255 protein-coding genes, 6 pseudogenes, 2 riboswitches and 4 other annotated features (2 of these 267 only partly in view) are annotated in these 230,686 nt (G+C 36.6%); of the genes and pseudogenes, 90 read left to right on the top strand and 171 right to left on the bottom strand.

From position 1 onward, the window contains the following. Positions 1-86, top strand: the 3' portion of a protein-coding gene (locus NSS74_RS01620; RefSeq protein WP_002015467.1) for a TetR/AcrR family transcriptional regulator. Its footprint begins 532 nt before the window's first position; 86 of the gene's 618 nt are visible here — the last part of the coding sequence; its start codon lies off the left edge, out of view; it ends in the stop codon at positions 84-86. Positions 87-127: 41 nt separating this feature from the next. Here the strand turns inward: NSS74_RS01620 and NSS74_RS01615 are convergent, their stop codons facing one another. From NSS74_RS01615 to NSS74_RS01500, 24 genes are all read right to left on the bottom strand, one after another. After that, positions 128-1,213, bottom strand: a complete 1,086-nt coding sequence (locus tag NSS74_RS01615) for a M42 family metallopeptidase (RefSeq protein WP_340813144.1) — start codon at positions 1,211-1,213, stop codon at positions 128-130. Positions 1,214-1,282: 69 nt separating this feature from the next. Beyond that, positions 1,283-1,774: a dUTP diphosphatase gene (locus NSS74_RS01610; RefSeq protein WP_002015469.1), complete on the bottom strand. Its 492-nt coding sequence runs from the start codon at positions 1,772-1,774 to the stop codon at positions 1,283-1,285. Positions 1,775-2,439: 665 nt separating this feature from the next. Beyond that, positions 2,440-2,796 (bottom strand): 50S ribosomal protein L20, encoded by a 357-nt coding sequence (gene rplT, locus NSS74_RS01605; protein WP_001138364.1) that lies wholly within the window; start codon positions 2,794-2,796, stop codon positions 2,440-2,442. 38 nt (positions 2,797-2,834) lie between these two features. Then, positions 2,835-3,035, bottom strand: coding sequence for a 50S ribosomal protein L35 (rpmI, locus tag NSS74_RS01600; RefSeq protein WP_001125945.1), 201 nt, complete (start codon positions 3,033-3,035; stop codon positions 2,835-2,837). A gap of 21 nt (positions 3,036-3,056) precedes the next feature. Further along, the gene (gene infC / locus NSS74_RS01595) at positions 3,057-3,560 is read right to left on the bottom strand and encodes a translation initiation factor IF-3 (RefSeq protein ID WP_002015470.1); all 504 of its coding nucleotides are present in this window, start codon (positions 3,558-3,560) and stop codon (positions 3,057-3,059) included. 63 nt (positions 3,561-3,623) lie between these two features. Then, positions 3,624-3,744, bottom strand: a sequence feature (ribosomal protein L20 leader region). 206 nt (positions 3,745-3,950) lie between these two features. Beyond that, positions 3,951-5,888 (bottom strand): threonine--tRNA ligase, encoded by a 1,938-nt coding sequence (gene thrS, locus NSS74_RS01590; RefSeq protein ID WP_002145444.1) that lies wholly within the window; start codon positions 5,886-5,888, stop codon positions 3,951-3,953. A 48-nt stretch (positions 5,889-5,936) separates the two neighbouring features. Next, positions 5,937-6,164 (bottom strand) — a binding site (T-box leader). Positions 6,165-6,195: 31 nt separating this feature from the next. Beyond that, positions 6,196-7,077 (bottom strand): putative sporulation protein YtxC, encoded by an 882-nt coding sequence (gene ytxC, locus NSS74_RS01585; RefSeq protein WP_002088921.1) that lies wholly within the window; start codon positions 7,075-7,077, stop codon positions 6,196-6,198. 389 nt (positions 7,078-7,466) lie between these two features. After that, the gene (dnaI, locus tag NSS74_RS01580; RefSeq protein ID WP_002015473.1) at positions 7,467-8,405 is read right to left on the bottom strand and encodes a primosomal protein DnaI; all 939 of its coding nucleotides are present in this window, start codon (positions 8,403-8,405) and stop codon (positions 7,467-7,469) included. Positions 8,406-8,438: 33 nt separating this feature from the next. Next, entirely contained in the window at positions 8,439-9,845 is a 1,407-nt protein-coding gene (locus tag NSS74_RS01575; protein ID WP_340813142.1) for a replication initiation and membrane attachment family protein, read from the bottom strand. 145 nt (positions 9,846-9,990) lie between these two features. After that, a complete protein-coding gene (nrdR, locus tag NSS74_RS01570; RefSeq protein ID WP_001203686.1) occupies positions 9,991-10,452 on the bottom strand; it encodes a transcriptional regulator NrdR in 462 nt (153 codons plus the stop codon). Positions 10,453-10,648: 196 nt separating this feature from the next. Beyond that, the gene (speD, locus tag NSS74_RS01565; RefSeq protein WP_002003660.1) at positions 10,649-11,032 is read right to left on the bottom strand and encodes an adenosylmethionine decarboxylase; all 384 of its coding nucleotides are present in this window, start codon (positions 11,030-11,032) and stop codon (positions 10,649-10,651) included. A 385-nt stretch (positions 11,033-11,417) separates the two neighbouring features. Further along, a complete protein-coding gene (locus tag NSS74_RS01560; protein ID WP_340813141.1) occupies positions 11,418-12,446 on the bottom strand; it encodes a glyceraldehyde-3-phosphate dehydrogenase in 1,029 nt (342 codons plus the stop codon). Between the two features lie 109 nt (positions 12,447-12,555). After that, positions 12,556-13,158, bottom strand: a complete 603-nt coding sequence (gene coaE, locus NSS74_RS01555; protein ID WP_012261804.1) for a dephospho-CoA kinase — start codon at positions 13,156-13,158, stop codon at positions 12,556-12,558. Between the two features lie 53 nt (positions 13,159-13,211). After that, positions 13,212-13,844 carry a sporulation membrane protein YtaF gene (gene ytaF / locus NSS74_RS01550; protein ID WP_002129352.1) on the bottom strand — a complete coding sequence of 211 codons (633 nt, stop codon included), beginning with the start codon at positions 13,842-13,844 and terminating at the stop codon, positions 13,212-13,214. Between the two features lie 72 nt (positions 13,845-13,916). Beyond that, positions 13,917-14,747, bottom strand: a complete 831-nt coding sequence (gene mutM, locus NSS74_RS01545; protein ID WP_012261805.1) for a DNA-formamidopyrimidine glycosylase — start codon at positions 14,745-14,747, stop codon at positions 13,917-13,919. Between the two features lie 12 nt (positions 14,748-14,759). After that, entirely contained in the window at positions 14,760-17,393 is a 2,634-nt protein-coding gene (polA, locus tag NSS74_RS01540; RefSeq protein ID WP_159147148.1) for a DNA polymerase I, read from the bottom strand. A 284-nt stretch (positions 17,394-17,677) separates the two neighbouring features. Next, positions 17,678-19,441, bottom strand: coding sequence for a sensory box histidine kinase PhoR (phoR, locus tag NSS74_RS01535; RefSeq protein WP_002167588.1), 1,764 nt, complete (start codon positions 19,439-19,441; stop codon positions 17,678-17,680). After that, complete coding sequence (phoP, locus tag NSS74_RS01530; RefSeq protein WP_002015484.1) at positions 19,434-20,153, bottom strand: two-component system response regulator PhoP; 720 nt, start codon at positions 20,151-20,153, stop codon at positions 19,434-19,436. The genes phoR and phoP overlap by 8 nt, the downstream gene beginning before the upstream one ends. 164 nt (positions 20,154-20,317) lie before the next feature. Beyond that, positions 20,318-20,554: a hypothetical protein gene (locus tag NSS74_RS01525; protein WP_159147150.1), complete on the bottom strand. Its 237-nt coding sequence runs from the start codon at positions 20,552-20,554 to the stop codon at positions 20,318-20,320. Positions 20,555-20,649: 95 nt separating this feature from the next. Continuing rightward, positions 20,650-21,123, bottom strand: coding sequence for a MaoC/PaaZ C-terminal domain-containing protein (locus NSS74_RS01520; protein WP_002015489.1), 474 nt, complete (start codon positions 21,121-21,123; stop codon positions 20,650-20,652). Positions 21,124-21,339: 216 nt separating this feature from the next. After that, positions 21,340-22,278 carry a malate dehydrogenase gene (gene mdh, locus NSS74_RS01515; protein ID WP_002034284.1) on the bottom strand — a complete coding sequence of 313 codons (939 nt, stop codon included), beginning with the start codon at positions 22,276-22,278 and terminating at the stop codon, positions 21,340-21,342. 19 nt (positions 22,279-22,297) lie between these two features. Further along, positions 22,298-23,590, bottom strand: coding sequence for an NADP-dependent isocitrate dehydrogenase (icd, locus tag NSS74_RS01510; RefSeq protein ID WP_002088934.1), 1,293 nt, complete (start codon positions 23,588-23,590; stop codon positions 22,298-22,300). Positions 23,591-23,750: 160 nt separating this feature from the next. Continuing rightward, a complete protein-coding gene (gene citZ, locus NSS74_RS01505) occupies positions 23,751-24,899 on the bottom strand; it encodes a citrate synthase (RefSeq protein WP_002015492.1) in 1,149 nt (382 codons plus the stop codon). Positions 24,900-25,285: 386 nt separating this feature from the next. Next, complete coding sequence (locus NSS74_RS01500) at positions 25,286-25,747, bottom strand: DUF441 domain-containing protein (RefSeq protein WP_000625507.1); 462 nt, start codon at positions 25,745-25,747, stop codon at positions 25,286-25,288. A 420-nt stretch (positions 25,748-26,167) separates the two neighbouring features. Here NSS74_RS01500 and ytvI point away from each other — a divergent pair, with 420 nt between their 5' ends. Continuing rightward, positions 26,168-27,286 carry a sporulation integral membrane protein YtvI gene (ytvI, locus tag NSS74_RS01495; RefSeq protein ID WP_002143350.1) on the top strand — a complete coding sequence of 373 codons (1,119 nt, stop codon included), beginning with the start codon at positions 26,168-26,170 and terminating at the stop codon, positions 27,284-27,286. 474 nt (positions 27,287-27,760) lie between these two features. On the opposite strand, the gene NSS74_RS01490 is transcribed toward ytvI, so the two are convergent. From NSS74_RS01490 to dnaE, 8 genes are all read right to left on the bottom strand, one after another. Further along, on the bottom strand, positions 27,761-28,150 hold the full coding sequence (locus NSS74_RS01490; protein ID WP_002088939.1) for an FxsA family protein: 390 nt from the start codon (positions 28,148-28,150) through the stop codon (positions 27,761-27,763). A 231-nt stretch (positions 28,151-28,381) separates the two neighbouring features. Beyond that, entirely contained in the window at positions 28,382-30,139 is a 1,758-nt protein-coding gene (gene pyk, locus NSS74_RS01485; RefSeq protein WP_002015497.1) for a pyruvate kinase, read from the bottom strand. A 53-nt stretch (positions 30,140-30,192) separates the two neighbouring features. Further along, complete coding sequence (pfkA, locus tag NSS74_RS01480) at positions 30,193-31,152, bottom strand: 6-phosphofructokinase (protein WP_002034288.1); 960 nt, start codon at positions 31,150-31,152, stop codon at positions 30,193-30,195. A 128-nt stretch (positions 31,153-31,280) separates the two neighbouring features. Next, positions 31,281-32,255 (bottom strand): acetyl-CoA carboxylase carboxyl transferase subunit alpha, encoded by a 975-nt coding sequence (gene accA, locus NSS74_RS01475; RefSeq protein WP_000818787.1) that lies wholly within the window; start codon positions 32,253-32,255, stop codon positions 31,281-31,283. After that, positions 32,243-33,112, bottom strand: coding sequence for an acetyl-CoA carboxylase, carboxyltransferase subunit beta (gene accD, locus NSS74_RS01470; protein ID WP_002015500.1), 870 nt, complete (start codon positions 33,110-33,112; stop codon positions 32,243-32,245). Before accD ends, accA begins: the two co-directional genes overlap by 13 nt. A gap of 185 nt (positions 33,113-33,297) precedes the next feature. Continuing rightward, on the bottom strand, positions 33,298-33,942 hold the full coding sequence (locus tag NSS74_RS01465) for a FadR/GntR family transcriptional regulator (protein WP_002015502.1): 645 nt from the start codon (positions 33,940-33,942) through the stop codon (positions 33,298-33,300). Between the two features lie 14 nt (positions 33,943-33,956). Next, positions 33,957-35,165, bottom strand: a complete 1,209-nt coding sequence (locus NSS74_RS01460) for an NAD(P)-dependent malic enzyme (RefSeq protein ID WP_161793975.1) — start codon at positions 35,163-35,165, stop codon at positions 33,957-33,959. 133 nt (positions 35,166-35,298) lie between these two features. Further along, positions 35,299-38,631 (bottom strand): DNA polymerase III subunit alpha, encoded by a 3,333-nt coding sequence (gene dnaE / locus NSS74_RS01455; RefSeq protein ID WP_088034047.1) that lies wholly within the window; start codon positions 38,629-38,631, stop codon positions 35,299-35,301. A 42-nt stretch (positions 38,632-38,673) separates the two neighbouring features. Between dnaE and NSS74_RS01450 the strand changes: the two genes are divergently transcribed. Together NSS74_RS01450 and ytrI are read left to right on the top strand one after the other, a co-directional pair. Continuing rightward, on the top strand, positions 38,674-39,087 hold the full coding sequence (locus NSS74_RS01450; protein ID WP_002015507.1) for a YtrH family sporulation protein: 414 nt from the start codon (positions 38,674-38,676) through the stop codon (positions 39,085-39,087). Next, on the top strand, positions 39,084-39,587 hold the full coding sequence (ytrI, locus tag NSS74_RS01445; protein WP_002088948.1) for a sporulation membrane protein YtrI: 504 nt from the start codon (positions 39,084-39,086) through the stop codon (positions 39,585-39,587). Before NSS74_RS01450 ends, ytrI begins: the two co-directional genes overlap by 4 nt. 52 nt (positions 39,588-39,639) lie before the next feature. On the opposite strand, the gene NSS74_RS01440 is transcribed toward ytrI, so the two are convergent. Next, positions 39,640-40,572 carry a DHH family phosphoesterase gene (locus tag NSS74_RS01440; RefSeq protein ID WP_002143355.1) on the bottom strand — a complete coding sequence of 311 codons (933 nt, stop codon included), beginning with the start codon at positions 40,570-40,572 and terminating at the stop codon, positions 39,640-39,642. A gap of 315 nt (positions 40,573-40,887) precedes the next feature. Here NSS74_RS01440 and NSS74_RS01435 point away from each other — a divergent pair, with 315 nt between their 5' ends. Continuing rightward, entirely contained in the window at positions 40,888-41,193 is a 306-nt protein-coding gene (locus tag NSS74_RS01435) for a YtpI family protein (RefSeq protein WP_002088950.1), read from the top strand. 7 nt (positions 41,194-41,200) lie between these two features. Here NSS74_RS01435 and NSS74_RS01430 read toward each other — a convergent pair whose 3' ends face one another. Together NSS74_RS01430 and NSS74_RS01425 are read right to left on the bottom strand one after the other, a co-directional pair. Continuing rightward, a complete protein-coding gene (locus tag NSS74_RS01430; RefSeq protein ID WP_002015513.1) occupies positions 41,201-41,464 on the bottom strand; it encodes a DUF3949 domain-containing protein in 264 nt (87 codons plus the stop codon). A 209-nt stretch (positions 41,465-41,673) separates the two neighbouring features. Beyond that, complete coding sequence (locus NSS74_RS01425; protein ID WP_002088951.1) at positions 41,674-42,987, bottom strand: CBS domain-containing protein; 1,314 nt, start codon at positions 42,985-42,987, stop codon at positions 41,674-41,676. A gap of 247 nt (positions 42,988-43,234) precedes the next feature. On the opposite strand from NSS74_RS01425, the gene NSS74_RS01420 reads away from it, so the two are divergent. Next, a complete protein-coding gene (locus NSS74_RS01420; RefSeq protein WP_016106330.1) occupies positions 43,235-43,393 on the top strand; it encodes a hypothetical protein in 159 nt (52 codons plus the stop codon). Between the two features lie 40 nt (positions 43,394-43,433). On the opposite strand, the gene NSS74_RS01415 is transcribed toward NSS74_RS01420, so the two are convergent. Beyond that, positions 43,434-44,117 carry a metal-dependent hydrolase gene (locus NSS74_RS01415; RefSeq protein ID WP_016120883.1) on the bottom strand — a complete coding sequence of 228 codons (684 nt, stop codon included), beginning with the start codon at positions 44,115-44,117 and terminating at the stop codon, positions 43,434-43,436. A gap of 148 nt (positions 44,118-44,265) precedes the next feature. On the opposite strand from NSS74_RS01415, the gene pepQ reads away from it, so the two are divergent. Further along, entirely contained in the window at positions 44,266-45,363 is a 1,098-nt protein-coding gene (gene pepQ, locus NSS74_RS01410; RefSeq protein WP_002143359.1) for a Xaa-Pro dipeptidase, read from the top strand. A 45-nt stretch (positions 45,364-45,408) separates the two neighbouring features. Here pepQ and NSS74_RS01405 read toward each other — a convergent pair whose 3' ends face one another. The 6 genes and pseudogenes from NSS74_RS01405 to NSS74_RS01380 form a co-directional block, all read right to left on the bottom strand. Next, on the bottom strand, positions 45,409-45,615 hold the full coding sequence (locus NSS74_RS01405) for a hypothetical protein (protein ID WP_002143360.1): 207 nt from the start codon (positions 45,613-45,615) through the stop codon (positions 45,409-45,411). A gap of 62 nt (positions 45,616-45,677) precedes the next feature. Further along, positions 45,678-45,924, bottom strand: a pseudogene (locus NSS74_RS01400) (anti sigma factor C-terminal domain-containing protein); the annotation flags it as partial. Positions 45,925-45,974: 50 nt separating this feature from the next. After that, the gene (locus tag NSS74_RS01395) at positions 45,975-46,319 is read right to left on the bottom strand and encodes a DUF6176 family protein (protein WP_159147160.1); all 345 of its coding nucleotides are present in this window, start codon (positions 46,317-46,319) and stop codon (positions 45,975-45,977) included. 3 nt (positions 46,320-46,322) lie between these two features. Beyond that, the gene (locus tag NSS74_RS01390; protein ID WP_002143366.1) at positions 46,323-47,117 is read right to left on the bottom strand and encodes a GNAT family N-acetyltransferase; all 795 of its coding nucleotides are present in this window, start codon (positions 47,115-47,117) and stop codon (positions 46,323-46,325) included. After that, the gene (locus NSS74_RS01385; protein ID WP_002129379.1) at positions 47,114-47,446 is read right to left on the bottom strand and encodes a cupin domain-containing protein; all 333 of its coding nucleotides are present in this window, start codon (positions 47,444-47,446) and stop codon (positions 47,114-47,116) included. The genes NSS74_RS01390 and NSS74_RS01385 overlap by 4 nt, the downstream gene beginning before the upstream one ends. A 44-nt stretch (positions 47,447-47,490) precedes the next feature. After that, the gene (locus NSS74_RS01380) at positions 47,491-47,913 is read right to left on the bottom strand and encodes a hypothetical protein (RefSeq protein WP_002088964.1); all 423 of its coding nucleotides are present in this window, start codon (positions 47,911-47,913) and stop codon (positions 47,491-47,493) included. 110 nt (positions 47,914-48,023) lie between these two features. Here NSS74_RS01380 and NSS74_RS01375 point away from each other — a divergent pair, with 110 nt between their 5' ends. Both NSS74_RS01375 and NSS74_RS01370 read left to right on the top strand, forming a co-directional pair. Beyond that, a complete protein-coding gene (locus NSS74_RS01375; protein ID WP_002003636.1) occupies positions 48,024-48,287 on the top strand; it encodes a helix-turn-helix transcriptional regulator in 264 nt (87 codons plus the stop codon). Continuing rightward, positions 48,284-48,709, top strand: coding sequence for a hypothetical protein (locus tag NSS74_RS01370; protein WP_012261815.1), 426 nt, complete (start codon positions 48,284-48,286; stop codon positions 48,707-48,709). The genes NSS74_RS01375 and NSS74_RS01370 overlap by 4 nt, the downstream gene beginning before the upstream one ends. Before the next feature lie 51 nt (positions 48,710-48,760). On the opposite strand, the gene ald is transcribed toward NSS74_RS01370, so the two are convergent. Together ald and NSS74_RS01360 are read right to left on the bottom strand one after the other, a co-directional pair. Then, on the bottom strand, positions 48,761-49,894 hold the full coding sequence (ald, locus tag NSS74_RS01365) for an alanine dehydrogenase (RefSeq protein WP_002015529.1): 1,134 nt from the start codon (positions 49,892-49,894) through the stop codon (positions 48,761-48,763). A 214-nt stretch (positions 49,895-50,108) separates the two neighbouring features. Then, positions 50,109-50,900 carry an SDR family oxidoreductase gene (locus NSS74_RS01360; protein WP_002034312.1) on the bottom strand — a complete coding sequence of 264 codons (792 nt, stop codon included), beginning with the start codon at positions 50,898-50,900 and terminating at the stop codon, positions 50,109-50,111. 147 nt (positions 50,901-51,047) lie between these two features. Here NSS74_RS01360 and NSS74_RS01355 point away from each other — a divergent pair, with 147 nt between their 5' ends. Beyond that, positions 51,048-51,506 carry a universal stress protein gene (locus NSS74_RS01355; protein WP_001066676.1) on the top strand — a complete coding sequence of 153 codons (459 nt, stop codon included), beginning with the start codon at positions 51,048-51,050 and terminating at the stop codon, positions 51,504-51,506. A 41-nt stretch (positions 51,507-51,547) separates the two neighbouring features. Here the strand turns inward: NSS74_RS01355 and NSS74_RS01350 are convergent, their stop codons facing one another. Continuing rightward, positions 51,548-52,252: a hypothetical protein gene (locus tag NSS74_RS01350; RefSeq protein ID WP_002143372.1), complete on the bottom strand. Its 705-nt coding sequence runs from the start codon at positions 52,250-52,252 to the stop codon at positions 51,548-51,550. 95 nt (positions 52,253-52,347) lie between these two features. Between NSS74_RS01350 and NSS74_RS01345 the strand changes: the two genes are divergently transcribed. After that, on the top strand, positions 52,348-52,527 hold the full coding sequence (locus tag NSS74_RS01345; RefSeq protein ID WP_002034316.1) for a hypothetical protein: 180 nt from the start codon (positions 52,348-52,350) through the stop codon (positions 52,525-52,527). Between the two features lie 101 nt (positions 52,528-52,628). Next, a complete protein-coding gene (locus NSS74_RS01340; protein ID WP_002143373.1) occupies positions 52,629-53,195 on the top strand; it encodes a DinB family protein in 567 nt (188 codons plus the stop codon). 58 nt (positions 53,196-53,253) lie between these two features. Here NSS74_RS01340 and argH read toward each other — a convergent pair whose 3' ends face one another. After that, positions 53,254-54,642, bottom strand: a complete 1,389-nt coding sequence (argH, locus tag NSS74_RS01335; protein WP_340813137.1) for an argininosuccinate lyase — start codon at positions 54,640-54,642, stop codon at positions 53,254-53,256. After that, positions 54,639-55,844 (bottom strand): argininosuccinate synthase, encoded by a 1,206-nt coding sequence (locus NSS74_RS01330; protein WP_002129394.1) that lies wholly within the window; start codon positions 55,842-55,844, stop codon positions 54,639-54,641. Before NSS74_RS01330 ends, argH begins: the two co-directional genes overlap by 4 nt. A gap of 167 nt (positions 55,845-56,011) precedes the next feature. On the opposite strand from NSS74_RS01330, the gene NSS74_RS01325 reads away from it, so the two are divergent. Continuing rightward, entirely contained in the window at positions 56,012-56,329 is a 318-nt protein-coding gene (locus NSS74_RS01325) for a hypothetical protein (RefSeq protein WP_002034320.1), read from the top strand. 28 nt (positions 56,330-56,357) lie between these two features. On the opposite strand, the gene NSS74_RS01320 is transcribed toward NSS74_RS01325, so the two are convergent. Further along, positions 56,358-56,552, bottom strand: a complete 195-nt coding sequence (locus tag NSS74_RS01320; protein ID WP_012261817.1) for a hypothetical protein — start codon at positions 56,550-56,552, stop codon at positions 56,358-56,360. Between the two features lie 856 nt (positions 56,553-57,408). Between NSS74_RS01320 and NSS74_RS01315 the strand changes: the two genes are divergently transcribed. After that, positions 57,409-58,071 (top strand): YitT family protein, encoded by a 663-nt coding sequence (locus NSS74_RS01315; RefSeq protein WP_002015542.1) that lies wholly within the window; start codon positions 57,409-57,411, stop codon positions 58,069-58,071. Positions 58,072-58,101: 30 nt separating this feature from the next. On the opposite strand, the gene NSS74_RS01310 is transcribed toward NSS74_RS01315, so the two are convergent. Beyond that, positions 58,102-58,935 (bottom strand): EcsC family protein, encoded by an 834-nt coding sequence (locus tag NSS74_RS01310; protein ID WP_012261818.1) that lies wholly within the window; start codon positions 58,933-58,935, stop codon positions 58,102-58,104. 137 nt (positions 58,936-59,072) lie between these two features. Between NSS74_RS01310 and NSS74_RS01305 the strand changes: the two genes are divergently transcribed. Further along, positions 59,073-59,708 (top strand): DUF1796 family putative cysteine peptidase, encoded by a 636-nt coding sequence (locus NSS74_RS01305; protein ID WP_040963124.1) that lies wholly within the window; start codon positions 59,073-59,075, stop codon positions 59,706-59,708. 71 nt (positions 59,709-59,779) lie between these two features. Further along, complete coding sequence (locus NSS74_RS01300) at positions 59,780-60,214, top strand: NUDIX hydrolase (RefSeq protein WP_002143378.1); 435 nt, start codon at positions 59,780-59,782, stop codon at positions 60,212-60,214. A 27-nt stretch (positions 60,215-60,241) separates the two neighbouring features. Here NSS74_RS01300 and ackA read toward each other — a convergent pair whose 3' ends face one another. The 5 genes from ackA to NSS74_RS01275 all read right to left on the bottom strand — a co-directional run bounded on the left by ackA (position 60,242) and on the right by NSS74_RS01275 (position 64,615). Further along, entirely contained in the window at positions 60,242-61,435 is a 1,194-nt protein-coding gene (gene ackA / locus NSS74_RS01295; protein WP_002015546.1) for an acetate kinase, read from the bottom strand. A gap of 299 nt (positions 61,436-61,734) precedes the next feature. After that, the gene (locus tag NSS74_RS01290; RefSeq protein ID WP_002015548.1) at positions 61,735-62,721 is read right to left on the bottom strand and encodes a class I SAM-dependent methyltransferase; all 987 of its coding nucleotides are present in this window, start codon (positions 62,719-62,721) and stop codon (positions 61,735-61,737) included. 211 nt (positions 62,722-62,932) lie between these two features. Then, positions 62,933-63,433: a thiol peroxidase gene (gene tpx, locus NSS74_RS01285; protein WP_002015549.1), complete on the bottom strand. Its 501-nt coding sequence runs from the start codon at positions 63,431-63,433 to the stop codon at positions 62,933-62,935. Positions 63,434-63,568: 135 nt separating this feature from the next. Then, entirely contained in the window at positions 63,569-63,964 is a 396-nt protein-coding gene (gene ytfJ, locus NSS74_RS01280) for a GerW family sporulation protein (protein WP_000350005.1), read from the bottom strand. A 12-nt stretch (positions 63,965-63,976) separates the two neighbouring features. Then, the gene (locus NSS74_RS01275) at positions 63,977-64,615 is read right to left on the bottom strand and encodes a DUF2953 domain-containing protein (protein ID WP_016102961.1); all 639 of its coding nucleotides are present in this window, start codon (positions 64,613-64,615) and stop codon (positions 63,977-63,979) included. Between the two features lie 205 nt (positions 64,616-64,820). Between NSS74_RS01275 and NSS74_RS01270 the strand changes: the two genes are divergently transcribed. Beyond that, the gene (locus NSS74_RS01270) at positions 64,821-65,624 is read left to right on the top strand and encodes an NAD kinase (protein WP_012261821.1); all 804 of its coding nucleotides are present in this window, start codon (positions 64,821-64,823) and stop codon (positions 65,622-65,624) included. A 193-nt stretch (positions 65,625-65,817) separates the two neighbouring features. Here the strand turns inward: NSS74_RS01270 and NSS74_RS01265 are convergent, their stop codons facing one another. The 9 genes and pseudogenes from NSS74_RS01265 to refZ all read right to left on the bottom strand — a co-directional run bounded on the left by NSS74_RS01265 (position 65,818) and on the right by refZ (position 75,705). Next, positions 65,818-67,386, bottom strand: coding sequence for an amidohydrolase (locus NSS74_RS01265; protein WP_340813133.1), 1,569 nt, complete (start codon positions 67,384-67,386; stop codon positions 65,818-65,820). An 87-nt stretch (positions 67,387-67,473) separates the two neighbouring features. Next, on the bottom strand, positions 67,474-67,905 hold the full coding sequence (locus NSS74_RS01260; protein WP_002034332.1) for a VOC family protein: 432 nt from the start codon (positions 67,903-67,905) through the stop codon (positions 67,474-67,476). A 102-nt stretch (positions 67,906-68,007) separates the two neighbouring features. Continuing rightward, a complete protein-coding gene (gene mbcS, locus NSS74_RS01255; protein ID WP_002034333.1) occupies positions 68,008-69,594 on the bottom strand; it encodes an acyl-CoA synthetase MbcS in 1,587 nt (528 codons plus the stop codon). 221 nt (positions 69,595-69,815) lie between these two features. Next, the gene (locus tag NSS74_RS01250; protein ID WP_000168891.1) at positions 69,816-70,010 is read right to left on the bottom strand and encodes an alpha/beta-type small acid-soluble spore protein; all 195 of its coding nucleotides are present in this window, start codon (positions 70,008-70,010) and stop codon (positions 69,816-69,818) included. 79 nt (positions 70,011-70,089) lie between these two features. Next, a complete protein-coding gene (thiI, locus tag NSS74_RS01245; protein WP_002034334.1) occupies positions 70,090-71,304 on the bottom strand; it encodes a tRNA uracil 4-sulfurtransferase ThiI in 1,215 nt (404 codons plus the stop codon). Between the two features lie 6 nt (positions 71,305-71,310). After that, entirely contained in the window at positions 71,311-72,453 is a 1,143-nt protein-coding gene (locus NSS74_RS01240) for a cysteine desulfurase family protein (RefSeq protein ID WP_002015559.1), read from the bottom strand. Between the two features lie 274 nt (positions 72,454-72,727). Beyond that, on the bottom strand, positions 72,728-74,437 hold the full coding sequence (gene ezrA / locus NSS74_RS01235; RefSeq protein ID WP_016102959.1) for a septation ring formation regulator EzrA: 1,710 nt from the start codon (positions 74,435-74,437) through the stop codon (positions 72,728-72,730). 248 nt (positions 74,438-74,685) lie between these two features. Further along, positions 74,686-74,979: pseudogene (locus tag NSS74_RS01230) on the bottom strand (LysR family transcriptional regulator substrate-binding protein); the annotation flags it as partial. An 87-nt stretch (positions 74,980-75,066) separates the two neighbouring features. Further along, complete coding sequence (gene refZ, locus NSS74_RS01225) at positions 75,067-75,705, bottom strand: forespore capture DNA-binding protein RefZ (protein ID WP_012261826.1); 639 nt, start codon at positions 75,703-75,705, stop codon at positions 75,067-75,069. A 147-nt stretch (positions 75,706-75,852) separates the two neighbouring features. Here refZ and NSS74_RS01220 point away from each other — a divergent pair, with 147 nt between their 5' ends. Next, positions 75,853-76,332 (top strand): GAF domain-containing protein, encoded by a 480-nt coding sequence (locus NSS74_RS01220; RefSeq protein ID WP_012261827.1) that lies wholly within the window; start codon positions 75,853-75,855, stop codon positions 76,330-76,332. 190 nt (positions 76,333-76,522) lie between these two features. On the opposite strand, the gene megL is transcribed toward NSS74_RS01220, so the two are convergent. Next, a complete protein-coding gene (megL, locus tag NSS74_RS01215) occupies positions 76,523-77,701 on the bottom strand; it encodes a methionine gamma-lyase (RefSeq protein WP_016095997.1) in 1,179 nt (392 codons plus the stop codon). A gap of 398 nt (positions 77,702-78,099) precedes the next feature. Between megL and rpsD the strand changes: the two genes are divergently transcribed. The 6 genes and pseudogenes from rpsD (at position 78,100) to NSS74_RS01185 (ending at position 82,836) form a co-directional block, all read left to right on the top strand. Then, complete coding sequence (gene rpsD / locus NSS74_RS01210) at positions 78,100-78,702, top strand: 30S ribosomal protein S4 (protein WP_340813131.1); 603 nt, start codon at positions 78,100-78,102, stop codon at positions 78,700-78,702. A 220-nt stretch (positions 78,703-78,922) separates the two neighbouring features. After that, positions 78,923-79,353: pseudogene (locus NSS74_RS01205) on the top strand (N-acetyltransferase). A gap of 196 nt (positions 79,354-79,549) precedes the next feature. Beyond that, complete coding sequence (locus NSS74_RS01200; RefSeq protein ID WP_340813130.1) at positions 79,550-80,863, top strand: WXG100 family type VII secretion target; 1,314 nt, start codon at positions 79,550-79,552, stop codon at positions 80,861-80,863. A gap of 24 nt (positions 80,864-80,887) precedes the next feature. Beyond that, positions 80,888-81,340, top strand: coding sequence for a YrhA family protein (locus NSS74_RS01195; protein ID WP_090976898.1), 453 nt, complete (start codon positions 80,888-80,890; stop codon positions 81,338-81,340). Between the two features lie 14 nt (positions 81,341-81,354). Next, complete coding sequence (locus NSS74_RS01190) at positions 81,355-81,807, top strand: SMI1/KNR4 family protein (protein WP_071718429.1); 453 nt, start codon at positions 81,355-81,357, stop codon at positions 81,805-81,807. A 249-nt stretch (positions 81,808-82,056) separates the two neighbouring features. Next, entirely contained in the window at positions 82,057-82,836 is a 780-nt protein-coding gene (locus NSS74_RS01185) for a hypothetical protein (RefSeq protein WP_340813129.1), read from the top strand. A gap of 219 nt (positions 82,837-83,055) precedes the next feature. Here the strand turns inward: NSS74_RS01185 and NSS74_RS01180 are convergent, their stop codons facing one another. Next, positions 83,056-83,625 carry a hypothetical protein gene (locus NSS74_RS01180; RefSeq protein WP_340813127.1) on the bottom strand — a complete coding sequence of 190 codons (570 nt, stop codon included), beginning with the start codon at positions 83,623-83,625 and terminating at the stop codon, positions 83,056-83,058. 211 nt (positions 83,626-83,836) lie between these two features. After that, positions 83,837-83,965, bottom strand: coding sequence for a hypothetical protein (locus NSS74_RS01175; protein ID WP_000050938.1), 129 nt, complete (start codon positions 83,963-83,965; stop codon positions 83,837-83,839). A 185-nt stretch (positions 83,966-84,150) separates the two neighbouring features. Between NSS74_RS01175 and NSS74_RS01170 the strand changes: the two genes are divergently transcribed. Next, complete coding sequence (locus tag NSS74_RS01170) at positions 84,151-84,453, top strand: YjdJ family protein (RefSeq protein ID WP_002190894.1); 303 nt, start codon at positions 84,151-84,153, stop codon at positions 84,451-84,453. 78 nt (positions 84,454-84,531) lie between these two features. Here the strand turns inward: NSS74_RS01170 and tyrS are convergent, their stop codons facing one another. The 6 genes from tyrS to acsA form a co-directional block, all read right to left on the bottom strand. Then, the gene (gene tyrS, locus NSS74_RS01165) at positions 84,532-85,788 is read right to left on the bottom strand and encodes a tyrosine--tRNA ligase (RefSeq protein ID WP_340813125.1); all 1,257 of its coding nucleotides are present in this window, start codon (positions 85,786-85,788) and stop codon (positions 84,532-84,534) included. 71 nt (positions 85,789-85,859) lie between these two features. Next, positions 85,860-86,088 (bottom strand) — a binding site (T-box leader). A gap of 77 nt (positions 86,089-86,165) precedes the next feature. Then, positions 86,166-86,411 carry a hypothetical protein gene (locus NSS74_RS01160; RefSeq protein WP_340813124.1) on the bottom strand — a complete coding sequence of 82 codons (246 nt, stop codon included), beginning with the start codon at positions 86,409-86,411 and terminating at the stop codon, positions 86,166-86,168. After that, positions 86,392-86,937 carry an RNA polymerase sigma factor gene (locus NSS74_RS01155; RefSeq protein WP_201064235.1) on the bottom strand — a complete coding sequence of 182 codons (546 nt, stop codon included), beginning with the start codon at positions 86,935-86,937 and terminating at the stop codon, positions 86,392-86,394. The genes NSS74_RS01160 and NSS74_RS01155 overlap by 20 nt, the downstream gene beginning before the upstream one ends. Continuing rightward, entirely contained in the window at positions 86,918-87,373 is a 456-nt protein-coding gene (locus NSS74_RS01150; protein WP_061674736.1) for a hypothetical protein, read from the bottom strand. The genes NSS74_RS01155 and NSS74_RS01150 overlap by 20 nt, the downstream gene beginning before the upstream one ends. A gap of 66 nt (positions 87,374-87,439) precedes the next feature. Continuing rightward, positions 87,440-87,997 carry a maltose acetyltransferase domain-containing protein gene (locus tag NSS74_RS01145; RefSeq protein WP_002143401.1) on the bottom strand — a complete coding sequence of 186 codons (558 nt, stop codon included), beginning with the start codon at positions 87,995-87,997 and terminating at the stop codon, positions 87,440-87,442. Between the two features lie 90 nt (positions 87,998-88,087). Beyond that, positions 88,088-89,806, bottom strand: a complete 1,719-nt coding sequence (gene acsA / locus NSS74_RS01140; RefSeq protein WP_016102955.1) for an acetate--CoA ligase — start codon at positions 89,804-89,806, stop codon at positions 88,088-88,090. 176 nt (positions 89,807-89,982) lie between these two features. Between acsA and acuA the strand changes: the two genes are divergently transcribed. From acuA to NSS74_RS01120, 4 genes are all read left to right on the top strand, one after another. Further along, positions 89,983-90,615 (top strand): acetoin utilization protein acetyltransferase AcuA, encoded by a 633-nt coding sequence (gene acuA / locus NSS74_RS01135; RefSeq protein WP_002112293.1) that lies wholly within the window; start codon positions 89,983-89,985, stop codon positions 90,613-90,615. A gap of 17 nt (positions 90,616-90,632) precedes the next feature. Next, positions 90,633-91,277 (top strand): acetoin utilization AcuB family protein, encoded by a 645-nt coding sequence (locus NSS74_RS01130; RefSeq protein WP_002123078.1) that lies wholly within the window; start codon positions 90,633-90,635, stop codon positions 91,275-91,277. Beyond that, positions 91,274-92,440 (top strand): acetoin utilization protein AcuC, encoded by a 1,167-nt coding sequence (gene acuC, locus NSS74_RS01125; protein WP_078206416.1) that lies wholly within the window; start codon positions 91,274-91,276, stop codon positions 92,438-92,440. Before NSS74_RS01130 ends, acuC begins: the two co-directional genes overlap by 4 nt. Before the next feature lie 143 nt (positions 92,441-92,583). Next, complete coding sequence (locus NSS74_RS01120) at positions 92,584-93,444, top strand: alpha/beta fold hydrolase (RefSeq protein ID WP_407707777.1); 861 nt, start codon at positions 92,584-92,586, stop codon at positions 93,442-93,444. Between the two features lie 66 nt (positions 93,445-93,510). On the opposite strand, the gene NSS74_RS01115 is transcribed toward NSS74_RS01120, so the two are convergent. From NSS74_RS01115 to NSS74_RS01105, 3 genes are all read right to left on the bottom strand, one after another. After that, complete coding sequence (locus NSS74_RS01115; protein ID WP_340813121.1) at positions 93,511-93,780, bottom strand: hypothetical protein; 270 nt, start codon at positions 93,778-93,780, stop codon at positions 93,511-93,513. 123 nt (positions 93,781-93,903) lie between these two features. Then, positions 93,904-94,593, bottom strand: a complete 690-nt coding sequence (locus NSS74_RS01110; RefSeq protein ID WP_002034338.1) for a response regulator transcription factor — start codon at positions 94,591-94,593, stop codon at positions 93,904-93,906. A 1-nt stretch (position 94,594) separates the two neighbouring features. After that, entirely contained in the window at positions 94,595-96,049 is a 1,455-nt protein-coding gene (locus NSS74_RS01105; protein WP_002034337.1) for a sensor histidine kinase, read from the bottom strand. Between the two features lie 295 nt (positions 96,050-96,344). On the opposite strand from NSS74_RS01105, the gene NSS74_RS01100 reads away from it, so the two are divergent. The 3 genes from NSS74_RS01100 (at position 96,345) to mscL (ending at position 98,552) form a co-directional block, all read left to right on the top strand. Further along, entirely contained in the window at positions 96,345-97,025 is a 681-nt protein-coding gene (locus tag NSS74_RS01100; protein WP_340813120.1) for an ankyrin repeat domain-containing protein, read from the top strand. 79 nt (positions 97,026-97,104) lie between these two features. Next, positions 97,105-98,031, top strand: a complete 927-nt coding sequence (locus NSS74_RS01095) for a Gfo/Idh/MocA family protein (protein WP_002143411.1) — start codon at positions 97,105-97,107, stop codon at positions 98,029-98,031. Between the two features lie 128 nt (positions 98,032-98,159). Further along, a complete protein-coding gene (gene mscL, locus NSS74_RS01090) occupies positions 98,160-98,552 on the top strand; it encodes a large conductance mechanosensitive channel protein MscL (RefSeq protein WP_002143414.1) in 393 nt (130 codons plus the stop codon). 49 nt (positions 98,553-98,601) lie between these two features. Here mscL and NSS74_RS01085 read toward each other — a convergent pair whose 3' ends face one another. Then, on the bottom strand, positions 98,602-98,874 hold the full coding sequence (locus NSS74_RS01085) for a DUF3917 domain-containing protein (RefSeq protein WP_000636592.1): 273 nt from the start codon (positions 98,872-98,874) through the stop codon (positions 98,602-98,604). A 152-nt stretch (positions 98,875-99,026) separates the two neighbouring features. Between NSS74_RS01085 and dhp61 the strand changes: the two genes are divergently transcribed. The 3 genes from dhp61 (at position 99,027) to NSS74_RS01070 (ending at position 100,017) form a co-directional block, all read left to right on the top strand. Further along, on the top strand, positions 99,027-99,323 hold the full coding sequence (gene dhp61, locus NSS74_RS01080) for a protein Dhp61 (RefSeq protein WP_002143417.1): 297 nt from the start codon (positions 99,027-99,029) through the stop codon (positions 99,321-99,323). Positions 99,324-99,403: 80 nt separating this feature from the next. Continuing rightward, the gene (locus NSS74_RS01075; protein ID WP_002143418.1) at positions 99,404-99,640 is read left to right on the top strand and encodes a DUF3949 domain-containing protein; all 237 of its coding nucleotides are present in this window, start codon (positions 99,404-99,406) and stop codon (positions 99,638-99,640) included. 14 nt (positions 99,641-99,654) lie between these two features. Next, complete coding sequence (locus NSS74_RS01070) at positions 99,655-100,017, top strand: DUF4288 domain-containing protein (protein ID WP_002143420.1); 363 nt, start codon at positions 99,655-99,657, stop codon at positions 100,015-100,017. 34 nt (positions 100,018-100,051) lie between these two features. Here the strand turns inward: NSS74_RS01070 and ccpA are convergent, their stop codons facing one another. The 5 genes and pseudogenes from ccpA to NSS74_RS01045 form a co-directional block, all read right to left on the bottom strand. Then, positions 100,052-101,050 (bottom strand): catabolite control protein A, encoded by a 999-nt coding sequence (gene ccpA / locus NSS74_RS01065; RefSeq protein ID WP_002034370.1) that lies wholly within the window; start codon positions 101,048-101,050, stop codon positions 100,052-100,054. A gap of 275 nt (positions 101,051-101,325) precedes the next feature. Continuing rightward, positions 101,326-101,805 (bottom strand): annotated as a pseudogene (locus NSS74_RS01060) (bifunctional 3-deoxy-7-phosphoheptulonate synthase/chorismate mutase); the annotation flags it as partial. Between the two features lie 172 nt (positions 101,806-101,977). Then, complete coding sequence (locus NSS74_RS01055) at positions 101,978-102,994, bottom strand: CamS family sex pheromone protein (RefSeq protein WP_002015611.1); 1,017 nt, start codon at positions 102,992-102,994, stop codon at positions 101,978-101,980. Positions 102,995-103,107: 113 nt separating this feature from the next. Next, the gene (ytxJ, locus tag NSS74_RS01050) at positions 103,108-103,434 is read right to left on the bottom strand and encodes a bacillithiol system redox-active protein YtxJ (RefSeq protein ID WP_002067603.1); all 327 of its coding nucleotides are present in this window, start codon (positions 103,432-103,434) and stop codon (positions 103,108-103,110) included. A 2-nt stretch (positions 103,435-103,436) separates the two neighbouring features. Then, complete coding sequence (locus NSS74_RS01045) at positions 103,437-103,946, bottom strand: DUF948 domain-containing protein (protein WP_012261840.1); 510 nt, start codon at positions 103,944-103,946, stop codon at positions 103,437-103,439. A gap of 187 nt (positions 103,947-104,133) precedes the next feature. Here NSS74_RS01045 and NSS74_RS01040 point away from each other — a divergent pair, with 187 nt between their 5' ends. Beyond that, positions 104,134-105,249: an aminopeptidase gene (locus NSS74_RS01040; protein WP_002143424.1), complete on the top strand. Its 1,116-nt coding sequence runs from the start codon at positions 104,134-104,136 to the stop codon at positions 105,247-105,249. A 50-nt stretch (positions 105,250-105,299) separates the two neighbouring features. Here the strand turns inward: NSS74_RS01040 and NSS74_RS01035 are convergent, their stop codons facing one another. From NSS74_RS01035 to NSS74_RS01020, 4 genes are all read right to left on the bottom strand, one after another. Then, positions 105,300-105,482, bottom strand: coding sequence for a hypothetical protein (locus NSS74_RS01035; RefSeq protein WP_012261842.1), 183 nt, complete (start codon positions 105,480-105,482; stop codon positions 105,300-105,302). Continuing rightward, positions 105,479-105,883 carry a PH domain-containing protein gene (locus tag NSS74_RS01030; RefSeq protein WP_002143426.1) on the bottom strand — a complete coding sequence of 135 codons (405 nt, stop codon included), beginning with the start codon at positions 105,881-105,883 and terminating at the stop codon, positions 105,479-105,481. Before NSS74_RS01030 ends, NSS74_RS01035 begins: the two co-directional genes overlap by 4 nt. A gap of 77 nt (positions 105,884-105,960) precedes the next feature. Next, on the bottom strand, positions 105,961-106,452 hold the full coding sequence (locus tag NSS74_RS01025) for a GNAT family N-acetyltransferase (protein ID WP_340813114.1): 492 nt from the start codon (positions 106,450-106,452) through the stop codon (positions 105,961-105,963). Beyond that, positions 106,449-106,997: a GNAT family N-acetyltransferase gene (locus NSS74_RS01020; RefSeq protein ID WP_002143428.1), complete on the bottom strand. Its 549-nt coding sequence runs from the start codon at positions 106,995-106,997 to the stop codon at positions 106,449-106,451. The genes NSS74_RS01025 and NSS74_RS01020 overlap by 4 nt, the downstream gene beginning before the upstream one ends. 143 nt (positions 106,998-107,140) lie before the next feature. Here NSS74_RS01020 and NSS74_RS01015 point away from each other — a divergent pair, with 143 nt between their 5' ends. Continuing rightward, a complete protein-coding gene (locus NSS74_RS01015) occupies positions 107,141-107,485 on the top strand; it encodes a PadR family transcriptional regulator (RefSeq protein WP_002143429.1) in 345 nt (114 codons plus the stop codon). Beyond that, the gene (locus NSS74_RS01010; RefSeq protein ID WP_002143431.1) at positions 107,482-108,144 is read left to right on the top strand and encodes an HAAS signaling domain-containing protein; all 663 of its coding nucleotides are present in this window, start codon (positions 107,482-107,484) and stop codon (positions 108,142-108,144) included. Before NSS74_RS01015 ends, NSS74_RS01010 begins: the two co-directional genes overlap by 4 nt. Positions 108,145-108,200: 56 nt before the next feature. On the opposite strand, the gene murC is transcribed toward NSS74_RS01010, so the two are convergent. The 10 genes from murC to NSS74_RS00960 all read right to left on the bottom strand — a co-directional run bounded on the left by murC (position 108,201) and on the right by NSS74_RS00960 (position 120,495). Then, on the bottom strand, positions 108,201-109,511 hold the full coding sequence (gene murC / locus NSS74_RS01005; protein WP_002015598.1) for a UDP-N-acetylmuramate--L-alanine ligase: 1,311 nt from the start codon (positions 109,509-109,511) through the stop codon (positions 108,201-108,203). A gap of 251 nt (positions 109,512-109,762) precedes the next feature. Beyond that, positions 109,763-110,881 (bottom strand): nicotinate phosphoribosyltransferase, encoded by a 1,119-nt coding sequence (locus NSS74_RS01000; RefSeq protein WP_002015597.1) that lies wholly within the window; start codon positions 110,879-110,881, stop codon positions 109,763-109,765. 61 nt (positions 110,882-110,942) lie between these two features. Then, positions 110,943-115,079: a DNA translocase FtsK gene (locus NSS74_RS00995; protein WP_340813112.1), complete on the bottom strand. Its 4,137-nt coding sequence runs from the start codon at positions 115,077-115,079 to the stop codon at positions 110,943-110,945. 156 nt (positions 115,080-115,235) lie between these two features. Next, positions 115,236-116,192, bottom strand: a complete 957-nt coding sequence (locus NSS74_RS00990) for an N-acetylmuramoyl-L-alanine amidase (RefSeq protein ID WP_340813110.1) — start codon at positions 116,190-116,192, stop codon at positions 115,236-115,238. 40 nt (positions 116,193-116,232) lie between these two features. Beyond that, on the bottom strand, positions 116,233-116,577 hold the full coding sequence (locus NSS74_RS00985) for a hypothetical protein (RefSeq protein WP_002015616.1): 345 nt from the start codon (positions 116,575-116,577) through the stop codon (positions 116,233-116,235). Positions 116,578-116,721: 144 nt separating this feature from the next. Then, positions 116,722-117,336 carry a YtpR family tRNA-binding protein gene (gene ytpR / locus NSS74_RS00980; RefSeq protein WP_002089041.1) on the bottom strand — a complete coding sequence of 205 codons (615 nt, stop codon included), beginning with the start codon at positions 117,334-117,336 and terminating at the stop codon, positions 116,722-116,724. Further along, complete coding sequence (locus NSS74_RS00975; protein ID WP_002034376.1) at positions 117,333-118,145, bottom strand: DUF1444 domain-containing protein; 813 nt, start codon at positions 118,143-118,145, stop codon at positions 117,333-117,335. Before NSS74_RS00975 ends, ytpR begins: the two co-directional genes overlap by 4 nt. 79 nt (positions 118,146-118,224) lie before the next feature. Further along, the gene (locus NSS74_RS00970; RefSeq protein ID WP_002015619.1) at positions 118,225-118,539 is read right to left on the bottom strand and encodes a thioredoxin family protein; all 315 of its coding nucleotides are present in this window, start codon (positions 118,537-118,539) and stop codon (positions 118,225-118,227) included. Between the two features lie 83 nt (positions 118,540-118,622). Beyond that, a complete protein-coding gene (locus NSS74_RS00965) occupies positions 118,623-119,132 on the bottom strand; it encodes a DUF84 family protein (RefSeq protein ID WP_002089045.1) in 510 nt (169 codons plus the stop codon). Positions 119,133-119,421: 289 nt separating this feature from the next. Continuing rightward, entirely contained in the window at positions 119,422-120,495 is a 1,074-nt protein-coding gene (locus tag NSS74_RS00960) for a M42 family metallopeptidase (protein WP_002143439.1), read from the bottom strand. Between the two features lie 148 nt (positions 120,496-120,643). Between NSS74_RS00960 and NSS74_RS00955 the strand changes: the two genes are divergently transcribed. Beyond that, positions 120,644-120,955, top strand: coding sequence for a PepSY domain-containing protein (locus NSS74_RS00955; protein ID WP_002015622.1), 312 nt, complete (start codon positions 120,644-120,646; stop codon positions 120,953-120,955). Between the two features lie 128 nt (positions 120,956-121,083). Here the strand turns inward: NSS74_RS00955 and NSS74_RS00950 are convergent, their stop codons facing one another. Continuing rightward, positions 121,084-121,938: a YtnP family quorum-quenching lactonase gene (locus NSS74_RS00950; protein ID WP_033709506.1), complete on the bottom strand. Its 855-nt coding sequence runs from the start codon at positions 121,936-121,938 to the stop codon at positions 121,084-121,086. A 70-nt stretch (positions 121,939-122,008) separates the two neighbouring features. Continuing rightward, positions 122,009-122,662: a tRNA (guanosine(46)-N7)-methyltransferase TrmB gene (trmB, locus tag NSS74_RS00945; protein ID WP_002034380.1), complete on the bottom strand. Its 654-nt coding sequence runs from the start codon at positions 122,660-122,662 to the stop codon at positions 122,009-122,011. Positions 122,663-122,894: 232 nt separating this feature from the next. Between trmB and NSS74_RS00940 the strand changes: the two genes are divergently transcribed. Continuing rightward, positions 122,895-123,173 (top strand): YtzH-like family protein, encoded by a 279-nt coding sequence (locus NSS74_RS00940; RefSeq protein ID WP_002015625.1) that lies wholly within the window; start codon positions 122,895-122,897, stop codon positions 123,171-123,173. A 3-nt stretch (positions 123,174-123,176) separates the two neighbouring features. Here NSS74_RS00940 and NSS74_RS00935 read toward each other — a convergent pair whose 3' ends face one another. The 4 genes from NSS74_RS00935 to pepV form a co-directional block, all read right to left on the bottom strand. Continuing rightward, positions 123,177-123,974: a phosphotransferase family protein gene (locus NSS74_RS00935; RefSeq protein WP_002034382.1), complete on the bottom strand. Its 798-nt coding sequence runs from the start codon at positions 123,972-123,974 to the stop codon at positions 123,177-123,179. A 245-nt stretch (positions 123,975-124,219) separates the two neighbouring features. Further along, positions 124,220-126,361: a type I pullulanase gene (pulA, locus tag NSS74_RS00930; protein WP_242489421.1), complete on the bottom strand. Its 2,142-nt coding sequence runs from the start codon at positions 126,359-126,361 to the stop codon at positions 124,220-124,222. Between the two features lie 137 nt (positions 126,362-126,498). Continuing rightward, entirely contained in the window at positions 126,499-127,044 is a 546-nt protein-coding gene (gene thpR, locus NSS74_RS00925; protein WP_016102938.1) for an RNA 2',3'-cyclic phosphodiesterase, read from the bottom strand. Positions 127,045-127,147: 103 nt separating this feature from the next. Further along, positions 127,148-128,554 carry a dipeptidase PepV gene (pepV, locus tag NSS74_RS00920; RefSeq protein ID WP_002143444.1) on the bottom strand — a complete coding sequence of 469 codons (1,407 nt, stop codon included), beginning with the start codon at positions 128,552-128,554 and terminating at the stop codon, positions 127,148-127,150. A gap of 357 nt (positions 128,555-128,911) precedes the next feature. Between pepV and NSS74_RS00915 the strand changes: the two genes are divergently transcribed. Then, positions 128,912-129,133, top strand: coding sequence for a DeoR family transcriptional regulator (locus tag NSS74_RS00915; protein ID WP_000805512.1), 222 nt, complete (start codon positions 128,912-128,914; stop codon positions 129,131-129,133). Positions 129,134-129,215: 82 nt separating this feature from the next. Here NSS74_RS00915 and NSS74_RS00910 read toward each other — a convergent pair whose 3' ends face one another. After that, on the bottom strand, positions 129,216-129,944 hold the full coding sequence (locus tag NSS74_RS00910) for a pseudouridine synthase (protein ID WP_002034388.1): 729 nt from the start codon (positions 129,942-129,944) through the stop codon (positions 129,216-129,218). A 41-nt stretch (positions 129,945-129,985) separates the two neighbouring features. Then, positions 129,986-131,638 (bottom strand): putative polysaccharide biosynthesis protein, encoded by a 1,653-nt coding sequence (locus NSS74_RS00905; protein WP_002034389.1) that lies wholly within the window; start codon positions 131,636-131,638, stop codon positions 129,986-129,988. A gap of 283 nt (positions 131,639-131,921) precedes the next feature. Here NSS74_RS00905 and NSS74_RS00900 point away from each other — a divergent pair, with 283 nt between their 5' ends. Together NSS74_RS00900 and NSS74_RS00895 are read left to right on the top strand one after the other, a co-directional pair. Next, entirely contained in the window at positions 131,922-133,193 is a 1,272-nt protein-coding gene (locus NSS74_RS00900) for a BaiN/RdsA family NAD(P)/FAD-dependent oxidoreductase (RefSeq protein WP_002034390.1), read from the top strand. Positions 133,194-133,405: 212 nt separating this feature from the next. After that, positions 133,406-134,848, top strand: a complete 1,443-nt coding sequence (locus NSS74_RS00895; protein WP_002143445.1) for an MDR family MFS transporter — start codon at positions 133,406-133,408, stop codon at positions 134,846-134,848. A 40-nt stretch (positions 134,849-134,888) separates the two neighbouring features. Here NSS74_RS00895 and NSS74_RS00890 read toward each other — a convergent pair whose 3' ends face one another. After that, on the bottom strand, positions 134,889-135,212 hold the full coding sequence (locus tag NSS74_RS00890; protein ID WP_002015665.1) for an ArsR/SmtB family transcription factor: 324 nt from the start codon (positions 135,210-135,212) through the stop codon (positions 134,889-134,891). After that, on the bottom strand, positions 135,213-135,644 hold the full coding sequence (locus NSS74_RS00885) for an SRPBCC family protein (RefSeq protein ID WP_002015664.1): 432 nt from the start codon (positions 135,642-135,644) through the stop codon (positions 135,213-135,215). A gap of 423 nt (positions 135,645-136,067) precedes the next feature. Between NSS74_RS00885 and NSS74_RS00880 the strand changes: the two genes are divergently transcribed. Next, entirely contained in the window at positions 136,068-136,295 is a 228-nt protein-coding gene (locus tag NSS74_RS00880; RefSeq protein WP_002129470.1) for a DUF3973 domain-containing protein, read from the top strand. Between the two features lie 34 nt (positions 136,296-136,329). Here the strand turns inward: NSS74_RS00880 and NSS74_RS00875 are convergent, their stop codons facing one another. Together NSS74_RS00875 and NSS74_RS00870 are read right to left on the bottom strand one after the other, a co-directional pair. Next, the gene (locus NSS74_RS00875) at positions 136,330-136,512 is read right to left on the bottom strand and encodes a sporulation protein Cse60 (RefSeq protein ID WP_000621751.1); all 183 of its coding nucleotides are present in this window, start codon (positions 136,510-136,512) and stop codon (positions 136,330-136,332) included. A 1-nt stretch (position 136,513) separates the two neighbouring features. Further along, entirely contained in the window at positions 136,514-136,750 is a 237-nt protein-coding gene (locus NSS74_RS00870; RefSeq protein ID WP_002089059.1) for a DUF2553 family protein, read from the bottom strand. A gap of 280 nt (positions 136,751-137,030) precedes the next feature. On the opposite strand from NSS74_RS00870, the gene NSS74_RS00865 reads away from it, so the two are divergent. Further along, complete coding sequence (locus NSS74_RS00865; RefSeq protein WP_002143447.1) at positions 137,031-137,510, top strand: CarD family transcriptional regulator; 480 nt, start codon at positions 137,031-137,033, stop codon at positions 137,508-137,510. 74 nt (positions 137,511-137,584) lie between these two features. Here the strand turns inward: NSS74_RS00865 and NSS74_RS00860 are convergent, their stop codons facing one another. The 7 genes from NSS74_RS00860 to NSS74_RS00830 form a co-directional block, all read right to left on the bottom strand. Then, entirely contained in the window at positions 137,585-138,370 is a 786-nt protein-coding gene (locus NSS74_RS00860) for a glucose 1-dehydrogenase (protein WP_002015659.1), read from the bottom strand. Positions 138,371-138,382: 12 nt separating this feature from the next. Further along, a complete protein-coding gene (glcU, locus tag NSS74_RS00855) occupies positions 138,383-139,240 on the bottom strand; it encodes a glucose uptake protein GlcU (RefSeq protein ID WP_002129475.1) in 858 nt (285 codons plus the stop codon). A gap of 33 nt (positions 139,241-139,273) precedes the next feature. Continuing rightward, positions 139,274-139,696: a DUF3888 domain-containing protein gene (locus NSS74_RS00850; RefSeq protein WP_002089063.1), complete on the bottom strand. Its 423-nt coding sequence runs from the start codon at positions 139,694-139,696 to the stop codon at positions 139,274-139,276. 99 nt (positions 139,697-139,795) lie between these two features. Next, the gene (gene moaD, locus NSS74_RS00845; RefSeq protein WP_002015653.1) at positions 139,796-140,029 is read right to left on the bottom strand and encodes a molybdopterin converting factor subunit 1; all 234 of its coding nucleotides are present in this window, start codon (positions 140,027-140,029) and stop codon (positions 139,796-139,798) included. 2 nt (positions 140,030-140,031) lie between these two features. Next, positions 140,032-140,496 (bottom strand): molybdopterin synthase catalytic subunit MoaE, encoded by a 465-nt coding sequence (moaE, locus tag NSS74_RS00840; RefSeq protein ID WP_002129479.1) that lies wholly within the window; start codon positions 140,494-140,496, stop codon positions 140,032-140,034. Continuing rightward, a complete protein-coding gene (gene mobB / locus NSS74_RS00835; RefSeq protein ID WP_002143449.1) occupies positions 140,493-141,014 on the bottom strand; it encodes a molybdopterin-guanine dinucleotide biosynthesis protein B in 522 nt (173 codons plus the stop codon). Before mobB ends, moaE begins: the two co-directional genes overlap by 4 nt. Beyond that, positions 140,978-142,267: a molybdopterin molybdotransferase MoeA gene (locus NSS74_RS00830; RefSeq protein ID WP_002143450.1), complete on the bottom strand. Its 1,290-nt coding sequence runs from the start codon at positions 142,265-142,267 to the stop codon at positions 140,978-140,980. Before NSS74_RS00830 ends, mobB begins: the two co-directional genes overlap by 37 nt. Before the next feature lie 83 nt (positions 142,268-142,350). Here NSS74_RS00830 and moaC point away from each other — a divergent pair, with 83 nt between their 5' ends. After that, entirely contained in the window at positions 142,351-142,836 is a 486-nt protein-coding gene (gene moaC / locus NSS74_RS00825; protein ID WP_002129484.1) for a cyclic pyranopterin monophosphate synthase MoaC, read from the top strand. Positions 142,837-142,878: 42 nt separating this feature from the next. Here moaC and NSS74_RS00820 read toward each other — a convergent pair whose 3' ends face one another. From NSS74_RS00820 to NSS74_RS00795, 6 genes are all read right to left on the bottom strand, one after another. Beyond that, positions 142,879-143,892, bottom strand: a complete 1,014-nt coding sequence (locus NSS74_RS00820) for a molybdopterin-synthase adenylyltransferase MoeB (protein WP_002067678.1) — start codon at positions 143,890-143,892, stop codon at positions 142,879-142,881. A 16-nt stretch (positions 143,893-143,908) separates the two neighbouring features. Next, complete coding sequence (moaA, locus tag NSS74_RS00815; protein WP_002138702.1) at positions 143,909-144,922, bottom strand: GTP 3',8-cyclase MoaA; 1,014 nt, start codon at positions 144,920-144,922, stop codon at positions 143,909-143,911. Positions 144,923-145,119: 197 nt separating this feature from the next. After that, positions 145,120-147,942, bottom strand: a complete 2,823-nt coding sequence (locus tag NSS74_RS00810) for a BclA-related collagen-like exosporium protein (protein ID WP_340813108.1) — start codon at positions 147,940-147,942, stop codon at positions 145,120-145,122. Between the two features lie 121 nt (positions 147,943-148,063). Beyond that, positions 148,064-148,387 carry a hypothetical protein gene (locus tag NSS74_RS00805; RefSeq protein ID WP_002143452.1) on the bottom strand — a complete coding sequence of 108 codons (324 nt, stop codon included), beginning with the start codon at positions 148,385-148,387 and terminating at the stop codon, positions 148,064-148,066. 20 nt (positions 148,388-148,407) lie between these two features. Further along, positions 148,408-148,632, bottom strand: coding sequence for a spore germination protein (locus tag NSS74_RS00800; RefSeq protein WP_000512595.1), 225 nt, complete (start codon positions 148,630-148,632; stop codon positions 148,408-148,410). 76 nt (positions 148,633-148,708) lie between these two features. Further along, on the bottom strand, positions 148,709-149,014 hold the full coding sequence (locus NSS74_RS00795) for a rhodanese-like domain-containing protein (RefSeq protein ID WP_000141214.1): 306 nt from the start codon (positions 149,012-149,014) through the stop codon (positions 148,709-148,711). 199 nt (positions 149,015-149,213) lie between these two features. Between NSS74_RS00795 and NSS74_RS00790 the strand changes: the two genes are divergently transcribed. After that, positions 149,214-149,396, top strand: coding sequence for a hypothetical protein (locus tag NSS74_RS00790; RefSeq protein ID WP_002015640.1), 183 nt, complete (start codon positions 149,214-149,216; stop codon positions 149,394-149,396). Between the two features lie 48 nt (positions 149,397-149,444). Here NSS74_RS00790 and NSS74_RS00785 read toward each other — a convergent pair whose 3' ends face one another. Then, on the bottom strand, positions 149,445-150,569 hold the full coding sequence (locus NSS74_RS00785) for an alpha/beta fold hydrolase (protein WP_002143455.1): 1,125 nt from the start codon (positions 150,567-150,569) through the stop codon (positions 149,445-149,447). A gap of 152 nt (positions 150,570-150,721) precedes the next feature. Here NSS74_RS00785 and NSS74_RS00780 point away from each other — a divergent pair, with 152 nt between their 5' ends. The 5 genes from NSS74_RS00780 (at position 150,722) to NSS74_RS00760 (ending at position 155,645) form a co-directional block, all read left to right on the top strand. Beyond that, complete coding sequence (locus tag NSS74_RS00780; protein WP_002143456.1) at positions 150,722-152,680, top strand: spore germination protein; 1,959 nt, start codon at positions 150,722-150,724, stop codon at positions 152,678-152,680. Positions 152,681-152,696: 16 nt separating this feature from the next. Next, positions 152,697-153,791: a spore germination protein gene (locus tag NSS74_RS00775; protein WP_002143458.1), complete on the top strand. Its 1,095-nt coding sequence runs from the start codon at positions 152,697-152,699 to the stop codon at positions 153,789-153,791. Beyond that, complete coding sequence (locus NSS74_RS00770) at positions 153,767-154,846, top strand: Ger(x)C family spore germination protein (RefSeq protein WP_012261854.1); 1,080 nt, start codon at positions 153,767-153,769, stop codon at positions 154,844-154,846. Before NSS74_RS00775 ends, NSS74_RS00770 begins: the two co-directional genes overlap by 25 nt. 92 nt (positions 154,847-154,938) lie before the next feature. Beyond that, positions 154,939-155,124, top strand: coding sequence for a hypothetical protein (locus tag NSS74_RS00765; protein ID WP_002129504.1), 186 nt, complete (start codon positions 154,939-154,941; stop codon positions 155,122-155,124). A gap of 98 nt (positions 155,125-155,222) precedes the next feature. After that, positions 155,223-155,645, top strand: coding sequence for a haloacid dehalogenase (locus NSS74_RS00760; RefSeq protein ID WP_002034433.1), 423 nt, complete (start codon positions 155,223-155,225; stop codon positions 155,643-155,645). Positions 155,646-155,689: 44 nt separating this feature from the next. Here NSS74_RS00760 and NSS74_RS00755 read toward each other — a convergent pair whose 3' ends face one another. After that, positions 155,690-156,841, bottom strand: a complete 1,152-nt coding sequence (locus NSS74_RS00755) for a VrrB protein (RefSeq protein ID WP_340813107.1) — start codon at positions 156,839-156,841, stop codon at positions 155,690-155,692. A 162-nt stretch (positions 156,842-157,003) separates the two neighbouring features. Between NSS74_RS00755 and NSS74_RS00750 the strand changes: the two genes are divergently transcribed. After that, a complete protein-coding gene (locus NSS74_RS00750; protein WP_012261856.1) occupies positions 157,004-157,429 on the top strand; it encodes a GNAT family N-acetyltransferase in 426 nt (141 codons plus the stop codon). 27 nt (positions 157,430-157,456) lie between these two features. Here the strand turns inward: NSS74_RS00750 and leuS are convergent, their stop codons facing one another. The 9 genes from leuS to NSS74_RS00705 all read right to left on the bottom strand — a co-directional run bounded on the left by leuS (position 157,457) and on the right by NSS74_RS00705 (position 167,598). Then, a complete protein-coding gene (gene leuS / locus NSS74_RS00745; RefSeq protein WP_012261857.1) occupies positions 157,457-159,865 on the bottom strand; it encodes a leucine--tRNA ligase in 2,409 nt (802 codons plus the stop codon). 65 nt (positions 159,866-159,930) lie between these two features. After that, positions 159,931-160,149: a binding site (T-box leader), on the bottom strand. A gap of 198 nt (positions 160,150-160,347) precedes the next feature. Next, positions 160,348-161,541: an MDR family MFS transporter gene (locus tag NSS74_RS00740; protein ID WP_340813106.1), complete on the bottom strand. Its 1,194-nt coding sequence runs from the start codon at positions 161,539-161,541 to the stop codon at positions 160,348-160,350. 190 nt (positions 161,542-161,731) lie between these two features. Then, complete coding sequence (locus NSS74_RS00735) at positions 161,732-162,955, bottom strand: cation:proton antiporter (RefSeq protein ID WP_002143465.1); 1,224 nt, start codon at positions 162,953-162,955, stop codon at positions 161,732-161,734. Positions 162,956-162,958: 3 nt separating this feature from the next. After that, positions 162,959-163,456, bottom strand: coding sequence for a cation:proton antiporter regulatory subunit (locus NSS74_RS00730; RefSeq protein ID WP_001026048.1), 498 nt, complete (start codon positions 163,454-163,456; stop codon positions 162,959-162,961). A gap of 34 nt (positions 163,457-163,490) precedes the next feature. Then, complete coding sequence (locus NSS74_RS00725) at positions 163,491-164,057, bottom strand: tyrosine-type recombinase/integrase (protein ID WP_340813103.1); 567 nt, start codon at positions 164,055-164,057, stop codon at positions 163,491-163,493. Between the two features lie 345 nt (positions 164,058-164,402). Further along, on the bottom strand, positions 164,403-166,262 hold the full coding sequence (locus NSS74_RS00720; protein WP_002143471.1) for an FtsX-like permease family protein: 1,860 nt from the start codon (positions 166,260-166,262) through the stop codon (positions 164,403-164,405). 16 nt (positions 166,263-166,278) lie between these two features. Beyond that, positions 166,279-167,040 (bottom strand): ABC transporter ATP-binding protein, encoded by a 762-nt coding sequence (locus NSS74_RS00715; protein ID WP_002129519.1) that lies wholly within the window; start codon positions 167,038-167,040, stop codon positions 166,279-166,281. Positions 167,041-167,169: 129 nt separating this feature from the next. After that, on the bottom strand, positions 167,170-167,319 hold the full coding sequence (locus tag NSS74_RS00710; RefSeq protein ID WP_001129345.1) for a hypothetical protein: 150 nt from the start codon (positions 167,317-167,319) through the stop codon (positions 167,170-167,172). 15 nt (positions 167,320-167,334) lie between these two features. Continuing rightward, a complete protein-coding gene (locus tag NSS74_RS00705; protein ID WP_002089099.1) occupies positions 167,335-167,598 on the bottom strand; it encodes a YtzC family protein in 264 nt (87 codons plus the stop codon). A 111-nt stretch (positions 167,599-167,709) separates the two neighbouring features. On the opposite strand from NSS74_RS00705, the gene NSS74_RS00700 reads away from it, so the two are divergent. From NSS74_RS00700 to NSS74_RS00675, 6 genes are all read left to right on the top strand, one after another. Continuing rightward, complete coding sequence (locus NSS74_RS00700; RefSeq protein WP_002034421.1) at positions 167,710-168,669, top strand: TIGR01212 family radical SAM protein; 960 nt, start codon at positions 167,710-167,712, stop codon at positions 168,667-168,669. Continuing rightward, entirely contained in the window at positions 168,666-169,238 is a 573-nt protein-coding gene (locus tag NSS74_RS00695; RefSeq protein ID WP_340813102.1) for a class I SAM-dependent methyltransferase, read from the top strand. Before NSS74_RS00700 ends, NSS74_RS00695 begins: the two co-directional genes overlap by 4 nt. A gap of 185 nt (positions 169,239-169,423) precedes the next feature. Continuing rightward, positions 169,424-170,257 carry an ABC transporter ATP-binding protein gene (locus tag NSS74_RS00690; RefSeq protein WP_002034419.1) on the top strand — a complete coding sequence of 278 codons (834 nt, stop codon included), beginning with the start codon at positions 169,424-169,426 and terminating at the stop codon, positions 170,255-170,257. An 18-nt stretch (positions 170,258-170,275) separates the two neighbouring features. Then, complete coding sequence (locus NSS74_RS00685; RefSeq protein WP_002067629.1) at positions 170,276-170,956, top strand: hypothetical protein; 681 nt, start codon at positions 170,276-170,278, stop codon at positions 170,954-170,956. A 24-nt stretch (positions 170,957-170,980) separates the two neighbouring features. Further along, positions 170,981-171,655 carry an aspartate/glutamate racemase family protein gene (locus NSS74_RS00680; RefSeq protein ID WP_002143474.1) on the top strand — a complete coding sequence of 225 codons (675 nt, stop codon included), beginning with the start codon at positions 170,981-170,983 and terminating at the stop codon, positions 171,653-171,655. Between the two features lie 155 nt (positions 171,656-171,810). Beyond that, positions 171,811-173,112, top strand: a complete 1,302-nt coding sequence (locus tag NSS74_RS00675) for a PepSY-associated TM helix domain-containing protein (RefSeq protein WP_340813101.1) — start codon at positions 171,811-171,813, stop codon at positions 173,110-173,112. A gap of 34 nt (positions 173,113-173,146) precedes the next feature. Here the strand turns inward: NSS74_RS00675 and NSS74_RS00670 are convergent, their stop codons facing one another. Together NSS74_RS00670 and NSS74_RS00665 are read right to left on the bottom strand one after the other, a co-directional pair. After that, a complete protein-coding gene (locus NSS74_RS00670; RefSeq protein ID WP_340813100.1) occupies positions 173,147-174,211 on the bottom strand; it encodes a tetraprenyl-beta-curcumene synthase family protein in 1,065 nt (354 codons plus the stop codon). Between the two features lie 37 nt (positions 174,212-174,248). After that, on the bottom strand, positions 174,249-175,052 hold the full coding sequence (locus NSS74_RS00665) for an alpha/beta hydrolase (protein WP_002129529.1): 804 nt from the start codon (positions 175,050-175,052) through the stop codon (positions 174,249-174,251). Between the two features lie 74 nt (positions 175,053-175,126). Here NSS74_RS00665 and NSS74_RS00660 point away from each other — a divergent pair, with 74 nt between their 5' ends. The 3 genes from NSS74_RS00660 (at position 175,127) to NSS74_RS00650 (ending at position 177,470) form a co-directional block, all read left to right on the top strand. Further along, positions 175,127-175,639 (top strand): gamma carbonic anhydrase, encoded by a 513-nt coding sequence (locus tag NSS74_RS00660; protein WP_002015678.1) that lies wholly within the window; start codon positions 175,127-175,129, stop codon positions 175,637-175,639. 145 nt (positions 175,640-175,784) lie between these two features. Next, entirely contained in the window at positions 175,785-176,315 is a 531-nt protein-coding gene (locus NSS74_RS00655) for a phosphatase PAP2 family protein (protein WP_002034412.1), read from the top strand. Between the two features lie 12 nt (positions 176,316-176,327). Next, entirely contained in the window at positions 176,328-177,470 is a 1,143-nt protein-coding gene (locus NSS74_RS00650; RefSeq protein WP_033709516.1) for a glycosyltransferase family 4 protein, read from the top strand. A 282-nt stretch (positions 177,471-177,752) separates the two neighbouring features. Here the strand turns inward: NSS74_RS00650 and NSS74_RS00645 are convergent, their stop codons facing one another. Together NSS74_RS00645 and NSS74_RS00640 are read right to left on the bottom strand one after the other, a co-directional pair. Next, positions 177,753-178,355 (bottom strand): molybdenum cofactor guanylyltransferase, encoded by a 603-nt coding sequence (locus tag NSS74_RS00645; RefSeq protein WP_002143477.1) that lies wholly within the window; start codon positions 178,353-178,355, stop codon positions 177,753-177,755. Next, positions 178,352-178,861: a MogA/MoaB family molybdenum cofactor biosynthesis protein gene (locus NSS74_RS00640; protein WP_002143478.1), complete on the bottom strand. Its 510-nt coding sequence runs from the start codon at positions 178,859-178,861 to the stop codon at positions 178,352-178,354. The genes NSS74_RS00645 and NSS74_RS00640 overlap by 4 nt, the downstream gene beginning before the upstream one ends. Positions 178,862-179,067: 206 nt before the next feature. Here NSS74_RS00640 and NSS74_RS00635 point away from each other — a divergent pair, with 206 nt between their 5' ends. Together NSS74_RS00635 and NSS74_RS00630 are read left to right on the top strand one after the other, a co-directional pair. Continuing rightward, positions 179,068-179,247, top strand: a complete 180-nt coding sequence (locus tag NSS74_RS00635; protein ID WP_002067722.1) for a hypothetical protein — start codon at positions 179,068-179,070, stop codon at positions 179,245-179,247. Between the two features lie 6 nt (positions 179,248-179,253). Continuing rightward, positions 179,254-179,436, top strand: coding sequence for a hypothetical protein (locus NSS74_RS00630; protein ID WP_002067721.1), 183 nt, complete (start codon positions 179,254-179,256; stop codon positions 179,434-179,436). A 115-nt stretch (positions 179,437-179,551) separates the two neighbouring features. Here NSS74_RS00630 and metK read toward each other — a convergent pair whose 3' ends face one another. Further along, positions 179,552-180,751 carry a methionine adenosyltransferase gene (metK, locus tag NSS74_RS00625; protein WP_002015707.1) on the bottom strand — a complete coding sequence of 400 codons (1,200 nt, stop codon included), beginning with the start codon at positions 180,749-180,751 and terminating at the stop codon, positions 179,552-179,554. Between the two features lie 169 nt (positions 180,752-180,920). Then, positions 180,921-181,042, bottom strand: a riboswitch (SAM riboswitch). Between the two features lie 228 nt (positions 181,043-181,270). Here metK and pckA point away from each other — a divergent pair. Further along, a complete protein-coding gene (gene pckA / locus NSS74_RS00620) occupies positions 181,271-182,857 on the top strand; it encodes a phosphoenolpyruvate carboxykinase (ATP) (RefSeq protein WP_002034448.1) in 1,587 nt (528 codons plus the stop codon). A 685-nt stretch (positions 182,858-183,542) separates the two neighbouring features. Here pckA and NSS74_RS00615 read toward each other — a convergent pair. Next, a complete protein-coding gene (locus NSS74_RS00615) occupies positions 183,543-183,926 on the bottom strand; it encodes an ATP synthase subunit I (protein ID WP_002089121.1) in 384 nt (127 codons plus the stop codon). Between the two features lie 289 nt (positions 183,927-184,215). On the opposite strand from NSS74_RS00615, the gene NSS74_RS00610 reads away from it, so the two are divergent. After that, on the top strand, positions 184,216-184,437 hold the full coding sequence (locus tag NSS74_RS00610; RefSeq protein WP_002034446.1) for a hypothetical protein: 222 nt from the start codon (positions 184,216-184,218) through the stop codon (positions 184,435-184,437). A gap of 28 nt (positions 184,438-184,465) precedes the next feature. On the opposite strand, the gene NSS74_RS00605 is transcribed toward NSS74_RS00610, so the two are convergent. Both NSS74_RS00605 and NSS74_RS00600 read right to left on the bottom strand, forming a co-directional pair. Next, positions 184,466-185,371 (bottom strand): DMT family transporter, encoded by a 906-nt coding sequence (locus NSS74_RS00605; RefSeq protein ID WP_340813097.1) that lies wholly within the window; start codon positions 185,369-185,371, stop codon positions 184,466-184,468. A 113-nt stretch (positions 185,372-185,484) separates the two neighbouring features. Next, positions 185,485-185,808 (bottom strand): iron-sulfur cluster biosynthesis family protein, encoded by a 324-nt coding sequence (locus NSS74_RS00600; protein ID WP_002089124.1) that lies wholly within the window; start codon positions 185,806-185,808, stop codon positions 185,485-185,487. Positions 185,809-186,019: 211 nt separating this feature from the next. On the opposite strand from NSS74_RS00600, the gene NSS74_RS00595 reads away from it, so the two are divergent. The 3 genes and pseudogenes from NSS74_RS00595 to NSS74_RS00585 all read left to right on the top strand — a co-directional run bounded on the left by NSS74_RS00595 (position 186,020) and on the right by NSS74_RS00585 (position 187,631). Beyond that, positions 186,020-186,202: a hypothetical protein gene (locus tag NSS74_RS00595; protein WP_002143482.1), complete on the top strand. Its 183-nt coding sequence runs from the start codon at positions 186,020-186,022 to the stop codon at positions 186,200-186,202. Between the two features lie 62 nt (positions 186,203-186,264). Next, positions 186,265-186,468, top strand: a pseudogene (locus NSS74_RS00590) (Nif3-like dinuclear metal center hexameric protein); the annotation flags it as partial. Between the two features lie 155 nt (positions 186,469-186,623). Then, positions 186,624-187,631: a collagen-like protein gene (locus NSS74_RS00585; RefSeq protein ID WP_340813096.1), complete on the top strand. Its 1,008-nt coding sequence runs from the start codon at positions 186,624-186,626 to the stop codon at positions 187,629-187,631. A 230-nt stretch (positions 187,632-187,861) separates the two neighbouring features. Here NSS74_RS00585 and NSS74_RS00580 read toward each other — a convergent pair whose 3' ends face one another. Then, a complete protein-coding gene (locus NSS74_RS00580; protein ID WP_061688345.1) occupies positions 187,862-189,079 on the bottom strand; it encodes an ATP-binding protein in 1,218 nt (405 codons plus the stop codon). Positions 189,080-189,104: 25 nt separating this feature from the next. After that, a complete protein-coding gene (locus NSS74_RS00575) occupies positions 189,105-190,334 on the bottom strand; it encodes an ATP-binding protein (protein WP_061688346.1) in 1,230 nt (409 codons plus the stop codon). 172 nt (positions 190,335-190,506) lie between these two features. On the opposite strand from NSS74_RS00575, the gene NSS74_RS00570 reads away from it, so the two are divergent. Further along, on the top strand, positions 190,507-192,534 hold the full coding sequence (locus NSS74_RS00570) for a catalase (RefSeq protein ID WP_061688347.1): 2,028 nt from the start codon (positions 190,507-190,509) through the stop codon (positions 192,532-192,534). Positions 192,535-192,555: 21 nt separating this feature from the next. Beyond that, a complete protein-coding gene (locus NSS74_RS00565; protein ID WP_002034438.1) occupies positions 192,556-193,365 on the top strand; it encodes an alpha/beta fold hydrolase in 810 nt (269 codons plus the stop codon). Between the two features lie 49 nt (positions 193,366-193,414). Here NSS74_RS00565 and NSS74_RS00560 read toward each other — a convergent pair whose 3' ends face one another. Continuing rightward, a complete protein-coding gene (locus NSS74_RS00560; RefSeq protein WP_265324636.1) occupies positions 193,415-193,663 on the bottom strand; it encodes a hypothetical protein in 249 nt (82 codons plus the stop codon). A 188-nt stretch (positions 193,664-193,851) separates the two neighbouring features. Next, positions 193,852-195,918, bottom strand: coding sequence for an LTA synthase family protein (locus tag NSS74_RS00555; protein WP_340813093.1), 2,067 nt, complete (start codon positions 195,916-195,918; stop codon positions 193,852-193,854). Positions 195,919-196,209: 291 nt separating this feature from the next. On the opposite strand from NSS74_RS00555, the gene NSS74_RS00550 reads away from it, so the two are divergent. Next, a complete protein-coding gene (locus NSS74_RS00550; protein WP_061688348.1) occupies positions 196,210-197,463 on the top strand; it encodes a glycosyltransferase family 39 protein in 1,254 nt (417 codons plus the stop codon). Between the two features lie 40 nt (positions 197,464-197,503). Here the strand turns inward: NSS74_RS00550 and NSS74_RS00545 are convergent, their stop codons facing one another. The 3 genes from NSS74_RS00545 to NSS74_RS00535 all read right to left on the bottom strand — a co-directional run bounded on the left by NSS74_RS00545 (position 197,504) and on the right by NSS74_RS00535 (position 198,853). Further along, positions 197,504-198,121 (bottom strand): YwbE family protein, encoded by a 618-nt coding sequence (locus tag NSS74_RS00545; RefSeq protein WP_061688349.1) that lies wholly within the window; start codon positions 198,119-198,121, stop codon positions 197,504-197,506. 193 nt (positions 198,122-198,314) lie between these two features. Continuing rightward, positions 198,315-198,545: a hypothetical protein gene (locus NSS74_RS00540; protein ID WP_002034470.1), complete on the bottom strand. Its 231-nt coding sequence runs from the start codon at positions 198,543-198,545 to the stop codon at positions 198,315-198,317. A gap of 11 nt (positions 198,546-198,556) precedes the next feature. After that, positions 198,557-198,853 carry a DUF3986 family protein gene (locus NSS74_RS00535; protein ID WP_002034469.1) on the bottom strand — a complete coding sequence of 99 codons (297 nt, stop codon included), beginning with the start codon at positions 198,851-198,853 and terminating at the stop codon, positions 198,557-198,559. A 120-nt stretch (positions 198,854-198,973) separates the two neighbouring features. On the opposite strand from NSS74_RS00535, the gene NSS74_RS00530 reads away from it, so the two are divergent. The 3 genes from NSS74_RS00530 to NSS74_RS00520 are packed head-to-tail and all read left to right on the top strand — an operon-like array spanning position 198,974 to position 201,556. Continuing rightward, on the top strand, positions 198,974-199,981 hold the full coding sequence (locus NSS74_RS00530; RefSeq protein ID WP_002089139.1) for an ABC transporter substrate-binding protein: 1,008 nt from the start codon (positions 198,974-198,976) through the stop codon (positions 199,979-199,981). 11 nt (positions 199,982-199,992) lie between these two features. Continuing rightward, positions 199,993-200,757 carry an ABC transporter ATP-binding protein gene (locus NSS74_RS00525; RefSeq protein WP_016102906.1) on the top strand — a complete coding sequence of 255 codons (765 nt, stop codon included), beginning with the start codon at positions 199,993-199,995 and terminating at the stop codon, positions 200,755-200,757. Further along, on the top strand, positions 200,750-201,556 hold the full coding sequence (locus NSS74_RS00520) for an ABC transporter permease (protein ID WP_340813092.1): 807 nt from the start codon (positions 200,750-200,752) through the stop codon (positions 201,554-201,556). The genes NSS74_RS00525 and NSS74_RS00520 overlap by 8 nt, the downstream gene beginning before the upstream one ends. A gap of 34 nt (positions 201,557-201,590) precedes the next feature. On the opposite strand, the gene NSS74_RS00515 is transcribed toward NSS74_RS00520, so the two are convergent. Together NSS74_RS00515 and NSS74_RS00510 are read right to left on the bottom strand one after the other, a co-directional pair. Then, the gene (locus NSS74_RS00515) at positions 201,591-201,818 is read right to left on the bottom strand and encodes a hypothetical protein (protein ID WP_044443906.1); all 228 of its coding nucleotides are present in this window, start codon (positions 201,816-201,818) and stop codon (positions 201,591-201,593) included. Between the two features lie 241 nt (positions 201,819-202,059). Next, positions 202,060-203,163, bottom strand: coding sequence for a recombinase family protein (locus NSS74_RS00510; RefSeq protein WP_340813091.1), 1,104 nt, complete (start codon positions 203,161-203,163; stop codon positions 202,060-202,062). A gap of 93 nt (positions 203,164-203,256) precedes the next feature. Here NSS74_RS00510 and NSS74_RS00505 point away from each other — a divergent pair, with 93 nt between their 5' ends. Next, positions 203,257-203,931, top strand: coding sequence for an HAD family hydrolase (locus NSS74_RS00505; protein ID WP_340813090.1), 675 nt, complete (start codon positions 203,257-203,259; stop codon positions 203,929-203,931). A gap of 196 nt (positions 203,932-204,127) precedes the next feature. On the opposite strand, the gene mutTA is transcribed toward NSS74_RS00505, so the two are convergent. Beyond that, a complete protein-coding gene (mutTA, locus tag NSS74_RS00500) occupies positions 204,128-204,607 on the bottom strand; it encodes an antimutator 8-oxo-(dGTP/GTP)ase (RefSeq protein ID WP_002015736.1) in 480 nt (159 codons plus the stop codon). 84 nt (positions 204,608-204,691) lie between these two features. Continuing rightward, a complete protein-coding gene (locus NSS74_RS00495; protein WP_002089150.1) occupies positions 204,692-205,009 on the bottom strand; it encodes a hypothetical protein in 318 nt (105 codons plus the stop codon). A gap of 83 nt (positions 205,010-205,092) precedes the next feature. On the opposite strand from NSS74_RS00495, the gene ytzI reads away from it, so the two are divergent. From ytzI to NSS74_RS00465, 6 genes and pseudogenes are all read left to right on the top strand, one after another. After that, positions 205,093-205,242 carry a YtzI protein gene (ytzI, locus tag NSS74_RS00490; protein ID WP_149191014.1) on the top strand — a complete coding sequence of 50 codons (150 nt, stop codon included), beginning with the start codon at positions 205,093-205,095 and terminating at the stop codon, positions 205,240-205,242. After that, positions 205,235-205,465, top strand: a complete 231-nt coding sequence (locus NSS74_RS00485; RefSeq protein ID WP_050567928.1) for a YczI family protein — start codon at positions 205,235-205,237, stop codon at positions 205,463-205,465. Before ytzI ends, NSS74_RS00485 begins: the two co-directional genes overlap by 8 nt. A 13-nt stretch (positions 205,466-205,478) precedes the next feature. After that, positions 205,479-205,709, top strand: a complete 231-nt coding sequence (locus NSS74_RS00480; protein ID WP_002089156.1) for a DUF3953 domain-containing protein — start codon at positions 205,479-205,481, stop codon at positions 205,707-205,709. A 340-nt stretch (positions 205,710-206,049) separates the two neighbouring features. Then, positions 206,050-206,283 carry a hypothetical protein gene (locus NSS74_RS00475; RefSeq protein ID WP_002129577.1) on the top strand — a complete coding sequence of 78 codons (234 nt, stop codon included), beginning with the start codon at positions 206,050-206,052 and terminating at the stop codon, positions 206,281-206,283. Between the two features lie 29 nt (positions 206,284-206,312). Next, positions 206,313-206,536, top strand: a pseudogene (locus NSS74_RS00470) (hypothetical protein). A gap of 11 nt (positions 206,537-206,547) precedes the next feature. After that, on the top strand, positions 206,548-206,778 hold the full coding sequence (locus tag NSS74_RS00465) for a YczI family protein (protein WP_002129579.1): 231 nt from the start codon (positions 206,548-206,550) through the stop codon (positions 206,776-206,778). Positions 206,779-206,805: 27 nt separating this feature from the next. Here NSS74_RS00465 and NSS74_RS00460 read toward each other — a convergent pair whose 3' ends face one another. The 4 genes from NSS74_RS00460 to luxS form a co-directional block, all read right to left on the bottom strand. Then, on the bottom strand, positions 206,806-207,120 hold the full coding sequence (locus NSS74_RS00460) for a DMT family transporter (protein WP_137076407.1): 315 nt from the start codon (positions 207,118-207,120) through the stop codon (positions 206,806-206,808). Between the two features lies 1 nt (position 207,121). After that, a complete protein-coding gene (locus tag NSS74_RS00455) occupies positions 207,122-207,817 on the bottom strand; it encodes a DMT family transporter (RefSeq protein ID WP_080448092.1) in 696 nt (231 codons plus the stop codon). Beyond that, positions 207,814-208,578: a MerR family transcriptional regulator gene (locus tag NSS74_RS00450; protein WP_215588551.1), complete on the bottom strand. Its 765-nt coding sequence runs from the start codon at positions 208,576-208,578 to the stop codon at positions 207,814-207,816. The genes NSS74_RS00455 and NSS74_RS00450 overlap by 4 nt, the downstream gene beginning before the upstream one ends. A gap of 236 nt (positions 208,579-208,814) precedes the next feature. Then, entirely contained in the window at positions 208,815-209,288 is a 474-nt protein-coding gene (gene luxS, locus NSS74_RS00445; RefSeq protein ID WP_001141371.1) for an S-ribosylhomocysteine lyase LuxS, read from the bottom strand. A 128-nt stretch (positions 209,289-209,416) separates the two neighbouring features. Here luxS and yidD point away from each other — a divergent pair, with 128 nt between their 5' ends. After that, entirely contained in the window at positions 209,417-209,653 is a 237-nt protein-coding gene (yidD, locus tag NSS74_RS00440) for a membrane protein insertion efficiency factor YidD (RefSeq protein ID WP_000809328.1), read from the top strand. On the opposite strand, the gene NSS74_RS00435 is transcribed toward yidD, so the two are convergent. Next, positions 209,650-210,213 carry a beta-class carbonic anhydrase gene (locus NSS74_RS00435; RefSeq protein ID WP_002089163.1) on the bottom strand — a complete coding sequence of 188 codons (564 nt, stop codon included), beginning with the start codon at positions 210,211-210,213 and terminating at the stop codon, positions 209,650-209,652. The genes yidD and NSS74_RS00435 overlap by 4 nt on opposite strands. Before the next feature lie 224 nt (positions 210,214-210,437). Between NSS74_RS00435 and cydA the strand changes: the two genes are divergently transcribed. Both cydA and cydB read left to right on the top strand, forming a co-directional pair. Further along, entirely contained in the window at positions 210,438-211,787 is a 1,350-nt protein-coding gene (gene cydA / locus NSS74_RS00430) for a cytochrome ubiquinol oxidase subunit I (RefSeq protein WP_340813088.1), read from the top strand. Further along, on the top strand, positions 211,777-212,805 hold the full coding sequence (gene cydB, locus NSS74_RS00425) for a cytochrome d ubiquinol oxidase subunit II (RefSeq protein WP_340813086.1): 1,029 nt from the start codon (positions 211,777-211,779) through the stop codon (positions 212,803-212,805). The genes cydA and cydB overlap by 11 nt, the downstream gene beginning before the upstream one ends. Positions 212,806-212,974: 169 nt before the next feature. On the opposite strand, the gene NSS74_RS00420 is transcribed toward cydB, so the two are convergent. Then, complete coding sequence (locus NSS74_RS00420) at positions 212,975-213,208, bottom strand: spore germination protein (RefSeq protein ID WP_002015747.1); 234 nt, start codon at positions 213,206-213,208, stop codon at positions 212,975-212,977. 84 nt (positions 213,209-213,292) lie between these two features. Next, on the bottom strand, positions 213,293-214,105 hold the full coding sequence (locus tag NSS74_RS00415; protein ID WP_016092497.1) for an S-layer homology domain-containing protein: 813 nt from the start codon (positions 214,103-214,105) through the stop codon (positions 213,293-213,295). A 740-nt stretch (positions 214,106-214,845) separates the two neighbouring features. Between NSS74_RS00415 and NSS74_RS00410 the strand changes: the two genes are divergently transcribed. Further along, positions 214,846-215,880: a YdcF family protein gene (locus NSS74_RS00410; RefSeq protein ID WP_061688358.1), complete on the top strand. Its 1,035-nt coding sequence runs from the start codon at positions 214,846-214,848 to the stop codon at positions 215,878-215,880. A 46-nt stretch (positions 215,881-215,926) separates the two neighbouring features. Here NSS74_RS00410 and NSS74_RS00405 read toward each other — a convergent pair whose 3' ends face one another. Then, positions 215,927-216,301 (bottom strand): zinc ribbon domain-containing protein, encoded by a 375-nt coding sequence (locus NSS74_RS00405; protein ID WP_149191017.1) that lies wholly within the window; start codon positions 216,299-216,301, stop codon positions 215,927-215,929. A 197-nt stretch (positions 216,302-216,498) separates the two neighbouring features. Between NSS74_RS00405 and NSS74_RS00400 the strand changes: the two genes are divergently transcribed. Next, on the top strand, positions 216,499-217,371 hold the full coding sequence (locus NSS74_RS00400) for a YitT family protein (RefSeq protein WP_002138778.1): 873 nt from the start codon (positions 216,499-216,501) through the stop codon (positions 217,369-217,371). Between the two features lie 606 nt (positions 217,372-217,977). On the opposite strand, the gene NSS74_RS00395 is transcribed toward NSS74_RS00400, so the two are convergent. The 4 genes from NSS74_RS00395 to NSS74_RS00380 form a co-directional block, all read right to left on the bottom strand. After that, the gene (locus NSS74_RS00395; protein WP_002129590.1) at positions 217,978-218,796 is read right to left on the bottom strand and encodes a DUF4247 domain-containing protein; all 819 of its coding nucleotides are present in this window, start codon (positions 218,794-218,796) and stop codon (positions 217,978-217,980) included. Between the two features lie 13 nt (positions 218,797-218,809). After that, a complete protein-coding gene (locus tag NSS74_RS00390) occupies positions 218,810-219,316 on the bottom strand; it encodes a DUF4178 domain-containing protein (RefSeq protein ID WP_002015752.1) in 507 nt (168 codons plus the stop codon). A 21-nt stretch (positions 219,317-219,337) separates the two neighbouring features. Continuing rightward, entirely contained in the window at positions 219,338-219,742 is a 405-nt protein-coding gene (locus tag NSS74_RS00385; protein ID WP_002089172.1) for a DUF350 domain-containing protein, read from the bottom strand. Positions 219,743-219,822: 80 nt separating this feature from the next. Beyond that, positions 219,823-220,488 carry a PspA/IM30 family protein gene (locus NSS74_RS00380; protein WP_002015754.1) on the bottom strand — a complete coding sequence of 222 codons (666 nt, stop codon included), beginning with the start codon at positions 220,486-220,488 and terminating at the stop codon, positions 219,823-219,825. Positions 220,489-220,900: 412 nt separating this feature from the next. Here NSS74_RS00380 and NSS74_RS00375 point away from each other — a divergent pair, with 412 nt between their 5' ends. Next, complete coding sequence (locus tag NSS74_RS00375) at positions 220,901-221,479, top strand: lipoprotein BA_5634 family protein (protein ID WP_044443882.1); 579 nt, start codon at positions 220,901-220,903, stop codon at positions 221,477-221,479. 177 nt (positions 221,480-221,656) lie between these two features. Here the strand turns inward: NSS74_RS00375 and NSS74_RS00370 are convergent, their stop codons facing one another. Genes NSS74_RS00370 through NSS74_RS00360 form a run of 3 tightly spaced genes read right to left on the bottom strand, consistent with a single transcriptional unit; the run spans position 221,657 to position 224,062 of the window. Beyond that, complete coding sequence (locus tag NSS74_RS00370; protein ID WP_000989602.1) at positions 221,657-221,833, bottom strand: FeoB-associated Cys-rich membrane protein; 177 nt, start codon at positions 221,831-221,833, stop codon at positions 221,657-221,659. A 16-nt stretch (positions 221,834-221,849) separates the two neighbouring features. Continuing rightward, positions 221,850-223,838 carry a ferrous iron transport protein B gene (gene feoB / locus NSS74_RS00365; RefSeq protein WP_340813082.1) on the bottom strand — a complete coding sequence of 663 codons (1,989 nt, stop codon included), beginning with the start codon at positions 223,836-223,838 and terminating at the stop codon, positions 221,850-221,852. After that, a complete protein-coding gene (locus NSS74_RS00360) occupies positions 223,835-224,062 on the bottom strand; it encodes a FeoA family protein (RefSeq protein WP_000060512.1) in 228 nt (75 codons plus the stop codon). Before NSS74_RS00360 ends, feoB begins: the two co-directional genes overlap by 4 nt. A 194-nt stretch (positions 224,063-224,256) precedes the next feature. Beyond that, positions 224,257-224,358, top strand: a riboswitch (TPP riboswitch). 86 nt (positions 224,359-224,444) lie between these two features. Here NSS74_RS00360 and thiT point away from each other — a divergent pair. Next, positions 224,445-225,104, top strand: coding sequence for an energy-coupled thiamine transporter ThiT (gene thiT, locus NSS74_RS00355; protein WP_061688360.1), 660 nt, complete (start codon positions 224,445-224,447; stop codon positions 225,102-225,104). A 208-nt stretch (positions 225,105-225,312) separates the two neighbouring features. Here the strand turns inward: thiT and NSS74_RS00350 are convergent, their stop codons facing one another. From NSS74_RS00350 to NSS74_RS00325, 6 genes are all read right to left on the bottom strand, one after another. After that, the gene (locus NSS74_RS00350; RefSeq protein WP_001225361.1) at positions 225,313-227,166 is read right to left on the bottom strand and encodes a sensor histidine kinase; all 1,854 of its coding nucleotides are present in this window, start codon (positions 227,164-227,166) and stop codon (positions 225,313-225,315) included. Then, positions 227,163-227,852, bottom strand: coding sequence for a response regulator transcription factor (locus tag NSS74_RS00345; RefSeq protein ID WP_340813081.1), 690 nt, complete (start codon positions 227,850-227,852; stop codon positions 227,163-227,165). Before NSS74_RS00345 ends, NSS74_RS00350 begins: the two co-directional genes overlap by 4 nt. A gap of 53 nt (positions 227,853-227,905) precedes the next feature. Further along, positions 227,906-228,526 carry a class D sortase gene (locus NSS74_RS00340; RefSeq protein ID WP_061688361.1) on the bottom strand — a complete coding sequence of 207 codons (621 nt, stop codon included), beginning with the start codon at positions 228,524-228,526 and terminating at the stop codon, positions 227,906-227,908. Positions 228,527-228,615: 89 nt separating this feature from the next. Then, positions 228,616-229,110: an LPXTG cell wall anchor domain-containing protein gene (locus tag NSS74_RS00335; RefSeq protein WP_061688362.1), complete on the bottom strand. Its 495-nt coding sequence runs from the start codon at positions 229,108-229,110 to the stop codon at positions 228,616-228,618. Between the two features lie 186 nt (positions 229,111-229,296). Then, the gene (locus NSS74_RS00330) at positions 229,297-229,629 is read right to left on the bottom strand and encodes a hypothetical protein (RefSeq protein ID WP_061688363.1); all 333 of its coding nucleotides are present in this window, start codon (positions 229,627-229,629) and stop codon (positions 229,297-229,299) included. 185 nt (positions 229,630-229,814) lie between these two features. Then, positions 229,815-230,030, bottom strand: a complete 216-nt coding sequence (locus tag NSS74_RS00325; RefSeq protein ID WP_340813079.1) for a hypothetical protein — start codon at positions 230,028-230,030, stop codon at positions 229,815-229,817. A gap of 161 nt (positions 230,031-230,191) precedes the next feature. Here NSS74_RS00325 and hpt point away from each other — a divergent pair, with 161 nt between their 5' ends. After that, positions 230,192-230,686, top strand: partial view of a hypoxanthine phosphoribosyltransferase gene (hpt, locus tag NSS74_RS00320; RefSeq protein WP_000687585.1) — the 5' portion only. The gene runs 33 nt beyond the window's last position; only the first 495 of its 528 coding nucleotides appear in the window; it begins with the start codon at positions 230,192-230,194; its stop codon lies beyond the right edge, outside the window.

Genomic DNA, 230,686 nt, shown 5'->3' with positions numbered 1-230,686 from the left:
ATACCCCACATTTCATGGCAATGCAATTAACTCGCTTAATTATTTTAGGAGCTCATACTGCAGCAGGATTAGAAAGGCCGTTTTAAAAATGAAAAAAGCGAAGGAGGTTATCCTTCGCTTTTTTCTATTAATTAAATGTAATGTTATGTACAGCCTCTTTATCAAGACGTTTAATAACTTCTACAATTAACTTCACTGCGTTTTCATAATCATCACGATGTAACATCGCTGCATGAGAATGAATGTAGCGTGTCGCAATCGTAATTGCCATAGATGGGATACCATTTACAGAAATGTGAATTGCTCCTGCGTCCGTTCCCCCGCCCGCTACAGAATCATACTGATATGGAATTTGTAATTCATCCGCAACATCAACAACGAAATCACGTAAACCTGTATGACCAATAACAGAAGCATCATATAGAATGATCTGCGGACCATCACCCATTTTACTTTGTGCTTCTTTTGCCGTTACACCTGGTGTATCACCAGCAATACCTACATCTACTGCGAATGCGATATCTGGCTTAATATAGTTTGCAGATGTTTTCGCACCACGAAGACCAACTTCTTCTTGTACAGTCCCAACGCCGTATACAACGTTTGGATGCTTTTCATCTTTTAATTGTTTTAATACGTCAATTGCAATTGCACAACCAATTCGGTTATCCCATGCTTTTGCAAGTAACATCTTTTCATTCTTCATCACTTGGAATTCGAAGTACGGTACAACTTGATCTCCTGGTCGGATGCCCCACTCCATCGCTTCTTCTTGGCTAGAAGCACCAATATCGATGAACATGTCTTTAATTTCAACTGGCTTTTTACGAGCTTCTGGAGGTAAAATGTGCGGTGGTTTTGAACCAATTACACCTGTTATATCTCCTTTACGCGTTACAATCGTTACGCGCTGTGCAAGCATAACTTGCGACCACCAGCCACCCACCGTTTGGAAACGAAGGAAGCCTTTGTCATCAATTTGCGTAATCATAAAGCCGACTTCATCTAAATGACCTGCAACCATAATTTTCGGGCCGTTTTCTTCCCCAACTTTTTTCGCAACTAAACTTCCTAAATTGTCAGTAGAAAGTTCATCTGCAAACGGCTCAATATATTTCTTCATTACTTCACGTGGTTCGCGCTCGTTACCCGCAATACCGCGTGCGTCTGTTAATTCTTTTAGCATTGTCAATGTCTCGTCTAATTTTATCATTGCCAACACCCTCCTTTTTCTTCAGTCACTTTATTATACAAAAGGAAATTGAAATATTCAAAAATTAAATTAGTATCCTTGTGTTTGACGCTGATGATTTACTTCATTTTTATCTAAATATGCTTTTTCAATTTCATCTTGTTCAAATTCAAGCGCTTGTCCAAGGCGAAGATAGCTTGTAAATAGTTCAATATAGTTCGTAATAGAAGGTTGATCTGTAAAACGAATTACTTTCGCATATGTGTCTAAGAAAATTTCCACTTGTGTTTTATTCGTTTGCGCACATTTATAGAATAAGAAGTTTTTATCAATTCCTAAATCGATTCCGATTGATAAAATAAAATGTAAACCATCTACGTATTCTTCTAATATTACTTCACGTTCTGAAGCTGGTTTATTGCTCCAATATTTAAAACAACGTGTTTCATTTGCAAGTTCTCCAATTTCTACAAGAAGAGCTAACATTTTTTCTTTTAACAATTTTTTCGGTTGTAAGTCATGTTCTTTCACAATACGGTCATCTAATTCTTTTTGTAATTTAAATAGTTGTAGTAAGTCCATTCTATTGTCCTCCTCCAACATCGCATTTTCCGCAACAATGTTGTTTCATCTCAAAGTTCATTATTATTTTTCGTTTCTTATTAACAAGTCAGCTACCTACATCTTTATAAAGATAGCTTGTCCTTAATTTGCAAATACGTTTCAATCATCACTCATAGATTGTTCACTTGATGAAAGCTCCATATCATCTTTCCATTATAGCAGTGTCGTTTCTGCTAGGAAAGATGCACTTCTCACGAATGAGTTCAAATAAAGTGAAACTTTAATAAGTGGGGGGTTTTGTTCATCCCCACTTATTATTAGCCTTCACCAATCGGGCTTTTACGGGCAGTTGATCTCCCACCTAACTTCTTTGCTCCAGCTGAATTTTGAGGTGGGAGTTTTACTGCCCGCAAATAGAGGGATAAAAAAAGTCAGGAGGATTCTCCTGACTTTATATATTCTTTTATATCGCTATGGCTTTTATATTGATTTTGTCATATCGATAACTACACATCCGTTAATCTTTCCTACTTTCATGTAAAAGTCTCCTCGTTATCGTTACAAAAATTCTTACAAGCACATCTTAATATACTTGAGCAAGAAATAACGATAATAAGTGGAGGATTTTACAATAAATGCAACTAAAAAAACCTTAGAAGAAAATCTTCTAAGGTTTTAAACAATTAGTTAATGTTGTTTTTTGCAACTGTTGCTAATTCAGCGAAAGCTTTTTCGTCATGAACAGCTAAGTCAGCAAGCATCTTGCGGTTAACTTCGATGCCAGCATTTTTTAAACCGTGCATTAAGCGGCTGTAAGAAAGACCATTCATACGAGCTGCTGCGTTGATACGTGTAATCCATAATTTACGGAAGTCACGTTTCTTTTGACGACGGTCACGGAATGCATACATTAGAGATTTCATAACCTGTTGGTTAGCAACCTTAAATAATGTACTCTTAGAACCGTAGTAACCTTTTGCTAATTTTATAACTTTTTTACGACGTTGACGAGTAACTGTACCACCTTTTACTCTTGGCATAATATTACCTCCTAGTTTGTTCTATATATCAGCCGAACTTATTTTAAGTTGTCAAGCATTTGACGAATGCGTTTGAAGTCACCAGCGCTAACTACACCAGCTTTACGTAGTTTACGTTTAGCTTTTGTAGATTTGTTAGCGAATAAATGGCTTGTGTAAGCGTGAGAACGCTTCAGTTTACCAGATCCAGTCTTTTTGAAACGCTTTGCAGCGCCGCGATGAGTTTTTTGTTTAGGCATAGGTATTTCCTCCTCTATCTATTACTTATCGTTTTTCGGTGCTAAAACTAAGAACATACTACGTCCTTCCATTTTAGGCTTAGATTCAATTGTACTAACTTCAGCACAAGCTTCTGAGAAGCGATCTAAAACACGTTGACCGATTTCTTTATGAGTAATGGCACGTCCTTTAAAGCGAATTGACGCTTTAACCTTGTCGCCTTTCTCTAAAAACTTGACAGCATTACGAAGTTTTGTGTTAAAGTCATGTTCATCAATTGTTGGACTTAAACGAACTTCTTTCATGCTAATTACTTTTTGATTTTTGCGCTGTTCTTTTTCTTTCTTCTGTTGCTCAAAGCGGAATTTACCGTAGTCCATAATGCGGCATACTGGTGGTTTCGCATTTGGAGCAACCAATACTAAATCAAGATTAAGACCTGCAGCTAAGTCTAAAGCGTCATTACGAGACTTGATTCCAAGTTGATCGCCGTTTGCGCCAACTAAGCGTACTTCACGTGCACGAATTTGCTCGTTAATCATCATATCCTTGCTAATAGTAAGCCACCTCCAAGGTTTTCTTAGAATACGTTTTGCAATTGTAGAACCCGAACAAAAAAAGTGCGGGCACACGGCACCCACACTTGTAATATCTTTAGTAAGAAATACATTTACCTGCTAACTGCGAATGCGTCCATCAGGTGAGAAGCGGGTGCTTCTACTTGTCAAAACCATATTCTATTATCCTTGATGAGTTTATCATAGGACATGACGTCTGTCAAGAAGACGCGATGTGTTTTACTAACAACAAGAAATATTGTAACAAACAACCAGCATACTTGCAATACTTTTTTATGATAAGTATTGTTTGGTTATTTTTTCTAGATTTTCTTTTTTATAATACATAAAAAAGCCGCGGTATACCGCGGCTCTTTCTTATCGTTTTCCTTCTACCTTAATCATGTCAACAAACGCATCTAATGCGATTGTTTCTGATTTTTGTTCACCATATTTACGTACGTTAACGCCATTTTCAGTAACTTCATTGTCACCTACTACAAGCATGTACGGAATCTTTTGCATTTGTGCTTCACGGATTTTGTAACCAATTTTCTCTTCACGAGTGTCTAATTCAACACGGATACCAGCACGTCGTAATTCATCTTGTACTTTCTTCGCATAGTCTAAATGTACTTGCGGAGAAACTGGAATTACTTGCGCCTGAACTGGAGCTAACCAAGTTGGGAATGCGCCTTTGTATTCTTCAATTAAGAAGGCTACGAAACGTTCCATAGTTGATACAACACCACGGTGAATTACAACTGGACGATGTTGTTTACCGTCTTCACCAACGTAAGTTAATTCAAAGCGTTCTGGAAGTAAGAAGTCTAATTGTACAGTTGAAAGTGTTTCGTCTTTTCCAAGAGCAGTACGAACTTGAACGTCAAGTTTCGGACCATAGAATGCCGCTTCACCTTCAGCTTCATAGTAATCAAGACCCATTTCATCCATAGCTTCTTTTAACATACCTTGTGCTTTTTCCCACATCTCATCATCAGCATAATACTTTTTAGTATCTGCTGGGTCACGATAAGATAGACGGAATGAATAGTTTTCTAAACCGAAATCTTTGTACACTTCTAACGTTAAGTTTACAACACGTTTTAATTCTTCTTTAATTTGATCTGGACGAACGAAAATGTGCGCATCATTTAAAGTCATTCCGCGTACACGTTGTAATCCAGATAATGCTCCAGACATTTCATAGCGGTGCATTGTTCCAAGTTCCGCAATACGGATTGGTAATTCACGGTAGCTGTGAATATCATTTTTATAAACCATCATATGGTGAGGGCAGTTCATTGGACGAAGAACTAACTCTTCATTATCCATTTCCATTGATGGGAACATGCCATCACGGTAATGGTTCCAGTGACCAGAAGTTTCATAAAGCTCTCTACTTCCTAATACTGGAGTGTATACGTGATCATAGCCTAAGCTTGCTTCTTTATCAACGATGTAACGCTCGATAATACGGCGAATTGTTGCACCTTTTGGTAACCAAAGTGGTAAACCTTGTCCTACTTTTTGGCTATTAGTAAATAGTTTTAACTCTTTACCTAATTTACGGTGATCGCGCTCTTTCGCTTCTTCAAGCATACGTAAGTGCTCATCTAATTCTGCTTTCTTAACGAATCCAGTACCGTAAATACGTTGTAACATTTTATTATTGCTATCGCCGCGCCAGTAAGCACCAGCAACACTTAATAATTTAAACACTTTAATCTTCCCTGTAGATGGAAGGTGAACACCACGGCAAAGGTCGAAGAATTCGCCTTGCTCATAGATTGAAATAATTGCATCTTCTGGAAGATCGTTAATTAAATCTAATTTTAACTCATCGCCGATTTCTTCAAAGCGACGAAGTGCTTCTGCACGTGGCACTTCATGACGAACGATTTCTAAGTTTTCGTTCACGATTTTTTGCATTTCTTTTTCGATTTTTTTGAAGTCTTCAACTGTAATTGCTTCTTCCATATCAATATCGTAGTAGAAGCCATTTTCGATTACTGGACCAATGCCAAGCTCAAGCTTAACATCTTTATATAAACGTTTTAACGCTTGTGCTAAAAGGTGAGCTGTTGAGTGGCGTAAAATATATAAGCCATCTTCAGAATCTAATGTAATAATAGAAACTGCACCATCTTCTTCGATTGGTGTAACAAGATCGATCATCTCATCGTTTAATTTTCCAGCCACAGCTTTTTTCTTTAAGCCTGGGCTAATAGAAGCTGCGATTTCTTCAGTTGTTACTCCTTTTGGAAACTCCTTCACAGCTCCATCAGGGAAAGTAATTTTAACTACATCTGCCATCACTGGTCACTCCTCTTTTTTTTCAAAATAAAAAACACTCATCCCATAAAAAGGGACGAGTGTTGAATTCGTGGTTCCACCCTTGTTCCAATTAACCTTATTGTTAATTGCTCAAGTTCAACATAACGGTGTTGTCCGTTAGCAATTACTAGAAAAACTTTCACTGCTAAAGTTTAGAGGTGGTAAGTAATTATCCCGTACTAGGAAGCTCACACCCTAAGGCTTCCCTCTCTGAAAATCGTAGAAAACTACCCATGTCCTCATCATGACATTTCAATATATTTCATTTATGTAGGTAATTATATGCTCAAAAACTTAGAAAATCAAGGGCGTTACCTTTATTTTTTAAATTTTTCACATTGCGCTCAAATTCATGTAATCCATGTAGTTGCACTCGTTCCTGAAATACATTTCGCAAAGTAATAATCATATTATGATCTTGTTCTTTCGTATATAAATAAATCTTTTTCGGCGAAATAGAAAGAAGTGGTGCAATTACTTTCGTATCGATATATACATCCTGTTTCTTTAATAATTCTTCATCTATATATTGAACCAATTTCTCCTGTTTTAAACGCCTACCTTTATCATCATAGAAAATAAAACTTTCATCAAAAATAAGATGTACACAGGACAAACGTGATTTCCGGCTACTTACTTGTTGGCGAAGTGTCTCAATGAATATTTGGTATTCCTGCTCCATCTTATACTCATCAATTGCAACTTCAGCAAGCTTAGTTACCATTTCCCTATATGTACGAAGACGAAAACGAACGTATGATGAAAACGAGAATGAGAGCGGATCACAAAGCCAATCATTCAAAGACGACGCAATATAAGATTCAAATTTTTGACGTGTTAAATCACTAGCTACTCCTTTTCTTCTTTCCTTTAAAATCTCATGTGCCATATGCAATATTTGATGACACTCTTCTTGTTCTTCATAAAAAAACTTTTCCTTTAAAATGGTATGAATCCATTCATTTTGTTTCACATTCATAATGAAATATAGTAATACTGGCAATAAAATCTTTTCAATATAATTTGATTCACATAATGGTATATGAATAACAACCTTTTGTTCATTTAAATATACACTTGTTTCCTTATATAAGGATTCTGTTCTTTTCGTTAGTTGTCTGTATACGTACACAGCATCATTTTTTTCTTCGAAGCAAATTTCAATCACTTTTGTCCCCCCTTTTATCCCCGCTCTAAAGGATTGCATCTATACGTTACAAATCCTATAAGAGTCCGATCTATGGAAGTTCACTCTTAGTAGAAACCTATCTCCCATCGTTAGAACATCCACTCGATATGGCTTGCTAATTTTATATATATTAAGGGAGGGAGAAAAAAATGATACAAGCTACTCTGAAAAAATGATTAAAATAAAGTGAAACTTTAATCAGTGGAGGTTTTGTCCATCCTCCACTGATTATTAGCCCGCACCAATCGGGCTTTTACGGGCAGCAGGGCTCCCACCTAACTTCTTTGCTTTACAGCCGAATTTTGAGGTGGGAGTCTTACTGCCCGCCAATAGCGGGATAAAAAAGAGCAAGCTTCTCAGCTCGCTCTTTACTTATTACGACGATTTTTCCCGCCAATTGGGATTGGCTTCGCTAAATATTTAATTCGTTCCATAATACGGGCCGCTTTCATCTCTTCTGCTTCACCGCGCTGTGTATACGTTAAATGATGTTCCAACTGTTTGAAATCAAAGTTAGATGTAAAGAACGTCGGTAAGTTTTCCAACATACGGAATTGCAAGATTGCACCGAGTACATCATCACGTACAAAACTTGACATCGCTTCTGCCCCGATATCATCTAACATTAATACTTGTACACGTTTGACAGCATCAATCTTTCCGCTAATCGAATTATCTTGAATCGAACTTTTGATTTCACGTAAAAATTCAGGGAAGTATACGAGCATCGAACTAATTTTCTTTCGCGCAAGCTCATTTGCAATTGCCCCTAAAAGATACGTTTTCCCTACACCAAATTTACCGTACAAATATAAACCTTGTGCTTTTTTACCTGGTTCGTATGTGTTTAAAAATTCATTCGTTGCACCTATTGCATCAATACGTGCATCTAAATCTGAAGGGTCTAAATTTTCCATAGTTGCCTGCAAAATGTCAACTGGCATATATACACTTTGAACGAGTTTTTCATATTTTTTTCTCTCATCATATGCTACTTTTCTAATACAACGATCGTATTGAATATCAATCATCTTACCTTGAATGACGAGCTTCGGCTCATATCCTTGTAGCATATTTTTACATGACCCTAAATCTGGACAATCCGCACACCCTACACTTTGTCCAATATATTCATATAACTTCACAAGACTTCGTTCAATCATAGAAGTCGTTACTTCACCTTTATGTTCGTCTATAAATTCTTTCACACGAGGGTGCGCCATCACTTCTGCCTTTAAGACTTCATATCTATTTTTAAAGTTTTTATTTTCCATTAATTTCGTAAATGAATTTTGAATATGCTCCATTTTCTCACCTCAAAGAGCGTTCATTTTCTTTTATTAATCACGCTTATATTTTTTCAATACTTCTTCTAATCGTTTCCGTTCATCTTCTAACGTACTTGCATCTTTTTTCGCACTTACGTCATTTTTTACAGGTTCTTTCTCTTCTTCTTTCGACTCTTCTTTAAGCCAATCTGGTACCATTTCTTTTCGCACTGTTTTCTTCGCTGTACGACCTTTTTTCTTCGTCTCAGCCCACTCTTGATATTGACGATTCTCTTCTTTCGCTAGCGCCATCGCCTCGCCTACTGTACCGACCTTTTTTCGCGCCCAATGTCCAGCAATCTTCTCGACATACGTTTTAGCAAGCTTCATATCTGAGCGTAGCATAACGTAATAAATAAGTACATTCACAACCCCTGGCGTTAACTTTTGATTTATCATTACATCCTCAACGATTTGCAAGTCCGCTTTCGTCGCCTCTGCACCGCCTGAAATCTCTTTCAATAGTTGTTTTGGCGAGATTTCCTCTAACTGTTTCATTAGCATCTCTTCTTGCGTAGATGGCTCTTTCTCTTTCATTGTACGAGCAGCATGAGGTTGCACTCTTTCACTTAATACAGGTAACGCTTGACCATTTTCGAATTGATACCAATCGCGTGCTCCCTTCCGAAGCCTTTCGATATCAATTGTTTGCACTTCTGTCACTGCGCCAAGAACGATATTTTGCATCGATAACACATCCACACCGTACACATAAGCGAGTGTAATAACACATTCTCTCACTTGATCTGTAATCGCCTTTTTAGGAACAAGGGCTGATAGTCCGTCTACAAATAAAGAGAAATCAAAGAAATCGTTCCAAACTTTCGGAGCATCCCCATTCTCGTTACTTGGCATAATTGTCGTTTTCGGGATACGCAGTTCTTCTTGCGCATATTCAAACTGACCTGGGTTAAACGAATCAAATATATCGTTGAAGGAGCGCGTAACATTTTCATAAGAAGCAAAATCGAATTCTTCTTCTAAGAAATATTGCTTTACTTGGTTGTATTTTGTCCGACTCAAGCGATTATATAAAAAGATACTTAAAACAATATCATCAAAAAACTGCTTCGGAGATAAAGGTGGTTGCAATTCATATATAAACATTCGAATATCTTTTTCTTTCTTAATATATACATTTAAAAGACCAATCGCTTCTAACTTTACTCGTTCCCCATATATTTCAGGAAGTTGCATTTGCATAGTCACCATAAGGGAGTGATGTGTATTCTCTTTTCCAAACACACGATCTTGCTCTAACTCTCCCCATAGTGTCATGTATAAGCTAAAAGCTCTACTACCTATTAACGACTGATACAACATCGTTAATACTTTCCGGTCGTAATTATGTAACAACCCTTTCGCACTTACTTTATAACGATCAATCGGCAATAGCTCCATCCATGACTGTTTTTCCATTCTTGCTTTTCCTTTCTCTCATCCAATCTAGCCTACATTTCACTCGTTCTATCTTTATTATATAATTTATTAGCGAAAAAGAGCTATTAGCTTCCGCTTCTAGCTCTCTTATCTCGTTTACTTACAGTATATAAAGAGATTCCTTCTACTCTCTCTCTTTTTGCAGTATATCTTTTAATTCTTCAATAAATACATTTAAATCTTTAAATTGACGATACACAGAAGCAAAACGTACGTAAGCAACATCATCAATATCACGAAGTTCTTCCATAACAATTTCACCAATCATATCACTTTTCACTTCTGATATACCTAAGTTACGAAGTTCACGCTCCACACTTTGTGTTACTTCCTCTAACTGCCTTAAAGATACAGGTCTTTTTTCACACGCTTTAATTAAACCGCGTAAAATTTTCTCTTTATTAAACTCTTCTCGTGTTCCTTCTTTTTTAACAACGATAAGAGGTGATTCTTCTACTCTTTCAAATGTCGTAAAGCGACTTAAACAACTTTCACACTCTCTTCTTCTTCGAATAGAGCGCCCCTCGTCTACCGGACGCGAATCTAACACTCTTGTTCCATTATGAAAACAGGATGGACAACGCAATTCATTCACTCCTTTACACTATAATCTTTATTCTTTCGCTACTCACCTACATGTGAAAATATATATACAATATTATATAACTCATTCTTCTATAATGACCACTCTAAGTTATTACATATCGTGATCCTATTTTATATAAACTAAAAAAGAGGTGCATTATACACCTCTTTACATTTTAAATCAATTATGTTCTTTTTTAAAGAGCTTTTGTTTCTCTCTGCTTAATTTCGAAGCTACCAGTGCCTCGAGGAAGCTCGATGCTCTCACGCGTTTTCGCGTTTAAACCTTCTGCAATATATTCTGCAGCAACATTTGGATCAATACGATCCCCACAAGTATAAACATCAATACTTGCGTAACCGTGCTCCGGAAAGCTATGAATTGTTAAATGTGATTCCGAGATAATTACTACTCCACTTACACCTTGTGGTGCAAATTTATGAAAAGCAACCTCACGTACTTCAGCACCAGCTCTTAGCGCTGCATCCACAAATAATTGTTCAATATACGGCATGTCATTAAGCTTGTCGAAATCGCAATCCCAAAGTTCAGCAATCACGTGACGACCCATCGTATCCATAGTATCCATTCTACAGTTCCCCCTTGTAAATTTATTCTAACTGTTCGAATTGAAAACTAATTTGCAATTTGGCTTGCTCCACTACCACGGGGGAAAGTTAGTCCAGAGAGGTCCTAACCCTTTAAGTAGTGACTACGTACCTCAGCTCTTAAGTTTACGAGTGTTAGTATACTTTGTTTATTTTCATTTTGCAACAACAGTTTTTTCGATTTTCTGTCATATTTTCCTCTTTACTTTTCCCTAAAAAAAATTAATGATTCACGAATACAGTAATCCCAACGTTTCGTGGTATGTCCACTATTTAAAAATATACTTATATAATTTTTTTCCTTTTCAGAAAAAAATAAAAAAGAGGGCAAATTTTCACTTGCCCTCTCTCGTTCACTTAAATATGTTGCACATTTTTTTGTTTCGCTAATTCATCAACAACTAACGTTACAAGATCTACAACACGACGAGAGTAGCCCCACTCGTTATCATACCAAGCAAGTACTTTCACTTTACGATCACCCATTACCATTGTAGACAAACCATCAATAATAGCTGAGTGTGTATTTGTATTAAAATCGATAGACACTAAAGGCTCTTCGCAGAATTCTACAATTCCTTTTAATGCACCGTTTGCAACAGTTTTGAACGCTTCATTAATATCTTCAACTGTTACATCACGTTTTACGTCTACTACTAAATCAACAAGAGACACGTTTGGTGTTGGTACACGAAGGGCCATACCATGAAGTTTTCCGTTTAAGTGTGGAAGAACTTTTGCTAGCGCTTTTGCAGCACCCGTCGTTGTTGGAATGATAGACTGTCCGCAAGCACGCGCTCTTCTTAAATCTTTATGTGGGTTATCAATATTTTTTTGGTCATTTGTATAAGCATGAACAGTTGTCATTAAACCGTTTTCAATTCCGAACTGCTCATCTAACACCTTTACAACAGGCGCTAAACAGTTTGTTGTACAAGATGCATTTGAAATAACAGTATGCTTTGTAATATCTAATTGGTCTTCGTTCACACCAACTACGATTGTTACATCTTCATTTTTACCAGGTGCTGTTAAAATAACTTTTTTCGCTCCAGCTTCAACATGAAGAATTGCTTTTTCTTTCGAGTTAAATTTACCAGTTGCTTCAATTACAACTTCAACACCTAGATCTTTCCAAGGCAACTCCTTTGGATCGCGGTTGTTTAAAAGGCGAATCATTTTCCCATCAACTAGTAAGTGATCTTCAAATGCTTCCACTGTTCCGTCAAACTTTCCATGAACTGTATCATATTTAATTAAATGCGCTAACGTTTCTGATGGATAGCTTGCATTTATTGCTACAATTTTGAATGCGCTTTCTTTTATTACTTGACGAAATACCATTCTCCCGATACGTCCAAATCCATTAATTGCCACACGAGTCATAATATGTTATCCCCCTTGAATGCGTTATACTATTTATCTCCAATCCCAATAATAGTATAACACAAAAAGGAGATATGTCACTAAGCATTTTCATTAATTTCACAATTTTTTAATCAATAATGTTCCATTCTTTCAAAATAGAGGCTAATTGTGTTTTCGTTCCAATAATTGTGCCATCATTATAAATTACTTCATCTGCCTTCTTTACTTTTTCTTCTAATGGCATTTGAGATTGAATACGAGCCGTTGCTTCTTCTTCTGAAAAGTTATTTCGTTTCATTAAACGTTCCAATTGCGTATTCGGTGTGACTGCTACAACTAAAACACGATCAACGAGATTTGTTAATTTACTTTCAAACAAAAGAGGGATATCTAACACAACCGCTTGCATATCTTCTTTTATGTACATCTCCTTTTGTGCATTCATTTCTTCACGCACTGCAGGATGAACAATTTCGTTTAACTGCAATCGTTTTTCTTCATTATAAAAAACAACACTCCCAAGCTTCGGTCGATCAAGCTCTCCATCTTTTTGTAACACTTCCGTTCCGAACACCTCTACAATTTTGTTATATGCCGGTTTTCCTCGTTCTACAACTTCTCGCGCAATAATATCTGCATCAATAACCGGTATACTCATTTCACGAAACATTTCTGATACCGTACTTTTTCCGCTTGCAATGCCTCCTGTTAATCCAATTACTACTGTCATAATAATCCTCCTCACAATATTAAAGGCGCGAAACTAATGTTCCACGCCCATACTTACATTTTCCAAATTCCAATAATAATGAGTAATACCCCAGGCAGGAATGTAAATTTTTGTAACCATTTCATATTTGATAAAATCGTACCGAGCTTCATTCCAATAAATAAAAATAAAGAACTCATAACCGCGACTAATACCGCCATCATCGCGGGTGCATAACCTAATAAAGATGCACCAATTCCAGCACCAAACGAATCTATAGAAAGAGCGATACCGAGAAGTAACGCTTCTCCTGCAGAGATAGTTCCTGATTTATCAAAATCCGCAACTGTCGGCTTCCGCAAAATTTGAATCACTAGCCCGAGTGAAGCAATTTCTAATTTCCAAACCTTCTCCTCTTGCTTCGGTTCTTCTTTTTTATCACTTCGAAAAAATTGATATAATACCCAAATACCTATTCCAATAAGAACAAATCCGCCGATACGCGTTGCGATAACAGGTGAAAATATTTTCGCGATCATATGTCCAATTCCCATGGAAACGAGCATTACAGCTGCTGAACAGATCCCGATAATTATAATTGATCTTAGTGGAATTCTTACGCTCCTTAACCCGTATGTTAGCCCTACACTACAGCTATCTAAGCTTAATGTAAAAGCTAATAAAATAAGAGATAAATAAAGGTACATCGGTAAGCTCCTCCCTTATACATAGCCCTGCTGTATGTATATGACAAATGCCTATCCGATGTTATCTCTTTTCTATATTCTCGGCTGACAAATCGGGCAGTAATGCGTTCCTCTTCCGCCAACAACTGTTTTCTCTAATATCGTACCGCAAGTAACACACGGTTCTCCTTTTTTCCCATATACATTTAGAAGTTCTTGGAACGAACCAATTTGTCCTTGTGAATTAATATACGTTCTAATTGTACTTCCGCCTCGCTTAACAGCTTCGCCCAGCGTTGTAACAATCGCCTCGTAAATTCTTTCTACTTCTTCTTTTGTTAAAGATGCAGCTTCTCGTTCTGGGTGAATTTGAGAACGGAATAACACTTCATCTACATATATATTTCCAAGCCCTACTAAAAGACGCTGATCTAATAATACGACTTTTATTTTACGATTTGTTTTTTGCAATCTTTCTTGTAAATACTGCGGTGTCAATTCAGCATCAAATGGCTCCGGGCCTAAGTCAGCAAGGGGCATTTGATTCAACTCTTCACCTTTCTTAAAGAGATGCATCGTACCAAACTTTCTCACATCTTTATAATGTAATTCAGTTCCATCTGTAAATAAGAAACGGACGTGCGTATGTTTATCAATCGGCTCATCCTCTTGATGAAGTAAAAACTTACCTTCCATGCGCAAATGTGAAACAATTACATAGTTCGTTACATACAAAAGCAAAAACTTACCTCTTCGCTTTATATTTTCAATTGTCTCGCCTCTTAGCATTTCTTTAAAAATTTCTGCATCATCCGGTCGTTTTACTATTTGGGGATAAGTAATAACGACATCTTCAATCGTTTTTCCTGTTACAAGATTTTCAAGCGTCCGTCTAACGTTTTCAACCTCTGGTAATTCCGGCATTTCATCACGTCCTTATTTCGCATCGTACCAAGTTGGACCGTAAGAATAATCAACTTTCAATGGAACGGCTAGTTCAATTGCATGCTCCATTACTTCAGGTACAAGCTTCTCTAATTTTTCAATTTCTTCTTTTGGTGCTTCAAATATCAATTCATCGTGTACTTGCAGAAGAAGACGTGCTTGTAATCCTTCTTCTTCTAGACGATCTGCCATAATAATCATCGCTTTTTTAATAATATCAGCCGCACTACCTTGAATTGGTGTATTCATAGCTGTACGCTCAGCAAAGCTACGTAAATTGAAATTACGACTCGTAATTTCCGGAATATAACGGCGACGATTTAATAATGTAACCACATATCCTTTTTGTTTCGCATCTTTTACGATTTCATCCATGTATTCTTGTACACCAGGGAAACTTTCTAAATACTTTTCAATAAATTCCGCTGCTGCTTTTCTTGTAATTCCTAAGTTTTGCGAAAGACCATAATCACTAATACCATACACAATTCCGAAGTTAACAGCTTTTGCTTGTCGTCTCATGTTAGATGTTACTTCATCTTTCCCAACACCAAATACATCCATAGCTGTTTTCGTATGAATATCCATGTCATGTTGGAACGCTTCAACTAACCCTGGATCATTTGCAATGTGAGCAAGCACACGAAGTTCGATTTGTGAATAATCAGCCGCGTACATGATCCATCCTTCTTCTGATGGAACGAATGCCTGACGAATCTTTCTTCCTTCTTCTAAGCGAATCGGGATATTTTGTAAGTTCGGATCTGTTGAACTTAATCGACCTGTTTGCGTTAACACTTGATTAAAACGAGTATGGATTTTAGATGAATCTTCATGTACAACTTTCAATAAACCTTCAATGTAAGTTGAATTTAGCTTTCCTAATTGACGGTAATGTAAAATATTTGGAATAATTTCATGACGATCCATAAGTTTATCTAACACATCCGCCGACGTAGAATAACCTGTTTTCGTCTTTTTAATAACTGGTAAGTTTAAATTCTCAAACAGAATAACCCCAAGTTGCTTCGGTGAATTAATATTAAATTCTGTTCCCGCAAGCTTATAAATTTCCTGTTCCATTTCCTTTAATCTACCTGCAAGTTCTTCTCCCATATTACGAAGACGCTCCGTATCAACTTTTACACCTTTCACTTCCATATCAGCTAATACACGTGCAAGTGGTAATTCTAATTCCGTAAATAATTCATATTGCTCGTTCTTTTTTAATTCTTCTAAGAACGTTTGCTTTACATCATATAATACATGCACTTTACGAGCTACATGCTCCGCTACTACCTCTAGCCCCGGAACAGCACGCTTCGCACCTTTCCCGTAAACTTCTTCGTCAGATTTTACGGCATGCGTTTCTTTCATTTTCGCTACAGTACGGAAATCTTTATCTGTATCGGCTGGATCAAGTAAGTAAGCGGCAATTAATAAATCAAAGTCAATCCCTTGAATATCTACACCTTTCCACTTGAGAGCAACGATAGCACGCTTCGCATCAAATGTATGTTTTCTCATTTCTCCATTTGCAAGCCACTCTTTAAAAGCATCCGATTTAAGAGCAACATCGGCCGGAATGAAGTAACAACCATTTTCATTTTGAATACCAAAACCTTGAATATCGGCTTTATGATAATTATCTTCTTGCACTTCAACAATAAGCGCACTATCTTGCTGAAGCATTTCTTCTGCAACTTCTTCTACAATATCAAATGTAATATCATCTAATTCAGCTGGAGCCGTTTCCTCCGGCGTAACACCTAACTTATTTAAAAGGGATGTAAATCCTAAATTCTCGAACATTGGAATCAAATCGCTTGGTTCATACCCTTTATATTCCATATCATCTACATGCACAGTAATCGGTGCATCTGTAATAATAGTCGCAAGTTCTTTACTCATAAGAGCTTGTTCTTTATTCGCTTCTAACTTTTCTTTTAATTTCTTTCCACTCACTTGATCTAAGTTTTCATATACTGCTTCTACCGTTTCAAATTGCGTTAATAATTTAATTGCTGTCTTCTCACCAACACCTGGTACACCTGGAATGTTATCCGATTGGTCTCCCATTAAACCTTTCATATCGATAATTTGCTTTGGTGATAAGCTATATTTCTCAAATAAAGCTTCTTTCGTATATTCATCTACTTCCGTAATACCTTTGCGAGGAATACATACGAGTGTATTATCTGAAACAAGTTGCAGTAAATCTTTATCTCCTGAAATAACTTTAACATGAAACCCTTGCTCACTCGCTTCTTTCGCTAACGTTCCCATAATGTCATCCGCTTCATAATTTTCCAGCTCATAACGCGGTACATTGAATGCATCAAGCACCTCACGAATAAACGGGAATTGCTCTGATAACTCAGGTGGAGTCTTTTGACGCCCTCCCTTGTAATCACTATACGTTTTATGACGGAATGTTGTTTTCCCCGCATCAAACGCCACAAGCATATGCGTCGGTTTTTCTTCCTCTAGTATCCTCATTAACATCATTGTAAAACCATAAATTGCGTTCGTATGTATACCTTTGTCGTTATTTAAAAGCGGTAGTGCAAAGAAAGCACGATACGCGATATTATTACCATCTACTAATACGACTTTTTTTTCCAAACTACAAACCTCCCCATACATATTTGAAACGATTTTTTCCACAGAAAAAAACCGTTCCTGTCCTCTCTCTATATTAACATGACTAATAGAGAGAAGAAAAATAACGGTTTTTTTCTATCATATATAAACAGACTTACATTGACATAAAGGGAAGTGACGAGAATAGCATAACTACTCTCGTCCAAAATTACTCCTTGGATGAAGGGGTTTTCATATATTATATTAACAGAGCTTTATTAATATTTAATTAAGCCATTGTTAATATATTGTAAATATCCTTCATCCTATTTTTCAGTAGCTGATTTTGGTAAAACAACTGTAAATGTTGTTCCTTCCCCAACCTCACTATCCACTGTAATCGTACCTTGATGCGCTTCAACTAAATGTTTTACAATTGATAAACCAAGACCCGTTCCACCCGTATTTCTACTTCTTGCTTTATCCACTCGGTAAAAGCGTTCAAAAATACGTGGGATTTCCTCTTTACTAATACCAATTCCAGTATCAGATACTTTTATATAAGCATTATATTTATCTTCTGCCAATTCAACAGAAACAACGCCTCCAGCCGGTGTATATACAATCGCGTTATTAATTAAATTAATAAAGATTTGTTTCAAGCGGCCTGGATCTCCAATAACGGAAACTCGTTTCAATGCATTCACTTGTAAAGAGATTTCTTTTTCTCCCGCTTTATTATCAAGCACCATATGAATATCTTCAAGAAGTTCCTTCATATCAACGGTCCCCATATTTAGTTTAAACCCTTGTTGCTCGATCTTTGACAAGTCTAATAAATCTTCAATTAATCCTTGCATGCGTTCACTTTCTTTTAAAATAATATGTAAGAAATGTTCGCAGAATTTTTTATTATCCATAGCCCCATCCAAGAGCGTTTCTGAAAAACCTTTAATAGAAGTAATTGGCGTCTTTAGTTCATGAGAAACATTCGCTAAAAAGTCTTTTCTCATTTGTTCTAATTTCTTTAACTCTGTTATGTCATGGAACACAAGAACAATACCTTTCCATTCATGGTTCGTCCCGATAATCGGCGCTCCATATACTTCAAAATGCTTTCGCTCAATTCCAAGCGGCAATAACATTTGTTTACGCACTTTCACTTCTGTCATAAAGATTTCTTCCACAAGCTCAATAATTTCTGTATGGTGAAATGATTCATAATATAAGCGATCTAAATATTCTTCATCTGTTACGTGGAAAGTTTCCTTATAAGAACGGTTTACAAGGTTTATATAACCGCGGCTATCAATTAAAATCATTCCACTTCCCATATTTTCAATTAACGTATGCAGACGATCCTGTTGCATTTCCTGCTCAAGAGTCATCTCTTGTAAATTACGAGCTAAAATATTAATCGCTTTACTCAGCATCCCTGTTTCATCCGAATGACTTTCATAAGCGCGTGCTTTATAATTTCCCTTCGCTAATTCAATGGCAACTTTCGTAACCGATTCAATCGGCCTAATATATTGCCCCGTAATTTTCATACCTAAAAATACGACTACGAGACAAGCGATAACAAATCCTATAATTAATAATCCCCACGTTTTTTGATGTACGTCTTTCAATGGCTCAATTGTACTTTTCACCAAAATATATCCTTGTTTTCCTGCTAGATCTTGAACGAACACCGCATGATAAAATTCATTCTTTTGATCTGTTTCTTGCGTAATCACTTTACTTCGTTGTTTTGCTGCTTCAGAAGAAAGTTCTTTAATCATCTCTTGATTAAATGCAGATGGTTGCCCTCCGCTATATTGAACTTTCTTTTTTTCATCAACAAATATAATAGAAGCTGGTATTTTTTCTTCTAACTTTTCAAATACATAAGGCTTTTTTAAAACAGCATCAAACCCTTGCTCTTCTGCTAATACCGCAACATACTGTGTCTCTTTTATCATTCTCTCTTTAGCATGATCTATATAGTAGTTTTCAAATACAGTTTCTAATAATACACCTAGTCCAACTAAAATAAAAACGATAAGAGAAACAAATGTAAAAAGAAGCCTGGAACGAAACTTATTCATCCACTTTTGGCTCCTCTAATTTATAACCTAAACCACGTATCGTTTTAATGTACGTCGGTTTTTTCGTATTTTGTTCAATTTTATCGCGCAAATGGCTAATATGGACATCAACAATTCTTGTATCACCGGCAAAATCATAATTCCATACAGCACTTAATAATTGGTCACGAGTTAATACACGACTTTTATTTTTCGCAAGATAAACAAGTAACTCAAATTCTTTCGGTGTTAATTCCAGTTTCCTTCCTTGGAAGTACGCTTCATAAAACTCCGGTAAAATTTTAAGCTCTGCAATTTTGATGCTCTCTTCATCTGGCGATTCTGAAACTTGTTCTTCCTGCTGTAATTTCGTACGGCGCAAAATCGCCTTCACACGAGCAACAACTTCCCTTGGACTAAATGGCTTCGTCATATAATCATCAGCCCCAAGCTCAAGACCTAGCACCTTATCAAATTCATCATCTTTTGCTGTTAACATTAAAATCGGCGTCATAATACGCTGCAATCGTAATTCTTTACAAACTTCCATACCATCCATTTTTGGAAGCATTAAATCTAATATAATTAAATCTGGGCGTTCTGTAGTCGCTTTTTGAAGCGCCATTTCTCCATCCATTGCTGTAATAACTTCAAACCCAGCTTGTTGTAAATTAAATTCAATTAAAGTTAAGATAAATTCCTCATCATCAACTACTAAAATACGATTGTTCATTCTTTTCCTCCAAGTTATAGACTTGAAACCTTCTTCATCCTAGTATTTTCCCCGTTATTCTCATCATACTAGAAAATAAGGTCTCCCTCAATATAATTGTCTATTCATGGAGCTCGTTTGTACTAGAGTTTCGGAAAATAAAAGCAATCGTAACTTCATTCCCTCTATCCGGTCGCTATCCAAACTTTATAGATGAATCTATCTTTTTTAAACTCTTTTTCCGTATGAACTATAAACTCTCGATTTTGCGCTAGGAAAAACGAAAGAGCATACGCTATTTTATAATCTGGTGTTTCATATCCATCAAATACTTTCCCGTACATTTCATTCGCGATTGAATCGGCCCATACTTCAGCTTCTCTTATCGTTTCAAAAACAATGTCTTCCCTCTCCCATTTCACAGTTATATCACCCTTTCCAAACAAAAAGTAGCGCTAGCATACCCTTAATAAGAATATGACTAACGCTACTTTTATATCATTCTAACTTTCATTTTTTAAAAATTATCTAATGCTTTTTCCATAATGGAAACAGATTTAAAAGGTGGTGTTACTGTTAATGAACCTTTTACAACAGTTTCTCCTTTTTCATCATGAGCAAATACAAGCATATCAATTGTATGTTCCTCCTCTGAAACAGCCACAACTTCAAAGTGGATTTGTAACGTTTCATAATGGTGAACATGTTTCACGAACGTAAGGTCCTTCCTAGTAATATGACTACCTGGACCTGGTAAATATTTCGTAACCGCCGTTGTAATCAGTCCCGTTAGCATAATGCTTGGGACAATCGGCTTTTCATACGGAGTTTGGGATGCGTAATCATGCTGAATATATAATGGATTGGCATCATTCGTTAACCCTAAGTACAATAACAAATCTTTATCCTCAATTTTTTCAGTGATAGATAATTTCTCTCCTACTGTAATTTCATCCATTCTACGACCAATTTGAACTTTTTTCTTTAACATGTTACAACCCCCTCCGATTTTTTCACCTTATTATCCTACTAAAAGCGATACCTTATCCGAAATTTACTGTGATGAGGGCAATGTATAGTATAAGTCTATAGTTTCATTATAGGATACACCAAATGATAGCGTTTTCATATTATTTCAAAAAAACATTTCAATATATAGTAGAAAAAGATTCGGGGCCCCGAATCTTTTTCCACTTATATTTAATTATTAAACAAGAACTTTCATAACGTTACGTACAGATTCTACAGAGCGATCTAACGCTTCTTTCTCATCTGCAAGAAGTTCTAATTCAATAATTTTTTCAATTCCGTTACCACCTAGAATTACTGGTACCCCTAAGTAAAGGTCACTATAACCATATTCACCTTCAAGGTACGCAATAGCTGGTAATACACGGCGTTGATCTTTCAAGATCGCTTCTGTCATTTCAACTAAAGAAGCTGCTGGTGCGTAATATGCACTACCGTTTCCTAATAAGCCTACAATCTCACCGCCACCTTTACGTGTACGTTCTACGATTGCTTCTAAACGCTCTTTTGGAATTAATGTTTCTAACGGAATGCCACCTGCATAGGAATAGCGTACAAGAGGTACCATATCGTCACCATGTCCACCAAGAACAAATCCTGTAATGTCTTTCACAGAAAGGTTTAACTCTTGTGAAATAAATGTACGGAAACGAGCTGTATCTAATACGCCCGATTGACCGATAACACGCTCTTTCGGGAATCCTGCTTCTTTAAATACAGAATATGTCATTGCATCAACTGGATTTGTTAATACAAGAATAATCGCATTTGGTGAATGTTTTGCAATGTCGCGCGTAATACTTTTCATAATTTTAGAGTTTGTTGCTACTAAGTCATCACGGCTCATACCAGGCTTACGCGCAATACCTGCTGTAATAACGACAACGTCAGAATCAGCAGTATCTGCGTAATCAGATGTACCAATAATGTTAGCATCAAAACCTTGTACTGGGCTCGCTTCTAACATATCTAACGCTTTCCCTTTTGTTGGATTTTCCAGCTGTGGAATGTCCACTAATACAACATCTGCAAGTTCTTTTTGTGCTAATAAGAATGCTGTTGTTGCTCCTGTAAATCCTGCACCGATGACTGAAACTTTCTTGCGTTTGATTGTCATAATTTACCCCCCGCTTTAATTATGCGTTTTTGATTATCGCTACATCCATGTTTTTAATAAGTTCATTAGCGAACTCAGAACATTTCACTTCTGTTGCACCTTCCATTAAGCGTGCGAAATCATAAGTTACTACTTTTGATTCAATTGTTTTCTCAACTGAATCAGTTACTAAATTCGCAGCTTCGTTCCATCCTAAGTGCTCTAATAATAATACACCTGAAAGAAGAACTGAAGATGGGTTTACTTTATCTAAACCTGCATATTTTGGAGCTGTACCATGTGTAGCTTCAAAGATAGCATGTCCAGTCACATAGTTAATGTTTGCACCAGGTGCAATACCAATTCCACCTACTTGTGCAGCAAGTGCATCAGAGATGTAGTCTCCGTTTAAGTTCATTGTTGCAACAACATCAAACTCACGTGGACGAGTTAAAATTTGTTGTAAGAAGATGTCTGCAATAGAATCTTTTACGATGATTTTCCCAGCCACTTCTGCGTCTGCCATCGCTTTATTCGCTGCATCTTTTCCATCTTTTTCAACAATGCGATCATATTCAGCCCAAGTAAATACTTTGTCGCCAAATTCTTGTTCCGCTACTTCGTAACCCCAGTTTTTGAAAGCACCTTCTGTAAATTTCATAATGTTTCCTTTATGAACTAATGTAACAGAAGAGCGTTTTTCGTTAATTGCATATTGAATTGCAGCGCGAACAAGACGCTTTGTCCCTTCCTCTGAAATTGGTTTAATACCAATCCCTGATGTTTCTGGGAAGCGGATTTTATTAACACCCATTGCTTCTTTTAAGAAAGCAAGAACTTTTTCTGCTTCTGGAGAACCTTGTGCATATTCAATTCCAGCGTAAATGTCTTCTGTATTTTCACGGAAAATAACCATATCAGTATCTTCCGGACGTTTTACAGGTGAAGGAACACCTTCAAAGTAACGAACTGGACGTAGACATACATATAAATCTAATTCTTGACGAAGCGCAACGTTTAGAGAACGAATACCACCACCAACTGGAGTTGTAAGTGGACCTTTAATTGCGATTAAATATTCACGAATTAAATTTAAAGTCTCTTCTGGTAACCACTCGCCTGTTTGGTTGAATGCTTTTTCCCCTGCAAGCACTTCTTTCCAAACGATTTTCTTCTCACCATCATAAGCTTTTTCAACTGCTGCTTCTATTACGCGAGATGCTGCAGCCCAAATATCAGGACCAATTCCATCTCCTTCGATAAATGGAATAATCGGATTGTTTGGTACATTCATAACACCATTAGTTACAGTAATTTTTTCACCTGTCGTCAATGTGATAACCCCCATGTTTGAAATTTCATATGTATGAAACTGAGGGAATAACCCCTCAGTTCAAACCGTTATTCAAATTTAAATATTCTAATCATTATATCTTCCCAAAAAAATCAGACTTTTGAAAGCGTATTTTCACTATCAAAATAGTGTTTTTCGCTTATCGTTGCGCTAGCGGAACGTACACTTGATGTGTCGGTCCATCATAATCAGCACGCGGACGGATTAAACGGTTGTTTTCATATTGTTCTAGAATATGAGCTAACCAGCCTGACATACGGCTAATTGCAAAGATAGGTGTAAATAAGTCATGGTCAATTCCTAAACAATGGTATACAGAAGCTGAATAGAAATCAACATTTGGTGGAAGACCTTTTTCTTTTGTTACAATGTCTTCAATTTTGATAGACATATTATACCATTTGTCTTCTCCTAAAAGCACGCATAATCTCTTAGACATTTCGCGTAAGTGTTTCGCGCGTGGATCACCATGCTCATATACGCGATGACCAAATCCCATAATTTTCACTTTATTTTGAAGAGCATTATGAATATATGATTCTACATTTTCTTCTTCGCCAATTTCAGTTAACATCTTCATTACATTTTCATTTGCCCCGCCGTGAAGAGGACCTTTTAATGCACCGATTGCTGCTGTAATACCAGAATACACATCTGAAAGTGTAGCTACGCAAACACGTGCAGTAAATGTAGAAGCGTTTAACTCATGATCGGCATGAAGTACAAGTGCCTTATCAAAAGCCTCAATTTCAACTTCATTTGGCTCACGATCATTTAACATGTACAAGAAGTTTGCAGCTAATGATAGATCTTTTCTTGGCTCAACAACATCTAACCCTTTACGAATTCTTGCATAAGCCGCAATTAAAGTTCCGACTTGAGCCTGTAATTTAACCGCTTTCAAATAATTAGACTTTCCATCCATTATTTCAGCGCTCTCATCATATAATGATAGCATGGAAATCGCAGTTCGTAAAACCGACATCGGGTGCGCGATTTTTAAATCTACTTGTTTCAAATATGTTAAAATCTCACCTGGTACTTTATAGTATTCAGATACTGTTCCACTAAATTCCGCTAGTTCTTTTTCATTAGGAAGCTTGCGGTGCCATAATAAGTACACTACTTCTTCGAACGTAGCATTCTCAGCTAAATCATCAATATTATACCCAACATAAGTTAATGTATCATCAATAATAGAGCTCACAGATGATGTTGTTGCTACTACCCCTTCTAAACCTCGAATAACAGTCATGACATTCTCTCCTTTTCCTGAAAATTCTCCCAACCTTGCTCCTTATATCTATTTGCTCCCCTTATAAATTATGAACGCTCGTTCACTCTTTAGGCAAGCAAAATGCACGTTCATGCAAATTTATTGCGATGTTCCCCTCTTATTGTCCATTACTTACATGGAAAGCATGAGCGTGAATGTCTCCCCGAATCCTCACGCTCAGAACAACAAGTTAGTGAGGAAAATAAATTCCGAAGAGTTTATGATAAAAACAACATAAAACAATATCATTATAAAATTGTTTTATGTTGTTTTTATTTTATCTGGTGTAAAGTCTCTGCTGTTATGTAACTTTTCAAAGTTTCTAATCCTATTATAAACAATTATCTGACTTTTGTGAACAGAAAGAATTCAAAAATTTTATATTACTATAAAATTCCTTATTTAAACATCTGTATAATACTCATAACCGCATAGGCAATTCCAGCCCCAATTAATGGACCTACAGCGACTCCATTAAATAAAGCTACAGCTATAATTGTCCCAAAAACAAGTGCGGTTGTAATATGTGGGTCCGTCGTCAATAATTGTACGCCGCCTTTCGCTAACAAAGCGACCGCCACACCTGAGGCTAAAGCAATCCATGCATAATACGATTTCGCTGCTTCTCCGAGTTGTTTAAAGCCTATTTCCCCTGTCGCAATCGGTACGAGCACTGCTATTGTAATGACTGTTACACCAAGGTTAATCCCTTTCGTTTGTAGATAAGGAAAGACTTTATCTCCTAAAAACGTAAATTTCAATAAGAATAACACTCCAATAGCTACAGTAAGCGATTGGTTTTTAGCAATAAGTCCTATAATAAGTAGTATGAATAAAAATAACGTTGACTGACTAATCATGTTTGCACTTCCTTTCTGAAAATAATGAACTCGCTTCCAAACAAAAATACCTTTAAACCTATCGTTATACATGCTATATCGATGTATATGCAACAATAACCACTTCATTTTTTTCATATTTTAAAATGACAAACTGAAACTCTAACCATCAAAAATTTAAGCATGTATACATTTTTAAAAACGGTCGTCTCTCCTTTCTTTTCTATTAAGAAACAGGTAAAATAAAAAGAAGAGAAAATGAAGTTTTTACCATATAGTAGAAGCATCAACACCAAGCTTTTCCGGTCACTCATATATTGAAAAAGCAGGAAAAATCCATCATTCCACTATAACATAAAGTGAAACTTTGATCAGTGAATCTCACTAGTTATAAGTTGAACGAATTAGGATAATCCAAATTGGAATGGGAGGTATACATCTTTGAACCGAAACTTACTATATATGATATTACGACTCATGTTTGTCATTGTAGCAACGGTAGTTGGGTTCTATGCATTGCTGTACATGTCAGGCCTTATCTACCCTTTTATTATCGCTTTTGCATTCGCTTATTTGATTAATCCTGTCGTCAATTTCCTTAATCAAAAACTACAATTCCCTCGCGCATTAGCGGTACTCGTTAGCTTAATTCTCGTATTCGGAGCTATCGTTGGACTTGTTACATACCTTGTAACTGAAGCAATATCTGCCACAACGTACTTACTACAAATTGTTACAGTTAAGTTTCCAGATATCGTTGCATTCGCCCAACAATTTGCACTTAATCATATTATGCCTCTCTATGATGATTTAATCTCTAAATTTAATCATCTCGGAGAACCACAGCGATACACTATTACACAAAACATTCAAAACTTAGGCACCGAAGCAACGACACAAATGAAAGAACTTTTAACCGCCATTATAAGTGGGTTAACAAATTTCATTAGTGCATTACCAACAACTTTAACTGTCCTTGTCTTCGTCTTATTAGCCACCTTCTTCATTAGTTACGATTGGCACCGTCTTGCTCATAAAGTAAGAAAACTTCTACCTAATCGTTTGCATGGATACGGAAAAACTATTTTTGTCGATTTAAGAAAAGCTTTGTTTGGTTTTGTTAAAGCGCAACTTACACTCGTATCTATGACAACTATCATTGTACTAATCGGCCTTTTAATATTACGCGTGCCATACGCAATTACTATCGCGATTATTACAGGGGTTGTCGATTTACTCCCGTATTTAGGAACTGGAGCCGTCTTCGTTCCTTGGGTTATATACGTATTTTTCACAGGCGATACTGCATTCGCCATCGGTCTTCTCATCCTATACATCGTCGTGATTGTCCAAAGACAAATCATGGAGCCAAAAGTACTTTCATCTAATATTGGACTAGATCCATTAGCGACACTCATCGCTCTATTTGTCGGCTTTAAGCTCTTTGGTTTTTTAGGATTAATCATCGGTCCAGTCATATTAGTACTACTTAATACATTACACAAAGCTCATGTATTCCACGACTTATGGAAATTCATTAAGGGTTCACCATCAAAATAATATTTCCTAATTCATACACAATAAAAAATCAACTGTAATCAGTGGGAAATTCCCACTGATTATTCACTGTACTTTTTTGTACTACCTACATCTACAAGAGAATTTCCTAAAAAAGGATAATCCTCTTATTTTTTTGCATAAAAACGCATATTTTAGGACAAAAATTCATTTTTATTCTATATACTTTATAATTATTACTTACATTTATTACTTTTTATGTAAATGAATAAATATACAAAACAAGGCAGATGAACCCTTTAATCAGTAATTTTTCTTCTCCTGTCTAACTTCTGCTCACTAGTCGAATCTTACTACAAGCAAAAAACATCATCCTAATGTAACACTTTTCATTCACAAGAACCCTCTGCATCCTATCGTTTAATAACTAACAAAAATCCAACCCGAGCAGGAAGCTAACAATTGAATATAAGTGGCAAATAAAAAAATAACGCGTAGATCGCTATAATCTACGCGTTATTTCTGAACAATAATAGTAGTTCTCTTTCTAAATTTCCAATCAATCCACTTCATAACAGCCGGCTTCAATAAAGCCCTCGTTATAGGAACAACAAAGATAAAACCTATTATATCCGTCACATATCCAGGCAGTACTAAAAGAATACCTCCTACGAATATAAAAATACCATCTAGAACCGCATCACCCGGCATTTCTCCTCTATTTAGCCTAAATTGAATCTCTCTAAGTACTTTAAACCCTTGTCGTTTCGCCAAATATACACCCACAATACCCGTAAATACAATCATAGCGAACGTAGACCATAAACCTATTACATGACTCGACCCTATTAACACCGTAATCTCAATCGCCGGCACTAAAATAAGTAAGAACAGTAACCACTTCATAGCTCGCACTCCTTCATATTTCATTTAAAAGGTTTGAAAGTACCACCCTTACAAAACCCCTTATAAGACCCTTAAAACACTCATACAAGCTTCACAAAGGACAAATAACCCTCTCCCACTAAACATTATAATAAACGTTTTTCAAAGCGATTTCAGGCATTTAAAGCTATCTCTATCCTTTTTTGTGTAAAAAAAAGAGAAGGACTCCGATCCTTCTCTCCGTATTACTTCTTATAGCACTTCCGCATGTCCATTATAAACAATTCCGCGTGCTGCATCAACTGTTACTTCTTGGCCATTTTTTAAAGTTGTTGTTACGCCGTTTACACCAACGATAACAGGAATACCGATTGATACACCTACAACAGCTGCATGGCTTGTTAGACCGCCTTCTTCTACAACTAGAGCAGCAGCTTTTTCAATTGCAGGAATCATATCTTTATCTGTGCTTGTTGTAACAAGGATATCACCTTTGTTTACGTTCGCTACAGCTTCAGCAGCTGTTTTCGCTACAACTACTTTACCTTTTGCAGATTTACGACCGATTCCTTGCCCTTTAGCAACTTTTTCACCAACAACGTGGATTTTCATTAAGTTTGTTGTACCAGTTTCAGCAACTGGAACACCAGCAGTAATTACTACAGTATCTCCAAGTCCGATTAGACCCGCATCCATACCCGTTTGAATTGCTGTATCTAACATTTCGTCAGTAGAAGCTGCACGTTTCTCAGACATAAATGCTTGAACACCCCAAACAAGTGCAAGACGACGCCCTACTTGCTCGTCAGATGTTACAGCTACGATTGGAGATTTCGGACGGTATTTAGAGATCATTTTCGCAGTATGTCCACTTTCTGTTGGAGCTACGATTGCAGCTACATCAAGAGCAAGTGCTGTGTGCGCAACAGATTGGCTAATTGCATCTGTAATTGTTGGTGTGAACTCTTTAATACGTTTTTTGAACATATCTTCATATTGTAATGATTTTTCAACACGCACCGCAATGTTAGCCATCATTGTTACAGCTTCTACAGGGTATTGACCCGCAGCAGTTTCACCTGAAAGCATGATTGCATCTGTTCCATCGAAGATTGCGTTTGCTACGTCACTTGCTTCCGCACGAGTTGGACGTGGGTTACGTTGCATAGAATCTAACATTTGTGTTGCAGTAATAACTGGTTTGCCTAATACGTTACATTTTTTGATTAGACGTTTTTGTACTAATGGTACTTCTTCTGGTGGAATTTCTACACCCATATCACCACGAGCAACCATTAAACCGTCAGAAACTTCTAAGATTGAATCGATGTTGTCGATACCTTCTTGGTTTTCGATTTTTGGTACGATTTGGATGTATTGAGCGTTATGCCCTTCTAATAATTCACGAATTTCTAATACATCAGATGCTTTACGTACGAAAGATGCTGCGATGAAATCAACTTTTTGCTCGATACCGAAAACGATATCTTGCACGTCTTTTTCAGTGATACCTGGAAGCTTAATGCTTACGTTTGGTACGTTAACACCTTTTTTATTTTTTACAGTTCCGCTGTTTAATACTTTTGTACGGATGTTTCCGTCAGCTTTCTCGATTACTTCTAGTTCGATAAGACCGTCATCGATTAGAATACGAGAGCCTGGATCAACATCATCATAAAGACCAGCATAAGATACAGAGAACTTCTCTGCAGTTCCTAATACTTGTTCAGTAGAAAGAATTACTTCTGCACCTGTTACAAGCTCAGCTTGTCCGTCTACGAAGTCATGTGTACGGATTTCTGGACCTTTTGTATCAAGTAAGATACCAACTGTTTTACCAGTTTTCTTTGAAGCTTCACGAATATTTTTAATACGAGCTCCATGCTCTTCATGGCTACCATGAGAGAAGTTTAAACGAGCAACGTTCATACCCGCTTCCATTAATTGCTCTAATTTCTCAATACTTTCACTAGCAGGACCTATAGTACATACAATTTTAGTTTTACGCATATTGCACCTCCGAAAATTATGAAACCGTTCCCAAATACAAGGCATTAAGCCGATTAGATAGATAATTCTTTAGATAATTGATACATATCTTTATCGATTGTATGCTTTTGAGCTAACGCTTCGATAATGTCATGATCAACAAGTTTATTATTTTGAATACCAACACAACGTCCGCCATTACCAGCAATTAACAATTCAACTGCTCTTGCGCCAAGACGACTAGCTAATACACGGTCTTGTGCACTTGGTGATCCACCACGTTGTACGTGACCTAATACAGTTACACGAGTATCAAAGCTTGTTGCTTCTTCAATGTGCTTACCGATGTCAATTGCACTTCCAACACCTTCAGCTACAACGATAATACTGTGCTTTTTACCACGTTCACTACCGCGTTTCAGACGAGCGATAACATCTTCCATGTCATACTTTTCTTCTGGAATTAAGATAGTTTCTGCACCATCAGCTAAACCAGCCCATAATGCGATATCTCCAGCGTGACGTCCCATTACTTCGATAACATATGTACGTTCATGAGATGTAGCTGTATCACGGATTTTATCAATTGCATCAATAACAGTGTTTAAAGCTGTATCAAAACCAATTGTGAAGTCTGTTCCAGGGATATCATTGTCGATTGTACCTGGTACACCTACACATGGGAATCCTTGCTCAGTTAATTTTTTTGCGCCTTGGTACGAACCATCTCCACCAATAACGACAAGTCCTTCAATACCATGTTTCTTTAATTGCTCGATTCCTTTTAGTCGTACTTCTGGGTCTTTAAACTCAGGACATCTTGCTGTATATAATTTTGTACCACCACGGTGGATAATATCGCCAACAGAACCAAGTTCTAATTTTTCAATATGACCAGAAATTAAACCAGCGTATCCATGGTAAATACCATATACTTCAATATCATGGAAAATCGCTTTACGAACAACTGCACGAATGGCAGCATTCATACCAGGTGAATCTCCACCACTTGTTAATACACCAATACGTTTCATTTGTACTCACCTCATAAAGATTATTTGCCTTATAATAAAATAACACGAAAAAATACAAAAACACAATGGAGAAGATGTGTCTTTTCATAATAAAAACGTGCATTCGCGAAGAGGAACGCACGCTTTTCTTATTTTATCCCAATGGAAGCGTTTGAAAACGAAACTTGCCCAATTTTCATATATTTTTCATAACGTTTTTCGATTAATTCATCTTTCGAAATTCCGCTTAATTGTTCAAAAGTTTTCTTAAGCATTAAATCTATATTTTCTGATTGTTTCAAAACATTACGATGTGCTCCGCCTTTTGCCTCTGGAATAATTTCGTCAATTACACCTAATTCTTTCAAATCTAATGCTGTAATTTTCATCGCTTCTGCAGCTTCTTTTGCTTTACCAGCATCTTTCCAAAGAATCGCCGCCGCACCCTCTGGTGTAATAACAGAATAAGTGGAATTTTCCAGCATATGAATGTAATCTCCTACTCCAAGACCTAACGCACCACCGCTACCACCTTCACCGATAACGATACAAATAACAGGTACAGTTAAACCCGCCATTTCAAATAAATTACGGGCAATTGCCTCACTTTGTCCACGTTCTTCAGCTGCTTTACCAGGATAAGCTCCCTTCGTATCGATGAAACAAATAATGGGACGATTAAACTTTTCCGCTTGTTTCATTAGACGCAGTGCTTTTCGATATCCTTCTGGATGAGGCATCCCAAAATTACGACGAATATTTTCTTTCGTATCTTTTCCGCGTTGGTGCCCAATTACAGTTACGGGCATCCCCTTATATTTCGCAATGCCGCCGACAATCGCTGCATCGTCGCCAAATAGGCGATCTCCATGACATTCAAAAAAATTAGTAAATAAGTGCTCAATATAATCGAGCGTTGTCGGTCGTTCTGCATGACGAGCAATTTGAACACGGTCCCATACTTTCATATTGCCGTATATATCTTCCTCTAGTTTTTCTAGCTTGTCTTCCAAAATACGAATCTCCTCACTGAAGTCCATCTGGCTGTTTTTCGTATAGTCTTTCAGTTCACGAATCTTATTTCTTAGCTCAACAACTGGTTTTTCAAATTCTAGCTCTGCCATACAGCCATTTCCCCCCCTTGATGAACTTCTAAAATCTTACGGAGTGATTCTCTCATATCATCACGATGCACCACCGCATCTAATTGACCGTGCTCTAGTAAAAATTCTGCCGTTTGGAAATCTTCCGGTAGTTTCTCACGCACTGTTTGTTCAATTACGCGTCTACCAGCAAATCCGATAAGTGCACCTGGCTCTGCAAGATTGTAATCACCAAGTGAAGCGAAACTCGCTGAAACCCCGCCCGTCGTTGGGTGAGTCATAACAGAAATAAATAACCCTCCTGCATTACTATGCTTTTTCAAAGCTACGCTTGTTTTTGCCATTTGCATTAAACTTAATATCCCCTCTTGCATACGAGCACCACCCGAAGCAGTAAAGATAATAAATGGAACTTGTAAGTCGTATGCCTTTTCAACCGCACGGGCAATTTTCTCTCCTACAACAGAGCCCATGCTGCCCATTCGAAAACGAGAATCCATTACTGCAACAACAACAAGCATGTCATCAATTGTTCCTTCACCAGTTACAACCGCTTCATTCAATTTAGTCTTCTTACGATCGTTTTCTAGTTTCTCTTCATATCCCGGAAACTCAAGTGGATTTAGTGAAACCATCTCTTTGTCATACTCACGAAATGAACCTTCGTCCAATATACTATCAAGGCGTTCCCATGCATTCATCGGATGATGATATCCACAATTCACGCATACTTTTAAATTTTTAAGAAGCTCTTTCGTATACATGATTTTTTTGCATTTCGGACATTTTGTCATAACGCCATCTGGTACATCTTTTCGTACTTGTTCTGAAGGTATTGCAGCGTACTTTTTCTTTTTCACGAATAAATCTCTTAGCACAATTTGACCCCCTTCATTGAGAGCTAAGGTTAGCGTAAGAAGAAAATGGGGCTAACACCAATGTTTGATGTTAGCCTTATCTTCTCAATCTGTCTAATAACCTCTCTCTTTACGTTTAACTTTAACCGCTATGCGGTAGAATGTTTGTCATAACGTGTCATGGTCATTTCGACAAATTTTATACATTACGAGTGAAACTGTATATTCTCTACTAATTCATCGTAAATTTTTAATGCATCATTTTCTTGTTTCACTTCCAAAGTAGCATAAAGCTTTCTATACATTTCGATAGAATCTCCTGAAACTTCACAAGAAAGAGTTGCAACGTAATCATTTACGATCATCCAAATGCGATAGAGTAAATAATTATCGAATTGTTCAATAAGTGTTTTAAAGAACGTTTGATGAAGCACCGGAATTGAGCTTTCATTTTCTTCAAGCACTTGGTGTAATTTACTTAGTACTTCAGAAAACGTTTCTTTCGGTAAATTACATACAAGTCGAATCATATCTTTCTCAAGCAATCGTTTTGTTTGTAATAAATCACGAATTGTTTTCTCATCTTGCAGCAAGAACGGAGCAATTAATTGTACAAGACCGTTATCGTAAAAGTTTCGAATAAACGTTCCCTCACCACGTCTCGTTTCAATTAATCCTACCAGCTCTAACGCACGTAATGCTTCTCTTACAGAGGAACGTCCAACATTTAAGCGTGAACTTAACTCACGCTCAGATGGCAAACGATCCCCTGCTACTAAACAATCCTCTTCCATAATGGAACGGATTTTTTTTACAATTTCGAGATATACTTTTGTATTTGATGATGTCAATGGAAATTCCTCGCTTATTCTTTACCAATCAGCGCTAATTGTTTTGTTTTCTCAGCGACTTCATTTGGATCTACTTGACGGCGAGCTACTCCTGTCTCCATTGCTGCTTTCGCAACGTAAGCCGCTACTTGAGGCGCTACACGCGCGTCAAATGGTGCTGGAATGATATGATCTGCATTCAACTCATCCTCTGATACAAGCTCTGCAATGGCCTGTACAGCTGCCATCTTCATTTCTTCATTAATTTGTGTCGCATGTACATCAAGTGCACCGCGGAAAATCCCTGGGAACGCTAGTACATTATTTACTTGGTTCGGGAAGTCAGAACGACCTGTTCCAACAACAGCTGCGCCCGCTGCTTTTGCCAATTCTGGCATAATTTCTGGAACCGGATTCGCCATTGCAAAAATAATTGCATCGTCATTCATTGTACGAACCATCTCTTCAGTTAATGCACCTGCTGCAGATACACCAATGAATACGTCCGCACCTTGTAAAACGTCAGCTAAAGAACCTTCTATACGACTCTTATTTGTATATTTTGCAACTTCATCTTTCACCGGATTCATACCGACAGGACGACCTTCATAGATTGCACCTTTACGGTCACACATAATAACGTCACGTACACCATAGCGGTATAAAAGTTTAATGATTGCAATACCTGCTGCACCTGCACCATTTGCGACAACTTTAATGTCAGACATTTTCTTTCCAACTAACTTCAGCGCGTTCACAAGGCCTGCTACTGTTACGATAGCTGTTCCGTGTTGATCATCATGGAATATTGGAATGTTTGTCTCTTTTTTCAAACGTTCTTCAATAACGAAGCAGTTTGGCGCTGCGATATCTTCTAAGTTTACACCGCCAAAAGTTGGCTCCATTAATTTTACAGTTTCAACAATTTTATCTACATCGTTTGTATTTAAGGCAATCGGGAATGCATCTACACCAGCAAAGCTCTTGAATAATACAGCTTTACCTTCCATTACTGGAAGAGATGCTTCAGGTCCAATGTTACCAAGACCAAGTACAGCCGTTCCATCTGTCACAACTGCTACCATATTTCCCTTCATTGTATATTCATATACCTTACTTTTATCGTCATAAATTTCTTTACAAGGCTCTGCAACCCCTGGAGAATATGCAAGACTTAAATCTTTTGCATTTTCTACTTTTACTTTTGATACAGTTTCTAATTTTCCTTGATGCACTTTATGCATGTGAAGTGCTTCTTCACGAAGTGTTGACAAACTATCCACTCTCCTCAAATTATGCTTGCTGATATCAATTTCTCCAAGTGGTCTGACCACGAACACTACTACTATAATAATCGAAGTGTAGGGAAATTGTCCATTATATTTTCACAACGACATTTTCGTCACCGACAATTTCACGAAGTGCTCCTAGACATTCTTCACTTGGATGAATCGATAAACTTCGAGATAATTGTACCATTTTATGTTCCTTTTCATAATAAATTAGTACTTTCGTAAAACCTGAATAATCAAACAATATTTTTGTAACTTGATTTACAAGCTTTTTTTCATATTGAGACGGCAATTTCACGTAAACAGATGCTTCTTTCATTCCTTCATAAACATCCATTTCTTCTAGCGGATATAGTCCATTCACGATCCATTGCAACTTATGATTTCTTTGCTCGATCGTACCATCAACTAAAACGATTGCACCTTCTTGTAACCTGTCCGAAAAATGTATATACGTTTCTGGAAAAATAACGGCTTCCATTTCATCATTTTGATCACAGAATGTAATAAACGCCATCTTTTGCAACTTTTTCGTACGAATAACTTTCACACTTGTTATATATACGATCGCTCTTTGTACTTTTTTCTTATGTCGCATCGCCTGAGCAAGAGATGGAATTTCTAATTCTTTTCCTAGCTCCGCATACTGCGCTGTCGGATAGCTAGATAAATAAAAACCGAGTGCTTCTTTCTCTTTATTTAACTGTTCAATAAAGGATAGCTCTTCTCCTTGTACGTATTTTGATTTCGGAACAGCATCCCCTAAATCAAAATCACGTGCAAGATTTGCATACTCCAACGCTCCTTTAAGACTTCTCCATAACGTCGTCCTCGAAACACCAAAACCGTCAAAACAACCAGACCAGACAAACGCTTCTAAATTTCGCTCTGTTACAAATTTTGATGGCATACGAAGACAAAACTCAAATAAATCTTCGAACATTTTTTCCTCTCGTTCTTCGAGTAATGCCGTCACGGTAGCCATCCCGATATTCCGAATCGAAAGTAAACTATATCGAATCGCATTCCCTTCTATTTGGAAGTTGTAACCACTTCTCTGAAGAGACGGCGGTAAAACGTGAAAACCTTTCCGCTTCGTTTCTCGTACATACTGCACAATCTTATCTTCATTTCCAATTGCACTTGATAATAACGCAGTCATAAATTCCAGCGTATAATTTGCTTTTAAATATGCAAGCTGATATCCGATCATACTGTAAGCTACAGCGTGACTTCGGTTAAAACCGTAATTCGCAAATCTTACAATTAAATCATAAATTTGTTCTGAAGATGTCTCATCGTATCCGTTTTCCAAACAACCTTGAACAAAATGCTTACGTTCTTGATCTAAAATATCACGATTCTTTTTACTCACTGCACGGCGCAGCAAATCCGCTTCTCCAAGCGAAAATCCAGCTAACTTCGATGCGATTTGCATAATTTGTTCTTGGTATACAATTACGCCGTATGTTCTTTCTAAAATCGGCTTTAAATCCGGATGTAAATATTCAATTTGTCTTTTCCCATGCTTCGATTCAATAAAGGTTGGAATTTGTTCCATCGGTCCTGGTCTGTATAACGAGTTAACAGCGACTATGTCTTCAAATTCATTCGGTTTTAACCCACGAAGTACATTTCGCATACCACCTGATTCAAGCTGGAATACACCTGTTGTATCCCCTCTTCCTAACAATTGAAACGTCTTTTCATCTTGCAGAGGTAAATTTCTTATATCAATTTGTTTCCCAGTTTTTTCAACAATAAATTTTATAATATTTTCAAGTAACGTTAAATTACGTAAGCCTAAAAAGTCCATCTTGAGCAATCCAAGTTCTTCCAATGCATCAGCTGGATATTGCGTAACATAAACATCGTTATGCCCTTCTTGAATCGCTACACTTCCCGTTAACGGTTCTTGGCTCATAATAACGCCAGCTGCATGAATAGACGTATGACGCGGTAATCCCTCTACACGTTTTGCAATTTCAAACACACGCTCATGTAACAGATTCCCTTGTATAAACTCACGGAGCGATTGCGATTCCTCATATGCATCTCTTAACGTTATACCAAGCTTTGATGGGATAAGTTTTGAAAATATGTCAATATCTCTTGGCAGGAGTCCCATTACACGAGCAATGTCTCTAATTGCGGCTTTCGCTGCAAGAGTTCCGAACGTTACAATTTGAGCAACACGAAGCTGACCATATTTATCTTTCACATATCGAATCATCTCATCACGTCTTATATCTGGAAAATCAATATCAATATCTGGAAGTGTCACACGTTCAGGGTTTAAAAACCTTTCAAATAATAATTCATATTCAATCGGATCAATATCTGTAATTTCCAATACGTAAGAAACGAGTGAACCAGCTGCCGATCCACGGCCTGGCCCAGTTAAAATATGATTTTCATGTGCATATTTCATAAAGTCCCATACGATGAGGAAATAATCGCTAAATCCCATACGAGAAATAACATTTAATTCATGATCCAAACGTCCTATATGCGCTTCTTTCGGCGTACCATAGCGTTTCTGCAAGCCTTCTTCACAAACACGGCGCAAATACGTATCATTCGTCTCGTTAGATGGAACAGGAAATTTCGGTAATTGATTTACATGGAAAGGAATTTCTACTTGGCAACGTTCCGCGATTGTTATTGTATTTTGAACCGCTTCCTCAGCATGAGAAAATAGTGCTCCCATTTCATCCGATGACTTTAAATAATACTGATCCGTTTTCATTCTCGGTCTATCTGGATCAGTCATTTTCGTTCCGCCTTCAACAGATAATAAACATTCATGAACAAGTGCGTCACTTTGATTAATATAGCGAACATCATTTGTTGCAACGACTGGAACGTTTACCTTATTAATAAATTCAGGCAGTTTTTCTTGTAAAAGCAGTTCATCTTGAATCGCATGATGCTGCAAACTTATATAAAAATTGCTGAACATATTTTGATACGTACGAGCTACTTCTTCAGCCTGACTCTCTTTGTCTTCTAATAATAGCTGTTCAATCTCTCCGTCTTTCCCTGGTGAAATTGCAATTAACCCTTTCGCATAATGAGCAAGCCACTTCTTCGGGATACCTTCTTTTGACTTCGTCATAATGCTGCTAGAGATCTTTAATAAATTTTGATAGCCTATTTCATTCTCAGCAAGTAAGACAAGTGGATAAGACCTTTCTTCTTCTTCACTAAAAATAGAAGCTGTTAAGCCGATAATAGGCTGTATACCATTTTTCTTGCATGCTTTATAAAACGGAATAACTCCATACATAACATTTTCATCTGTAATGGCCAGCGATGAAAATCCAAGCTCTTTCGCCCGAATGACAAGCTCATCAATTTTACAAGCACTTTTTAATAAACTAAAAACGGTTTGACATTGTAAATGCACAAACTTCACTGTTGTACCCTCTCTTTACCTATGTGACTACTTTTATTATAGGTGATGAGGAAAGCGGAAATCAAAACATACTTCTCATACTTTGTCCATATATATGAAGAAGAAAGGGGAATGACGATGGATGTAAGAGAACATACTTTTTTCTCTCTGCTTATTATTAGTTATTTTATTGCCTTTGGAGTTATACTTGGTGGTTCATTAATTGGCGGATTTGGTGCATTTCTCATCGGAAAACCAACTCTAACTTATATTAATCAATTCGCCCAAAATTTAAGAATTTGGGCACTCGTTGCAGCAATTGGCGGAACGTTCGATACCTTTTATAGCTTTGAAAGAAGCTTCTTTGGCGGAGATATGAAAGATATCGTAAAACAAATTCTCCTTATTTTTTTTGCAACTGGCGGTATGCAAACTGGTCTTATTATTATTAAATGGCTTACACAGGAACATGTATGAGAGTACCCAGTGCCAATACAGCCAAAAGGTGGTATTTAGTTTTAGCTGGCGCTGCTGTTGGAGGCGTGTTGAGCTGGTTTGTTTTTTTGTACATATACGGTGTTTTTCAAGAAGAACAAACTAGTAAAATAGCAGAACAAAAAGAAATTATCGAAAAACAAGAAGCAAAACTCCACGTCCTTCTCGAAGACCAAGAGAAATTGAACACAGAAAATAAACGGCTCTTAACAATTCAAGAAATCAAAATAAAAATTATAAATCGAAAAAAATATGATTTAGACAATCTTACACTTGAAAACATGACCACTTCTATCCATAATGATCTCCAGCATCTTTTAACGAAAAACATTCAAAGCATCGCAAAAAATAAAGACCTGCTCAAAAAAGTCATCGAAAATAAAACGTACAAACATTACGATCGTATATACCGCTTTAAAGTAGACACAGTCTCTTTTGATACCGTACTTGAAATTAGTATTGATATAGAGAAAGAAAAATAAAAAAAAGGAGGGCTTCAGTGCCTCTCCTTCTCTTTCGTTCAACCTACAATTTTTATCTACACAGCTCACGTAAATCAGCAAACAGGCGATCTGCTTCTTCCCAAGAAGATGCTTTTGCACCAGAAGCCATCGGATGTCCTCCGCCATTATATTGCATTGCTAACTTATTAATAACTGGTCCTTTTGAACGAAGACGAACACGAATAACATCATCTTCCTCTAAAAATAGAACCCATGCCTTTAATCCATCAATATTACCAAGTGCTCCGACAACACCAGATGCTTCAGTAGAAAGTACATCAAACTCTTCTAGTACCTCTTTCGTTAATTTAATGTACGCTGCGCCTTCTTCTACCATTGTGAAGTTTTGTAAAATATAACCGTTTAAACGAGCAATTTTTTCTTTTGTCTTATACATTTCATTGTATAAATCTGTAAATTTCACATCCATGTCAACGAGCTCACTTACGTAACGAAGTGTTTTCGCTGTTGTATTCGGGAATAAGAAACGACCTGTATCCCCAACAATACCCGCTAAAATAAGACGAGCTGCTTCTTTCGTTATCTGTAATCCTTTATCTTTTCCATAACTGTAAAACTCATAAATCATTTCACTTGTAGAACTTGATGTCGTATCTACCCACGTAATATCTCCGTACGGATCTTCATTCGGATGATGATCAATTTTAATTAACATCTTCCCTTTTGCATAGCGTTGATCGTCAACACGTTCTTGGTTCGCAGTATCACATACGATAACAAGTGCATTTTCATATACACTATCTTCAATATCATCCATTACTCGTAAATATTCTAGTGACGGTTCATTGTACCCAACCGTATAAATATTTTTCTCTGGAAACGATTCTTGTAGAATCGTACCAAGACCGCCCTGTGAACCTAATGCATCTGGATCTGGACGCACATGACGATGAATAATAATTGTATCAAACTCTTTAATTGCTCCTAAAATTTGCTCATGCATATGTATAATCTCCTTTTTATTCAACTTCTTCATTTTATCCCGCATTAACGTGTAGTAAGACTCCCACCTCAAAAGTATTAAAAACAATGGGGCAAAATTAATTTGGAGCCTGGATGCACGTAAAAGCCCGATTGGTGAGGGCTAATAATTAGTACGTGGGATCTCCCCACACTAATTAAAGTTTTACTTTATCCCCCATTATAACGGAAAACATTTCATACATGCGAACAATTGCTTTATAATAAAAATTAGAAAGTTTAGATTTTTCTTTTTTCTAAATTGTTATTTTTATACCAATCGATGGGAGCGTGTATTATGCCAGTATTCGTCTTTTGTATTATCATCTCATTTGTGTTGTACCTCTTCTACAAAACAAAGTTCTTTCGTACAAACCGTCCAATGGAGAAAGGTTGGCTCTCAGGAAAATCCGCAATGGCACTCGGCTTATTCGTCCTATTCTTTGGGATAAACCAATTCTTTTTAGAACTTTCAACTGCACGCATTATCGTTGGTGTTTTGTTTATTTTACTTGGCAGCGCGAGTACATTTAATGGATTCCGCCAATATAAACATTTTCTACCATTAGCAGTCAAAGAAGCCGAATCTTATAAAACAACGTAAAAAAGCATCAACATTGTGATGCTTTTTTACGTCCCTTCACTTTCAAAATCATATATGCAACAAACGCAGATGGTATATTAAAGGGATTACCTTGCACGTGAAAATGTAATTGTTCTTCTTCAAAAGACATCTGTTTGTATAGTTCTTGCTGAGATAATCCTGTCCGTTTCTTTTTTTCATTTAATCCTTGTAAGTATAAGTATTGAATTGGTATCATCACAAGGAAATAAAAGAGTGCGATACCACCAAAAAAGAGTAATTCTGATGACATATTGCATCCCCCTTCCGACATCCATTATCTTACAATCTAATTATATCATAGTATACACTCTAAACGGATTAATATTCTGTTTTTTCTAATTATACAATCATCTCTCCTTATATATTTCCCGCTAAAACTCTTCCACATCTTTAGCAACAGCTTCCAAACCCAATAAAACAAAAAAGATGGAACAAACCAAAGCGATTTGTTCCATCTTTTTATTTATCGATCAATTGCACCATAAGTAATGCTTTCCCGACAACATTACCTTCATGATGCACTTCTACATCAATCTTACCAAATTTACGCCCAATTTCTAATACTTTCGGATGAACTGATACAACATTATCAATTTGAACTGGCTTAACGAAATAAATGGTTAAGTTTTCAACAATTAAATCGCTCTTCTTTTGCGCACGAATGACACGGTTTGTTGCTTCTGTCACAATTGTTGTGAATACACCGTAAGATAACGTCCCGATTGAATTCGTCATTTGTGGCGTCACTGAAAATTGATACAAATGCTCATTTTTAGCTTCTTTCGGCGTCATAAATTGGTTCGTTACAATATCATCAATTGTTTCCCCAACTTGCGGTTGACGTTGAATCATTTGCAACGCCTGAAGTACATCTTGGCGACTAATGATCCCTTGCAATTTATTCCCTTCTTCCACAACAGGAAGTAACTCAATACCTTCCCACACCATCATACGTGCTGCAGCTGCGACAGACATTTTTCCGTTCACCGTAATTGGATGCTTTGTCATCACTTTATCAATTGGTGTTTCTTTCACGACACCAATCATATCTTTTGAAGTTACAATACCTAACACCTTTTTATTTTCATCAACAATTGGATAACGTCCATGCATCGTTTCTTCATTATACGCATGCCATTGCTGTACTGTATCATTTGGCTTTAAATATAACGTTTCTTCAATTGGCGTTAAAATATCTTCAACGAGTACAATTTCTTTCTTGATAAGTTGATCATAAATTGCACGGTTAATTAACGTTGCGACCGTAAATGTATCATAACTACTTGAAATAATTGGAAGCTTTAATTCGTCTGCTAATTTCTTCACATGATCTTCCGTATCAAATCCGCCCGTAATTAACACTGCTGCCCCAGCTTCTAGTGCTAATTGATGTGCGTTCGTACGGTTACCGATGATAAGTAAATTCCCTGCTTCTGTATAGCGCATCATCGCTTCTAATTTCATAGCCCCGATTACGAATTTATTTAATGTTTTATGTAGTCCTTCTCTGCCTCCAAGTACTTGACCATCGACAATGTTAACGACTTCTGCATATGTCAGTTTTTCGATATTTTCTTTCTTCTTTTGTTCAATTCGAATTGTTCCGACACGTTCAATTGTACTAACATACCCTTTATTTTCTGCGTCTTTAATTGCACGGTAAGCTGTCCCTTCACTTACACTCAAATCTTTCGCAATTTGCCTCACAGAAATTTTATGCCCTACCGGCAGGCTATTAATATGTTCTAAAATTTGATTATGTTTGGTAGCCAAATGGTTTCACCATACTTTCTTTTCCCTAAATTCTTCATGTGTTGTATTTTCAGTATACTATATTTTCAAAACTGTTACACTCTCTCTTTATATGCCTGTACCATTTTTTTTATAACAAAATACCCCTTACATTCCACCAGTCATTCTATTACAACAATGTAATGGTATTGTCATCTCGTTCGATAGTTTGTCCAGACGCTTCAATATACAATTAAGACAAGAAATGAAACAAAGGAGCGAATACATTATGAAAAAATTTTTAGAGGTTGTAGGTGCTGTATTTTTAGCTTTCGTAGATGGAAAAAAAGTTGCAATGGAGTTGAATGAAACACCCGAACAGCCACGTACAAAAAGAAAAGAATCACCTAAACAAATACAAACTTTAAAAACTGTACTACACACATAAAAAACCCTTCACTTATCGTTTCAAATGAAGGGTTTCTTTTTTATAGTGTAATACTTTCTCCAGCTTCTAATACTTTCCCTATACAATTTTGTAGCTTTTCTACAAATTGATATGGATCTTGTTCAATAACCGGGAACGTATTATAATGCATCGGTACAACTGTTTTCGCACCAGTCCATTTTGCAGCTAAAACAGCATCTTCTGGCCCCATTGTGAAATTATCGCCAATTGGTAAAAATGCTACATCAATATTATTCAGTTCTCCAATTAACTTCATATCAGAGAATAAAGCAGTATCTCCTGCATGATATATCGTTTTCTCTTCTGCTGTAAACAAAATACCAGCTGGCATACCTGTATATGTAATCGTCTTATTTTCTTCATCAATATAACTAGAGCCGTGGAATGCTTGAGTAAATTTCACTTTACCAAAGTCAAATTCATGTGAACCTCCAATATGCATTGGATGTGTATTTACACCTTGCCAGCCTAAAAATGTCGCTAATTCAAATGGTGCCACAACGACCGCATTATTTTTCTTTGCTAACGCTACTGTATCCCCAACATGATCACCGTGTCCGTGCGATAAAATAATCGCATCAACTTTTACATCTTCAGCCTTTAAATCTGTTTTCGGATTTCCTGTTAAAAACGGATCAATTAAAATAACTTTTCCATTCGTTTCAATCTTTACAACTGAATGCCCGTGATAAGATACTTTCATCATTACATTCCTCCCTATTCACATTCTCACTTTTTATTCTACATGATTTCTCAATTCCCTGTCTTTTCTAACATCTATTTACTTGTCATAACGCTTTCATCCGATGTAAAGTTATATTTGTAATTAAATATCTCGGGGGTGCCAATCGATGAATGCTAGATTAGAAAATTTAATGCAATGGCTAAAAGAAAAAAACGTAGAAGCTGCGTTCTTAACTTCTACACCGAACGTTTTCTACATGACGAACTTCCACTGTGAACCACATGAAAGACTACTTGGTATGTTTGTATTCCAAGAAAAAGAACCTATTTTAATTTGTCCTAAAATGGAAGAAGGTCAAGCGCGTAACGCTGGCTGGGCACATGAAATTATCGGATTTACTGATACTGACAGACCATGGGATATGATTGCAAAAGCAATTAAAGATCGTGGTATTGATGCAAATGCAGTTGCAATTGAAAAAGAGCATTTAAACGTAGAGCGCTACGAAGAATTAACAAAATTATTCCCAAATGCAGCTTTCAAATCAGCTGAAGAGAAAGTTCGCGAGCTTCGCTTAATTAAAGATGAAAAAGAACTTTCTATTTTACGTGAAGCAGCTAAAATGGCAGACTATGCTGTTGAAGTTGGTGTAAATGCAATTAAAGAAAATCGCAGCGAGCTAGAAGTATTAGCAATTATTGAGCATGAATTAAAAACAAAAGGCATCCATAAAATGTCATTCGATACGATGGTATTAGCAGGCTCAAACTCTGCTCTTCCACACGGTATTCCAGGTGCAAACAAAATGAAACGCGGCGATTTCGTACTATTTGATTTAGGTGTAATCATTGAAGGTTATTGCTCTGACATTACGCGTACAGTAGCATTTGGTGATATTTCTGAAGAACAAACTCGCATTTACAACACTGTACTTGCTGGGCAACTACAAGCAGTTGAAGCATGTAAACCAGGCGTTACATTTGGTGCAATTGACAACGCCGCTCGCTCTGTTATCGCAGATGCAGGTTATGGAGACTTCTTCCCACACCGACTTGGTCACGGACTTGGAATTAGCGTACACGAATATCCAGATGTAAAAGAAGGCAATGAGTCTCTATTAAAAGAAGGTATGGTCTTCACAATCGAGCCAGGTATTTACGTACCAAACGTAGGCGGCGTTCGTATTGAAGATGATATTTACATCACAAAAGACGGATCAGAAATCTTAACGAAATTCCCGAAAGAATTACAATTTGTGAAATAATAAAAAAGGTAGCGTGATTGCTACCTTTTTATTAAAGAAGACCCTTTAAAAAGTGCCTTCTTCTATCTCACTAATATTTATTTGAAATTTCACGATCCAAACTGAGAAAAGGTGGACAAGAAGCGCAAACGCCATACATGATCCGCTTAAAAAAGTTAGTATAGGATGCGAATACACGTGCCCTAATCCATAGGATATCGCCACGAAAAACATTGTTATGTAAATATAAATTGCTCCATGTATTTGCCTCATATAAACCTCCTTTTCCCATATTATAACATAAATTTCTGATTATTCACATTAATTAATTGTAATCAATATTTCTCAACTGTTACACCTCTAACAGCCGCTTTAATATATGGTACTCCTTTTAAACCTTGTAAATCCTCTGTTTTCCCTGTTACAACTACACCGTATATTGGTAGGTCTTTTGGTTTGATGTTTTTTATTTCTTTATAATATTGTTCAAAATAATCACTTGGTATACCTTCACTATTTTTTTGCTAAAGACTTCATTTGGTACAGAAACTCTTTTGAGTTTATTGTTAAATCGTTTTTCAAAATAAAAAGCACATCTATTTTGATGCGCTTCTCTCCAACATACTATTCTATTATTTCATTACTTCCTTCACAACATCTTGAATCATAACAACTTCTGTTTCCATATCAACAGACGGTGCTTCTTCATCAATACATTCATACCAAAACGCTAAGTGCTTTTTATCAATTTCATGATGAGAATTTTCGACAAGAGCCCCGCCTTCTCCTTGCACAGAATACCAATATAAGTACTCTTCTCCATCTCTTATTTCCCGGAAAATTGTCTCTACATACATCTTTTCGTCGTTTAATGTCAAAAGCACTTCTTTCATATTATCATTAAGAAGCTGCATCCATTCATCTATGCGATGACTTTTACCTGGCTTGACTTTGAATCTTGTTAATTCTACGTTCATCTTTTATTCCCCCATTTTCTTGCGGACAAACAAAACATATTCTACTGGATTATGGAAGCTTAATTTACTAGCTAATTTTTGCGAGGGAATATTATCTACATTACAATCCCAGCATGGTGTAATATGATTTTGTATACACTGTTCAATGAAACGTGTTGCGACAGCTTGAGCTAATCCTTTTCCTTGATGCGCTTCATGTGTTGCAATATCAATTTCAGCAAAACCATTCCCTCTAAATATTGAGACGCATTCGGCTACAATCATCCCATCTTGTTCTATACAAAAACCAAAGCCGTTATTTAAAAACACTTCTTTTGATCCCCAATATTCTTTGTAATAATCCTCTGTAAATTCATTACTTCGTTCTATATCACTTTTATCAATACGTTTAATTTCATATGTATTTTTGTTTAATTCTATTCTTCTGTCTTCAAAAACTTCTCTTTGAAATTGAAATGTCATTCGTGGGATGTTCCGAAATGCATTACTAAAGTACTCTTCAATCATCATTTCCCACTCTTCACTCGAAGTGAACAGTGTAAATCGTTTCTCTGTTTTTTCAATAGCCATTTTTAAATACGCAAATAAATATTCGTTATAATTTTGATCATCCGTATCACCAAATAAATAATAGATACCATTAGCTGTACGAATTAGTCCTGCTGTTAACTTCTCGTTTGCAAAAACTTCACCATCTATCATTTGATCACATACCGCATGAGCAAAGGTTGTTGTCCTTGTATGACCTTCTAAAATCGGAAGGATTTTTCTATACTGGGCTACAGATAATTTTTTCATAATTGCTCCACTTTAATCGTATCCGCCTCTATATTTTCAAAACAAAGATTTACCGTTCTCTTGAATGCTCTCGTTCTATGGATCGTGCATGCTGGAATTAAGATAGAATCATTTGGCTTTAAAACCGCCGTCTCTCCATCTTCAAAATCGATAAGTAGTTCTCCCTCTAGCACAATAAATAATTCATCCGAATTAGAATGATAGTGCCAATCATATTCACCAGTAAATACGGCGATTCGTAAGCAATGATTATTTACATTTGAAACGACGAAGTTTTTATGTTGTTCTTGAATGTCCTTTGTTAATTCTAATAAATTCACAGTTTCCATCTTTCGTCCCGCCCTTTCATTAGTCGTTCTTCTGAAAAACTAATTTAGTCTCCACCACCTCCGCAATCTCCTCCACCATCACTTGAACTGCTACAATCGTTGCTACTGTAATCACCAAATCCGCTTGATGAGCTTGAATCGGATGAAGATTTTTTTCTTCTTTTTCTATCTTTTTTACTTTCATGACTAGGCCACACTTTATCAAATAATATAAAGAATAAGAATCCTTCTACCATAACAAGTGTAACGCCAAAAATACCTTCAATAACATTAGGGGTTATCCCAAAATTTTTAACCATCCCACATAAAAACACGCAAAAAATCACATACAAGAACATACAAATATACCGAAATGTTTTTTCTATCATAATGACTACTTTTTTTGAAAGAGGTATGTTCTGTTCCTGTTTTTTCTTTATATACTTTTGTCTTTTAGCTTGCTTTTTCTTCCTATTTTTACTCCCCATTGAATCTCCTCTATCGACTTTCATTTTTCATTTAATTCCAAATTATCACAAAAAACAACATCATAACAAGCAATATTTCTCGTAAAGTTTCATTTACTTTTTACCTAAAAATGGATATTATAAATGTAACAAATTTACAAAAAGGAGACTTTGTATATTTGATTAAAAATAAAGTAAAACAATTCCGCGTCGTTAGAGACATCACCCAAGAGCAATTAGCTTCCTCTGTTCAAATCACTAGACAATCCCTCATCGCTATCGAGAAGAATAAATACAACCCGAGTTTAGAATTAGCATTGAAATTATGTGAGTTTTTCAACTGTAAAGTAGAAGATTTATTTCAATTAGATAAAACCGGGGAGGAAAAAGAATGAAAAATACTTTTAATCAAGAGTTCATTTCGCATCTTACCATTTTATTGTTAGGTTCAACTTTTCTTTATTTCAATAGTAATGATGAAGAAAAGATTAGTTCTGTCCTTCTATTCACTGGCGTATACATACTCTTAGCCTTAATACTATTCATAGTGAAACGAATATTCTTTAAGAAAAAGAAGCACGATTCCGAGAAATATCCATTACCTGAGATGGATGAAAGAATCGAGAAGATGAGTTTAAAACTTATGGCGCAAATTTTCGGCCTCTCTCATTTAATCGGTTCTGCGATACTATTTATTTTATATATCACTGACAAAAATTCGATGATACGAGTTGAGTATGCCTTGTATTATTTGTTTGGTATTCTTTTCTTTACAATGATGTTCGGATTAAGAATTGTAAAGAAACTAGACAATTAGCCTAAATAAAAAGCCCCTCCTTACAAAAGGAGGGGCTTACATGTATTTCTATTATGATAAAGCAGGAGCTTTTTCAAGAAGCTCTTTTGCATCTGCATATTGTAAGCTGTGCGCTTCCGCAACTGCTTCGAATGTTACGTAGCCATCTAATGTGTTAATACCTTTTAATAATGCAGTGTTGCCTAGGCAAGCTTCTTTGTAGCCTTTGTTAGCAATTTGTACTGCATATGGTACTGTTACGTTTGTTAATGCAAGAGTTGATGTACGTGGAACCGCACCTGGCATATTTGCAACTGCATAATGAACAACACCATGTTTCTCATAAGTTGGGTTGTCGTGAGTTGTAATACGGTCAGTTGTTTCGAAAATACCACCTTGGTCAATCGCGATATCTACAACGACAGAACCTGGTTCCATTGATTGAATCATTTCTTCTGTTACAAGTTTTGGCGCTTTTGCACCTGGGATTAATACTGCACCGATTACAAGGTCAGATTCTCTTACAGCTTCTGCAATGTTATACGGGTTAGACATTAACGTTTTCACTTGGTTTCCGAAAATGTCATCTAATTGACGAAGACGTTCTGCACTTAAGTCGATGATTGTTACATCTGCACCTAAACCTACTGCAATTTTCGCTGCGTTTGTACCAGCTTGACCACCGCCGATAATTGTTACTTTACCGCGTTTCACCCCTGGAACACCTGCAAGTAAAATACCTTTACCACCTTTGTTTTTCTCAAGGAACTGTGCACCGATTTGCGCAGACATACGACCAGCTACTTCACTCATAGGTGCAAGTAATGGTAAAGAACGATTGTCTAATTGTACTGTTTCGTATGCAATTGATACCACTTTGTTATCAATTAATGCTTTCGTTAATTCTGGCTCTGGAGCTAAGTGTAAGTATGTGAATAAAATTAAACCTTCGCGGAAATAACCGTATTCACTTTCAACTGGCTCTTTTACCTTCATAACCATATCTTGATTCCATGCTTCTTCAGCAGTTTCAACAAGTTTCGCACCAGCTTGTACGTATTCTTCATCTGTAAAGCCTGATCCTACACCTGATCCTTTTTGAACAAAAACTTCATGACCATTTTGTACTAAATGTACAGCTCCCGCTGGCGTCATTGCCACGCGGTTTTCATTGTTTTTAATTTCTGTTGGAATACCGATACGCATTATTAGTTCCCCCTTGAGTTATGAAATGACCCCTGAATCATTTTTTTAAAGCGCTTTCTATACTCTTATATTCTAACATAATATCTCAATATTTGACAAAAAATAATACAAGTTTTCCGATAGATTTAATCTTACATGAAAGGACAGTATTATCCGTACCTCTCAGTATAAAGGATAAACTGTCCAATTATTCGAAACTTCACTTTATTTAATTCTATCGATGTCTATGAATAACATCAACAGCGCCTGTTACTTCAATAATCGTGCCAGTAATCATATCAGAATCGTCCTCACATAAAAACGAAATGGTTCTTGCGATATCTTCCCCTGTTCCAGATCTACCAATTGGTGTGTTACTACCTTTCAGATTTCGTGCTTCTTCAATCGTTGCCTCTTTCATTTCACCAATTATATCACCAGGACATACCATATTCGCAGTAATACCGTATTCAGCTTCTTCGTATGCGACTGTTTTCGTTAAAGAAACAAGTCCGACTTTCGCAGCTGCAAAGGCTGAACGATAAATCCATCCAGGCGCGCTATCTGCCCCTTGAAATCCATAGTTAATAATACGGCCAAATTGCTGGTTTCTCATAATCGGTACGACAAGTTTTAATAAATGAAACACCGCTGTTAAATTACCCTGGATCATTTCATTCCATTCGTCTTCTTCGTAATCGACTAATTTTTTCCTTTCAAATACGTAAGGACCAGCATTATTAATTAAGAAGTCAATTTTGCCAAAACGGCTCATCGCTTCTTCTACTATTTTATGTAAATCTTCCTTTTTCGTGACATCAGCTTGCACGAACTGTAGACGTTCTTCCATATTTTTATATGTTTCTTTCATTGTTTCCATAGCACTTGTATCGCTATGGTATGTTACTGTTACTGAATATCCTTTAGCCAATAACTTTTCTGTTACTTGCTTTCCTAAACCTTTCGTACCGGCTGTAATGAGCGCGTGTCTCACAAACATGCCTCCTTTTAAATTGCTATACTCCATATGTAACAAGTTCTCGCTTCAATTACAACTAAAATGAATTAAGGCAAAGTTTTCAAAATTCTGTAACGTTTCCGACAAGCACATTACCAAAATTTGTTTTATAATAAAGTTGTAAACGGTAATAAAAATGATTGGGAGGAATTTACTATGAATAATACATATACAAATATTTTAATTGCGGTGGACGGTTCTAAAGAAGCAGAAAAAGCCTTTAAAAAAGCAATTCAAGTTGCAAAACGAAACAACGCAACATTAACAATTGCTCATATCGTTGATGTAAAAGCATACTCAGCAGTAGAGGCTTATAGCCGCGCAATTGCTGAACGTGCAAATCTATTTGCAGAAGACTTATTAGAAGACTACAAAAAAACTGCGCTTGAAGCTGGTCTTGAAAAAGTGGAAACTGTATTAGAATTTGGTAATCCTAAATCTAAAATTTCAAAAGAAATCGCTCCAAACCATAAAGTGGATTTAATTATGTGTGGTGCAACTGGTTTAAATGCTGTAGAACGTTTCCTAATTGGTAGCGTCTCTGAACATATTATTCGCTATGCGAAATGCGATGTCCTTGTTGTTCGTGGTGACGAGGAGCAAGGTGATCTTTAATTTATAAATAAAACACCAAGTCCACATAGGCTTGGTGTTTTTCATTTCACAAACTTCACTATAAATACAAGACAAGCTACAACAACAACGGTACCTGCCAACACATACGGCGGAAGGAATTTCAAAGACCATAGCGCCATCATTATCGTCGCAACAATTAAGTACGTTTGCTTTGCATCTTCTGTCATTTTTTTACGAAGTAAGAAAACATACACATAACCGATTGGCGGCGTAATGAAGCAAAGAACATATATAATTTTTGATTTTAAATACCACTTTTGTTCGCCAAGTTTCTTTATGTCTTCTTCTATTCTCTTACTCTCTTGTTCTCTCACTTCTTCTTCAATCGGATCTTCCTCTTCTCCTCGCCTTTCTTTCATATAAGGAAGAAAATGCATAAAAAAATAACATGCAAATACGATTGCCCAAAATTCAATATCCAATCTTTCTAGTGGAATATGCTCACTAAAAAATGCAGCAGCAATCACTAAAGAAAAACAATACGTTGTCATCCAAAATGAACGTTTTCTCTTTTTCCGTTCTATTTCTTTTTTATCTTTTACTTCTTGTACTTTCTTTTTTCTAGAAAGCCATACAGAAATACAGCAATCTACTACAAATAAGGTAAAGATAAAGATTGCTATATGCATTGTTGTTACATTCTCAAATGAAAATACTTCTGGGAATGCAACGTGTAATACAATTAGCGTGTACAAAATTAACCCTACAAAATAAATACGTCTCATCTTCCATTCCTTTCTCATTTCCTAACATTAGGTTAACATACATTTTTTAGAAATAGACGGACAAAATATATGTGTTTAGAAAAGGAGGATGCTACATGGATGATTATGAACGTATTATTTTAGATGTGAACGGTACAGAACTCGAAATGTTAAATACGATTCGCGAGCATTTTAAAGAAAAACATGGTGTTGAACTAAGTCACGGTGCATTGCTTCGAGATTTAATGGATATTGAATACATTCGAATTACGGAAGATCGACACAAGTATGATTAATCGATGAAACTTTAAGCCTAGAACATATTGTTCTAGGCTTAATTAAATCCATATGAAAAATGTTATAATTAGGAAAAAACAGGCATGGAGGATGCTCTACTATGAAATCTGAAAATATCTCAAAACATTTTCACACATTACATGCGCAAAGAAACGAGTTCCTTCCTGAGCTTCATTCACTTTCACAAGAACAACTATGGTACAGGAAAGAGGACGGAAAATGGTCTATTGGTGAACACTTTTATCACTTATATTTAATTGCAAGGATGCTAAAAGTAGCGATTAAATTCTCTTTCACTCTTATCCCTTATGCCAAGCTAAGAAAAAACACCCCATTTGCAACTGAAATACATGACATTTATGCCGAATATAAAGAAAAACACGGCAAAGGAATGAAAGCTCCTTGGATTTTAATCCCTTCAAAAAAAATCTATTATTCTATGAGTGCAATAGAATTAGAAGAATTACTTTCACGTGAAACAGATGAAATAAAAAAACTAGTTCAAAATATAGAAGAAAATATCGCAGGACATATCGTATTTTTAGATCCAATTGCTCACTATCCTAACCTTATTCAATCTATCCAACTATTAGCGATTCATGAGAAACATCATTTTATGATTATGAAGAATAATTATGAAATGATAGATACGCACCTAAAAGTCTAAATACAAAAAGGTAAGGTACTTTCTAAAAAAGCACCTTACCCTCTATATCATACATCATTCAAATTCCAACAAACTCTATGGCTAACCCCTTCGCCTTCTCCAAAGCTTTTTCAATTTGTTCAAACCCTGTTCCACCAGCACTGTTACGACGCTTTACAGCTGCATAAGGTGAAAGAACTTCATATAAATCTTCTTCAAATAAAGGACTCATTTCTTTATACGTTTCAAGTGGTACATCTAATAAATAGATCCCTTTTTGCGTACAATGAAGAACTAGTTTCCCGACAATTTCATGAGCTTGACGGAACGGCAGTCCCTTGCTTGCTAAATAGTCGGCAATTTCTGTTGCGTTAGAGAAGTCTTGCGTCACAGCTTGCCCCATTTTTTCTTTGTTTACAGTCATCGTTTCAAGCATGCCTGCCATAATATGAAGGCATCCTTCTACTGTTTTCACTGTATCAAACATTCCTTCTTTATCTTCTTGTAAGTCTTTATTGTAAGCAAGCGGCAATCCTTTCATTACTGTAAGTAAACTGAATAAATTACCGTATACTCTGCCAGTTTTACCACGAATAAGTTCCGCCATATCCGGATTTTTCTTCTGCGGCATAATACTGCTTCCTGTTGCGTATTGATCGCTCATTTCAATAAATTGAAATTCTTGACTACTCCATAAAATAAGTTCTTCGCAAAAGCGTGATAAGTGCATCATAAGCATAGATGAGTTACTTAAAAACTCCAGTATGAAATCACGATCACTTACCGCATCTAAACTATTTTCATAGATTCCATTAAATCCAAGAAGCTCCGCACTATATTCTCGGTCAATCGGGAATGTTGTACCAGCTAGTGCTCCTGCTCCTAATGGTGAAATGTTAATACGCTTTAACGAATCTTCATAACGATTCACATCGCGCTCTAACATCCAAAAGTAAGCAAGAATATGATGCGCAAATGAAATCGGCTGTGCACGTTGCAAGTGCGTATAGCCGGGCATAATTGTTTCAATGTTATTTTCCGCTTGATGAACAAGAACAGTTTGCAATTGTTTTGTAGCTTTTATAATATCTTCTACTTTTTCTTTTAAATACAAATGCATATCTGTCGCTACTTGATCGTTACGGCTTCGGCCTGTATGAAGTTTCCCTCCTACTTCACCGATTCTTTCAATTAACATTTTTTCAATATTTAAATGAATGTCCTCAGCCTCGACTGAGAAATTCAATTTATTTTGTTTCGCTTCCTCTAGTAAATATTGAAGCCCTATCTTTATTTTCTCAGCTTCTTCTTTCGTAACGATGCCTTGCTTTGCTAGCATCGTTACGTGTGCGATACTCCCTTTTATATCTTGGCTAACCAATTGCTTATCAAAGGAAATAGAAGCTCCGAATTCTTCTACCCACGCTTCCGCTTCTTCTGTAAAACGTCCGCCCCAAAGTTTGCTCACGCTTCCACCTTCTTTTGATTCACTTGACTGTATACTTTCGTAGGTAAACCGAATAATGAAATGAATCCAACTGCTGCATCATGATTAAATTCATCCTGGGCAGTATACGTTGCTAATTTTTCATCGTATAAAGAATACTCAGATTTACGCCCTTCTACAATCGCATGACCTTTAAATAATTTCACACGTACTGTACCTGTTACATTTTTTTGCGTTTCTTGTAAGAAAGCATTGAGCGCTTGTTTTAAAGGTGAGAACCATAAACCGTTATAAATTAATTCTGTTAGTTTTTGCTCAATCATCGGTTTGAAATGAGCGACCTCTTTCACAAGTGTTAAATCTTCAAGTTCTTTATGCGCTGTTATTAATGTCATTGCTGCTGGGCATTCATATACTTCACGAGATTTAATACCGACAAGGCGATTTTCTACATGGTCGATACGTCCCACGCCATGTTTGCCAGCAAGTGCATTTAACGTTTTAATTAGTTCTGAAAGTGAATATGCAGTGCCGTTTAAAGTCGTCGGTACTCCTGCTTCAAATCCGATTTCTACAAACTCTGGTTTATTCGGTGTATCTTCTAATGCTAATGTCATCTCGTATGCTTCTTCTGGCGGCGCTGCCCATGGATCTTCTAAAATTCCACATTCGTTGCTGCGTCCCCATAAGTTTTGATCGATTGAAAACGGGCTATCTAAATTAATTGGAATCGGTATATCATTTTCTTTTGCATATGCAATCTCTTCTTCACGTGACCATTTCCATTCACGTACAGGCGCAATAACTTCTAAATATGGATTCAACGCTTGAATAGAAACTTCAAAACGAACTTGGTCATTCCCTTTCCCTGTACATCCATGTGCAACTGCACTTGCGCCTTCCTGCTCTGCAATTTCTACTAATTTTTTTGCAATAAGCGGACGAGATAATGCAGAGACAAGAGGATATTTCCCTTCGTATAACGTGTGAGCTTGCATCGCTATCAATGCATATTCATTCGCATATTCTTCTTGAACATCAATCATATATGATTTAATTGCACCTACTGAAAGTGCTTTTTCTTTTACAAACGCTAAGTCTTTACCTTCCCCTAGATCTAAGCAAAGCGCGATAATATCATAATTCTTCTCTTGTAACCATTTAATTGCAACGGAAGTATCAAGACCTCCGGAATATGCTAATACAACTTTTTTCTTCTCCATTTTGCATCCCCCTAAAGAATAAATATTCATCTTTTCTTATAATAATCCAAACTTTATCACCTTTCATAAAATGAATCAAGGGGAATTTATAAAATTTTTTCAAACAATTTCGTCGAACTTCTTTCTTTTTTTATGTAAAATAGAGGAAGGAAAATGGAGGGGTGTCTATGAAAAAGTATTTTATATACAATGAACATCTAGGAATTGAAGTACCGAACATACAAAAAAAATGGGAAGACATCTCTGAACAAGCGCAGCATTCTATTTTATTAAAATGGGAGCAAGTTCGCGGAAAAATACCTGATCGCATAAAGGAACTTGAGCACCATATTAACGCTAAACAACACCACTTAAATAACGAAGAAGACTTCGAAATTTCTTGCAGGCTAAATTCAGAAATTGCCGATCTTGCTTCAATTATTAACGATCTTTGGCTTTGGTATCGTCTAACCCAAAACGTATCTGAGGGAAAAGCACACCAATGAAAAAAGCATGCCCCTCAATTAATTCGGGTCATGCTTTTTTGTCGTAACACGATTTACAATATATTTCTTGTGCTGTTTTCGCCAAACACACATCAAACGGACCAACTAATATACTTCTTTCTTTTGGCAACTTTACAAAAGCAACTAGCTCTTCTTCATATTGAATCTTTTTCTGACATGAAAAACATTTTAATTCTTTTCTTTTAAACATGTCTTTTAGCATATCTCCATTCTCCCCCTCATCTATCTATATTAATATACTCTCATAATAGTTAGAGCTTGTAAAAAAATGACACATTCCGAAACAAATTATTCATATACTATGTACAAAAGGAGGTCTCAAACTTATGCGAGCTTTCATTATTATCGCTTTAACTTTTTTAAGTATCATTAGCTGGGATGCATTTTTTAAAGATAAAAGTGATGAGAACAATACAATTGAATAAAAACCCTTCTTTTCTTACTTATTGGACAAACTTCTAAAAGTTGTCCAGTTCTACGAAATAACTTAGGCTTTCCTACAAAAATATTTAAACATAACATTTTTTGTAGATTCTCTTCGGTTATTGTCGGTTTCCATCCGCATGTATTTTTTGAAAGTATGATATAATAATATAAATCTTGAAGGAAGGGATTTTGATATCATGATCGCTCGAAGGAGCATGTGGCATCGTATTGACGAATCATACACGTAGCGTATTTTTCAGCTCAGATACTTTAGTCTAGCGAAAAAAATACGAGAGTGGGGAAATTATGATTGCCCGAAGGATAATTTGGCAAAAAAAAGACTCTTCTTACACATAGCGTTTTGTTTAGGACTTAATTGTTACTAGCTAAACAAAACAAAGAAGAGCAGGATTGCTAAATGAAGAATCCTACTCCACGTTTTGTTTAGTCGCTTTAAGACTTAAACTAAAACGAAGGTAGGGAGAATTGATGGACGAGAGGATTATTCGTTATTTCTTCAGCGACATATAGCGTAGTTAGTTTTTTTCGTAAACTAACTGAAAGCTACATGTGAGCTCGTAGTTAGTTTACAACACCAAAAGGACTACTAACTACGGAAAGAAGGAATAACGATGAGGAACATCCAAAGTCGACAAATTATTAAAGAAGTTTTTATGGTTTTAATCGGTTCATTTATATTAGCAGCAGCGCTATATCACATTCACTTCCAAAACCACTTAACAGAAGGTGGCTTTGTAGGTATTGCACTATTCATCCAAAATTTTTATGATATTTCACCATCTATTTCAACTGTAGTAATGGATATCCCTATTATTTTACTATGTGCTTCATTTTTAGGTAGAAAAATGGTTGGCTATTCATTCTTAGGTTCACTTTCATTCGGAGTATTTTATTCCCTTATGGAAAATTATTCTCCTTTTACGGTAGATTTATCAAATAATTTATTTGTAGCTGCAGTAGTTGGCGGTGCGTTAGCTGGTATTGGACTCGGTTTTATATTGCGATTTGGCGGTGCAACCGGTGGAGACGATATTTTAACAATTATATTAAGTAAACGAACTCGGTTTACAATTGGGCAAATTTTCTTCGTCTTTGACGCGATTGTTCTTGCGCTTTCATTATATTATTTAAATTGGACAGAAATTGCTTTTACTATTCTTTCGATTGCCGTACAGGCAAAAACATTGGATTTAATTTACTATCCAAAAACAGAAAAGAAAGCAGCAAAGCAACCCGTTTCTATTCCAATATCCAAAAAACATGCGACAAACTAAAAAGCGAAAGGCTTCGGCCTCTCGCTTTTTTCATGCTCTCTTTTCTTTTTCTAATATGTAGCGTACTTGATAAAACTTATTTGCAAATTCAGTAACATTCCTCGTTAAGCGATAGTTCACTGTAGAGCCAATCGCCATTCCGAGTACAGGAATGCCTTGGAATACTTTACGACGAAGAGCATAAATCGAAAACGTCTTCAAAATTTGTTTTAACACAACCTCAGTAGAAGCTGGCTTTAATACTGCTTCGTCTCCTTCATAGAAGAATGAATCCTCTTGTTCGAGTTCTCTCAGTAAATTGTACCATGCATATTGCTGAAGTCTCGCCGGCAATAATGCTGCATGGAATACCTTTAACGCAAGCATCATTTCATACGGCTTGTTCACATCATGCCCAAATGATGTCGCAACAAGTTGGACAGCCTTCACATTTAACGCAATCATAACCGGAAAATCAGCTGTTAATAATAATAACCCCCCAGCACCCGTTGCTCCGCCTTGTACGAATGAATATAGGCGATGTCTTGCTGTTTGCTGCTCTGCTATGTATGTTAATTGATCAATAGATAACGCCTTCAAATCTTCAAGTTGCTCAATTGATTCATCAAATAATCTCGATGTTCCTAAAATGCGATTACGTGCATCTAACTGTGATTGTGAACTTTGAATAAGTGCATGCAAATGAAAGAGCCATCCATCTGCTTTCGTAAAGAAATCTTTTCGTTTTTTCTCAGGCAATTTCGCAATTGTAGTATGTACCCATTTATCAAACATTTTTTGAAAATCGGTCGCTTCTTGCTCAACTAATTGCGATTCCCATTCTTTTATATTGTCTAAAATGGCTTGTTCTCGCTTCGATCGCATCGCAACAACCACCTCGTTCGATTTTTTTCTATTGTAACATATTTCCGCTTGTTCTTTGCAAATATGCTTGTCTATCTTTATTCACATACCATTTTTTAGTGACATAAAATATTAGCAAAAAGGATGAGATGAATCACATGAATCTATCCAATATAAAAAAAGAATATAATGCAGTATTCAGCTTAGGACAAAACTGCTGGCCTGCTTGGGCTTTATATCAATTCGAATTATCACCATTTTTTGGTGTTATCGATTTTATGCTAAGCCCTTCATTAGAAAAAGTGAATTTATTATTACAAAATCGATTTGACCGTTTTTTACAGTTCGAAAACTTATCCTTCATCTCATTTTGGGATGATGATGCGAAATTAAGACTCCGTGACAACCTATATGAAATCGACTCCTGTCACGACTTTAAAACAGATGTAAACACACCAAAATCCTGGCCTTCTTATACAGAAATTAAGTTAAACTATGAGCATCGAATTAATCGTTTTCTAACTACAATCGAAACGGCAGAATCCACATTGTTTATTCGAACGGGAGGAACATACGAAGAAGCACGTTCCTTGGAACAAATTTTATCTCAAATAGTTAAACATACATTCTCTGTCCTATTACTCATTCCTGAAGATGTACCAACTATCGCCCAAGAAGATTGGGGATTACAAAATATTTGTGTTATAAAATGCCCAGTGATGGATATATACCAGTACAATGAAGCATTTTGGAATGACTTATTTAATGGCATCACAATTCGGCCAAACGCTTAAATACACGTCACCTTTTATCACACCCTGCCTTATAATCATCCTTATACAAAATAAATAAGGAGTAATTATATATGTATCCACGTGCAAAAGCTTTTGGCATTGCTATACATCACGGTCGCCTTCTCGTACAAGAATATCATACAGGCGATGAAACATATTACCGACCTCTTGGCGGATCAATTGAACTTGGTGAAAAATCAGCACATACTGTTATTCGCGAATTTCAAGAAGAGCTTCACACAGAAGTGGAAATCACTAATTATTTAGGCTGCTTAGAAAACATCTTTCATCTAGATGGAGAAATTGGTCATGAAATCATTCAGCTATATTCTTTACGCTTATTAGACATGTCACTATATGAAATGGAAAAAATGAATATACAAGATGAGCAAACCGTATCGTATGCGAAATGGATTCCCATTACAGCTTTCATTCAGAAGGAAAAAGTGCTATATCCAGATGGAATTTTAAACTATATCCAAAAGAAAAAAGACGAAATCCTATAGGATCTCGTCTTTTTTTTATATAGTATATTAACCAATATCTCCAAGACGTAATACGTCACGAGCAATCATAACTTCTTCGTCAGTTGGAATTACGATAATTTTTACTGGAGAGTGTGGGAAGCTGATGAATGCTTCTTCACCGAATACGTTATTGCGTTTTACGTCGAAGTATACGCCCATATACTCAAGGCCTTCTAATACGCGCTCACGAATAATTGCACTGTTTTCACCTACACCAGCTGTAAAGATGATAGCGTCAACGCCTTTCATACGAGCTGTGTAAGAACCGATGTATTTATGGATACGGCTCACGAACACGTCAAGTGCTACTTTCGCACGGTGGTCGCCTTCTTCTTCTTTCGCAATGATGTCACGTAGGTCACTAGAGTAACCAGTAAGACCTAACATACCACTCTTCTTGTTTAATACGCTAACTACTTCTTCTACAGTTTGGCCTGTTTTTTCCATGATGTATGGAATTAACGCAGGGTCAATGTTACCAGAACGTGTACCCATTGTTACACCAGCAAGTGGAGTGAAGCCCATAGAAGTATCGATAGACTTACCGCCTTCTACTGCTGCGATACTTGCACCGTTACCTAAGTGACAAGAAAGTAGGCTTAAGCTTTCAATTGGACGACCTAATAATTCAGCCGCACGCTCAGTTACATATTTATGAGAAGTTCCGTGGAAACCGTATTTACGGATGCCAAATTTCTCATAGTACTCATATGGTAAGCTGTATAGGAATGCAGATTCCGGCATTGTTTGGTGGAATGCTGTATCGAATACTGCTACTGCTGGTACGTTTGGTAGTACTTCTTGGAATGCTTTAATACCAACAAGGTTTGCTGGGTTGTGAAGTGGTGCTAAATCGCTTAATTCTTCGATATCAGCTAATACTTCAGCATCAATTAAAACAGAATCAGCAAATTTTTCGCCGCCGTGTACAACACGGTGACCGATACCGCCAATCTCATCAAGAGATTTTACGATTCCGTTTTCAGTTAATTTCTTAAGAAGCATGTTAACTGCTACTGCATGATCTGGGATGTTTGTAATTTCTTTTTGTTTTTCGCCATTTACAGTAATTGTGAAGATACTATCTTCTAAACCGATACGTTCTACTAAACCTTTTGTTAATACTGTTTCACTTGGCATTTCAAATAATTGGAACTTTAACGAAGAGCTTCCTGCGTTAATCGCGATGATTTTTGACATCTAGTCTTTCGCCCCTTTTTCTCTTGGTAGTTGTGTGGATCATTCCACAAACCGCTCGATTTTATCTAATTAAATTCACTCATTATGAAAACGTTTCATCATTAGTAAATTTTATACTCACGATTTTAATTTAAACATCGTCCGACATATATTTCAAGTGAAAAAATTGTAACACCAAGAAAAAAAATATATTACAGATTTCAAAAAAATTCAGTTAAATCTTGTATATATTAAAAAACATTACATATCCTATAAAACTGTACTACATTAATTACTAACCCTGTTACATATATATCGTATTATTTATGTGTTGCAAACCAAGTATTCAATTGATCCATAATGTTCTCCATAGCCTTCATGTTAGAGAATTTAGGTAATTCCACTAGTAGTGCCTGTTTCGGCATTGTTACACCTTGGCCTTTCTTTTGGAGAACAAATATACTTTTTGCATTTTTCTCGTTTTTAAACATGGAAACAGGAAGCTGTAATAATCCTTGAATAAAACATGTCTCTTTAATGAATGCATGTAGCTTTGGCGCTTGATCACTTTCAAAAATGAAGTTTGGTACTAAGAAGAATAAATACCCGCCTTCTTTCGTATGTTTCACACTTTGTTCAATAAATAAGTGATGTGCATATGACATTCCTTCATTTGCTTTTAATGTATATTCACTTGCAACAATTTCATTTGGATAATAACCAATTGGTAAATCTGAAACGACTGCATCAACTGGATCAATATAAAGTGGTGCTAGTCCATCTTGGTGGAAGAATTCGATTGCATGCTTTTGTAAATTTGCATTTACTAAAGCAAGTTTAATTAACACCTCATCCACTTCTACACCAAATCCACTCATTGTTAGTTCTTCTTTGGCGCTATTAAACAATGTAGTCATTAAGTTACCAGTTCCAATTGCAGGGTCTAAAACAGTAATTTCTTTTTGACCTTGCATAAACTTATGGAATAAGTAGCTCATGAACATTCCAACTGCATCTGGCGTCATTTCGTGATTCGCTTGTACGCCCTCTTTCATTCCTTTTAAAATGGCTAGCTGAAATGCTTTACGAATTTCTTCCCCTTTATATGTTTCTTCATTAAACGTACTATATTCACGATTCAACCGTTCAATTGTTGATTCGGATAATTCCTCTTGTAAAATCGCTCCTTCAAACAAGTTATCACCTGTTTCTACAAGCGCCTCTAAATATGTTACATCTAATTCTTTACGTAAAACTACCGTAGAAGAATCAAAAATAGAAAATAATGTTTCTACTGCCTGACTCACGTACATTCCTCCTTCTCTCTTTTACACATAACTTATATCATACCATAATCTAAATTTTTCCCAAAAGAAAAAGCGACCTCTTGCAAAGAGCTCCCCTTCAAGTTGTTTATGATGTAACGTCTTTTCTCATATATTGGTTCAGTTAACAATACATGAGAAAAGACGACCTCTTCTAAAGTAAAACTTTAATGAGAGGTCGTCTTCATTTACATTACTTCGCAGATTTAGCTGCTTCTAATGCTGCTTCATAGTTTGGATGGCTTGTACCTTCGCCTACGTATTCTGCGTAAACTACTTTGTCATTGCTATCTACTACGAATACTGCACGAGCAAGTAAACGAAGTTCTTTCATTACTAAGCCATAAGCTTCACCGAATGAAAGGTCACGGTGATCAGAAAGTGTTACAACATTTTCTAAACCGTTTGCTGCACACCAGCGTTTTTGAGCGAATGGTAAATCAGCGCTAATTGTTAATACTTTCGCGTTTTCAATACCTGCTGCATCTTCGTTAAAACGACGAGTTTGTGCATCACATACACCTGTGTCGATTGAAGGTACAACACTAATTAATTTCACTTCACCTTTGTATGTTTCTAAACTTACTGGAGATAAGTCATTTGCTAATACTTGGAAGTTAGGCGCTTGATCGCCAACTTTAACTTCTGTTCCAACTAAAGTCATTGGGTTACCTTTAAAAGTTACATTTGCCACTTAAAAATCCTCCCTTATTTTAAACAAAATATGTACAATGTAAATGATAGTTTGTCCCTATCGATAATGCAAATAAAATCGCTTTATTTACAAAAAAATTAAAGAAGCTAATCCACTGATCAGCTTCTTTATTCGTTAAATTTGAAATTCAGGATCATCTTCTTTTCGTTTATCCATCATTTCTTTCACTTTATCAACAGCTTGTGGCGCTAATTCAATTATTTTATCGATGACGTGTGTTTGCTTATCTAAGTGTAATACTTTCACACCTTCTCCATTTATAACAAGAAAGGCAACAGGATTAATAGAAACTCCTCCACCACTTCCCCCGCCAAATGGATGACGGCCTGAATGTTCTACTTTACCAAATTCACTTCCACCAGCAGCAAATCCAAAACTGACTTTCGAAACTGTAAGAATTACACTTCCATCTGCCGCTTTAATTGGGTCACCAACAATTGTATTTACATCAGTCATTTGTTTTAAATGCTGCATTGCGGTTGTCATTAAACCTTGAATTGGATGGTCCATTCTATATCCCCCCTATGCTTGAACAGATTTTTCTGTCATACCAGATCTTTGCTTTCTCATAAACACGAGTAATTTTATCGCTGTTTTTACAGTACGGAATATACGAAAAGATGCTGTTAACTCGCATCTTGATGCAAATCCCTTTCCTTGAAAAACAGGAGTAATTTCAAATTCTGGTACGTCGACAATATGCATATATTGTCCTACAACTCCAGCAGCCATTCCTTTTGTCCCCCATGCATATCCAGTGACAATTCCAGTACTAGCCGCGTCGCCTGCTCCAATTTGCGTATGCCATTTCCAACCATTGATTTTCACTCTTTTGAGAAAATCTTTAACAATAGTATGAACGTCTTGAAGCTTTTTTATCAGTTCCCCTATACTATCGAGTTGTGCCATAATTTTATTATCTATTCCGCCGTCCTCTTCAGCTTTTTTAATTTTTTGTCCTGTCTTCTTCTGCTGTTTTTCAATTCTTTCCAATACATCAAACGTATATCGAATCATCCATATTTTTACTTGAAATAAACATTGTTTTTCCATTTCTGAATATAAAAACGTCACCTTAAGCGATATTTTCGATAATAGTATAAGCAAAATAAAAAGTAGAAGAATTATCATTCCAATTACGAGCCACTTCATTCGTACCATCCTTTCACTCCATACCCATTATCGACAAGTTTATTCATCATTAAACAGACTTTGATAAAATTGAATATAAAAATTTTTCTAAAAATAAAAAGGAATTTTGACAATTTATATCGAAATATACTATTTGAACATATCATCCAGAAACATACTCTGACGATATGTAGCACTAAGACTAGAAAATTTAACTGCAGTGGAGGGATACATAATGGCAAATCGTCGCAATTTATTTTTCTTTTATGGTGATGACAAAGTAACGCTCGTTGAAAAAATGAAACCAGTATATCGTATTTTAGAGGAGAATGGATTTACCATATTAGATCATCCAAAAAATGCAAACGCTATCGTCAGCGTTGGAGATGATGGGACTTTCTTACAAGCCGTTCGTAAAACCGGCTTTAGAGAAGATTGCTTATACGCAGGTATTTCTACGAAAGATGAAATTTCTTTCTACTGCGATTTCCACATCGATCACGTTGATACAGCCCTTCAAGAAATTACAAAAAACGAAATTGAAGTGCGAAAATATCCAACAATTCAAGTAGATGTAGATCACGGTACATCTTTCCATTGTTTAAATGAATTCACATTACGCTCTAGTATCATTAAAACATTTGTCGTAGATGTACACGTCGACAATTTACATTTCGAAACCTTTAGAGGTGATGGATTAGTTATCTCCACACCAACAGGAAGTACCGCTTACAATAAATCATTACATGGTGCAGTTGTCGATCCACTTATCCCATGTTTCCAAGTAAGCGAACTAGCATCTTTAAATAACAACACATACCGTACACTCGGGTCACCGTTCCTTTTAAATCACGAGCGTACGTTAACTTTAACACTTAAACCAGATGGAAATGATTATCCTGTTATTGGAATGGATAACGAAGCACTTAGCATTAAACAAGTGGAAAAAGCCGTTGTTCGTTTAAGCGATAAACAAATTAAAACTGTTAAATTAAAAAACAACTCTTTCTGGGAAAAAGTACAGAGAACATTTTTATAGTATTAAAATAACCGCAGAATTATGGGATTCCATAATTCTGCGGTCTTTTATTTCCCCCGATTGGTGTGGGCAGCCATCTCTTACTATGCAGTCGCCATTATTGTCAGCTTTTGTCGGTAAGTCGATATACTTTAATAATCGCTGATATATTTCAAGTTATGGTCGATATATTTCAATAATCGCTGATATATTTTCACACGTCTTTTCTATAAACAATCTTCCCATCAACGACGGTCATTTCTGCCTGTACTTCTTTTATTTCTTCCGCCTCAATTTCAAAAATATTGCGGTCTAATATCGTAAAGTCTGCCTCATATCCTTTTGCGATTTTTCCTCGCTTCGCTTCTTTTCCGATTGCATAGGCACTTCCTGTTGTAAATAAAGAGACAGCCTCATACACCGTTAATCTTTCTTCTGGCATATAGCATACACCATCAATAAAACTTCTACGTGTAACAGCACTATATATACCTAAAAACGGATTCACTTGTTCAATTGGAGCATCAGATCCACCATTGCAGTGCAGCCCTGCGCCGAGCAATGTCTTCCAAGCATACGCATAACGAAGACGGCGTTCTCCTAGTTTTTCAATCACTGATGGAAAATCCGATGAAACAAAGACTGGTTGAATATCAATAATAGCTGGCAAGTGTTTCATTCTTTCAATCAACTCTTCACGAGCTAGCTGACAATGAATAATACGGTCACGTAATCCTTCTGCTGGTGGATGTAATTCAAGCGCATCAATGACATATTCAAGCGATAAATCACCAATTGTATGAATCGCAACTGGCATATGTAAATCCCGTGCTTTTTTCACTAAACCTGCAAGCTCTTCACGTGAGAGAATGGCAACTCCATTTGTTTCCTTCGCATCTTCATACGGTTCACTTAATAAAGCCGTTCTTCCGCCAAAAGATCCGTCAGAAAAAATTTTCATCGCTCCAAATTCAATATAATGCTCATTTTCATATTCGTTTCGCTCATTCGCTACTTCATGGTGAACGAGTAAATGCGCTTTAAACCGCATTTCTTTTATAACGTTTGAAAACGCATTGTACGTTTTTTGAAAGCCGCCATAATAATTTAAGTCTTCCGTATGCCCGCCAACGAGTCCGTATTGCCAGCAGTCTGAAATCGCTGTTTGCAGAGCACTTTGCAAATACACTCCATCTATTTCGGGCTGAACATGTTTAATTAACTCTTGTCCTTGCTCATATAAAAGTCCTGTTAATTTATTTAATGAGTCACGACCAATTTTTCCGCCCTTTGGATCTTGCGTCGCTTCTGTTATGTTCGCTTCTTGCAATATGTATGAATTCACCCATGTCACGTGACGACAAACACGCTTTAATAAAATCGGATGTTCTTTAGAGATTTCATCTAAATCACGTACATGAACTTGTTTTGTATCTGTGAAATTATTTTCATTCCATCCTTCTCCGATAATCCAAGATCCTTTTGGCGCTTCTTCTACGCGCTTCTGAACAAGAGTAAGTACTTCGCTATAAGATTTGCAATTTGATAGATCTAGACGAAGCAACCTCTCCCCATGCCCAATAAGATGCATATGGCTATCAACGAGTCCTGGAATCATCGTTTTCCCTTTTAAGTCATATAACTTCACTTCTGAATATCGGTTTTCTAACTCTTCTTTATTCCCCATATGAACAATGACGCCATTTTCAACGTAAATAGCTTCTACTTTTTCATTCTCTTCTCGCATAGTGTAAATGGTGCCGCCATACCAAATTTCTCCCATATACTCGTCCCCCTTTTCCTTTAGTCTACGAAATTAGAGCGTATAAAAAAAGCACCATTTCGATTAAAAATGGTGCTTTTCCAAAAATTATTTTTGTTCAGTAGGGTTCGTTGTAACTTGCCATTCAATGTTAAATTTATCTTTTAGTTGTCCGTATGCTGGGCTCCAGAAAGTTTCTTGAAGTGGCATAATAACTTCTCCACCTTCTTGTAACTTATCAAATACTTCTTTCGCTTTTTCTGCATTATTAATTTGAATTGCGATTGTTACTTGAGATCCGATTGCATGCCCTTGACCTGGGAATGTATCAGAAATCATAAGGTCCGTATTACCAACTTTTAAAGTAGCATGTAAAACGCGCTCTTTCGCTTCAGCTGGAATTGGGTATTCCGGATTTTCAGGCATGTCACCAAAAGTTTGCATTACTTCTACTTTTGCGTCTAACGCCTCTTTGTAAAACTGTACAGCTTCTTGCCCACTACCATCTAAAACTAAGTACGGATTAATACCTAAAATCATACGGACACCTCTTTTTTTAGTTTATAAAATCGAACTTGTGTTCGTTTTTATAATATCATCGTTTTACATTTCATTCAACTATTTACTTCCCTATTTTCAAAATTATTTTGAAGGAAGCTCCATTTCTTGTTTTCTAAGTTCAATACGGCGAATTTTTCCGGAAATCGTTTTTGGTAGTTCATCTACAAATTCAATTTTGCGAGGGTATTTATATGGTGCAGTCAATTCTTTGACGTGTTGTTGGAGCACTGGAATTAATGTTTCTTCGTTCTTGTCTATATTCTCTCTTAATACGATAAATGCCTTCACGACACTTCCGCGAATTTCATCAGGGCTTGCGACAACCGCACATTCTCTTACATATGGATGTTTTACAAGTGCATCTTCGACTTCAAACGGTCCGATTGTATAACCAGAGCTAATAATAATATCATCACCGCGACCTTCAAACCAAAAATAGCCTTCTTCATCTTTTTTCGCTTTATCACCGGTAATATAATAATCACCGCGGAATTGCATCGCTGTGCGCTCATCGTCTTTATAATATTGTTTAAAGAGTGCTGGTGTTTCAATGTGAACTGCGATATCACCAACTTCTCCTACCTGTACAGGAGTTCCTTCTTCATTTACGATATCAACATGGTTTCCCGGCGTCGGTTTTCCCATTGATCCTGGTCTAATGTCCATCCCTTTCATTATCCCAACGAGTAATGTGTTTTCCGTTTGTCCATAACCGTCTCTTACCGTAATATCAAAATGCCTTTGGAACGTTTCAATAACTTCCCTGTTTAACGGCTCACCAGCTGATACAGCGCTATGTAACGCTTCTAAATTGTACTCACTTAAATTTTCTACCTTTGCCATTAATCTATACTCAGTCGGCGTACAACAAAGCACATTCACCTTATTATCGCCTAATAAATTTAAATACGTTTTTGGTTCAAACTTACCATTGTATACAAATCCTGTTGCACCTGAACCGAGAGTCGCTACAAACGGGCTCCAAATCCACTTTTGCCAACCTGGACTAGCCGTTGCCCATACAACATCATTTCCTTCAATTCCGAGCCAGTTCGGAGCGCTTGTACGTAAATGAGCGTATGCCCATGCATGCGTATGAACAACTCCTTTTGGATTTCCTGTCGTCCCTGACGTATAAGATAAAAAGACCATATCTTCTTTATCTGTCTTCGCCATTTCTAACATGTCACTTTCTGTTTCTAATGCTGTTTTTAAATTTTTCCAACCATCTACTGAACGCTCGCTCAAAACGAATTTCTGAAGAGATTCCACCGCTTCTACGCCGTCGAATTGTCCAATATACGGTTCGTAACTTACAATTGCTTTCACTTCTCCGTGCCCAATACGGTACTCAATATCTTTTTTACGCAACATTTCTGAGCTTGGAATAACGACAAATCCTGCTTTAATCGCAGCAATATACGTCATGTAAGCTTCAATTAAGCGCGGCATCATAATAAGGAGCTTGTCCCCTTTTTGTAAGCCACTTTTTATAAAAGCGTTTCCAATTCTATTCGCACCTTGCATTAATTCAAAATATGTAATCTCTCGTCTATTCCCTTTATCATCTTGCCAAATTAAAGCAAGCTTCTCTTTATCACTCGTATATTTCTCTATTTCCGAAACTAAATTATAAGACGGCGGCGCTAACAATTCCTCTCTCTTCATATAACATCCTCCTTTATTTCTATGCCTCCCTTATATAATAAAGAATTTTCAGTAAATTTTGAACCCTCTTCTTTTGACAATTTTTTTATATTTATGTCGAATTGATGTATGAATGTATAGCGACGATGTTTTTAACATAACGATTCATCGGCAAATAACGACGAAAACGACAAAAAGAAAGAGCGGGAGAACCCGCTCTTTCTAAGCCATCGTATATGGGATTATTTTTGGTAACCGCCTAATTGTTGCTCAGCTAGTGAAACTAGACGTTTAGTAATTTCGCCACCAACAGATCCGTTAGCGCGAGATGTTGCATCAGCTCCAAGTTGAACACCAAACTCTTGAGCGATTTCGTATTTCATTTGATCTAATGCTGCTTGAGCACCAGATACTGCTAATTTATTTGTGCTTGCCATGTTGTATCACCTCCTTGTGAGTATAGAGTGTGATAAACAACATGACTTCATGCACATTTGAATGTGGTAATTTATGGGTTTAGAAAAGTTCTTCGAATTTTTCTTCTTCAGCCACTACTTCTACTGTTTGTAATACCATTGTTTCTTTGTTCGCTACAGCCTCTTCAATTAACGGCGCGAAATCGTACTTCGCTTCAAAACGATTTGCTTTCTCACGCTTCGGTTTCGTCGATGGACTTGCTGGTGTAAACACTGTACAGCAGTCTTCATATGGACGAATTGAAATATCATACGTTCCAATTTCTTTTGCAATTTTAATAATTTCTAATTTATCCATCGTAATAAGCGGACGAATAACAGGATAGTTTGTCACTTCGTTAATCGTATGCATACTATCTAACGTTTGGCTCGCTACTTGTCCAAGACTTTCACCAGTCGTAATTGCAAGTGCATTACGCTCCTCTGCAATACGCTCTGTAATACGCATCATCATACGACGCATAACTGTCATAGAATAGCTAGATGGAATTTCTTTATTAATCGTTTTTTGCACTTCAGTAAATGGAACAAGATGAAGTGTTACACGTTTACAGTATTGCGTTAACTCTTGTGCTAAATCGATTACTTTTTGTTTCGCGCGCTCGCTTGTGAAAGGTGGACTATGGAAGTGAACTGCTTCCACAGATACGCCGCGTTTCATCGTTAAGTACGTTGCTACCGGGCTATCGATACCACCAGAAAGAAGTACCATTACTTTTCCGCCAACGCCAACTGGTAAACCGCCAGCTCCCATGTGCTCACCACACATAATATAGCTGTAACCACTGCGAATTTCTATACGTACATTCACATCTGGATTATGAACATCTACTGTGATATCCTCTGTATTTTCTAAAATGTGCCCACCGATTTCTGGAAGTAACTCCATCGTCTTCATTGGGAAGCGCTTATCAGAGCGGTGCACTGTAATTTTAAATGTTTTCACATCACCTTTTACTTGTAAGAAAGCTGCTAATGCACCTTTTTTAATATCTTCTAATTCTGATGGTACTTTCATTGCTAAGTTAAACTTATGAATACCAAATACATCTTTCAATCTTTCAGAAATTGCTTCATGGTCTTCACCATTTAACTGAATGTACATACGATCATGTGTTGCATCAATTTTAATGTTTGGGAATTTTTTTAATTTGAATTTCACATTATCTTTTAACGTACTTACAAACTTAGAACGGTTCTTTCCTTTTGTCGTCATTTCTCCATAACGAACTAAAATATATTCATATGTCATCATATTTCTTTACCTCATCACTTCATATAATTTTGGCATCGTCTCTTTAACAATACCTTCAAATTGTTTTACTTCTTCCATCGTGTTGTCTGGTGCTAGACTAATGCGAATCGCACTTGTAGCTGCGGCGTGCGGTACTCCCATTGCCACTAGTACTCTGCTCACTTCATTTGCTTTTGAAGAACAAGCAGACTTCGTCGATACATATACACCATGCTCTTCTAAAGCATGAACGACTACTTCTGGTTTTAAACCGACAAATGATACATTTAAAATGTGCGGTGCCGCATATTCAAGTGATGTATTAATCGTTACAGTTTCCATCTCTTTAAAGAAACGGACCAGCTCTGTTTGTAAATTTTGCAAATGAACTATCTTTTCTTTCACTTGTTCCATCGTCATACGAAGTGCTTTCACCATCGCTACAATACCAGGTAAATTTTCTGTACCTGAACGATACTTGAGCTCTTGTTGACCACCTGATAAGATTGGATCTAATCTTACACCATCACGTACGTAAAGAAGACCTGTCCCCTTTACGCTATGAAATTTATGTCCAGATATTGAACAAAGGTCAATATGAGAAGCGTATAAATCAAGTGGTACTTTTCCTATCCCTTGTACATGGTCCACGTGGAATCTTATTTTCGGATAGTTCGTTAATAATGTTCCAATTTCAGTAACGGGCTGAATCGCTCCAGTCTCGTTGTTCACGTGAATAATTGACACAAGAATCGTATCTTCACGAAGTGCTCGTTTTACATCTTCTACCGATACAACACCGTGCTCGTTAACCGGTAAATACGTTACATCAAAACCGAGATCTTCTAATTGTTTATATGCTTCAAACACAGACGCGTGTTCAATATTTGTTGTAATGATATGTTTGCCGCGCGAACGATTCCTCATCGCTATCCCTTTAATCGCAAGGTTATTCCCTTCCGTTCCACCTGATGTGAAAATAATTTCAGCAGGTTTAACGTGAAGGAGCTGTGCCGCAATCGTTCTCGATTGTGTTAATAGACGCTCTGCCTCTCCTCCAAGCGAATGAATAGAAGAAGGATTACCAAAATATTTCCCTGCAACCGTTACGTACGATTGAAGCGCTTCTGGATATGGCTTCGTCGTCGCACTATTATCAAAATAGATCATCGTTCTTCCCCTTTCAGCGCTATCACATCATATAATCATATCACAAATACGTGTAATTACGCTAAGACTACTCAAAGGTTCCGTTTTTATATAAAAGTGTACATTTTCCCCGGCCATTTGCAGGCATACTGAGTGGTGAAGATTAATAATCAGTGGTGGATGAAACCCCATCACTTATGGTTTCACTTTATTTTGAAACGAACAACCTTACTGTATTCCGCTATTCATTATAGCAACATCGACTTCAAAATTACACAAAAAAACAAACCCTTTATTAAAGGGTTTGCTCATTGTCTACATATTCAGCTATTTTTTGAACAACACCAGGTTCAAGTTGCTCTAATATAGAAGCCGCTTGTTCTAAAGCTGCATCGTATTGATATTCACGGAATAATTTCTCCGCATAATTTAAGCTTTCTGCAAGATTCTCATCATGACTGCGGTATCGGTTACCGTATTGAATTAGTTTTTCAACTAAATAAGCTTGTCCAATTAATTCTTCTGTCATTTCAGATACACCATTCACAACTGTGTATGCTTCTTCTAAACTGCTATTTACAGTATTCATATTTAACGGCTTTACTTCTAATTGCTCATATACAGCTTGCATCGCCATTTGCCCTTTTTGTAAATCTTCCATAATACTCTCTGGAAGACCTGGTAAATTCGACTTTTGCATAAAACGTTTCGTCTCAAAAATTGTATTTCGCATTTCTTGTAATTTCTCACGTGCTTCAAATTCTTCTTTGCGCATCGTTTGTAGCATTTCTTTATATTCTGCATGAAGTACTTTTAAAGTTTCACATTGCTCATAAACCTCTTCTAGTTCCTCACGAATGATAGAGAATGCAATATCTTGTTCAGCAACGCGTATTTGTAACACTTCAAAACGTTTCATTAAAATATGCATTTGCTTTTCAATTACTTTTTGTGACTCAATATCTTTGTCTTGTAATTGATAACTTTGTTTCACAAGTTGTGTTTCTATTTTCGTTTCAATTGTTTCTGTACGAATTTCTTCTAAATCTTCATAAACAGACAGTGTTTTTTGCTCCACATAATGTTTCGCATGCACTTCTTGTTCAAGTTGATCATAAAAACTGTCTAAACGAGTTTTTAAGTTCTCTACTTTTTCTGCTGCTTCTGTTATATGAAGTTCCTGTATATCCATTAAACATGTGTGTAGTTGTGTCGTCATATCGCGGACTTCTTTAGGGATTTCCAAATACTCTAATACATAGCCTTGTCTTATCATATCATCATGACCTTGTAATAAATCTTCCAGCTGAACTGGTAATGTCGCTTGACACTCTACCAATAAATCCGGAATTTGATGAATAACGATTTCTAAACTTGCTAAACCTTCTTCTAAACTAATAACAATTTCTCTCGCTTTTAAATAATCACCATTATCTGTTGCCTCTTCAAAAGTTTTGAACTTCTCGGATTCAACATCTAACATCTCTTCAATTTTTTGCTCAGCTGCTCCATACATGTGTCGATGAGCAAGAACGCTCTTTTTCATACTACGATATGTATCACGTAACCCTTCAATTTCCGCGCTATTTTTCTCATGGCTTTCTAACAGTTGCTGTAATTCATTTAAAATGTCTGTAATACGATTATCAGCGTCATCTAAACCACTTATGGATTCTTTCATCGCATGCTTTGCTTTGCGGAAGGAGAATTGCGAGGCGAATTTTCGCGCTTGCCCTAAATCTTTTTCAGCTTTCGGAAGAGATGTTGATACAATTTCATCCCACTCTTCACGCCATTTACCAAACAGCTCTTCTGTTTGACCTGTCATATTTAAATCTTTTACCCGCTTTAGTTCATCTGCCACAGGTTTATCTTTTATCTCTTGTTTCCACTGCTCCAGTGCTTCAATATCTTTATATGAACGATTTCTTATCACAAGCTCTATCATGAGCAGCACTAGAATAGAGCTTACTACAATGATAACGATCGTCAGGATAGAATCCATGCAAAAAAGCCTCCTAGTTATATCTCTTTTTTTGTCCGTTCCGTTTATGAAATGGAAGGCATTATGTATAAAAAGGGAATTCCCCTATATTTAACAACTAACAATGTTCTAATCATACCATGTAATGACGTGTTTTTGACCTAGTTTTTTTTAAAATTTCATGTTTCTTTACATGTGATTGTAATATTTCTTAATATTCCACTTTTTCCATTATCCGTCCTCAAATGAATGCAATAAAGGTAAAGCTTTTACGGGCAGTTAATGCAGGATAACGAGCTCTCTTTCATATGAGAGACGAAATAAATCTTTCGCATTAGTGGTGGTTCTACAGAAATCGCACGTACGTTACCTTGCATTACGGGTTACTGTAAAGCGGTTTCCGGAAGCAATGTTATACCAAGTCCAGCTCCTACCATCGCAATCATCGGTTCTGCATAAGATGTTTCAACCGCAATTATTGGTTTCGCGCCCATACATTGAAACACATTCATAATCATTTTCCTTACATCACATATTTCTAGGTATACAATTAGCTGTTCATTAACAATTATTGCGCTAGTATGCAACAATTTATGGCAAAGAAAACAACATATAAAAATCCCCACCTCAGTTCGTTAGGTGGGGATTTTTCACATATGAACAGCTCTTGGTAGTTCATAATACATACTCGCTTTATATAATGTTCGTTCCATCCATTGCTCAATTTCCTTCGTATACATTTCTAAGAAAAACGTCTCAGACGGAAATGAGTGTAGCACCTCTGATATATATTGTGGATATAAAAACGGCATATTCATCATGCCTTTTAATTGTGTCATAAACATTGTAAAAGATACCTTTTTAAATTCTTGATTCATTTGTCCTTGTTTAATGATTTGCTCTATATAATATCTTTCTCTAGAAAAATAAACGGTCATCACTTCACGAATTAATGTCGTATCAAGCGAAAGCTCTCTATAAAAAAAACGTGTTAGTTCTCTATTATCAAATTGATATCGTAAAATCCCGCGCACCATTTGCACCATCACATCTTTAGCCGATAAATATTCTCTCTGTTCAAATGACGTTTCAATTACGTGAATATATCCTTCTAAAAAATCAGTAATAAGCTGTTCTAATAACCCTTGCTTTCCAGCAAAATAATATGAAATATTCGCTACATTCACATCCGCTCGCTTTGCAATTTCTCGCACCGACGTTCCATCATAACCTTTCGTGTTAAACAACGCTATTGCCGCATCAATTACTTTTTGTTTCGTCTGTTTCATGCGCTCACTTCCTCTCACTGAACAGCTATAGTTTAAATTTCTTGACTTTTAAGACAAATTCCTTTAATTTTCTATCGACAAAGTCATGTGAAATACATCGTATTTTGCTATCGTTTTACATATCTCGCTAAAAAGGGAGTTGTTTCCATGTTTACAAAAGAAAGTTATGCAGGATCTCGTGAAGAGCAATATAAGACAGTAATTAAACAACTGGATGCATTATTAACTGGCGAACCGAACGTAGTCGCAAACTTATCAAATGCGTCCGCACTATTAAATCAATTTTTAGATCGCGTTAATTGGGTTGGCTTTTATGTAACAGAAGGAAATCAGCTTGTTCTTGGACCATTCCAAGGGATGCCAGCTTGCGTGCGTATTCCGTTCGGACGTGGTGTTTGCGGCGTTGCAGCTGAAACAAAAACAACGCAACTTGTAGCAGATGTTCACCAATTCCCAGGACATATCGCTTGCGATAGTGCCTCTAATTCTGAAATCGTTGTACCGATTATGAAAGAAGGAAATATCATTGGTGTGCTTGATATTGATAGTCCTGAAAAAAATCGTTTCGATGAAGTAGATCAGCACTATTTAGAAAAGTTTGTGGAAACACTCCTAAAGCATATTTAATAAAGAAAAGAGTGAGCTATCGATTACGTACGAAACCGATAGCTCACTCTTTTTTATCCCGCATTAACGGGCAGTAAATTCGGCGAATACAAGGAAGTTAAGTGGGAGATAACTTCCCGTAAAAGCCCGATTGGTGAGGGCAAATAATCAGCGGGTGATGGACAAACCCCCCACTGATTAAAGTTTCACTTTATTGATTACTAACAGTAGATATCTTCTTTAGTGCCTGTTCTAAATCAGAAACGATATCTTCCCATGATTCTAAGCCGACAGATAGGCGTATTAAATTATCAAAAATACCCATTTCTTTTCTTAGTTCAGCCGGAATAGCTGCATGCGTCATCGTCGCTGGATGCTGAATTAACGTTTCTGTATCACCTAAACTTACGGCAATTGTAATAAAATGGAGGTCATTGATAAACGACTGTGTTTCCTCTTTCCCGCCTTTAATTGAAAAAGAAATAACGCCCCCGCCTCGTTTCATTTGGCGGGATGCTAATTCTCCCTCGGGATACCAAACACCTTCTACTGCTTCATGATTTTTCAAAAACGATACAATTTTTTCCGCATTATCACAATGACGATCCATTCTTACTGCTAATGTTTTTAATCCACGTAACAATAACCACGCGTCAAACGGCGCCATAATACCTCCGATATCTTTTCGCATCGGACGGATTTTGTCAGCTAACGTTTTCGTTCTACAAATTGTTACACCCGCTACAACATCCCCGTGACCACCAATATACTTTGTCGCACTGTGAACGACGGCGTCACAACCAAGTTCAAGAGGTCTTTGTAAATAAGGTGAACAAAACGTATTATCAACAATAACAAGCAAATCATTGCGCTTCGCTACCCCGATCACCTTTTCTAAATCAATTAATTTCATCGTTGGATTTATCGGTGTTTCAACGAAAATAAGCTTTGTATTTGGACGAATTTTATTTTCAATATCAGTCTCTGTCTCCATATCACAAAACGAATGAGTAATCATAAATTTCTCTTCTAATACTTCTAAAAAACCGTACGTACATCCATATAATCCATTTGAACAAATAATATGATCTCCAGCCTTTAGAAAACCGATTAACGTTGCTGAAATGGCTGCCATACCTGAACCGAACGCCAGCGCTTCCTCTCCACCTTCTAAAACAGCCATACGTTCTTCAAATAATTTCACAGTTGGATTCCCAAGCCTTGAATAAATATAAGATGGATCTTCTCCCGCAAAACTCGCTTCTCCTTGCTGTGCTGTCTCAAACGTAAATGTAGACGTTTGAAATAAAGGTGGTGTTAAACTTCCTTTATGTTCCTCTGATGTATAACCGTGATGAATTAACGCTGTCTCCATATGCTTCTTTTTCATAAAAACATCCCCCTTATGTCTTTATTTCCACATATCCACCAGGAAAAATCTGATGAACGTCTTTACTACATTTTATGTAAGCGTTTTATTTGTGTTTCTATCTTTTCTTTTATATTGTTTTAAATTCCTTCTTGTTAATTCCCAAAATTTATCTGCATAAAACAAAAAGGGAGTCTCTTGACGAAACTGTAAGTAAAAGATATAATAGCGTTTGTGTAAAATAAAAAGGCAGCCTTGTAATGTGAGTTTATCGTTTGTATTTTGTTCCTCTGCGGAGGTGTATCTCGTAACTCCCTGCTGCTGGAGCGAAGGTACATGAAAACAAAATACCCGTAAATATCGATTACGTCTGTTTTTATTTTACGAAAATAAAAACATTTTTAAAGGAGGAGTCAACTATGGCTCGTTATACAGGTCCAGCATGGAAACTGTCTCGTCGTCTTGGAATCTCTCTAAGCGGCACAGGAAAAGAATTAGAAAAACGCCCTTACGCACCAGGTCCTCACGGTCCTAACCAACGTAAGAAACTTTCAGAATACGGTTTACAATTACAAGAGAAACAAAAACTTCGTCACATGTACGGCATGACTGAGCGTCAATTCCGTCGCACATTTGACCAAGCAGGTAAAATGCCTGGTAAGCACGGCGAAAACTTCATGATCCTTCTTGAAGCTCGTCTTGACAACCTAGTTTACCGCATGGGCTTAGCTCGCACTCGTCGTGCAGCTCGCCAATTAGTAAACCACGGTCACATCACGGTTGATGGCGCTCGCGTAGATATCCCATCTTACCGCGTTAAACCTAACCAAACTATCAGCGTTCGCGAAAAATCTAACAGCCTTGTTGTTGTTAAAGAAGCGATCGAAGTTAACAACTTCGTACCAGAATACTTAACTTTCGATGCTGATAAGTTAGAAGCTACTTACACTCGTCACGCTGAGCGTTCTGAGTTAGCAGCTGAAATCAACGAAGCATTAATCGTAGAGTACTACTCTCGTTAATCTCGGTACTCTGCAAAGAGTAGTATTAAAAGCCTTAGGAACCTTGTTTATCAAGGGGCCTGGGCTTTTTTTATTTCTCATTTATACTGCAAGATAGGGCATAACTGAGAATACTACTGGGGCTAAGTGGGGCTAGTTTGGGGCTTAAAAATATAATGGCTGGCGTGTGTATAGAAATGGATAAGTGCAAAAAAACAGATGATAAAAGGAGTTACTTGTTTTGAAAGAAAAATTCACCGAGATCCCTCTTCATGTACAAGACTTTCAAAAATTAAAAATGTTACTAGAAGAATTAGTACAAGACAAAATAGTCTTGATTAAAGGTCTTTCTAAATATGCCTTAAATATTTCTTCTAAAGAACATAAGGTCACCATTAACCTTAGAAGTGAATTTTCCACCAATTCATACTTGGCGATCACCGCTATAAGTATTACCCCAAGTAATCAAGGTAAGGGGAGTATTGTTATTGAATGGTTTAAGACATTCGCTAAAGAAAAAGGCTTCGAACGATTATAGTATTACAGCAAGTCGTAACTAAAGAAGGCTACCACTTTGCATTAAAAAATGGATTTTCAAAACATGTTAGTCTATACGAAGAAATGTTTGGAAAACCAAACCGTATTGAAGGAGATTATGAACTACATTTATAAAGAGTAAAATAAAAGTGAACGAATATTTTTCATAATCGTTCACTTTTTTATTTGGTGAATTATCTAATATCGCCGGCTCCTTCTACATCCAATACATAATAAAGAGCCATACTAGATTTTAACCAAAATCCCTGTAACAGAAAAATGCCTATATGGTATAATTTTATTGGTAAATATTGGGGACAGGAGGGGCTATATGGTTCAAATCAAGGTTACACCTGAAATGCTAGAAGAAGTCGCAAAACGGGCATCTAACACAAAGCATGCACTAGAATCAATACATAACAATTTATGTAATCAAATTGACTACCTGTGCTATCAGTGGGCCGGCGCTTCTAGTCAAAATTTCGTCCAAATGTTCAATAATGCAAGACCAAAAGCATTTACCTCTATCAATGCAATCACAAATGTGGAAGAAGAATTGAAAAGGATTGCTGAAAAATTCCGCAATGCGGATAATCAAGATGTTACACTAGAAGAAGGTGCAATGTGTGGCAAAATTCCGCCAAAATCAGAAGAGACCTTTTGGGATAGAAATAAAAAGGACTTGAATGATGCGTGGACTGGGATTTCTACTGGGGTTGTAGATGGGGTTGTAGACGCATGGGACGGATTTGTCGCTTTAGGAGATAAAGAGACCTGGTTAAACATGAAAGATGCAATCGTAAATTATAAAGAAACCCTACCTGTGGCATGGAATGCCCTATCCGATTCGTTCATGAATGAATTATGGAATGGGGATATGAAAAGTAGAGAACATTATGCAGCTTATGCGGTCACCTCGCTACTCACAGGTTTTATTGGTAGCAAAGGTCTGGATAAAGTTGGACAAGTAGGAAAAGTAGCAGCTGTTACAAGTCTTACAAAAGGAAAATCGCTTCTAACTACTGCCCCTGCATACAGAGATGCATTGTATACATTAAATAATTTTAAGTTGAACACCCGAAATCGTTTTGCTTATGCTGGTGTTGGGGGGAATTCTTTAAAAACTAGCCTTGTTGATACTTATCAAACAGCTAAGGATAAACTATCGCCTTATCAATATACTAAAAGCAACACAGATGGAGACACTTTTGTTGGTAAATTATATGGAAAAGATGTACATCTCGATGATGTCAAAGTTGCAGATATTACTTATTCTAAGAGAACTAGAGAAGAAGCTGAACAACTTCGGAAGGAATTTGATAGAAGTGTGAGAAAAGATTTTCTTAATGCATTGGTAAATGACCCTGTTAAATTGGAAGAACTCAAAAAAGCGGGGATAACAGATGCTGATATAGAAAGGATGAAAAGAGGAAACAACCCAAAAGGGTGGCAGGTACATCATAACCTCCCCTTAGACGATGGAGGAACAAATACATTTGAAAATTTAACTTTAATACAAAATCATCCATATCATAAAGTTATAACTAATACACAACGTACATTAACTAAAGGCTTGCAACCAGGAGATAGTGTAGACATAAGCTGGCCTATCCCAAAATACAACATCTATCCTAAAGGGGAATAAATAAATTTAGAAGGAGGTTTTTGTATGTGGAAAAATCTAGTTTTAGAAATTGAAAAAATAGAGAAAAGTTTTAATGATAAATTGAATACACCCGCAACGGATACTGAAATTCAGAGATTAAGAGAACATGCAAAAGAGAAAATTAGTATTGATTTACCGCGTGAATACGTAGAGTTTCTTAAAACTGTAAATGGTTTAGATTTTAATGGGCTGGTACTTTATGGAGTCGATTCTTCTTTACTAGAAACAGAAAAAGATGAACAAATTTGCGGCTTTATAGAAACGAATGAGATTTGGTATGAAAATGAATTTCAAAAAGAGTATCTTTTCTTTGGAGATTCAAATATTGCGTGGTTTTGTAAAAACTTATCTGACAGTACTTATTTAGAACTTGATAAACCATCTGGAACAGTGATGAACACGTATAATGATTTCAATACAATGCTTGAAGAAGCATTGAAAACAGCCCTCCTTTAATATGGAGTATTAAAATGAAGAATATTACATGGTCCTTTATGAGTAAAACACCAATTACAGATGAAGAAATCCAAAAAGCAGAAAAATATTTTGGTATTAAATTTCCTGAAGATTTCATTGCATGTGTAAAGAAATACGATGGAGGTTATCCGAGACCTAAAATATTTGATGTGCCTGGACAGGATGAAAATGTATTTAGTAAGCTTTTAACTTTTGATTTAGAAAGTAGAAATTCAATTATTCAAGTTTATGAAGATATAAAAGATCGATTAGCAAATAAAACATATCCTTTTGGTAAAGATTCATTTGGAAATCACTTATGTTTTGATTATCGAAACAATCCTGAATCACCAACTGTTGTATTTTGGGAACACGAAGAAGAAGATATCGAAAAAGCAATTTATCCTGTTTGTTCGTCTTTTACCGAATTACTTAATAGCTTACGCGATTTAGAAGACGAGGAATAAAAAATAAAAGAAGAACGCCTTATTATAAGGATTAACGTTCTTCTTTTTCATTTTGAATATGGATAGGTTCGCTTTTGAGGTATGTTAATACCTTTACAAAATAATAAGTTACACAAATAACTTATTGGACAAATTCCATTTCGATAAAGAATGAATGTATGGCGAGCATCAATAACATAATCCAATTGTGATATAATGGTTCAGTTGGAATATTAAACCTAAATCTTCAAAGGAGGATATATAAGTTATATGTCATTTACCGAAATTGCTGATATCGCTAAAATTGTAGGTGCAGCTGTAGGGGTGTGGGGGATTATAAAAGGATTCGGTTCATTTTACATGGAATCTTCCACTACCAATGAATTTGATCAATTATTTAAGGACAAAACTAAACGTAAGCAGATGGATATTTTTACGTTTTTGCAAGATATAGTCCTTGCTGCAATATGTGTATTTATTCTTCCTGCACTTTATTTTAAATTTTTTATACCTAGTGTACCAATTGACTATTCTTTCATTTTTAAAAAATTATATCAAGCGAGTGCGCTCTTATTTTCTTTGATATTTTTAATACTTTTAATAATAGCAGCCACCCTTCCCTTCATTAAAACTAATAGAAATAGTCTATTCTGTAGAATTACTAGATATGTTGGCCTACTTAATATGATTAATTTTATGTTCATTTATTGGGTCCTTTTCAATATCAAAATTGATATTAATCTCTTTCAAACTTCAAAGAATACTTTGGTATTAATCGCCATCTTTATCCCATTATTTATGAGCTTCTTTTATAAATATTTAAATCAACAATTGAGAGATAGACATCAAACACAATATCTTGTAGAAAGCTTAAGCGAAGAAAAAATAAAAGAGTTACAATTGATACACAATTTTATTATCGATGATAAAAGAAGTGTATTCCATGAAAAATACAAAGAGGAAGATGACACTTTTTACATATGTGACTTTTCATCAAAGGTATATTTAAAATACTCAAAAATGAAAACAAGAAAAAAACCTTCGAAATAAAATTGACTTATCAGAAAGAGCATCCATTATGTGTGCTTTTTCCTTTATCTTAAAACCAAAATTCTCTAATATATAACCACAAAAGATCAAATCATTCCAAAAAGAAAAACAGCCTTCTCAAGTTGATGCTTGAAAAAGCTGTTTTTATAAAGGAATAACAATAAAATAACTATTTCAGAAGGATTGAAATCAATATCAATCCTGAGGTAAAAGTTCTGTTCATAATAGTGGATAAACATTTTTATTATTTAACTTTATTTGTATTATCAAAGGCTGATTTATCTCTTTTTCTAATAATCCTCCCAAGTAAGACCAGTTAACTCCTTGAATATCAGAATTACTACAAAGAAAAATAATAACACGTCCATTTATAATATCTCGATTAGAATTCATAGCATAATTGATTGATTTCAATTTAACTTCCGCTGGTAACTGTTTTGTCCACTCATTTATATGATTCTTAACATATCTTTTTTCGCCTCTGTCCCTTTTTTCTAAAAACCCTTTGAATTTAAGAAAAAATATCGAAGAAAAGGTTATTAAAGGCATTACCAATGGTACTACCCCCATAGAGACAGATACAATACTTGGATATATCACAAGCCCAATTATCCAACAGATTATCCAAAATAACTCCCCTCGATAAACAAGCGGTAACGAATACAATATATTACCTTTACTTGATAATATATTCCCTCTCGCTCTCCCTATCTTATTCGCCTTTATAGTAAAAAGAACAAATAAGGCACCACCAATTATATAAATTATCCAAAAGATTAATTCTCTCAATAGTGGTACCCCCCTTTCTACTCTACTTTAAATGACTGCTGATAATTTTCGTTAAGTAAATAACAGGCACTCAATTAATTCTTTTATATCATTATTTGTACAACAAACCATTAAAAGTAATATATGTATGACCAAAAGAAGGCATCTCCAAAATGTCATTATTAATGACATTTTGGGACACCTTCTTGTTTGGTTTATATATAAAATAAAATTATTTATTTTCCTCTTTTTGAACATATACATAAGCATCTTTCTGCTCTTTATGTACATCAACCTTCGAATGCTCTGCAAGCTGACCAGCGTTTAGCAAAGAAAAAATAATGAGCGCTTCTAGTGACATTTTGTTTTACCACTCCTTTCTATTTGTTATACGTTTATCATACCGCTTACATGTGATTTCTGTATGAACTCGAAAAGGAGATTACAACAAAAAAGTTACAGGATTGCTAACTATATTTTATCTACAGAATAGTTTATTAAGGCAAATTATCACGTTATAATGACCATAAAATGGGGGTGTTTTTTTTGACAATAAACCAAATGGTTCAGTTAGGCAGTGCATTTATGCTGTTTATTACTTCAGCACTTATGAGTTGGTATCAAGGGAGTAATTTAATAGATTATCCTGATGAATGGAAATATAGCGCTAAGTTTACGAATTATTTTAAAGGGTACGTTTCACATTATGACGATATTTATCAAATCGATTTCTTTATATATGCGGCAAAATTTTATCCCGGGGCATTTGTCGTTATGCTAATTAGCTTACTTTACATGCTCGTATTAATTCTTCATATTCTATTTAAAAGAAATCATGAGGCAATTTAAATGCATACATAAAAACCCCGAACGATAGACTTTTCAGCCTACCATTCGGGGTACTATTTGTTTTAAATTCTTTTCTGATTAGTAACGAATTAAGAAATATTTCTTCTTACCGCGGCGAATGATTGTGAATTTACCTTCGATGCGGTCGTTTTCTGTTACAACGTAGTCTAACGCTTGTGTACGCTCACCGTTTACGTAGATTGCACCGTTAGTTACATCTTCACGTGCTTGACGTTTAGATGGTGAAATTTTGCTTTCTACAAGTAAGTCGATTAATACTGTATCTTCTGCAGTGCGTTCTACAGATGGTACGTCTTTGAATCCTTGCTCGATTTCGCTTGCAGTAAGTTCTGCTACAGAGCCACTGAATAATGCAGCTGAAATTTTAATTGCTTGCTCTAACGCTTCTTCGCCGTGAACAAGTTTTGTCATTTCAGATCCTAATGATTTTTGTGCTGCACGTTTTTCTGGTGCTTCAGTTACTTGCTTTTCAAGCTCAAGAATTTCTTCATGAGATAAGAATGTGAAGTATTTTAAGTATTTAACAACGTCGCGGTCATCTGTGTTAATCCAGAATTGGTAGAACTCGTAAGGAGTTGTTTTCTCTGGGTCTAACCAAATTGCGCCGCCCTCTGTTTTACCAAACTTCGTACCGTCAGATTTTGTAACTAGTGGAATTGTTAAACCGAACGCTTTCGCATCTTCTTCTGATTTACGGATTAATTCAAGACCAGCTGTAATGTTACCCCATTGGTCACTACCACCGATTTGTAGACGGCAATTATGTTGTTGGTATAAGTTTAAGAAGTCGTATGATTGTAAAATCATATAACTAAACTCAGTAAATGAAATACCAGTATCTAAACGAGATGCTACTGTATCTTTTGCTAACATATAGTTTAAACCGAAGTTTTTACCGATATCGCGTAAAAATGTAATTACATCTAAGTTACCAAGCCAGTCATAGTTGTTAGCCATCGTTGCTGGGTTGTCCACGTTTTCAAACTCTAAGAAGTTTGAAAGTTGGTTTTTAATGCTTTCCGTGTAGTAAGCAACTGTATCTTTCGTATTTAATGTACGCTCTGCTTTTTTACCACTTGGGTCACCGATCATACCAGTACCACCGCCAACAAGTGCGATTGGTTGGTGACCAGCTAATTGGAAACGACGTAACATTAATACTGGTAACATATGACCGATGTGTAAGCTATCCGCTGTCGGATCGAAACCACAGTATAATTTAACGCTTTCTTTTTCTAATAATTGCTCAAGGCCCTCAGCATCTGTTTGCTGGTTAATTAGACCGCGAAATTCAAGATCTTGTAAAATACCCATATCCTACATACTCTCCTTTAAGTTCATTACTGGCGTGAAGGTTGAAAACATAAAAAAATCGCCCCCTTTAAATAAGGGACGATTTTGATCATCGCGTTACCACCCTAGTTGCAGACAAAAAAAGCCTACCACCTTATTTACATAACGGCTTAGCACCGTCTTTTCCCTTTTGAATACAATTCAATCGAAAAAAGATGCTCTAGGGGCGTAATTCGCGATCATCTATGTGCTGATTTCCACCGACCATCAGCTCTCTAAAACAGGGAAATGATCACTACTTCTCCCTTTCCACGCTCAATTATTCATATACTTTTCTTTATACCATCATTTATATAGGCGTGTCAAATAGAGGTAGGGTTTCTCTCCTTGCCAATCCTTTACAACGTCGCAAAGAGTATCGTAATAAGAGAAAGAATTGGAACTCCAACTAATAACGATACATGAAACACAACCGATAAATCATTTCCAATCGTTGCCTCCACAGGATCTTTCGCTGGAGAACCAAGAAATCCGATTAATCGATCGAAGCGACTTACCGTTTTTGGAAAATCCGGCATTTCTACATGGTCACTATCTAAATGCTGTTTTAATTTATATTCACTCTTAAAGGGATTTTCGCTCAATTTCATCCACCTCCAGCAATTGTTTCAGTTTCTTTATCCCGTTATGGAGTCTCGACTTCACTGTTCCAATCGGAATGTTTAATATCTCTGCAATTTCTTTTTGCTGCATATCATGATAATAAGAAAGAATAAGGACAGCCCGCTGTTCTTCAGGAACTTTCAAAATTGCCGCTCTTACCGTGAGCCGGTCTTCGATAGAAAATTCTTTTTCCTGAATCGGCACTAAAAACGGCAAAAGCGTACGCCACTTTTTTCTTCTATTTAATTTATTAATCATAAGACGATAACCAATTTGAAATAAATACGTTTTTATTTTGCCTTTTTCAGGTTCATACATATGTTTCTTACGTTCTAACGTCAAAAACGTATCTTGCACGAGATCGATACTTAATTGTTCATCTCGGTTAAATCGATACAAAAATGTGTATAGCGTTGGTTTGATCAAAACATATAGTTTTTCTCCCGCCTGTTTATCTCCACTTTGATACGCAAGCATGAGCTCCTCCTCAATCCCAATCTGCGCCATGATTTTTGATCTCCTTTATTCCTTTTAACGTTAACGAAATGCGGGAAATTAAATAGCAACTTGCGACAATAATCCATACTTGCGATTGATTCGTAAAAAATTGAACATACGGGTTTTGAATTGTCTGTCCGGTTGAAACTAAAATATTTAATGCTTGCACACATATGCACGCATACACTGCCAAACAAGCCGAAATCGTATCAAATACATTCCAGCGAAAATACACTTTTGTTTTTGTAAAATCAATTTTATATCCTTTTTTCCGTACTATATGTTTTCTATCAAACGGAATAATGATTGAAAACATAACAATCATCATGACACCGGCTGTAATCATTGATACTTTAAATCCGATTGGCATCGGTAATAGCAAACCACAAGAAAATACGACGATAATTCCAATTACGGCAAAAGCAAGAAGTAATTTATTAGACATAAAAAAGCCTCCCTCATCTATTCTTTCATAAATGTATACAGACGAGGAAGGCGCTTCGTTCAAATATTATTTTATTTTTTTTATGATTCTCGCAGGATTCCCGCCCACTACTACATTATCCGGCACATCTTTCGTTACAACGGCGCCAGATGCGATAACCGCATTGTCTCCAATTGTTACACCTGGATTAATAATCGCTCTTCCGCCAATCCATACGTTATCGCCAATTGTAACTGGTTTTCCGTATTCTGATCCGCTTATGCGCTCTACTGGATCAAGCGGGTGTGTTGCTGTATAAATGTGAACACCTGGAGCTAACATGCAGTTCACTCCGATTGTCACCGGGCATACGTCTAAAATCGTACAATCAAAGTTCGCGTAAAAATTTTCACCAACGTGAATGTTATAGCCGTAATCACATCTAAAAGAAGATTCAAGATGAATGTTATCTCCAGTCGTTCCGAATAGTTCTTTTACGATTTCGCTACGCTCTTTTAATTGTACTTCTGGTGTTTCATTTAATTTTCTCGTTAATATACGAGCCTGCTCCCTCTCTTGAATCAAAACAGGATCAGCTGGTATGTACATTTCCCCAAGTATCATCTTTTCTTTTTCTGTTTTCATTTCCTTCTCCCCTTTAACTCGTATGTATAAGTTTATGATACCATAAAAAAAGAAAGGTCTGAACATATTACTTGTTCAGACCCTTCCTTCTTAATCTTCCATCGTTGATAAGTCACCTGTTGGTAAGTTTAGCTCCCAAGCTTTTAATACACGGCGCATAATTTTACCACTTCTCGTTTTCGGTAATTTATCTCTAAATTCAATTTGTCTTGGCGCTGCATGAGCTGCTAAGCCTTTTTTTACAAATTGACGAATCTCTTCTTTTAATTCTTCAGATGGTTCGTATCCCACGCGAAGCGCGATAAATGCTTTAATGATTTCCCCGCGTACTGGATCAGGAATACCAATTACACCAGCTTCTGCTACAGCAGCATGCTCGATTAATTTACTTTCTACTTCAAACGGACCAACACGCTCACCTGACGTCATAATTACATCGTCAATACGTCCTTGGAACCAGAAGTATCCATCTTCATCCATATAAGCAGAGTCACCTGATACGTACCAATCTCCCGGCATAAAGTAAGAATCATATTTTTGTGGGTTATTCCAGATTCCACGCATCATAGATGGCCAACCTTTACCAATTGCTAAGTTCCCCATTGTGTATGGAGGCACTTCATTTCCTTCATTATCAACAATCGCTGCTTTCACACCCGGAATTGGTTTCCCCATTGAACCTGGACGGATTTCCATACAAGGATAGTTACAAATAACTTGTCCACCTGTTTCTGTCATCCACCACGTATCATGAATACGAAGTCCAAATGCGCTCATACCCCAGCGAATTACTTCTGGATTTAATGGCTCACCAACACTTAATACGTGACGCACTTGTGATAAATCATATTTTTTAATTGCGTCTTGTCCAGCTCCCATTAACATACGGAACGCTGTCGGTGCACTATACCAAACTGTTACACCGTAATCTTGCAGTGCTTCATACCATGCCTCTGGACTAAATCTCCCGCCTAAAATAACATTTGATGCTCCCACTAACCACGGTGCAAAAATACCGTAAGCTGTTCCAGTTACCCAGCCTGGGTCAGCTGTACACCAATATACATCATCTTCTTTTAAATCTAATACCCATTTCGCTGTTTGATAGTGCTGAACCATTGCGTTTTGAGCATGAAGGACGCCTTTTGGCTTACCAGTAGAACCAGATGTGTAATGTAGAATTAAACCGTCTTCACGGCCTAACCACTCGATATGTAATTCTTTTGAAGCTTGTTCAAATAAAGGATTGAACGCTACAGTTTTACCGCCTTCTTCTGCATTGTCTCCAACAAGGAAGACTGTTTTTAAAGCAGGTAAATCATTTAATGGTATGCGCTCTAACAATTCAGGAGTTGTAATTAACACCTTCGCTTCGCTATCTTCTAAACGATCGCGAACTGCGCCTTCCATAAATGCTTCAAATAATGGTCCAACAATTGCCCCTAATTTCACTGCACCTAAAAGTGCGAAATATAATTCTGGGGAACGCGGCATAAAAATAAAAACGCGATCGCCTTTCTCAACATCGCCATAGTTTTTCAGGACATTTCCTGCTTTATTAGAAAAATCCTTCATTTCCTTAAACGTATATTTCTCTTTTCGCGATCCATCTTGATAATAAAGTGCTACTTTATTCTTTCGATCTGATTTCGCATGCTTATCAATTGCCTCATACGCCATATTTACTCGTCCTGTTTCATTCCAAGTAAAATTTTTATTAACCTCTTCCCAGTTAAAATTCGCGTATGCCTCTTCATAATTCGGCAAATTATTTTCTCCTTTAATGACAGGAAGCGTTTCCACTTTCATACTTTACATCCCCCTCCTATGTATTCTATTATCTATTATAATGACATTATTTAAAATTTTCAGTATTTTTGTTGATTTTTAGACAAATTTTTAATGACAAAATTCGATTCACATCGCATATATTATAAAGTACGATATTAATAGATTCACAAACCCTCAAGGTGGTGAGCAATAAATTGATTCATAAAAAAATATATAATGCCAGAAACTTAAAAACAGCGAAAGGCACTTTAATTATTGAAGGTCCTGTCTCTACACATAATCTTGAAATGTATGAATTTCATCCAGACCTAATTGCGTTTCGTCCTGCCGAGCAGCAATATAAAGCAATTGTCGAAATTTCTAAGTTACCAGAAGCTCGTCTCATTATTGCTAGACATGACCAAACGATCGTTGGATATGTTACATACTTATATCCTGATCCGCTCGAGCGATGGTCAGAAGGAAAGATTGAAAACTTAATTGAACTCGGGGCGATTGAAGTTGTCCCAGCCTTTCGTGGTTGCTCTGTCGGAAAAAATTTATTAGAAGTTTCAATGATGGACGATCATATGGAAGATTACATTATATTAACGACTGAATATTATTGGCACTGGGATTTAAAACAAACAGGCTTAAATGTTTGGGAATACCGAAAAGTAATGGAAAAAATGATGAATGCTGGTGGTTTACAATGGATGGCTACAGATGATCCTGAAATTTGTTCACATCCTGCCAACTGTTTAATGGTCCGCATCGGTAAACGTGTTGATACGGATTCCATTCAAGCATTCGATCGTCTACGTTTTCACAATCGTTTTATGTATTAATAAAGGGGGCAACTGGAATGATTGTAGAAGAAATTATGAATCAAAATGTAGTAACACTACATCCAAACGATACAATCGAAACAGCAATCCGAACAATACGTACGAAAGGTATTCGGCACATTCCAATTGTCGATCAAAATAATCATGTCGTAGGCATTATTTCTGATCGGGATGTAAGAGATGCAAGTCCGTCTATTTTAGATGAACAAGTTTCACTCGATATGCTGAAGCAACCGCTTGAACTCATAATGAAACACCCTGTTATGACTTGTCACCCTCTCGATTTCGTTGAGGAAATTGCGACTTTATTTTTTGAAAATAAAATAGGCTGTCTTCCTGTTACGAAAGCTGGAAAACTCGTAGGTATCATTTCTGAATCTACAGTGCTGCACACGTTAGTAAAATTAACAGGAGCTCATCAACCGAGTTCACAAATTGAAATTCAAGTGAAAAATGAACCTGGTATTCTTGGAAAAGTCGTTGCTATTTTTAGTGATTTACAAATAAATATTGTGAGCGTTCTCGTCTATCCAGCAAAAGATGAGAATGATAAAGTACTCGTTTTCCGCATTCAAACGATGAATCCTCTAAAAGTGATCGATGCACTCGAAGCAGAGGGCTACCGCGTATTATGGCCAAACATAATGGGGATGCAAGCATGAGCAGCGCCTTCATTTATTCGGATGACTTTCGGGGCTATTCTTTTAGCCCTGATCATCCTTTTAACCAACTACGCGTCACACTTACGTATGACTTATTACAAAAGAGTGGTTTTATCTCCCCTTCTCAAGTCATCGCGCCACGGATGGCTACAGATGAGGAAATTGCATTCATTCATACAGAGGAGTACATAAATGCGGTAAAACTTGCTGGAGAAGGAAAGTTAGAAAAATCAATTGCGATGACATATGGACTTGGAACAGAAGATACACCAATGTTTCCAAATATGCATGAAGCAAGTGCATTACTCGTTGGCGGAACATTAACAGCTGTCGATGCTGTTATTTCTGGGAAAGTAAAGCACGCCCTCAATTTAGGTGGCGGCTTACATCATGGCTTTCGTGGTAAAGCATCTGGCTTTTGTATTTATAACGATAGCTCTATCGCAATGAAATATATTCAGAAGAAATACGGTTTACGCGTTTTATATATTGATACAGATGCTCATCACGGTGACGGGGTACAATGGTCTTTTTACGACGATCCTAACGTATGCACCATTTCATTACACGAAACTGGGCGTTATTTATTTCCTGGAACTGGCGCAGTAAATGAACGTGGACAAGGAAATGGATATAATTATTCTTTTAACGTTCCACTCGACGCTTTTACAGAAGACGAATCGTTTTTAGATTCATATCGAACAGTTGTAAAAGAAGTGGCAGCATACTTTAAACCGGATATTATTTTAACGCAAAATGGTGCTGATGCACATTATTACGATCCACTTACACACCTTTGCGCAACGATGAATATTTACCGTGAAATACCGAAGCTCGCTCGTGAAATCGCTAATGAATATTGCGACGGTCGCTGGATTGCTGTCGGCGGTGGTGGCTATGATCACTGGCGCGTCGTACCAAGAGCTTGGGCACTCATTTGGCTCGAAATGAACAACATCCAAAACATCTCAGGTTATCTCCCTCCAGAATGGATTGACGCTTGGAAAGGACAAGCAGAAACCGACCTTCCCCTTACATGGGAAGATCCAGACAACATGTATCAACCTATCCCTAGAAAACCAGAAATCGAAGAAAAAAATGCATTAACTGTAGCGAAATCTCTTGAAATTATTCGGAATAATATGACAAAATCTTTATATTAAACAGAGAGGAGGCTCGCTTTTTGAACAGCCTCCTTTCTTTTATAGTTTGTTTGCTACTATTGTTGTGTTTTGTCGTTAAATCGATATTCCGTGTCGAATCGATGATATATTTTTTATTTATTAATGAACTAACCCCAACTCTAATGAGAAAAGGTAGTGACACTATGTGGAAACAACAAATAATCAACACGAAACGCGGCACATTCGAACTCTTTACAAAAGGAAATGGCGAACCGCTTTGTATTACACATCACTATTCACAATTTAATGACACTGGCGATTACTTTGCGGATGTTTTCACTGCTACGCATCGTGTATTGCTCATTAATTTACGAAACGCTGGTAACTCAGCAAAAGCCCATTCAGAAAAAGAATTAAGTATGATTGAAACCGTTCACGACTTAGAAGCAATACGAGAAGCTTTACAACTCCCAACATGGCATTTCGCTGGCCACTCAACAGGCGGTATGCTTGGACTTTTATATACCATTACATATCCAAATTCCTTACAATCATTAGTCATGGCCGGAGCCGCAGCAAGTAACTATACCGAAACACTATTTTGCATTTATCACCCAGCACATCCTCAGTTTCATTATATGCAACAACTCATCGAAAACTTGAAAAGCCCTCATCTTACAAATGCAGAACGAAAAGAATTATCTACTAAGAGAACAAAATTATCATTGTATAAACCAGAAAACTACAACTCTTATTTTTGTAAACCAATCCAAAAAACAATGTCCGCTAGCCGGATGAACACTTTCGCCAATGAATATCCGTCATTTGATTTAAGAGAGAATTTACCTTCCATCCAAACAAAGACCCTTATTATATGCGGAAGACATGATGTACAGTGCCCGATCCAATATTCTATCGAGATGCATGAGGGTATACGTAATTCTATCTTTGTGATATTTGAGGAGAGTAACCATTATCCTTTTTTAGAAGAAGCTGCTCAGTTTACTTCTACTACTCAAACATTTTATAAATCGTTACACTAGTACCGTTATTACTAAGGAAAGCTCACAGCCTCTATAAGAATATGAACTTTTTTCAAAAGAAATATTTCACACTAGAAACAACAAGAAGAACAAAAAAAGCATTAAGCCTACATCAATGAATATCGACTTTTTATCTCCTGCTTTTATACTCATCATAAAATTAGAAATTATTTTAATTCCAAAAAAGACCATCATAAATAACCCACCGAAATGATCATTCGTAGAATCTTCATCATAAAACATTTGTATTGCACCGATAATTAATAAGATAAGTATGATATTGGTTCCAATCTTTAAAGCCTTGTTTGATTTATTATCTTTTAATGTATCTCCCAAAATGTATCACGCCCTCTCATGCTCTCCTATGTTTTATCTCTCTTTATATTTTAACATAAATTACCTATTATTCCCTTTTTGTTCGAATAACATAAAAAACCTACCAATTACTTGGCAGGTACATTACACGTTAAAGCGATAACCAGCTCCCCACACTGTTTCAATATATTGCGGGTGAGCAGGATCTCTTTCAATTTTTTCACGTAGCTTTCTAATGTGAACAACGACAGTGGCTAAATCGCCAGCTGATTCTAGTCCCCAAATACGTTCAAATAACTGTTCTTTATTTAATACTTGGTTTGGATGCGTTACAAAGAATGTTAATAAATCAAATTCCTTCGTTGTGAACGCGATTTCTTCATTGTTTATAAAAACTTTTCTCGCTCGCTGGTCAATAGAAATTCCATGAATGTATAACGTATCGCGTTGCTTACTCACATTTCCTGATAATCTTTCATAACGAGAAATATGCGCCTTTACTCTTGCTACTAATTCACTCGGGCTAAATGGTTTCGTTATATAATCATCCGCCCCTAAACCGAGTCCGCGAATTTTATCTATATCCTCCTTCTTTGCTGAAACAAGTAAAATCGGAATGTCTTTTATAGCACGTATTTGTTTACAAATTTCAAAACCATTCATTTTCGGAAGCATAATATCTAAAATAATTAAGTCATAGTCTTCCTGAAGAGCCATTTGTAGACCTATTTCACCTGAATGCTCTACATCGACTTGAAAATCACTAATTTCTAAATAATCTCGCTGTAATTCTGCAATACTTATTTCATCTTCTACTAGTAAAATTCTCTTCATTCTACTCACCACATTCCTGTACTTTTTTCAATGAGAAGAAAATACTTGTACCTTCCCCAAGCTTACTTTCCGCCCAAATTTCCCCGCCATGTTCTTCAACAATTTGCTTCGCTATCGCTAAGCCAAGTCCACTTCCACCTGTGCTAGAATTTCGCGATTGCTCTGCACGATAAAACCGCTCAAATATATACGGCAGCGTATCAGCTTCTATACCTGATCCATTGTCCATCACTTTTACAATAACTTTATTGTTATCACTTAATACTGTTACAGTAATTTTCTTCGCTTCTTTATCCATGTATTTCACACTATTATGAATTAAATTTGATATCACTCTATTTATCTTTTCACAATCGGCCGTTACATATAGTGGTGATGAATGTAATTGTAAATAAACTTCTATACCTCCCTCACTTAAATCCATCTGCATCTCTTCTAATAATTCTTGCATAAACACGTTTAACTCTATCGTTTCAAACTGAAATGGAACTCGGTTCAAATCAAGCTTCGAAAACAAAAAGAGCTCATCAATGAGTGTATCCATATGCTTTGCCTTCGTATGAATGGTCGTTAAATACTTATCCATTTTTTCTGGCGTATTTGCGACTCCATCTTTTATGCCTTCTACATATCCAATAATAGATGTAATCGGTGTTTTTAAATCATGAGAGATGTTTGAAATGAGCTCTTTTCGATTTTCTTCATATTGTGTTTGCATCTCAATCGACCCTTTTAACTTCTTCCTCATTTCCTCAAATCCTTGATTTAATTGCCCAATCTCATCATGGGATGTAACTGGAATTTGAAAATCTAAATCCCCTTCTTTAATTCTCCCAGTCGCATCTTTCAATACAAAAATTGGTTTTATCACACTTCTTGAGACGAAATAACTTAATAACCCTATGAGTAAAATGGCTAACAGTAAAAGCCCTCCGAACAAAATTGGAAATAATTTTTGTGTGAGATCGACAAATGAACTTTGCCTTTTTAGTACAAATATACTCCCTTCTTCATCTCCGGGAAAATAAAAATCAAATTTTACATATCGATAAAATGTATCGCCTAGTTCCGTTGTACCACGACTATTAATATTTGCTGATTCAAATTTCGGAATGGCTTCTTTTAAAGATACACCTTCAAATATTTTTGTAGCATAAGAAATCGTTTCTCCCTTTCTTACAACTATTTTCACACCTTCTTTTTCAAGTGATGAAACGAACGATTCATCTAATAGTTGTGATTGATTTTTCTTTGCCGCTAATTTCAATTCAATATACGTATTCTCTTCTTCTGGTGTAAGCGGCTTTTGAATATAGGAACTTTTATAGAAATTTTTCACTGATTCCAAGTCTCCTGTTATGGAAAAAACAATTAAAAATCCCGCGACTAATATGAGCGTAATGGAAACGAGAATAACAGCGATATAAGAGAATAAAAACCTTGTTTTAATAGACATATGTTACATCCTCACTTTATCCCGCATTAACGGGCAGTAAGACCCCCCACCTCAAAATTCAGAGAAAGCAACGAAGTTAGGTAGGGATCAACTGCCCATAAAAGCCCGATTGGTTCAACTAATAATCAGTGGGGGGTACCCCCCACTGATTAAAGTTTCACTTTATCAAACCTTATTACTCATAAGCATAAAAATATATGTTCAAATACTCAAGCGATTTTATAGTAATTTTAGCGTCAGTTTATAAAAATTTAATGTTCTTATTTTACAGTTGCAATGAGGAGGTTGAAATTCCATGTTCAAAAAAACATTAAGCATGATCTGTTGCGTAATTTTTTTGCAAGGATGCTCGCAAGAACAAGAGGTTCAAAAGGAGATGACAAACATGGAGACAGCGCTACTAGCAGCTACTGAGAAACAAGAAACGAATACTGTTATATCATTACTCAAAAAAGGGGCTGACATAAATATAACGGACAGTAAAGGACGTACCCCTCTTATGATTTCTACATACAAAAATGATGTAAAAACTGCAAAAGCGCTTATTGAAGCAGGGGCTGACGTAAATATCCAAGACGATATGAAAAACAATCCCTTTCTATACGCCGGTGCAGAAAGTTACTTTGATATTTTAAAACTAACGATTGATGCCGGTGCAGATCCATCGCTTACGAATCGTTACGGCGGAACAGCTCTTATCCCCGCCTCAGAACATGGCTATATTGATGTTATTAAAGAACTCCTTACGCGAACAACTATTGATGTTAACCATGTAAATAATCTCGGGTGGACCGCTTTAATGGAAGCCATCGTACTAAGTAACGGAAACGAAACACAGCAACAAGTCATTCAGCTTCTTATTGAGCACGGTGCAGATGTAAATATTCCAGACAACGATGGTGTTACCCCGTTAGAGCATGCTCGCGCTCATAACTTTGAAGAGATAGAGAAGATTTTGTTAGAAGGGCGTAAGTAAAAAGCTAATTTTTGCCTTCCTCCCCCACCCTATGCTACATTTAACCCGTTACATTAATATTAATAGGGTGGGAATAAACATGAACAAACCTAAAATTGGGATGATTGGACTTGGAAGTATTGCGCAAAAGGCCTATCTTCCAACACTTACAAAAGAAACAGATTGGAATTTTGTAGGGGCGTTTACACCTAACGCAGAGAAAAGGAAACAAGTTTGCCAACAATACCGCATTCAAGACTTCCATTCTATTGAAACGTTAGCTTCGGAATGTGATGCAATCTTCGTTCACAGTTCAACTGCTACACATTATGAAATCGTTTCTGAACTTCTGAAAAAAGGAATCGACGTTTATGTTGATAAACCGCTAGCAGCTACAGTGGAACAAGCTGAGCGACTAGTCGAGTTGAGCGAAAAGCATAACCGAAAGTTAATGGTCGGATTTAATCGCCGATTCGTTCCTATGTATGTTGCTGCAAAAGAGCAAGCTCATGATATTTCATGGGTTCGAATTGAAAAACACCGCACAAATAAAGTCGGGCCATATACGTACGACTTTACTATGTTAGATGATTACTTACATATTGTAGATACTGCTCGCTGGTTAGCTAATGATGATCTTAACGTCGTTCATAATATGATGCAAATTAATGAAAAGAATGAACTTCTTTACGGACATCATACATATACAACTGCAAATGGACTGTTACTTTCAACAGCGATGCATCGCCATGCCGGTACAAACTTAGAACAAATTGAACTTGTAACAACAGGGAAAATCATTCGCGTAAAAAATATGAACACATTTGAAATTGAACAAGAAAACTCCGTTTCGCAAAGCGGTTCACCATCATGGGATACGACGTTAAAACAGCGCGGTTTTGAAGATGCTGTTCATCATTTTATCGAATGTGTTCACGGAGATACAAAACCTGTTGTAGATGGATTAGAAGGATTAAAAACGCAGCAACTGTTGCAATCTCTACTGGAGAATGCAACTAAAAATTAAAACGGATACATTTTTCAGAATTTACTTTCATTCCCATTTCCTCTTTATTTCTCTCGCAAATTTCTATAGAATATGTTGATGGGAATTATAAATTTCATATTGAATCGTGGAAAGGATGGGATTAACACATGTGGAATGAATTTAAAAAGTTCGCTTTAAAGGGAAACGTCATTGATCTAGCTGTCGGGGTTGTAATCGGTGCTGCATTCGGTAAAATCGTTAGTTCTTTAGTAAAAGATATCATTACACCATTAATAGGTTTATTAATGGGAGGAATTAACTTCACAGGATTAAAATTCACAGTAGGCGAGGCCTCTATTAAATATGGTAACTTTATCCAAACGATATTTGACTTCCTAATTGTTGCATTTGCAATCTTCATTTTCGTTAAAGTCTTTAACAAAATGACTTTAAAAAGAGAAGCTGAAAAGAAAGAAGAAAAAGCAACAAAAGAAGAAGTTCTTCTTAGCGAAATTCGCGACTTACTAAAACAACAAAACTCTTCTAAAGATAGAGCATAATTGAACGGATAAAAGGCATGCCCCTCTCGGGACATGCCTTTTTTATATGCTATAACGTTTCCGAATTCATATGAATAAATAAAATAATACCAGCAACCATAAGTACCATAATACTACCTGCAAATAGTGTAATACCCATGAACATTAAACTTGTGCTCATGTCCACTGATACACTTTCAATAAAAATAGAAATTACATACGTGATAAGGGCGATTCCTGCAAGAATACTTCCTGGAACAAATCGCTTTAAGCCATTTTGTTTTAACGTCATATATGCAAAAATAGCAGTCATGCAAAGCGTAATTATCCAAAGAACGATCATCTCTTCTCCCCCCTCACAAGCCTTTTCTTTCTATTATACATGACATTGCCCTATAATAGTTAAATTTGCACTTGTGTGACATATAACAAGGAATCTCCCCCACTGTAGCGAAAGCATTACAACATACACTTACACAATAAGGAGGCTTTCATTTGGAATACACTACCACATGCAATTTGGAACTATCCGAAAGATTCGATTATGTTACGATTGACTTAGAAAAACAGTTTTTTTGCATCGACGTTGTAAATTTGCAAAGCAATACAGCTGTACTAAAAATATCAATTAACTTGGAAAAAGATGAAACAATGGTAGAGGGAAATATAATTCAGTACGATACTTTGTACATAGACACATTATTACAAGGATTAAAATGTATTGCTCAAACATGTATTGATCGCAATTTAAGAAACCAAGAGGAACTGTTCGCATTTTTAGAAGAAAATTAGCTCCAATAAAAAATGGTTATTTTTTCTTTTTATTGATATAATTGTTATATAGAAATATTCTTTATAAGGATGTGTTCATAATGATTTGGATTTCACTAGTCGTATTAGCCTATTTCATCATTCTCGTCCCAATACAGTACAACTATATTAAGATGCTCAAGGAAAAACAGAAAAAAATGAACGTGTCTCAAAATGAACTTTACGACAAAATGTCTTATGAAGAATCCCAAGTACATTATCATTATCAAAGTAACGTATTTACAATACCCGCTTCACTTATCGCGAGTATTGTTTATAAAGTAAAACATTCAGCATAAGGAGACTCTCCCATATGTACGCTGTAAAATTATTATTTGAATCTGTTCATTCAGGTAGACCTAATCCTATTAAAATTGATGAACATTATGAAGAGAATCACGATACACTTTTTGAAGAAAGTATCATTCTCGTTAAGGCGAACAGTTTAGAGGAAGCTCATGAGCTAGGTGAAAAGATAGCTCTACAGTCTGAAGATACGTACGATAATATGTACGGTGAGCAAGTAACATGGACGTTTAGAAAAGTGTTGCATGTTTTCGAATTAGATGACACACCATTTGAGACAGGAAAAGAATTATATGCACGCTTTTTACATGTTAAGAAAACTGAAAGTGTAGATACAGTAGTTAAACACCATTATCCTGAATATGAATAAAAGCTCACAGCTATCGCTGTGAGCTCTCTTATTCTTACTTCGTTGAATCTCTAAATTGGATACGGTGAGGTAAGATAACTGAGTGATCTTCTACTTTTTCTTTGTTCATATATTTCGTTAGTAGACGCATTGCTACTGCACCGATATCATACATTGGTTGTACAACTGTCGAAAGTTGCGGACGAACCATTAATGCAAGACGTGTGTTATCAAAACCAAGCACTTCGATATCCGTTGGTACGTTTAATCCCGCGTCTTGTGCTGCGTGGATTACACCTAGTGCCATTTCATCAGAAGATACGAAGATTGCTGTTGGTTTTTCATCCATGCCCCAAAGTCTTTCAAACGCTTCTATACCTGAATCATATGTGTAATCTCCATCAATTATAAGATTTTCATCATATGAAATACCTGCTTCTTCTAAAGCTTTTTTATAACCTTGTAACTTCTTCGCGCTTCCTGCTTTATTAATGAAAGGACCAGAGACGAAACCGATACGTTTATGTCCTTGCTCAATAAAATGCTTCATTGCATCGTAAGCCGCTTGTGTATAATCAATATTTACTGATGACGTTTCATTTTGTTCATCAAATGACGCTGCTAATACAATTGGTACTGGAGATTTTTTGAACTCTTCAACGTGAATATCTGTAATATCTTCACCCATGAAAACAATCCCGTCCACTTGTTTCCCAAGCATCGTATTTAATAAGTGGAACTCTTTCTCTTTGTTCTGGTCAGAGTTACTTAAAATGATGTTATATTTGTACATTGTTGCGATATCTTCAATTCCACGAGCAAGTTCTGCATAAAACGTATTTGAGATATCAGGAATAATAACACCCACTGTAGTTGTCTTCTTACTTGCTAGTCCACGTGCTACCGCATTCGGGCGGTATCCTAAACGATCAATTGCTTCTAATACTTTCTTTCTTGTTGTAGGCTTTACATTTGGGTTACCATTCACAACGCGTGATACGGTAGCCATTGAAACATTTGCTTCACGCGCTACATCATAGATTGTTACGTTCATCTCTTCGCACACTCCTTCTATTTATGTTATCTATTTTTATGTATCGGTTCACTTGAATGAAAAAAAGACATCAACTCTATTTGCAGATGCCAACAATCGTCCCGAGTTCTTCCTTTTACTAATGATACGCTAAAAACACAGGGTCATACAATATTTTCCCGCAAAAGTTTCGAAAAAATTCGCTTCTTTTCTCGTATTTTCGTATTTTTTATGCAAAAAAGGTCAATTTTTGTAAAAAATCTATGTAACAAGGCTACATAGACTAAGAAATCTTTTTATAATTTACTTCCGAATGCTTTTAATTCTTTCATAAACTCATTGAATTCTGGAATGTCCATTTGCTGCGCTTCATCTGATAATGCAACTGCTGGGTCTGGATGTACTTCAGCCATAATAGCAAAAGCACCAATTGCCATAGCCGCTTTTGCAAACGGTAATAGAAGGCCACGTCGCCCTGTAGAATGCGTTACATCGACAACAACAGGTAAATGTGTTTCTTTCTTTTAAATTGGCACAGCGGAAATATCAAGCGTATTACGCGTTGCTGTTTCATATGTGCGCATACCACGCTCGCATAAAATGATATTACCATTCCCCTCTGCCATACTATATTCTGCTGCATTAATAAATTCTTCAATTGTTGCTGATAAACCACGCTTTAATAATATTGGTTTATTTACAGCACCAGCTGCCTTTAACAGTTCAAAGTTTTGCATATTGCGAGCGCCAATTTGAATAACATCAACATAATCTGACACTTTAAAGAAGGCACTGAAAGAGTCTATTTCATAAGAAAAAAGAGGTCATTCCCTATTATGTACAGGTAATGACCTCCTTTCTTCTTTCAACATCTTTAGGAAATTCGAAATGTTTTTCTCGAAGTATTCACTTTTTCAGTAGCCTCAGCTTAAAAACTGTCTTTTTTTATTACAGGAAAGAAACAAACGGTTTATCGCTGTTCTTCTCTTTTATAATAACAGCCTCGATTTTATTCTCGGACTTTATTTGTAATTGAACTTTAGCATCTTTAGGAAATTGTTCTAACATACTTTGAGCAGCCGTTTGAGAGAGTGCCATTAATTCTGACTTACCGTTATATTTAACGACAATATCCATCTTTAATTTATCCATCTTATTTTGCTTATAAGAAATCTTAGCATTAACAGGGATATAATCTCCTGGAGAAAATGCCTTCATTGCTTCAGAAAATTTCTTTAGCTTATCATTATCTTCTCCATGTGCCCCCCCAAATTCTTGAGAAGGATACGAATACGACTTTTCATCAATAGTATCCCAATTTCCAAGATTAGTCTCGTTCTTTTGAACAGTAGCGCTTGAAATATAAGTACCATTCTTTAAAGAACTTGTACTTTCTTGCTTGAATATAGCAAATGTAATTGGAGATTTGTTATATTTATCATTTTTATTAATAGCTTCTATAAGCCCCTTAGCGACTTCAGTACCTTTAGAAATAGCTTCCTCATTAGATACACTTGAAGACATAGATAAACCAATAACAACACCAGATAAGCTTAGTTCATTTGAATTTTGTTTGCCGAAGTAGTCCTGTTCTATAATATTAGTCAAAACTGGTACTTCTTGTTTCGTAACTAATTCATCAATTGTTTTCTCTGGAATATATTGATTTAATTGTAATACGTAATTTTCTGTATCGAATTGTTTTGAAGCAATATCCATTAAACCATTTTCATATTCTGCTAAATCTAGTTTAGAATTAGTTTTAACATTAACTGTATTAATTACCTTTTGTTCTTTTAAAGGAATAACAGTTCTATAGTAATCCTTAGAAACAGCAGTTCTTGGAATCATACTTTTTTCTTTCGTATCTTTCTGTACAACTTCATCCTTCTTCTCAATAGTATTATTGCTGCAAGCCCCCAGTAATAAACTTAAGCTTGCGATGCATAATGCCATTTTCTTCATTGCTTAAAACCCACTTTCAAAAGTCAATTTACTTAGTTTTAAAGTATCTCTAGTGTACCACTAAATATATTGCAACAAAATAAAAAAGAAGCAAGCCCTTCGCTTGCCTCTCCCTATTTTACATTCTCTTCTAAAGCTTCTTTTTTAATATTCCAGTGCGATGTATGCCATACTACCATTCCATCTTTTATGTATAACACTTGCGGAGATTCATGCTTAATGCTGTACTGCTCTGCAACATGGTTCGAAACATCTCTCGCCTCTTGTACGTATAAGTAATATGCTGGCACTTCTCTTTCTTCACCGCAATACGCTTGAAACTCTGTATATGCCCCGTGACTAATTGGACATGTCGTACTATGTTTAAAAAGAACGTAAGGCTCGTTCTTTTCTACTAACGCTTCAAGTTCTTCAATCGTTTCAATCTTCATCATACTCATCATTACTCACCTCTCATGCGAAGTCTAGAGCGCTTCTCTCTCTTTTCAGCCTTCTGCTCAGCTTTCTCAAGTTTACGCTCTTCTTTTTCAATCTTTTTCTCTTGTCTCGTAGTACGGTAATGATTATACACTTCAATTGCTGCGCTGCTCCACTGTACAACTTGTGCCACTTTATCTGCATTATTTTCAATTTCGTCCGTAACAGACTCTGAAACGTTGCGAAGCTTCGTATTTAAAGAGTGGATCGTCGTTCCGATTCCATCCACACCTTCTACTACTTTATTTAGCGACTGTGACTTCTGTTGAATATCATCAGCTAACGCATTTGTCTTATGTAATAATTGCTCCGTCTCTACGCTTATTCCTTGCATTTGCTTTTCTAAACCTTCTAACGTGCTCGCAACGTTTTCTAACGTCTTCTGAACCGATAACAACGTTCTGCATACATACACTACTAATACTGCGAAAGCAACCGCGATAATAGCCGCACTTACATATAGAAGAACTTGCATTTCATCACTTCCTTTATCTTTTTCATACTTTCTCCCATTATACAATCATTTTCCGTTTCATTCTAATCCCTATCTTTTCATTAGAATTTTCATACTTATTCGTTAACTTTAACATAAATGATTCAACAAATTCCACTAAGTAGGTTACAATAGGAGAGGATACATAATTAGTAGGGAGGCTTTACATATGAAAGATCCACGCATTGAAAAGTTAGCATACAATTTAATTAACTACTCTATTCGTTTACAAAAAGGCGAAAAAGTATTAATTGAAAACTTTGGCTTACAAAAAGAACTTGTAACTGCACTTGTAAAAGAAGCATATGCAGCTGGTGGTTTCCCATTCGTTTCTTTAAAAGATCATCAAGTAGATCGCTCTTTATTAATGGGTGCTACTGAAGAACATTTCGAACAAATCGCTGCATATGAAGCTAGTGTAATGAAAGATATGGATGCTTACATTGGCCTTCGCTCTGGTGATAACATTAACGAACAAGCTGACGTTCCAAGTGAACGTATGAAAGTTCACGGCCAAACAGTTGGCAAAAAAGTTCATAGAGACATCCGTGTTCCGAAAACACGCTGGGTCGTTCTTCGCTACCCAAATGCTTCTATGGCGCAGCTTGCTAAAATGAGCACAGAAGCTTTCGAAGACTTCTACTTCGAAGTTTGTAACTTAGACTACGGTAAAATGGATAAGGCGATGGATAGCCTTGTGACATTAATGAATAAAACAGATAAGGTTCGCTTAACTGGCCCTGGAACTGACTTAACATTCTCTATTAAAGACATTCCAGCTATTAAATGCTCGGGTCATTTAAACATTCCAGATGGTGAAGTATATTCTGCACCAGTTCGCGATTCTGTTAACGGTACAGTTTCTTACAACACACCATCTCCTTACAACGGTTTTACATTTGAAAATGTACAACTTAAATTTGAGAATGGCCAAATCGTTGACGCAACTGCAAACGATTCAGAGCGCATTAACAAAACCTTCGATACAGACGAAGGCGCACGCTACGTTGGTGAGTTCGCAATCGGCGTAAACCCGTACATCTTACATCCAATGGGAGACATTCTATTCGATGAAAAAATCGATGGCAGCTTCCACTTCACACCTGGACAAGCTTATGATGATGCATGGAACGGCAACAACTCTAACATTCACTGGGATTTAGTATGCATTCAGCGCCCTGAATACGGCGGCGGCGAAATTTACTTCGACGACGTACTAATCCGTAAAGACGGACGCTTCGTTGTAACTGAACTAGAAGCTTTAAACTCAGAGAACTTAAAATAATAATAAAAACGCTCGGAATTGTATCCGAGCGTTTTGTTATTATTTCCACTCTATATCGAGCTACTTTCCTCGCTTTTTGTTTGCTGGAAATGAAAATAAAATAAAAGCGCAACTACGATGGTACCTATTAATATTGGTACATATAAGGGCAGATCCCATTTAATATATACTCTAGTGCAACCAACAAGCACAAACAAAATTTCTAAACAGAATAAAGGTTTTACATATTTCATTTCTTACCTACCATTGCTATTTTCACATTTGGGTTCTCTTTCTCGATAAGCGCGAAAAATTCATTCATATCTTGCGGCATCGCAACCATATGTACTTTGTATGCATTCGTCGTAATTTCAAGAGATTTTCCCACTTGACGAATGATTCTTATCTCTTTCAATACGATATCGTCATTTAAAATGCCGTACTTTAATACACCATTTTCTACTTTATGCTTTTTAATAAATACTTCCCAAACGAGTGGTACATTTACAAGGAAACATAAACCCATTCCAATTAACGCTGACATCCACTGCTCTTTATTTGTGAGAATCATGACAAGTGGATATACAAACATAAAAGCTAACGTGAGACAAACGAAAATTACTACCGATTTACTTCTTTGAATCGGAATGTTCATACACGCACCCCCTACCCCAAATTATACCACTTTTTCCATTTTAGTTCATAAAAAAAGGCCATTTCTACATGACCTTCTTAAACAATATATCTATAGAATTTCTTATCCACCTGTAACACTGGAAAACTTTTTGGCAACTCGTCTATACTCACACTTTGGAAATTATTCTTTTCATAAAAGCGATGCGCTGCTAAAAATTTCACTGTTGTTCCTAAATAAATGTCTTTCAAGTTCTTTTCTTTCGCCCAAGAAATTGCCGTTTGAAGTAGCGTATATGATGCGCCCCATTCTTTTCCGCGGAACTCTTTCTTCACGAACATTTTTCTTAGCGCTACTTGATGCTTCCCAATATCTAATAAAGCTATCGTTCCAACTACTTTCCCATCATAAGTTGCTACCCAAAAATTTCCGTTGTCCCTTTGATAGAACGTTTCTATTTCAAGTAAGTCCGGCTGCTCTTCTTTCGTAATAGGGACATTGTACTCTTTTCGCTGAATATGAACGATAAGATCTACTACTTCATCTTGAAACGTACTTTCATACGGAATAATGCGTAACTTCTCGTTCATCGAATCTCCTTCCACTCTGAAGCTAGTAAACTATATACAGCGATATCGTGAAAATGATCATATAACCATTCTTCATCTCTTAAAATACCATCTAACTTAAAACCTAAACGCTCTGGAATAGCTCGGCTTTTCACGTTTTCAACACCGCATCTAATTTCTATTTTATTTAATTTTAAATTCTCAAATGCATAGTGAAGTACAGCTTTCACGCTACGCGTCATAATACCTGTCCCACCAGCATCTTCTGCAAGGTAATATCCGAGACTTGCCGCTTTCTTCCCCCAACTTACCGGATGAATGCCTACCATCCCAACGAGCTTTCCTTTATAACGTATGCCACTTTCAAAACCGTCTCCCTCTGCAAACTTCTTTAACCACATCGGACAAATTTCATCATACGCACCAGCAGATTTCGTCCCATCTACCCAAGGAAGCCATCTTCGTAAATGATTACGGTTTTGGTCTATTAATTGATATAGTTCCTCTTTATGATGCTTCTCTAATAACTGTAATTCGATTTCGTCATCTACTCGGAGTGTGAACATGTTTTTTTAGCCCCTTTTAATTTTCCTATTATTCTAACACTTATAGGTGAAAAAAAGTTAAACATTCGCACTTTTTCGGTTTTATATAAGAACAATCACTATATATGATTGATATCTAGATATGAATCATATATAGTTAAAGTATGGAAAAAAATGATAATTTTATAATTCAATTACGTAAAGGTATTTTTGATCTCGCTATTTTGTCTTTAATAAGCAAACAACCTATGTATGGATACGAAATTACAAGTGCCTTACAAGATATCCCTGTGTTTCATATCCCGAACGGTTCGATTTACCCTATATTAAATCGAATCACGAAAAACAATTGGGCTGTTTCCTATTGGGAAGAGTCCGGTGATGGGCCAAAAAGAAAATACTATCGCATTACAGACGAAGGGAGAGAAATTTTAAATAGTCGCTTACATGATTATGATGCAGTATACCAAGCTCTAATGTTACTAGCTAAAGGAGAGGATAAAAAATGAACAAGGAACAATTCTTTTCAAATGAACTCATTGTTTCTTTCTTACACGATCTTCATAAAGGTTTAATGAACTTACCTACGTCAGCAAGAGAACAACATGTGCTAGAAATCAAATCCGATTTATATGAAAATGCATTAAGTAAAGAAAGTGAAGGGATACCATCAGCAAGCATTCCTTCACAAGTGATTGAAGAATTTCTTCCTCCAAAAGAATTAGCAAAGGAAATTACAGTAGAATATACAGATGTTATTCAAGATGCACAGCAATCTACAAATACATTTATTAAATACTTTACAGGGTTATCAATTGCTCCACTCGGTGCTCTATCAATGCCTATCGCACTAGGTTTTATCAATATTTCAGCTAATTTACCATTTTTATTAGCCTTTATCGCAAGCAACATTTGGTTCATCTGTAGAGAAAACCATTGGAATACAAATCAATTAAAATTTTTAAAAACAGTGATTTCATTTAGTACTAGCGTTTTAATCGCTCTTCCATTTGCATTTTTCGCGATTCGAATTATAATAACAAAACAATTCGATATGTTTTCATTCTATTATTTAATTGGATATGTACTTTTTAGTTCAATTTATATCGTTTTGTTAAAACAACTATACAAAAAGAATAAACAATACCAACATATCAACGCTTTTTAAATGTATCGAACACAACAAAAAAAGACGCACAGCCAAGAAGCTATGCGTCTTTTCTATTACTTCTCTGCAACTTGAACTTCTTTTACGTAAGCTGCTTCGAATTTTTGGATGTCACCTGCGCCCATGAAAATAAGAACGCCGTTTTTATGTTTCTTTAACACATCCGTTGTTGTATCTGTAATTAGTTCTGCGCCATCGATACGTTTTTGCAGATCTTCAATTGTTAATTCACCTTTGTTTTCACGTGCTGATCCGAAAATATCACATAAGTATACTTGGTCAGCTTTACTTAAGCTTTCCGCGAACTCATCTAAAAATTTCTCTGTACGTGAGAATGTATGTGGTTGGAATACAGCGACAACTTCACGCTCTGGATGTTTTTGACGTGCTGCTTCAATCGTTGCATTAATTTCTGTCGGATGGTGTGCATAGTCATCAATGATAACTTGTTCTCCCATTGGCTTTTCATTAAAGCGACGTTTTACGCCTTCAAAAGTTGTTAGCTGATGCTTAACTGCTTCTACATCAACGTTTTCATAATGGCAAAGCGCGATTACTGCTAATGCATTTAATACGCTGTGATCGCCGTATCCTGTAATTTTGAACGTGTCATAATACGTATTACGAACGAATACATCGAATATAGTACCATCAGTTCTCTTTTGAATGTTACGTGCTTGGAAATCATTATCTTCTCCAAATCCATAGAAAATAACAGGTACTTTCGCTTGAACTTTTTGAAGTTCTTCATCATCACCACATGCAATAATACCTTTTTTCACTTGCAATGCCATCTCTTGGAATGCATTAAATACATCATTGATGTCTGCAAAGTAATCTGGGTGATCGAAATCGATATTTGTCATGATTGCATAGTCTGGATAGTAAGACAAGAAATGACGACGATACTCACAAGCTTCAAATACAAAATACTTACTATTTTCTACCCCATGCCCCGTTCCATCTCCAATAAGGTATGATGTTGGGTGTGCGCCTTGCATTACATGGGCTAACAAACCAGTTGTTGATGTTTTTCCATGTGCACCAGTTACAGCAACACTTGTGTACTGATTCATAAGATCACCTAAGAAGTGATGGTAACGATGTACTGGGATATTTAATTCTTTTGCTGCTACGATTTCTTCATGCGTATCAGGAAATGCATTTCCTGCGATAATCACTTGTCCTTCTTTAATATTATTCTTATCAAAAGGAAGGATGGAAATACCACGCTTTTCCAATGCTGTTTGTGTAAAGAAACGCTTTTCATAATCAGACCCTTGAACAGTATGCTTCATGTCATGAAGAATTTGTGCTAATGAACTCATTCCTGTTCCTTTAATTCCTACAAAATGGTAAACTGTCATCTTAAAGAACCTCCAACATTTCGAACTAATACAACGGCCTATCTATAAGACAGTATATGAATCTTTTCTTATTTTGGTAATCATCATACATTTCTGATGCAGTGAATTTCTTTTTATATTCACTTATCAGTGATAAACTCGTACGTACTTCTTTTATGTCCATAACACATTTATTATAGCAAAAAACAAGCCGCTATACTATGATAACAGAAAAACTGATAGGGTCAATCACCTATCAGTTTTTCTCGCTTTTACATATCTTCTTTTGTTTCTAATTGAACACGCTCTAGACGTGAATTTGGACGGTATTTACGACCAGCTTTTGCTTCTGGTTTTCCATTTAATTCTACGTTATCACCAGTAAAACCAATATTCATTTTTAATAAGCTACTTCCTACTCCGTATATATCGACAGGAACATTTTGAGCTTCAAATTCACGAATACGCTTCTCATCAAACCCACCAGTTACAACGATATCTACATGTTGGAACCCTTCCTCATCAAGAGCCTTACGAAGTGCAAATACAAGTGATGGATTTACACCACGTGGATCGAATGTTCCAAGTACTTCTGGGTGACGAATGAAGTATTGATCAATCATTGTGCGAGACGTATCGACACGTACACCTTTTAATGTTGATCCAAATTCACGCGCTACGCGAAGTGCATCTGTAATGACATCATTGTTATAATCAATTAGTACGACTAATTCATCTTCTGGGAATTTTTTATGATATGCCTTTGCAGCTTCAACAACATCACCATTAAACATTTGAATTAAAGCATGAGGCATCGTCCCCATACCACTTCTGCCCCACCATTCATTCATTGCATGCGTCGCTTGCGCGCTCATACCTCCGATGTATGCCGCATAGCCGTCACCAGCTTGTTGCGTATAATGATCGTCACGATCTCCCATGAAAATAACCGGTTTTTCTTTATCTACACTACGTGCAGCTTGGACAACGTTATATACGTTTGTCGCAACTGATGTACGACGAGCTAAAATCCCATCAATTACACCTTCTAAAAAGCCGAAGTATTCATAAGGACCATGAATTGTTAAAACTGTTTCAAACGGACTAATATTATCGCCATCCTTTAAAGAATGAATTTCTAATTCCTCAGGATTTTTGGCAAATGTTTGTAGCAATGCGATTACCTCATCTGCTCCGCAAAGAACTGCATGTTCTTTTTGAAAAAACTGCATTGTTACAACACTTTTCGGGCGAAATTCTTCAATGATTTCTCTAGTTTTTAAAAAGTAAACAGCAGAGAACCAGCCTTCTCCAACACGTTCATCAAATTTAAATGTTTTATTTGTTAGTCGATTTATTTCACCTTTTAATTTTAATTCAATTTCTTTCATGTCGCTTTACTCCCTACTTTACTATCCAACATTTTCTATTAGTATACAGCAAAACCGTTTCCTATACATTTGTTTCCTGCATAGCAGCGAATTCATCCTCAGAAATAAGGACATCTCTCGGTTTCGTTCCTCTTCCTTCAGAAATAATCCCTTGCGACTCCATCTCTTCAATTAGACGTGCCGCGCGATTATAACCTATGCGGAATTTTCTCTGTACAGAAGATGTGGACGCTCCCCCTTGCTCTACAACAAATTGACATGCATCAAAAAATAGTTCATCTTCAGACTCACTCTGCTCTGATTTTGCTAATAAATCCTCTTGCTTAAATAAGTAGTTTGGCTTCATTTGCTTTTTCACATGATCAACTGTTCTTTCAATCTCATCATCTGATACGTATACACCTTGTACACGAACTGGTTTAGATGTGCCGTTTCCTAAAAATAGCATATCACCACGACCAAGTAACTTCTCCGCGCCCCCAATATCGATAATCGTACGCGAATCAACTTGAGATGATACTGTAAACGCAATACGCGTTGGAATGTTTGATTTAATTAAACCTGTAATAACGTCTACAGATGGACGCTGCGTCGCAACTAATAAGTGAATACCACAAGCACGCGCTTTTTGTGCAATACGACAAATCGCTTCCTCAACATCACCAGGAGCAACCATCATTAAGTCCGCTAACTCGTCAATGACAATTACAATATAAGGTAATGTCTCACCTGGGATTTCTCTACCACTTACAATCGTATTGTAACGAGTTAAATCACGAGCACCAGCATGAGCAAACAATTCATAACGACGTTCCATCTCTTCAACCGCCCACTTTAACGCAGCTGTAGCTGCTTTTACGTCAGTAATAACAGGTGCTACAAGATGTGGAACAGAATTGTATGGTGCAAGCTCAACCATCTTCGGATCAATTAGTATCAACTTCACTTCATGCGGCTTCGCTTTATATAAAATGCTCGTTAAAATCGCGTTAATGCACACACTTTTCCCTGAACCAGTTGCACCCGCAATAAGTCCATGTGGCATTTTTCGAATATCCGTTACAATTGGATCACCGGAAATATCAAGCCCCAGCGCAACTGTAAGCGGTGATTCACTCTTTGTAAATACAGGACTTCTTAAAATTTCACGCAGGAATACTGGCTTACTTTCCTTGTTTGGAACTTCAATTCCAATTGCACTCTTCCCTGGAATTGGCGCTTCAATTCGAATATCTTTCGCAGCTAAACTTAACTTAATATCATCACTTAAATTTGTAATTTTATTTACTTTCACACCTGGGTCTGGTTGTACTTCAAAACGAGTTACCGCCGGCCCTTGTGACACATTAATAACATGTGCTCCAACATGGAAATTATTAAATGTCGTATTTAATAATTCTTCCTGTTCTTCTAGCCACTCCGTATTATCTAATGCTGCCTGCTGTGGAATTGACAACAACGTTAATGGCGGAAGTTCATACTTCGGTGGCGCTTGTAGTACGTTGCGCATATCATTCTCTTTTTGATTTACAACATATGCTTTCTCTTGTACTTCCGTACTTGAAATTGACTCTTGTACTTGTCCAGCCACCACTACTTGTTGCATCGGTTTTTCTTCCACTTGCGGTTCCACTACCACTTGCTGCATCGGTTTTTCTTCCACTTGAGCTTCTACTACCACTTGCTGCACTGGACTTTCTTCCACTTGCGGGTCTACTACCACTTGCTGCACTGATTTTTCTTCCACTTGCGGGTCTACTACCATTTGCTGCATTGGCTTTTCTTCTGCTTGTGGTTCTACTACCACTTGCTGCATTGGCTTTTCTTCTGCTTGTGGTTCTACTACCACTTGCTGCATTGGCTTTTCTTCTGCTTGTGGTTCTACTACCACTTGCTGCATTGGCTTTTCTTCTGCTTGTGGTTCTACTACCACTTGCTGCATTGGCTTTTCTTCCACTCGTTCACTGACAGTTGATTGCATTACGTTCGTTCTTGCCGCATGTCTTTCCATTAATTTCTTTCTATCCTGCTTTAACATGACAACATTAAATGGGACATGACGTTTTTTCTCACGTTTCGGTTCTTCTATTTGTAAAGCAGGCTGTTCTTCAGCAACTTGCTTCTTTTCTTCCGCTTCTTCAACTAAAACGTTCGCAAAGTTTTGAACATCTTTCTTTGTTTGCTCATCCGTTTCTGAAACTGGTACGAATACTTCACTTTCTTCCTTGAACGTAATTGTTTCTTGTTGAGAAATCACTGGTTGCTCTGCAACTGGTGTATTTTCCACTAAATCTGTATTCATCGTTTCTTCAATTACTGTTTCTTGAGAAGTTGGTTCTTCTTCCTTAGTACCCTCTAACTCCGCAACTTCTTCTGTCGCTTCCTCAGCTTCCTCTAATTCCACAACTTCTTCTGTCGCTTCCTCAGATTTCTCTAATTCTACAACTTCTTCTGCTGCTTCCTCAGCTTCCTCTAATTCTGCAACTTCTTCTGTCGCTTCCTTAGTTTCTTCTAATTCCACAACTTCTTCTGTCACTTCCTCAGATTTCTCTAATTCCACAACTTCTTCTGCTGCTTCCTTAGTTTCTTCTAATTCCACAACTTCTTCTGTCGCTTCCTCAGTTTCTTCTAATTCCACAACTTCTTCTGTCGCTTCCTCAGGTTTCTCTAATTCCACAACTTCTTCTGCTGCTTCCTCAGATTTCTCTAATTCCACAACTTCTTCTGTCGCTTCCTTAGCTTCTTCTAACTCCACAACTTCTTCTGTCGCTTCCTCAGGTTCTTCTAATTCCACAACTTCTTCTGTCGCTTCCTCAGGTTTCTCTAATTCCACAACTTCTTCTGTCGCTTCCTCAGATTTCTCTAATTCCATAACTTCTTCTGTCGCTTCCTCAGATTTCTCTAATTCCACAACTTCTTCTGCTGCTTCCTCAGATTTCTCTAATTCCACAACTTCTTCTATCGCTTCCTCAGTTGCTTCTAATTCCACAACTTCTTCTGCTGCTTCCTCAGATTTCTCTAATTCCACAACTTCTTCTATCGCTTCCTCAGATTTCTCTAATTCCACAACTTCTTCTATCGCTTCCTCAGTTGCTTCTAATTCCACAACTTCTTCTGCTTCCTTAGCTTCTTCAAAAGCATCTGGTATTTCTATAGTAATTGTTTCTTCAAGCTTTTCATCTGCTTTTACAATCACTACATCTTCTAATGTTTCTTCTTCGACTTGATTTGCTGCAACTTCAGCAACAGTTTCTTCTATTTCTGTATTACATTCATTTTCTTCTGTTAATATCGAATACACATGCTCTACTTTAGAATCTATTGACTCTTCTTGTAAAGTTTCTTCGTTATCTTCTGTAGATGATAACGCCACTACATCTTGCTCCTGCTTCAAGGCTTGTACAATTGTAGCCTCTTCTTCCACATGCTGTCCTACTGTTTTATGAAGCAAATCATCACTTAGGCTTTCTTCTAATGAAGGGGCTTGACGTTCAACTTCGTAACCGTTTTTCTCTAACCATGTATCCACAACCGATTTTTCTTCTACTTTATTACTTCGTTCGTTCACTCCGTTCTTAACAGATGAACTTCCTTGTAGAACTCCCGAAAAGTCAGATAATGTATATCCCTTTTTCTCTAACCATGCGTCAACAACAGCTTTTCCTTCAACAGATATTTCAAGATCTTCTCTTACCTTTTCTTCCTCCTGCACAACCTTCGTTTCTACTGAAGGACGGTTATATCCATAAATCGGAGAAATCATTTCTGTTGGACGAAATGGTCTACGGTTACTTTCTTGCGACGGTACGAATGCTTTTTTTACGACAGGCTCTGGTTCCGGTTCATATTGCAATTCCGGTTCCTCATATGTAGGTGCTTCTGTTTCCACATACGGTCGTCTGCTTCTTTCCACTTTTATTCCTCTTTGAGTAGGCTGTTCTTCATATGCTCCTCTTTGAATAGGTTGTTCTTCAAAGTTAGGCAGTTCTCTTACATCCTCCTCATCGAAGCCATTATCTGGTATTAATGGAAAACGACATTTCCCTGCATTCCGACTTGCCATTTGTGCTTCTCTTGCTTCAGTGTAGTGGTTTACACGAGGAATTTTCGGCTGACTTTCAATTTGTGCCGGTACTTCTTTATTCATCACTGTTTTTTCTTCCTCTTTGTTAAACAGCTTTTTCATCCAATCTAACATGTTTACCACTCTTTCTACTAAATAGTAACATCCTTTATTGTATCAGCATTCGGCAAAAAGTGCAGGTAAAATTAAGCATATTAGTTTTATCCATAATATTCTAATTCACGATTGTTTTTCATATAGAAAAACGAGGTCTTACATGTAAGACCTCGTTTAATCTTTACCCTTCCGATATTCATCCACACTATCCGTTACACTTTGCAATAAAGAATTTACATACTGTGGGTCAGATAATTTTTTGTCTTCTTCAGGGTTTGACATAAATCCAAGTTCTAATAGTACTCCTGGAACTTTTGACCAATTTAATCCAGAAAGGTCATCCCGAAATTTAATTCCATTTACTTTCACTTGATAATTCTCTCTCATTTTATTTACTATCGTTTGAGAGATTTGAAGACTTTCAGCATAAATCTCTTTCGTATACGGACTTCCTTCTGCCGGTGTCAATACAGCAAATCCACTTTGATTTGGATTTTCAGAACCATCTGCGTGAAGGCGCAAAAATAAATTCGCTTTATGATCATTCGCGAATGTTGCTCGTTCCTTATTACTTATATCAACCTCATGTGACGTTCTCGTCATCAATACTTGTATACCTTTTGCTTCCAGTTTTTCTTTCAATATAAAAGCCATCTCTAATACAAGAACTGATTCCCTCTTTTTCGTTACAACTCCCGCTGTTCCGTCTGTTACTTTATATTTTTGCGTAGTTGCTCCTGGACCAATTGCCTCTAAATTTAAATTCGCTTTTTGTTGATGCCCTGGATCAATAACGACGAGAAACTTTTCTTGTTTTTCATTACTCTCTACTTTTTGTTCATTATTTTGCAGCGGTTGCTCAGTTGGCTGCAGCGGCGTAGTTTCCTCTTTCTTTTCCTCGGCCGGCACTTCCTCCTGCTTATGTTCCACTTGCTCATTCGTTTGAATTGCTTGCGGCTGTTCTTTCTTTTCTTGTTCTTCTTGCTGCTTTTCTACCGGTGCGTCTTCCTTATTATCTTTGTTTTTTTCTTGTATAGAAGATGTTGTTTCTTTTTTCGGCTCTTCTTGCGAACAACCTCCCATATATATTCCAATGACTGCAATAGCGCTCATTATTTTTATATACTTCATTTTTCTCTCCTATCACTTTGCACCGGTCTCAAAGTTTTTCTTATAATTGTTTTATAATTTCATCCATATTTCCAATATGAACGGGTTGCCACGTTTCTGTACCACGCTCTGCGGTATAGACTAGATAAGCATCATCAGCTACATTTACGAAAACAGGATCCCCCATATCCGTTTCATATCCGATAACAATCCATTCCTCTTTCCATTTTCCACTTTCTTCACTTATTAATGAATTTTTATGTTTATCATATCGATAACCGATTTGTCCTTTTTCTAATTCATTTTCGCTAAACACATATATTTCATAGGAACCTAGTTCGATATCTTGCTGTTTTGAAGTTTCAATTCGTTTCAGAAGTTCTGCAATTTTTGGTTGTTGTTTCATACGTCTACCCCCCTTCTTTTTTCTAAATTTTACCTAATCCATTTTTGAAATACAATATAGATTTTGAGAGGAAACGTTACAATGCTAGGAATTTCGCACAAAAAAATAGCCTCACATATGCGAGACTACTTTTTCTAACATCAATTAAAATTTAAATTCTTGTCCAACTTCAAAGCTATCTTCTAATACAAGAATACCTTTTTCTTCTGGAGCATCTGGAAGCTCTAACTCACGTGCAGAGCAAATCATTCCAGAAGAAGGAACACCGCGAAGTTCAGCTGGTTTAATTAACATACCACTTGGCATTACAGCACCGATTTTTGCAACAACAACTTTTTGTCCTGCATCAACGTTTGGTGCACCACATACGATTTGTAATGTTTCTGTACCGATTTCTACTGTACAAATGTTTAATTTATCAGCATTTGGATGCTTCTCTTTTTCAGCTACATAGCCTACAACAAATTTCGGCGTGAAATCAGCTTCTACTTTTTCTTCAAAGCCATTCTTCGCTAAAATTCCGTTAATTTTTTCAACAAACTCTTTCGTTAATGTAACGTTTCCGTTGTCTGTTACTTCTACATAAGAAGACGCATTAAAGATGTTGAATCCTGCTGTTACGTTGCTTTCACGATCGTATACGCGAGCAACATCTCCTTTACGGTCAAATGTACGGTTTTCTAAAGTAATATCTTGTAAGGTAACAATTAAAGTGTCACCAATTCCTTCAAGGTTGTAAAAAACGTTCACTTCGTTCATCCTTTCTCTTTTCCATCTGTCTTCTTCCGATTCTTCGCTAAAATAAAGATTGGTTCGAAGTCCCCATCTTCATATACGAATGAAAGTGATGTAATCGGAACATGCCCTTCGGCAAAAAATTTCATTGTCATTTGTGCAATAATATCATAACCGATTTCGTTGACGATATCAGCAATAATTAATACATCTTGGTGAGGAACTGCAACAACCATATCACCAGAGATCTTTTCACGCATCGAGTGTAGTAACGATTCGTTTAAAATACGACTCGCATCGTATCCATCATTTGTGTTTAAAAAGTAGAATGTATTACCTGCTACTGTCTCCTGCTTAAATTCATAGCCTAATGAGCGAGCATTAAATAATGCCATTTCACGTACTTGTTCCTCTGTAAGCGCTAATTTTTGCAATAAGCGCTCATCAATTAATCGATACGTTTTATTAGAATCTAGCGCATAGTAAATACGTGTTTCCGCCGTATGGTCCGTCATAATAAACGGATTTCCTTCTTCTGATTGTTTCGGGAAAGAAGTAGAGCGAATAACAGGTAAAATTTTCGCCGTGCTATTTTCTTCTTTATGCATTGCAATTAGCGCTTCTTGTACGTAATAAGCGACCTCTTCAATTGCTTTTTCTTTGTTCACTTCCCATTTTGCAACTACTCCTGGAAGTGATACGTTAATACCTTTTTTCGAGTCTGTTTGTTCAATACGAAGAACTTCTTTCTCGCTATCATAATGACAGTCCCATTCTGGTCGAGATAATTTCTTCATTAACTCGTCTTTCATCTTTTTACTTGTCATTTTCATCTCTTTTTCCTCCCTTCCAAAAAAATAACCTCCCCCGCGAAGGTAGAGGTTGTTTTTACAATTCAATTGGCTAATTGTCTTATTTTAAACCTTCAATAAACTCTTCGATTTGCTCTTGTGTTTTACGATCTTTATTTACATAGCGTCCAGTTTCTTCACCTTTATTGTACGCTACAAAGCTTGGAATGCCAAATACGTCTACTTTCACGCATAAATCAATAAATTCATCACGATCTACATAGTAAAATGAGAAATCACTATACTTCTCTTCTACTTCTGGCATAAATGGATCAACGAAACGGCAATCTGGGCACCATTCTGCTGAGAACATGAAGACTACATTCTCTTCATTTTTTAATTCTTGGAATTGTTCCATGCTTTCTAATGATTTCATCTATATTTCCTCCTCTAACGAGTGCACTTTTTCACACTATAATCTTTTCTTTATACTACCATACATCGCGCATGGTGCAAGGTTTATGCTTGCTTTTCATCATACTTATATTGCCCAACAAGTAACTTAACAACGTGTACAAATAATTCCGTTCGGTCGACATAATCATCTGTAAAAATACCGATAGCACCTTCGTGACTACGAATATCTTTTCGCTCTACAAACTCTTCCATCACTTCACTTAGCTCTTTTCCTTCTTCAAGCGGTGCTAAAAAATCGTCTGGTAACTTAATACGTGCCCCGCCCGCAACAAATGTTTTACCTTCAATCGTTGCTAAAGCACCCCAGTTACACATAAATAACCCATGCTCCGTTTTCATAACGCCGCCTTCTAGCCCAATGCCGATATGAGCTGCACCTTCCTGCAATGCTCTCTTCGCTCTATTTACTGCTCCTTGCATCGTCTCTTCATCTGAAAAAGGCTGATTTGCTACTCCTGATGGAACAGAAAGAGATGTAATTTCAGCATCTTCCCAAACCTTCTCCACAGCCCCAACCTTCGTCTTATTCTTCGATCCTACTACTACCTTCATTTCATTCACCTCTATATAAATTCATCATTCTATCCTAATACTAGCCTCGAACACCAAATCAGTCTTCATGACTGAGATTTATACCGTAGTGCGCCTGACCGCACACACGCATCTCTGTTTCACCTCTCCCACCTAAAAAAAGAAAAGGTTTTCCAAAAACAGCCTTCCTCTCTCTTCCTATCCAAGGTCTTAATACATCATTCGAACACCAACTAGGCACTGACCGCTCCCATTCATCGCTGGGTCATCTATTCAACCTAAAAAAAGAAGGGTTTTTCCCCCTTCCTCTTTACGCGTTATTCTTAATTGTCTCTAACGTCGTTTTGTCCGTCGCTCTCACAAGCTTCGTAATTAATTCCTTCGCTGCCGCATAATCATCAACATGTAAAATAGAAGCATGTGTATGAATGTAGCGTGCACAAACACCAATTACTGCTGATGGGATACCAGAGTTACTTGTATGCACACGGCCCGCATCTGTACCACCTTGTGAAATAAAGTATTGGTACGGAATGTTATGTGTTTCTGCTGTATCTAAAATGAATTCACGCATTCCTCTATGTGTTACCATTGTACGGTCATAAATACGAAGAAGAGCGCCTTTTCCTAATTGACCGAACTGCGTCTTATCACCAGATGCATCATTTGCTGGACTTGCATCAAGCGCATAGAAAATATCTGGTTGAATCATATTTGCAGCAGTTTGTGCTCCGCGAAGACCTACTTCTTCTTGTACAGTCGCACCAGAGTATAATGTGTTTGGTAATGTTTCATCTTTTAATTCCTTTAGCAATTCGATAGCAAGGCCACATCCATAGCGGTTGTCCCAAGCTTTCGCCATAATTTTCTTTTCATTTGCCATTGGCGTGAATGGGCAGATTGGAACGATTTGTTGCCCTGGCTTTATGCCAATTTCAATCGCATCTTCATAACTATCTGCACCTATATCAATTAACATATTTTTTATATCCATCGGTTTTGCACGTTGCGCATCACTTAATAAATGAGGAGGAATGGAACCAACAACCCCAATAACAGGACCATTCTTCGTCATAACTTGTACACGCTGAGCTAATAGTACTTGGCTCCACCAGCCACCTAACGTTTGAAAACGAAGCATCCCATTTTTCGTAATTTGCGTAACCATGAAACCTACTTCATCCATATGACCTGCTACAAGAACGCGCGGGCCAGTTTCGTCCCCTTTTTTCAGACCAAATACGCTACCTAAACCGTCTTGCACAATCTCATCAGCATATTTTCTTAATTCTTGCTTCATAAAACTGCGCACATCATGTTCAAAACCTGATGCACCTTGTAATTCTGTTAACGTACGAAATAATTGTAATGTCTCTTTATTCACGAAGTCCCCTTCTTTCAAACCTTAGTAGAATACCTCTTTTATTGTAACGAAATTTTCGAAATGTTTCTAGTTTCTTCTTTTTTAGTTGCATTTGCATTATAATTATTATTGGTACACTATTTTTATTTTACAGAATTGAGGTGAATATATGAGCTGGAAAGGTTTAGTCACAGGTCTTGGCGTTGGGTTCGCAGCTGGTTATTTCGTTGCAAACAAAGTACAAGAACAATCCCATATTTCTTCAGAAAAAGCATTGAAAATGGTGAAACAAGCATTAAGTCATAAAGGTGAAATTACTGGCTCTTGGGTACATATGGTTCCGGAGGCATTTGAAAAATATGATGTCGCGTACGAAGTTTATCGCGGCGGTCTTACAACGATGTTAGATGAAATACAAGAACGATTTGAATTTTTAGTTGATGCTAAAACAGGTACTGTTTTAGAGGTTATAGCAGCATAAAAAGAGGTTTCCCATTAGGTGAACCTCTTTTTTTTTAGAATTACCAACAAAAGCTGATAATAACAGCAATACATAATAAGTGGAGATTGTTCCAATAAATATTTTTGGACACCTTCCTCTTATTAATATTAAGCTTCTATATTTGTTTTTCTCTCTATCTTCTCCACTATATGCCCTTCCTCATTCCACTTTACTGCACGGTAATATGCATCATGATAAAAAGTAAACCACGCCTCTTTTTCAGCACCATACTTCATCCACTTTTGTTTATGTTCAATCGATGTCATTGGATAGTCATCGTATGCCATTACCCATAATACATTTTGATGTGCATGCGTCGGTAAAATGTCCGCTAAATGAAGCATCGTTTCACCCTGACTTTCAAGGACGACAACAGCATGTCCATCGCTATGACCACCCGTATGCACCATCTTTATTTCATCCGTAATTTCTACTTCTTGCCTGAACGTAACAATCTTATCAACGATTGGCTCCCAATTTTCCTTCCAATATGTATTACGCGATCTAACATTCGGATTTTTCATTTCATTCCATTCAGTCTCACTTACATAAATCGTTGCGTTCGGAAACGCCGGAACAAGGCGATTTCCCTCCCATTTTGTTAAACCAGATGCATGGTCAAAATGAAGATGCGTCATTAAGACGTAATGAATATCTTCATTATTCAGTCCCAATTTTTCTAAAGATTCCTTAACTGATGATTCTTCTGTTACACCTTGATTCCGCTTCATTTTCTCATTCAATTTACCATTCCCTATCCCTGAATCAATAAGCATGTTTCCTTCTTTCGTTTGTAAGAGTAACGGATCTGTTCGTAAATAAATATGATTTGTATCATTATGTTTATATTTTCGTGACCAAAGTACTTTTGGCACAACTCCAAACATCGCGCCTCCATCTAAATGTGTATTCCCACCTTTTAGCCACGTCACTTTTATATTTCCAATTTGTAACTGTTCCATATCCCATCCCCCTTTTCCATTTAATTTTAACATAATATTCCGATTATTTTTCATATAAAAAACCTATGCATTACTGCATAGGCTCCGTACGATATTTTGCTTCAACTCGATAAATACGATGACCTTTACTAGAAAATTTCTCTTCGTATTCTGTCATAATGTTTCCTTCATAATCACTATTATGAAGATCTAGGCTAAGGTAAGTTAATAACATACCATACTCAGCCATACTCATAATAGAATATTCAAATAAACCTTGGTTATCAGTTTTGAAATGAATTTCTCCGCCATCTACTAACACTTCTTCATAATTGCGTAAAAATGTTTTATACGTTAAACGACGCTTCGTATGACGATTCTTCGGCCATGGATCTGAGAAGTTTAAATAAACGCGGTCAATTTCACCTTTCGCAAAGAAAACTGTTAAATCTTCAGCATCTTTATTAATTAACTTTAAGTTCGGTACTTCTTCTTCAATTAATTTATCAAGTGCATCTACAACAACACTTGTGAATTTTTCAATTCCAATATAGTTAATATGCGGATTTGCTTTTGCCATATCATACATGAAGCGGCCACGTCCTGTACCTACTTCAATATGAATTGGCTTTTCATTTCCAAATATTTCTTTCCAGTTACCAGCGCTCTCCTCTGGGTTTCCAATTACGATATGTGAATACTCATTAATTCGATCCATTGCATAAGGCTTATGTCTTAAACGCATAGATGTCTCCCTCTCTTTACAAAACTATTTTAAAGGAAAAATTCCTTCTTTCTGTTTTAATCAATCTATCAAACAAAAAACCAAGTACGTACGAGCACTCGGTCCGTTTCTTTCAAGTATAAGATGTACCATTTTGATAAAAACTACATAAAGCATTAAACATTCCATGACGAAACAGCTTTTTCTCTTACATTTCTAGGGAGAGAAAAACACTCGAAAGGATGATCCGTTCATGCCAATTAATCAACAGCATCAATTAGAAGTGTTAAAAGATATTTTAATCAACCATCAAAGTGATTGCTGCGGGACAGTTTCTGAATGCGAGCAATTAGAGCGACTCATTCAATCGTTACTCGCAAACGATAGTATAAGTAGTGACACTAAAGTAATGCTAAACGATGTATATTCTTATAGTCAATCGGGTAAATCTTCCTCTAATTTGGACAACCATATTTCCAATAATCAAGAACAACTTACTCAGTGGATTGCTGGAATGGACAATTTTTCTTAAGTATTATTCTGAAGCAAGTAGTTGCTGTAAATATTGATGCCAATATTTAGCTTCTGCTTGCTGCTTTTTTGTTGTGTGCCATTGCATAGATAAAATCGTTTGTGCTATCACATACCATCTCATACGCCTAAGCAATGATTCATCTAGTTCAATCTCATAATATCCGAGCCACTCACTCCATTCATGGCGCGGAACATACCAATATAATAACATACCAAGATCTAAAGCTGGGTCAGCAATAACAGCCCCATCCCAATCAATTAAAAACAATTCATCTTCGTCCGACAATATCCAATTGTTATGGTTTACATCACAATGGCATACAACGAATTCATTGTACTCAATATCTTTTAATGACTCCGTTAAATATTGAAGACCTTGCTGAATTGTTTCATCAACTCTTATATCTCCTCTTAAAACGAGCTGTAATTGTTGTAATAACTCTTGCGCATGAAGCGGCTGCTTTCCTAGCCTTTGAATCATCTGCACAAGCGCTTTAGAGGAGTGTATTTTCTTCAAAAGTTTCGCAACACGTTCTAGTTTCATATCCTCTGGCTCTAACTTCTGTCCCGGAAGCCATTTTTGAGCAGAAATTACATCACCGTTCGTTACCCTTCTTGTCCAAAGTAATTTTGGAACAATTCCTTCTGCTGACAATACCGCTAAAAAGGGCGATGTATTCCGCTTTAAAAATAACTTTTGTTGTCCGTTTTGCGCAATATATGCATCGCCCGTTACTCCACCAGCCGGTATAAGACTCCACTCTTTTCCTAATAATTGTTCCAACCATTCCATATTCATTACCCGTTAACAAATCCTTATCTTTTATAGTTATGAAAAGAAAAACCGCAACATTTCTACACATGTTGTGGATTCATATATTTTACTGTATTTGAATGAAAAAACTTGGCATAAGCCGAAAACAGGATAAATCACCTGTTCTTCTAGTTTATTTTACAAAATCAATCATAGAATGACAACTTATGAAAATCGTCACCTTTGTCAATTCTACATTTATTACATTCTCATCGTCAAGTAGCGATTTGTCACATTATCGTCAATATATACGTGCTAATTGGAGCCAATTGAAGTTCCTTTCCTCTAAATGAAGAAATTGGCTCTATTTTCGCTTGCTTTTCGTTTACTAACACATGCCACGTTTCTTCTTTTGGAAGCTGCACCGTTTTAGCTTCCAAACCGCTATTAAATAAAACTACAATCTCTTTCCACGGTCCAAATAATTCTACATGCTCTAAGTAGTATGCCAGTACTTCTGTAGATGTTTGCAAAAAAGTCATATGCTTTTTTATAAGGTCTACATTTTGTAATCGGAATGCCCCATGCCCTTTGCGAATCGCAATTAACCCTTTTATATAGTTAACGGTCTCCATCTCTTTCTCTTTTTGATCCCAATCTAATTGATTAATTTCATCATTTGCATTATAGCTATTTTCGTTCCCTTGCTTCGTACGATAAAACTCTTGCCCCGCATGTAAGAAAGGAATCCCTTGTGAAAGAATAACCATTGCAGTTGCTAAACGATGACGCCTTTTCAAAATTTCTTCTGATTCTGGATTACTTTGCACTAGTTTATCCCACATCGTCATATTGTCATGACATTCTACATAGTTGATGCTTTGTACTGGCTCTAGGAACAATCCTGTTTCTTTCATACTTAAAAGGCTACCAGCTACTATATACTGCAAATGATTACAGTCTACATGCCCACCAAATGCAAAGCCACGTTTATTTATATTAAAAGTACTTCCTTTTATTCCATCACGAAATTGATCATTAAACTGTGCGATACATGGCATTTTATTCGCATTATTTAACGTCGCTTTCTCTTCAAGAGGAAGCGGTGTTTGCAAATCCCATCCTTCACCTAATAACAGCGCATCCTGCTTTATTTTTCGTACTTCTTTTTGTAATTCATTCATCGTTTCAACATCTAAAATTCCCATTAAATCAAATCGGAATCCATCAACATTGTATTCAGTAAGCCAATATAAAACAGATTCTATAATAAATTTCCTCATCATTTTCCGTTCAGATGCTATATCATTTCCAACTCCCGTCCCATTAGAAGGCATACCGTCTTCCCCATGACGAAAATAATATCCCGGGACAAGCTTCTCAAATGATGATAATTCTCTTTCATAAACATGATTGTATACAACATCTATAATCACTCGAATGTCGTGATCATGAAATGTTTCAATTAGTTGTTTACACTCTACTATCCTGTTATATGGATCAGAAAGGTTTGTAACATAAAATCCTGTTGGTATATTGTAATATAATGGATTATAGCCCCAATTATATGCGGAAGCAGGATTCACTTCATCTATACCACCAAAACAATGTAAAGGTAATAGTTCAACATGTGTAACGCCTAAATCTTTTATATGAGACAATCCTGTTAATGTCCCATTTCGCCCTACTGTCTCCTCTTCCATTAGCCCTTTATATGTTCCTTTCTTATTCACCCCACTGTTTGGGTGAATAGTAGCGTCACGAATATGCAGTTCATACAATATGGCATCTGTCATTGACTGTAATGGTGATAATTCTACTCGTTTTGTCACATTCGTTTTTTCCAAATCGATAACGACGCCGTATTTTCCATTTATCGTCGCAGACTTTGCATAAGGGTCAACCGCTTCGTTCCATATTAAATTAATACAAACAAGGAATGTATATCGTGCTCCATCATGATCACCTTGTAATGTATGAATCCACACTCCGTTTTCTTCTCTGTACATTTCATAATCAATATATTCTTTATCACTTTTATAAATCCGTACTTTCGCAAGCCTTGCAGTCGGAGCCCATACTTTAAATATTGTTTCTTCTTTTGTATACACAGCACCTAAGTCGGTACCTTCGTAATAATATTTTTCATCGAAAACTACTGTTCGAATCACAGCGCCTATTTGTAAATCTGTTTCTTCATTCCGTTCATCCCGTACTGTATAATACTTCCCCACATCTATCGGCTCTTCTATAAAACATTCATATTTCGTTGCATCTGGAAGAGCAATAGTATGAACAATCGGTAACTCTTTCACATTGCTTCCTTCTTGTAAACGAAATGTCCGGCTTGTTCCATACGCATGCGGGAGCAAAATTGTAATTTTATTCATTTCATCTAAATAGGCATCAAATGGACGTTTTACTTTCAACATAAAAAATCACCATCATTCTTAAAGTTAAAATGAAACGAGCTACAAGTGATAAGGGTTTTCTTATCAGCGAAGCTCTATACAGTAACACATTATTCCCTATAGTATATTCACCTGTATAAAAAACGTTTTCATACATTCTATTTTTGTAGTTTTATTTCAGTAATCGATTTATACTTCGGCGTTTCCTTAACGTGAGATTCATACAAAGTAATCGTATCTGCTTGAAATGATGTTACAGGTAACTCTTTTACATTTGTCAGATCAAACACTTTTTCTCCTACCCATTTACGCGCAACAGTAATATGTGGATGATAAGGACGTGTATCTAGAGAGAAGCCATTTTCTTCACAAATTGTATGCACTTGCTTTTGTAAACTAAACAAATCTTGATTATCACTTATCCCCGCCCAAAATATACGCGGCTGGTCCACCTGTCCGAATGTAGAAAGTCCTTGTAACGTGAACGATAATTCCGTTTTTTCTGTAAGTGTTTGTAATCCATTCTTTATTCCTTCTAACTGTTCCTGCGCCGCACTTCCTAAAAATGAAAGGGTAATATGATAGTCTTCTTCATATACCCACGAGCGAAATGGTAATTCATCCTTCATTTCCTCTTTATAATTAGAAAGAATTTCTTTTATATGACGTGGTAAAGTTACTGCGACAAAATAATGCGGCACCATCTACATCGTCTCCTTTATGTTATTGTTGCTTTTCTTCCTTATCTCATTCAGCTAAAAAGAATCCGCCCTCTAAAGTAGAGAGCGGTCATTATTTAAATATCTTTTATTTCGCTAATTCATGAATTGCTTGAGCGTAAATCGCTGTCGCTTTTAATAAATCTTCAATTTCAATGTACTCGTCTTTTTGATGCGCAAGTTCTTCTTTTCCTGGGAATAACGGGCCAAATGCAACGCCAGCTTTCAATGAACGAGCATAAGTACCACCGCCAATTGCTAACAATTCAGCTTTTTCACCAGTTTGTTCTTCATATACACGTTGCAAAGTACGAATTAACGTATGATCTTTGTCAACGTGATGCGGGCGAGAGTTAGAATAATCCGCTACTTCAAATCCATGAGTACCAACATATTCTTTTAACTTTGCAATCGTTTCTTCAAAGTTAGTTGTAACTGGATAGCGTACATTTAATCCTAAATTACCACCGTTTTCTTGCGAGTAAGACAAGCGACCAACATTCACTGTTAACGGCCCGCTAATATCGTCTTTATAAGAAATACCAGCTTTTTCTCCAATAATATCACCTGTAAATGTTTCTGTTACAAACGAGGCAAATGAAGCCCCTTTTCCATCAAGAGAAACTTTCGTTAAGAAGTTTACCAATAATAAACCTGCATTTTCTCCCTTTTCCGGAGTAGATCCGTGAGCTGAAATCCCTTTGATTTGCAACGTCACCGTCTTTCCTTCTACAATTGCTTTACCTATTTTTTTAGCAGTTTGTAAATACTCTTCATATGCTACTGTAAGTGTATTTACATCTTCTCCTGTAATAACTGCTTCTGCAAAATCAGGAACCATATTTAAACGACGACCTGACTCAAATGAAATAAGCTTAAATGTGCCTTCTTTCTCTTCACCACCACTTTGCACAACTTGTATGTCAGAAATTCCTTTTTCCGCATTAATAATCGGAAAATCTGCATCCGGCGCAAAACCGATTGTTGGCATTTCTTCATTTTTAAAATAATGATCTACACACTTCCAATTACTTTCCTCATCTGTTCCTAAAATCATACGAACACGTTTTGAAAGAGGTAAGCCCAATTCTTTAACGATTTTCATCGCATAATAAGCTGCCATCGTCGGCCCTTTATCATCAATTGCACCACGTGCAAAAATCTTTCCATCGCGAATATCCGCACTATACGCAGGAGTTGTCCAGCCGTCTCCTTCTGGTACAACATCAACGTGACAAAGAATACCTACTAACTCTTCTCCTTGTCCCATTTCAAGATGACCTGCATATCCTTCTAAATTTTTAGAAGTGAAACCTTCTGCTTCTCCTTTATGTAACATGAAAGATAAAGCTTCTTCTACACCTTCACCGAATGGTGCGCCCTCTTTCGCAGATTCTTCTTCCCATACACTTTTAATTTGTAAAAATTTTTGTGTATCACGAATTAAATCATCTTTTCGTTTTGTAACTTCTTCTGTCCAATTAATCGTTGACATCACGCATCCATCCTTCACTATATTGTCTCTTTCATCATAGCAAACGAAAATCTCTTATGCCATACATGAAAATCTAATGACGAACAATTGTAATATTTCAGATATTTCTTATTAGTTTTTCTTTTATTTTCTCAAAAAAATTTGCAGGAATTTGGCGTTTTACGTAGAAATTTATGAGTTAGTTGACTGACCAAATATATAATGTCAACTACCAATATTTTTCTATATGAATATTTGTTAAACTTTTGTAAAATTTAAGTAGATTAAAGCATGAATTTTATCATGTAGAGTACAATGGTAGTAACGACCTTCTTTCCTGAATGGGGTCAAAAAAACTAGTAGAGGAGCGGTTTTCTCTTGAAACCTACAACTACTCGTATGCTAACACGCATTAAATCGATTTATATGTACATCAATGAAAACGGTACGGTAACAACGAAAGACCTTGTAGATGAGTTCGGGATCACACCGCGAACAATACAACGTGATCTAAATGTGTTGCAGTTTAATGAACTCGTGTATAGCCCTTGCCGCGGCAAGTGGACAACGACAGGAAAGAAAGTGAGAATGACCTCATAATAAAAAATAATTGTATGTAAATAAATACATACCCCTTTCTAACTCATTAGAAAGGGGTCTTTTCTATGCTCTGAAATTGGCGTTACTTTTCGTTATCTACTTGATACGTCTTTAACATTTCTACTTCTTCATCTGTTAATTCACGATATTGCCCAAGTTCTAACTCTTCATCTAACATTAAAGGTCCCATCTCTGTTCTCTTTAAATAAACTACTTTTTTCCCTACCGCTTCAAACATACGCTTCACTTGATGGAATTTTCCTTCTGTAATAACGAGTTCAATCTCAGAAATATCATCACTTTTTAAAATTGTAAGTTCGCCTGGCTTCGTTTCATAGCCATCTTCTAAAATAACACCTTTAGCGAATTCTATTACATCCTCTTCCGTTACAACACCTGAAATGTGTGCATAATATTTTTTCGGCACATGCTTTTTCGGAGATAATAGTTGATGCGTTAACTTCCCATCATTTGTGATTAATAAGAAACCTTCTGTATCAATATCGAGCCTTCCAACAGGGAATGGATCGAAAATCGCATCTTCTAATTCTAATAAATCTATTACTGTTTCGTGGTTATCATCTTCTGTCGCTGAAATAACACCTTGTGGTTTATGCATCATTAAATAAACAAACTCTTTATATTCCACAACTTCACCGTGAATCATAACCTCTTGCTCTTCTACATTCACATGAAACTTCGCATCTTTCACTGGCGTTCCATCAATCTTCACAACGCCGTCTTTCAGTAATTTCTTTACTTCTTTTCTACTTCCGTGTCCCATATTCGCTAATAATTTATCTAATCTCATGTTCTTCACCTTCTTTATTTATCATAGAAAAGGGGACGTATTTACGCCCCTTTTGATTTCAACTTTATTTTGAATCTACTACCAAGTTTACGCTGGATTTTCTCTAAAGCTTCTCCGCCAAATACTCTTTCTAGTACTCCTGTGCGAATCGCTAACAATCCGTAAACAAGACCACCAATACCTGCACAAATCGCAACTGTAATAAGAGCACCAATACGGCCATCAGGCGAAATCATGAAGGATAGAAGCCATTGTGATAGTTTTACAGCAATAACCATTACAAGTGTTAAGACTGCAATTTGGAATGTTCTCTTATATACAACACCAAATGAATAGTGTGCGTGTTTTTTAATTTGTCTATTCGTATACCATACGGAAGCTAAGAAGCCGACTGCAGTAGCCAAAATCGCCCCAACTGTACCGAAATAACGAATAAAGATTACGTTACATGCAAATTTCAAAATAACACCCATCACAAGCGCAACAATCGCATGTTTCTGCTGGTTAATCCCTTGCAGAATTGCTGCTGTTACTGTGAATAAAGCGAATAACAATGCAACTGGCGCATACCACATTAATACTTGTCCACCTAGTGGGTCTGAATCGTAGAAAGCAGTGTAAATCGGATATGCAAGTGTAGAAATACCTACAACTGCTGGCAATGTTAAAAACATATTCGCCTGGAATGTTTGTGTAATTTGTAATTTCAAATAACGGTATTGCTTTTCAGTAAACGACTTTGTAATCGCTGGCACGAGCGTTAAACTAAACGCTGTTGCAAGTGATACTGGAATCATAATTAATTTATGCGTCCACATCGTGAAAATACCGAGTGCTCGCTCTGCGATATCTCCTTGACCAATCGCCTGCATAATAGAGTTAAATGTCAATGTATCAATTTGTTGATATAAAGGAATTGTTAATCCAATTACAACGTAAGGGATTGCATATGCAAACAACTCTTTAAACAATTGAGCGGTACTTACCGTCGATTCTGGTACAGTTTGCTCAATTAAATATTGATCCAAATATTTTTTACGTTTTAACCAGTACCAAATTAATACGCCAAGTGCTCCAACTGCTGAAACGAACGCAGCGAATGTCGCAACCCCAACTGCCGTTGCTACTGTACCGCCAAGTACTTTAATAACGATGAAACTACCCGCTAATAAAAAGACGATACGAATAATTTGCTCAATAATTTGTGAAACCGTAGTCGGTCCCATCGATTGGTGGCCTTGGAAATAACCACGAATCAAACTTGCTGCCGGCACAACAATAAGCGCAAAACTTACGAGGCGAATAATCGTCGTAACTTCTTCTACCTTATTTTGTAAACTTTGTTTACCAAGCATTGCTTCTGCAAATAATGGTGCGGTCATGTACAGTACTAAGAAGGAAAGAACTCCTGTTACTATCATCATAACCATTCCCGAGCGGAACATTCTCCGGCTCGTTTTATAATCTCCAAGTGCATTATATTTGGAAACAAACTTAGAAACAGCAAGCGGCACTCCTGCCGTTGCGATACTTAAAAATATCGTATATGGAATGTATCCATATGTATAGAGCGTTCCGCCTTCTGTGCCTACTAATGCATGAAACGGAAAAACGTAAATCATGCCTAAGAACTTTACTAAAAATGTCCCTAACGTCACAATAAGCGTTCCGCGCAGAAATTTTGAATCGGACATACGAAAATCCTCCTACATCTACATAAAGTGAAACTATAATTAGTGGGAGACTCCCCTCCTACTAATCATTCGAGCATTTACGGACCTTTTTAACTCCCTCTTTACTTCTCATAAATCTTAAGATAGTAGTCTTATTGCCCATAAATAGCAGGATAATGCTGAACTCTAACTTTTGTATTGTACCACAATTCTCCTCTTAAGCAGTACTTCACTCTATTTTTCTTTTAAGGGAAAACATGCTATTCTTTTAGGCAGGAAATGTAGAAAATGAGGTCGATATATTATGCATTATGATGTTATTGTCATCGGCGGCGGTCCTTCAGGGCTAATGGCTGCAATCGGTGCTGCTGAAGAAGGCGCAAGCGTCTTACTTCTTGATAAAGGAAATAAACTAGGACGTAAACTTGCGATTTCTGGTGGTGGTCGTTGTAACGTAACGAACCGTCTACCACTTGATGAAATCGTTAAACATATACCTGGAAATGGTCGCTTCTTATACAGTGCTTTTTCTATTTTCAGTAATGAAGATATTATTACATTCTTCGAAAATCTCGGTGTACAACTGAAAGAAGAGGATCATGGCCGCATGTTCCCAGTATCAAATAAAGCGCAATCTGTTGTAGATGCACTGTTAACACGATTAAAAGACTTAGGTGTGAAAATACGTACGAATACGCCTGTCGAAACGATTGAGTATGAAAACGGTCAAACGAAGGCTGTTATTCTGCAAACAGGTGAAGTGTTAGAAACGAATCACGTCGTTATCGCTGTTGGCGGAAAATCTGTTCCTCAAACTGGTTCTACTGGAGACGGATACGCTTGGGCTGAAAAAGCTGGGCATACAATTACAGAACTTTTCCCAACAGAAGTACCAATTCTTTCAAACGAACCGTTTATTCGTGACCGCACATTACAAGGTCTTGCTTTACGAGATGTAAACTTAAGTGTATTAAACCCGAAAGGAAAAGTTATCATTTCTCATAAAATGGACATGCTTTTCACTCACTTCGGCCTATCTGGTCCTGCTGCTCTTCGCTGTAGCCAATTCGTTGTGAAAGCGATGAAAAAGTTTAAAACGAACACAGTGCACATGAGTATCGATGCATTGCCAGAAGAAAATAGTGAGCAACTGTTCCAGCGCATGCTGAAACAAATGAAAGAAGATCCGAAAAAAGGAATTAAAAACGTTTTAAAAGGCTATGTTCCTGAACGTTACTTCCTATTCTTATTAGAAAAAAATGAAATTGACGGTAGCGAACAAGCTGGACAAGTTTCTCATGAGAAGATTCGCGCACTTGTGAAAGACTTTAAAGAATTTACCGTCCATGTAAATGGTACGCAGTCAATTGAAAAAGCATTCGTTACTGGCGGAGGGGTATCCGTTAAAGAAATTAACCCGAAAGAAATGGCTTCGAAATTCACGAATGGTTTATACTTCTGCGGAGAAGTTCTTGATATTCACGGTTATACTGGCGGCTATAACATTACATCTGCCCTTGTTACTGGCCGAATTGCCGGAACAACAGCAGGACAAAATGCGAAAATGCAATACTAAAAAAGAAACAGGGACTCCTGTTTCTTTTTTTAGTATGTTGAAATAGCAAAGCAGTACACGAAATTATATTGGCGATACTTTAAATATATCGACCGTTTCTTCAAAAATATCCCTTCCTCCTAACTTCCCATTTCTTTTTTGTTGCTTTATATACCTTAGTACCTTTATATTTTATATTGTTGAATATTCGAAAAAGGGTAAGGGGAAAACAAATGAGAAAAAAAGTCATGATGTCTTTAATGCTAATGACGTTTCTTTCTGCGGTAGAAGGAACGATTGTTAGTACAGCGATCCCTCGTATAACGAGTGATTTGTCAGGTGTCGAACTTGTTAGTTGGGTATATGCAATCTATATGCTTGCAACAGCTGTTTCGACTCCAATATACGGAAAGCTAGCTGATTTATTCGGCCGTAAAAAAGTTCTGCTCATCGGAGCAACAATCTTCTTAATCGGTTCTGCACTTTGCGGAGTCGTTACATCAATGGAACAATTAATCTTCTTTCGTGCTCTTCAAGGTATAGGGGCTGGTGCCGTTATGCCAATCACAATGACGATTATTGGAGATCTATATAGCGAAGCTAAAGACCGCGCGAAAGCACAAGGCTGGATGAGTGCCGTTTGGGGTGTATCTGGTGTTATTGGGCCGTTAGTAGGTGGATTTTTAGTTGATTCTCTTTCTTGGCGCTATATTTTCTTCTTAAACGTTCCTTTTGGAATTATCGCTTGCTTAATGTTTGCCACTTCTTATAAGGAATCTGTTAAGTCCGCCGCTAAGCAACATATCGACTATCTTGGTGCGACAGTTTTCTCATTAAGTACAATTGCTTTACTATACGCATTATTAACAGGTAGCAGTAAGCAAAACTGGGGAGACATTTCAATTATCGGCCTATTAATCTTTGCCGCTGTTTCATTCATTATTTTCTTATACATCGAGAAAAAGTCTCCGGAGCCATTAATTCCGCTAGCACTTTTCTCTAACCGTACATTATCTACAATAAACATACTAACACTTATTGCTGGCGCAATGATTATTAGTATTACAGTGTATCTTCCAATTTGGAGCCAAGGTGTTTTAGGAAAAAATGCGACAGAGGCTGGACTCATTTTAATGCCGATTCCTGTTATGTGGACATTCGGTGCTATCTTCTCCGGTAACTTAGTTGGCAAGTTACAAACGAAACAAATTATTTTACTTGGAGCTAGCATTTTATCAGTTGCTACTTTCTTATTATTTACATTATCAACAGATTCACCATCATTCCTTATTTATGTTGCAGTCGGATTATTCGGCTTAGGAATGGGGCTTGTTACACCAATTTACATGGTAACAATTCAAGCAGCTGTACCGGCGAATACGCGCGGAACGGCAGTTGGTTTAAATACATTTATTAATACATTTAGTCAAACACTAGGAGCTGCAATCTTCGGAACGATCTTCAATACGATGATTCATGCACGTGGCATTAAAAACCTTGATCTTGTTTCTTCTGGCGGACATGGAGGGGCTACAGCAAACGTAGCAACCGAGTCACAATCCGCATTAGCATCAAGTGTACACGTCATTTATATGAGCACTTTCGTATTAGCGGTATTCACATTAATTATCGCTTGGATCCTATTAAAGCCAGCTAAACAAACAAGTGAACAATAAAAAAAGGATGACCATTTTGGTCATCCTTTTTGCATAAAATCTACTCTTCATTCTCCACAATATGTTTAAGCACGGACAATTTATTATCCCAAAATCGTTCATAGTACGAGAGCCACTGCTGTAATTCCTCTAATGGTTCTGGATGCAAACGATATATCTTCTCTCTTCCGCTCTTTCTTCCACTCACTAAATTCGCTTCTGAAAGAATATGAAGGTGCTTTACAACTGCAGTACGGCTCATCGGAAAATGATCCGTTATTTTTGAAATTGGTAACTCTTTATCACTTAATAACCGTAACACTTCTCGGCGGGTTGGATCAGCAATTGCTTGAAACACATCATATTTCGCTGCTGATGAGGACATTTAACCTTCGACAACCTTTTTCAGTTTTTCATTTACAATCGCTACCCAGCCACCATTCATTCTATCGCGAATAATAGAGCTCTTCGCATTCGCTTTCGGAAGGATTTCATCAGGATGTTTCCAGCCGCCGTGAATTAACGTAAATTCTGTTTTATTATCTCCTAGGTCTTTCAAATTAAATGAAACAACCCAGCCATCTGTGTCCCATGAGAAAGATAAATAATTCGGCTCATCAATCTCTAACACTTTACATGGTGATGGTCCGAAAGGTGATTGCACATGAAACTCATGTCCTACCGCCAATTCGAAATCATTTGGCATAAACCATGACGCAATTCCTTCTGCAGTCGATACTACATTCCATACTTTTTGAATAGGCGCGTTAAAAACGATTGTTTGTTTAATATCATTTAATGTATTTTGTTGTTCCATTTTATATCTCCTTTATTCGGCATTAAAATATAACACCTTTTAGTTTCGTATTAACAATATAACACCTTTTGGTTTCATGTCAAGAAAGACTCTTTTTCACTGTTGAGAAATTCTCAACATTTTTTCAACAGGACAAACACCCTCTCACCATTCCTTCATAATATACTCACAAAGGCAATGAAAAATAGAAAATTCCCTCAATACGAAACTCTATCACTCCTATTGAGAGAAGCGCCTAACTTATCTCATCTGTACTTCGTCTCTCCTCCTTCCCTCGGGGACAATGCGCGAGATATGTAAAAATCAGAAGGAGTATGCCCGCCATTTGGGTAGGTAGTTATTTCTCTTCTCCTCAACATTTCCTTAGGAGCGAAATGACTACCTCCCCACTTTTTTAAACAAAATAAAAAGGAGATGAAAGCTATGTTCTATTGCATTAACTGTTCTGAAATTCACCATGAAAAACACCCGAATGATAAAGTTTTCAAAAACGGTTTTTATATTGATCCATTTTTAGGTGATCGTTATCACCTTGGTATGTGTACAGATGCCCAAAACCATGAAACAGGGGCGCCTCTTTTAGCGACAAAGAAATTAGGCACAACTCAATCTATTATGAACGTATTACCGACACATGTTGTCCCAACATAAAACATAAAAAAGAGCTGGCTCACCCAGCTCTTTTTTATGCTTTATAAACGATCATTGCTGAAAAACAATAAATTTGGTTTTCGTCATCGTTAATAGAAACACCGACTTGGTACTTAATATCTACAAAGTTACTATCATCAATTTTTTTCAAAAATACATTTACAGCGTCTTCTAAGTCTTTTTCATGACTTTCATCAAACACTTTCACACGAATCATGTTAACACCATCCTAGATCGCAGCCCTCCGCCGCTTGTTTATTGCCACGGTGCGTATCTATGATGCGATAAAACTTTCCATCTTCATATATATATCCGTCTTCTAACACATATTGTTTATCTTCAGTATAGACATAAAACTTACCTATCATAAACTTACTCGTATATAATTCCAAATAATCTTGCCTAAATTTGGCTACAACTTTATTTGTAATATCAATTCTAATTGTGCGCCCCACCTTCTCTCCCTCCCTTGCAAAGAACGGATTTAGGTATATTGTATTAGCGATTTTATATTTTATGCTTAAAAATAAGTGGATATGCCCTCTTTCTGCGCCTGTACTATTTTTCTAAAAAAATTCCCCCTATTTATTCAACTTATAAGAGCAAAAAAACAAACAAAAAAACGACTTTTATATATTGACTACAGTATATCAGATGTGATATTATATAAAATTTGACATTTTTATCCTAGTATGTTATCATTAAAAGTAGTTACCACATACGGAGGTGGATGATTTGTTTCAAATTGGTGATAAAATCGTTTATCCAATGCACGGTGCAGGAATCATCGAAGCAATTGAAGAGAAAGAAATATTAGGCACTACGCGTCAATATTGTGTTATACGCATCATTAGTAAAGATATGCAAGTAATGCTTCCGATAAATCAATTACAAAAATCAGGTATACGTTATATCGTCGATAAAGGTACGTTAGATGGTATACTTCTTGAATTTCATCATGGGGAATCAGACCCCTCACTCTCTTGGAAACAAAGATATACAATGAATATGGAAAAAATGAAGAACGGCAATCTTCAAGATAGTGCAGAAGTTGTTCGTGATTTACTTCGTCGCAATAAAGAAAGAGCATTAAATGCGAGCGAAAAACAAATGCTAGATAATGCGCGTAAAATGGTTATTAGTGAAGTTGCGCTCGTACAGAATGTTTCAGAACATCAAGCAACAGAATTTCTTCAAGATACAATCAATCATTAATTTTAAAAATAGCCGACCGCTATTTTTTTTTGCGTAAAAAAGGCCAAAGAGTTAAATCTCTTTGGCCTTTCATATTACCCACGCCCCGCTTGAAACGATGGATATAAAGTCATTCCACCATCTGCAAATAACGTAATTCCAGTTACGTAACTTGCCTCTGCTGAAGCAAGCCACGTTGCTACTGCTGCGATTTCTTCAGGTTTTCCAATGTAACCCATTGGAATCATACTTTCTACGTCGTCACGTTTTTTCGGGTCAGCAAATTTTTCAGCATTAATTGGCGTATTAATTGCACCAGGACCAATATTATTTACCCGAATACCTTTTGGTGCATATTCTAACGCTAACGTTTCTGTCATAAGCTTAATCCCTCCCTTACTAGCCGCATAATGCACAAATAATGGCCACGGGATTTTCTCATGAACACTAGACATATTAATAACCGAACCTTTAATATCGTGTTCCACAAAATATTTAATCGCTTCACGACTTCCTAAAAAAGCACCTGTTAAATTTGTATGAATTACTTTATTCCAATCCTCTAACGGCATTTCATGCGACGGTACCGCGTTTTCTATCCCTGCATTATTAATCATAACGTCGAGCGTACCAAACTCTTTCACAGCAGATTGAATGAGATTCACAACATCTGCCTCGACCGTCACATCACCTTTTACAGCAATCGCTTCTCCACCTACCTTTTTTATTTCTTCTAATACATCGTTCGCTTCTGACTCTCTTGAGCGATAGTTAATAACAACTTTCGCCTTCTCTTTAGCAAATCTTACTCCCATGGCTCTTCCAAGACCAGTTGCTGATCCTGTAATAACGACGACTTTCCCTTCTAAATCGCTATACATTTTAATACCTCCTTAACCTTTCGCAATCCCCAGCATAATTCCAGCTGCAATGATAAAAACGATACCAATAACAATCCCAATTAATTGACGCTTCGTTTTCCTTTCACCTAATATAAAAATCCCGCCAAGCGTCGAAATAATAATTCCCATTTGTGAAAGGGAAAAGCTTGTTGCAACCCCAACTCTTGGCTGCGAAATGAATAAAAACATATTTCCAGCTGCCCAAATCAATCCTGGAAGAATATTTCGAATCGCATATTTATTGAATGGATGATGTTTAAATGTGAGTAAAATCCCGCCTAATACCATACCGACCGCTTGTGGTAATAAAGCCGACCAACCGTTGACGTTAAATAACCGGATAACTACTACGTAAACTAAATAACCGACTGTTGAAATTAATAAAATAATAATTCCTTTTTTAAAATTTCCTGCTTGCTCTGCATTCTTCTCTTCTTTACTTTGCAGCGATGTTAAAATAACCCCGATAATAATACAAACGAGCGCCAAAACTCCAAGAACGACCGATATCGTCGTTGACCATTCATGAAACACGATAACCCCAAATAATGTTGTCGCGACTAATTGAAGCCCTGTTGAAATCGGCATCGTCCTAGAAACACCCATTAAATCAATACTTTTTAATTGATTCGCTTGACCAAGTGCCCAAAATAAGCCAGATACAATTCCAACTCCAATAACGGTCGGAGTTAATACCGGCTTCATAAAAATATAAACAACAATTGAGAAGATAAGTGCACCGAACGTTGTACCGAGCGTTTGACTATACGGTCCCCCGCCCAGTTTCACGTTAAATAGCACAATACTCCCCCAAAATATAGCTGGTAAAATCGCTAAAAGTATATCCATCGCTCATTACCTTTCTCTACAAAATGTCATAGGTTATCGCTCTAAATCATTAGAGTGAGCTTTTATTTTTTCGTTTTTTCGTGCACAAATCTTTTCTACAATAGCACCAGAAACATTCTTTTCTCGCTCCACTTTCTTTATCTTTATGTGATCTAAATTGTCTTCCAAAGTAAGTGTAACTTTATCATTCGGCGGATTATGTGCCCCTTGAAATGTAAGAAATTGTATCGTAACTTCAAACCTAGGAACAAACTCATCTTTCTTGCCTAGACGCTTTATATTTGTAACTGAGTCACATTCATACTGATCTTCTGTCACTTGCCTTATAACCGAGTAATATCGATTCAGTAACGCACTTTCTAAAAGCTGTTCCGTCGATTCTTTTGCCAAAGAATTGCTTGGAGAAAAGAAAAAAACAGAACATATCATTGCAATCATTACACATATCTTTTTCATAACTTCCTCCTTTTCCTATAAGATAGTGTTCTCCAAAATGCCATAAAAAAACGACTTTACCTATTTAGGAAAGTCGTTTTTCATAGCATAAATCCAATATTAACCACCACTCACTGGTGGTATTAGTGCAACTACATCACCAGTGTGTATCGTGTCATCTTCATTTGCGTACTCTTCATTAATCGCAACCATAATTGGCGCTGAAACTGGTACATTATATTCTTTCGCAACAATATCTTTTAACTCTGCAACAGTAATATCTTCTTTCTCTATTTGTAATTCACTCGTTCCTGCTTCTTCTTGCAAGTTCGCAAATAACAATACTCGAATCATATTTATAACTCCTTCCCAGGCTCTCCTGCTGGATATGGTGTTTTTTCTAATTGGTCACCAATCCATGAGTCACCATCTTCCCAAAACTCCTTTTTCCAAATTGGAACAATTTGCTTAATACGCTCCATAATATATTCATTCGCTTCATAAGCCTCTTTGCGATGAGGCGTTGATACAGCAACAACAACCGCTATATCAGAAATTTGCAGCGTGCCGATGCGATGCGTAATCGCAACATGTGTACCGGGCCACTTCTCCTTCACTTCTGACCCAATTTTCTGTAGCATCTTTTCTGCCATCGTCTTATAAGCTACATACTCTAAGTATAGTGTACGACGCCCTTTCGTAAACTCCCTAACTGTCCCGATAAATGTTGTAACAGCACCACATTCACGGCGAACTACTTTCTTTGTCACCTCTTCAATCGAGATTTCTGTATCAATTACTTCATAATACGTATTTATCATTTTGCACCCCTAGCCGTTTGTAAAAACCAGTCTATATACAATTTTTCTTCTGTTATATGAAATACTTTATATTCTTCTCGTACATTTGACGAAGCATCATACCACGTAATAACTGCCGCTATATTTTCTACTTTATGTAAAAGTTCAGCGTCTTCCGCAGAACGAAGTAACACTACTTTCGGATAGTTCTCAGCTTTATAGCCCTCTATTAAAATCGTATCTACTTCAAAAAATTCGTACAAGCGGATAATTTCTTGCAAGGACCATTCATCTCGCAAAGAGGACAAAGATAGTAATCCAGCACCTTCTACACTACTTACTACAGCACCAGCTTTTCGGTGTCTTTCACTATCTTTTTGCGCTACTTCAGGAAAGCCCCCGTGACCATGATGTTTAATTGTAGCAACCTTCATTTCTCTTTCAGCTAATGCATGTACCATCTTCTCTACAAGTGTTGTTTTCCCGCTATTTTGATACCCTACTATTTGTAAGATTGAAGAGGCTTTGCCCACGGCCAATCACTTCCCTCAGAGCATTCTAACAATAATACAGACACTTTCATTCCTGCTTCAAATCCTCTCGTTCCTCCAGGCAGCACGATAAAAGCATTTGCATCCGCAAGTGAAGAGACCGCACTCGATTTATCTAAACCGACTGGCATCGCTTGTAGTGCCCCATTAACAATACTCGCTTTCGCTCTTACAAAACGAGTAAACGGATTTGGTTTCGGAAAATCTTTTTGTAAAATAGCATCAGTTCTATATACGTGAGGCTCCTTCGCATGTAAATACGTTTTCATAATTGGGTGTACAAATAATTCGAAACCTACATAACAAGCTGACGGATTACCTGATAAACCGAAAAGTAACTTTCCATCAACTTCAGCTACTGTCGTTACACTTCCAGGTCTCATCGCTATTTTATTAAAGAGTACATTCGCCTGTAACCTTGCATAAATAGCCGGTAAGTAGTCGTAATCTCCTACTGAAACACCGCCCGTTGTAATTAAAATATCAACCTCGCCCATCGCTGATTTAACGGCTGTAAAACATGCATCTAACTCATCAGCAAGTTGTCCATAGTAACGCACTTTTCCGCCAGCTTTCATAATTTGAGCGGCAATCATGTAAGAGTTACTATTTCTAATTTTTCCTGGCTCTAACGCCTCATGCACTTCTAGTAATTCGCTGCCCGTCGTTACAATACCGACAACAGGCTGTTTTACAACTTTCACAGTGCTATATCCAAACGTCGCTAATAATGCGGCAACACCTGGATTGATTACAACACCTTTCTTAACGAGGACTTGATTTTGTTTTATATCTTCTCCTTTAAATGACACATTGTCACCGTTTTGGAAAGGACGTTTTAACTTCATATATGTACTTTCGTTCCTCTCGAATCCTTCCGTCAGTTCTAGCATTACGACTGCATTGCAATCTTCTGGAATAGCTGCTCCTGTCATAATACGAACCGCCTGAAAAGCCCCTACTTCTTCTGTAAAAACAGATCCTGCTCCGATCTCTCCTATTACTTCAAATTCAATCGGCTGCTCTTGACTCGCTTCCTTCGTGTCTTCTGCTCGAATTGCGAAACCATCGTAAGGAGAACGATCAAAGTGAGGAACGTCGTGATCTGAGACAACATCCTCTCCAAGAACCCTCCCATAACTTTCTGTAATAGAAACTTCTTCTACTTCACCATGCTTAGCATATTTCATAACCCGCTCTACAGCCTCAGCAACTTGAATCGGGATTCGTTTTTCTACCATTGTTTCTCACCTCATATTTGCAAAATATCTAATCTCGATTACACTTTATATATTAAATCGCAATTACTTCAAGGAGGAATTCCATGTCTTCATTCACACATTTCAACGACCAAGGGCGCGCTAAAATGGTTGATATAAGTGACAAAAAAATAACCGTTCGAACAGCAATAGCATGCTCTAGCATTCTCGTTACAAAAGAAATTTTTGATAAAATCTCACGCAACGAAATTGGTAAAGGTGACGTATTAGCCGTCGCACAAATCGCAGGTATTATGGCTGCAAAACGTACTTCTGATATTATCCCAATGTGCCATCCTTTATTATTAAAAGGTGTTGACGTCTCTTTCGATTGGAAACAGTCAGAAGAACAATATCGGCTACTTATTGAAGTAAAAGTTAAAACAGAAGGTAGTACCGGCGTTGAGATGGAAGCTTTAACAGCTGCTTCCGCTACCGCTCTTACTGTATATGACATGTGTAAAGCCGTTGATAAAGGTATGATTATTGGCGAAACGTACTTACTTGAAAAAACGGGCGGAAAAAATGGAGATTATATTAGAAATTCTTAATCCTACCTTTTCCATTTGAACCTAAAGGATTCCCCTTTAGGTTCAACCTATATATCTTGCATATAGTCGTTTCGCAACATTCATATCATTCGTACCATGAATAAACGCCCTGCCATCTGTAAATAAAACAAAACGATATTCTTCCACTGGAAATGATAATAAATACGGCGTTGCTTTTACATCCACACTTTTTTGTAAGCGCTTTTTAATTTCTTCTAAATTAAAACCCTGACGCACACCTGGACGGATTTGAACTGTATTTCGCCCACATAATACTTCTGTTTTCGTTTGTGCTTCAAATGTTAAACTCGGATATGTACGTAACTTTCCACAGGATAAACATGTATCCTTTTTCTGCCTATTCACTTTAAATGCCATCTGTTGATTATTCCAAAGATCAAATGATAGCATCGTTTCACGAAGTGCCTCAAAATCTTCTACTAATATTTTCAAGGCTTCCGTTATTTGATGTGCAACTACTAATTGCACTGCTGGCTGTATAATACCGGCCGTATCACATGTCGCTCCGCTCGCCGGATGTTCCATTAAACATCGAAAACACGGCGTTTTTCCTGGCAAGATTGTATAAGTTACTCCGTAACTTCCAACACATCCTCCGTATATCCATGGAACGTTATACATCTGGGATATATCATTAATAAGAAGGCGCGTTTCAAAATTGTCTGTCGCATCTAATATTAAATCTACACCTTTAATTAACTCTTCCATTTCTTGCACCGTTACATCAGTCACAACCGGTACAATTTCTACTTCGGAATTAATTGCCTTTAAATGTTCTGCTGCCGCTATCGCTTTCGGCTTATAATGCTTCGCATCTTCTTCTGTATATAATTGTTGCCTTTGTAAATTACTCCATTCTACATAATCACGATCCGCAATTGTAATTTTTCCAACACCTGCTCTAACAATTGCTTCTGCATTCGCTGCTCCGAGCGCACCAGCACCGATGACGAGCACGTGCTTCCCTCTTATTTTCCGTTGCCCTTCTTCCCCAACACCAGAAAATAACATTTGTCTTGAATATCGCTCTTGCATACGACATCCCCCTTTCTTATCCTCCTATATAAGACATTTCAATTTTCGGACGATTTTTCGCACTTTCTTCTGTCCGTTCATCTGAATATCGATCTTTTCTATTCTCCCATACATATTGTATAGCTTTTAATAACTCATTATCCGAAAGGTTTTCCCTGAGAAGTTTCCTTAAATCCATTCCTTCTGTCGCAAACAAGCAAGTATAAAACTTTCCATCTGCCGAAATTCTTGCTCTCGTACAAGAAGAACAAAATGACTCAGAAACGGAGGTAATAAAACCAACCTCTACATTCGTTCCAACGTATCGATACCGCTTCGCAACCTCACCAAAATAATGAGCTTCAGCTGGCTCAATTGGATACACCCCATGAATCATATCAATTAATTCTCGTTTCGTAATAACTTGATCAAAATTCCATCCATTCGTACTGCCAACATCCATAAACTCAATAAATCTAAGCGTGATTCCTTGTTCTTTAAAATACGTAGCAACCGGAAGTACTTGATGATCATTCATTCCTTTTTTCACAACCATATTTACTTTCACTTCAAGGCCTGCTTCTTTCGCTGCCATAATTCCTTTTAACACTGGCTTCGTATTCATATTCCGGCCATTAATTGCGCGGAACACATTATCATCTATCGCATCCAAACTAACATTTACTCGGTGTAACCCAGCTTCTTTTAACGCCTTCGCTTGCTTCGTTAAATGAATCGCATTTGTCGTTAATCCTATATCTACTAAACCGTCAATTTTCACGAGACGTTCGATAAGTTTTGTTAAGTCCTTACGGAGCAAGGGTTCGCCACCAGTAAGTCTAATTTTCCGTACACCGATGCTAACAAATACTTTTGCTAATCGCTCTATTTCATCAAATGTCAGTAAAAACTCATCTTTCAAAAAAGCATAATCAGGACCAAACACTTCGGCTGGCATACAATACGTACACCGTAAATTACAACGATCAATGACAGAGATGCGTAAATCTTGAAGTGGGCGTCCGAAAAAATCTTTAACCTTCTCCTGCATCGCCACTCTCCCTTTCTGCCAAATTTATACCTCTCTTCATTCTATTATAATATATTTTTGAACCGCGATGTTTTTGCTCAAGTGAATAAAGTGAAACTTTAATCAGTGGGGGTTTTGTCCATCCTCACTGATTATTAGCCCACAAATAGAGGGATAAAAAACCTTGAAACATAAAAGTTCCAAGGTTTTTTTGCTTATTAACTTAATCTAATAATAGTTAGAGTAGCTCCTGGCGTTGTCGTAGATAATGTAGCCACTGCAAGTAATCCAAATAACTGTAAACTAATAGCAGAGCCCGCAGCTAAATTACTAATAATTGTCGCATTAAATGAACCTGTAGCCACTGCCGGTGAATTTATTGTTCCTGCTAGCGGACTTCCATTTACAGTTATACGCGAACTTACAAGTAAAGCTGCCGTTATATTAATTGTGTAGGCTATATAATAATTACCTGCATTTGTAACGGTAAACACAGTATTTCCACCACTAACTGTTATTCCCGGTCCAATATTTTGATTGTTCGGTAATGGTATATTCGTACCGCCTAACAACACGGAAATAGCACTTCCTGAAGTATTATTTGCAAAGGAATACGTTGCAGTTGTACTAACTCCAGTCACCCCGGTCGCTCCTGTTGCTCCTGTTGCTCCTGTTGCTCCCGTTGCTCCCGTTGCTCCCGTTGCTCCCGTTGCTCCCGTTGCTCCCGTTGCTCCCGTTGCTCCCGTTGCTCCCGTTGGACCTTGGATTCCTTGTGAACCTGTCGCTCCTGTTGCTCCCGTTGGACCTTGAATTCCTTGTGAACCTGTCGCTCCTGTTGCTCCCGTTGGACCTTGAATTCCTTGTGGGCCTTGTGGGCCTGTGTCCCCGGTTGGGCCTTGTGGACCTTGTAAACCTTGCACACCTTGCGGACCTGTTGGACCTATTTCTCCTTGCACACCTTGTATTCCGGTTGGGCCTTGTGGACCAGTCGGACCTTGCACTCCTTGTATCCCTTGAATTCCCTGTGGGCCTTGTGCTCCGGTTGCACCTGTTGCCCCTTGTATCCCTTGTGGGCCTTGACCTCCTTGGATTCCTTGAGGACCTGTTGGACCTTGGATTCCTTGCGGGCCTTGAATTCCTTGCGGCCCTTGATCTCCCGTTGCTCCCGTTATACCTTGGATCCCTTGTGGACCTTGAACACCTTGCGGACCGGTTGGGCCTATGTCTCCTTGTACTCCTTGTATTCCTTGTGGACCCTGCAGCCCCGTTGCTCCTGTTGCACCAGTTACTCCAGTTGCTCCGGTCACACCCGTCGACCCTGTTGCTCCCGTATCGCCTACTCCTCCCGTTACACCTGTCGCTCCTGTCGGACCAGGTGGTCCACCGGATGGACCTGTCAATCCCGTCGGACCTGATGGACCTGTTGGGCCAGTCGGTCCAGCTGGGCCTCCTGATGGACCCGTTACTCCAGTTGCCCCTGTAGTCCCTTCCCCTGTCGCCCCTGTTGTACCCGTATCTCCAGTTACTCCTGTCGGCCCTTGGATTCCTTGAATTCCTTGTGGGCCTTGCACTCCTTGCGCACCCGTCGGTCCTTGAATTCCTTGGATACCTTGAACTCCCTGTGGACCCATTGGACCTGTTGGACCTATATCACCTTGAGTACCTTGCACTCCTTGCGGGCCCTCTGGACCTGTTGCTCCTATATTCCCTTGAACACCTTGAACTCCAGTTGCTCCTTGTGCTCCGGTTGCTCCTGTTATACCTTGAATCCCTTGTATTCCCTGAATTCCTTGTGGACCTTCTGGACCTGTTACTCCTATTGGTCCTTGAATTCCTTGTATTCCTTGTGGGCCCTCTGGACCTGTTGCTCCAGCTGGCCCTGGCACTCCTTGTATTCCTTGCGGACCCTGAAGTCCTTCTGGGCCTTCTGGGCCTGTTGGTCCTATATCACCCATTGGCCCTTGAATTCCTTGGACTCCTTGTGAACCTGTGTCTCCGGTTGGACCAGGTACCCCTTGTATTCCTTGTGGGCCTTGATCTCCTGTTGCTCCTGTTATACCTTGAGGTCCTATGGCCCCTTGTATACCTTGCGGACCTTGATCTCCGGTTGCCCCCGTTATCCCTTGAATTCCCTGAACCCCTTGGATTCCTTGTTCACCAGTTACTCCTGTCGGACCAGGAATACCTTGAATACCTTGCGGACCTTCTGGACCCGTTGGTCCAATTGGCCCTTGAACCCCTTGGATTCCTTGCAGGCCCTGTGCTCCTGTTTCTCCTGTACTTCCAGTCGAACCTGTATTTCCAGTCACTCCCGCACTTCCAGTTACTCCAGTATTTCCAGTCGCTCCCGTCGCACCTGTACTTCCACTCGGTCCACCTCCTGGCCCTGTCGCACCAGTTGCTCCAGTCGGACCTGGAGGTCCTCCAGATGGGCCGGTTATCCCTGTTGGACCTGTTATTCCAGTCGGACCACTAATCCCCTGACCAGTCACTCCTGTTGCTCCCGTATTTCCACTCGGTCCTTGTGGGCCTTGTATCCCTTGAGCTCCTTGTATTCCTTGTGAACCTGTTGCACCCGGTACCCCTTGCACTCCTTGAATTCCTTGAGGTCCCTCTGGCCCGGTAGCTCCAATCGGCCCCTGTAATCCCTGTATCCCCTGTATACCTTGTGCCCCAGTCGCTCCGGTCGGACCAATCGGACCTTGTAACCCTTGCACTCCTTGAGGTCCTGTCGCTCCAGTTTCTCCCTGTGGTCCCCTTAATCCTTGTGGTCCCTGCTGTCCTTCTGGTCCTGTTGCACCCATTTGTCCAGCTGGTCCTTGAATCCCTTGCACTCCTTGAGGTCCTGTCGGGCCCATCTCCCCCATCGGACCTTGAAATCCCCTTGGTCCTTGTGGGCCGGTCGGGCCTTGTGGACCGGTTGGACCAGTAATCCCAATGCCAGTAAATCCCGTTGGAACGGGAGGAAAGGTAGGTCCAATAAGATTCGGTGAAATTCTGAAATTAGAGTTTAATGAATTTTGTCTATCGCGCTCTTTCACACTTTCACCACCTACACACCATCTTTTTTACTTTAAACAAACCTCTTCTTCTTAATATGTATTTACAAAAACAATCTCAAAGACTATTTTTATTTTAAATAATAAAAACTCCCTTAATTCCTTAAGGGAGTCCCGCAATTGAATCCATATTATCTGTATTCGGGACAGCTTGCGCTATACCCGATGCATTTACACTTTGCCCCATATTTGTTCCTGTTAAAGTACCAGCAGGGGTACCTCGTGTATAGGTTGTCGTCACCGAATCTCCCGGTTGTAAACACAGCTTCGTCTCCGTCCCTATTACTGTAACAACATCAATCCAAGTGCAACCCGTTGAACCACTATACGATTTCGTAGCAGTAAATGAAGTATCACTCAAATTGTCACCTGTAAATATATTCCCAGTATTATTAACGATAATAAATTCTTTAATACGTGCAGGCATACTTACACTCTACCTTTCCTTTATGCACCTAATGTACGTGTACTCGTCGCTAATGGCGGAAGAAACACTGATGTTCTAATCACAGCTTCTGGCTGTCGTTTCCCATTTAAAAACACAGCCGCACTCGATCCTCCAGCACCAGCATATATTTTTGCCACAGCTAAAGGTGAGATATCATAACAGTCGCCGACATTAACAGCTCCTGTATTATTAATAATTTTTACTTTACGCATGTTAATTCCCATTTCCCCTCCCCCTTTTGTATACTGTATGCAAAAGAAAAAAACTTGAAACAGACTCGTTTCAAGTTTTTGCAGCTACTTATTTAGTTTCGCCTTCATATTGAAGCATACCGCCAACCATATTCACTGTTTTAAATCCTTGCTCATTTAAATAATGGCATACATTTTCACTACGCATTCCCGAACGGCAAATAAAGATATATTCATTCTCTTTCTCAAAGAAATCCACTTTATTTGGAATATCGCCCATTTTAATATGTACAGCTTCTGGAATTTTCCCTGCCGCTACTTCTTCATCTTCCCTTACATCTACTAAAAATAATGTTTCTCCATTTTCTAAACGCTCTTGCACTTCTTCTGTAGTAATTGTTTTTACTTCTGTCATATGTAGTTCCTCCTTATATACAATAAAACCTTCAGTTTCTTCTTTAAACAATCATTTCTCATCAATTTTAGCACGCGAAGGAAGGAACGCAAAGAATGGAACATTTATTTCTCAATTTTCCAGCAAAACTTATTCTTTACAAACATAACTGACGCATTGTATCCTCAATATACTTGTTTGATGAAAGGAGCCAGTTAAAATGACACTTTTTCTTTTCATTATGGGCATCATTTTCTTAGTTTTTGCAGTTATTGCTCTTAGTATGAAAAATAATAAAAAGATAAAATCCCCTCAAGAAATGTCATTCTTATTTCTATTACTTAGTATAGCTTTCTTCGGTTTATCAGTCGCTTCATATATTTTCCGTCTGCAAATCATGTAAAAAAAGGTGCCTACTATAAATCATGCACCTTTCCACATTAATTATTTCCTACACAAAACTAGATACTTTCCGATTTAAAAACTCGTAAACTTTCTTTTCAAACAAATGAACATCTAATGCCCCAGCCATATGCCCATTTATACTTTCTATCTCATATACTTCTGCGTACTTCCCTTGCTTTTGCAAAATGTCTACCATTTTATAATTATAACGAGGTGGCTGAAGTAAATCTTGTTTGCACGGAATCATGAGTACATTCGCTTCTATATTAGAAAGAGCCTCTTCTAAAGAAGAAAATCCATGCGCAATATCATGTAATAAGACTGCTTTCGCAGTGTACATCCACGAATTTGCATCTACTAAATCTATACTTTTGCATGTCACTTTATTAATCTCTTTCTCAAATGATGTTAATGCAGAAAATTCCTGATAAGGTGCCATTTCTATACTGTTCCGCGGGAATGCCGTTTCATAAAAATGTTCATCAAACGCATTCATAAACATCATTCGATTTGCTAAATGAAGACCCTTCGTTGGCTGCTCTTCTCCATACTTTCCACCTTTCCAGTTTGGATCAAGCTGAATTGCTTCAATCGCATTTTGCGCTACATTTCCCGACGTTATAATTGGATTTTGTGGATTCGTAATAACTCCAATCACTCGCTCTACCATATGAGGATAGTGAACAGCCCATTGCTGCGCAATCATCCCACCTGCCGACGGTCCCATTACAGCATGTAGCCTAGCAATCCCCATATCTTTTATTAACTCATATTGCATACGTGCTACATCTAAAAATGTGAAAACTGGAAAATCCATCGCATACTCAAAACCAGTCATCGGATTTATCGATTTTGGTCCCGTTGTAATTACGTAGGGATTCTTCACCTGTACATTACAAAGGTTATCAGTGCATATAACGAAATATTTATTTGTATCAATTGCTTTTCCAGGTCCAATTAATCCATCCCACCAACCAGCTTCCTCATCATGCTCTGTATATTTTCCTGCCGCATGACTTGTTGCACTAAAATAGTGACAAACCAAAATCGCATTTGATCTTTCTCTATTTAAAGTGCCATACGTCTCATACCCCATTTGAACAGGAATTTCCCTACCATTTTCAAACACAAACTCTTTTAAAACAAACTTCTCCTTTTTTACAATTTGCACAGACTCGCCTTCTTCCCGTCATTTTATGAACTGCTTACTAAAGGATTTTTTCTATGCAAGCCAATCTCCTCCTTCTTTTCATAAACAAATGAATAATATACAAAATTAGCCACAAAATAGCACTATATTACAAAATCAAAGAGGGAATATATATGATTTGGAATTGGTTACGTAAGAAAAAAAAATCAAATACAGCAGATAGAAAAGAGACAGATGATACGAAGCAACAGTCTAACGATCAAAAGGGCAATAACCAAAAGCAAACTAGAAGCATGAAACATAACCAAGATAAGAATAGCCAGCAAAAAAATGTAGAACAAACTGAAGGTTCTTCTCAAAACAAACAGCAGCAATCTACACAAGAGGATTCTTCTCAAAGCAAACAGCAGCAATCTACACAAGAGGATTCTTCTCAAAACAAGCAGCAACAGTCTACACAAGAGGATTCTTCTCAAGACAAACAGCAGCAATCTACACAAGAAGATTCTTCTCAAGACAAACAGCAACCAGCTGCACAAAAGAATCCTTCTCAAGACAAACAGCAACCGGCTGCACAAAAGAATCCTTCTCAAGACAAACAGCAACCGGCTGCACAAAAGAATCCTTCTCAAAGCGCTGGAAGTAACAGCATTTATGACTTTAGCAAACCAGAAAAGGACCATATTCACTCTCTACAAGACTTAATAGCAAAACTAAAGCAGTCTAGTGATTTTGTTAATTATCATACATCTGATGATGAAACGATGCCTTATTGGATTTCTTACTATCGTCCATCACTTGATGGGGAAAAACTACAAAAGTATTTAATGCCTACTCTTTTGGAACGATCTTGCTCTTCACTCGAAGAGCTAAAAGAACATATTCCAATGAGTGGTATAACGATTACGAACGACTTACAAAAAATTGAGGACATGGTTTTAAAGGGACATGCGATTATTCAATTGCACCAGCAAGATCAAAAATGTATGCTTGCAAACATTGCAATTGATACTTACCGGGCACCAAGCCCTCCATTAAATGAATCAACAGTTATCGGTCCGCAAGAAGGTTTTGTAGAAGCTATTGATACAAATATTAATTTAGTCCGTAAACGCCTTCCAGTATTAGAACTGCAGACAAAAGAAATAATAATTGGCTCCTTTTCGAAAACAAAGGTTGTAATAATGTATTTAGACAACCTTGCAGAAAAAGATAATGTGGATTTTCTCGAAGAATCATTGCAAGCTCTTGAATACGATCAAATTAATGATAGTGCTTATCTTCAAGAATTAATGGGAGAAAAGTCAATTTTTCCATTATATATAAATACAGAACGAACTGATAGAGTGACAAAGGCACTTATTGATGGAAAAATTGCAATTTTTGTTGACGGTTCACCAAACGTTCTACTAACTCCTGTCTCATATTTCGATTTCTTTATTTCACCAGAAGACTATAACGTCTCTTGGCTGTACGCTACATTTTCAAGGATTTTACGACTTATCGCGGTTCTTTTCTCAATTTGTGCAGCCCCATTATATGTTGCCGTTTTAAATTATCATTACGAACTCATTCCAAGCGATTTGCTTGAAACATTGATTTTATCAAGAGCACAAGTACCATTCCCACCTTTAATCGAAGCACTCTTTTTGGAATTAGTTATTGATTTATTAAGAGAAGCTGGGGCTAGGTTACCGATGAAAGTAGGACAAACACTCGGCATTGTAGGTGGTATCGTAATTGGACAAGCATCCGTTCAAGCTGGGTTAACGAGTAACATTTTATTAATTATCGTTGCCTTATCAGCGTTAGCTTCCTTTATTACACCCATTTATAAAATGGGTAACGCCGTTCGTTTACTACGTTTCCCATTTCTCGCCTTTGCAGAAATAGGTGGTCTATTTGGTATCTCTCTTGGATTTATCTTTTTATTTACCCATCTTTTTAGACTAACTTCTTTACGTAAACCGTACGCACTTTTTTATCCAACACGCCAACAATCAGCAAAGGACTCTTGGATTCGCTTTCCATTAACGATGATTGATACAAGGGATGTACAAGCTAGACCACAGCATGTTAAGAAATCAGCAAACGGAATTTCAACAAAACATACATCTGATTTTGATGATTAAGAAATGAGGTGCATCGATGAGTAAAATTAAAGCAGAACACCAAATATCACCCGTCTTCGTTTTCTTTTTAATTCACGGTGCACAATTCGGTGCCGGCGTTCTTGGGTTTGCCCGTATTATTGCTAAGGCTGCTGGATATGACGGTTGGATAGGAGTTTTCATCACAGGAATCATCATTCATATTCTCCTATGGATGATGTATTTCTTGTTAAAAGAAACAAACGGAAATTTAATTGATTTACAAAGACAAACATTTGGAAAATGGCTAGGAAACGGTATTAACCTCATTTTTATGGCGTATTTTTTAACTGTTAGTATTTCCGTTATTCGAACATATGTAGAAATTATTCAAGTATGGATGTTTCCTTCTGCTTCGATTTGGATGCTAACAACTTTTCTATGCTTAGTCGGTTATTATATTATCTCATCTGGTTTTCGTGTTATTACTGGTATCTGTGTCATTTCTATCGGCGGGACACTCGGATATCTTTTCATTAGCCTTTTTATCCTAAAATACACTCACTGGTCTAATTTACTCCCTGTATTTTCACATTCGCTTTCAGACATTTTAAAAGCAGCTCAATTATCAATCTATACTATGAGCGGATTTGAAATTTTTCTTATGATTTATCCATTTGTAAAAGAGTCTAAGAAATCTCATAAATTTGCACAATACGGTGTGCTATTCTCTAATCTTTTATATTTATTTAGTACCCTCTTAGCTTTTACATTCTTTAGCGAAAAACAATTATCCAAAACAATTTGGGCCCAGCTCTCTATGACTCAAGTTATCCAACTTCCTTTCATAGAAAGGCTAGAGTACATTGCAATCTCAGCTTACGCTCTCGTTATTGTTACAAGCTTCATTCTTCCTTTATGGGCTGCGACAAGAGGAACACACGAAATATTTCGTGTAAAACAAAGAGGTGTTTTAATTACTTTTTTGCTCATTACCCTCATTGTTTCACAACTTTTAACAAACAGACATGATATTAATGACTTTATTAGTAATGCATCAAGGGTTAGTTTTTGGCTTATTTACATATACATCCCAATTCTATTTATTATTGTGTGGGTGAAAAGAAAATGGAAAAAATCAAAAGAAAATTAATGCTTCTTTCTTGTATCAGCGTCCTTAGTCTAACTGGTTGCTTACAAAAAAATATTATCGATGATGTCAACCTAATTCAAGGGACTGTTTTTGATACAGCAAAAGATAATAAAGTAAAAGTCACATTCGTTTGTCCTATACAGAAAAAAGGTAATAAAGTTCAAGTCTTTGAAGGAGTAGGAAACGCAGTAAAACAAGTAAAAGCGGATACTTCTTTAGAATCCTCTCAACCGTTTGCAAGTGGACAAATGCGTTTTGCTTTATTTACTACAAGAATTGCTAAAAAAGGATTGTCAACTTCCTTTGACACATTAATTCGTGATGTGAACATCGGGAACTCAATGTATGTCGGTCTATTAGAAGGAACTGGAATGGACTTACTAAAAGGTAAATATACAACATCATCTAACGTTGCCATTTATATAAAGAAAATGTTAGACCATAATATGCAAACAGGCCCTTTACCTACTGACAATCTACATTTAGGAGCTTATCGATATTATCGTGAAGGCCAAGATTCCTATTTACCAATTCTCAAAAAAGATAAAGATAAAATAAAAATTACTGGCATCGGCCTTTTAAAAGGAGATAAATATATTGGCAAAATTAGTTATCACGATATGTTCGCCTTTAAAGGTTTATTGGAAAAACATCGCTTAGATTCACATGAATTTAAAGCAAACTCAGGATACACAATCATTAATAATATTCGATCCGTCCCAACTTACCAAGTAAGTATTAAAGATGGTAAACCATCATTTTTCATACACGTCAAACTAGAAGCACGTATTCAAGAACTATCTAAACAGTTCAACTTAGAAAATAAAAAGAACACAAAAAAAATAGAAAAATCAGTTGAAAAACAATTAGGTGCAACGGCTAACAAATTAATTAAACAGTTTAAATCTTTAAATGTGGATCCACTCGGTCTCGGCGCAAGGTATAAAGAACATTACCGTCCATTCAAATTAGAAGAGTGGCGAAGAATGTATAAAGATGTTCCTATTAAGGTGAAATACACTGTCAATATTACAAATTCTGGTGTAATTGAATAAGTTAATGATTGAACTCCCCTCTCTGGCATGGTACAACGGAGAGGGGAGTTTTTATTTTTAAATAGAGAAAAGGGATATTTACGGGGGAGCTTATGTCTAAAAAATTAGTAAAACCTATTTTAAATGGTATTTTATTTCTCGGCGTCTTTTTATTTGCTCATACATACTTAAAAAATGTTTCTTTCACACGTTATTTACTTGTAGTTATACCAATGCTACTCATCGGAATGTTTGGCATCGATCTTATTTTATCCGTTTTAATTAAGAAAGAAGAATAACGAGCGAACATCTTATTTCTCATAAGATGTTCTTTTTATTTAATAACTACCTTATGTTACAATAAAATTCGGCATAACGTAAGAAAGGATGAAACAACATGACAAACGAAAAAGGTTTAGATAAAGGATACGAACTTGTTGCAAAAATGCATGAAGAATTCGGACATCCTGTGACAAGTACTCCAACAAAACTAACAGAAGAGCGTGCAAAAATTCGTGCTAGCTTTATGCAAGAAGAGCTAGAAGAATTTCTAGAAGCAACAACTGTTGAAGATCAATATGATGCACTTATTGACCTTATTTACTTTGCATTCGGAACGTTTGCAGAAATGGGCGTACGTCCAGATAAAGGATTCGAAATTGTAAACAATGCTAACATGGCAAAACTATTCCCTGATGGAAAGCCTCGATTCCGCGAGGGCGACGGCAAAATTATGAAACCAGAAGGATGGCAAGCACCGGAACCACAACTTCGTGCGGAAATCGAACGCCAACGTCAAGAGGCAGAAAAAAACTGCTAGGATCTCCTAGCAGTTTTTTATTATGTCTTTTTTCCTTTGGTCTATTAATGACCCACGTGTCCCGCGTGTCCTGCTGCTCCTGCAGTACCAGCTGCTGCTCCTGCTGCCGTCCCTGCTCCAATTCCACCTGCCCAAGGCTGTTGTTGTTGCTGATACTGTTGGTATTGTTGTTGACCCTGATGCTGTTGTTGACCTTGATGATGCTGTTGGCCTTGATGATGCTGTTGACCTTGATGATGCTGTTGGCCTTGATGATGCTGTTGGCCTTGATGATGGTGTTGGCCTTGGTGATGGTGTTGACCTTGGTGATGATGTTGACCTTGGTGATGGTGTTGACCTTGGTGATGATGTTGGCCTTGGTGATGGTGTTGGCCTTGGTGATGATGTTGACCTTGATGAGTTTGATAAAGGACAGCCTGCGGGTGAATTTGATGATGACCTTGGTGATGTACTTGTTGCTGATGGTGGCCGTGGTGTTGATGATGACCATGATGACCGTGGTGTTGATGCTGGCCTTGGTGACCATGATGACCATGGTGTTGATGCTGGCCTTGGTGACCATGATGATGTGTTTGATAAAGGACAGCCTGCGGATGAATTTGATGATGACCATGATGATGTACTTGTTGTTGATGATGGCCATGATGCTGATGATGGCCGTGTTGTTGATGATGACCGTGATGACCGTGATGCTCATGATGTACATGCTGACCGTGATGACCGTGATGCTCATGATGACCATGAACACCTTGAGGGAAGCCGCCGATTCCACCAGCTACAACACCAACGCCAGGTACAGGAAATCCTGTTTGTACGCCTCCAACGAAAGATGGGAATGTAGTTGGCATACCTACAGGAACTCCACCCTGTGCTCCCCCTACAAATGTTGGAAAGCCTGTTTGTGCTCCGGCTACCGACGTTGGAAATCCTCCCATTCCCCCCGGAAAACCTGTTTGTGCTCCAGTTACTGATGTTGGAAACCCTCCCATTCCCCCTGGAAAGCCTGTTTGTGCTCCAGCTACTGATGTTGAAAATCCTCCCATTCCCCCTGGAAAGCCTCCTCCTGCTCCTCCCATCCACATTGGGATTTCTCCATATCCTTGCTGTCCAGCGCCCCCCATTAACATCATCTGTGCATAACCGTCTTCCTCACCTACCATAAAGCCATGCGGTGCATTATTATCCATTCCTTTCATTACTTTCACCTCTTCTTCTCATTTAGCCTACCTTTTTTATCATATTTTCTATAGAAGAATAGGTGTTTGTCTATATGGGAATTCCGCGCTTTTTTATTTGTTCTCCATTCGTGTTAAAAACAATTAACTGATTATTCATTCTAAAAGGAGGGCGTTGTATTGATGATCATAACAAATGCTGAAATAACTGATTTAGATTCAATCGGAGATATAGATATCGACGTGATTGGAAATGATAATAGACGAAATTATATTAAACGTGCTATTGACGAAGGAAACTGCATAATTGCAAAAGAGGACAATTCCATTTCTGGTTTTCTAACATACGATACAAATTTCTTTGGTTATACTTTCCTCTCATTAATCATTGTTTCGCCAACGAAAAGAAGACAAGGTCATGCAAGCTCATTAATCTCATATATGTTAAGACATTCTCCTACTCAAAAAATATTTTCTTCAACGAACAAATCGAATACAAATATGCAAAAAGTTTTTAAAGCAAATGGATTTATGCGTAGTGGAATGATCGAAAACTTAGATGAAGGTGATCCTGAGCTTATTTTTCATGCAAAAAAGCTCAGAGCATAAACGCTCTGAGCTTTTATTAATAATTAATTAGTTTGCAACAACGTTAACAAGTTTTCCAGGAACAACAATTACTTTACGAACTGTTTTTCCTTCAATTTGTTCTTTGATTGCCTCAAGTGCAAGTTGTTCCATTTCTTCTTTTGATGCGTCTTTACTCATTGTTAGTTTTGTGCGAACTTTGCCCATAATTTGAACAACGATTTCAACTTCATCTTCTACAAGTTTAGACTCATCAAATGTTGGCCAGCTTGCATATGTGATTGTTTCACTGTATCCAAGTTTGTTCCATAGTTCTTCCCCGATGTGAGGTGCAACTGGTGCAATCATTTTTACGAAACCTTCTACATATTCTTTCGGAAGTGTTTCAGCTTTGTATGCATCGTTGATGAATACCATCATTTGAGAAATCGCTGTGTTGAAGCGAAGCTCTGCATAGTCTTCTGTTACTTTCTTCACTGTTTGGTGGTAAGCTTTTTCAAGATCTTTGTTTGGTGCATCAGTAATTTTCTCACTCAATTCACCGTTCTCTTGAATGAATAGGCGCCATACGCGGTCTAGGAAGCGACGAGCTCCGTCAAGACCATTTTCAGACCAAGCGATTGAAGCATCTAATGGCCCCATGAACATTTCGTATAGACGAAGTGTATCTGCACCGTGGCTTGCTACGATATCATCAGGATTTACAACGTTACCTTTTGATTTACTCATTTTCTCGTTGTTTTCACCTAAGATCATACCTTGGTTGAATAATTGTTGGAACGGTTCTTTCGTTGGAACTACACCGATATCATATAATACTTTATGCCAGAAACGAGCATATAGTAAGTGAAGTACAGCGTGCTCTGCTCCACCGATATAAATATCAACTGGAAGCCATTGTTTTACTTTTTCAGGGTCTACAAGTGCTTCGCTGTTGTTTGGATCGATGTAGCGTAGGTAGTACCAGCAGCTACCAGCCCATTGTGGCATTGTATTTGTTTCACGACGACCTTTTTTACCAGTTTCAGGATCAACAACATTTACCCACTCTTCAATGTTTGCAAGTGGTGATTCACCTGTACCTGAAGGACGAATATTCTCTGTTTTCGGAAGAACTAATGGTAATTCTTCTTCTTTCACAGCTGTCATTGTACCATCTTCCCAATGGATTACTGGAATCGGCTCACCCCAGTAACGTTGGCGACTAAATAACCAGTCACGTAGACGGTACGTTACTTTTTGATTTCCTGCGCTTGTTACTTCAAGCCACTCAATCATTTTTACAATTGCTTTTTCTTTATTTAAACCATCAAGGAATGCTGAGTTTACGTGCGCACCATCACCTGTATATGCTTCTTTCGAAATGTCTCCGCCTTTTACAACTTCCTTCATTGGAAGATTGAACGTTGATGCGAATTCATAGTCACGCTCATCGTGAGCTGGAACTGCCATTACAGCACCTGTTCCGTAAGTTGCAAGAACATAATCAGCGATCCAGATTGGTAATTTCTCACCGTTTACTGGGTTAACTGCGTAAGCACCAGTAAATACACCAGTTTTTTCTTTCGCAAGTTCTGTACGCTCTAAATCGCTCTTCATTTTAACAGAGTTAATGTAAGCTTCTACAGCTTCTTTTTGTTCTGGTATTGTAATGTTAGCAACAAGTGCATGCTCTGGAGCCAGTACACAGTAGCTTGCTCCAAATAGTGTATCAGGACGCGTTGTGAAAACTGTGAACTTCTCATCTGTACCGTCGATGTTGAAGTGTACTTCTGCACCTTCAGAACGACCGATCCAGTTACGTTGCATGTCTTTTAAGCTTTCTGGCCAATTAAGCTCATCTAGATCTTCTAATAGACGATCTCCGTAAGCTGTAATTTTTAACATCCACTGTCTCATCGGACGACGCTCAACTGGATGTCCACCGCGCTCACTCTTACCGTCAATGATTTCTTCGTTTGCAAGTACTGTACCAAGTGCTGGGCACCAGTTTACAGGTACTTCATCAACGTAAGCTAAACCTTTTTCAAATAGTTTTAGGAAGATCCATTGTGTCCACTTGTAGTAGGTTGGATCTGTTGTATTTACTTCACGATCCCAATCGTAAGAGAAGCCTAATGCTTTAATTTGATTACGGAACGTATTAATATTAAGCTCTGTAAATTCAGCCGGGCTGTTCCCAGTATCAAGTGCATATTGCTCTGCTGGAAGACCGAATGCATCCCATCCCATTGGATGAAGAACGTTATATCCTTGCATACGCTTCATACGAGATAAAATATCTGTCGCTGTATAACCTTCTGGATGACCTACGTGTAAGCCTGCACCTGATGGATATGGGAACATATCTAGTGCATAAAATTTTGGTTTTTCTGTTTCATCTGGCGTACGGAATGTTTTATTCTCTTCCCAATGCCCTTGCCACTTCTTCTCAATTTCTTGATGATTAAAGCTCATGAGATACCCTCCTTGAAATTCTATTTATTTTCACCGCCCAAAATACAAAAAACCTCTCATCCCTAGAAAGGGACGAGAGGTTATAGATTCCCGCGGTACCACCCTAAATTAATGTAATAAATACATTCGCTTAGATCCGTAACGTGGATTAACGGCAATTGCTACTAATGATTTCACAACTGCAACTCAAAGGCGAGTTCATAACGAAACGTGGATTGACTTGCACCGACCGTCAACTCTCTAAACCAGCTTCTATTACTACTACTCCTTCTCACTGTTATTACAAATATGAGTTAATGTGAACTACCCACCACTTAGTATCTCTTAAGAGCTTACTTGAAGCGAGGGCTTCTCGGTTAATCGTTACTCTTGCTAACTAACGAATCCGTCTTAGGACAGCCGAGCTAACTCCCTTGTTCCAAAGGATATTTTATTACTATTTATTTAAATATATTCTAAAACATGTTGCATGTTCCGTCAAACTAAACTGCAATTTTTTCTTCAACTGTTTCTTCTACTTTTACTCGTCTATCATAAATACTCGTTGCTATAAGCGCTACTACAAGCATTACCATGATCGCAATAAACAATACTTCCATATTGTATAAGTCAACAATCGCTCCGCCAACGACCGGTCCGAACATTTTCCCTACAGTCGCTGCGCTATTTACAACACCTTGATAAAATCCTAGCTTATCTTTCGGTGCAAGTATATTTGCGATGGTCGGAACTGCCGGCCATACGAATAATTCACCAATTGTTAATGTCACCATCGCAATGAGAAACATCGTAAATTGCTGCGCTTGGCTTAAAACAATAAACGACGCCGCAAAAATGACGATTCCAATCATAATTTGTTGTTTTAAAGAACGCTTCAGCCAGCGAATTAACATACTAACAAGTGGCTGCGCACAAACAATCATCGCTCCGTTTATCGTCCATAATAAACTATAATGGCGGAGGCTAATATCTAATTCTCGCATATGAGTCGCAATTGCCCCTTGCCACTGTACGTATGTAACCCAGCATAAAGCATATGCTACACATACGATTAGAAGCGCTTTGAAGCCAGGTGTAAGTGACCAACCTTTTTTCGTTTCGGCTTCTTTTTGTACCTCTTGCTCTTTTTTTGCTTCCATACCACGAAATCCAATAAACGCAATTAAGAAGAAAATAAAATATAAAATAAAGTTCGCTAAGAAAATATAATCAAAACGATAAGACGCAACTAATCCACCGCACGCTGTTCCAATCGCAATCCCAACGTTTTGTCCAACATACATTGCATTGAACGCTCGTCTCCCGCCTTCTGGCCAAACCGTACCGACCATCGCATACATCGATGGAAACACCATTCCAGAACCGAATCCGATTAATGCTAGCCACACAACATATAATGGCCAACCATGGAAAAATACAAGACCTAAAATCGATACAAGTGTAATGACAATCCCTACTAAAATTGATTTATAACCGCCCCATTTATCAAATAAAACACCGCCGAGCAAGTTTCCGATTACACCAGTAAGCGAGTTGGTCATTAATACCATTCCGGCTACTGATAAAGATTTCCCTAAACTATCATGTAAGTAAATTGTATTAAAAGGCCATAAAAAAGAAGCACCCGTGACATTAATAATCATCCCAGCTACTAATAGCCATACTTTCCTTGGCATAGTCTCCCCTCCTATTCTCTTTTTTTCGTTCATATATATAACAGTAAAATTGTAGTCGTTTTTAAATAGGAAGGCAACTGATTAATAGTTGATGAAATTCAGATAATAGCACAAAGACGATTAGAATGTATTCTAATCGTCTTTGTAAAATATTAATCTATAAATAATGGAATCGTTCCCTCGCGAAAGGTTATCCAACTTCCTTTTTACGTTTTGCACTTTCTTTAGCACTCCATTTAAATATTTTGTCTAGTAGAGAGTATATTCTCCCAGACTCCTTCGTTAATAATGGCCCTAGCGACGCCAATATTAAAACATATAAAGCTGAGAATGGTTTAATCGTTGCCATTAAGCCACCCGCTATTCCGAGATTCGCGACAATAATGGAGAATTCCCCACGTGATATAAGTGTTAAACCGATATTCGTAGAAGCCTTATGCGATAACCCGGCTTTACGCCCTGCAATCATTCCAGCTGTAAAATTACCGATGAGAGTAATGAAAACTGCTCCTAATGCCAACCATACTGCTCCTCCAAGCGAAAACGGATCTATACTTAAACCGAAGCTGAAGAAAAATATAGCTCCAAAGAAATCACGAAACGGGACGACGAGATGCTCGATCCGGTCACTATGCTCTGTTTCTGAAAAGACGAGTCCTAACAATAAAGCCCCAATCGCTTCCGCAACATGAATTGTTTCTGAAAATCCTGCTACAAAGAATAAAATAGCGAATATTACGATAATAAAAATTTCGTTTGACGAAATATCTAATACTTTATTTAGGAACCGCGTAGCTTTTCTAGCGATTACAAAGAATAGTAACATATATCCTACTGCGATTAGTACGGATGTAAGAGCACCTACAAATGATGTTGCACCTCCGAGTACTAATCCTGAAACGACTGATAAATATACAGCTAAAAAGATATCATCAAACATAATGATCCCTAAAATGAGTTCTGTCTCTTTATTACCAGATCTTCTTAAATCAACAATTACTTTTGCAACAATTGCACTCGATGAGATTGTAATGATTCCAGCAATAATTAATGTTTCTAATAAGGGGAAACCCATAACATATCCATAAAATAAACCTAATATGAAATTAAGCGATATATGAACACTACCCCCAAAAGCAATCGACTTTCCTGATTTAATTAATTTTTTTATTGAGAATTCTAAACCTAAGTAGAATAAGAGGAATATGACGCCCACACGGCCGAGGAAGGAAATAACTTCTCCGCTTTCAATAAACCTTAAATCGATAAGTCCTAAATCTGGGGCATGAGGCCCCACTAACATACCGAGTATAATGAGAAACGGAATAATCGAGAACTTTAACTTCGCAGCGAGGATAGCTGCAAAAGCTACTAATACTAACGCAGTTCCAACTTCAAAAATTAAAGTATCCATCGATTAGGAATCACCTCCTGCTGAAAGCAATTCATTAATAATTCTTTTTACTTCATGTCTTTCACCCGACAATACGAGCATATCGCCAGCTTCAATAATAGAGTCTGGACCTGGATTAAAGAATTTCTTCATATTCTTTTTCAAAATAGCAATAATCGTTACGTTATATGTTTTTCTGACATGTAAGCTACCAATTGTTTGTTGTACTACTGGTGCATTATTCTCCACCTTAAACCATTCAATTGATAATCCTTCAAAAGCCATCTCAATTGTGTCTAGCGCTTGCGGCCTATATACCATTCCGCCTAATATAGCCGCAATTTGTCTCGCTTCAGAATCACGAAGAGAAATGCTTGAAATACTCTCATCGTGATCCGCATCAAAATGATACATTTCTCTTCGGCCATCATCATGAATAACGATAACCATTTTTTCATTACCTTTTGTTATCACTTCGAATTTACAACCAATGCCCGGTAGTTCACTCTCTCTAATATTCATATTTTCCGCCTCCTAAAGTTTTTAGTTACGGCTTTTACAAATCTACATCAATCTCTGTTTTAAACTTCTCATCTTTTGAGATTCCTAAATACTTGAGCGTCTCTGATGGAGTTGCGTGATGAAAATGCTTTTGCAATAGCGCAATCGCTATTCCTCTTTTGTACGCATGAAATCCAAATGTTTTTCGCATTGAATTCGTTCCAATCTTTCCAACAATCCCAACCGCTTCAGCTGCGCTATGGATAACACGATACGCTTGTTGGCGCGAGATTGAATTTGTCGTTTTATTAGATTGAAATACGTAGTTTTCTCTTTGAGCATCAATAGATTGTACGTAATCTAAAAGGGCTTCTTTTACTTTTGTATTTAAATAAATATCTTGTTTAAATTTTTCATCTTTCACAGGAAGAGAATAAAACTCTTTAACAATCTTATCTTCATTTAATACCTCTTCAAATTTCATACTAAGTAGCTCAGTGATCTTTAATCCAGTGTTAATTCCAATAACAAATAAAAGATAATCTCGCTGCGAGTGCTCTTTTAAATACTTTTTCATAGCCTCAATTTGGCTTATATCTTTTAATGCCTCTACAACTTCCATACATGTATCTCCTCATCTTATGAACGGTAATTTTCTCATTATCCTGTCCATTTTACCTTATCATGCTATGAGATTTCCATGTATTATCCATTATTTTCACAATATACTCTTACGACAATTTTTCATTTGGAAATTTATGATTGTACAAATACGGTGTGGGTAGAAAAAATAGGGGGAGTACAAGTTCAGCTTCTTTCTACAGATCGGATTCCTCCTTTCATTTTTCGGTTGCTGATACTTTCATATTATGTTACTTATTTACATTATATTATATATTTCAGTAACATTAAAGTGTTTTTTCTGAAAATATAAAAAGCCGAGCACTTTCACTCGGCTTTTTACCTATTAATCTTCTTTTGGAAGAACAATTCCTTTATACAATTGAACTGTAATGAAGTAATAAATCGCATAAATAACTACGAAAATTACGATTGGTACCCAAATACGGAAGTAAGGATCCATTAAAATAAATCCGAAAATATTCATACCAACTAATACGTGAGCGATCCCCACAATTGCTGGGAATAAGAATACTAAGAATAATTCTTTATAAATCGATTTCGTTAATAACTCACGACGCACACCGATTTTGCGAAGCATTTGATAACGCGTAATATCTTTTGATGCACCAGAAAGAATTTTAAACATTAAACAACTTGCCATCATTGCTAAGAACGCAATTCCAAGGAAGAATCCCATAAATACTGTTCCACTCGCAATGCCGTAGAATCCATTGTAAGATTGATATTTACTATCTAATCTTTCAGCTTTTACATTTTTATATTTAACTAGCTGCAACTCGTCAAGTTTTTTCCATTCTTTTGTGTATGCTACAAAATCGTCTGTTTTTCCAGTAACTACGATTCCTTCTTTACCATTTACATTATCGTACATTTTCTGATCTACAATTTTAATTGCATGATCTTCATATAGATAAAATGGCTGAATTGTTCTGAAAGCCTCGTTCCATTCTTCTGGAAGTTCTTTAGCACTCGCATCTTTTTCATTCATTTCTCTAGAAACTGCACCTACTGGCAGTTCCTCTGAAACTTTCTTTGTTTTTCCTAAATCCTTCATACTTTCCATCTGTTTTGTATCTTGTACGAAAGGAGGGTTTTTCTCTAAATCTTCTTTTACATAATAAACGTATTTATTATCAACTTTGTAACGATATTCATTTTTCTCTTTAAATGTAATACCATCTAAAATTTTCTTTTCTTCAGCTGTTGGGTTATGAATAACTGAATCATATATTACTAAACCATCAACCATTTTTATAACGTTATTTTTAAACGCCATACCACCTGAAATTGCACCTGCTCCAAGAGCAACTAACATCGCTACCGTTGCAAGTACTTTCGTTAAGCTATTAATACGGAAATTTAATTGTGCAAACGTAAAAGCATTAAGTCCTTTTTCACTACGCTTTTTATTACTCTTTAACTTTCTAATGATAACTGGGAGAAGTGATCCAAATAGCATGTAAGTACCAGTTGTTGTTGTAATTAATGCAATAAGGATTCCCATTTCTCTTAGTTTTTCCATGTAAATCATTGATGCATAGCCAATTCCTAATAAAATAACAGCAAGGATTGCAACGACACCTGTCATTTTTCCTTTTACCGCAACACGCTCTGTTTGTGCATCCGCATGTACAAGTTGCAGTACAGAAATACGTGATAATTTAATACTATTCATAATTGCCGATAATACAAATAGTGCGAAGAAGAAAATGCAAGTAACAGTCATAGATGGTAGATAAAATGCTTTATAACCTTCACCAGCAAATTCTAATTGTTTCATTAATAACTGTCCGATACCTTCTGCAAGTCCTACACCAACTGTAAGTCCAATCGCAAGAGACGCAGCACCTAATACAATCGTTTCAATAAACATAAGTAATGTAACTTTATGCTTTTTTGCACCTAACATCATATACATACCAAACTCTTTTTGACGAAGAGATAATAAGAAAGAGTTCGCATATAAAATATAGAAGAACGTTATAATGGCTAGTAAAAATGAACCCGCCTGGAATACGAATCCAATTGATTGAATAACTGAGTTAGACTCGATAAACGCTTTATTCAGCGCTAACGTTTGGAACATATAAAAAATTGAGATAGACATGACAAGACCAACAAGTAAGACGATATAATCTTTCAGCTTACTCTTCAGCCCCGACATGGAAAGTTTAAATAACATACTGGAACCTCCTTTCTTACGCTTTTTGTGTACCTAAATCTGCAAGTACATCTAAAATTTCTTTGTAGAACTCTTCACGCGTACCACCGCGATGAATTTCTTTATATAGCTCACCATCTTGAATGAATAAAATACGCTGACAGTAACTTGCACTATATGGATCATGCGTAACCATCATAATAGATACGCCTTGTTCTTCATTTAAGTTTGTCATCGCATCAAGTAAACTTGCTGCATTTTTCGAATCAAGAGCTCCTGTTGGCTCGTCTCCTAAAATAATTGCCGGCTCATGCACTAGTGCGCGTGCTGCTGCTGAACGCTGTTTCTGTCCACCGGATACTTCAGTTGGATACTTTTGAAGAATTTCTGTAATCCCTAACATATCCGCTACTTTCTCTACTTTCGGTCCAATATTACGTGATGAAACACCTTGAAGTGAAAGTGGAAGTGCAATGTTCTCATAAATAGATAAGTTCTCTAATAAGTTGAAGTCTTGGAAAATGAATCCTAACTTTTGCGAACGGAAATCAGAAAGCTCACCTTGCTTCATTTTCGTAATGTCCGTACCCGCAATTTCAACAACGCCGCCCGTTGCTTTATCAAGCGTTGAAATTACATTTAACAATGTCGTTTTACCAGAACCAGATGGTCCCATAATTCCAACAAACTCACCCTCTTGAATTGAGAATGAAACACCTTTTAACGCGTGTGATTGGTTCTCACCTTTTTTACCGTACACTTTTTGAACATTTTTCACGTCTACAACTGGTTTCGTCATATATATCCTCCTACACTTGTTTTTCCATTACCTATTTTGCGCCTTTTGGAGGTGAACTGCTATTTGTTAACATTACAATTACCTTACACTTTTGTAATAAAATAAAACCAGGTCATATTGCGACCTGGTTTACTCTGATTGCTTTGATCTTTGAGGTTGTCCCTTTTTACTATTACGCTGTTTCACTTGAACAACTGGATCAAGTTCATTTGAAAACTCAGCGTTATGTCCATTTTGCGTTTTTTGCTCTGGATTATTTTGATCTGAACGTTTCGCCATTACATTCACTCCTTATTAGTGCGGTGTAATAATCATTTGATGTTGCAATTGGCGAATTGCCATACGTGCTCTATTTAACTGCTCACGCTGCTCATCATTCGCATGTTGCTGCATAGTTTGTAAGTCGTTATATGCTTGTTCTAATTGTAACTGAGCATCCGAATACTCCATCGTATTGTAATGCTCCTGTCTCATGCCTTGGTCTAATTGTTCTTTCGCATATTCCACCGCTTGTTCTGCCTGTGTAATATACTCTTCAAGTGATTGACGCTCTGCCATAATTGTCCCTCCTTGCTTCAATTCCCCTTTAGTGTGTCCCTTCCATATGAACCTTATGAGTATGTTATAATGGATTTTGTTTCATTTTGACTCGTCTTAGGAGGGAAAATAATGAAGGTTCAAAACCCTTTTCCATATACAAATGACAATAAACGTTATCATACATGGAATTACCACTTACGAAATGAATTTGGTGAAAAAATCTTTAAAGTTTCATTAGATGCTGGCTTCGATTGCCCGAACCGTGACGGTACAGTTGCTTACGGCGGCTGCACGTTTTGTAGTGCTGCTGGATCTGGTGACTTCGCTGGTGATCGCCGCGATGATGTTATAACGCAATATCATGAAATGAAAGAAAAAATGCGCTCAAAGTGGAAAGACGGAAAATGTATCGCTTATTTTCAGGCGTACACAAATACACATGCACCACTTGAAGTGTTAAAAGAAAAATTCGAACCGCTTCTAGCAGAAAAAGACGTTGTCGGTCTTTCTATCGCAACTCGTCCAGATTGTTTACCAGACGATGTCGTTGAATATTTAGCGGACTTAAATAAACGTACGTACCTTTGGGTTGAACTCGGACTACAAACTGTTCATGAACGCACTGCAAATCTTATTAACCGTGCTCACGATTATCCATCTTATGTGGAAGGCGTAAATAAATTACGCAAACATGGCATTAGAGTTTGCTCTCATATTATTAACGGTCTTCCACTTGAAGATTACGACATGATGATGGAAACAACTCGTGAAGTAGCGAAGCTTGACGTACAAGGAATTAAAATTCATTTACTTCATTTATTAAAAGGAACGCCAATGGTGAAGCAATATGAAAAAGGACAACTCGAGTTCCTTTCTCTTGAAGATTACGTAAGTCTCGTTGTTGACCAACTTGAAATTATTCCAGAAGATGTAATTGTGCACCGCATCACAGGTGACGGTCCGCCTGATTTAATGATTGGCCCAATGTGGAGCTTAAATAAATGGGAAGTATTAAATTCCATCGATGCAGAATTTGTACGCCGCGGAAGCTGGCAAGGAAAATATGCAAATGAGGAGAAACAAAAATGAAATTAGAACGTGTATTACCGTTTGCTCGCTCGCTGCTGCAAACGGCTGTTAAAGAAGGCGATTACGCTGTAGATGCAACGCTTGGCAATGGACATGACACTTGCTTCCTAGCTGAAATCGTTGGAGATAACGGCAAAGTATTTGGATTTGATATTCAAAAAGAAGCAATCGAAAATTCTACTATCCGCCTGAAAGAAAAAGAACTTTTCGAACGTACTGTTTTAGTTCATGGTAGTCACGATACACTCTTATCCGTATTACCAGAAGACGCAAAAGGAAAAGTAACAGGAGCAATCTTCAACTTAGGTTACCTTCCTGGCGGTGACAAACATATCGTCACAAAACCGAACTCAACAATCTACGCCATCGAACAATTACTAGAAGTAATGGCACCTGAAGGTATCATCGTCCTTGTCATTTACCACGGACATCCAGAAGGACAAGTAGAACGCGACGCTGTTCTCAAATTTGCAGAAGAACTCGACCAAAAACAAGCTCACGTACTACGATACGGCTTCATTAACCAGCAAAATAACCCGCCATTTATTGTGGCGATTGAGAAGCGATAAAGTGAAACTTTAATCAGTGAGGTTTACTGTCCGGCAAATAGCAGGATAATTATATCAACGATTTTTCAGATATATCGATCATTCGACAAAACATAACAAAAAAAGACGTGCATTCATTGCACGTCTTTTTCTTATTCTCCTATATAATGGATGTATACAATATTTGAAGAAAGAAGGATAGAACTTTGCTAGTAGAACTAAGGGGAATTCAAAAGAAGTATGGCAAATCACTTATACTAGACAACATCGATTTATCCATTCCAGAAGGAGAAGCACTCGCTATTATTGGTGGGAACGGGACTGGAAAAAGTACTTTACTCAAAATAATTGCAGGCTTTATTCCACCTACGGCAGGGACACTTCAAAGAAAAGAACATATACAAATCAGTTATGTCCCTGAACATTTTCCTGAAGGAATTCGTTTTACATTAGAGGATTATTTATATCATCTCGGCCACATTCACGGTTTATCAACAAAATATTTAAGAAATAAAATTCCGATGCTCCTTGAATCTTTTCATCTACATCATGCAAAGCATTACGTTGTACGAAACTTTTCAAAAGGTATGAAACAAAAAACAGGCATTATGCAAGCATTACTTACGGACGTCCATTTATTAATTCTAGATGAACCTCTTTCTGGACTCGACCCTAACTCTCAGCAAGAATTAGAGCATATTTTACTCTCATTAAAACAACAAGGCATATCTATACTCTTCACATGTCACGAAAAACAACTACTAGAAAACTTCGCCGATAGAATTGTGACATTAGCAAATCATACAATTGCGGAAGATACCTCTGTGCAAAAATCAACAGAACAGGTCTATATTGAGGCAATTGTTCACGAAACATTTTCAGCTATAGAACTACAAAAGCAATCAGGATTTATACAAGTTACACACAATTCAAATCAAAACCTCATTCAATTACAAATCGAAAAGGAATATGCAAACGAAATGCTTCAGTTTTTATTACATAAAAAAGCATCTATCACACTGCTACAGCCTAATTTTTAAATCGAAAGAAGGTTTATTATGTTTGCGCTTATTCGTTACCATTTTCTCGACTACACGAAATCGTATAAGTACATTCCTCCTATTGCGATGTACTGCATAAGCTTACTTTTTGTATATACATATAAACCAACTCCCATTGTACCAACATACTTAGAAACAGCACTCGCACTTTATTTATTATCTGCCTGGATTACAGTCACAATTTTTCATACTGAAGATCCTGTACAAGAACAAATCACTATTTCACATACAAATAATATTTCGGCATTATACGTTGGTAAATATATTACGGCTCTTCTTATTTGTACTGTTTTATCTTTTATATCCGTAATCTATCCAATTATTTTGCAAATGTTTAATGAAAAAATGACAGCTTCTTTATTTCTAGTCGGATTTCTCGCTCACATGTCTTTATCTATACTAGGAATTTCAATCGCAACATTATTTACTAGAAATATTATTCAAAAAGCAAGCACCGCTTGGCTTAGTCTTACATTTATATTACTTATGACGATTGCCTCAATCCGGTTAAAAAAAGAGTTACTATGGTTTTTACCACCTGTCGAAAGCTTTATAATGCTTGGACAATACAAATATAATATACTTACTCATACTCTATGGCTTACAGCTTGGGCTATCGTATATTCATTTTTATTACTTACTTTATTTCTTTTTCTCGTTCGCAGAAAACGTTTTTGATTACATATTAAAGGGGACTAAACAATGATTGGAATACTAGCAGGAATGGGTCCAAAATCAACCGGACCATTCGTCGATACAGTTGTAGCAGAGTGCCAAACAATATATGGAGCAAAGCATGATATAGACTTTCCTCATATGATGATTTATTCGTGCCCAACACCGTTTTATATGGATCGCCCTATTGATCATGCGGCGATGAAAAAAGCGATTATTGAAGGAGCGCAAAAACTTGAAAGTACTGGTGTAGATTTCATCGCAATGCCATGTAATACAGCGCATCTTTATTTCGAGGAATTACAACGTTCTATTACCATTCCTATTTTGAATATAGTCGATGAGACGTTAAAAGCAATTCCTGAAAATACAAAAAGAGTCGCTCTTCTTGCAACAGAAGCGACTGTTCAAGCAAGTATTTACCAAGATGGAATTACAAAACGTGATATAGAGTACATTCATAATGAACAATGGCAAGAAATGATTAATCAAATTATTACTTGTATTAAAGGCGGAGAAATTGAGGAAGCTCGTAAATTATGGAGTCTGCTCGTTTTACAGTTAAAAGACGAAGTAGATACCGCTATTATCGCATGTACCGATTTGAATGTGGTGGTGAGTGAGGACTTTGTTGATTCCGCTCAATGTCTTGCGAAAGCAGTTGTTAGGATCTATGCATCAAATATAAAAAAGTCTTCATAAACATAGAACACATCCTTTTTAAAATGTGTTTTATGTTTGATAAAAACAACCAAAACTTTTAACTTTTTTCACAATTCTTTCAAAGTAATCACACTTAATCTCGCTATATTAGATGAGTAATCTATTCATATAGGGAAGGTTAGGGGAACTGAAGTATGAAACAAAATCGTTCGCTTCATTACATTTTTTGGCGTTGGCATTTTTATGCTGGGCTTTTTATTACGCCGCTTCTTATTACATTGTCACTGAGTGGAATTGGGTATTTATTTCGGGAAGAAGTTGAAGATTTCATCTATAAAGATTTATATTTTGGGAAGAGCGCCCAAACAGAGTCTATTTCGATGGCTGATTCGCTTTTCTTAACAGAGAAAAAATATCCACATTATAGTGTGGCGAAAATTAGTGAGTTTAATGGGGATTATAATACGAGACTTACTATTGCAAATGAATATACTGGGCAACAAAAATATGTGTATTTAGATAGCAATAATCAAATTGTTGGAGATCAAAATGCAAGTGAAACTTTTGCCAATATAATGCGGGAATTACATAGTTCTCTTTTAGTTGGTGGCACTGTCGTCAACTATACTGTAGAGCTTGCGGCATGCTGGACAATCTTTTTAATTGTGACCGGGTTGTATATGAGTATACGCCAATTCAAAAACACACCCGCATCCACTAAGCGAGAAAAAGCAAAACGACGTCATTCTATTATCGGTATTATATTTACAATTCCACTCGTTTTGTTAGTCGCATCTGGATTACCATGGTCAGGATTTATGGGGAACCAAATTTATAAAATCGCATCGTCGAATGAATCGATTGGATATCCGACATTGTATATGGCACCGCCTGAATCGAAGGTAAAAGAATTACCGTGGGCAACTAGAAAAGAAGCTCCTCCTGAATCGAATTCAAATGAGCCAAAAGCAATTTCTGTCGATGAATTACAAAAAGGAATTGAAATAAAGAAGCCATATGTTATCTCACTACCGGCTGATCCGAAAGGTGTATTCACCGTTTCGAAATCAAGCGGTTCCGGTATTACGGGTATGCATGTCGCACCAAATGAAGAAATAACAGCTTATTTTGATCAATATAGCGGAGAACTTATTTCCAAAACGGACTATCGTGATTATGGATTATTTGCACAATGGTTTACTTACGGTATCCCGCTTCACGAAGGACATTTATTCGGATGGCCAAATAAAATATTATGCTTACTAACGACATTATCTTTATTACTTCTCATTTATTACGGAATAAAAATGTGGTTAGCAAGAAAGCCAAAAGGAAAATTAGCAGCACCGCCAAAGCAAAGAGATAAGAAAAGCATAATCGTTTTCTTTATCATGATGGTTATACTAGGCGCTGTCATGCCTTTATTCGGACTATCTGTTTTAGTTATTTTCGCAATTGAACTTCTCATATATGTATTTTCAAAAATACAATCATAATAAGAAAACCACTCTACAAGAGTGGTTTTCTTCATCACTGCGCCATTTTCTTTCGGTACATCTTCCCGTTCCAGTAGAAGAATCGTGAAGTGAGCCCTCCGTATTTTACAATGCGCCGTGCCATTTTGTGCATATTCTTTTGCGCTGATACTTTTTGATCTGATAAATAAATACCAAGTAATCCTCGGCTTATGAGACGATGAAACTTCGCATGAGGCAAATCACCAATGCTCTTCTCTGCTTCTTCTACAAAATGTTTCATACGATCTAATATAGCTTGCTCGTTTTCATAATAACTACAGAAATTCAAATCTCCGCCGATACGGTCTTCTTCTTGATCGATGAAATAATCAAGTAAAATGTGAAGTCCTTGTACGTATGGAAAATACCCTTGTCTAATTTTCACAATATCTTCTTCATGTAACTCATCATGAAATGCATATGCTACAAGACAGAAAATTCCAAGCGTAGAACCTGCACATGCTGAAAACTCAAACCAACTCATCTCTGGTAAGTTTTCTTTATGTGCTTCAAACCATGTTTTTAAGCGTGGTTCTCTTTCCTCTAACTTCACGTGTTTATGAATTTGCAAATCACAATAATAACAAGCAAGTTCATGAAGAATTGGAGCAATTTTATCATAATGCTTCGTTTTCTTTAAAACATCCTGACATGTTTCAACAAGCTCATCTAAATAACCACCATCATCTTGATCATCACGATAACGATAATAGTTACCGCCCCCTTCAACTTCAGGGCTTAATGCCATTACCATCGACTCATGAAGAGCCGCAAAGTCTTTCGGGTCAAGTGATGTACTACGATCACATAAATTATCTAAATAGTCGCTAATCGTTTGATAAGCTACGATAAAACGAATACATTCCTCACGATGTTCATTTGCTAGTAGCGCTAAAATGCCACCGCCCTCGCAATGAAACGTTTTATTCTCAATACTTGCGATTGCCTGACTATGAAGCTCGTCATTCGGAATATGGTAGGCACGCTCTTTCCACATCGCTAGCTCATGGTGTACTACCGGAAACACATCACGGTATACTTTCGCCATGAGCGTTATGGGATTACTCGGTACGTTCACTTCTTCCTTCATCTCCTCTATTCAATGTACAAATAATTTACTTATTTGTTTCTATTATGTTATTGATGCGTATTTCAGTAAATGACTGAATATAATTCAAAATTTCATCACGCTCATACTCATTTAATAACTCATGATAACAATTCGGCCATTCTTTAAAAGCCTTATCACTTATTTTAACATTATCAAACCAAGTACGGACACGTGTTTTATCTACAAGTTTATCCTCACAAGCCTGCATTAGCAAGAGTGGAACGTCTGGAAAATCGCCTATTTTTTTATGCGCAATTTCGATAGACTTAATCAATTCACTATACCAACGTACTGATACTTTGCGCAAGAACAATGAATCATTCTCCATCGCATCTCTCACTTCATGATTACGAGTTGACATTTCCACTGTAAGATTCGTTGCAAATTGCAATTTTGGAGCAACAACATTTAATATTTTTGAGGCAGCTCGAAGCGGAGCAGAAGGTCCAGTTAATACACCTAAACATGGTGAACTTAAAATAATACCATCTACATCTTCTCTCTTCGTTTCTTGCATCATACGAATGACAATAAGACCACCCATACTATGACCAAATATAAAAATAGGTAATCGATACTTCCTTGCCTCTTTCACCCATAATTTAACTTCCTCTATGTATTCATCAAATGAATCAATATGTCCTCTATTTCTCGAAGTCGTTCCATGTGATGGAAGGTCTCCCATCACAACGTGGTAGCCGATATGATTCCACATTTCTGCTATAGCTTCGTAACGTCCGTGATATTCCATTGCGCCGTGCACGATAACGACTACAGCTTTCGCTTCCTCTGCTTCATAATTCCACATACGGACCTCCTCCATTTCACTCTTTCTCATAATTTGATACACTAAAACTAGTCTCTAGGAAAGGAAGGCTTTACATGATATATCCTTACAAAGAAAAAAATCCGAAAATTGCGAGTAGTGCTTTTATCGCTGACTATGTTACCATTACAGGCGATGTGACAATTGGCGAAGAATCTAGCATTTGGTTTAATACAGTCATCCGCGGTGATGTATCACCAACGATAATTGGAAATAGAGTAAATGTACAAGATCAATGTACACTTCACCAAAGCCCCCAGTATCCTCTTATTTTAGAAGATGACGTTACCGTTGGGCATCAAGTTATTTTACATAGCTGCAAAATTGAAAAAGATGCTTTAATCGGAATGGGATCTATCATATTAGATGGCGCTGAAATTGGTGAAGGAGCTTTCATCGGTGCTGGTAGTCTCGTTTCACAAGGAAAGAAAATCCCTCCTAATACGTTAGCTTTCGGTCGCCCTGCGAAGGTCATTCGCGAATTAACAGAAGAAGACCGTAAAGATATGGAACGTATCCGCACACAATACGTTGAAAAAGGACAATATTATAAATCGTTACAAAAGTGATTTTATCGCTGCCATAAGACTGGCAGCTTTTTTTATGAAAAAATCTAACTTTTTCTTTACAAAACCTTATTATCCCCTCAATAAAATCTTATTAAAATAGAAGTTAATAACTCCATATATATGTAAATGAGGGAGGAAAAATCTCATGAAGGTCAGTGGACTATATAAAATAGAATGTTACATCTTCAAAGGAATTAATCGCTACTTTGATCAAAAAACATTAAACATCTTTTTCAGCAATATTACCCATATCGGTGGTGCAAGTTTTTCCATTGCACTTACCCTATTCTTTTTAATTTTCGCAACAGGGAATTTGCATCAAGCTGCAATTGCAACTGCTATTTCTTTAACAATTAGCCATATTCCTGTGCAAATATTAAAAAGATGGTATCCACGAAAACGCCCTTATTTAACAATTCAGGATGCGAAATATCCAGTTCATCCATTAAAAGATCATTCTTTTCCATCCGGACATACAACGGCTGTTTTCTCTGTCCTCATTCCATTTATTTGCTATAATCCAAACTTGCTTGCTTTTCTATTACCGTTAGCATTATGCGTCGGTATTTCCCGTATTTATTTAGGGCTTCATTATCCGTCAGATGTATTTGTAGGCATGTGCCTTGGCACTTGCTCTGGCATCATCTCTTTTTATCAACTCATTCCACTCATGTAAAGGAGCGATATGATGAGAGTCGCCATTTTTACCGATACATTTACACCACAAGTCAACGGTGTGGCGAAAACTTTGGAACGTTTAACTAAATATTTCCAAAAAGAAAATATCGCCTATTCTGTTTTCGCCCCTCAGCATACGGCAGAAGATAATTTCGTAGCGAATGTGAACAAAATGAGAAGTATCCCGTTAACAATATTATATCCAGAATGTCGCTTTGCCTTTCCTACTCCGCGCATTAAGCGGGAACTTCTTGCCTTTAAACCTGATATCATTCACATCGCTACGCCTTTCAATATGGGACTTTGTGGGTTATATTATGCCAAAAAGCTAAATATCCCAGTTGTCGGTTCTTATCATACTGATTTTGACGCCTATTTACGTTATTACAAAATCGAATTTCTCTCCAATATGCTATGGAACTATTTAAGGTGGTTTCATAGTCATATGCAAAAAAACTTTGTTCCTTCTCCTGAAACATTACATCAATTAAAGAAAAAAGGATTTCAACAGCTCTATATTTGGGGACGTGGTGTAGATTGTACTCTCTTTCATCCAACTTACAATAAAGACCTATTCCGAAAAAAATATAATATTACAGCGAAATATATTCTTTCCTACGTCGGACGCCTTGCTCCTGAAAAAGATATCGATACTCTTCAAACACTTATTCAAACGACAAACAAAGAACGTGACGATATTCATTGGCTCATCGCTGGAGACGGCCCTCTAGCAACAAATTTGCGTGAAGCTGTTCCGAAAACAAATGTCACTTTTACTGGATATTTACAAGGCACGGATTTGGCTGAAGCATATGCTTGTTCTCATATGATGGTATTTCCATCAGCTACTGAAACGTTCGGAAATGTCGTACTTGAATCATTTGCATGCGGTACACCTGTCATCGGAGCAAATAGTGGCGGGGTTAAAAATATTATTACAGATGAAAAAACGGGAATTCTTTGTCCACCAAAAGATATAGATTCCTTTCTATCCTCCATCAATTCTTTATTGCAAAATGAAGATCAACTTATGCAAATGGGCATAGCAGCTTCGTCTTATGCTAAATCAAAAAGCTGGGATGAGATCCTTCGTGGCTTACTTGACCAATATGAAGTAGTCCTTCAGAACACTGCATCAGAATTACTCGCTTAAACAGAAAAACCCTCTTCATAACATGAAGAGGGTTTATTACATAACTGGAAATTTTAGTTTAATAAATGATACATAAGGTGAAGTATCATATTATTCTTATATTCATTATAACAAAAAAACACATAACTAAACAGACTTGTAATAAAAACCCATAAAAATTAATATATGGTTATACAGTATTTTTACTGTATGATGATTTTAAGAGATTCCCCTTAAAATCAACTTACTCACATACCTTTATACAGTAATTGTTCCCCAATTTCTGTATATCAAAAAAACCTTTCATTCATTTGAAAGGTCTTTTTGAGCCTGTACATATTCTTCTTTCGTATTCACATTTATAAACCAATCCACATTCGCTTGTACATCTTCACCCGCAATATATTTCACATTACATTGTGATAAAAGCTGACCCATACTTCTTTTTTCTTCCTGAAGCAAAGCATAAATCTTTTCTTTCACACGGTTATGATACGCTGCAAGTAACGGTTGTTTCCTTCCATTAATAATAGGTACAACCGCATCATATTCATTGCTCGTTTGCTCTAATAAAATGGTAATCCATTCATTTGAAACGTTCGGTGCATCACAAGGCATGATAATATACCAATCTGAATCTATGTATTCCATTCCTGACACTATTCCAGCAAGTGGCCCATTTCCTTTATAGTGCGACATATCTTCTATAACTGGAACTTGTACTAATTGCTCTACTCTCTCTTTTATATCAGTATGACTAATGACTACAATTTCTTGCACAGCGCTTTCCATTACTTTCACAATATGCTCAATAAAAGTACTTTCTTTCCAGCCTACTAACGCTTTCGGCTCACCGAATCGGCTCGACATACCTCCTGCTAATACAATTCCAGCACACTTACTCATTGGCGTTGCAGCTCAAATGTAATATGACCTAATTCCGGTAAAATTAACTTATTCATCGCAAGACGAACCGCTCCGCTAGATCCTGGCATTGAAAAGACAACTTTCCTCCCAATAGTACCGCCAATTGCTCGACTTAACATCGCACTACTTCCGATATCTTCTAAGTAACTTATCATACGGAACAACTCACCAAATCCAACAATTTCTTTATCTAATAACACTGACACTGCCTCAATCGTTACATCACGTTTCGTAATACCAGTTCCGCCATTCGTTAACACGACATCAACGTCTTCCCTATGATAACCTGCTAACACTGCTTGCTGGATACTTTCTTTATCATCTTTCACAATTTCATAAGAGGTCACTTTATGTCCTGCTTCTTTTAATAATTCATGTAATAGTTGTCCGCTCTTATCCGTCTCTTCCGTACGTGTATCGGAAATCGTCACGATTTTGCAGCTCACTTCTTTTGGAGCTTGTTTTTTATGTTCAGTTACACTCATTTTTCATCTTTCCTTTCCTAAAGACTTTTCTTCATTTTATCATACATATCTTTACACAATTATGTATGAAGCCAATGATGCACCGTGATACAATATAAGTATATACGCCTGGACTACACACCATTAGCTACTCTTTAAATCCCCTTATATTTTCTACATAGTAGATTTCATTTTAAATTACAAAATAATTTGGAGGTTCACTCACTATGGAACTATACAAAAAATTAACAACAACATTCATCCTCTTATTTGTTGCTTCCATCACTGTCGGTTTTTCTCTAAAAGGAGCAATTCCATACGCTACATTAGTGAGTATTATATTCGCAACGCTATTTTTACTGAGCAGTGCTTTTTGCGCAGGAAAAGCACGCCAACTGAAAGGGTGACCGTCTATGTTCCGTAAGAAACCAATCCTTTGTAAATCATGTGAAAAGGAAATACAAACGTATGAAAAAGCGTGGATTCATATGCCATTTCCGGCAAGTGGTATGACAAATATGAAGAAGTATATTGAGCTAGACGGGGAAGTTTATTGTAGTTCTTGTATTCAAGTAGTAAATAAAGTGAAACTTTAATCAGTGGGGATTTTGTTCTTCCCCACTGATTATTAGTTAAACCAATCGGGCTTTTACGGGATAAAACCAAATAAAAAAAGCTTTGCGCACACAGCGCAAAGCTTTTTTTCATATATTATAGACCAGCTTGCTCTTTTAAAGTAGCTGCTTTGTCTGTACGTTCCCATGTAAGATCTACATCAGTACGTCCGAAGTGGCCGTAAGCTGCTGTTTGTTTGTAAATTGGGCGACGTAAGTCTAGCATTTTAATAATACCAGCTGGGCGAAGATCGAAGTTGTTACGAACTAGTTCTACTAATACGTCTTCAGATACTTTACCAGTGCCTAATGTATCAACTGAAATTGATACTGGTTGTGCTACGCCAATTGCGTATGCAAGTTGTACTTCTGCTTTGTCAGCAAGACCAGCTGCTACGATGTTTTTCGCAACATAACGAGCTGCATATGCTGCAGAACGGTCAACTTTCGTTGCATCTTTACCAGAGAATGCACCACCGCCATGGCGAGCGTATCCACCGTAAGTATCAACGATGATTTTACGTCCTGTTAAACCAGCATCACCTTGTGGTCCACCAATTACGAAGCGGCCAGTTGGGTTAATGAAGAATTTCGTTTCTCCATCCATTAATTCTGCTGGAACTACAGCTTTAATTACGTGCTCTTTTAAATCGCGATCGATTTCTTCCCACGTAACATCTGGATGATGTTGTGTAGAAATTACAATTGTATCCACACGTACAGGTTTACCATTTTCATCATACTCAACTGTAACTTGCGTTTTTCCATCCGGACGTAAGTATGATAATGTGTCATCTTTACGTACTTCAGTTAAACGACGAGCTAATTTGTGAGCAAGCGAGATTGGAAGTGGCATTAATTCTTGTGTTTCATTACATGCGAAGCCAAACATTAAACCTTGGTCTCCCGCACCAATTGCCTCAATCTCAGCGTCAGTCATTTGACCTTCGCGTGCTTCTAGTGCTTGGTCAACACCCATAGCGATGTCAGCAGATTGCTCATCGATAGATGTTAAAACTGCACAAGTTTCTGCATCGAATCCGTATTTTGCGCGTGTGTAACCAATGCCTTGAATTGTTTCACGAACGATTTTTGGAATATCTACGTAAGTAGAAGTCGTAATTTCCCCCGCTACCAATACTAAACCAGTTGTTACAGTTGTTTCACAAGCTACACGTGCATTTGCGTCCTTTGCTAAGATCGCATCTAAAATTGAATCAGAAATTTGGTCACAAATTTTATCTGGATGTCCTTCAGTTACAGACTCAGATGTGAACAGATGACGTTTTTTTGTCATGTGGTAAACCTCCCTACAGTAATTGTATATATTGTACGGAACTCATCCTTAATTTGCCACAAACTGCGACATACATTTATTCTCCCACACAAGCATACAGAAAAACCTTTCCTACTTAACATAGAGGAAAGGTTTAATTTGCTACTTGCATACTGCTTTTTGCCCTTTGCTCTTATCGTTCGAGACCGTTAGCCTCGCACAGGTTTTAGCACCTATTCACCTGTATTTACCACTACAAATGAGGTTGCTGGGCTTCATCGGGCCTGTCCCTCCGCCAGCTCGGGATAAGAGAGTATCCGTCCCAACCTATACTAAAGAAATGATATTCATTTGTCAATTAATATTCACATTTTCCTGAAAGTTTTTCTCAATACCCATAGAATGAAATATTAATAGGGAAATGATACATTCACACAAACAAAAATAAATAAATAGTATACATTATTTATATAATTGTGTTATACTATTGATGGGGATTACGAGAAATATTTCATTAAATGAAAAGGATGGTATATAAATATGAGTACTGTGAATGTCCAAATTGGTTTACATGAATTATTGAACGGAAGCAATGCACAGATTCAATTAAGTGTTCCGCAATTAGTGGAAAAAGTATTAATGCGAAACGAAGGGAAATTAACTTCTACTGGTGCCGTTTCTGCTTCAACAGGAAAATACACAGGACGTTCTCCTAAGGATAAATTTATTGTGAAGGAAGCATCGGTTGCTGACAAAATTGCTTGGGGAGCCGTGAACCAACCGATCTCTGAAGAACATTTTAATAAATTATATATAAAAGTTTTAGAATACTTAAAAGAAAAAGAAGAGTTATTCATCTTCAAAGGATTTGCTGGCGCTGATCGCAACTATCGCCTACCAATTCAAGTTGTTAACGAATATGCATGGCATAATTTGTTCGTACATCAATTATTTATTCGTCCAAATGAAGAAGAATTAGCAACTCACGAATCAGAGTTCACAATTGTTTCTGCACCAAACTTCAAAGCAGATCCAGCAATTGACGGTACAAATTCTGAAGCATTCATTATGGTTTCATTCGAAAAACGTATCGTACTAATCGGTGGTACAGAATACGCTGGAGAGATGAAAAAATCAATCTTCTCTATTATGAACTTCTTACTACCTGAACAAGACATTCTTTCTATGCACTGCTCTTCAAACGTAGGCGAAGAAGGCGACGTAGCACTATTCTTCGGTTTATCTGGAACAGGCAAAACAACATTATCTGCTGATCCAAACCGTAAATTAATCGGTGACGATGAGCACGGTTGGTCTGATAACGGCGTATTCAATATTGAAGGCGGTTGCTATGCAAAATGTGTAAACCTTTCTCATGAGAAAGAACCACAAATCTTCGATGCAATCAAATTTGGTTCAGTTTTAGAAAACGTTGTCATTGATGGTCAAACACGCATCGCTGACTATAACGATACTACTTTAACAGAAAATACACGTGCTGCATACCCTATGCATGCGATTGACAATATCGTACTGCCAAGTGTTGCAGGACATCCAAATACAATTATTTTCTTAACTGCTGATGCATCTGGCGTATTGCCTCCAATCAGTAAGTTATCAAAAGAGCAAGCTATGTACCATTTCTTAAGCGGTTACACTAGTAAGCTAGCAGGAACAGAGCGCGGTGTTACATCTCCGCAAGCTACATTCTCTACTTGCTTCGGTTCACCGTTCTTACCGCTTGATGCATCTCGTTATGCTGAAATGCTTGGTGAAAAAATCGAGAAACATGATGCGAAAGTATTCTTAGTAAACACTGGCTGGACTGGTGGCGAATACGGCGTTGGTAAACGTATGAACTTAGGTTACACTCGTGCAATGATTCAAGCAGCACTAAGCGGTGAACTTGCTAAAGCTGAAACTGCAAAACACGACATCTTTGGCCTTGAAGTACCTCGTCATGTTCCAGGTGTACCTGATGAAGTATTAATGCCTGAACAAACTTGGGCTGATAAAGATGCTTACAAAGTGAAAGCAATTGAGCTTGCAAACGAATTTAAAGAAAACTTCAAAAAATTCGATAGCGTTTCTGAAGCTATTATTAACTTAGGCGGTCCAATCGCTTAATTACAAATTTTCTGTTGGAATAACCCTTTTACTCATATGAATAAGTGTCGTGTAACCGTAAAGTTCCGCGTACTCACCGACAAAACCCAATGCGGCTTAACGGTTACACACACTTACATAAAAAAGAAGCTTACGTTTTCCGAGTAAGCTTCTTTCTATATATTCTTTAATTTGCCCACATACAAATCACAGCTTCGAACACACAAACTATTCCCCACTTACTAACATCCTTCTAGTTTCACACCACAGGGGACTAAAAAAGGATCTGACTGCTTCTATCCATCGCCAGATCCTCTATTCCAACTTAAAAATTCCCAAGCCCAATTTTCAATTTATATACTCGGATTTCCATACATACAAACCACGGCTTCGAACATATAAACTATTTTCCCACTCACTACACCCTTCTGGTTTCACACCGCATGGGACTAAAAAAGGATCTGACCGCTTCTATCCATCGCCAGATCCTCTATTCCATCTAAAAAAGTTCCAAACCTAATTTTCAATTGATATACTCGGATTTTCACACATACAAATCAAGGCTTTGAAAATATAAAGAGATCTCTCGCTCACTTGCTCCTTCTGGTTTCGCACCGCATGTGGCTAAAAAAGGCCCTAACCGCTTCTATCCACCGCTGGATCCTCTGTTCCATCTAAAAAGAGGCTTTTTATCTTTTTATCTTTTTCAGCCCTTTGTTAATTCTTCTTCATCCTTCATACTATAATAACCTAAATTAATAACGATTAAGAAATAACCACCCAGAATACCTACTGCAAATGCCCACATTACCATATGATGCTCAATTTCGTACATGATAATAGCACCCAAAATTGCAGCTGCAAAGCGATTAAACATACCAAGCGTCGGCGCTTTCGTCTTCTTTACTATACTATCTCCAAGCTTTTCGATACGCCTTCCTAAAATCCAAACACAATACATGCTTACAATAAGTCCAATTCCTGCACCTAGAAAATGTGCTGAAAACGGTGTTAACATCCAGCCTAATAACAGAATACCTAGTAGATAATACGATTGAATTTTAAACGACCTTAATGACATACTAATCATATTGTACTCCCCTTCAATAGTTTTTATCTATCCAACCAAAGCTATATAACTCATTTCTTTCGAGTCTATGATACTTAAAATTCATTTCACTCAAATTTAAAAAACATAAACAGTATGTTTATGTTTTTTTAATGCTTTTAGGAAATAATATTATACAAGATTTCTAATATAGAATCCCTCATAAATGTGACGTTTTTCAAAACATTTTCGTCCAATTATGAAAAAATTGATATCAATCTATGAACATACGGATATGATGTAATAAGCACATAAATAAAGGGGGCGTCTAATGATTTATTTTTTAATGGCTCTCATTCATCTCATTGTTCCTGCACTTATTGGACTTTCCTTGTATTGGTACACGAAAAAACATAGTATTTTCTATGCTGTCCTCGGTGTTCTTCTTCCAGGTATTATTCTTATTACACTCTTCCGCATTCCTTTTCTTAATTTAATCCCACTTATTACTGCCATTTTATTCCTCGTATTTTTACCAAAAATAAAAAAATAGGAAAGCAGATCATAGGTGATCTGTTTTCCTATTTTGATATAGGTTCTTGCACGATAGAATTAGCTTCTACTTTCTCTGATTTCACAAACCATAGACCGAAGAAAATGATGATTCCACCGATTATTTGTTGAAACGATACATATTCATTTGCCCATACAGCTGCAAATAAAACAGCTACAAGCGGCGTAATATACATATATACCATCGTATGTGACGCACCAATTTTTTGAACACCAACATACCACATGACTAAACCGAATACTGTTACAAAGAAAACAGAATATAGTAAAGCAAATAGTGTCATTCCGTGTGTAATGTGAAATGGCATGACAAATACATGTGGACCACTTAACAATAAGAGCGGAATCGCTCCAACTAATGTCGACCATGCAATAACACGTAATGCTGAGTATTTTTTAATAAGCGGCCCTGCTAAAACGGGATAAAGTCCCCAACATATTGATGTAATAAGTCCAATCCCATTTCCGTAGAAAGAACTAGCGAGTGAATGCCCGGCTACTAAAACTAATGTAGCACCAATAAAGGCAATCATGGAACCAACTAACTTTCGAGAAGAAAATTTTTCTTGTTTCAAGAAAATCGCAAATAAAGTTGTAAAAATAGGTGAAATAGATATGAGTAAAGAAGCATTTGTAGCGGATGTGTATTTTACAGTTTCCATAAATAACGTTTGATACAGTACAATACCTACAACGCTAACGATGATTAATCTTGGTATATCTTTTCGCTCCATATAAAGTGACTTTTCGATAAAGAACGTAAGTAATAACAGTAGTGGTGCTGCTGTCATCATTCGAACTGCAGTAAACTCTATTGCTGTAAATTCTAAAAGTCCATATTTCGCAATCGTATAGTTAATCCCCCAAATAATAACGACACTTAAAATTAATAACTCAATTCCCCATCTTTTCATGCGCAACCCCCTCCGCAAAGAGAATTATACAGAAAATTCAACTATATGTACATTTCATTATGTGAAAAAATCCATAAGAAAAAGGAGCATATTATATACTCCTTCTCTCTTCATTATACTCGAACATGTAACTTCATATTCGGATTATAAAACTGGCTTGGGCTCTTCAGCTGGAAAGTCCCTCCAACTTCATGCCAATCAACTGTTAATTTATCATCCATAAATACAAGCTTTGTACGATCTGCAATAAAGTTTAGTACGCTTGATTCGATATCTACATCGCGCTCATCTTTCTCTGAAACGGCTACTAAATCAATAATCCCGCTCATAACACAACCGCAACCTTCATTATCATAAAATAACTTTATATATTTCGTTTCACTTGGAATCGTATCCATAATCTTTTTATATGCTGCCTCTGTTACAGTAACGTACATGTGTTAACCTACATCCTCTCTTCTCGTATCATTTATATATTGTACCACCATTTTTCTTGAATTTTATATGCGGAAAATTAAGACTACTATAAAATATATGTGATAAAGTGAAACTTTAATCAGGGAGTTATCCATCCCCTTCTGATTATTAGCCCTCGCCAATCAGGCTTTTACGGGCAGTTAATGCGTGATAAAGGAGGGTGTATCACTGATGTTCAAACTACAACGATATCTCATTTTCTTAGGTCTATTAGGTAACTTTTTTATTTCTAGCGGAATGGTATTACAACATATACTTCCCTATTCTCCTTCTATTGGCTGGATTCTAGGTTTTATTTGTTTCCTATCCGCTTCTTATTTTTCCATAAAAAAACAAAAACAACTAACAAAGTAAGAACTATCTTAAGGAGGATTACCAAACATGCCAGCCTTAAAAGAAATAGAACAATAACTTAATCATTTATTACAGGAGAAATCCATTGCCATATCGACAATGATTATGGTAGGCATAAATACTCACTCATTATGGATTATGCGAAAGAAACAAATATGTCACTCATCGGTGTGTCACACTCTGCCTCTGAATATTTAGTGAAAGAGACATTGATGTATGATTGGTTTAAAGAGAATTTTGATGTAGATGTTACTTTGATTCCGTAGGAGACCTGGTGGTTATAAAACTAATAACACCTCCCCTATTTTTAAAATCTATAAATACAATACGATCCACCACACAAAATATAGAATCTACAATATATATATAGTAGTTCTACTTTTAAAACTAGATTTTCAAAAATATAGAAAGGAGATAATATATGTACCAACGCAATTGCTTTAGTTGTGACGGTAGACGCAACAGCGGTTCTATCGGCGCTACTGGACCTACTGGTGCTACTGGACCTACTGGCAATGCCGGGCCTACCGGGGCCGGTTTGCAAAGTACTACCGCTTTTAGTCTAGCAGCCGCTCCTAACTATAAAAAGGGACAAGTTGTCACTTACACGAGTAGCGGCTATGTTGTAAAAAAAGATGCACCTCAAGGATTTCCGAATGTGTCTCAAGATTATATCGTATTGGTAGAAGGTGGTTCTACCGGATCTACCGGATCTACCGGTTCTACCGGAACTACTGGTTCTACTGGTTCTACTGGTTCTACTGGTTCTACTGGTTCCACTGGTTCCACTGGTTCTACTGGTTCTACCGGAACTACTGGTTCTACTGGTTCTACTGGTTCTACTGGTTCTACTGGTTCTACTGGTTCTACTGGTTCTACCGGAGCTACCGGAACTACTGGAGTCACTGGTTCTACTGGAACTACTGGACCTGCTGGACCTGCTGGTAGTTCAACAACGAAAAGTATTGTTTTTCAAGGGACGAATGCTGGGTTTCAACGTATAGCAGGTTCTCCAGGAATTGATTCTAACGTTATTCCGTATGTAACTGCTGGAGCTGGAAATATAGTTGGTTTTGCTACATCTATAAATATTAATAACTTACCCGCTGCTGTTTATACGATTGATATTTGCAGGAATGTCCCAACAAACCTCTCTGCCCCTACCTCTAGTTACATCCTATCTACTATTACTTTAACTACTACAGATAAAATTACGGGAACTATGACATTTTCAATTAAACCTACGGATATTGGCTCTAGACAACCTCAAGTGTATAACCCTACTCCAGCACCTGGACCTGCCACTGTAACTTGGACTAGTATCACAACCGGAAACCTGTTTTCGAGGGGGGATGCGATATCTCTTTATATTACCCCCGGGATTACGGCAAGTGCTGTATATTCTATTTTTCTAATCACTGATATATAGCCCACACTTACAAATCGTTGATTTCACAAAAACCTCGCTACCGAGGCAAAAAATTACAAATAAATGAAACAAATAACAGACAAATTCATTATATACTCTCGCTTTAAAACACCCATATTTTGGATTGTGAATTTGTACAGTTTGTCAATGTTGTAAACATCCCCTCTACAATGAAAAGGGGAATCACTCTCAAGAAAGTGATTTCCCCTTTTTAAAATTTCCCACTATAATTAAATCGGTAACATAATCTCAACAGTCGTTCCAACTCCAACTTCACTTTCAAAGTTCAATTTACCGTGGTGATCTTTAATAATTTTTTCCGTAACTACTAATCCTAAGCCTGTTCCAGTTTCTTTCGTTGTGTAAAAAGCTTCATTTAGCTTCGGAATTTTATCTTTCGGAATGCCGCATCCCTCATCTATAATTTGAACAATGATCACATCTTCCACTATAACTTTTACAGTAATAGTTCCGCCAACTGACATTGCTTCAATCGCATTTTTTATTAAATTAAAAAATACTTGTTTCAATCGTTTTTCCTCACATGTAATTGATGGTATATCTTTACTATAAATAGCATGCATTTTTATCCCTTGTTCTAAAGCTGGCTTTTCCATAACCCTGATAACATAAGAGATGATTTCTTTAATATTATGCGTTTCGGATTCTACCGATTTAGATTTCTCAAACCCATTTAGTTCTGTAGCAATTGTATAAATTCGCTCTACTTCCTGCCTCATAATTTCACTATAAATTTTATCTTCTGGATATTTTTCCGCTTGCTTATTCACAAGTTTTTTCAATTTTTCTAACGGTCTTCTAATCTTATCGCCAATTACTGTCGCCATTTTTCCAACCATTGCTAATTTCTCTACATTTCGTATTTCTTTATCCATCATTTCAAGTGTACGAACGTAAGATTGGAATCTTAAAAATATAATCCAACATATAATAACAAACACGCTATATAATGCTATTGGGATAAGAACAATAAAGGATTGAACAACGAATCCCATAAGTGCATATTTTCCAACAATAGTTCCGGCAACTAACCAAAAGTACCTCTTATTCACAAATATCGGTGCAAATAAAATAAAGAATCCTTCTACTATATTCCCGCCATCAAATTCCGCATCACTTCCGTAATAAATAATGAAGTTATTAATAAAATCCAATATATTATAGCCAATTAAAATAATATACTTCACAATATACGGCTTTTTCCATTTCATAAAATAAAGTCCTATAAAGAATAATCCAACCATCAAACTATATAGCCATAAACCTAATCCTTCTCCAAACGCATCTGCTAGTTTTTGATTTTTATCTGCTAAAAGGACCATCGCCTTTTCAGCAAAATCATACGCAAAAAATATAACGAAGAATAAGCTTAAAAATATTATTAATGCCTTTATCTCTTCTTTTTCAAATATATTGCCTTTTTCCATATGATAACTCCTTTAACAACACCTCTTAATCTTGTGTCACATTGCGCTCACATTTTTTCGGGAGCAGTATTTCTACTCTCGTTCCTTTCTTTACTTCACTAGAAATGTGTAATTCTCCAAGATGCTCTGTCACAATTCGCTCTGCTACCGTAAGACCTAATCCAATTCTATCTTGCTTCGTTGTATAAAAAGCATCCTTAACTCGTCCTAAATTATCCTTTTTTATCCCAAAACCACTATCTACTATACTTACTATTACATAATCTCTTTTTTTATTTTCAACTTGTATTTTTAATGTTCCGCCATGTTCCATTGCCTCTAAAGCATTTTTAATAACATACAAAAATACTCCTTTTAATTTGCGTTTATCACATTCAATTTCACTTCTATTTTGTTCTTCATTAAAGGTGCAATTTATATTTAACTCGTTCATTTTTCCGCGCATGTTTTCTACCGCTTGTACTAAAACATCACTTACAATGTGTTTTTCATAAACAGAAGGTTTACATGTAGCAACCTCCATTAATTCACTAATCATATTATTCATATTTTCGATTTCGAGAATCATTTGTTCATATGTTGCATCTTTTTCGTGTTTCTCTTTTTGTAATTGCGTAAACCCTTTTAATGAAGCAAGTGGGTTTTTAATTTCATGTCCGACTGTCGCTGCCATTTTTCCGATAACCGCCAATTTTTGTGACTGACTTGCCTCTGCAATACGTCCCTTTACTGCTGAAAGATATTGTAAAAATCGATTTAAAATAATAAATGACACGAAAAGTAACACCATATTTATAACAAGAGACATAAACAGGTTAAGTTCTCCAAATACAAATAGGTATATCATATATTTCCCTATAAGGAATGGCGCTAAGACAAATAAATATCTTTTACTCAAAAAGATCGGTACGAAGAAAATGAAAATATATTCAATTACATTCCCTTCATCAAATGCTATTCTATTATGAAAAGCATACCATCCAATATTAAAAGTCTCTGCGATCATGTATGCAAATAAATATGTATATTTAACTAAATATGCTTTTTCTCTCTCAAATAAGTAAACACTAATACCTAATATAGCCATAATATATGCAAGCTTCCATATCCCTTTATGCCAATTTGCTAAAGGCATTGTATCTTCTAATATAATCGCGTATGCAACCTCGTATACAATTAAAATAACATGTATTACCCATAAGAAAATCTTAGCGTTTTTCTTTTCTTCTTTAGCTGATAGAAAACTCTCTTCCACTTCAACACCCCTTCAAAAGAATACCATTTATTATAATAAATGATTTTCATAGACAAACAAAGATAAATTGAACAAATGAGGAAAATCAATCCATAGATAATATACTTCCCCACACCATATGTAAGCATAAAAACCATGAACAATAATACGTATAATATGGGAGGTGCTTTATATGGACGGTCGTGAAAATAAGAAGATAGAACAGTTACAATCCTTTACGAAAAACAATGAAGGAAAAGAGATGACAACGAATACGGGTGTCAAAATTTCAAATGATGAAAATTCTTTAACCGCCGGCGATCGTGGTCCTACACTTTTAGAAGATTTCCTGATGCGAGAAAAACTCGCTCATTTTGACCGTGAACGAATTCCTGAAAGAGTCGTTCATGCCCGCGGTTACGGAGCACATGGTGTTTTTGAGCTATATGATTCTTTAGAAGACTTAACAATGGCTCATTTTTTACAAGACCCATCTAAAAAGACACCTATTTTTATTCGTTTTTCTGAAGTTGCTGGATCAAAAGGTGCAAATGAAACGAACCGAGATGTACGAGGATTCGCTGTTAAGTTTTATACAGAGGAAGGAAATTTCGATTTAGTGGGTAATAACATTCCGATTTTCTTCATTCAAGATGGTATTAAATTTCCGGATCTTATTCATGCTCTTAAACCAGAGCCACATAATGAGATTCCCCAAGGACAAACAGCACACGATACTTTTTGGGACTTTATCGCCAATAATCAAGAATCAGCTGCGATGATGATGTGGATTATGTCGGATCGCACAATTCCGAGAAGTTTTCGAATGATGCAAGGGTTCGGCGTTCATACATTTCGTTTAGTTAATACGCACGGAAAGTCACGATTCGTAAAATTCCACTGGAAGCCAAAGCTTGGCGTTCACTCGTTAATTTGGGATGAAGCTCAAAAACTAGGCGGCGCTGATCCAGATTATCATCGCCGTGATTTATGGGAAAATATTAATGCCGGAAACTACCCTGAGTACGAACTTGGCGTTCAAATTTTAGAAGAAGAGGATGAATTTAAATACGATTTCGATATATTAGATGCAACAAAAATTTGGCCGGAAGAAGACTTCCCTGTTAAGATCATCGGAAAAATGACGTTAAACCGAAACGTTGATAACGTATTTGCGGAAACAGAACAAGTCGCACTGCACCCTGGAAGCATCGTCCGCGGTATCGATTTTACAAATGATCCTCTCTTACAAGGTAGACTATTTTCTTATACAGATACACAATTAGCACGCGTCGGTACAAACTATCAAGAGTTACCGATTAATCGTCCGGTATGTCCTTTTCATAACAATCAAAGAGATGGTGCGTCTAAATATATAATTGATAAAGGAAAAGTCGCTTACCATAATAACTCTTTAGCTAATAACTCTCCCTTTACTGTACCTGGTACGAAAGGCGGTTTCGTTACATATCCTTCTACTGTTTCTGGACATAAAACAAGAGAAACAGCCGCTAGTTTTAAAGACCATTTCTCACAAGCCCGTTTATTTTGGAATAGTATGAGCCACGTCGAAAAAATCCATATTATGCAGGCCTTTTCCTTTGAATTAGGAAAAGTAAAAAGTAAATCAGTTCGCCAACAAGTCGTAGGTATGATTGGTCATATAAGTACAGAATTAGCTACTTTAGTAGCTGAAGCAGTCGGGGCAACAGTGCCAAATGTTCAAGAATCAAATGTTACAAAATCCTCACCAGCACTAAGTATGGAACATACAACATTCAGCTCAAATACATTACGAGTAGGCGTCATTGTCGCAAACGGATATGACGGTCAAAACGCACAATATATTATAAATCAATTCAAACAAGCCGGTCTTCAGCCCGTGATTATTTCCGAACGATTAGGTTTTGTGCAAGGCTCTCAAAATGGACAGTGGGAAGTGAATGATACTTTCTTAACAGGATCACCACTTCTTTATGATGGGCTACTTCTTATTGGCGGAAATATTAATGATCATTTTCTTAACAAGGCAAGTTCATTCGTCGTAGAATCGTATAATCACTTTAAGCCAATTGGCGCTTTCCAAAATGGAACTACTATTGTTCAATCTTTAAACATCGAAGGAAAACCTGGCGTTATAACAGAACAAAATCCTACCTTACTTGCGAATGAATTTATTCAGGCAATGACAAAACAGCGATTTTGGGAAAGAGCCTATTAAAATACATGAGGAGGATACGTCATGTTCGTTACAGTGGAAAAAGATGTACACATTTTTGTTGAGGATATTAACCCAGGCCCTGGAAGTAAACCTGTCTTCTTCGTTCATGGCTGGCCTTTAAATCATCAAATGTACCAATATCAATTTAATATCTTACCACAACATGGTTTCCGCTGCATCGCCATGGATATACGAGGAAACGGACAGTCTGATAAACCATGGACTGGTTACACTTATGATCGTTTAGCTGATGATATCGCAATTGTATTAGATGCACTTCAAATAGAAGATGCTACGTTAGTCGGCTTCTCAGTCGGTGGCGCTCTCTCTATTCGGTATATGTCACGATATAATGGGCGTCGTATTTCCAAACTTGCATTAGTGGATGCTGTCTCTCCTTCTTTCGTGAAAAACCAAGAATCCCCTTACGGCGTACCGAAAGAACAAGCAGATGCTCTGATTGCTCAAATGTATGTAAATTTACCTAAGTTTCTAAGTGATGTATCTTTATCATTTTTTAATAGAAACTTAGGAGCTGCCACGTTAGAATGGTTTTCTTATCTCGGTATGCAGTCCGCTTCTTATGCTCTCATCAAAATTTTGCAAGCTGCTGCAAACGAAGACGTAACGAAAGACTTAAGTAAAATTAACGTCCCAACAAAAATATTCCACGGTGTTCACGACCAACTCATCCCTTATAAAAGTGCTGAGCTAACAAAAGAGCGAATTAAAAACTCTGAACTATATCCTCTTACAAATAGTGGCCACGGCTCTCCAATCGATCAAGCGGATGAATTAAATAAGGAACTGATAAAATTTTTAAATTCATAGTTCCTTTACAGTAAAAAAAGAATTTGCCCTTACGGCAAATTCTTTTTTCTTAACTACCTTTTGCACGAGCAAATTCCACATATGACTTATTCTTCTCTTCCATTAAAAATAAAACGATAATGCGGAAAAAATGAAGAGTTGGAACAATTGTCATACAAAGAATAGGTAAAAAATAAACACGCTCATCGTTAAACGCATAAATACTAACAACTCGAAATCCTGTTTGTTTATAAATCCACACAACAAATAATTGTAAACTAAAAACTAATAATAAATCTGGAACTGATTCTATTAAAATTAAACAAATTGTCCAATTATATACTAGATGAAAAATTCACACACTTCTCACAAATCAATTATTAAAACGACTCTATTTTAATTTATACTAAATGTACAAGTAATACTCCCTAAACCTAGCTTGTCTGATTATCCCGTTAAATACTATGAAAAAAGAACTTGTATCGTATACAAGTTCTTTTTTGTCGCCTATTTAAATAATATATCCTTACTATATTGCTTTCCGATGAGTAAGTCATATTGAATAAACTCATATTGCTTTAACATTTCTTTTTGTTTTTCTGTTAAACTTTTTATTGCTTCTCCGTCTTTTCCTATCTTCAATTCATCACGAAGTACGGGAATTTCTCCATATAACTTCGATAAAAATTGATAGAACGGTACCTTATTTAATCCAGCATAATCAAAGACAAGATTTGAAAAATAGATTGGACTTACTAAACCTAAATTGTCATTTGGCATATCAAAATTTGCATACATTAATAACGGCGTTTGCGCCATCGCTAATCGTTCACTTGGCGTTTTTTCATTTGTTATATAACCAGTCTCTTTATAAAGAGATTTATTTGTTCCTAGTGATGGGAGATGGTCCCCAAAGAATACTAATAATGTAGGTCTATCTAAATTATCTAGCTCCTCTATTAAATATTGAAGAGCTTCATCTGAACGTCTTAACCCTTCTGTATAAGTCTCTAATTCAGCCTTCGACTCTTCATTTTCTAATCCACTAATCTCTATTTGATTTTCACCAAATCTTCCTTCTGTAAATGGAAAATGATTTTGCATCGTAACTGCATGAACAAACGTAGGTTTCTTTTGCTTCTCTAATTCAGCTATTATCTCTTTACTCATAGATAAATCGCTAATATAATCTCCATCAACTTCTACATTTTCCATCGTATCTTGTGCATTAAACTTATCAAACCCTAACACTTTATATACATCATCCCGTTTAAAGAATGAGCGACCGAACGAATGAATTGCACTTGTATAATACCCTTCTTTTTTCAAAGCTCGAGGAATTGATGGAATTTCTTTCTTATTTGTAACAACTTGCTGATACGGTATAGATCCTGGTTTTAACAAACTCATTGAATAACTCGTTAATACCTCAAATTCAACGTTCGCAGTATTTCCTCCAAATGCAGGAGAAATAGTTTGTCCACCAGGAAAACTTTCTATATAATGATGCAAATTAGGTAAAGGATCTTCACTAAAGGACAGGTTCGTTAACTTCGTTGGATCCCAAAACGATTCACTCATTACAAAAATAATATTCGGTTTCTCTTTTTGCTTCTGCGCCCCTATATTGCTACTATATTGTTTCTTTATATCGTTTGCTATTTGAAGCATATTTTCTTTTGAATAATCTTTCGGCTTTTCAATGACTGTCGTATCTAAATTACTTATAAATCCTAGCACAAAACCATTTGAAGCATAATTTTCATTTTGATTCCACAAAATGAACTCTATACCTGACTTTTGAAACCATTTATTCATAAACGTATCCGTAAAATTACCATACACATATAAAATAAAAACGGATCCTATTATAAATAGAACTCGTACGCCTGCATGAACTTTTACATTTTGAATATACTTCCTCACATACATACCCGCCAAAATACAGACAACAACACTTACAATAACGAGAAGAATATAACCCCAACTAAAATAATCCATCACCATTGGTATAACAGATTGCATATGTCCAATCTGTGTAAAATCAGAAGGATATAGTGGGTCTCCCCTAAAAACAATTTTGAAGTGATTTACAATAACCAAAATGATTAGCAAAATGCTTGTCAAAATAGTACTCAAAAAAACTTTCCCAAGCACGTTATACACCAAAACATATATCGCATAAATTACAATTAAACTAAATATAAACTGTGCGTTATAATTGTAAACCCAATTCAGTGTATTTACGAGATTCATATTATTTTGCGTGAAAATAAAAAGCAAAGTAACCACATGCGCTACTAAAAACATTCTAATATAAATCCTAATAATCCGTTTGAATTTATTAACAATATCTTTATTCAAATGCGCAACATACAATAGTACAATCCACATCAAAATTGTCATTATACTTAAGACAATTTTTTGATTTAACATATCTTTCATCGTATCTAAACTAAAATATTTTAAAATCAAGAAAAGTGTGGGTATTACATATAGGGTTACTAGGCCACTTAACATCGCTGAAATTAATATATTTCTTCTTGGCTGATGAAATGAAAAATTACACCTCAATTCATTCCCTCTTTTCTGTTTATTAATTTCACCCCGCACCGTAAAAACAGTTTCTATTAAGATAACATACTTCATGCATTTCGTCTTCACACTGGATTCTACTATAACTGTAGTTTCTTAATTCTCCCTTAATCAACAGTTTAATTTTGGAATACAAACTATCCATTCTTAAAAAACTAAATTCCTTCATTCCACTTTATGATATAATAACTATGTTTTGGAAAACCTTAATACTAATATGGTTTTATCATGAAAATAAGAAAGAATTAATAAAAAAGGAGCTGCTCATTTTTGTTAAATAAGTTTAAAAATTTACCTAAAGCGTTATATGTAATTTTGGCGCTTTCTTTTCTGTTGCATGTTTTTTGTCTAGTAAAACAGCCAGGATTAAATGGAGAGGTAGTCAAAGTAACATATGGTGCATATGATGCGTTCAACTATTCGTTAACAGCTGAACAGTTACTAAAACACGGTGTCTTCGGATATGTTTATATGGAGCCTAGTGAAGTTCCTGGAAAAAATGCATACATCACACCAGGTCAGCCACTATTATTAGCTGGCGCTATGATTATTTCTGATGTTACATCACTTCCTTACTATTACGTGGCAACTGTTATTAATATGATACTGAACCTCGGCACAGTGTTATTAGTATTCTTAATAGGAAAAGAGTTATTTGAAAAGAATATTTATGGAATTGTCGCAAGTATTTTATATGCTATTTATCCAAGTAACTATACATACTTCCGTACGTTATTAACCGAAGTTCCTTCAATATTCTTATTAACGTTAAGTGTATATGTATTTGTTCTCGCATGGAAATACAACAAAGCAAAATTCCATATATGGTTCGGAATTGTCGTTTCCATTTTACTTATGTTCCGTCCAAATCCAGCTCCAATGATGCTCATTCCTGTTCTTGTCGTCTTGTTCACATATGGATTTAAAGAATCCATTCGAATTGGATTATTATGGATCATTGGCCCGTTCTTTATTATCGGCGCCTGGGTTGTTCGTAACTATTTAGCGTTCAATCAATTTATCTTATTCTCAACCCAAGGTGCGGACCCATTAATTGCCGGTGCAGATCCATTTAACAAAATTGGCTATGAAAATGTAGTTAACCAAATGAAAGCCCAGGGCTTAGAGGATAAAAATGCATACGCAAAAGATTTAATCAAAAATGGATTTATGACGGACTTTACATATTGGTTCTCTTGGTTCACTGTTGGTAAAACAATTGAGTTATTCAAAACAGCCCCTGCTGTAGACCAATACCATATTCATAAATTTATGCAAATGTGTCATAAAATCTTCGTCATAGGCACATTCTTGAGTAGTTTCTGCTTCATGCTAAATTCATTTAAGCATAAGCGCGTTATGATGCTAGTAGCAAGTTCTGTTATTTACATCATCTTCTCAAACTTATTCTTAGCAATTAACCGCTACGGATTTTTCATTAACCCTCTTATGTGCTTAATTCTTGCATATGGGTTAGTTTACGCTGTGCAGAAGCTTCCATTTTTCCGCACTAACCAAGCATAATAAAAAAGAGATCGTCCAAAGATGGACGATCTCTTTTTTATTATCGAACACTTTGAACACGGCCAATTTGTCCATCTTGTAATCGAACTTTAATTCCGTACGTATGTGTTTCTGTATTTGTTAAAATATCTTTCACAACACCACTCACTGTTTTACTATAATCATTATCTAATTGAATAACTACATGGGAACCAACCGAAATTTGTGATCTTGTCGGCTTCCCACCTGTTGCTTGTGTTGTTTTTTCTTGTTTTTGTGTTCTCTCTTGTTGTGCAGACTGCTGTTGCTGAGCCTTCTGCTGTTCTTGCTTACGTTTTTCTTGCTCTACTCTTTGTTGCTCTTCTCGCTTACGTTTTTCTTGCTCTACTCTTTGTTGCTCTTCTTGCTTACGTTTTTCTTGCTCTACTCTTTGCTGCTCTTCTTCCTTACGTTTTTCTTCTTCTACTCTTTGCTGCTCTTCTTGCTTACGTTTTTCTTCCTCTTCCTTTTGCTGCTCTTCTTGTTTGCTTTCCTCTTCTACCTTCTTATCTTCTTCAACTTTCTTCTCATCTATTTTCTGTTCTTCCGATGCTTTCAGCTTTTCCTCTTCATCTTTACAAGCTGTTAAAACCACTACACATAAGCTCATAAGCAAAAATAATAATAATTTCTTTAACATTAAAAAATCCTCCTATATATACATTACAAATAATGACCTTTAATAGAATAACAAATATGTATAAACCCCTTTGTCGTAATTTGTCGTATACATTGGATTTTCCATGTAACACTACATGCTACAAATAGAAAAGAACCTGTCATATGACAGGTTCTTTTCGTTATTTATTAGGATACGATGATTAGCATGTTTACTATACAAGAGGAAGCATCCATATTTTCCATATGATACTTACGATTACTATAAGTACAAAATCAAACAAATCTAATCTCGGACCCTTTTTCATAGTCATGTCTAGCCACATATGAATCCATTTCATTTCCTTATATTTATGAATATTTTTCTTTGCGAATCGGTAAGTGAGCACTTGCATGATGTAAATTCCAATTACACAAATAAGCAATAAGATGAGAAATTCAAACACAAAATTCCTCCCTATTTTTGAAGCGTTCTTTCTACTATATGGTTCTTCAAAACCCATTCCTCAAACTGAGCACTTCCAAACTCCCAGCTCAAATCACGAGCATGTACAGAAAAAACGTAATAACCAGCATATTCGTCCATAAACCGACCTGTCTCTATCTCCTCTTTCTGAAGACCGTATACTCCAAAATTAAAATACACATCCCACACGTCTTCATGCTTCCTCTTATAAGCAATCGATTCCATATCACATTCAGTTCCGAAATAATCAAGATGTAAATGTACGCTATCATCGTATTCGTAATCCATTTTATCACCCCTTATATTTGTACTTCTTTATTACCCGAAAAATTCCTGCTATCTATACTCACATATGGGCACTTACCTACATATTATGCTTGTAGATTGACTTCTAGGAGGTGTCATATAGTGAAAAAATTAATAACCGTTTTTTGCATCATGTTATTAGCTGTTTTCACATTCGCTGCTTGTAGTAGTACAAAGGAAAGTACGAAAGAACAAGCTCAAAAAATTCGCGTTGGCGAAGTTACACACTCTCTTTTCTACGCACCATTATATGTTGGAATTGAAAAAGGATTTTTTAAAGATGAAGGCTTAAATATTGACTTACAAACAACAGCTGGCGGAGATAAAACGATGACCACCCTTTTATCTGGCGGAATTGATATTGCTCTCGTTGGTTCAGAAACGTCTATTTATGTTCATCAACAAGGAGCAAAAGATCCTGTCATTAATTTTGCGCAGCTTACACAAACAGATGGCACATTTTTAGTTTCCCGTAAAAAATTAGACTCTTTTAATTGGAACGACGTAAAAGGCGTTACGTTTTTAGGACAGCGTAAAGGCGGCATGCCGCAAATGGTTGGTGAATACGTTTTAAAGAAAAATGGCATTGACCCTCGCAAAGATACGAACTTAATTCAAAATATCGAGTTTGCTAACATTGCAAATGCCTTTGCATCTGGTACAGGAGAATTTGTACAGCTCTTTGAACCGACTGCAAGTATACTTGAAAAAGAAGGAAAAGGTTATATCGTCGCGTCTTTCGGAGCTGAATCTGGTACTGTCCCTTATACAACGTTTATGGCAAAAGAAAGTTTCTTAAAGAAAGATAAAGCTGCTGCAGAAAAATTCACGCGCGCACTATATAAAGCGCAGCAATGGGTTGATACACATAGTCCAGAAGAGATTGCCGATGCCGTTTCACCACTATTTAAAGACACTTCAAAAGACATTTCAGTAAAAGTAATTGAACGCTACAAAAAACAACATTCATATGCGACAAATCCATTATTAGATGATGCAGAATGGAAACAACTCCAAACGATTATGAAAGAATCTGGTGAATTACAAAAAGAAGTTCCACATGAAGCGCTCGTCAATACAAAAATTGCCGAAAGCGTTATTAAGAAATAGAGGCGAAGTGTATGAGCTTTTTACAAATACGTAACGTTTCTCACTGCTTTTTTGCAAAAGAAAATGCCAAACTTATTCTTGAAGATATGAGTTTGCAAGTAGACGAAGGCGAATTTATTTCAATCCTTGGTCCAAGTGGTTGCGGAAAAACAACGCTCCTCTCCATCATCGCAGGGCTACTCGATCCAATTGAAGGTATCGTATTTTTAGATGGTGAACCGATTACAACTAAGACCCCCTCTATGGGCTATATGCTCCAGCAAGATTACTTGTTTCCTTGGAAAACAATTGAAGAAAATATTATGCTCGGACTTCATATTCGGAAGGTTTATGATGAAAATACGAAAGAACATACATTAAAGCTTTTAAAACAAGTCGGCCTATATGATATAGAACAGCAATACCCTCGTGAACTATCCGGTGGTATGCGCCAACGTGCTGCACTCGTTCGAACATTAGCGACCGACCCAAAAATTTTATTGTTAGATGAACCATTTTCCGCTCTTGATTATCAAACAAAATTAAAACTAGAAGATCTCGTCTTCACATTACTACGTAACTATAAGAAAACATCCTTACTTGTGACACATGATATTGAAGAAGCAATTGCGATGAGTGATCGTATTTATTTACTGCAGGCGAACCCTGGAAAAATCGCAAAAACGTTCATCGTCCCAGAAAGTATCCGTTCCTTATCGCCGTTAGAAGCACGCCACCACCATGACTTCCCATCCCTCTTCCAAGAAATATGGAAGGAGCTGGAACGACTTGGATAATATAAAACAACTACATGAACAGTTTCGAAAAAAAGAAAGACAACATGCATGGTTAGCTCGCTCTTTACAACTTGTACTTCTTGTTCTTTTCTTTGCAATATGGGAAATAGCTAGTAAAAAAGAATGGATTGATCCTTTACTCTTTAGCTCTCCTTCAAGTATTTGGGATCTCTTTTTAACGAAATGGATTGACGGTTCACTTTGGGTCCACATATGGACGACATTACTTGAAACAGGAGTAGGCTTCATTCTCGGAACCGTACTCGGAGCTATTATTGCTACTCTCCTTTGGTGGATGCCACTTTTGGCCCGCGTACTTGATCCTTATCTCGTCGTCCTAAATGCAATGCCAAAAGTTGCACTCGGTCCAATCATCATTGTTATTTTCGGTCCAAATATTTCATCCTCTATCGCAATGGGGGTAATCATCTCCATCATCATTACCATTCTCGTTATTTACAGCGCATTTCAAGAAGTCAATTCCAACTATATTAAGGTCATGGACACATTTGGCGCAAATAAATGGCAATGCTATAAGCACGTTATTCTCCCTTCATCTTTCCCTGCAATTATTTCAACGTTAAAAGTAAATGTTGGCTTATCATGGGTCGGTGTTATTTTCGGGGAACTCCTCGTTTCTAAACAAGGACTTGGCTATTTAATTAGCTATGGATTCCAAGTCTTTAACTTCACACTCGTCTTGCTCAGTGTATTGCTTACTTGCGTCCTCGCAACTCTTATGTATGTATTTGTCGAGGCATTTGAAAAACTCCTTATTGGAAAACGAAAAAAAAGCTGACTTAGAGCGATATGCTAGAGTCAGCTTCTTTCTCTTACCTTTTATCACACATTTTCGAATCGTCTGTAATATCCCCATTAGCAACCGTAACTGTATGGAAACAATCTTTCACACGCACCGTAACGACATTATCTTTTCGATCAATAATATGATAATCATTAAACTCTTTATTTAATGCACTACGAATTTGCTCCCCTTCAAAAATCGGAAAACCGTGAGACATTACCCAAATGAGACCAGCAACAGCAAGAATCGTTTTCATACGTTTCATTACCTCCTCGAGAGTAAACTTATAGCCCCTATACTATCCGCATTATAATTGTGTCTAATTTGTGACGTTTTTATACTAATTCTATTTTAATGATTCAGTTCCTTCTTCTTTTTTAAAAAAAGACAGAATTTTCAATTTTATCAACATGAAGAAACGCAAAGAACTATAATTCTTCACGTTTTCCCTTGGCTAAAATATATCGAACACATAATTCGCATTAGTGTCCACTTGGTTATTCTATCGTTTTCGAAACATCATATAATCCCGCTAACACTTCCGCTCTCATTTTTACAAGCTCGGGGAATTGATAGAAGAAGACAATTTTTTTATATTTTAATTCTGTTCCTTCTTTCACCTTTTTTGAATCTTGTAAAATAAACGCTGTAAATGTATCCGCAATATCCTCTGCCACATTTGTCGTCCCATACAGTGAAACAAACTCACCATGCTTTTCCTTAAAAAATTCAATTTGAGCTTCTTCGCTTTCTTCCACTTTCTTTTCTGTCCACTCCTGGTCAATTGGTTTCCAGAAAGAATTATAAAATTGATTTATATAAGAGCTCTCCTTCGCACATCCTTCTTGTAAGAAAAGAGATTTACATTTATTTTGGTATGATGAAATATCTTTATCTTCTTCAAAAGCCTTTAAGTACTTTTCATTTACTGGTATTTGTTTATGTCCCAGCGTTAATACGTGAGCCGTCTCATGTATTAATGTTTTCATCACCTGATCGATATTTACTGCAGAATCAAGCGTATCTAAACTAATGGTCCACTCTTTCGGATACTCCATACTCGGCATAACATGAGCCACAATTCCATCGTATCCATCTGTTACCATATCAAACTCTTTTATGTCAGTGCGATACTTAGCAGGAATAAGCGTGCTATACATCTCCCATAACGATTCATGATAATCCCTATCTTGACGTTGCTTTAATACTTCTTCTTTCGCGTCCTTATCCTCCGCAAAAGCCTTATTCAATCGTTTGCGATCTAGTTTATCGAAATAAGGATCTACAATTTCATCACCATCGATATAATAAGAAGCTAAAAAGAAATAATTTTCATCATCCTTTTTTTTCATTTCTGCTTCTTTCATATCGTTACTTGAATGTCCTTCTAAATCATAATCCTCTAGTACTTCAAGTTCTGAAAGTCCATCTATCTTTTTATATACTTTTTGAAGTGTTTTATCACCTATTTGTGTGCATTCTTCTGTCGTTTCGCACACATCTTTTTTCTCTCTTTTCGAAGTTTGCTCCGACATATCACATCCAGCTACTAAGCCCGTTGAAATCATAAAACACATTAACTTGCCATACAGTTTCTTCATACGCACCTCCATTATTCCATTCTACAAAAATATCATAATCATTTTTTAACGAATATGCGATAATTAATTATAAAAGCTGTATGGAGGTTTCCCATGATTCGAGCAGTCTTATTTGACTTAGATGGAACACTATTAGATCGTCGCCAATCTCTAGAGCAATTTATTCGTGATCAATATAATCGCTTCGCCTTTCATTTGATAAACATAGAAAAATTCGAGTATTGCTCTCGTTTTCTCGAACTCGACAATAATGGTTACACGTGGAAAGATAAAGTATATTCCACTCTCCTTTGCGAATACAACATTACCACTTTAACGCAAGAGCAACTGCTGCACGACTACATTACAAACTTCCAACATCATTGTATTCCTTTCCAAAACATGCATGAACTACTTCAACAATTAAAACAGCGAAACATTAAAATTGGTATTATTACAAACGGCTTTACTGATTTTCAAATGAACAACCTCCGAGCACTAAACATACATACGTATACAAACACAATTTTCATTTCAGAAGCAGAAGGAATTAAAAAACCACATCCTGAGATTTTCGAACGAGCTTTGCAAAAGCTAAACGTAAAAGCAGAAGAATGCCTTTACGTTGGAGACCATCCAGAAAATGATGTGCTTGGTTCTGAACAAGTAGGGATTCTTGGCGTTTGGAAGAGAGATTCATTTTGGGGTGACTTTGAACATTCACGTGTGGTGGATGATTTGTTGGAGGTTCTTTCATTTTTAGAGGTGGAGGTAAAAACAATACAATAGTAAATAAATTATATCAGCGATTTTTCGAATATATCGACCGCAACTCCAAATATATCAGCGATTTTTGAAATATATCGATTTACCGACAAAAAGTGACAATAGTAAGTGGATACTTTCATTCCCAAATGCCTCCCTAAAAGTAAAGATATATTCACACCTTTTTTGGGTATTTAATCAAAAAAAGAAACCGGCCACTTTACTTCGTAAAACAGCCGATTTCTTCTATATGTTTCATCGTACGCGCTAATACATCATCGCGCATAATAAAGCTAAATTTTCTATCAGTTTTAATATTATCAGGAATGTCTTTTAATAAAACAGACCCTTTCGTTTCTTCGTAATGCGTATGTTGCTCTACCGCACTAATTGTTGCAAAATAAATGTTTTTAATGATTATTTTGTCTTTTCCGGATACTTTGTATTGCCCTAAGTAAGTTAAATCAGAAACTATGCCGCCGGTTTCCTCATGAACTTCTCGAACTGCCGCTTCTTCCGGTGTTTCCCCGAGTTCTACTTTACCACCTGGAAATTCAAGACCACGGCGTAAATGATGCGTTAATAACCATTGATCCCCGTACCGGCATACAACCCAAACATGCTTTGGCTCAGGAGAAAATGGGTAACGTTCAAACGATAATTGTACAGTGTTGTGGTAATAATCTTTAAATTTGTACATGCCATTACTCCCCTATTGATGATTACAAGTTTTTCCTACCACAAATTGTAGCATATTCTCGCTTTTCTGCATAATATTATCCAATTACAATCCATTGATTATTCCCATTTGTGCGACTAATTCTTTCGTTTCATGATTCCCTAGATCATAAATCATTTTATATGCCTTTTGTAGTTGTTCATCATATCGATCATTATTCGAATCGTGATGATACTCAACGAATGGAACGTGAGAGCGTACATACGAACCTAAGTCCTCTTCATACGCTTGATCAAAATACTCTCTTAACTCCGTAATCTCTTCGTCATTTGCATAAATTTCAAAATTATACGTATCCGCCGTCTTCACTTGCGAAATTTGACCATTTCCAACTGATATATAATATGTTTTTTTATTCTCCATGTAACACCCTTCTTTCATCCTTTTAATTTCTATTGTTTTCATCAATTACAAAATTATGTAAAATAAAGAAAAGGAGGGATTTCATGCTCAAAATAGTAATTATCGGTATTATAATCGTCCTAGTCGTACTAGTACTCTCCGTTATGACGATTAATAAAGGCTATTCTTACAAACATTCTATTGATAAACCAGAAGATAATCCGTATACAAAAAGCAGTAAAGAGCATTCATAATATACTACGCATTTTAATCGCACTCAGTGTCATCATCATATCCGCTATTAGTTTACTGACAGGTCAAAATAACTTTCTACCACTTTCACAATTTCTATTAGGAGCTTTAATGTTTCTCATCGCAATTGAGCAAATAAAGAAAAAGGATTCAGGAACAGGATTTATTTGTATTGTTGCTGGAGCATTCTCTTGGATTGTTCTCATCATTACATACATAAAATAGAGGAGGGTCTTTTATGCTGAAAGGATTACGGATTACTTTATCACTTATTGCTTTATCTATAGCAATCTATAGCTTTTTTACTGGTAATAGGGAAATCATGCCTTATATGTTCATCTTTTTAGGGGGGATGGCTTTCATTATTAGTATAGAGGAAATCTTAAAACAGCAAAAAGGTGGTAGCATACTTGCTCTGTTAGCAGGAGCTGTTGCTTTATTTCTTGGCTTCTCAGAAATATTTCGATAAATAGTCTCTTTAAAGGAGGAATTCGATGCTAACTGGAATACGCTATTTTTTCATGCTTCTCACAATCTCTCTTTGCACTTATTCTCTTGCTACCGATAATTTCACACTTCTCCCATACATGCAATTTGCTCTCAGTTGTTTCTTTATTCTTCTAGGAATTAATGAACTGAAATCCGGAAGAAAATCAATGGGTATCTCGCATTTTTTCGTTTCTATTCTTATGCTCTTCATTGTAATATCGAACTACCTTCGTTACATGTAGAATGAAACTTTAAATACCAACTACGAACTGTTATTACATTGAAGGCTAATTTAAAACTACAAGAAGATAGGTGGTAGTATGCTAAAAACATTTCGCATCATATCCGCTCTTATTGTCATCTCTCTCGCTCTATATGGAATATCTACAAACCCGCTTGTTACGATGCCCTATATGCTTATTGCCTTATCTATTATGACTTTCATCATGAGCGCAGAAGAGAAACAGAAAGGAAAGAAAGTACATAGTACACTCTCCTTCTTTTCTGGCGTATTTACTTTAATCGTCGCTATTATAATTATTATCTCCAGGTAACTAACTCTTTCTACTTAAAAGGGGCTAAAATGCACATAAAACAAATACAACTAATCATCGTTTTTATTACTTTGATTCTATGTTTATACAGTACATTTACAATGAACTTTCAAATCTTTTCACCTACCATTTGTATGGCATTTTAGTAGGAATTGAGATGATTCAAAAGCAGTAAAAGCAAATTGGGGCTATTAGCATCGGTTTAAGTATGTTTACCATTATTTTTGTCATTCCATTTATACTGTTCTTCTAAAGGAGGATTTCATGTTAAAAAACATTCGAATTATAATAGCGACTATCGCTCTTATTCTCGCCCTATTTAGCCTCTTTTCAAACTTCTCTATGCTTTTACCATTCGTATTTATCCTTTTAAGTATTATGTTTATCCTTTTTGGAATTGATGAAATAAAAGAGCGGCAAAAAGCAAAAGCATTTGTTTATTTTCTCGGTTCTGCCTTTATTTTATATGTTGGGGTGTCTAGTCTACTTTCATAAAAAAAGAAGAGCAGATTTTGCTCTTCTTTAACTCACTACTTTCAATCCAATAATCGTCCCCATAATTCCAACGATACAAATAATCCGAAAAGCATTTTTCGGCTCTTTAAAAAATAAAATACCGACAACCGCTGCCCCGAGCGTCCCAATTCCAGTCCAAACTGCATATGCAATTGATAACTGAATTTCTTGGAGCGCCATCGTTAAAAATTGAAAACTAATAATAAATCCACCTATTAAAATAATATTATTCGTCCAATTATTATCTTTTGTTACTTTCTTTATCCCAATTACACCGACAATTTCAAAAAGCCCAGCTATAATTAAATACATCCACGCCATTTTATTTCACCTCTTCCTTGTCGCCACTAAATTTCAATCCGATAATAAATAGTGCTAATAAACAAACAAGGAAAATTTTAATAAACGAAAATGGCTCTTTAAAATATAAAATATCTACTACTATCGTTCCCACTGTCCCAATTCCAGTAAATACTGCATATGCCGTTCCAATTGGGATTCTTTTAGTTGCTTCAATTAATAGATGAAAACTAACTAAAATTGCAATAAGTGTCAAAATGCTCATCGAATTTGTTTTTAATCCTGTTGCCCAATATATTTCAATTAAGCCTCCAAATACTAAATACAGCCACGCCCTATTTGTACTAATCTCCTTTTTCTTTTTCACTTCTTCTTTTACCTCTTGTCGTGTTTCTTGCTTTAGCGAACTACGTTTCTTTTTCGGAAAAAAGATATACGACATCGCCCAAATAAAATGAATAATGAGCACCGATGTCCAAACACTGATAATGGTATTAACAGTTGCATTTTTATAAAAGCCTATTTGTTTATTCAAAATCCATTCTTTCATATGAAGAATATAAGATCCACTTGGTAACTCTTGAGCTGGTACAAGCCCTATTAGAAAAATAAATAAAAGCTGCGCAAGAATGAAAATGCCCACATGTTTATAAAAGTATTGCCGCTCTAATCGCGCGTGCTCCTTTCCATATAGCTTCTCTTTTTGCATAGCTGTCATTTATCTTCCTCCTTTTTCAAATAATAATCTACCATTTCATCTATATACTTCATTGTTTCCGAATCAAGTCCATATACTTTTGCAATCTCCCCCTCTTCAGGTCTAATTAATTCCCAATACTTATTTATTAATTGTTCATCTTCTTGAAATATATGCATGGAAAAAGCCACTACTTTCTCCGCCAATTGTTGAACTTCTGGTGAATCTACTGGTTCATTTATACGCTCGCGAATTTCTCTTAATACTTGCAGCCACTCTTTCGTTCTTTTATCGTTTTCTTCAAATGTTGGTAAGCCCTGAATAATCTGCTGCTCTTCCTCATTAAAATATCTTTTCCAAAATTTCTCCCTCTGATCAATTCCCTGTACTGATTTTATAAATAACATTAAATCTTCTGTTCTAAGCTCTCCTGTTAATTCAATGGAATGAAATGTTGTATATAGTAGCTTTTCTAAATCCTGTAATCTTTTTACTTCCCCTTGTATTGTTTGAATTTCATTTTGAATCGCATTTTTCCATCTTCCTTCTTCTGAAATCCCCTTTTCTTCTTTTAATACTTCTTTTATTTCTGAAAGCTTAAAACCAAGCTTTTTAAAAGTTGTGATTTGTTGCAATGTAATTACATCATCTTTTGAATAGTAACGATATCCTGAATCAGCAACATAAGACGGTCTTAACAATCCAATTTCCTCATAATATCTAAGTGTTCTCGTCGTTACATTCGTTTCTTTTGAAATTTCGCCAATGCTATACTTATCCATCGTTTCCTCCTCACGCCTTATTTATCTTCACTATAAACTTTGACGTATACGTTAAAGTCAATACTCCATTCACACAAAAAACTCCTGTTTTTCAAACAGAAGCTCTCATTAATATATTCACCTACTGCCTTTCATTTCTTAAAAATGCTCATAAGTGAAACTCATTGTTTTTATATAAAGTCTGTACCTTTCTCTTTTACAAATAAAAAAACTGCCCTTTCACAGGCAGTTTTTCTTTATCCAAACACTTTCTCAAGTTCATCTTTATCTTGGCTTAGCCAGAAGTTCATTAAGCGTTGTGCTCCTTCTAAGTCGTGAAGCTTCGCTTGGCCACATTGTGTTTCATTTGCAGCTGGAATTTCTGTAATTTGAACCGCATCTTTTAATGTTAGTTCTAATAAATCAATGATTTCTCGAACCGTCGGTGTTCCGCTTACTACAAGATAATATCCTGTTTGGCAACCCATTGGTGAAATATCGATAATATCAAAATGCGGATAACGATCAATATATTTACGTAAATTAAATGCTAATAAATGTTCTAACGTATGAATAACATCTGGTTTCATTGCTTGTTTATTCGGTTGGCAAAAACGAATATCGAATTTATTTACAATACCGTCGCTACCTACGTTGTGAACTCCGCAATGTCTTACATAAGGTGCCTTTACAATCGTATGATCTAATTCAAAGCTTTCTACTGATGGCATACAACATCTCTCCCGCTTTTAATTTAATTCCGTTATATCCAATATGATATAACGGAAATGCACATTAGTAAAGTATTATGTACTGTCGTGCTATAATACTTTAAGACTATGCTGAAAAGGAGACCATTATGAAACAGATTTTTATCGGTATTATACGCTTTTATCAAAAGTTCATTTCTCCGATGACACCGCCAACGTGCCGCTTTCATCCGACTTGCTCTCATTATGGATTAGAAGCGTTTCAAAAACACGGTGCCCTCAAAGGATTTTGGCTTACATGTAAGCGTATATTAAAATGTCACCCTTTTCATCCAGGAGGATTTGATCCTGTCCCAGATAAAAAGGATGACAAAGTAAATTCTTAATTTTCGTAACCATTTACAACTAAATCTAATTTTCCTGTGTCAGGATCTATAACAAGACCGTGAACAGGTACTTCTTCCGGAAGTAACGGATGGTTGCGAAGTATTGACACACTATGTTCTACACTTTCTTCTACACTAGAGAACCCTTGTAAGAATCTTTCTAAATCGATTCCAGAATAACGAAGTGTATCTAATTTCTCTTCTGTTACGCCGCGCTCTTTCATTTTCTCAATTGTACTGCTTGCTTGAATTTTTGCCATACCACAATCATGATGACCGACAACACATACTTCGTCAGCTCCAAGCTCATATACAGCGACTAAAATACTACGCATAATACTTCCGAATGGATGTGAAATAACAGCGCCTGCTACTTTAATAATTTTCACATCACCGTTACGCATATTCATTGCTTTCGGTAATAATTCAACAAGACGAGTATCCATACAAGAGATAATTACCATCTTTTTGTTTGGAAATTTCCCTGTTTCATACTCTTCGTATTTTTTCTCTTCAACAAATTTTTCATTGTATTGTAAAATCTCTTCTAATGACTTCATAGTAAAGAACCCTCTTTTCTCTCATTTACACTACATATATAGTGTACCAAAATTTGAAAAACTCAAAAAGGATATTGCTTTATAGTAAAAATAGGATGTTTTCAGATAATCGACATAATTCTTTCAAAATATACACACACCTTTGTAACAAGTCTCACATACTTTAAACGTTTTTTCACTATAAACTGATTGTAGATAATGTAAAAAAGGAGTGAATATTTATTATGTCCGACGTTCTGTTACTAAGTCGTTTTCAATTTGCAATTACTATTTTTTATCACTTTTTATTTGTACCTTTGACAATCGGACTTGTTATTTTAGTAGCATGTATGGAAACTCAATACGCCCGCACATTGAATCCAACATACCGCAAAATGGCAAATTTCTGGGGAAAACTTTTTACAATTAACTTCGTAATGGGGATTATAACTGGGATTACGATGGAATTCCAATTTGGAACAAACTGGTCTGAGTACTCCAAATATATGGGGGATATTTTCGGATCACCTCTCGCAATCGAAGCACTCGTTGCCTTCTTCTTAGAATCTACTTTCATGGGAATATGGTTATTCGGTAAAGACAAAATCTCACCAAAATTCCGTGCTTTCTGTATGTGGATGGTTGCACTTGGAACAAATATTTCTGCCCTTTGGATTATTACTGCAAACGGATTCATGCAAAATCCTGTTGGGTACGTAGTACGTAACGGCCGCGCTGAATTAAATGACTTCTGGGCACTTGTTACAAATCCATATGCATGGAATATGTTCTTCCACACTGTAATTGGTTGTTATATTGTCGGTGCTTTCTTCGTTATGGCAATTAGTGCATATCACTTACTGCGTAAAAACGAAGTGGAATTCTTCAAAAAATCATTTAAATTTGGTTTAATGTTAGGTTTATTCGCCGCAACAATTACACCATTTATGGGCCATCAATCCGGTGTATCAGCTGCTAAATATCAACCAGCAAAAGGAGCTGCAATGGAAGCTGTTTGGGACACTGGAAAAGGACAAGGTTTCTCAATCATTCAAATTCCTGATGTAAAAAATGAAAAGAACTTTGAATTCCTTACTATTCCAAAGCTCGGAAGCTTCTTCTATACAAACTCATTTGATGGCGAAATTGTTGGTTTAAAAGATATCCCGAAAGATGAACGTCCAAATGTTAACCTCGTGTACTATAGCTTCCGCTTAATGGTTGCACTTGGCATGTTCTTTATGGCATTAACTTGGTACGGTTTCTATTTAAACCGAAAAGGAAAACTAGAAAACTCAAAACGTTATTTAAAAATTACAATGTGGTCTGTTTTACTTCCATATATCGCAATTAACGCTGGCTGGATTGTCGCTGAAGTAGGTCGTCAACCGTGGACAGTTTATAAACTAATGCGTACAGCAGAATCCGTGTCACCTATATCAGTTCCACAAATTTGGTTCTCATTAATTAGTTTAATATTGTTCTACACTTTACTCTTAATTGCAGACGTACACTTAATGCTGAAGTTCGCGAAAAAAGGACCCGCTGCATTAGAAGAACCTGCTACTGAAGGAGGTACAGCTCATGTCTCATGATATGCTTGCAATTATCTGGTTCGGTTTATGGGGCGTAATTTGGACAGTTTACTTCATTCTTGATGGCTACGCACTCGGTAACGGAATGATTTTCCCATTCGTTGCGAAAGACCGACAAGAACGAAATCAATTACAAGAAGCTATCGGCCCGTTCTGGGGTGGTAATGAAGTATGGTTAATTACAGCTGGTGGCGCAACATTTGCTGCCTTTCCAGTCACATATGCAAATATGTTTAGCTACCTATATACACCACTATTTTTAGTATTACTTGCACTATTTGCTCGTGCCGCTGGACTTGAATTTATGCATAAAGACGATTCACCAATTTGGAAAAAAACTTGTAAATGGGCGTTTACAATTGGTAGTTTCCTAATCGCCTTCTTATTCGGTGTTACATTCGCTAACCTGTATTACGGGCTGCAAATTGGAAAAGATGGTTATGAAGGAACTTTACTTAGCTTACTAAACCATTATGGTATTTTAGGTGGTCTTTTCTTCACTGCTATATTCGTCGTATCTGGTGCCCTTTGGATTATGATTAAAACAACTGGCGAAGTATCTGATCGTGCTTATAAAATTGCAAGACCATTTTCAATGGCAGCTGCTATCATTTTAGCTATCTTCTATGTCGCAACTGCAAATCGTACAAATTTATTCCAAAACTTCACGGAATATCCTGTACTATTCATTCTTCCAGTACTTGCAATGTTAATGAGTGTACTCACACTTATTATGGTGTACAAACATAAAATCGGCCTTGCATTCACATTCGTTTGCTTAACAATCGCAATGTTTATGACAACTGGTTTTGCAGGTATGTTCCCAAGAATGTTACCATCTCGTATTAACGACGCTTATAGTACAACGTTATACAACGCAGCTGGTAGTCAATTAAACTTAAAAATTATGTTCTTCGTTGCAATTGTCATGGTACCAATCGTTATTGGATATCAGCTTTGGAGCTACAGCATATTTAAAAATAAAATTCATAAAGACTCTGCTAAAGGGTATCACTAAAATAAAAAAGACACTTCGAGCGAAGTGTCTTTTTTATTTTACGTATGATTTTCGATAAGATGTTACATTTCTAATCTAACAACTATGATAAAGAAGAATCACTAACAGCTCACAACTAAATTGTATCACAGGACAAGCACATCATTTTATGCAATTTTACATATAAAAATTATAACGTAGATTGAATTACTTGGTCATACACATCGTTATCCGTTACATCTGCCGTACTAATACCACTGAATGTCCTCACATTTAATCCGGTATTTGAAGATCCCGATCCATTATAAGCTTTCGTTTTTTCAATTGGATGTACGTTATATTTATCACCTAAGTTAATTGTCCCATTACAGTTCTCAATAATAACCCCTTCCACAATAGCTGGCATTTTATCACCTACTTTCATTTCGTTACTCCCATTCTATGAGAATCGCCTAAAAAAATAGCATGTGTGAATAAGAAAAAAGCACTCAGGCTGAGTGCTTTTTTCTTATTTACCGCTCTTCTTTCTCTCACAAGCAATTCCATCGCCATCACGATCTAAATGCTTACCGTAATACGGACTATCTCTTGTAATATCGTAAACTCCAGCATCATTTGCTTCTTTACAGTTAGCAAAGCGTTTTGGTTCTGGCTTTTGTTCCGGCTTCACCTCTGGTTGTGGTTGTTCTTGTCTTGCTCCTGGTCTTTCTTCAAGTGGTAATGTCGCGTTATATAAGAACTGAACATATTGCTCACGACTTACATGCATTCTAGGTGCGAATTTACCATCACCAGTTCCAGCTGTAATATAATTTGATTTAACTGCAGTAATCGCAGGATTCGCCCATCCATTTCTATCTACATCCGGGAAATTATGATCCCCTCTAATTTGCAATTGAAACCCTTTTGTTAAAATTTGTGCCATTTCATCGCGAGTTAACGAATCTTTTGGCCTAAAGTTCCCTGTGTCATCTCCAGCGAATACACCGATCTCTGTTAAAGCAAGAATCTCTTTTTTAAACTGAGTCGAACGATCAGTAACATCTTTATACGGATTATTATACTGTTCTTTTACTGCTGGCTTTAATTGACGGAACATAAGGGCTGCAACTTGCTCACGAGTTACATCATCACCAAATCCAAAAATCCCATTTCCATATCCAGCAACAATGTTTTTATTTGCTAAGTCCATAATTGCCTTATAAGCCCAATGATTGTTTGGAACATCTTTAAACTCTATACTTGCCTGCGCTGTCCCGATTGAAGTAAATGCTGTAGTTGCAACAATTGCACCTGTTAAAAGTAATTTTTTAAATCCCATACTTAAGTCTCCTTCTCTTTTCCATAATAACCATTTAACAATATAACAAATTATATAACTTCATTTTGTCATATTCTGTCGAATACAAAAAAGAACCCCGAAGGATTCTTTTTTGCTAAGCATAAATGGCAATTTTGGAGACAGTTGACTTTTTCAAAAATTTATTAGGGGTAATATTTTGAAAAAGAAAGCCTTTCATATTTAACTTAACACCACTGGAATATATAGTAAATTGATAATATTTATACGGAAGATTGCTAATGTTTAGTATAGATAGTTTGCACTACGTTAATAGTGGAAATTATCTATACTAAGAAACAAAAAGACGCCTTTCAAGAAGACGTCCTTTCCCCTGTTTATATATACCCCATCCCGCTTTTTGTAAACACACACTAGAAAACAGAATCATGAATTGTTACAAGATTGTTAGGTACAAAAAGAGTAGAGGTAAATATTAATATAAAATTCTGCTTTATAGCGTGTATCCACAACTTATATTTTAATCCTCTTCCCTTGAAAATAAACATAATATGCATAATTACATACAAAAAAAGACACCCCACAGAGTGCCTCTTCAACCATTTTACTTTTAACATCTCACCTTGAATACATTTTACCATATTTATCTATAGCATTTATTAAGAAAATTCAAAATCCTTATTTTTTAATTAAACAATTATAAAATCATGTAATATAGAAAGTATTATAAAACTTTATAAAAATTGAGGTGTGCACTACTTATGTATTTCGGAATTATTCCTCTTATATTGTTTATTATTTTTCTTATCTCTTACTTAAAAGATCCACGGAAAATAATAAACGGTTTTTTATTTAATGCCTTTTTCTGTTTTTTCCTTCTTTTTTGTATGCTTGCAGCTTATGAGTCAGGTAATGCTAATCTATACTACATCATGTTTTTACCTATTTTAGCACTTATCATTATGATTCCTTTCGGTATTGTTGCTTTAATGTTTGGGTTATTTCTTAACGCAAGAATTTTAATGAAACGAGAAGGAAGACGTTTCACTAACTGTTTAACACTCATTGCTGCTTTAGGGATTTTATTCTTGATGTTACTCCCTATTATAAATCCAGCAAGTTTATTCTCATCACATTTAAGGCCTATTTTCGCTGGTATTTCTCTTATAACTTTATATTTCTTTATACACTTATCTAACTTCTTAACCGCTTATTTTTTATACCAATTCAACAGACCAAGACGTAATCAAGATTTCATCATCGTTCTTGGTAGCGGCTTAATTAATGATAAAGTACCGCCTTTACTTGCAAGTCGTATTAATAAAGCAATCGACTTTTATTGGAAACAAGCTGCTGTGAATACACCACCAACAATCATTTTCTCTGGTGGACAAGGTCCGGATGAAGGCCTTCCAGAAGCAGAAGCGATGCAAAAGTACGCTGTTGAAAACGGAATTCCTCTTGAACATACAGTGCAAGAAAATCGCTCTGTAAACACATATCAAAATATGTCGTTCTCTAAAGAAATTATGGATTCTTTAAAGCCTGAAGGTAAGTATAAAAGTATTTTTACAACGAACAATTTCCACCTTTTCCGTGCTGGTATATATGCAAGACAAGCTGGTCTTAATAGCCAAGGAATTGGATCCAAAACTGCATTTTATTACTGGCCTAATGCAATGATTCGTGAATATGTTGCGATTGTCGTAATGGGACGTAAACGTCATATGAAAGTTTGCGGAACGGTTTTAGGATTTGCTTTATTCGTATCCGTGCTTAGTTTTATTGTTTCTTAATAACTAAAAAAATGCCCCTTTTTCATGAAAGAGGGGCATTTTTTAGTTAAATAATTAACATAAACGCATACAGAACATTAATAATTCCAGAAACAACTCCTATGATAGCAAACACTCTACTAGTCCCTGTCACCTTTTTATTTAAACCTAATATAGAAAAAACGATAGCTATACTGCCAACAAGTCCCCACAAATTAATAAACCAAGATATTAATCCTGTTATAAAACCAACTAATGAAAACACCTCTATACCACTATTTAAATGACGATTTACTGGATTTCCCTTAACTGTTGCATAACTAAGACTCTCTCCACACTGTCCACAAAACTTATTACCATCGTTCGTTTCATTTCCATATTTCGCGTACAGTATCTCACAGAATCCCTCCTTAAGATCAACGTCCCAAGTGTACATATCCATACTGTTCATTCCCACTTGTTTATATCAAATTATGACCACTCACTTATCAGCTACAGGCGTATTTAAATTAATAATATGGTGATAATATCCCCTGCATACATCCATTAAAGGAGAATTTTTTCAAATTAAATGTTAAAATGGAATTTAGGTGTGAATTACGTAACAAATAAGAAACTAGTTTGAAACGAGGAAATTACATGAAGAAAATTGTCAAGAGTAAGCCCAATAAGCTGAAAATTGCTTCAAAAGCTTTGATGATTATTATTGGGGCATTTATTACAGCGTACGGATTAGAAGCTGTCTTAATTCCAAATAACGTATCCGACGGTGGTGTGACTGGTTTAAGTATCGTTAGTTCAAGATTATTTGGATTGCCATTAGGAGCTCTAATCGCAGTTATTAACATTCCTTTCGTTTGGTTAGGATATAAACAAATCGGTAAAAGCTTTGCAATTTATTCCATCATCGGGATTGCTTCATTAGCGATAGGTACCGTTGTCATGCACGGAATACCAACTATTATTGAAGGCGATACACTACTCGTTACAGTTGTTGGTGGTATTATTATCGGTTTCGGTATGGGACTAGCCTTACGTAACGGCGGCGCATTAGATGGAATCGATATGCTAGCTGTATTACTTTCTCGTAAGTTACCTTTTGGAACAAGTGACCTTATTTTATTCTTAAATATGTTTGTCTTTATTTTTGTTTCAACAGTATTTGGTCTTCAAGGGGCTATCCTTTCGGCAATTGCTTACTTTATCGCTTCGAAAGTGATTCATATCGTTGAAGTTGGTTTAAGTGGTTCAAAAACATTTAAAATCATCACGAAAGAGCCTGAATTAATGGTAGAAACAATTCGCGATCGTTTAGGCCGAAGCGCAACGTATAACGAAGTATACGGTGGTTATTCAAGAGAGAAATTCAAAGAAATATCTTGTGTAATTAACCGTTTAGAAGAAAGTAAAATGAAGGACCTGATTAATGAAATCGATCCTAATGCCTTTATTACAGTTTATGACGTAGCTGAAGTAAAAGGCGGTAACTTTAAGAAACGTGATATTCATTAATCATTATGAAAAAAGAGGGTGTGCCAAAATATTGGTGCAGCCTCTTTTTATTATGAAGTTGGTAAATCGATATTCCTTTTCGAATCGTTGATATATTTTGAACTACGATAGATATAATCGAAAAACCGTTGATATATTTTACTCCCCCCATCTTCCCCCGCTTTTAATCCAATCGACGTACTTTTGAAAGGCGGGCACTTCATGCTGAAAGCGAAGCGGAACATATAGAAAGAGAGTACATGTACACAGTATCCATAGAATACCTACTATAAAGTGAAACTATAATCAGTGGGGGTTTTGTTCATCCCCCACTGATTATTAGTTGAACCAATCGGGCGTTTACGGGCAGTTGATCTCCCACCTAACTTCTTTGCTCCAGCCGAATTTTGAGGTGGGAGTTTTACTGCCCGTTAATGCGGGATAAAGTGAAATTTCATCGTTGTGCTAATAAACAAACTGAGGAATAAGACGAGGAACATAATCAAACTAAACCTTTTATATATAGTCATAATAATCTCCTCCTTATAACTTAATTGTACCAGCTATAAGGAATTAATCCCCATAATAAAAAGACCGAAAAGCAAATTCCACTTTTCAGTCTCTATACTATCTTCTCTTCATAATTTTCCCTGAACCGCCAACCCTTGTTTTCGGGGGCGACGTATTCTTTGGTGGGGTTTTAATGGATGATTTCGGCTTCACATCAGATCCACTCGAGCCACCCGGATTTTTCGTAATTTTCCCTTTGCTTCCGGTAGAAGGCGGTGGCGTCGTTTTACTTCCTTTTTCCGTAATACTTCCTTTATCACCTACAGATGATTTCGGATCTACATTATCGCCTCGCTTAATAATAGATCCTTTCCCTTCCTTCGTAATTGGAGGCGGGGTTTTCTTTTCCTCTTTCGTAGGTGGTCTTTCCGGGATCACCGGTTTATGATTTTGTCTGTCATTATATCCGCGATAATCACCGTATGATGATTTGCGTGAACCGAATATATCGTTTAATATACTCCCCATGATATATCCTTGTAAGAAGGATGGTTGGTAATTTTGACGGACAAATTCTTCATTGCTTATTTCAATTAACGTATCAGATGGTTTCTCTTTATCCTTTTGTAAATTATACATTTTATCAGAGTAAACGAGGAACATTTGATTTTCGTCTTCTTTAGATGCTTGCTTCGGTTTCCTTTCGGCTATAAGTTCCTTTGCAACTTCAGGAACTGACCGATTGGCGGCCCTATACACGTAAGATTCTTGTTTACCATCCTTTGCGACAGACTCTAGTGGGTAACGGTCCTGAATTGACTTCGCCTGACCACTTTGACAGCCCGATAAAGCATAACCGGCAATAACAAGTAATGTAACGATAGCAAGTATAGGGATTACGAACGATTTAATCATGGTAAACAATCGGTTTGACATGATTACGCCCCCCTTATGTTGCTCTTATGATTTGTACATCAGCAGGAATAATTACTTCTCCCTCATACATCATTGTGCGACCATTTTGCCATTCAACACGTAATAATTTACGGTTATCAGATTGGAATTCCCATACGTACTGTTCTTCTGAAGCAGCGAATGGTGTTTTCCCCATAACAACAACACGTCCATTATATTGTTCTTCCATATGATACTCTATATCATCCATTTCAATCGTCGTCGGAATTTCATCGATTGAATCTAAACGACCATCAATCGGTGTATACAATTTGTAATACGTATTTTCACGGTCTTCAATTTTCAAATAACGAATATCTTTCCCATCCTGCAAAGTTAAAATAATCTCCTTGCGAGAATGCATGCTCGTTTTCCCAGTTAATTCGTACATGACCAACGAGACTTCAATCATATCGCCAGGAGCCAACGTTAAAAGACTCTTTTCTGGCTTCGGCGGCTCCGGACTCTTCATTATATTTTTAATACGTTTAAATAAACTCACAATCTACCCCTCCTTTTCTCTTTATAAACAAGCACCTAAAATAAGTGCACCAACGATATGTAATGAACCAGCTAACAACGCATGTGCTACGCTGCCTTCTTTCGTTCCTTCTTCTAAATCTAAACCAGACATTTTCTTTAACACAAACTCAATGAACATTTCTACAATTAATAAAATAACGAATGAAACTGCTGAGGCAAGAAGCGCTTGCCATAAGTCATTCGCTTTCGTTATAGATTGAGATAAAATGTACCCTTGCGCAAATAATTTCATAACGAAACGCGTTGTCACTGCTGTATTTCCATTTTTCATTTCTTTTAAATCATTGTATTTTGTAAAAATCGAATCAACCCACATAATTGCAAATAAAAGTACCGCACTCGCTCCAGTCCATACAAGCATAGCTAAAACATTCATCCACGTCATTACAAAACCTCCTCTAAAAAAGTAATAGAAAACCGACATGAATTCTCTTCAGACATGTCGGTTTCTTTGTCTATTCTATATTATTTCTCGTACTGCTTCATAATACGAGCTAATTCATCGTCAACAACAGAATTTTTGTTTAAGCTTGCGAATTCATCATCTAACGACTTTTCTTTCTTGTAAATTTCACCGCTTGCTTCTGCTTCAGCCTCTAATTGAAGTGCTTTCTCTTCCATACGGCTTAAACCAGCTTTTGCTGAATTTGAATCAAATCCAGACATCGCCTGATTAATATTCTTTTGTGCTTTCGCTGCATTTACACGTGCAACAAGTGTTTCACGTTTATTTTTCAGCTCTGTTAATTGCTTACGCATTTCTTCTAGCTTAAGACGAAGGTTATCAGCAGCTGCTTTGTTTTGCTCATAGCTCGCTTTATACTCATTCATCTTTTGCTCTGCATTTTGTTTTTCTTCTAAAGCACGGCGCGCAAGATCTAAGTTGCTAGCTTGAACAGCCATATGAGCTTGCTCTTCACGTTTTTTCACAAGCGCTTCTTGCTCTTCAAATAATATTTTGAATTTCTTCTCAAGTGCGATTTGAGCTGCTACACTTTTCTCAGCTTCTTGTACATCCGCTTGCATATCGCGTAAATATTGATCCGTCATCTTAACTGGATCTTCAGCTTTTTCAATTAATGAATACACATTCGACATTGTTAAATCTCTTAATCGTTTAAATACAGACATCCAAATTCCTCCTATGATATACCTCATATTTCAAATTCACTACTTGGAAAATTAAAAATCTCCCTTTTCAGTAAGAATATTCATTTTTACAACCTATGTGTTTATTATAACAAAACTAAGATGTCCTTACATGTTATTTCCAAAATACAACTAATATAATATGACATTCCAGATATAATATTGTATTCCTACTATATCCTTATTATTTCTGCCTCCAAAATTAACTTATTTTTGCGCGATTTCACTAAATTACATAATTGTAATGTTACTGTAAGCTAACTCGATAGTTACGTTTCAATATTTCTTATACACTAATACCAGAAGCAACGGAATAGCAAAAAAGCTTCTCATACTGTAAGGACTAATACAAAAACTGTATTTACTATAAAACATATAAAAAGGAGAAATCATCATGAAAAAATTAGTAGGAATCGGGTTAGCAGCAGCAATTTCATTCGGAGCATTGTCAGGTTGTTCTTTATTAGGAGAAAAAGCGAACGGCTTAGTATTATACGGAACGGAAGATCAAGTTCAGCAAATCGCAGATAAAAACAAAAAAGATGTAAAAGAAAAAGATGTCTATAAAATGAAAGTTGCAACACTTGAAGGTAAAAAAGTACTTGTAATGGATAAGAAAACTGGTGAAGAACTCGTTAAGAAAGAACTACTTAAAAAAGTCGATAAAAATGATGACACAAAAGCAATTGATAAGTTACCAGCTGTAACAGCAGAACAAGGTGTATTATTTGCAAAAGAGAAAGTTGAAAATGCTACACTTGATGGAGCAAAATTAAAATATGAAGGTAACACAATTATCGGTGACGGCCGTTCTTATGGAGATATGTTTGCCATCGTTGATGACGCAGCATATGGAAATGTAAAAGGTGAAGAAAAATCTGTAGGTATTCTAAAATTTGATAAAGACCCTAGCAAAGAATTACCTGGAGCAAATGGAGTAGAAGCATCACAACTTGTAAAAATTAAAAAGTAAACAAAAAAGCTTTGCGAAATTCGCAAAGCTTTTTTCTATTTCTCCCGCATTAACGGGCAGTAAGACTCCCACCTCAAAATTAGGCTGGAGCGAAGAAGTTAGGTGGGAGATCAACTGTCCGTAAATGCCCGATTGGTTCAACTAATAATCAGTGGGGATGAACAAAACCCCCACTGATTAAAGTTTCACTTTATGAGCAATTTGCTCCATATCTGGACTACAAGTTTGCGATTGACATGACTTACTTAAAGAGCATGCTGCGCATTTTCCCTTTTTACTTCTCTTTACAAAATTAACTAACGTATATGCTGCATAACCAAAAATGATAGCTCCAATTATAATATTGACCATCACCGCGATACATCTCCTTCTAGAATCCGAGTAAGGACCCAACTTGGTATATAATGAGCGTTAATACATAAGCAACAACGAGCGGATAAACGACAGAGAAAACTGTCCATTTCATCGATCCTGTTTCACGTTTAATAACAGCTACTGTCGCTAAGCACGGAACATATAATAAAACAAAGAACATAAATGCATATGCTGATAGCGCAGTATAATGTGCTCCCATTACATTTCCTAGCACATCTTCTTTAACCGCATAAATAATTGCCATCGTAGAAACGACAACTTCTTTCGCTAAAAATCCTGTTAAAAGGGATGCCCCAGCTTGCCACGTTCCAAAACCGAGCGGTGCAAATAGTGGTGCGATAAACCCACCAATCATCGCTAAGAAACTGTCTCCCATATCAACACCAAATCCTGATGGACCTGCATAGTTTAATAACCAAATGACAACAGAACCACCGAAGATGAATGTACCCGCTTTACGAACAAATCCTTTACCTTTCTCCCACGTGCTCAGCCATAACGTTTTCGCTTGCGGCACACGGTAAGGTGGTAGTTCAATTACAAAAATAGATTTTTCTGCTTTTAAAATAGTAAGAGACATAATTTTTGTAACGAGTAATGCAAGAACAATCCCTGCGATATATAAAGAGAACACAACAGTCGCCTGACTATGAGGGAAGAAAACTCCCGCAAATAGTGCATATACAGGTAAACGTGCCGAACAAGACATAAACGGTGTTACAAGAACTGTAAGTAACCTTTCTTTTTCTTGTTCAATCGTTCTCGCTGCCATAATACCTGGAACGTTACATCCAAAGCCGATAATCATCGGAATAAATGCTTTTCCGTTTAAACCGAAAAACTCCATAATTCTATCCATAACAACTGCAATTCGTGCCATATATCCCGAGTCTTCTAATAATGAAATGAAGAAGAATAGTGCAAAGATTTGTGGAACGAATACTAATACCGCACCAACACCAGCAATAATACCTTCTGTAACGAGTGCTTGAATAAAGTCAGAAGCCCCAACACTTGTGAGCCCAGCTGTAACCCAATCAGTAAGTTGTCCGCCAAAAAATCCATCAAGCATATCAGATAAAGGTGTACCAATCCACGTAAACGTAACCTGAAAAATAAAAAACATAACTGCTAAAAAGATTGGAAGTCCTAAAATTTTATGTGTAATTAACCTATCAATTTTTTCTGAAAAAGGAATTTTTCCTTCTTTCTCATGTTGCATAACATTTGTTTTTAACTTTTCAATATACGCTTCACGAGTCTTGTAAATGTGCTCTTCCAACGTACAATCAAGTTTTCCATCTAAACGAGATCGAATGGCTATAAGTTCCTTATAAATTGGTAATGCTTTCATTTCTTTTTCTACTACTTCGTTATTGCTTAAAAATTGAAGGGCTAACCATCTCGGATGCTCATAATTCGCTGTCTCTAAAAGAGCGATTACCTCTCCAATCCCTTCATCCATTTGTACACCATATGAAATAATGAATGGCTTTTTCTCTTCTTGTTTCTCTTCATGAAGAGTAGTAAGTAATTCTTCACAGCCTTTTCCGGTTCTTGCGATGACAGGAACGACTGTTACACCTAATATTTCTGATAGGCGTTTTACATTAATCACAATTCCTCTTTGCTTTGCCACATCAATCATATTTAAACCAATTGAAACGGGCTTACCAAATTCAAGTAATTGCAATGTTAAATGCATATTTCGCTCAAATTGAGAAGAATCCACTATATTTAACATATGATGAAATTCATCTGTTAGTAGAAAATTCGTAACGACACCTTCATCACGTGAAACTGGATTCAAATCATAAACGCCTGGTAAATCAATTAATGTTCCTTGCTTATCTTTTAATTTACCAACCTTCTTTTCTACTGTTACACCACTCCAGTTTCCTACATATTCATAAGAACCGGTAAGTGCATTAAATAATGATGTTTTCCCTGTATTCGGATTCCCTAGCAAAGCAACCTTATTCACGCTAATTCCACCTTTATCATTTTCGCGTCACAATGACGAATACTAATTAACTGTCCACGACACTCCAATGTACAAGGACCTTTAAACATCGCTTTCTGTTTCAAGCGAAGTTCGCTTCCTTCCGCGAGACCGAAAGCAGCTAGTCTACGCTTTAATAACTGATCTAAAGACTGAATACTTTTTACTAACACTTTCTCGCCAATTTTAATATCTACTAAGCTCATAACCTTCCCCCTCAGAAGAGAATGATAATTATTTTCAGAAAAATTATATCATACTCTATTTCAATTGGACTATACCCTTTTGCTTCATATTTATTAACATTTCGCTACAATTCTATTTCAATAATTGTCATACGGTATTCATTTGCCATTCTCATCCATTTCGCTTACAATGAACAATAGCAAATAAAGAATCTCGTTATCACAGGGGGAGCCTTACCGCTGAGAGGGAACAATTCGTTCCGACCCTTTGAACCTGTTAGTTAATGCTAACGCAGGAATTGTGCAAACGTCCGAAATACACACCTCTTTTTTTATTTACGTATTTCGTATCCTCCTATGATAATGTTCTTTTTTGTGCAACTTGGATATAGGGGGAGACAACATGCGTAACACCAATTTACAAGCGATGATCGAATCTGCTATTCTTGCAGCCTTCGCCTTGATTATCGACATTCTACCATTATCAATTAAACTTCCAACAGGCGGTTCCATCTCATTTGCTATGATTCCTATTTTTATTATCGCATACCGCTGGGGCTTCAAAAGGGCTTTCTTAGGAGGCTTAATTTGGGGGCTTTTACAAATTGTCGTAGGCGATGCTTACATTCTAACACCAGTTCAAGCATTCATTGAGTACTTCATTGCCTTTGCCTTTATCGGCTTTGCTGGTTTATTCTATCGTCCAATTCAAAAAGCACTTGCCTCAGACAACAGTAATGCAGAGCATTCAAATTTTGGTAGTCGCAAAGATAAACCAAAACAAAACAAAGGAAAAAAAGCACTCGTTTACATTATCCTTGCCACATTTGTCGGCAGCTTTGCACGCTATTTCTGTCATTTTATCGCTGGTATTATTTTCTGGGGACAATATGCACCGAAAGGACAATCAGCTGTACTATATTCATTAATTGTAAACGGCAGTACCATGATCGGTTCTTTCATCCTATGTACTGTATTACTAATTCTTTTATTTACAACTTCACCACGCTTATTCAAAAGCATCGGTGCTTATCAAATGAATACACAAAAAAAGGGCGCTTAATTAGCGCTCTTTTTTTCATATCGTAATATCAATTAAAAATACAATAAATGCACAAAAGAAAATAAATACCATTATACTTAGCCAATTGCTATGCACGGTTCATCGACTCCTTACATAACCTCATTTTCTATTCAAATTATACTGCTCCAAAATAAAGATTAGGTAAAGATAATATGAAAATAAATTAAAAAAGCGTAGATAGTATTGTCTACGCTTTTTTCGGTAAATAGAAGTAAAATAACACACCATCTTCGGTATTCTTCACCCCATATTCAGCATCGTGCAATTCTAAAATATTCTTTGAAATTGCAAGACCAAGCCCTGTTCCACCTTGTGAACGTTTCCTTGCCGCATCCACGCGATAAAAACGATCCCAAATTTTATCTAATTGTTCTTCTTCAATGTGAGCACCTTTATTTTCAATACATACTTTTATATGATCCTTCCCGTCTATTGTGGAAATAATAATATCTTCTTTTTCTGGTGTATAACGTATTGCATTCGTAATAAAATTCACAATTACTTGTTCAATTCTATTTTGATTCCCAATCACTTCTGCTGGACATATATGTTTGTGCACACTCAGTTCTTTTTTCTCTATCTCCGCTGAAAGCTGTTCACATATTTCTTCAATCACTCCATCGATATAGAAAGAATCCATCTTCATGTTATATGTGCCAGACTCAAATTTAGCTAATTCAAGCATATCCAAAATTAGTATATCCATCTTGTCTACTTCTTTTTCCATCGCCTGAAAATAGTAGTCTTTCTTATGTTCAGCTACCCCATCTTTTAAAATGGAAATACAGCTTTTCATAATACTCAGCGGCGTTTTTAGTTCATGCGATACACCCGCAATAAATTCTTTCCTTGTGTTTTCTAACTTTCTTTCTTTTTCAATATCTTGTTCTAACTGTCCAATATGTGAATGTAGTTTATTAGATAATGTATTAATATTTTGCGATAAATCACCAATTTCATCTTTTGAAGTAATCGGAATTTTTTCTGTGAAATCCAAATGAGCTATTTTCTTCGTTGTATCATTTATTTTTAGTAGCGGTTTTGCAATTTGTTTTGAGTAATAAAACGAAGCTAGAAAAATTAGAATGACTACAAATGCAACAATATAGATGTAATAATCTTGCACCATTTGTACAGCCTCATCTACAGGCTGTAAAGAAGCCATCGCATATATATATGTTACCGATCCGTCTTTTTCTTTTTTTGGTTTAATTAATAATTTATATTTTATATCATTTTTTTCATAGTCCATTATTTGTGTTGAATACTGTATATGATTATTCTCTTTTAATAATAAATCAGTTTGAAATTCTTTTATGCTATCTAAGAATAAACTATTTTTATAAATTGGATTCACAGGACCTTTTACATCGGGGAACTGTACTTTCGTAACACGTCCTACTATGGGAGCATTTAATTCCTGAGCAGCTTGCTCCTGAACGGCCGGCTTCTTTTCCTTAACAACTTGTTCCTCAGCTGCTTTCTTTTTCTCCTGATCTAATTTAATCATTTTCTCATTAAATGCTTTTTCTAACGGTTTATTAGATCCACTTAAATTTTGCTTACCTAACGAGAAAGAGAATGGAATAAAACTTTCTTCTTTTCTCACTCCAGAAAAATAAATTTCTTGTCCTAAAAACTTCTCTGATAATTTATTATCAATCTCCTCTATATTGACGAGATTACCTAAGGGAATCTTGAATATTTGTTGTCCAAAGCTCTTCTGTTGCTTACGGTCTATCGTTACTTCAAAATAAAAATCATCCACATGTTTTAAATTCCCATTCTGATCTAATATCGTAATCCACGTATTATTTTCTCTTAAAAAATCTTGCTCCAGCTTCTGAATTCCTTCTGCATTTCCTACATAATTCAAATAATTCTTCTCAAAGGAATTTAAATTCACTTTAATATCTTCTACTTTTCGGTTCGCATAATATTGTTTGAAAAATATCGTTTGACCAATAAATATCGTCGCTAAAATCAACATACATAGAGCTGTTGTAAGGGTAAATAATTTAAGTACAATCCCTTTTCTCATATGTTCCCCTCGAATTTATAACCGGTTCGCACTACAGTTGTAATGTACTTTGCTTTCTCTCCTAATTTATTTCGCAAATTACGAATATGACTATTAACCGTTCGATCATCGCCAGCAAATTCGTACCCCCAAATTCTTGAAATTAACTGTTCTCTCGTTAAAACAATCCCTTGATTTTTCATGAAATAAGCTAATATTTCAAATTCTGTATGTGTTAAAGTAATGTCTGCCTCATCAACAGTAACAGTACGTGACGGAAAATGGACGTGAATGCCATGAATTGATAATGTATCATCTTCATTTTCCAAAGGTTTCTTTGATGCTTGTCTACTTTCTAATAATCGTTTCGCTCTCGCTAATAAAATAGGCGGACTATATGGTTTCGTAACATAATCATCTGCCCCAAGCTCAAACCCAAGTAACGTATCATCTTCATCTACACGTGCCGTCAGCATAATAATTGGAACCCCCGACGTCTTACGAATCCTTCGACAAACAGACCATCCATCAAATTCCGGCAACATAATATCAAGTATAACTAAATCGACCTCTTCTTCTTCAAATAAGACTAAAGCTTCTTTTCCGTCTCTCGCTTCAAGCACTTTATATTGTTCACTCAAAAAGTAATCCTTTAATATTTCGCGTAAAATATCTTCATCTTCAACAATTAAAATGTTTTTTGACATAATCTATGTCTCCCCCTCTCGCTTTAAGAAATTATTATTCAAAGCTCTATAATTTATTTTGAATTACTCGTAATTAACTTTGCCTCGATAATATATCGATCCGGTGCATCCCCTATATAATCAAATGGATAACAAGTCGTCAGTGTTAATGTCGTTTCTTCTTTTTTTACAATAACAGTGCGATCATCCGCGTGTGTAATCCACATCTTTTGAATTTCGTATGTGTACATTGTATTGTCATATTCTACAATGAGATTGTCTTTTTCTTTAAGCTCCCCTAATTCTGTAAATACAGTATCTCGATGCCCACTCAGTACAGTATGTCCTCCTCCAGATGGTGTTGTCGTTAAATCACTAACAAACATACCGACTCCTTTTTTCAATGTTGCATCATTTGCTCCCCAATATATAGAAAATTTCTTCTTTATTTTCGGTATATTTAACATTGCTACCTTTTCTCCTTCTTTATGCTCGGTTTGAGAAGAAGGTACTTGAGAAGTTACAGGTGTTTCATGTGAAAGTTGATTATCTTGTATATTTTTAAGGCTCTTTATTTCTTCTTTCGTTAATTCTTGAGCAGAGCTTTTTCCTTTATACCATTCCACAGCGTAATACGATCCCATGAATAGCCCTATGGCCATCAATATGATACCGATATAATTGAGTAACTTCATGTTCCATCCCTCCATGCAAAAAATGGTAGGAATAACCTACCATTTTTAATATATGAAATTATCCCATTCTTTATAGAAAAATATTTTATTTACGCCTTAACTTTATTACGACGCTTCAAACCAAATAATGTCCCTATCCCTACAAGACATGCGCTTAGTGCCATCATTGCTACATTATTTGATGCTGTGTTTGGTAATTTTTCACCTTGTACAGCTGGCTTTGCTACTTCCTTTTTCGCTGCATCATTCTTTTGCCCTGCCTTAATTGCTTCTTCTTTTTTTGCAAGAGCTTCCTTTTCTTGAACTTGTGGTGTTACTTCTTTTTTCGCTGTATCATTCTTTTGCCCTGCTTTTATTGCTTCCTCTTTTTTAGCCATATCACTTTTTTCTTGTACTTGTGCTGCTTCTTTTTTCTCTACTTCGCTCTTTTGCTGTTCCTTAATTGCTTCTTCTTTTTTAGCTTTATCTTGCTGCATTTGCGCTGATTCTTCTTTTGTTAATGTTCCAGTATCCGCACTCGCTACTGAAGAATATCCTACTGTTAAAAGTGCCATTGCACAAATTGGTAATAGTTTTTTTTTCATTTTATTTCTCTCCTTTTATACTTTATTCTAGTAACACATCACGTCGCACCGGATGTATTATTAGAATAAACAAGAGATGTAAATATAAGATGCAGATGAAATGGAATTCTGTTAAAGATTTCATTTTAGAAAAATAAAAAAACACCGTAATATATACGATGTTTTTTCGGGTGTGTGTCTCGATATTTATTTGTTACTTTCGCGTGATTGAGAAGTAGAAAGGGCCGGAGTGATAACTAATTGTCTCGACTCAGTTTTCTTGAAGTGATTTTTGACGTTACACTTACGACATTGAACGACCCATGCTTTAATAGGATTTGTTAAAATAATTTTTTGCCTTTCGTTAGGGGCCTCTTCTTCCAATTTACAACTATCGCTCCACTTACTCCATTTCATTGTAAATTTAGAAGAAGAATGATCGTCTTCTCGATCAAACGTATGCAAAAAATCCATTTCTCCAGCTAGCATTACGGTGTTACTAGTTGCTAAAAAAGAAAAGGTCATCCAATGTTTCTCCATGCCCTCCTACTCCTTTTTCACATATTGAGTGCCTAAAACTTAATTTACCTAAAATATGCTTGCCTTTTACCTTACACTTATAGTTTATCCAAAACACTACTATGCAACTATCGATTTGTCTTACAAATCACCTTACATTTTTGTAAGAAACGAAAAAACCTTCACTCTATATACGTGAAGGTTTCTCATTTCTTATCTATATGATCTTTCATATCATCAAGTCCGACTTCTTGCAGCTGCGACATCATACCGTGGGAAATTGCGCCTAATACTAAAGTCATTCCAATTAATGAAATCCCAATTGCAGGTACATCAATTATGTAAGCCAACATACCAAGAACAATTGTTAAAAGCAATGCTTTTATAAATGTTACACTTGTATACTGTTTCTTTTTCATCATAATCACCCTTCGTGGAAGCGTTTTCTTAATATGATCAGTATATCATATCATCTGACTATTTTGTGGGCATTTCTGTAAAAAACTTATATCTTCTTTGACTTTTTTCTTTCTATCCTTTACAGTCGAAATGTTCACAAGTTTTACACTGTAGGAGGATTCAAATGAAAATTGAAATAAAAGACACTTTAATTTCTGAAGAACAATTACAAGAAAAAGTAAAAGAACTAGCACTTCAAATCGAACGTGATTTTGAAGGAGAAGAAATCGTTGTAATCGCTGTATTAAAAGGATCTTTCGTATTTGCTGCTGATTTAATTCGTCATATTAAAAACGAATTAACTATCGACTTTATCTCTGCATCTAGCTACGGAAATCAAACAGAAACAACTGGAAAAGTAAAACTATTAAAAGATATCGATGTAAACATTACTGGAAAAAACGTAATTGTCGTAGAAGACATTATCGATTCTGGTTTAACACTTCACTTCTTAAAAGATCACTTCTTCATGCATAAACCAAAAGCATTGAAATTCTGTACGTTACTTGATAAACCTGAACGCCGTAAAGTGGACTTAAAAGCTGAATATGTTGGCTTCCAAATTCCAGACGAATTTATCGTTGGCTACGGTATCGACTGCGCAGAAAAATATCGTAAC

This window comes from Bacillus sp. FSL E2-8868, assembly GCF_038005505.1.
Classification (GTDB): domain Bacteria; phylum Bacillota; class Bacilli; order Bacillales; family Bacillaceae_G; genus Bacillus_A; species Bacillus_A mycoides.
This window is presented reverse-complemented; position numbering and strand designations above follow the sequence as displayed.

What these genes read in the sequence shown, in the direction of transcription:
- cydB (WP_340813086.1), top strand. Translation starts at nt 211,777, where the DNA reads ATGTCTCATGATATGCTTGCAATTATCTGGTTCGGTTTATGGGGCGTA.
- NSS74_RS00395 (WP_002129590.1), bottom strand. Translation starts at nt 218,796, where the DNA reads ATGTCAAACCGATTGTTTACCATGATTAAATCGTTCGTAATCCCTATA.
- NSS74_RS01330 (WP_002129394.1), bottom strand. Translation starts at nt 55,844, where the DNA reads ATGGAGAAGAAAAAAGTTGTATTAGCATATTCCGGAGGTCTTGATACT.
- NSS74_RS01195 (WP_090976898.1), top strand. Translation starts at nt 80,888, where the DNA reads ATGTGGAAAAATCTAGTTTTAGAAATTGAAAAAATAGAGAAAAGTTTT.
- NSS74_RS01185 (WP_340813129.1), top strand. Translation starts at nt 82,057, where the DNA reads ATGTCATTTACCGAAATTGCTGATATCGCTAAAATTGTAGGTGCAGCT.
- mscL (WP_002143414.1), top strand. Translation starts at nt 98,160, where the DNA reads ATGTGGAATGAATTTAAAAAGTTCGCTTTAAAGGGAAACGTCATTGAT.
- pyk (WP_002015497.1), bottom strand. Translation starts at nt 30,139, where the DNA reads ATGCGTAAAACTAAAATTGTATGTACTATAGGTCCTGCTAGTGAAAGT.
- tyrS (WP_340813125.1), bottom strand. Translation starts at nt 85,788, where the DNA reads ATGGGTATTTTACAAGATCTTGAATTTCGCGGTCTAATTAACCAGCAA.
- NSS74_RS00805 (WP_002143452.1), bottom strand. Translation starts at nt 148,387, where the DNA reads ATGCCTGCACGTATTAAAGAATTTATTATCGTTAATAATACTGGGAAT.
- NSS74_RS00940 (WP_002015625.1), top strand. Translation starts at nt 122,895, where the DNA reads ATGCCAATTAATCAACAGCATCAATTAGAAGTGTTAAAAGATATTTTA.
- NSS74_RS00335 (WP_061688362.1), bottom strand. Translation starts at nt 229,110, where the DNA reads ATGAAAAAAAAACTATTACCAATTTGTGCAATGGCACTTTTAACAGTA.
- pulA (WP_242489421.1), bottom strand. Translation starts at nt 126,361, where the DNA reads ATGTTGAAAGTAAAACGTCCATTTGATGCCTATTTAGATGAAATGAAT.
- NSS74_RS00995 (WP_340813112.1), bottom strand. Translation starts at nt 115,079, where the DNA reads ATGTTAGATTGGATGAAAAAGCTGTTTAACAAAGAGGAAGAAAAAACA.
- NSS74_RS00385 (WP_002089172.1), bottom strand. Translation starts at nt 219,742, where the DNA reads ATGACGTGGATGAATGTTTTAGCTATGCTTGTATGGACTGGAGCGAGT.
- NSS74_RS01310 (WP_012261818.1), bottom strand. Translation starts at nt 58,935, where the DNA reads ATGCGATCGAAGCGAGAACAAGCCATTTTAGACAATATAAAAGAATGG.
- NSS74_RS01395 (WP_159147160.1), bottom strand. Translation starts at nt 46,319, where the DNA reads ATGAACGTAGAATTAACAAGATTCAAAGTCAAGCCAGGTAAAAGTCAT.
- NSS74_RS00830 (WP_002143450.1), bottom strand. Translation starts at nt 142,267, where the DNA reads ATGGTAGAAAAACGAATCCCGATTCAAGTTGCTGAGGCTGTAGAGCGG.
- NSS74_RS00480 (WP_002089156.1), top strand. Translation starts at nt 205,479, where the DNA reads ATGCTGAAAGGATTACGGATTACTTTATCACTTATTGCTTTATCTATA.
- NSS74_RS00455 (WP_080448092.1), bottom strand. Translation starts at nt 207,817, where the DNA reads ATGACAGCTATGCAAAAAGAGAAGCTATATGGAAAGGAGCACGCGCGA.
- NSS74_RS00360 (WP_000060512.1), bottom strand. Translation starts at nt 224,062, where the DNA reads ATGAGCTTAGTAGATATTAAAATTGGCGAGAAAGTGTTAGTAAAAAGT.
- NSS74_RS00585 (WP_340813096.1), top strand. Translation starts at nt 186,624, where the DNA reads ATGTACCAACGCAATTGCTTTAGTTGTGACGGTAGACGCAACAGCGGT.
- accA (WP_000818787.1), bottom strand. Translation starts at nt 32,255, where the DNA reads ATGGCAGAGCTAGAATTTGAAAAACCAGTTGTTGAGCTAAGAAATAAG.
- NSS74_RS01385 (WP_002129379.1), bottom strand. Translation starts at nt 47,446, where the DNA reads ATGGAAACTGTGAATTTATTAGAATTAACAAAGGACATTCAAGAACAA.
- murC (WP_002015598.1), bottom strand. Translation starts at nt 109,511, where the DNA reads ATGACAGTTTACCATTTTGTAGGAATTAAAGGAACAGGAATGAGTTCA.
- NSS74_RS01610 (WP_002015469.1), bottom strand. Translation starts at nt 1,774, where the DNA reads ATGGACTTACTACAACTATTTAAATTACAAAAAGAATTAGATGACCGT.
- NSS74_RS01520 (WP_002015489.1), bottom strand. Translation starts at nt 21,123, where the DNA reads ATGTTAAAGAAAAAAGTTCAAATTGGTCGTAGAATGGATGAAATTACA.
- NSS74_RS01120 (WP_407707777.1), top strand. Translation starts at nt 92,584, where the DNA reads ATGAGAAAAGGTAGTGACACTATGTGGAAACAACAAATAATCAACACG.
- NSS74_RS01150 (WP_061674736.1), bottom strand. Translation starts at nt 87,373, where the DNA reads ATGTCTAATAAATTACTTCTTGCTTTTGCCGTAATTGGAATTATCGTC.
- NSS74_RS01200 (WP_340813130.1), top strand. Translation starts at nt 79,550, where the DNA reads ATGGTTCAAATCAAGGTTACACCTGAAATGCTAGAAGAAGTCGCAAAA.
- moaD (WP_002015653.1), bottom strand. Translation starts at nt 140,029, where the DNA reads ATGATTCGAGTATTGTTATTTGCGAACTTGCAAGAAGAAGCAGGAACG.
- NSS74_RS01030 (WP_002143426.1), bottom strand. Translation starts at nt 105,883, where the DNA reads ATGAACATTCCGATTCAAAGAAGTAAATCGGTAGTAATTTTCGTTTGT.
- mbcS (WP_002034333.1), bottom strand. Translation starts at nt 69,594, where the DNA reads ATGAAGAGAGAGGAATTGTTAGCGCCGCCGTCTTATAATTTAGTTTCG.
- NSS74_RS00505 (WP_340813090.1), top strand. Translation starts at nt 203,257, where the DNA reads ATGATTCGAGCAGTCTTATTTGACTTAGATGGAACACTATTAGATCGT.
- ccpA (WP_002034370.1), bottom strand. Translation starts at nt 101,050, where the DNA reads ATGAACGTAACAATCTATGATGTAGCGCGTGAAGCAAATGTTTCAATG.
- NSS74_RS00905 (WP_002034389.1), bottom strand. Translation starts at nt 131,638, where the DNA reads ATGTCCGATTCAAAATTTCTGCGCGGAACGCTTATTGTGACGTTAGGG.
- NSS74_RS00510 (WP_340813091.1), bottom strand. Translation starts at nt 203,163, where the DNA reads ATGAAGAAACTGTATGGCAAGTTAATGTGTTTTATGATTTCAACGGGC.
- NSS74_RS00460 (WP_137076407.1), bottom strand. Translation starts at nt 207,120, where the DNA reads ATGGCGTGGATGTATTTAATTATAGCTGGGCTTTTTGAAATTGTCGGT.
- NSS74_RS00535 (WP_002034469.1), bottom strand. Translation starts at nt 198,853, where the DNA reads ATGGATTACGAATACGATGATAGCGTACATTTACATCTTGATTATTTC.
- NSS74_RS00565 (WP_002034438.1), top strand. Translation starts at nt 192,556, where the DNA reads ATGTTCGTTACAGTGGAAAAAGATGTACACATTTTTGTTGAGGATATT.
- NSS74_RS00525 (WP_016102906.1), top strand. Translation starts at nt 199,993, where the DNA reads ATGAGCTTTTTACAAATACGTAACGTTTCTCACTGCTTTTTTGCAAAA.
- rplT (WP_001138364.1), bottom strand. Translation starts at nt 2,796, where the DNA reads ATGCCAAGAGTAAAAGGTGGTACAGTTACTCGTCAACGTCGTAAAAAA.
- thrS (WP_002145444.1), bottom strand. Translation starts at nt 5,888, where the DNA reads ATGGCAGATGTAGTTAAAATTACTTTCCCTGATGGAGCTGTGAAGGAG.
- NSS74_RS01345 (WP_002034316.1), top strand. Translation starts at nt 52,348, where the DNA reads ATGGATGATTATGAACGTATTATTTTAGATGTGAACGGTACAGAACTC.
- NSS74_RS00860 (WP_002015659.1), bottom strand. Translation starts at nt 138,370, where the DNA reads ATGTATAGCGATTTAGAAGGGAAAGTCGTCGTTATTACAGGATCAGCA.
- NSS74_RS00340 (WP_061688361.1), bottom strand. Translation starts at nt 228,526, where the DNA reads ATGAAGTTACTCAATTATATCGGTATCATATTGATGGCCATAGGGCTA.
- NSS74_RS00885 (WP_002015664.1), bottom strand. Translation starts at nt 135,644, where the DNA reads ATGGAACAACAAAATACATTAAATGATATTAAACAAACAATCGTTTTT.
- thiT (WP_061688360.1), top strand. Translation starts at nt 224,445, where the DNA reads ATGCGTAACACCAATTTACAAGCGATGATCGAATCTGCTATTCTTGCA.
- NSS74_RS01250 (WP_000168891.1), bottom strand. Translation starts at nt 70,010, where the DNA reads ATGGCAAGCACAAATAAATTAGCAGTATCTGGTGCTCAAGCAGCATTA.
- NSS74_RS01340 (WP_002143373.1), top strand. Translation starts at nt 52,629, where the DNA reads ATGAAATCTGAAAATATCTCAAAACATTTTCACACATTACATGCGCAA.
- NSS74_RS00615 (WP_002089121.1), bottom strand. Translation starts at nt 183,926, where the DNA reads ATGATTAGTATGTCATTAAGGTCGTTTAAAATTCAATCGTATTATCTA.
- NSS74_RS00380 (WP_002015754.1), bottom strand. Translation starts at nt 220,488, where the DNA reads ATGTCTGTATTTAAACGATTAAGAGATTTAACAATGTCGAATGTGTAT.
- ald (WP_002015529.1), bottom strand. Translation starts at nt 49,894, where the DNA reads ATGCGTATCGGTATTCCAACAGAAATTAAAAACAATGAAAACCGCGTG.
- NSS74_RS00990 (WP_340813110.1), bottom strand. Translation starts at nt 116,192, where the DNA reads ATGAAGTATATAAAAATAATGAGCGCTATTGCAGTCATTGGAATATAT.
- NSS74_RS00655 (WP_002034412.1), top strand. Translation starts at nt 175,785, where the DNA reads ATGAAGGTCAGTGGACTATATAAAATAGAATGTTACATCTTCAAAGGA.
- acuC (WP_078206416.1), top strand. Translation starts at nt 91,274, where the DNA reads ATGAGCAGCGCCTTCATTTATTCGGATGACTTTCGGGGCTATTCTTTT.
- NSS74_RS01615 (WP_340813144.1), bottom strand. Translation starts at nt 1,213, where the DNA reads ATGATAAAATTAGACGAGACATTGACAATGCTAAAAGAATTAACAGAC.
- NSS74_RS01130 (WP_002123078.1), top strand. Translation starts at nt 90,633, where the DNA reads ATGATTGTAGAAGAAATTATGAATCAAAATGTAGTAACACTACATCCA.
- NSS74_RS00975 (WP_002034376.1), bottom strand. Translation starts at nt 118,145, where the DNA reads ATGAAAATGACAAGTAAAAAGATGAAAGACGAGTTAATGAAGAAATTA.
- NSS74_RS00415 (WP_016092497.1), bottom strand. Translation starts at nt 214,105, where the DNA reads ATGGGATTTAAAAAATTACTTTTAACAGGTGCAATTGTTGCAACTACA.
- NSS74_RS01240 (WP_002015559.1), bottom strand. Translation starts at nt 72,453, where the DNA reads ATGATCTATTTTGATAATAGTGCGACGACGAAGCCATATCCAGAAGCG.
- NSS74_RS00475 (WP_002129577.1), top strand. Translation starts at nt 206,050, where the DNA reads ATGCTAAAAACATTTCGCATCATATCCGCTCTTATTGTCATCTCTCTC.
- NSS74_RS00660 (WP_002015678.1), top strand. Translation starts at nt 175,127, where the DNA reads ATGATATATCCTTACAAAGAAAAAAATCCGAAAATTGCGAGTAGTGCT.
- NSS74_RS00610 (WP_002034446.1), top strand. Translation starts at nt 184,216, where the DNA reads ATGATTTATTTTTTAATGGCTCTCATTCATCTCATTGTTCCTGCACTT.
- NSS74_RS01015 (WP_002143429.1), top strand. Translation starts at nt 107,141, where the DNA reads ATGGAAAAAAATGATAATTTTATAATTCAATTACGTAAAGGTATTTTT.
- NSS74_RS00600 (WP_002089124.1), bottom strand. Translation starts at nt 185,808, where the DNA reads ATGTACGTTACTGTAACAGAGGCAGCATATAAAAAGATTATGGATACG.
- NSS74_RS00850 (WP_002089063.1), bottom strand. Translation starts at nt 139,696, where the DNA reads ATGAAAAAGATATGTGTAATGATTGCAATGATATGTTCTGTTTTTTTC.
- NSS74_RS00605 (WP_340813097.1), bottom strand. Translation starts at nt 185,371, where the DNA reads ATGAAAAGATGGGGAATTGAGTTATTAATTTTAAGTGTCGTTATTATT.
- ytrI (WP_002088948.1), top strand. Translation starts at nt 39,084, where the DNA reads ATGAGAGTACCCAGTGCCAATACAGCCAAAAGGTGGTATTTAGTTTTA.
- NSS74_RS01105 (WP_002034337.1), bottom strand. Translation starts at nt 96,049, where the DNA reads ATGTCTATTAAAACAAGGTTTTTATTCTCTTATATCGCTGTTATTCTC.
- NSS74_RS00700 (WP_002034421.1), top strand. Translation starts at nt 167,710, where the DNA reads ATGAAGGTTCAAAACCCTTTTCCATATACAAATGACAATAAACGTTAT.
- phoR (WP_002167588.1), bottom strand. Translation starts at nt 19,441, where the DNA reads ATGAATAAGTTTCGTTCCAGGCTTCTTTTTACATTTGTTTCTCTTATC.
- NSS74_RS01390 (WP_002143366.1), bottom strand. Translation starts at nt 47,117, where the DNA reads ATGAAAAAATTATCTGTAGCCCAGTATAGAAAAATCCTTCCGATTTTA.
- NSS74_RS00935 (WP_002034382.1), bottom strand. Translation starts at nt 123,974, where the DNA reads ATGAATATGGAATGGTTGGAACAATTATTAGGAAAAGAGTGGAGTCTT.
- NSS74_RS01430 (WP_002015513.1), bottom strand. Translation starts at nt 41,464, where the DNA reads ATGTCATCAGAATTACTCTTTTTTGGTGGTATCGCACTCTTTTATTTC.
- NSS74_RS00635 (WP_002067722.1), top strand. Translation starts at nt 179,068, where the DNA reads ATGGAACTATACAAAAAATTAACAACAACATTCATCCTCTTATTTGTT.
- NSS74_RS00345 (WP_340813081.1), bottom strand. Translation starts at nt 227,852, where the DNA reads ATGTCAAAAAACATTTTAATTGTTGAAGATGAAGATATTTTACGCGAA.
- NSS74_RS00405 (WP_149191017.1), bottom strand. Translation starts at nt 216,301, where the DNA reads ATGGATATGTACACTTGGGACGTTGATCTTAAGGAGGGATTCTGTGAG.
- NSS74_RS01440 (WP_002143355.1), bottom strand. Translation starts at nt 40,572, where the DNA reads ATGCATGAGCAAATTTTAGGAGCAATTAAAGAGTTTGATACAATTATT.
- NSS74_RS01190 (WP_071718429.1), top strand. Translation starts at nt 81,355, where the DNA reads ATGAAGAATATTACATGGTCCTTTATGAGTAAAACACCAATTACAGAT.
- NSS74_RS01055 (WP_002015611.1), bottom strand. Translation starts at nt 102,994, where the DNA reads ATGAAGAAAATGGCATTATGCATCGCAAGCTTAAGTTTATTACTGGGG.
- NSS74_RS00450 (WP_215588551.1), bottom strand. Translation starts at nt 208,578, where the DNA reads ATGGATAAGTATAGCATTGGCGAAATTTCAAAAGAAACGAATGTAACG.
- NSS74_RS00465 (WP_002129579.1), top strand. Translation starts at nt 206,548, where the DNA reads ATGTTAAAAAACATTCGAATTATAATAGCGACTATCGCTCTTATTCTC.
- NSS74_RS01000 (WP_002015597.1), bottom strand. Translation starts at nt 110,881, where the DNA reads ATGAAAGAAATTGAATTAAAATTAAAAGGTGAAATAAATCGACTAACA.
- NSS74_RS01095 (WP_002143411.1), top strand. Translation starts at nt 97,105, where the DNA reads ATGAACAAACCTAAAATTGGGATGATTGGACTTGGAAGTATTGCGCAA.
- leuS (WP_012261857.1), bottom strand. Translation starts at nt 159,865, where the DNA reads ATGAGCTTTAATCATCAAGAAATTGAGAAGAAGTGGCAAGGGCATTGG.
- NSS74_RS00680 (WP_002143474.1), top strand. Translation starts at nt 170,981, where the DNA reads ATGATTGGAATACTAGCAGGAATGGGTCCAAAATCAACCGGACCATTC.
- thpR (WP_016102938.1), bottom strand. Translation starts at nt 127,044, where the DNA reads ATGGTGCCGCATTATTTTGTCGCAGTAACTTTACCACGTCATATAAAA.
- NSS74_RS00755 (WP_340813107.1), bottom strand. Translation starts at nt 156,841, where the DNA reads ATGAAAGGAATGGATAATAATGCACCGCATGGCTTTATGGTAGGTGAG.
- NSS74_RS00735 (WP_002143465.1), bottom strand. Translation starts at nt 162,955, where the DNA reads ATGGATACTTTAATTTTTGAAGTTGGAACTGCGTTAGTATTAGTAGCT.
- NSS74_RS01270 (WP_012261821.1), top strand. Translation starts at nt 64,821, where the DNA reads ATGGCAAATCGTCGCAATTTATTTTTCTTTTATGGTGATGACAAAGTA.
- NSS74_RS01175 (WP_000050938.1), bottom strand. Translation starts at nt 83,965, where the DNA reads ATGTCACTAGAAGCGCTCATTATTTTTTCTTTGCTAAACGCTGGTCAG.
- NSS74_RS01045 (WP_012261840.1), bottom strand. Translation starts at nt 103,946, where the DNA reads ATGCAAGTTCTTCTATATGTAAGTGCGGCTATTATCGCGGTTGCTTTC.
- NSS74_RS00775 (WP_002143458.1), top strand. Translation starts at nt 152,697, where the DNA reads ATGAGTAAAATTAAAGCAGAACACCAAATATCACCCGTCTTCGTTTTC.
- NSS74_RS00435 (WP_002089163.1), bottom strand. Translation starts at nt 210,213, where the DNA reads ATGAAGTCATTAGAAGAGATTTTACAATACAATGAAAAATTTGTTGAA.
- NSS74_RS00900 (WP_002034390.1), top strand. Translation starts at nt 131,922, where the DNA reads ATGCATTATGATGTTATTGTCATCGGCGGCGGTCCTTCAGGGCTAATG.
- NSS74_RS01380 (WP_002088964.1), bottom strand. Translation starts at nt 47,913, where the DNA reads ATGGGGAGTAAAAATAGGAAGAAAAAGCAAGCTAAAAGACAAAAGTAT.
- pckA (WP_002034448.1), top strand. Translation starts at nt 181,271, where the DNA reads ATGAGTACTGTGAATGTCCAAATTGGTTTACATGAATTATTGAACGGA.
- glcU (WP_002129475.1), bottom strand. Translation starts at nt 139,240, where the DNA reads ATGGATATACTTTTAGCGATTTTACCAGCTATATTTTGGGGGAGTATT.
- NSS74_RS01500 (WP_000625507.1), bottom strand. Translation starts at nt 25,747, where the DNA reads ATGATTAGTCAGTCAACGTTATTTTTATTCATACTACTTATTATAGGA.
- NSS74_RS01460 (WP_161793975.1), bottom strand. Translation starts at nt 35,165, where the DNA reads ATGCATAAAGTGCATCAAGGAAAATTAGAAACTGTATCAAAAGTAAAA.
- NSS74_RS01155 (WP_201064235.1), bottom strand. Translation starts at nt 86,937, where the DNA reads ATGGCGCAGATTGGGATTGAGGAGGAGCTCATGCTTGCGTATCAAAGT.
- NSS74_RS00640 (WP_002143478.1), bottom strand. Translation starts at nt 178,861, where the DNA reads ATGAGTGTAACTGAACATAAAAAACAAGCTCCAAAAGAAGTGAGCTGC.
- rpmI (WP_001125945.1), bottom strand. Translation starts at nt 3,035, where the DNA reads ATGCCTAAACAAAAAACTCATCGCGGCGCTGCAAAGCGTTTCAAAAAG.
- NSS74_RS01075 (WP_002143418.1), top strand. Translation starts at nt 99,404, where the DNA reads ATGATTTGGATTTCACTAGTCGTATTAGCCTATTTCATCATTCTCGTC.
- NSS74_RS00730 (WP_001026048.1), bottom strand. Translation starts at nt 163,456, where the DNA reads ATGAATATTAGAGAGAGTGAACTACCGGGCATTGGTTGTAAATTCGAA.
- refZ (WP_012261826.1), bottom strand. Translation starts at nt 75,705, where the DNA reads ATGAAACAGACGAAACAAAAAGTAATTGATGCGGCAATAGCGTTGTTT.
- NSS74_RS01085 (WP_000636592.1), bottom strand. Translation starts at nt 98,874, where the DNA reads ATGATCGTTCTTTGGATAATTACGCTTTGCATGACTGCTATTTTTGCA.
- NSS74_RS00595 (WP_002143482.1), top strand. Translation starts at nt 186,020, where the DNA reads ATGTTCAAACTACAACGATATCTCATTTTCTTAGGTCTATTAGGTAAC.
- NSS74_RS00695 (WP_340813102.1), top strand. Translation starts at nt 168,666, where the DNA reads ATGAAATTAGAACGTGTATTACCGTTTGCTCGCTCGCTGCTGCAAACG.
- moaA (WP_002138702.1), bottom strand. Translation starts at nt 144,922, where the DNA reads ATGCAGGAGAAGGTTAAAGATTTTTTCGGACGCCCACTTCAAGATTTA.
- metK (WP_002015707.1), bottom strand. Translation starts at nt 180,751, where the DNA reads ATGACAAAAAAACGTCATCTGTTCACATCTGAGTCTGTAACTGAAGGA.
- NSS74_RS01360 (WP_002034312.1), bottom strand. Translation starts at nt 50,900, where the DNA reads ATGGAGTATAGCAATTTAAAAGGAGGCATGTTTGTGAGACACGCGCTC.
- NSS74_RS01370 (WP_012261815.1), top strand. Translation starts at nt 48,284, where the DNA reads ATGAAAAATACTTTTAATCAAGAGTTCATTTCGCATCTTACCATTTTA.
- ytpR (WP_002089041.1), bottom strand. Translation starts at nt 117,336, where the DNA reads ATGAACGAAGTGAACGTTTTTTACAACCTTGAAGGAATTGGTGACACT.
- NSS74_RS00515 (WP_044443906.1), bottom strand. Translation starts at nt 201,818, where the DNA reads ATGAAAACGATTCTTGCTGTTGCTGGTCTCATTTGGGTAATGTCTCAC.
- infC (WP_002015470.1), bottom strand. Translation starts at nt 3,560, where the DNA reads ATGATGATTAACGAGCAAATTCGTGCACGTGAAGTACGCTTAGTTGGC.
- NSS74_RS01265 (WP_340813133.1), bottom strand. Translation starts at nt 67,386, where the DNA reads ATGGGAGAAATTTGGTATGGCGGCACCATTTACACTATGCGAGAAGAG.
- NSS74_RS01350 (WP_002143372.1), bottom strand. Translation starts at nt 52,252, where the DNA reads ATGAGACGTATTTATTTTGTAGGGTTAATTTTGTACACGCTAATTGTA.
- NSS74_RS01260 (WP_002034332.1), bottom strand. Translation starts at nt 67,905, where the DNA reads ATGATTTTAGGTATTAATCCGTACTTAGTTTTAGATGGTAGTGGGCAA.
- NSS74_RS01300 (WP_002143378.1), top strand. Translation starts at nt 59,780, where the DNA reads ATGTATCCACGTGCAAAAGCTTTTGGCATTGCTATACATCACGGTCGC.
- NSS74_RS00985 (WP_002015616.1), bottom strand. Translation starts at nt 116,577, where the DNA reads ATGAAACAACAACCAAAAATTGCAGAACTTCTGAAACGAATTGAAACT.
- speD (WP_002003660.1), bottom strand. Translation starts at nt 11,032, where the DNA reads ATGGATACGATGGGTCGTCACGTGATTGCTGAACTTTGGGATTGCGAT.
- NSS74_RS00325 (WP_340813079.1), bottom strand. Translation starts at nt 230,030, where the DNA reads ATGATGAAAAAGAAACAGTATACAAGTGTAACATTTATAAAAGCATTG.
- pfkA (WP_002034288.1), bottom strand. Translation starts at nt 31,152, where the DNA reads ATGAAACGTATTGGTGTATTAACAAGTGGTGGAGATTCACCTGGTATG.
- NSS74_RS00750 (WP_012261856.1), top strand. Translation starts at nt 157,004, where the DNA reads ATGATCATAACAAATGCTGAAATAACTGATTTAGATTCAATCGGAGAT.
- NSS74_RS00495 (WP_002089150.1), bottom strand. Translation starts at nt 205,009, where the DNA reads ATGGAGAATAAAAAAACATATTATATATCAGTTGGAAATGGTCAAATT.
- mutTA (WP_002015736.1), bottom strand. Translation starts at nt 204,607, where the DNA reads ATGTACAAATTTAAAGATTATTACCACAACACTGTACAATTATCGTTT.
- moaC (WP_002129484.1), top strand. Translation starts at nt 142,351, where the DNA reads ATGTCTTCATTCACACATTTCAACGACCAAGGGCGCGCTAAAATGGTT.
- NSS74_RS01100 (WP_340813120.1), top strand. Translation starts at nt 96,345, where the DNA reads ATGTTCAAAAAAACATTAAGCATGATCTGTTGCGTAATTTTTTTGCAA.
- megL (WP_016095997.1), bottom strand. Translation starts at nt 77,701, where the DNA reads ATGAAAAAGAAGCATATGGAGACAGCGTTAATTCATCACGGTTATACA.
- NSS74_RS01025 (WP_340813114.1), bottom strand. Translation starts at nt 106,452, where the DNA reads ATGAACGAGAAGTTACGCATTATTCCGTATGAAAGTACGTTTCAAGAT.
- NSS74_RS01070 (WP_002143420.1), top strand. Translation starts at nt 99,655, where the DNA reads ATGTACGCTGTAAAATTATTATTTGAATCTGTTCATTCAGGTAGACCT.
- moaE (WP_002129479.1), bottom strand. Translation starts at nt 140,496, where the DNA reads ATGATAAATACGTATTATGAAGTAATTGATACAGAAATCTCGATTGAA.
- NSS74_RS00400 (WP_002138778.1), top strand. Translation starts at nt 216,499, where the DNA reads ATGAAGAAAATTGTCAAGAGTAAGCCCAATAAGCTGAAAATTGCTTCA.
- NSS74_RS00910 (WP_002034388.1), bottom strand. Translation starts at nt 129,944, where the DNA reads ATGAGATTAGATAAATTATTAGCGAATATGGGACACGGAAGTAGAAAA.
- NSS74_RS00675 (WP_340813101.1), top strand. Translation starts at nt 171,811, where the DNA reads ATGAAACAAAATCGTTCGCTTCATTACATTTTTTGGCGTTGGCATTTT.
- thiI (WP_002034334.1), bottom strand. Translation starts at nt 71,304, where the DNA reads ATGATGACATATGAATATATTTTAGTTCGTTATGGAGAAATGACGACA.
- NSS74_RS00410 (WP_061688358.1), top strand. Translation starts at nt 214,846, where the DNA reads ATGTATTTCGGAATTATTCCTCTTATATTGTTTATTATTTTTCTTATC.
- NSS74_RS00770 (WP_012261854.1), top strand. Translation starts at nt 153,767, where the DNA reads ATGGAAAAAATCAAAAGAAAATTAATGCTTCTTTCTTGTATCAGCGTC.
- NSS74_RS00580 (WP_061688345.1), bottom strand. Translation starts at nt 189,079, where the DNA reads ATGGAAAAAGGCAATATATTTGAAAAAGAAGAGATAAAGGCATTAATA.
- NSS74_RS01305 (WP_040963124.1), top strand. Translation starts at nt 59,073, where the DNA reads ATGAATCTATCCAATATAAAAAAAGAATATAATGCAGTATTCAGCTTA.
- NSS74_RS00350 (WP_001225361.1), bottom strand. Translation starts at nt 227,166, where the DNA reads ATGAGAAAAGGGATTGTACTTAAATTATTTACCCTTACAACAGCTCTA.
- NSS74_RS00420 (WP_002015747.1), bottom strand. Translation starts at nt 213,208, where the DNA reads ATGAAAGTAGGTGATAAAATGCCAGCTATTGTGGAAGGGGTTATTATT.
- NSS74_RS01220 (WP_012261827.1), top strand. Translation starts at nt 75,853, where the DNA reads ATGTTTACAAAAGAAAGTTATGCAGGATCTCGTGAAGAGCAATATAAG.
- NSS74_RS00790 (WP_002015640.1), top strand. Translation starts at nt 149,214, where the DNA reads ATGACACTTTTTCTTTTCATTATGGGCATCATTTTCTTAGTTTTTGCA.
- NSS74_RS01420 (WP_016106330.1), top strand. Translation starts at nt 43,235, where the DNA reads ATGAAAAAATTTTTAGAGGTTGTAGGTGCTGTATTTTTAGCTTTCGTA.
- dnaI (WP_002015473.1), bottom strand. Translation starts at nt 8,405, where the DNA reads ATGGAGCATATTCAAAATTCATTTACGAAATTAATGGAAAATAAAAAC.
- NSS74_RS00800 (WP_000512595.1), bottom strand. Translation starts at nt 148,632, where the DNA reads ATGGGAATTAACATGCGTAAAGTAAAAATTATTAATAATACAGGAGCT.
- NSS74_RS01035 (WP_012261842.1), bottom strand. Translation starts at nt 105,482, where the DNA reads ATGAAATATGTAAAACCTTTATTCTGTTTAGAAATTTTGTTTGTGCTT.
- NSS74_RS00330 (WP_061688363.1), bottom strand. Translation starts at nt 229,629, where the DNA reads ATGGAGAAACATTGGATGACCTTTTCTTTTTTAGCAACTAGTAACACC.
- rpsD (WP_340813131.1), top strand. Translation starts at nt 78,100, where the DNA reads ATGGCTCGTTATACAGGTCCAGCATGGAAACTGTCTCGTCGTCTTGGA.
- NSS74_RS00880 (WP_002129470.1), top strand. Translation starts at nt 136,068, where the DNA reads ATGTTCTATTGCATTAACTGTTCTGAAATTCACCATGAAAAACACCCG.
- NSS74_RS01325 (WP_002034320.1), top strand. Translation starts at nt 56,012, where the DNA reads ATGAAAAAGTATTTTATATACAATGAACATCTAGGAATTGAAGTACCG.
- NSS74_RS00795 (WP_000141214.1), bottom strand. Translation starts at nt 149,014, where the DNA reads ATGACAGAAGTAAAAACAATTACTACAGAAGAAGTGCAAGAGCGTTTA.
- NSS74_RS00665 (WP_002129529.1), bottom strand. Translation starts at nt 175,052, where the DNA reads ATGTGGAATTATGAAGCAGAGGAAGCGAAAGCTGTAGTCGTTATCGTG.
- phoP (WP_002015484.1), bottom strand. Translation starts at nt 20,153, where the DNA reads ATGAACAATCGTATTTTAGTAGTTGATGATGAGGAATTTATCTTAACT.
- ytxJ (WP_002067603.1), bottom strand. Translation starts at nt 103,434, where the DNA reads ATGAGTATGATGAAGATTGAAACGATTGAAGAACTTGAAGCGTTAGTA.
- yidD (WP_000809328.1), top strand. Translation starts at nt 209,417, where the DNA reads ATGAAACAGATTTTTATCGGTATTATACGCTTTTATCAAAAGTTCATT.
- NSS74_RS01375 (WP_002003636.1), top strand. Translation starts at nt 48,024, where the DNA reads ATGGATATTATAAATGTAACAAATTTACAAAAAGGAGACTTTGTATAT.
- pepV (WP_002143444.1), bottom strand. Translation starts at nt 128,554, where the DNA reads ATGTCAACGATTAATTGGACAGAAGAAGTTACAAAACGAAAAGATGAT.
- NSS74_RS00375 (WP_044443882.1), top strand. Translation starts at nt 220,901, where the DNA reads ATGAAAAAATTAGTAGGAATCGGGTTAGCAGCAGCAATTTCATTCGGA.
- NSS74_RS00890 (WP_002015665.1), bottom strand. Translation starts at nt 135,212, where the DNA reads ATGTCCTCATCAGCAGCGAAATATGATGTGTTTCAAGCAATTGCTGAT.
- NSS74_RS01040 (WP_002143424.1), top strand. Translation starts at nt 104,134, where the DNA reads ATGAAAGATCCACGCATTGAAAAGTTAGCATACAATTTAATTAACTAC.
- NSS74_RS00965 (WP_002089045.1), bottom strand. Translation starts at nt 119,132, where the DNA reads ATGAAGGTAGTAGTAGGATCGAAGAATAAGACGAAGGTTGGGGCTGTG.
- NSS74_RS00685 (WP_002067629.1), top strand. Translation starts at nt 170,276, where the DNA reads ATGTTTGCGCTTATTCGTTACCATTTTCTCGACTACACGAAATCGTAT.
- NSS74_RS00875 (WP_000621751.1), bottom strand. Translation starts at nt 136,512, where the DNA reads ATGATTCGTGTGAAAGTGTTTGATGAAAGTCATGAAAAAGACTTAGAA.
- NSS74_RS01010 (WP_002143431.1), top strand. Translation starts at nt 107,482, where the DNA reads ATGAACAAGGAACAATTCTTTTCAAATGAACTCATTGTTTCTTTCTTA.
- acsA (WP_016102955.1), bottom strand. Translation starts at nt 89,806, where the DNA reads ATGAAAGTGGAAACGCTTCCTGTCATTAAAGGAGAAAATAATTTGCCG.
- NSS74_RS00570 (WP_061688347.1), top strand. Translation starts at nt 190,507, where the DNA reads ATGGACGGTCGTGAAAATAAGAAGATAGAACAGTTACAATCCTTTACG.
- NSS74_RS01575 (WP_340813142.1), bottom strand. Translation starts at nt 9,845, where the DNA reads ATGGAAAAACAGTCATGGATGGAGCTATTGCCGATTGATCGTTATAAA.
- NSS74_RS00760 (WP_002034433.1), top strand. Translation starts at nt 155,223, where the DNA reads ATGACAAACGAAAAAGGTTTAGATAAAGGATACGAACTTGTTGCAAAA.
- ezrA (WP_016102959.1), bottom strand. Translation starts at nt 74,437, where the DNA reads ATGGATTCTATCCTGACGATCGTTATCATTGTAGTAAGCTCTATTCTA.
- NSS74_RS01275 (WP_016102961.1), bottom strand. Translation starts at nt 64,615, where the DNA reads ATGGTACGAATGAAGTGGCTCGTAATTGGAATGATAATTCTTCTACTT.
- NSS74_RS00895 (WP_002143445.1), top strand. Translation starts at nt 133,406, where the DNA reads ATGAGAAAAAAAGTCATGATGTCTTTAATGCTAATGACGTTTCTTTCT.
- NSS74_RS00765 (WP_002129504.1), top strand. Translation starts at nt 154,939, where the DNA reads ATGTCTAAAAAATTAGTAAAACCTATTTTAAATGGTATTTTATTTCTC.
- NSS74_RS00820 (WP_002067678.1), bottom strand. Translation starts at nt 143,892, where the DNA reads ATGCAAGAGCGATATTCAAGACAAATGTTATTTTCTGGTGTTGGGGAA.
- NSS74_RS00630 (WP_002067721.1), top strand. Translation starts at nt 179,254, where the DNA reads ATGTTCCGTAAGAAACCAATCCTTTGTAAATCATGTGAAAAGGAAATA.
- NSS74_RS00650 (WP_033709516.1), top strand. Translation starts at nt 176,328, where the DNA reads ATGAGAGTCGCCATTTTTACCGATACATTTACACCACAAGTCAACGGT.
- NSS74_RS01110 (WP_002034338.1), bottom strand. Translation starts at nt 94,593, where the DNA reads ATGAAGAGAATTTTACTAGTAGAAGATGAAATAAGTATTGCAGAATTA.
- NSS74_RS00955 (WP_002015622.1), top strand. Translation starts at nt 120,644, where the DNA reads ATGAGCTGGAAAGGTTTAGTCACAGGTCTTGGCGTTGGGTTCGCAGCT.
- NSS74_RS01145 (WP_002143401.1), bottom strand. Translation starts at nt 87,997, where the DNA reads ATGAAAACAGAAAAAGAAAAGATGATACTTGGGGAAATGTACATACCA.
- pepQ (WP_002143359.1), top strand. Translation starts at nt 44,266, where the DNA reads ATGAATGCTAGATTAGAAAATTTAATGCAATGGCTAAAAGAAAAAAAC.
- mutM (WP_012261805.1), bottom strand. Translation starts at nt 14,747, where the DNA reads ATGCCGGAATTACCAGAGGTTGAAAACGTTAGACGGACGCTTGAAAAT.
- NSS74_RS01415 (WP_016120883.1), bottom strand. Translation starts at nt 44,117, where the DNA reads ATGAAAGTATCTTATCACGGGCATTCAGTTGTAAAGATTGAAACGAAT.
- NSS74_RS01490 (WP_002088939.1), bottom strand. Translation starts at nt 28,150, where the DNA reads ATGAAGTGGTTACTGTTCTTACTTATTTTAGTGCCGGCGATTGAGATT.
- NSS74_RS00645 (WP_002143477.1), bottom strand. Translation starts at nt 178,355, where the DNA reads ATGAGTAAGTGTGCTGGAATTGTATTAGCAGGAGGTATGTCGAGCCGA.
- mdh (WP_002034284.1), bottom strand. Translation starts at nt 22,278, where the DNA reads ATGACAATCAAACGCAAGAAAGTTTCAGTCATCGGTGCAGGATTTACA.
- NSS74_RS00710 (WP_001129345.1), bottom strand. Translation starts at nt 167,319, where the DNA reads ATGGCGAAACGTTCAGATCAAAATAATCCAGAGCAAAAAACGCAAAAT.
- ytfJ (WP_000350005.1), bottom strand. Translation starts at nt 63,964, where the DNA reads ATGGACCATCCAATTCAAGGTTTAATGACAACCGCAATGCAGCATTTA.
- cydA (WP_340813088.1), top strand. Translation starts at nt 210,438, where the DNA reads ATGTCCGACGTTCTGTTACTAAGTCGTTTTCAATTTGCAATTACTATT.
- NSS74_RS00705 (WP_002089099.1), bottom strand. Translation starts at nt 167,598, where the DNA reads ATGGCAGAGCGTCAATCACTTGAAGAGTATATTACACAGGCAGAACAA.
- NSS74_RS00950 (WP_033709506.1), bottom strand. Translation starts at nt 121,938, where the DNA reads ATGGAACAGTTACAAATTGGAAATATAAAAGTGACGTGGCTAAAAGGT.
- NSS74_RS01320 (WP_012261817.1), bottom strand. Translation starts at nt 56,552, where the DNA reads ATGCTAAAAGACATGTTTAAAAGAAAAGAATTAAAATGTTTTTCATGT.
- NSS74_RS01315 (WP_002015542.1), top strand. Translation starts at nt 57,409, where the DNA reads ATGAGGAACATCCAAAGTCGACAAATTATTAAAGAAGTTTTTATGGTT.
- NSS74_RS00715 (WP_002129519.1), bottom strand. Translation starts at nt 167,040, where the DNA reads ATGACGAAACCAGTTGTAGACGTGAAAAATGTTCAAAAAGTGTACGGT.
- trmB (WP_002034380.1), bottom strand. Translation starts at nt 122,662, where the DNA reads ATGCGTTTAAGACATAAGCCTTATGCAATGGATCGAATTAATGAGTAT.
- ytaF (WP_002129352.1), bottom strand. Translation starts at nt 13,844, where the DNA reads ATGTACCTTTATTTATCTCTTATTTTATTAGCTTTTACATTAAGCTTA.
- NSS74_RS00720 (WP_002143471.1), bottom strand. Translation starts at nt 166,262, where the DNA reads ATGTTATTTAAACTTTCCATGTCGGGGCTGAAGAGTAAGCTGAAAGAT.
- NSS74_RS01405 (WP_002143360.1), bottom strand. Translation starts at nt 45,615, where the DNA reads ATGAGGCAAATACATGGAGCAATTTATATTTACATAACAATGTTTTTC.
- NSS74_RS01560 (WP_340813141.1), bottom strand. Translation starts at nt 12,446, where the DNA reads ATGACTCGTGTGGCAATTAATGGATTTGGACGTATCGGGAGAATGGTA.
- ackA (WP_002015546.1), bottom strand. Translation starts at nt 61,435, where the DNA reads ATGTCAAAAATCATCGCGATTAACGCAGGAAGCTCTTCGTTAAAGTTC.
- NSS74_RS01020 (WP_002143428.1), bottom strand. Translation starts at nt 106,997, where the DNA reads ATGTTCACACTCCGAGTAGATGACGAAATCGAATTACAGTTATTAGAG.
- NSS74_RS00970 (WP_002015619.1), bottom strand. Translation starts at nt 118,539, where the DNA reads ATGAAATCATTAGAAAGCATGGAACAATTCCAAGAATTAAAAAATGAA.
- NSS74_RS00545 (WP_061688349.1), bottom strand. Translation starts at nt 198,121, where the DNA reads ATGTTAAAGAAATTATTATTATTTTTGCTTATGAGCTTATGTGTAGTG.
- ytzI (WP_149191014.1), top strand. Translation starts at nt 205,093, where the DNA reads ATGCTCAAAATAGTAATTATCGGTATTATAATCGTCCTAGTCGTACTA.
- NSS74_RS00725 (WP_340813103.1), bottom strand. Translation starts at nt 164,057, where the DNA reads ATGGAAGTTGTAGAGGCATTAAAAGATATAAGCCAAATTGAGGCTATG.
- NSS74_RS01435 (WP_002088950.1), top strand. Translation starts at nt 40,888, where the DNA reads ATGCCAGTATTCGTCTTTTGTATTATCATCTCATTTGTGTTGTACCTC.
- luxS (WP_001141371.1), bottom strand. Translation starts at nt 209,288, where the DNA reads ATGCCATCAGTAGAAAGCTTTGAATTAGATCATACGATTGTAAAGGCA.
- NSS74_RS00740 (WP_340813106.1), bottom strand. Translation starts at nt 161,541, where the DNA reads ATGCCAAGGAAAGTATGGCTATTAGTAGCTGGGATGATTATTAATGTC.
- NSS74_RS00780 (WP_002143456.1), top strand. Translation starts at nt 150,722, where the DNA reads ATGATTTGGAATTGGTTACGTAAGAAAAAAAAATCAAATACAGCAGAT.
- NSS74_RS01355 (WP_001066676.1), top strand. Translation starts at nt 51,048, where the DNA reads ATGAATAATACATATACAAATATTTTAATTGCGGTGGACGGTTCTAAA.
- coaE (WP_012261804.1), bottom strand. Translation starts at nt 13,158, where the DNA reads ATGACAGTAGTAATTGGATTAACAGGAGGCATTGCAAGCGGAAAAAGT.